This is a genomic window from Shimia sp. R9_2, assembly GCF_017743735.1.
Classification (GTDB): domain Bacteria; phylum Pseudomonadota; class Alphaproteobacteria; order Rhodobacterales; family Rhodobacteraceae; genus Shimia.
The window spans coordinates 1-230,686 of sequence record NZ_JAGHRO010000001.1; the positions used below are offsets into that span (position 1 = coordinate 1).

The following is a 230,686-nucleotide window of genomic DNA, read 5'->3' on the forward strand; positions in this document are numbered from 1 at the left end:
GAAAAACTTCCTAGCGCAACCCGCTGATACTGCTCAATATTTCCAGAACTTCCCAACCCAGAGCCTCGCTCCCTGCCAGTCCGTCCCGCCGTTGTGCGCCTCAGCGCCGCCGGTGAAGGGGGTTCTAAGGTTATCACCCACCAGCCGCAAGCGCTTTTTTCACTTTTTCCCCAAATTCAAAAACTTTCTTGCAAAAATAAACAATATCAATGACTTAACCACACGCAACCACGCCAGAAATCCCACAAACCATACCCAAATCCCAACAAATCAACCTTATCCACAGAATAACCCACAGACTCGTGAGGGACTCGGCAGAGAGTCAGTCAAAGACTCGCCACAAAATGAGGACGATCTCCCGAAACACACCACGCAACGCCAAACACAAACGTCGGTATCGCGTCGGTTTCCTAACGGTATTGCGGAGGTGGAATAATCGGACTGCCAAGGCCAACGAGCGCTGAAAGGCGAAAACCGCAACGGGGGTCAGAATGCAAAAAGGGCTGCCCCGCTCTATATGAGCGAAGGCAGCCCTTGGCGCCAAACTGGCGGCGGCTGGGGGAGGGATACAGCCGCCGTCCGGGTTATGGCTGCTGACGCGTTGCGGTGATCACCACGTCGCGGATGTTCACGCCCTGAGGCTGGGCATACATAAAGGCTGCGGTGCGGGCGATGTCATCTGCTACCAGCACGCCACCCATGCTGTCTTTCCAGGCTTCATAACCGTCGATGATTTCCTGATCGGTGGTGTGGCCCAGAAGTTCGGTCTCCACGGCACCGGGGCAGAGGCTCATCACACGCACATTTGCATCGGCCACTTCTTCGCGCACGTTTTCACTGATCGCGGAGACCGCGAATTTGGTGCCCACATATGCGGCGTGGTTCGGGAAGGACTTTTTGCCCGCAATAGAGGAGACGTTGATGATGGTGCCGCTGTTGCGCGCCTTCATGTCGCCGAGCACGGCCTGCATGCCGTTGAGCAGAGCAACAACATTGAGGTCATACATGCGTTGCCATTCAACCGGATCTTGGGTGTCGATCTGACCCAGCAGCATCACGCCTGCGTTGTTGACCAGACAATCCACCGGACCATAGGCGGCCTCTGCTTCGGTGATCGCGGCACGGAAAGCGGCGGCATCGGTCACATCCACTTTGCGGCAGAGCGCATTGGGCAGACCCAGCGCTTCGATTTTTTCCACGCGACGCGCAACCAGCAGCAAAGGGTGGCCCGCTTCGGAGAAACGCTTTGCCATGGCGGCCCCGATACCGGAGCTGGCACCAGTGATAACAATAAGACCTTTGGTGTGTTCGGACATTTCACTCTCCATATGATGTGCGGCTCTGGGCCGTTTGTTCTGACAGGGAGATAGGATCATTGGCGCATTTGGTGAATGATGCATTCTGTCGAAGACTTGCGCATTCCTATCAATTGGGCGCAAAAGCCCCGAGACGATCCGGCAAAACATGATCTATTGCACCTCAGGCATATGAGGTTTGGCACAAGGAGCCAGAGAATGCAGCATTTGGAAGCGGTGAAAGCACAGCATGGCTTTGGCCCCGGGGCGGGGTATGTGGCAACGCAGCTGCCGCAGGTGCAGTTCTTCTGGTCGACCCAGACCGTGCCGCGCGCGCCGCTGATCTATAATGCCGGCATTGTGCTGATCCTGCAGGGTCACAAGATCGGCTATCTTGGCGATCACGTCTTTACCTATGATCCGGATCATTATCTGGTGGTCAGCCTGCCCACCCCGTTTGACTGCGCCACCTTTGCCACCGCAGAGGACCCGATGCTGGGGCTCTTCATCAATATTGAGCCTGCGGAACTGCGCAGCCTTGCACCTCTGGTGGACAGCGACACATTGAGCCCGACCGCCGCGCCTTTGGGGCTGTCCCCTGCCCCTGCAGATGCCGAGCTGAAAGGATCGGTTGACCGGCTGCTCAAGGCGCTGTGCTCTGAGGCGGAAAGTCAGGCACTGGGCAATGGCATTGTGCGCGAGATTCTGTTTCACGCGCTCAAAGGCCCCCATGGTCCGGCGTTGCAGGCCTTGGCCAAGTCTGATTCACATTATGACCGGGTGGCGCGCAGCATCACCTTGATCCGCGAACACTACCCCGACAACATCAGCGTGGATGCTTTGGCGGAAACCGCAGGCATGAGCGCGCCGGTGTTTTACCGCGCGTTCAAGAGCATCACGGGATCATCCCCCTTGCAGTATCTGAAGGCCACACGCCTGAGCCGGGCCAAAGGGCTGTTGCTGGAAGGCGGCATTGGCGTGGCCGAGGCGGCCCATATGGTGGGATATGAAAACGCGGCCCATTTCAGCCGCGAATTCAAAAAGCATTTTCAGGTCAGCCCCAAAGAGGCGCAATCGTCGGGCTATCATCCGATTGATCTGTGATCGCCCGACGGTGATCTGAGTGGGCCGCTTTAGAACTCCGCCCAGATGTCGGCTGCCGCGCTGCCATCATCAAAGGTGATCGCCGGAGCTGCCGCCGTCGCCGTTGCAGCCGCCGGGGCTGCGGGCTTGGGCTGAGCGGTTTTGGCTTTGGCCTTAGCGGGCGCGGGTTTCGGCTTTGGCAGCGGTTTCGGTGCTGAGGCCGCCTTGGCGGGCGCATCATTGACTGCGGCCGCTGGAACCTCTTCAGCAGCCTCCACAACTGGGGGCGTCGGACGTTTGCGCGCCGCTGCATCAATATTGAAACGGCCCACCAGATCCGCAAGCTGCGTCGCATCACCTTTGAGCATATGGCCTGCGGCGGTGGCTTCTTCGACCATGGCCGCGTTTTTCTGTGTGACCAGATCAAGCTGGGAGACACCGGCGTTGATTTCACCCAGACTTGCGGATTGCTCCACCGCGCCTTCGGCAATGTCAGACACCATCTGGGAAATGCTCGCCACACGTTCGGTGATGCTGTTGAAGGATTCGCCACCCTTGCCCACCAGCTCAACACCCTGTGCCACCAGTTTGGAGGAGTCTTCGATCAGGTTCTTGATTTCCATCGCCGCCTCAGAGGAGCTGTGGGCCAGGTTGCGCACCTCGGAGGCCACAACCGCAAAGCCACGGCCCGCATCCCCGGCGCGCGCGGCCTCGACCCCGGCGTTCAGGGCCAGCAGGTTGGTCTGAAAGGCGATGTCATCAATCACCGAGATGATCTGTGCGATCTGGCTGGAGCTGCGTTCGATTTCGGTCATGGCCTGAACCGCGTTCTGCACCACGGCGCCGCTGCGTTCAGCCTCGGATTTGGCCTCATCCATGGCGCTTTCCACGCTGCGGGCGCCTTCGGCGGCGGCTTTCACAGAGGTGGTCAGATCATCCAGCGCGGCGGCGGTTTCTTCCAGTGTGGCCGCCTGGCTTTCAGTGCGTTTGGACAGATCGTCAGAGGCCTGACTGATTTCACCAGCACCATTGCGGATGGAGCCTGCGGCCTCGATCACCTCGGTCATGGTCTGGCTGAGGTTGGCGATGGAGGCATTGAAATCTGTCCGCAGCGCTTCGTAATGCTCCGGGAAGGAGGTAGTGATGTTGGCCGCCAGATCCCCTTTGGACAGGCTGGAGAGATGGGCGGAAAGCGTCTGCACCACTTCGCTCTGGGCGGCATCGCGGCGTTTTTGCTGCTCTTCCAACTCGCTTTGGCGCACCAGCGCATCGCGGAACACGGCCACCGAGCGGGCCATATCCCCCACCTCGTTTTTGGTCTCTGTGAACGGGATGTCGCTGTCGGTGTCGCCTTCCGCCATGGTTTCCATGCGGGTGCTGAGCTGATTGAGCGGGCGGGTGACACTGCGGGTGATGAAGAAGGCTGCAAGCCCCAAGATCAGGAGTGTGCCCGCCAGAACCATCAGCGCCTTGTTGCGCAGCAGAGCCAGATCGGCCTCGATGTCAGAGACATAGGCGCCGGTGCCGATCGCCCAGCCCCAGGGCTCAAACTGCAGCGCATAGCCGAGCTTGGCCTCGGGCTCGTCGCTGTTCGGTTTGTTGAAGTGATAGAGCACGCTGCCGTGGCCGGTTTCAAAGGCGGCGTTGTAGAGCGCCTCAAACAGGCGCAGACCGTTCACATCCTCCAGATCGCGCTGGCTGGTGCCGATCCAGTTGGGCCGGTGGGGGTGCACCTGCATGATGTAGTTCTTGTCAAAGACAAAGAGATAGCCGGTTTCATCATAGGAAAACGTATTGAGACGTTCGCGGCCGATGGCCTGTGCCTCCTCCAGCGTGTAGGCGCCGGATTGCACGCCGGCGTGCAGATCGTCGAGCAGGCTCGCGCCGATTTCCGTGATGTGGTGCAGTTCCTTTTCGCGCATGGTCTCGATGGAGCTGCGCATGTGGGTCTGCAGGATGGTGGTCAGGCCAACGGACAGGGCAAGCGCCAGCACCGCAAGCGCCACGATGCGGGTGGAGAGTTTGGACAGGAAGGTTGGCATAATTTGGCGGCCCCAATTTAGAAAAGAGTGTGCTTACTTTTTTGGTAGGACCGCAGAGGTTAAGGCCGACTTACTGTGTGTCATTGAGCAGGGCATTTGGGGCTCGGATGGGACGATCCGCAGCAAAGTGCACAAAAAACGCGCAAAGTTGAGACGCGGAAAACCGCGCGATTTCAAATGATTAAAACATCTTTGAGTTGTGCACCTCTCGCCCTCACCTCAATACCTAAAATTCTTCCGATTTCAGGTTGTTTTTGCGGTTTGGGCGCGGGGGCTAGCGGAATGCCTTTGGGTGGCAAGGGGGATGCAAAGAAAAACGCGGCCCCTGAGGGACCGCGTTCTTCGTGGTGTAGGAGAGCAGAGGGTTTAGAATTCCGCCCAGATGTCGGCCGCTGCATTGCCATCATCAAAGGTGATGGCCGCCGGTTGGCGCGCAGGCTCGGTCTTGGCGGGCTGCTCTGCGGCGGGTTTGGGCGCTGCCGATTTTGGTGCTGCAGCCTTTGGTTTGTCGACGGGTTTCGCAGCCGGTTTCTCGGACGAGACCACAGCTTTCGCCACAGGGCGTTTGGCTTTGACGGCACCGAGGTCGAAGTTGTTGACCAGATCCACCAGACGCGCCGCATCGCTTTTGAGCAGGTGCCCGGCGGCGGTGGCCTCTTCGACCATGGCGGCGTTTTTCTGGGTCACGTGATCCAGCTGAGACACACCGGCGTTGATTTCGCCCAGACCGGTGGATTGCTCCACCGCGCCTTCGGCGATGCCTGACACCATCCGCGAAATCTCAGTCACACGTGCGACAATACTGTTGAACGATGTGCCACCTTTGCCGACGAGTTCGACACCCTGCTCGACCTGCTTGGCGGATTCATCAATCAGATTCTTAATTTCCATGGCAGCTTCAGAGGAGCTATGGGCCAGATTGCGAACTTCGGACGCCACAACCGCAAAGCCACGGCCAGCGTCGCCAGCGCGGGCGGCCTCAACACCGGCGTTCAACGCCAGAAGGTTGGTCTGGAAGGCGATGTCATCAATCACCGAAACGATCTGAGAAATCTGACTGGAGCTCTGTGAGATTTCATTCATGGCGCGCACAGCATCGCCCACAACCTCTTCACTCGCCTTCGCTTCGCTCTGAGCTTCGGCAATGGCGACTTCAACATCGCGTGCGCCGGTGGCGGCGGATTTAACTGAGTCGGTCATATCATCCAGCGCAGCGGCGGTCTCTTCCAGCGTTGCCGCCTGGCTTTCCGTCCGTTTGGACAGATCGTCAGAAGCCTGGCTGATCTCATCTGCCCCGTTGCGGATGGAGCGGGCCGACTCAACCACTTCGGTCATGGTCTGGCTGAGCGTGGTGATGGAGGAGTTGAAATCGGCGCGCAGCGCTTCGTAATGCGACGGGAAGCGCTCGATGATTTTGGCCGACAGATCGCCTTGAGCCAAACGTGACAGATGGCTGGAGAGCGTGGTCACAACTTCGCTTTGCGCGGCGTCGCGTACTTTTTGCTCTTCTTCCAGTTCTTTCTGACGCACCAGCGCATCGCGGAACACACCTACGGTGCGGGCCATGTCGCCCAGCTCGTTCTTCGTTTCGGTGAACGGGATGTCGCCGTCGGTGTCACCCTCGGCCAGATCAGTCATGCGGTTGCTGAGTTTGCCCATCGGGCGGGTGACGCTGCGAGTCAGGAAGACAGAGGCCACAACCAGAAGCACCAGTGTGATGCCAAGCACCATCAGCGCCTTGTTGCGGATCACCGCGATCTCGGCGTCGATGTCGGACACATAAGCGCCGGTGCCGATCACCCAGCCCCAAGGCTCAAAATACCGGATAAAGCCAATTTTGGCTTCCATCACATCGCTGCCCGGCTTGATGAAGTGATAGATCAGCGTGCCGGCGCCGGTGGCGCGGGTGGCGTTCTTCAGCTCCTGATAGACATAAATGCCGTTGGTATCCTGGAAATCCTTGCGGTTCACACCAACGGTTTCTGGTGCAACGGGGTGGGCCTGAATGACGTAGTCGTCGTCAAACGCGTAGACATAGCCATTCTCCCCAAAAGCCATGTTCGAGAGGCGTTCGCGCGCCAGATCTTTGGCCTCATCTTCTGTGTAGCGACCCGCTTGAACATCGCTTTCAAGATCTTTGAGCAGGTTCACACCAATTTCGGTGATCGCGTGCAGCTGCTGGTCACGCATGCTTTCTGCGGTGCGGGTGGCCTGATTTTGCAACACGATGGTCAGCACTATCGACAATGCCAGCGCCATAGCGGCGAGTGCAGCGATACGCGTGGAGATTTTGTGAATGAATGGGGGCATGATTTCGGGATTCCTACACCAACCGATACTTTTGGAGGCGGGAGATAGGGGGGAGCGGGTTAATGTTCGCTTACTGCAGGCGGGCGATTTTTGCGGCGCGAATGGCGAATTTGCTCGGCGAGACGGCAAAAACCTATTGGTGCCTCAAAACGACCCGTGTGAAAGCCAGTGGCAACAAGGGCTTAGGCCGAGGTAAAGCGGGCTGAAGAAATAGAGAGAATGCGAGAGGAATTCTCAGCTCTGCACTGCGATATTGCGCGCCCTTCAGTTCAGGAGCGAGCGAAACTGCTTACCCGGCAGACAAGCGCTGAAACGTCAGGCGGCGCTGCGCAGGGGGCCTTTTTTGGGGTGGCGCATCTGGCGTTTGGGCAGGCGGCGCAGGGCGATCAGGCCAACAATCACGAACAGATAAACATAGGGCTCATACTGAAAGCTCTTGATCTGCATGATGTAGTGGATGCCGCCCAACAGCACGGCGAGGTAGGTCGCCTTGTGCAATTTGCGCCATTTGGGGCCGAGCTTGCGCACGGATCGGTTGTTGGAGGTCACCGCAAGCGGCAGCAGGATCAGCAGAGAGGCCATGCCCACAATGATGTAGGGGCGTTTGGCGATGTCCGCCCAGACCTGGCTGAGGATCTGAACATCGAGCACCATCCAGACCAAAAAGTGCAGCAGGATGTAGAAAAAGCTGATCACCCCAAGCGCGCGGCGCCAGCTGAGAAAGTTCAAAGGGGTGAAACGGCGCAGCGGGGAGACCAGCAGAACCGCCACCAAGACCTGAAGACCCGCCTTGCCCAGCGCGTGCTCCATCGCCTTGACCGGATCCACGCCCAGACCGCCGGTGAAGCCCGCATAGAGCAGCCAGACCGGGTAGGCCGCCCCGACAAGATAGAGCAGCCAGCTTGGTGTTTTGCGAATGGCGGTATTGAGCGCGTCAGTCATCGTCACCTTCCCCGCAGGTTTCGCCACGCTGGATCGGCGGGCATGGCGCGGTGCCGTATGAGCAGAACACACAGCAATCGCCGGGCAGCGGTTTGATCAGCCCGTCGCAGGAGGGGCATTCCAGAAAGAAAAGGCAGCTGTCCTCAGGCATCTGATGTGCCTCCTCATGACCGCAATGCGGGCAGGTCACTTGGGATATGAGGATCAGCCCCTGCATCCGGCTTAGTAGTTCTTCCGCAGGTCCATGCCTTCATAGAGGCCGGCCACTTCTTTTTCATAGCCGTTGAACATCAGCGTCGGAATGCGCTTGGCAAAGAAGCCGCCGCCGATCGGGCGCTCAGATGCCTGAGACCAGCGCGGGTGATCCACCTGCGGGTTCACGTTGGAATAAAAGCCGTATTCGCTTGGGATCGACTTGTTCCAGCTGGTGGGCGGCTCTTTGTCGGTGAGCGTGATGCGGACAATGGATTTGATCGACTTGAAGCCGTATTTCCAAGGCACCACCAGACGGATCGGCGCGCCGTTCTGGTTTGGCATGGGTTTGCCGTAAATCCCGGTGGCCATCAGTGTGAGCGGATGGTTGGCCTCGTCCAGACGCAGACCTTCGACATAGGGCCATTCCAAAAACGGCTGACGCTGGCCCGGCATTTCCTCAGGACGGTAGAGCGTTTCAAAGGCCACGTATTTTGCACCGGACTGCACACCGGCGAGATCCAGCAGGTCTTTCAGCTCAAAGCCGTTCCAAGGCACCACCATCGACCACGCCTCAACACAGCGGAACCGGTAGATGCGCTCCTCAATGGTCATCTTGGACAGGATGTCTTCCAGCGCGTAGTCGCCCGGATTGTCCACCATGCCGTCAATCTTGATCGACCAGGGTTTGGTGGTCAGCGCAGCGGCGTAGCGGGCCGGGTCTTCCTTGCGGGTGCCGAACTCATAGAAGTTGTTGTACTGGGTGATGACGTCAAACGGGGTTGGCTCCAGCGTCTCCGCGGCGGCCTGTGCCTTGGGCGCGATGGTTGCAAGGCCAAGACCGGCCATGCCTGCCATGATCTGACGGCGGTTCAGATAGGCGGACTTTGGGGTCACATCGTCATGTGTGAGGTCGTTGGTCCAGCGGTGGGCCATGTGGAGTCTCCTTTGTCTTGAGGAGAGACATAGCGCATTTGCCCCCCCAATCGCCACAAAGACAGGCCACACCAGCGGTCACGATGATGTGGGCGGGCTGTAATGTTTTGGTGCGGCCCTCGTCTGCCCTGCCAAACAGGAGGACAGGCGCGCGGCTCGGTCAGACGCTCTCGGGGCGCGGGAAGACCTCGTTCATCGGAACGGAGCGGCCGTTTTCCTGCACCAGACGCACGTGGCGGCGCCGCAGTTTGCGCGGATCAGACACGCCCACGGAATGCGAGAGCACCTCCACCTCTTTCACGATGGCTTTGGCATAATTGGCCACGCGCGGAGCCTTGCGGTCCACCACCAGACCTTTCTGGAACCGCGGGTCATGGGTGGTGATGCCGGTTGGGCAGGTGTTCTTGTTGCACTTCAGCGCCTGAATGCAGCCCAAGGAGAACATGAAGCCGCGCGCAGAGGTCACAAAATCCGCGCCCGCCGCCAGGGCCCAGGCCACATCACCAGGATTCACCAGCTTGCCTGACGCAATCAGGCGCACGCGATCCTGCAGGCCGAACTCTTCGCGCAGATTGGCCACCAGCGGCAGCGCTTCGCGCACTGGCATCCCCACCAGATCCATCAGCGGCATGGGGGCGGCGCCGGTGCCGCCTTCGCCGCCATCAATGGTGATGAAATCGGGTGCAAAATCTGCGCCGCGCCGGGTGATGGCTTCAAAGAACTCCCGCATAGTGGTTTCCGCGCCCACCACCGTTTTGATCCCGACCGGCTTGCCTGTGATCTCGCGCACATGGGTGAGCATGTCGATCAGGTGATCAAAGCTGTCGATTTCGCGGTGGCGGTTGGGGGAGATGCCATCCTGCCCCACTTTGAGGCCGCGAATGGCGGCGATTTCCTCGGTCACCTTCTCGCCGGGCAGAATGCCGCCTTTGCCGGGCTTGGCCCCCTGCGCCATTTTAATCTCAAACATGCGGATGGCCTCGTGGCTGGCGACCTCTGCCAGCTTGGCATCATCCAGACCGCCGTGCTCATCGCGCACGCCAAACTTGGCCGTGCCGATCTGAAACACCAGATCGCAGCCGCCCTCATAGTGGAATGGCGACACGCCGCCCTCCCCGGTGTTGAGCCAGATCCCGGCCTGCGCCGCACCCTGGCTGAGCGCCTGAATAGCGGGTTTGGACAAGGCACCGTAGCTCATGCCCGAGATATTGAAGAAAGAAGGCGCCAGATAAGGGGTGCGGGCGGTTGGCCCGATCAGCAGAGGCGCTGATTTGGCATATTGGTCATCGAGCGGCGGGAAAGGATCATTCACAAAGATCGGCGTGCCCGGCACGCTGAGGTTGCGGGTGGAACCAAAAGCAATGGTGTTGGATTTGCCTTCGCCGGCGCGCCCGACCCATTCCCGCTGCGCACGGTTGAAGGGCAGCTCTTCGCGGTCCATGGCAAAGAAATACTGGCGGAAAAATTCACCAAGCTCTGAGAAGATATGCCGGAAGCGCCCGATCACCGGATAGTTGCGGCGGATGGCGTCTTCGGTCTGGCTGCGGTCGACAACAAAGAGGACAAGGGCCAGAAGCACCAGAGCGGCAAAGATCAAAACAAAGACGAGACCCAGCACTTCGACGATGTCAAAGGCGGTTTCCATTGAGGCTGCCATTTCCATAGGTGGCGCTCCTTATGATTATTTTGGCCTTAAAGTGATCTTATGTGGCCCAAGGGGCAAGTCACGATCAGACAACAAATGCGTGTGTTGGGCGACAAACAGCGCGCCACGTTGCGAGGTCAGGCGTTTCGATCTAAGCTGATCTTACTGTTTCTGAGCCCGCAAATCCTGCCTTTCTGCCGCTCCATTAGGATCATTTATGAGATCACTGTGGTGGGCCTGCGTATTTTTACAGGATGTTGGGCCATTTGTGCGCTGCGCGATATTCAGCGCTTTGTTTATTGAGTGGATGTGTCTCATGTTATTTATCACCAATCGTTTCCCCACCCAAAGCATTCGCAGCCGCAAGGGCCGCCGCTTTACCTTTGATCTGGACAACAACGCGCCGTCCAACTCGGTGTTTTACTGCGAGACGGGCGCGGATGGGCACCACACGGAGATCACCAGCGATGAGCTTCTCAAACGCGTGCGCGAAAGCCAGCGCCGCCAGATCCTGCTCTATGTGCATGGGTTCAACAATCTGCCGGATGTGGTGTTTGAGCGTGCTGCCGAGCTGCAGGCGTTTTGTGATGCGGCCAAACCCAAAGAAGTTCTGGTGCTGCCGCTGATCTGGCCCTGTGACAACGGGCTGGGTGTCGTGCGGGATTATTGGGATGACCAGAAATCCGCCGACCAGAGCGGCTATTCCTTTGCGCGGGTGCTGGAGCGGTTCATGAAATGGCGCAACAGCGCGGACAATGAGCCGGAGGTGGCGCCATGCCTGAAGCGGATCAATCTGATCGCGCATTCCATGGGCAACCGGGTATTGCGCCAGACGCTGGTCGCCTGGGATCAATATGATCTGGCCGCCGGCGTGCCGCTTTTGCTGCGCAACACGTTTATGGTGGCCGCCGATGTGGTGAATGAGACCGTGCATGAGGGCAAGCCCGGCGCGCTGATCAGCCATGCCTCGCGCAATGTGGTGGTCTATTACGCCTCAGACGATCTGGCGTTGCGGGCCAGCAAAGCGGCCAACCTGCGCAATAAGGTGGCGTCGCGGCGGCTGGGGCATACGGGGCCGGAAAACATCGGCCGCACGCCACGCAATGTGTTTCAGGTGGATTGTGACGATGTGAACACCAGCTATGACACCCCCACCGGGCATATGTATTTTCTCGACGACGGGGGCGGCAAGAAGCCCGGCAAAGTGTTCAACCACATGTTTGACTGCATCCTGAACGGGCGGGTGTTTCCCGATGACCCCGATCAGCGGTCGATCATTTTGAAGTAAGCCCCAGCAGGCCCGGCAGCGCACGCATATCGTCAAAGACGTCGTCACAAATCGGCGTGAGGCGTGTCGGGTCTGTGTCTGCGGTGAAGCCCAAGGTGCGCATGCCTGCCGCTTTGCCTGCGCGGGCACCGCTGGGGCTGTCCTCCACCACCGCGCAGTTTGCAGGGGCAATGCCCGCATCCGCCGCGGCCTTGAGATAAACGTCAGGTGCGGGTTTGGGGTTGGGCACATCTTCGCAGGAATAGATGCGGCCTGCGAGACGTGAGGCGATGCCGCAGCGGGTGAGCGTGATCTCCATTTTGGCATGTGGGCCGTTTGAACAGACCGCATAGGGAATACCTGCCGCATCCAATGCATCGAGCGACTCAATGGCGCCCGGGATCGCGGTGACCTCGGTAGCAAGGCGCGCAAACATCTCCGCGTAGATCAGATCAACCCAATTGTCCTCAAGGGTGGCCCCAAGACCGCGCGCCGTTTTGGCAACGCCCGCGATGGTGCCGCCGACCAAGAGGTCAATGACACGGTCATGGGACACTTGCAGGCCGCGCGCGGCGAGATTTTCCACAAGCAGCGCGTTGGTGACAGGCTCGCTGTCCACCAGCACGCCGTCACAATCAAAGAGAACAAGATCTGGGGTCATGGGCATGTCAGGCGGTGCCCGAAACCATTTGGGCGGAAGCAATGGCGTGGCGGTCTGTCATGCCGGAGACAAAATCGGTGATCCCATGGGCGGCGGTATAAGGATTGCTCACGTCACGCAGATCCAGACCAAGGGCGCGGACAAGTTGCGCCTCGTAGCTGGGCAGCGCATCGGCGTTCCAGCCGTTTTGGCGCAGCGCTTCATAAACCGGCAACACGCCATCAAGCACCCGCCAGATTGCGTTACGGCCCTGAATTTCCAGCCGCGTTTTGCGTGGGGCGGTAAACAGGCGCTCTCTTGCGGTTTCCTTGATGCGCGCGAAGGCTTCATTTTTGTCCGACACAGCAATCAACTCCCCTGAGAACTGGCCGGACAAGATGGCATCGTGATGGGCGATGAAGGCGGCCACACAAGCGTCAATCGCGCCGCCAATGGCGCGGGCGCGCAGATAGCTGATGCGTTCATAAGGCGTGTAGGCGGATTGGTCTCGGTTGGTCAAGCGGCAGAGCGGCGCGAGCAGCTCCTCCACCCGCTCAAGGCTGAGGTCGCCGGCAGAATAGCCGTCTTCGAGATCCACGATGTTGTAGCAAATGTCGTCTGCCGCCTCGACCAGATAGACCAGCGGGTGACGCCGCCACCAGAGGCTGCCATCAGGTGCGGTCTCTTCGGGCAGACCCAGCGCCTGCGCCACGGTTTTGAGCGTGTCATATTCGCTGTGGAAAGCACCAAACTTCTTCGCCCCCACATAAGGTGCCTTGCCGCCATTGGCCGCTTTCAGCGCCGCAGAGGTGCTCGCCGTCATCGGGTATTTGGTGAAGGCCCCAAGCACCGCATTGGAGAGCCGCATGCCGCCCTCGTTGCGATACATTTCCAGCCGGGTGACGATGCGAAAGCCCTGTGCGTTGCCTTCAAGCGGGGTGAATTCTGCCTGCTTGGCAGGGTCAAAATCCGCAAATAGCCCCGTGTTTGCGTCAAATTTCTCCGCAAACCAGCCGCCCATGGCCTCTTCGCCTGAGTGGCCAAAGGGCGGGTTGCCAATATCGTGTGCCAGACAGGCAGCGTGGACGATGCCCGCGATCTTGGGCGCTTCGCCAGCGGTCAGATGCCCCTGCTCTTCCAGCCAGCTGCCAACTTTCATGCCCAAGGTGCGGCCCACGCTGGCGACCTCGACCGAGTGGATCATGCGGTGGCGCAGGTGATCGTGCTCATAAAGCGGGTGGACCTGTGTTTTGTTGGCCAGCCTGCGAAACGGCGCAGAGAAGGTGATCCGGTCGGCGTCCTGTACGAAGTTCTGGCGCAAGGGGTCTTCCTGTTTGCCAATGTCAGAAGCGCGGTCGGTGTTGATCAGGGTGTGCCAGTCCAAATGTGAGGTCCGTTTGTCTGTCAGTGAAGTCTGTGGATGAAAAGAAAAAGCCCGCTGCGGACAGCGGGCTTTCTGGAAGATTTCAGATCAATGCACAACCGCATCATCCGGTTTTGGCTGCCCTGAGGTGCCAAGCCGGTCGCCGATGATCAGCCCATCCGCCCCGGCGCTGACCGGGATGGTGTCGCCGTCTTTCACGTCGCCTGCCAGCAAAGCCTCAGCCAGCGGGTTTTGCAGGGCGCGCTGGATCACGCGTTTGAGCGGGCGGGCGCCAAAGACCGGATCGTAGCCTTCATCGGCAAGCCATTTCTGCGCGCCTTCGTCAAGCTCGATGCCGATCTTGCGGCCTGCGAGACGTTTCTTCAGGCGGGCGAGCTGGATCTCGACGATGCCATCCATATCGGCGCGGGCGAGCCGGTCAAAGATGATGGTTTCATCCAGACGGTTGAGGAATTCGGGGCGGAAGTGGGCGCGCACCGCATCCATCACATCGCGACGCGCGTCGGCTGCGTCCGCACCTTCGGGCAATTGGCTGAGCGCCTGTGCGCCGAGGTTGGAGGTGAGGATGATCAGCGTCTGCTTGAAATCCACCGTGCGGCCCTGACCATCGGTCAGCACACCATCATCAAGCACCTGAAGGAGCACGTTGAAGACATCCGGGTGGGCTTTCTCGACCTCGTCAAACAGCACCACCTGATAGGGACGGCGGCGCACGGCCTCTGTTAGCACCCCGCCTTCGTCATAGCCGACATAGCCGGGAGGTGCGCCGATCAGGCGGGCGACCGCGTGTTTCTCCATGAATTCGGACATGTCGATGCGCACCATGGCGCTGTCATCATCAAAGAGGAAGTCGGCCACGGCCTTGGTGAGCTCGGTTTTCCCCACGCCGGTTGGGCCGAGGAAGAGGAAGCTGCCAAGGGGGCGGTTTTCATCATTGAGGCCTGCGCGGGCACGGCGCACGGCGTTGGACACGGCAGTGACCGCTGCGTTCTGACCAATCACGCGGGCATGCAGGTCCTCTTCCATGCGCAGGAGCTTTTCGCGCTCGCCTTCAAGCATCTTGGAGGTCGGAATACCTGTCCAACGCTCGACCACCTGGGCGATCTGTTCCGGGCGCACGGCTTCTTCCACCGTCATTTCACCCTCGCCGTTTTCCGCCGCATCGAGCTGTTTCTCGAGATCCGGGATCACGCCATAGCTCAGCTCACCTGCGCGGGCGAGATTGCCTTCGCGTTTGGCGATGTCCAGATCGGCGCGGGCCTGATCGAGCGCTTCCTTGATGTGCTGCGCGGAGGCGAGTTTGTCACGACCGGCCTGCCATTTGGCGGTGAGCTCGGCAGACTTCTCCTGCAGATCGGCGAGGTCTTTCTGCAGGGTTTCCAGACGGTCCACGGAGGCGGCGTCATCCTCCAGCTGGAGCGCCTGTTCCTCGATCTGCAGCTGCAGGATCTGACGGTCAAGCGCGTCGAGCTCTTCGGGTTTGCTGTCCACTTCCATGCGCAGGCGGGAGGCGGCCTCGTCCACAAGGTCGATGGCTTTGTCCGGCAGGAAGCGATCGGTGATGTAGCGGTGGCTGAGCGTGGAGGCGGCGACGAGCGCTGAGTCAGAGATGCGCACGCCGTGGTGCAACTCATATTTTTCCTTGATGCCGCGCAGGATGGAAATTGTGTCTTCCACGGTGGGCTCTTCGACCATCACCGGCTGGAAGCGCCGCGCGAGGGCCGCGTCTTTCTCCACATATTTGCGGTATTCATCGAGCGTGGTGGCGCCGATGCAGTGCAGCTCTCCACGGGCCAGAGCCGGTTTGATCAGGTTGGCCGCATCCATCGCGCCCTCTGATTTGCCGGCGCCCACAAGGGTGTGCATCTCGTCGATGAAGAGGATGATTTCGCCCGCGGCCTCGGTAACTTCAGTCAGAACGGACTTGAGGCGTTCCTCAAACTCGCCACGGTATTTTGCGCCCGCGATCAGCGCGCCCATGTCGAGCGCGAGAAGCTTCTTGTTGCGCAAAGACTCCGGCACGTCGCCGTTGACGATGCGCAGGGCCATGCCTTCGGCAATCGCGGTTTTACCGACGCCGGGCTCGCCGATCATCACCGGGTTGTTTTTGGTGCGGCGGCTCAGCACCTGCATGGCGCGGCGAATTTCATCATCGCGGCCAATAATCGGGTCGATTTTGCCTTCGCTGGCGCGTTCGGTCAGATCCTGCGCGTATTTCTTGAGCGCCTCATAGCCGTCCTCTGCCGATGCACTATCTGCGGTGCGGCCTTTGCGGATGTCGTTGATCGCAGCATTGAGCGCTTTGGCGGTGACATTGCCGGCCTCAAGCGCGTCGCGGGCTTTGGATTTCACCATCACCAGCGCCATCAGGATGCGTTCCACCGGCACAAAGCTGTCGCCTGCCTTTTTGGCAAGGCTTTCGGCCTCAGAGAGCACTTTGGCGGAGGTGTTTTCCAGATAGGGCTGGCCGGTATCACCCGACACCTGCGGCTGTTTGGCAACGGCGGCGTCCACCGCTTCGCGCACAGCTGTGGCGTTGCCGCCTGCGCGGCTGATCAGGTTGGCCGCAAGCCCCTGATCGTCGTCCATCAATGCTTTCAGAATGTGTTCGGGCACCAGGCGCTGGTGATTTTCCCGCATCGCGATGGTCTGCGCCGCTTGAATAAAGCCGCGTGACCGCTCCGTGAACTTGCTCAAGTCCATGGGTTTTCTCCTTCTCATAAGCGCCCGATTGCCGATAACGCCCGCTTTGCGGCACGTCAGGTTGTGGGCCTCGGTAAAGATGTGGGATCTTGCGTGTGTCAGGTCAAGATTGCCAGACAGGAATTTAAATCTGTCTCAACGGATGCGGGATTTTCCAGGGCGAAAAGGGCACAAAAATTCCCCTAAATTGAGACAATTTTCGCCCTATTTTCGCGCCAGACTGAACGTCGAACAGAATGTTTATGGGGGTGGCATGCCATGCATGTGACAGAAATTCAGATCACCAACCCGATGTATCGACAGACACTGGGCGAGCTGACCGCTGTGGTGAGCCTCAGCAGTGCATCGCGTGATGTGCGGGTGCATTGCGCAGTACCGGCAGAGGACAGCACCGAGCCACAGAAAGGCGCCGGACGGCTGGCGTTGATCCGCGAAGCGCTGCGGCAGCTGCGCCGGATGCCAGAGATGCGCACCGGCCGCGAAGAGCTTTCCTTTGCGCCGGGTGTGTTGCCAAGCGAGGGCTGATCCGCCCTAAAGGCGATCTATTGAGCCTCCCGATGGGGAGGCTTTTTTGCGTTTCTGGGGCCTGTCCTGAAGCGCGCAGGCTTGCCGGAGCGGGGATGAGGCGTTAGAAGGCGCACGTTTGCTTTGTGCCACCCTAAATTGCTGGAGACCTCCCATGAGTTCAGACGACCGCCTGATCGTAGCCCTTGACGTGCCCAACGCCCTGCAGGGTTTGCAGCTTGCAGAGCAGATTGGCGATGCCGTGTCTTTCTATAAGATCGGGCTTGGCATGCTGACCGGAGGCGGGCTGGCGCTGGCCAATGAGCTGAAAGACGAGCACGGCAAGCGCATCTTTCTGGACATGAAGCTGTTTGACATCGGTGCCACCGTTGAGGCGGCGGTGCGCGGGCTGGCGCAGTTTGATCTGGATTTCCTCACTGTGCATGGCGACCCGCATGTGGTGGCTGCGGCCAAAGAAGGCGCGGCGGGCAGCAATCTGAAAATTCTGGGCGTGACCATCCTGACTTCACTGGATCGCGGTGATCTGGACAACTGTCTGATCAAAGAGGGCGAGATCAAGGACTTGGTGCAGGAGCGCGCGGGTCGGGCGTTTGACGCGGGCGCGGATGGCGTGATTGCCTCCCCACAGGAAGCTGCGCTGATCCGGGCGCTGCCGGAATCCGAGGGCCGTTTGATCGTGACCCCCGGCGTGCGCCCCGCAGGCGCAGTACTTGGCGATCAGAAGCGCGTGGCCACCCCGGCCAATGCGGTGGCAGACGGCGCTGACCACATTGTGGTGGGTCGCCCGGTCTGGACCGCTGAAGACCCGCGCGCCGCAGCGCAAGCCATTGTGACAGAGCTGGCTTCTGCACAGGCCAAGCGCCCCAACCGCTAAGCCAAAGCCTGCGCGCCGCCCCTGTCAGGCGGCGCGACTGCTGCTATATTGAGGCTCCGAGACTCACACGAGAGACGCGCGGATGCCCGCATTTTGCCGAGACTGCCTGACCGAGAGCCAAAGCGCGGCGCGCTGTGGCCATTGTGGCAGCATGCGCATGATTTCCCATCCGGAGCTGTTTGATCTGTCCATCGCGCATATGGATTGTGATGCGTTTTACGCCAGCGTTGAGAAGCGCGACAATCCGGAGCTGGTGGACAAGCCGGTGATCATCGGCGGCGGACGGCGCGGCGTGGTCTCGACCGCCTGTTATGTGGCGCGCATTCGCGGGGTGCGCAGCGCCATGCCGATGTTTCAGGCGCTGAAGCTCTGCCCCGATGCGGTGGTGATCAAGCCGCGCATGTCGGTCTATGTGGAGGTCAGCCGCGCCATTCGTGCGATGATGGACGAGCTGACGCCGGTGATTGAGCCGCTGTCGCTGGATGAAGCCTTTCTCGACCTCACCGGCACCACAAAGCTGCATGGGGCACCGCCAGCGGTGATGCTGGCGCGGCTGACAAAACGCATGAAAGACGAGCTGGGGATCACAGGCTCTATTGGGCTGTCGCACAACAAGTTTCTTGCCAAAGTGGCCAGTGATCTGGACAAGCCGCGTGGCTTTTCGGTGATTGGCAAGGCGGAGACTGCTGATTTCCTGAGTGACAAGCCGGTGCGGATGATCTGGGGGATTGGCCCGGTGGCGCAGGAGAGCCTTGAGCGCGCGGGCATTCGCACCTTCACCGACCTGCTGCGCTGGGATCAGGAAGACCTGATCGCGCGGTTTGGCAACACGGGCTTTCGGCTGTGGCATCTGGCGCGGGGGCAGGACAAGCGCAAGGTCTCCGCCCATGCACCGATGAAGAGCATCAGCAATGAGACCACGTTTTTTGAGGACACCGCCAGTTTGGATGTGCTCGACGGGCACATCTGGCGGCTGTCGGAAAAGGTGTCGGATCGGGCGAAGGCCAAGGATCTGGCCGGGCGTGTGGTGACCTTGAAGCTCAAGCGCGCCAATCACAGCACCATCAGCCGCCGAGTGAGCCTGCGGGACGCGACACAGATGGCGGACACGCTCTATCGCACCGCGCGCGGGCTGTTTGATCAGGTCGGCAATGAGGGGCCTTACCGGCTGATCGGGGTGGGGCTGGCAGATCTGGTGCCCGCCACGCAGGCGGATCTGTCAGGTGACTTACTCGATCCGCAAGCGGTGCAGCGCGCCAGGGCTGAGCGGGCCACCGATGCAATCCGCGCACGGTTTGGCGCGGATGCGATCCAGAAGGGGCGTGGGATTCGGTAGCGCCCAAACAAGGGCTGCGCCTGCCTGGGGAGGTGCGTATGCACCTGCCGGGGGGCAGGTAGGTGCAGCCCGTGCCGCAAGCGACACGGGCGTTGGTTTTGGATCAATCGTATTTGCGCTGGTCTTCGATGACGATGCCGTCTTTGGGCAGGCTGCCCGGCGCGACGATTTCCACGGTGCCTTTGAGCTTGAGCGCATCCACAACGGAGGCCCCATAGGCCGCTGCATCACCGCCGGGGGATTCAATCTGCACTGTCATCACATCCATTTCACCGGAACGCGTGGCGATGACGCGCGCCTTTGCGATCTCGTCATGTTTGGCCACCAGTGCCGCAACCTGCTCTGGCCGCACAAACATGCCTTTGATCTTGGCGGTCTGGTCGGCGCGACCCATCCAACCTTTGATGCGCATGTTGGTGCGGCCACAGGGGCTTTCGCCCGGGAGGATTGCGGAAAGATCGCCGGTGGCAAAGCGGATCAGCGGGTAATCAGGGTTGAGCGTGGTCACCACTACTTCGCCCACCTCGCCCGGCGCGACTGGGGTGCCGGTGCCCGGCGTGACGATTTCGACAATCACGCCTTCGTCGATGATCATGCCTTCCATGGCCTCGGATTCATAAGCAATCGAGCCCAGATCGGCTGTGCCGTAACCCTGAAGACAGGTGATGCCGCGATCGGCATATTCCTGACGCAGCGAGGGGAAGAGCGCGCCGCCGCCGACAGTGGCTTTGGTGATCTGGAGTTTTTCGCCCATCTCCTCAGCCTTGTCCAAGATGATCTTGAGATAGTCGGGCGTGCCCGCATAGGCAGTGGTGCCGATGTCCACCGCGGCGCGGACCTGCATTTCGGTCTGCCCCACACCTGCGGGAAGCACTTTGGCACCCACGGCGCGGGCGCCGCTTTCAAACATCATGCCCGCCGGGGTCAGATGGTAGGAAAAGCAGTTGTGCACAATGTCAGATGCGCCAATGCCCACCGCATGCAGCACGCGGCCAAAGCGGAACCAGTCGTGGCTGGTGCCACCGGGTTCATAGATCGGGCCCGGAGACTGGAACACATGGGCGATGTTGGGATTGCTGAGATCGGCAAAGCCGCCCAGCGGGCCCGCAGCTTTCTGCGCAGCGCCAAGCTCTGATTTGCGCAGCACGGGGAGGTCTGCCAGCGCCTGAGCCGAGGTGATCTTGGCCGGATCCACATCCGCCAGACTGGCCGCAAAGCCCGGCAAGGCCTTGGCGCGGGCCAGCTGCGCAGGCAGGGCTGCGCTCAGATCGGCGGCGCGCTGATCGGCGCTGCGGGTTTCCAACTCATCAAAAAAGCGGCTCATGATGCCATCCTTTATGTGCTCTGCCGCCATGCGTGCGGCCAAAGATTTCTTGTGCGCGCGCTGAGAGAGAGCGGCGCGAGACGGGAAGTGGGTGCCCGGTCAGACCGGGCAGACAGGGAGGCTGAGGTCAGCTCAGCCAGCGTTTGCGGCGACGGTAGGAGCGCACGTCGCGGAAGGATTTGCGGCCTTCTTCAGACATGCCGAGATAAAATTCCTTCACATCCGGGTTTTCGCGCAGTTCGGCGGCAGGGCCATCCATCACCACGCGGCCGGATTCCAGAATATAGCCATAATGGGCAAAGCGCAGCGCCACATTGGTGTTCTGCTCTGCCAGAAGGAAGGTCGCGCCTTCTTTCTCATTGAGGTCTTTCACGATGGTGAAGATTTCTTCCACCAGCTGCGGTGCAAGGCCCATGGAAGGTTCATCCAGCAGAATACATTCCGGGCGGCTCATCAGCGCGCGGCCAATGGCGACCATCTGCTGCTCCCCGCCGGAGGTATAGCCCGCCTGCGATTTGCGGCGCTCTTTCAGGCGTGGGAAATAATTGTAGACCATCTCGAGATCTGCGGCGACTTCGCCACCGCTGCGGGTATAGGCCCCGGTCAGCAGGTTCTCTTCGACCGTGAGGTGCTCAAAGCAGTGACGGCCTTCCATCACCTGAATGACGCCCTTTTTCACCAGCGCTGCCGGATCAAGATCGGCCACAGGTTCGCCGCGATAGTTGATCGTGCCTTTGGTGACCTCGCCGCGCTCGGAGTGCAGCAGGTTTGAGATGGCCTTCAGCGTGGTGGTTTTGCCTGCGCCATTGCCGCCCAGCAGTGCGGTGATGCCGCCCTTGGGAACCGAGAGGCTCACGCCTTTCAGCACAAGGATCACGTGATTGTAGATCACCTCGATGTTGTTGACCTCCAGAAGGGTCTCTTCGGTGCGACCAGCGTCAAGCATAAGCGTTGTCTTTCGTCTCAGGATCAGGGTGCCCCGGCCAGCAAGTTCCGGCCGGGGCGGTTGGGTTTGAGCGGGGCTTACTTACAGGCCGCTTCGATGTTGTTTTCAGCGGCGTAGGCTGCGGAATCTTCCGCCACCAGCGCGCCGATCACCTCACCGTCGGTCTCTTTAAAGTCAGAGATCAACGACCAGGTCTGATTGGCCGCGTCCCACTGGGTCACACCAACGAGGCCCGGGCCACCGTGGTTCTGACAGGAGACGTTGAAGGCCGGACCAAAGTTCGGCATGCCGAGCGCGGTCATTTTGGCCTCATCAATTTGCAGCGCTTCCATGCCGTCACGCATCTGGCTTGGAGTGATGTCGGCTGTACCGTGGATGCCTTGAGCGGTTTTGGCCGCCTCAGCTGCGAGCATGGCGGCATACATGCCACGGTTATAGAGCACGTTGCCGACCTGATCGCCTGCGCCTGCCGCTTTGCCCGCATCAACAACATACTTCTGGATGTCGTCAAAGATCGGGAAGTCACGGCCCACGTTGTGGAAGGTCAGCGCCTTGAAGCCATTGGCCTTCGCGCCCGCTGGCAGCACGTCATGCTCTGCACCGGACCACCAGATGCCGATGAAGTTTTCCATCGGGAAGCGGATGTTGGCGGCTTCTTGAACCGCAACCTGGTTCATCACGCCCCAGCCCCACATCAGCACAAAGTCCGGACGTTCGCGGCGGATCTGCAGCCACTGGGATTTCTGCTCCTGACCAGGGTGATCCACCGGCAGCAGGCTCAGCTCATAGCCGTGCTTTTTCTGCAGCTCTTCGAGCGTGCGGATCGGCTCTTTGCCGTAAGCGGAGTTGTGATAGACCAGCGCAATTTTCTTGCCCTTCAGGTCACCACCATTGGTCTCAAGCAGGTAGTTCACCGCACCGGAGGCACCATCCCAGTAGTTGCCGGGGTAGTTGAACACGTGGCTGAAGACTTCGCCGTTGGCGGCAGAGGTCCGGCCATAGCCCATGGAGTGGATCGGAATGTCATCCGCGGTCGCTTTGGGGATCAGCTGATAAGTGATGCCGGTGGAGAGCGGCTGATAGACCAGCGCGCCTTCGCCTTTGGTGGATTCGTAGCATTCCACACCTTTGGCGGTGTTGTAGCCGGTTTCACATTCGATCATGCGGATCGGAACGCCACCAATGCCGCCATCACGCTCGTTCAGCAGAGTGAAGTAGTCTGCGTAGCCATCCGCGAAAGGAATGCCGCCTGCAGCGTAGGGGCCTGTGCGGTAGCTGAGTGATGGGAACACCAGATCGGCCATTGCCGGGGCTGCCGCCATCACCGCGCCGAGCGCCATGGATGCGAATTTCAATTTCATCGGGTTTCTCCTCCCTTGGTTTTTGTCCGATGGTGAGCGCAGGGCCTCCCCGCCCCGCGCGCTGGTCATGGCCCCGCCTTAATGCGGGAAGGGCCACAACCTCAGCTTCTCCTTGGCCACGCGCCAGAGCTGCGCCAGACCATGGGGTTCTGCGATCAGGAAGACGATGATCAGCGCCCCCACGATCAGGAATTCGAGGTGTGCGGCAATATCGGTCGGCCAGCCAAGGCCCCCCACCAGCACGTTTTTCAGCAGGACCGGCATCAGAACCAGGAAGGCTGCGCCGGCAAAGGAGCCGAAGATCGAGCCCAGGCCGCCGATGATGATCATGAAGAGCACCAGGAAGGACTGGTTGATGCCAAAGGCTTCGCCCACTTCCACCGCGCCCAGATAGACCGAGAAGAACAGCGCGCCCGCAACCCCGATGAAGAAGGAGCTGACAGCAAAGGCAGAGAGCTTGGCCTTCAGCGGGTTCACACCGATGATTTCAGCGGCGATGTCCATGTCGCGGATCGCCATCCATTTGCGCCCCTGCATGCCGCGCGTCAGGTTGCGCGCCACAATCGCCAGCAGCGTGAGGATCACGAGGCAGAAGAGATAAGGCGCCCAGGCTGTGGTATTCGGGCCGGTCACGGCGATGCCGAACACGGTGCGTTCCGGTGCGGAGATCTGACCGGAGGCGGAGTAGTTGTAAAACCACGGCACCCGGTTAAAGAGCCACACCAAGAAGAACTGTGCCGCCAGCGTGGCCACCGCCAGATAGAAGCCTTTGATGCGCAGCGATGGCAGACCAAAGAGCACCCCGACCAGCGCGGTCACGCCACCCGCCAGAAGCACGTGGATGAAGATATTGATCTCCGGGAAAGAGGTCATGAGCTTGTAGCAAGCATAAGCCCCCACCGCCATGAAGCCCCCGGTGCCCAGGCTGACCTGCCCGCAGTAGCCCACGAGGATGTTCAGACCAATCGCCGCGATCGCATAGATCAGGAACGGCAGGAAGATCGCGTTGACCCAGTAGTCATTGATCAGGAACGGCACCGCGCAGAAGGCAAAGAGCATCACCGCATAGTACCGATAGCGATCAAAGCGGATCGGGAAGGTTTGGTTGTCGTCGGCGTAGTTCGTTTTGAAGTCGCCCGCTTCACGATAGAACATCAGCTGTTCTCCTCGTTATATTCTCTTTCAAGATGGGACCGGTCCGCCCGGTTCCCCTTTTTCGCATAGCCCGTGGCCTCTGAGTGCCGCACAAGCTTGAGGTAACACCACACTCCCAGCGCTCCCCCTGTCGCCGCGAGGACCGCGGCGGTGGTCATTTGCCCCGCATCAGCCGGGTCCGCCGTGATGGCGAGGTAGCCGAAGGCCCAGAAGCCGGACCAGGCGATGACGTTCAGGATGGCTAGAAGTTTTGGCATATCCTGTGAGACCTTTCGTTTCAGACCCTCTCGATGATTTTTTCCCCAAACAGGCCCTGCGGCCGGAAGACGAGGAAGACGAGTGCCAGCACATAGGCGAACCAGTTTTCGGTTGCGCCGCCGACCAGCGGGCCGATGGTAAATTCAAAGAGCTTTTCACCGACACCGATGATCAGGCCGCCGACAATGGCGCCGGGGATCGAGGTGAAGCCGCCCAGCATCAGCACCGGCAGCGCCTTGAGTGCGATCAGCGACAGCGAGAACTGCACACCGGATTTGGCACCCCACATGATGCCCGCGACCAACGCCACAAAGCCTGCCACGGACCAGACCATGACCCAGATGAAGTTGAGCGAGATGCCCACCGACAGCGCGGCCTGGTGATCGTCGGCCACAGCGCGCATGGCGCGGCCCTGTTTGGTGTACTGCGAGAACAGCACCAGTGCGATCACGAGAATGGTGGCGATCACCGTGGCAACCAGATCGAGCTGATCCAGGAAGAAGCCGTAGAAGTTCTCGTTGCCCATGCCGAGCCACTGGGTGTTTTCCTCAATCCAGAAGCTGCCACCCTGGGGCAGGCCCACATCCAGCGTCTTGATGTCAGAGCCCCACATCAGGTCGCCAAAACCTTCGAGGAAATAGGCGAGACCAATGGTGGCCATGAACAGAATGATCGGCTCCTGATTGACCAGATGGCGGAACACAAATTTCTGCACCGCCCAGGCGAGGAACACCATAACACCCATGGTCAGAAGGATCGCCAGGATCGCGGGCACATGCCAGCCAAAGTGGTGGATTTCCGTGCCAAGCGCCGCGTTGATCAGATGGGCAAAAGGCACCTGCCCTTTCATGATCCCCACAAGGGTCGCCGCAGAGAACAGCGCCATCACACCCTGGGCGTAGTTGAAGATGCCGGAGGCTTTGTAGATCAGAACGAAGCCCAGCGCGACGAGGGCATAGAGCACCCCTGCCATCAGGCCGTTAAGCACAACCTCGGTGCCGTAGAGAAGACTTTCAGGCATCACAAACGCCTCCGAATTTTTCTTTGAAGTCAGGGGTTTGCTTAGTCATGAGCCACCCCCAGATAGGCGTCGATCACATCCTGGTTGTTGCGCACCTCATCTGGTGTGCCGTCCCCGATCTTCTTGCCGTAGTCCATCACCACCACGCGGTCGGAAAGATCCATAACCACGCCCATATCGTGCTCGATCAGCGCGATTGTGGTGCCAAATTCATCATTCATATCAAGGATAAAGCGGGACATGTCCTCTTTCTCCTCGACGTTCATCCCGGCCATGGGCTCATCCAGAAGCAGGATAGACGGTTCCGCCGCCAGAGCGCGCGCAAGCTCGACCCGTTTCTTCAGACCGTAAGGCAGACGTCCCACCGGTGTCTTGCGGATGTGCTGGATTTCAAGGAAGTCGATGATCCGCTCCACAAAGGCGCGGTTTTCCACCTCTTCCTGCTCGGCTTTGCCTTTCCAGAGCGCCTGCTGGATGAGATTGGCGTTCATCTGGCGTAGACGGCCGGTCATCACGTTATCCAGAACGGACATGCCCTCAAACAGCGCGATGTTCTGGAAGGTGCGGGCGATGCCCTGTTGCGCCACCTGATAAGGTTTCATCGGCGGACGCTTGGCGCCTTTGTACCAGACCTCGCCTTCCTGCGGCACATAGAAGCCGGAAATCACGTTCAGCATTGAGGATTTGCCCGCGCCGTTGGGGCCGATGATCGCGCGGATCTCGCCTTCGCGGATGTCAAAACTGATGTCGGTGATCGCTTTCACCCCGCCAAAGCGCAGAGTGATGTTTTTCATTTCCATCACCACACCGCCAATGGTGCGGCCATCGTCGGTGACGAAGCTGTCGTTGCTCATATCGTTCATTCTGCTGCCACCTTGCTGGCCACGGGCACCACTGCGGCGTCGCGCAATTCAAGCGTGGCGCGGATGCTGCCTTTGCGGCCGTCTTCATAGGTCACTTCGGTTTCGGTTGAGACCGAGCTGGCGCCGCCATAGAGCGCATCCACCAGATCCTTGAACTTGTCGGCCACAACCGCACGGCGCACTTTGCGGGTGCGGGTCATTTCGCCGTCATCCGCATCCAGTTCCTTGTGCAGAATGAGGAAGCGGTGGATCTGACAGCCGGCCAGCATCGGGTCATCGGCCACGGATTTGTTGACCGTTTCCACATGGCTTTGGATGGACTCAAGCACCTTCGGATGGCCCGCGAGCTCCTGATAGGAGGCATAAGGCACGTTGTTACGCTCTGCCCAGTTGCCCACCGCCGTCAGGTCAATGTTGATGAAGGCCACGCAGCGATCCTTGCCGCTGCCAAAGAGTACCGCTTCGAGAATGTCGGGATAGAACTTCAGTTTGTTCTCGACATATTTGGGCGCAAACATGGAGCCATCGGCCATTTTGCCCACGTCTTTGGCGCGGTCGATGATGCGCAGGTGGCCAGTGTCTTTTTCAAAGAAGCCAGCATCACCGGTTGCCACCCAGCCTTCCGCGTCCTTGGTGGAGGCGGTGCTTTCGGGGTTGTTGTAGTATTCCACAAACACACCGGGGCTGCGGTAGTGGATTTCGCCGGTGTCGTCGATTTTGATTTCCACGTCCGGGCTTGGCACACCCACGGTGTCCGCGCGCACCTGACCGTCCGGCTGGGCGGTGATAAACACGGTGGCTTCGGTCTGGCCGTAGAGCTGTTTCAGGTTGATGCCGAGGGAGCGGTAGAACTCAAAAATCTCCGGACCAATCGCTTCGCCCGCGGTGTAGCCGACGCGCACGCGGCCAAAGCCGAGCGTGTCTTTCAGCGGGCCGTAGATCAGCATATCGCCCAGTTTGTATTTCAGGCGGTCCATGAAGGGGACGGGGTTGCCGTCGAGAATGTCGCCACCCACTTTTTTGGCGTGCTCCATGAAGTTGTGGAACATGCGGCGCTTGAGGGAGCCTGCGTCTTCCATACGGATCATGACGTTGGTGAGCTGGGTCTCAAACACGCGCGGCGGGGCGAAGTAGTAGGTCGGCCCGATTTCGCGCAGGTCGGTCATCATCGTGTCGGCGGACTCCGGGCAGTTCACGCAGAAGCCTGTCCAATAGGCCTGACCAATGGAGAAGATGAAATCCCCGACCCATGCCATCGGCAGATAGGCGAGGATCTCTTCGCCCGCTGTGAGCTTGTCAAACTCGGAAGAGTTCTTCGCGCTCTCGATCACATTGCGGTTGGAAAGCACCACGCCTTTGGGTTTGCCGGTGGTGCCTGAGGTGTAGAGCATCACACAGGTGCTGTCGTAGGTCAGCTTGCCCCGGCGCGCCTCAAGATCGGTGATCCATTCATCCCGTGCCGCGAGGCCCTGTGCCTGAATGTGGCTGAACTCATGCAGCTGGTGGTGATCGTACTTCCGCAGCCCGCGCGGATCGACATAGATCATATGTTCGAACTGATGCAGGCTGTCCTGAATGTCGATGATCTTGTCGACCTGTTCCTGGTCTTCGACAATCGCATATTTGGCGCCGCAGTGACCGAGGATGTATTCCATCTCCTCTGCCGCGCTGTCCTGATACACAGGCACCGGCACCGCGCCCACGGATTGGGCGGCAACCATCGACCAGTAAAAATAGGGGCGGTTGCGTCCGATGATGGCGACAAAATCGCCCTCCGACACGCCCAGATTGATCAGGCCGAGCGCGAGCGCTTCGATTTCTTCTGCTGTCTTTGCCCAAGTCCAGGTCTGCCAGATCCCAAACTCTTTCTCCCGGTATGCGTCTTTATCCGCAAATTGGGTGGCGTTCCGCTGCAACAGCGCCGGAATGGACGCGAGTCCGCCGGTCGCCTGTGACGACTGTGCCAAATTTCTTTCCTCCCTAAAGCTCGCCCTATTGGTGTTTTGAGCAAGCCAAAACCGTCGAAACGATTCCTCCCCTCACAGTGGGGCTCAGAACAGGCTGCGGGTCAACTTTTTCCTTAACATTTCCTAAACCTTACGAATTGTAACAGCGCGCATTTCGGACTTTCGCTGACCCCGAAACCGGTGTTAGCGATAAGAAAAGGAGAGCTGCATGGCGCATGTGAAAGGGGAAACGCAGGCGATGACCGTCGCCGGGCTGAACCTGATCAAACAGGCTCTGTCGATCTATGACAGCGAGCTGAAATTGGTTGTGGCCAATGCGCGCTTTCGCGAGATGTTCTCTATTCCCAAAGGGTTGATGCAACCCGGGGCGACCTTTGCCGACACCATCGCCTTTCTGATTGAGAATGGCGAATACGGGCCCATTGCGGAGGCTGAGAAGGCAGCGTTCATTCAGGACCGTGTGGAGCGGGCGCTGGCGTTTGAGCCGCACTACTTTGAACGGAAACGCGCGGACGGGCGCTGGATCAGTGTGGAAGGCTCGCCTTTGCCTCAGGGCGGCTGGGTTGCGGTTTACACCGATATCACCTCCACCAAACGGCAGGAGGCGCTGCTGCGCGCGCGCTCTGAGGAGCTGTCAGATCAGGTGCTGCAATATGCCGAGGAGCTGTCTGCCACCAACCGGGAGATGGAGAGCACCGTGAACACGCTGGAGGAGGTCAAACGCCAGCTGACCGAAAGCGAGGCGCGGATGCGGCTGACGGCGGAGATGATGCCGGCCCATATCGCCCATGTGGGGCCGGACTGGATCTACACCTATTCCAACCGCCGCCTCAGCGCGGTGATCCCCGGACGCCCCTCAGATATTGTGGGCATGCGGGCGGAAGAGGCGCTTGGCGAAAGTGCGTTTCGCGCGATCCGCCCTCATCTTGAGGCAGCCTTTCGCGGCAAGGCCTCGGTGTTTGAGTTCAACGAACATCCCAGCACGCGGCGGATCCGCGTGGCCTTTACGCCGGATGACAGCGAGGGTGCGGCGCGCGGGGTCTATGTGCTGTCGATGGACATCACCGAGGAAACCCAGACCCGCGTGGCCCTGCAGCAGACCCGCCGCCGTGAAATCGCAGCGCAGATGACAAGCGGCCTGGCGCATGATTTCTCCAACCTCTTGACCATCATTCTTGGCACCCAGCGCAAGCTGCAGAAGATGGGCCTGCCGGAGGAGGCGCAATCGCTGATTGAGGCCACCTTGGGCGCGGCGCGGCGCGGGGGCACGCTTCTTGACAATCTGGCCAATGTCACCGGTCCGCGTGTGCCCAAGCTTGCCGCCACAGATATGGCGGCGTTTCTGTCTGATCTGGAGACGCTGGCGCGCCCGACGCTCGACAAGAATGTGGCGCTGATCATAGAAAACAACATTCCTGACGGCGCACTGATGGTGGATCCGGCGATGTTGCAGGATTCTCTGGTGAACCTGCTGCTCAATGCCGCCCATGCCTGTGGCGCCGGAGGCACGATCCTCTTGATTGCGGAGCTGGTGCAGAACACATGGGTGCAGTTCACGGTGCGCGACACCGGGCCGGGCTTTTCTGAGGAAGCGCTCAGCCGCGCGCTCGATCCGTTCTTCACCACCAAGGGCGCGGATGGATCGGGCCTTGGGCTGGCGATGGTCTATGACATGACCAAGCTGGTGGGGGGCGACATCAAGATCGGCAATGCGGTGAACGGCGGGCAGGTGATCCTGCGGCTGCCGCTGCGCCGGGCGGTGCAGGATGCCACGCCCGGGCTGGCGCTGCTGGTGGAGGACAACCCCGATCTGCGCGGGCTGATCCGCGACATGCTGACCGATATGAAACACACGGTGATCGAGGCCGCCAGCGTGGATGAGGCGCGGGTGCTGCTGGATCAGGTGCCCGAGATCAAGCTGGTGCTTTCCGATATTTCGCTGGAGGGCGAGGCCACAGGTGTTGACCTGATCCGCGAGGTCGGGCGGGAGCGTGTGCCAACTTACCTTATGACCAGCTTGCCCCAGAGCCACACGCTCTATATCGAAGGGGCGGCGCGGGCGCCGGTGCTGCCCAAACCCTTTACGGCCAAACAGTTAGACCAATTTTTGCACCCGAAGTGAGGCCCTGTTTATGACTGCTCCGCTTGTCACCATTCTGGACGATGAACCGGATATCCGCATGATTTTGGCGGATGCGCTGGAGGATGCGGGCTTTCGCACCATGGCGTTTTCGCGGGCCACCGAATTTGAAGCTGCTTTGAAATCCACCACGCCGGATGTCTGCCTTGTGGATCTGGGCTTGCCGGACAAAGACGGGCTGACGCTGGTGCATCGGCTGGCGCTGGAGGTGGGCGCGGCGGTGATCATCATTTCCGGGCGCGCGCAGGTGCAGGACCGGATCACCGGGCTGGAACTGGGGGCGGATGACTACATCATCAAGCCTTTTGACCCGACCGAAGTGGTGGCCCGTGTGCGCGCACGGCTGCGCAAAGACCGTGCGGCTGCGCCGGTGGCGGTGGCCAATACCGCCGAGTTCAACGGTTGGACCGCCTATTTTGACCGCTATGTGCTGGAAGATGAAACCGGCGCGGAGACGACGTTCAGCCATGCGGAAGGCGAGGTGCTGCGGCTGTTTCTGGACAGCCCCAAACGGCTGATCAGCCGGGCGCAGATGCAGGAGACTTTGGGCGGCGCGGCGGGCGAGAGCTTTGACCGGGCCATGGATGTGCGGATTTCACGCCTGCGCACCAAATTGCAGGAAGACCCCAAAAACCCGCGCCTTATCAAAACGATCTACGGTGCCGGATATATTTTCCTTGGGGATGTGAGCTGGCACTGATGCTGCGCATGTAGGATCTCCGCACGCGATCTACACTATATGTAGATTTTACACCCAAAATAGCGTAGACTGATATCAGGCGGCAACCAGAGGCCGCAAAATGCGGGCTGCTCTGCATAATGGGGCAGACAGCGCGCGCACAGGCGGGCTGGGAAAGCCACCAACGGGACAGCCGCGACACGCAGGGCGCGGCAGCACCTCGGGGACAGTTACAACAAAAAGGTCACTCCCGCCTTCCCCGCAGACCAGACCATCGGCTGCGGGGAATTTTTATGCGCCTCATGGTCTGTTTTGCGGTCAGCCCTTTCGCTTTCAGAAAAGAAAAGGCGCGCCTGATGACGCGCCTTCCTAAGTCTATGTGCCTCAGGCTTATTTCACCGCGAGGGTTTTCCAGCCGCCGTTTTCCACAACGGACACCACAACCACATCCGCGCCGCGGTGGTCATCCGGGCCGTAGGTGATCTGCACATCGGTCAGCTCATCGGCGTAGTCCAGAGACTCCATGGCAGCGAGGAAGCTTTCATGGGTGAGATCGGCACCGGCGGCTTCAAGTGCGCGCACCACTGTGTCTGCGGCGGAGTAGCCAAGCATGGCAAAGCCCGAGGCGGGCTGGTCAAACTTGGCTTTGTAATCCGCGATGAATTTGGCCGGCACCGGATCGGCCGCGCGCTCATACAGATCACGCCAGCCCGCAGCGGCATAAAGCCCGTCGGTCACGCCGCCCGGCACCTGTGCCACCGGCTCCAGAAAACCTGCGGAGGTGTTGAGGAATTTCACATCGGTCCAACCGAGCTTTTTGGCGGTGCCCACCACGGTGATGCCCTGACGCACGCCCAGCGCCATGGTGACGATGTCACATTCAGCCGCCTTAAGCTTGGTCAAGGAGCCGACAAAATCCAGCTCATCCGGCTTGTGGGTGGTTTCCCCCGCCATGGTGAGGCCCAGCGTTTCGGCCGCATCGGCGGTGGACTCCGCGATCTCCTTGCCGAAGTCAGACGGGATATACATGGAGCAGACTTCTTTGGCGCCAAACTCCTCTGCCAGATAGGTCACGCCCACCTGCACCTGATCGTAATAGCTTGAGAAAGCGATGAACTTATTGTCGACCGGATCCTGCAGCATTTGGCGCGCGGCCGAGAGCGGGCCGATGTTGGGAATGCCTTTGGGGTCCAGCAGTTTGAAACCTGCGGTGTTCATCGGCGTGCCGAGGCTGAGCAGCATGGCAAAGACCTTGTCGCGGTTGAGCAGCTTGTTGTAGCCCTGCATCGCGCGCGGGATCTGGTAGCCGTTGTCCTCCACAACAAACCGGATCTGACGCCCGTGCACGCCGCCGGCGCTGTTGGCTTCTTCAAAGCGCATGTTGGCGCCGTTCACCGCCGGAACACCCACGGCGGCAAAAATGCCGCTGAGGTCATTGACCGAGCCGATCACCACTTCGCTGTCGCTCACGCCCTGCGTGTCCGCAGCGACCTGAGACGCCAGCGCCGCCGCGCCAACCGCCAGTGCAGTCGTCAGATGTTTCATAGTTTCCTCCCGTTAATCTGTGGTCTGAGGCCACATGAATGCGTGGCAGTTTGCGTTTAACTTGAACCGCTTATTCGTTGCCTCTCCCGAGTGGTCGAATGCGAAAAGCGATCCGCATGCCTGAGATAAAACGCGAACTGCCTCAGTACATCTCCTCAATCAGGCTTGCGTGTTTCTTCTCCACGAAGCTGCGCTTGAGCTTCATGGTGGCTGTCAGCTCTTCGTCCTCTGCGGTGAGCAACACGTTGATCAGACGGAAATCCTTAATCTGCTCGACGCGGGCGAACTCTTTGTTGACCGCATCCACCTCTCCCTTGATGAGGTCGACCACATCCTGCGCCGCGCAGAGTGAGGCAAAATCGGAGAAGGGCACTTTGCGATCCTGGGCGTATTTCTCCACGTTTTCCTGATCGATCATGATCAGGCAGCTGAGGTATTTGCGCGCATCGCCAATCACCACCGCATCGGAAATATAGTGGCTGAACTTCAGACGGCTTTCGATCTCAGCGGGCGTGATGTTCTTGCCGCCAGCGGTGATGATGATGTCTTTGAGACGCCCGGTGATGGTGACAAAGCCGTCCTCATCGACGCGGCCCACATCGCCCGTGCGCAGCCAGCCGTCAGCGGTGAAGGTCTCTGCCGTCTTTTCATTGTTGCGCCAGTAGCCCTGAAAGTTGTTGAGCCCCATGGTCTGGATCTCGCCATCCTCGGCAATGCGCACCTGAAAGCCGGGGCAGGATTTGCCCACGGTGCCGATCTTGTTTTCATCAGGCAGGTTGATGGAGCAAAGCCCGGCGTTTTCGGTCATGCCGTAGCCCTCAAGCAGGGTCACGCCAATGGCCCAATACCAGCGGATCAGCTCTGGGGAAATCGGTGCGGCCCCAGTACCGCCTCGGCGCATTTTGTCCATGCCAAGCATCCGGCGCAGGTTGCGCAGCACCAGAAAATCCCAGACCGCATAGTTGATCTGTGTCCCCATTGGCACGGGTTTGCGTTCCAGCAGATAGTCCGCGCGTTTGAGCCCCGCCTTGACCGCCATGGAAAAGGCAAAACGGCCAATGGGCGTGGCCTCTTGCGCCAGTACGAGAACGCGGGAATAGATCTTTTCCCACACGCGCGGCACGGCGGTGAAATGCGCGGGCGAGACCTCGCGCAGGTTGTCAAACACCGTCTCCGGGCTTTCGGCAAAATTCACCGTGGCCTTGCCGGCAATCGGGAAATAGGCCGACACATTGCGCTCCAGAATATGACAGAGCGGCAGGAAGCAGAGCTGTTCGTCTTTGTCAGAGGTCGGCAAGGCGTGCGCGCCAGAGACACAGGCGGAGATGATGTTTTCCTGAGACAGCATGGCCCCTTTGGGCATGCCCGTGGTGCCGGAGGTGTAGATCAGAAGCCCGGTGTCATCGGGTTTGGCCTTGGTGATTTCGGCCTCAAACATGCCGGGATTTTCAGCCGCAAAGGCGCGCCCGGTGTCATAGAGATCATCAATGAAGACGCATTTTTCGTGGCGCAGGTCGTGCAGCCCGTCCTGATCCAGAATGATGACCTTCACCACATGGCTGGCCTGATCCTCGATCTCCAAAAACTTGTCGAGCTGCTCGTCGTTTTCCACAAACAGGAAACGGCTGCCGCTGTCGCGCAGAAGGTATTCGAGCTGGCTGGCGCTGTCGGTGGTGTAGACCCCTGAGGCGATGCCGCCGACACATTGAATGCCCATGTCGGCATAGAGCCATTCCTTGCGGTCCTCGGACAGGATCGAGACCACCTCGCCGCGTTCAAGGCCCAGCGCGCGCAGGCCCATGCCGATCCATTTGGCGTGCTCCCAATAGTCACGCCAGGAGTAGCTTTGCCAGATGCCGAGGTCTTTTTCGCGGTGCGCCGTGCGGGTGCCCAGCTGTTCGCAGCGTTTCTGAAACAGGCGCACCATGGTGTCACAGCCGTCCACAAGCGCGGGGCGCTGACCGGGAATGGCGGAGACAATCACCCCGTTGATTTCAACCTGTTCCGGCGGGCGGGATGTGTTGTGAATGTTCATGTCCAATCCTCCCTCAGCGCCACGTTTTCTTGCGTTTCCAGCGGCGCTCACCGCGCGCGCCTTCTTCCTGATGGCCAAGATAGAAGGCTTTGATGTCTTCGCTTTCCATCAGCCGGTCGGCGGTGTCGTCCATCACGATGCGGCCCACCTCCATGACGTAGCCCACATCAGCCAGCTCCAAGGCGACTTTGGCGTTTTGCTCCACCAGCATCATGGTCACGCCCTCATCTTTGTTCAGGCGGCGCAGAATTGCAAAAATCTCCTGCACCAGCAGCGGAGACAGGCCGAGGGACGGCTCATCCAACAGCATGATCTTGGGCCGCAACATCAGGCCGCGCCCAATGGCGAGCATCTGTTGCTGACCACCCGATAGCGTGCCCGCTTCTTGGCTGCGGCGCTCGGCGAGGATGGGGAAATAGTCGAATACCATCTGCCGGTCTTTTTCGATCTCAGCCTTGTCAGACCGGGTGTAGGCCCCGAGCGAGAGGTTTTCATCCACCGTCAGCAGCGGGAAGACTTCGCGGCCCTCAGGCACATGCACGATGCCTTCCTGCACCACCTTGTGCGGCTCCATGCCCTGAATTTCGCGGCCCTCAAAGACCACTTGGCCTTTTTCAGGGTCCATGATGCCGGAGATGGTTTTCAGAAGCGTGGATTTGCCTGCGCCATTGGCGCCAAGCACGGTGACCACCTGCCCTTTTTCCACCTGAAGCGAAACACCACGGATCGCCATGATCGGGCCGTAGAAGCTCTCGATGTTTTTGATATCAAGCACGGTTTTGTCCATCACGCCGCCCCCGCGCCCAGATAGGCCTCAATCACCGCCGGATCAGATTGCACCTGCGCGGGCGTGCCTTCGGCCAGTTTGGCGCCATCGGCCAGCGCCAGCACGCGGTCTGACACGCCAGAGACCAGCCCCATGTCATGCTCCACCATCAAAACGGTGATGCCCATCTGTTTGCGGATGTCGTCAATCCACCAGCGCATGTCCTGGGTTTCTTCGACCGACAGCCCTGAGGCGGGTTCATCCAGCAGCAAGAGGCGCGGGCCAGAAGACAGCGCGCGGCCCAGTTCCACCACCTTGCGCACACCATACGGCAGACCGGCAATCATCTTGTCGCGATAAGGCTGCAGATCAAGGAAATCGATCACCTCTTCCACCGCCTCGCGATGGCGTTTCTCCTCGCGCCGCGCCTTGGGCGTAAAGAGCATCTCCTGAACCATATTGGTCTGACGATGGCGATGCCGCCCCACCAGAAGGTTTTGCAAAACGGTCGCGTGGTCAAACAGTTCGATGTTCTGAAAGGTGCGCGCGATGCCGAGATCAGCCACCGAGTCTGCATTGCGCGCCAGCAGGTCGTTGCCATCAAAGCTGATCGATCCGGCATAGGGATCGTAAAACCGCGAGATCAGGTTGAAGACCGTGGATTTGCCAGCACCGTTGGGGCCGACAATGGCGTAGACCTCGCCTTCATCCACCGAAAACGTCAGATCATTGACCGCAACCACACCGCCAAATTTGAGCGTTGCGTTGGTGATTTCCAAAAGATGGCTCATCTCAACCGCTCCGTCTTCAAATAACTTTTTTGGCGTTTGAACATGTCTTTGCGTGCAAAGGGGAAGAGCTCAAACCAGATGCGGATTTTCATCCAACGCCCGTAGATGCCCATGGGTTCAAACAGGATGAAAAGGATGAGGATCATGCCGAAGACGCCGGTTTCCAGCCCCGGAATGGCAACAGAGCCGCCGCCGATCAGGTCTTTGGTGATCGACAGAAACTGCGGCAGGAAGGCCACCACCACCGCGCCAAAGAACGCGCCGTGGATGGAGCCAAGGCCGCCAATCACAATCATCATCAGGAGCGTGATGGAGATCACGATACTAAAAGTCTCGTTGTTAAAGGCCCCGGCGTAGAACCCCATCAGCGCGCCCGCGAGGCCGGTGATGGCGCAGGAAATCCCGAAGGCCGCCGCCTTGGTGCGCGCGATGTGTACCCCCATGGCGGTGGCGGAGACCTCGCTGTCGCGCACCGCGGCAAAGGCGCGGCCCAGCGGCGCGCGCAAGAGGTTGCGATACCCCAGCGTGCAGAGGATCGTGACCGTAAGCACCAGCCAATAGAAGCGGTCCGGTGTGGTCCAGCGCTCAATCTCGATGCCGAAGATGGTGATCATCGGGGCAAATTTGCCCGACACCCCGTCGGTGACCGGCTCCATCAGCACGATGATGTCATCAGCCAGAATGGAGAGCGCGATGGTGGCAATGGCGAGATAGATGCCATGCAGGCGGATGGCGGGAATGGCGATGATGGTGCCAACAACGCCGGTGAGGATGCCAGCGGCTGGGAAGGCGATCAGGAAGGGCCAGCCCTGCTCCATGAAGATCACACAGGAATAACAGCCCAGCGCAAGAAAAGCGGCGTGGCCGAGGCTGGCCTGTCCGGTCTGTCCGGTGAGCAGCATCAGCCCCAGACCGGCGATGGCCCAGATCAGCACGTTGGTGACTTCGCCAAGGTAGAATTCGTCAATCAGCCAGGGCAGCAGCACGGCGATGACAATCAGCGCGGCATAGACACAGAAGCTCCAGAGGTCCGGAAAGAGGCGGATGTCATGGTCATAAGAGGTTTTGAAATGTATCCGCATCGGCTCAGACCTTCTTTGTGCGGACCTGTGAGAACAGGCCGTGGGGTCGGAAGACGAGTACGAAGAGCAGGAGCGCATAGGGCGCGATCTGGCTGTATCCGGCGGCGAGATAGCGCGCAGCGAAGGGTTCGATCACCCCCACAATCAGCCCGCCCATGAGCGCGCCGGGCAGGCTGCCAAAGCCACCGATGACAGCGGCGGCAAAGGCTTTGATGCCCAAAAGCCCGGCGTTGGGGTCAATCGCACCCTTGGAGGCAAAGAGGATGCCAGCAACCGCTGCGGTTGCGCCGGACAAGCCCCAGATCATGCCCTGCACCCGTTTCACCGGAATGCCCATGAAGTAGGCCGCCATCTGGTTCTGGCTGGCCGCCTGCATGGCGAGCCCCAGTTTTGTGCGTTGAAAGAACTGATAGAGGAAGAAGGTCAGAAGCACGGTGACGACAATCACCGCAATGTCGGCCATGCCAAGCACCACGCCACCCACATTGAAATCACCAATCGCCAGCGGGCTTTCCAGCGTCTGGGGCTCGTGGCTCCAGATCGCACCGGCGACAAAGCGGATCACAAAGCCCAGCGCGATGGTGAGGATCACCACGGCGACCTGACTTTGCCCGAAGAGATGGCGCAGCACAAAGAAATCAAGCAGATAGCCCAGCACCGCCATGATGGCGATGGCCAGAGGGGCCGCCACCCAGAAGGGCAGCCCCATGTAATGCGCATTCGTGAGGCCCAAAGTAATAAAGGCGCCGAGCATCATGAAATCGCCTTGGGCGAAATTCACCTGTTCGGTCGCCTTATAGATCAGCACGAAGCCAAGCGCGATCAAGCCATAGACACAGCCGTTCGCAAGCCCGCTGACGAGCAGTTGCACAACTTCCAATGTTTCCTCCCATGCCGACATTTTTTTGTCAGCTTTCCAGGATCAGTGTTCGGAGGTAATATTGTTGCGTCAAGCCTCCCGTTTGACGAATTCTTGAAAAACTCCGTTACATCACCCTATTTTTGCATACGCCTCCGTAGGTTAGCGCCTTTTCAACCCTTGCTAGATACCGCGGTGCCGCAAAAGCCATTCGGTGTGGCAACCTGCGTCGCCGAGAAACTCGGTCAATGCGCGGTCCCGTTTCATGAAAAGCCCGAGGTCCATCTCGTCGGTCATGCCGATGCCGCCATGCATCTGCACCCCCTCTTCCGTGGCCTGCTGCCCCACATGGGCCATCTTGGCTTTGGCGGCGCGGCTGAGCGCCTCGGCCTCATCGCTGCCCGCCTCAATGGCGTTGAGTGCGCGGGCGATCAGCGAGCTGGTCTGTTCCAATTCGCAATACAGATCCGCCGCGCGGTGCTGAAGCGCCTGAAACTGGCCAATCAACAGGCCAAATTGTTTGCGGGTGCGCAGGTATTCAAAGGTCTGCTCTGCGGCGGCTTTGGCCACCCCCAATTGCTCTGCGGCGGTCACCGCACGGCCCAGACAGAGCGCGTGATCCAAGGCTTTTTGCGCCGCTGCGCCCGTGGCAAGAACCGCCTCTTTGGGCACAGATACCTCGTCCAAGTGCACCAACGCCGCATTGCGGTGATCCAGAAGCAGCTGTGGTGTGATCACACACCCTTTGGCCGCCGGATCCACCAGCACAAGCGCCAGCCCTTCCACAGACTGGGCCACCACAATCAGACGGTCTGCGCCGCTGCCATCCACCACAAAGCTCTTGCGGCCGGTCAAAGTCAGACTGTCGCCCGTTTGGGTCAGCGTGGTTGTGATCCGGCCGGGGCGGTGTTTGGCCCCCTCCTCCAGCGCCAGCGCCACAATGGCAGCCCCGCTTGCAATCTTTGCGCCCCATTCCGAGAGCGCCGTGCCGCCGGTCTGGCGCAGCAGGGACGCCGACAGAACCGCCGTGGACAAAAACGGTGCCACTGTCAGGTTGCGCCCGATCTCCTCGGCAATCACGCCTGCAGCCCGTGCGCCAAAATCTGCGCCGTCGACCTCTTCAGGCAGAAGAATGCCCATCCAGCCCAGCTCGGCGAACTCGGTAAGGATCGCGCGGGTATCACCCTGCGCAGCGCTGTTCTCGCGCAAGGCCCGAAACGCCGTGATCGGGTGGGATTTGCTAAGATAGGCCGCGGCGGCATCGGCCACCATCTGGTGATCGTCATTTAAGATTTCCATCTCCGCCCCCTCAGCTTGGCAAATTCAAAATGGCTTTGGACAGGATGCCCAGCATCACCTCAGAGGTGCCGCCTTCGATGCTGTTGCCTTTGGAGCGCAGCCAATCCTGCGCCGCCTGCCCTGCGTCATTGGCAGGGCCTTCCCACACGAGATCATCTGCGCCACCCGCTGCGACCCGCAAGCTTTGGCGGCGCTTGTTGAGTTCGGTGCCCAGATATTTCAGCTCCGCAGACCGCGCGCCCAGCTCGTTGCCCGCCCGCATGTAGGCTCGAGTCATGTCCACATGGGCGTCAAAGGCCATTTCATCCACCAGAAAGCGCCCCAGCTCTGCGCGCATCATCGGATCATCCAGCCGCCCGGTGTCATCGAGGCCAATGGCCTGCGACGCGTCAGCGATCAGATCGGTTTTGGCAAAGATCGCTGCATCAGAGCCGCCGATCATCTCGCGCTCATGGGTCAGCAGATATTTGGCAATGGTCCAGCCCTGCCCGCGCGCGCCGACGATCTGACCCTTGGGCACCTGCACCGCATCAAAGAAGGTCTCGCAAAACGGCGATGCGCCGGAGATCAGCTTGATCGGTTTGGTGGTCACCCCCGCGCTGGCCATGTCAAACAGCAGGAAAGAAATCCCGGTGTGTTTCTTGGCGTCAGGCTCGGTGCGCACCAGACAGAATATCCAATCCGCCTTATCGGCATAAGAGGTCCAGATCTTCTGGCCGCTCACCTCAAAATAGGCACCCTTGTCCTCACCTTTGGTCTGCAGGCTCGCCAGATCAGAACCTGCGCCCGGCTCGGAATAGCCCTGACACCAGCGGATCTCTCCCCGCGCGATTTGCGGCAGATAGTGGCGCTTCTGCTCTTCCGTGCCAAAGTGCAGCAGAGCCGGCCCCAACATCCAGATGCCAAAGCTCTGCAAAGGCGGGCGCGCATTGATCCGCGCCATTTCTTCGGCCAGCACCTTCTGCTCAGGCCCGGACAGGCCGCCGCCGCCATAGGCCTTGGGCCATCCCGGCACGGTCCAGCCGCGCGCCGCCATCACATCCAGCCATTCCTTTTGCGCGGATGACTGAAACACAAAGTGACGCCCGCCCCAGCAGATGTCATTCTCGCCCATCGGCGTGCGCATCTCGGCGGGGCAATGGGTGGCCAACCAATCCCGTGTCTCTTGGCGGAATTGCGCCAGATCCGTCATTTCAAATCCTCCCTGCTCAGCCGCAGGCTTGAAATGACAGGTGCCCGGCGGTGATCTTGCAGGGGCGATGCAAACATACTACTTAGTATGTTGTCAATTCAGCCCGTGACGCCGACGTAGCGTCAAGCCAGCCGCGCAGGAGCCTCTCTTGAGCCCGACTTCGCCCCCAATCAGCCGGTCAAAATCCGAAATACTGGACGCGGCTGCGCATGTTTTTATGACGCTGGGCGCAGATGCGGCCTCCATCGACGATGTGGCGCGCCACCTTGGCGCCACCAAAGGCCGGATCTACCACCACTTCCCTTCCAAAGGCGCGCTGCTGGGCGAGGTCTGCCTGCGCGCGGCGGCTTTTGCCCATGAGGCGGTGGCCCCGGTGATCGACACGCCGCTCCCGCCAGAGGACAAACTGCGCCAGATGATCCTTGCGCATGTGCCCGCCGTGCTTGGCACGCTGCCCTATCACAAGGTGATCATTCAGTCCTATCTCGGCATCATGCAGAAATCGACGACCGCACAGGAACGCGCACTTTTTGACGGGATCCGCGCAGAACGCGCCGCCTATCAGGATTTGTTCCGCGCCGTCATTGCGGAAGGCATGGAAGCGGGCCGGTTCAAACAACAGAACCTCTCCATCGCACTGCAATCGCTGCTGCTTTTGGTGAATGCGCCGGTGTTCTGGTATCAGCCGCGTGCCGATGAGCCTGAGGAGTTCATTCCTGATCTCGCGGCACAACTGGCAGATATGGCGATCGCCTCTTTGACGTAGGCTGCGCCCACCGTTAGGTGCATCTGCCCCCTCAGCCTTGCATGAAGACGCCAAGGACGCGCTTTGGATGTTTGGGGAATGAGAAGCCTTTTAAGACAATCTTAAACTTGCGTTACCAAGATGTTCTGGCGGTACAGGCTGGGAAGCCGATGGCCGTGAATGAGAAGCGCCTCAATGTCCTGCGAGCCGCGCGCGTGGCGTCTGGCGGTGACATTGAGGCGCGCTTGGCTTCTCATTCTCAAAATATCCCCGCCGGAGGCATTCCGCAAAATGCCACCAGCGGATGGGTCTGCGATGGCGCGTCAGCCGATCAAACCGGCTTTCTGGAACAGGGCTTTCACGTCTGCCTCCGGGCGCGCGCCATAGTGGCTGATCACCTCTGCCGCCGCGATGCAGCCCATTTTGCCAGAGGTTTCCAGCGACTGTCCGGTGGCCACACCATAGAGGAAGCCGCAGGCAAATTGATCTCCGGCGCCGGTGGCATCGACCGGCACGATTTCGTTCACAGAAACGGTGGCCTCTTCTGCGCCGCTGAGCAGCACAACGTCTTTGCCCGAGCGGGTGCAGACCACCATGCCCGCGTCCTGTGCCGCCTGCTCAAGCGCGGTGCTGAGGTCGGTCTGATAGAGCGAGGCCCATTCGTGCTCATTGCCGATCACAAAATCCAGCTCTTTCACCAGACGGCGGAAATCGTCGCGGTGGCGCTCCACGCAGAAGGGATCAGACAGGGCGATGCCCGCCTTGCCGCCGCCATCGCGGCAGAGTTTGGCGGCGCGCTCAAACGCTTCTTTGCCTTTGGGCTTGTCATAAAGGTAGCCCTCAAGGAACAGGAGCTGCGCCTGACCGGCAACATCGTCAGAGACATCATCCGGGCCTACCTCAGAGGAGATGCCCAGATAGGTGTTCATGGAGCGCTCGCCATCCGGGGAGACAAAGATCATGGAGCGCGAGGTCGGCAGCTCTCCGCCCGGCACAGGCGGGTTCACAAAGTCGGTGCCGCCAGTCTCCATGGATTGCGCATAGAACTGGCCCAGCGCGTCATCATGCACACGGCCAATGAAGGCGGTGGACAGCCCCAGCGCACCGAGGCCCGCGAGCGTGTTCGCCACCGAGCCACCCGGCGCCTGTGTGCGGTTGGTCATCGCCGCATAGAGCATCTCGCCGCGCTCTTTTTCCACAAGCTGCATGATGCCTTTCTCGATCCCCACAAGATCCAGAAAGCTGTCATCCGACTGGCTGATCACATCAACAATGGCGTTGCCGATGCCGACAACCTGATAGTTTTTCATAGGTTTTTGTCCTCAAAAAGGCAGAGATCGCGGATGAGACAGGTGCCACAGAGCGGCTTGCGTGCTTTGCACACATAGCGGCCGTGCAGGATCATCCAATGATGGGCGTGGAGTTGAAAATCCACGGGTATATGGTCTTCGATGGCGCGCTCAACCACCACCACATCTTTGCCCGGGCAGACGCCGGAGCGGTTGCCAAAACGGTAGATGTGGGTGTCCACAGCCTGGGCCGGATATTGCCACCACATGTTCAAAACCACATTGGCGGTCTTGCGGCCCACACCAGGCAGGCTTTCCAGCGCGGCGCGGGAATTGGGCACCACGCCACCGTATTGGTCCACCAGAATGCGGGAGAGCTTGATCACATTCTTGGCTTTGTTGCGGTAAAGACCAATGGTCTTGATGTGCTCGATCAGAGCGTCTTCGCCCAAATCCAGCATTTTCTGTGGGGTGTCGGCCACCTTGAAGAGCTCTTTGGTAGCGCGGTTCACACCGGCGTCGGTTGCTTGCGCAGACAGCGCGACAGCCACCACCAATGTATAGACGTTGACATGGTCAAGTTCGCCTTTGGGGTGGGCCTCAGCTGCCTCAAACCGGGTGAAGATCTCGCGGATCGTGTGGTAATCAAGTTGCTTTGCCATCGCGGCCTGTTTTGCACGGGCCTGCGCGGTGAAACAACCCCGCAGAGGGCGGGCAGGACACGCGAAGGAGAATCGCCGCACCTGTTTCAGGTTGCATTGCCGCTCCTTCAGACCGAACACAGGGTGAGGGCACGGCAAATCTGACGGGGCAGTATTGTGCCCCGTGCATATGATGGAATTCTTGGCGATTCCCTTTTGGAGCCGCCGCAGTGCAGAACCCCTGTGGCTGGCAGGCCACAGCAATCCGGGGTCAACACACCTCGAAACAAGGGAAAAACACAGCATTTGTGATGCCGCACTGCCGACAACGAAAGTTTGTATAAAATACACGTATTAAGGGAGAGTGAATCCGCGGGCATTTGAGCCAATTTGGAATTTTCATTACCAGACAGGCACTTATCCACCTGTGGATAGATTCTTTTTCTGAATCATCTGAGTCAAGATCGAAGTTCAGTTGCCCGCGTGAGCACCAGCTTGCTAGTTTCTCACAGCGATTCACATCGCCTTGGGGGGGACAGACGCTGACACATTATGGCTTTGCCATGCCAGCCTGCTGATCCGGTTACATCGTAGATGTAACTTTATCAGTTGGCAGGGTGCCTGCTGTTCCAACAAATCTGCGCTTGCGCATTTAGAGAATCTCAACCGGGGAATAGGGACCCCCGGAACGGTTGAGGTTTGTCTAATTTGTTGCCGTTTTGGCCTCCGGACGACGTGATCTCGGGACAAAACTATGACTGGGCTCAGCCCGGCGCGACGGAACTTTTGAAGGAACACGGGGACAGATGACCGAAGATAAATGGGGCGATATTCAACAGGACCTTCTCAAGACGGTTGGCCAAAACAATTTTAAAACCTGGATCGAGCCCGTCGATCTTGCCGACCTGAACGAGGGTGTCGCCACCTTCCACGTGCCGACCAATTTTATCGGCAACTACGTATCGCAAAACTATGGCGATCTGATCATGCACCAGCTGAACCAAGCGGGCGCAGGCGTTCAACGCATGCAATTTAAAGTTGCAGATCGGCAACCTCGTCGCGCGACTGCGACGGCCGCCGCGGCACCTGCTGCGACGCCTGCAAGCGGTGCAAACAGCCTGGGTGCGGCTGCGAAGGCCGCAGCGGGCTCTGACACCGAAATGACCGGTGCCCCTTTGGACGCGCGCTTCACATTCGACAGCTTTGTGGTCGGCAAACCAAACGAATTGGCCAATGCCGCTGCGCGCCGTGTGGCCGAGGGTGGCCCGGTGACATTCAACCCGCTGTTCCTCTATGGTGGCGTGGGTCTGGGTAAGACACACTTGATGCACGCAATCGCCTGGGAGTTGCAGGCGCACCGCCCCGATCTCAACGTGCTTTACCTCTCTGCCGAACAGTTCATGTACCGTTTCGTGCAGGCGCTGCGCGACCGCAAGATGATGGATTTCAAAGAGCTGTTCCGCTCTGTGGACGTTTTGATGGTGGATGACGTGCAGTTCATCGCTGGCAAAGACAGCACGCAAGAAGAGTTCTTCCACACCTTCAACGCGCTGGTGGATCAGAACAAACAGATCATCATCTCGGCCGACCGCGCGCCCGGTGAGATCAAGGATCTGGAAGACCGCATCAAGAGCCGCCTGCAATGTGGCCTCGTGGTGGACCTGCACCCGACCGACTATGAGCTGCGTCTGGGCATCCTGCAGAATAAGGTGGACAGCTACCGTCAGCAATATCCTGAGCTGCAGCTCGCGGATGGCGTGCTGGAATTCCTGGCGCACCGCATCTCCACCAACGTGCGCGTGCTGGAAGGCGCGATGACCCGTCTCTTTGCGTTTGCCTCACTGGTTGGTCGCGAGATCACCATGGAGCTGACGCAGGACTGTCTGTCTGACGTGCTGCGCGCCTCTGAGCGCAAGATCTCTGTGGAAGAGATCCAGCGTAAGGTGGCCGAGCACTACAACATCCGCCTGTCTGACATGATCGGCCCCAAGCGTGTACGCACCTTTGCGCGTCCACGTCAGGTGGCGATGTATCTGTGCAAACAGCTGACCTCGCGCTCCCTGCCGGAAATCGGCCGTCGCTTTGGCGGACGGGACCACACCACGGTCATGCATGGCGTGAAGCGGATCGAAGAGCTGCGCAGCTCTGACGGGCAAATCGCAGAAGATCTGGAAATGCTGCGTCGGGCGCTGGAAGCCTAAGCGGCAAACCCGCATCAAACGCCAAATACGTTACCAAAACGCCGCGTCCGCATGGGCTGCGGCGTTTTCATTCCCCCAATACGCTTGACGGCCCTTTCGAAGTGGCCGACAAAACCAACAAAACACTTGTGTCGGCAAGGGATGTCGCTAATTTGCCCTTCCCGGCAATCGGAGGACGATGGGATGAAGATCAGTATCGAACGCGCCGTGCTGCTGAAAGCAGTGTCGCAAGCGCAGTCTGTGGTAGAGCGTCGCAACACGATCCCGATCCTGGCAAACGTTCTGATCGAGGCAGAAGGGGACACGGTTCAGTTCCGTGCAACCGATCTGGACATTGAGGTCGTGGACAAAGCCAACGCCATGGTGGAGCGCGCCGGCGCAACCACAGTGGCCGCAACCACCTTGCATGAGATTGTGCGCAAGCTGCCCGATGGCGCGCTGGTCACGCTGACCGATGACAGCGCCGCTGGCCGCCTGACCGTGGATGCGGGCCGCTCCAACTTCTCGCTGGCCACGCTGCCGCGTGAGGATTTCCCGGTGATGGCCTCCTCAGAATATAGCGCAAACTTCTCCGCACCGGCTCCGGCGCTGCGGCGGTTGTTTGACAAATCCAAGTTTGCGATCTCCACCGAGGAGACCCGCTATTATCTGAACGGTGTCTATATGCACGTTGCGGATGCAGACGGCGGCAAGGCGCTGCGGGCTGTGGCAACGGACGGTCACCGTCTAGCGCGGATCGACACCGATGTGCCTGCGGGCGCGGCGGATATGCCCGGTGTGATCGTGCCGCGCAAAACCGTGGGCGAGCTGCGCAAGCTGCTGGATGACGATGAGATGGAAATCGCTGTCTCCGTCAGCGAGACCAAAGTGCGTTTTGCCACACCGGATATCACCCTGACCTCCAAGGTGATCGACGGCACCTTCCCCGACTACAGCCGCGTGATCCCGCAGGGCAACACCCGCAAACTGGAAGTGGATGCCGCTGAATTTGCCAAGGCGGTTGACCGTGTGGCGACTGTTTCCTCAGAGCGCTCCCGTGCGGTGAAGCTGCAGCTGGATGAAGACCGTCTGGTGCTGTCGGTGAACTCGCCAGACAGCGGCGCGGCGGAAGAAGAGCTGGCCGTGGCCTATAATGACGAGCGTCTGGAGATCGGCTTTAACGCGAAATACCTGCTGGAAATCGCCAGCCAGGTGGACCGTGAAAATGCTGTCTTCATGTTCAACTCCGCAGGCGATCCAACCCTGATGCGCGAAGGCAATGACACCTCCGCAGTCTATGTGGTTATGCCGATGCGGGTTTGATCGGTCTTGGCGTTAAGGTACCATCCCAAACAGGGCTCACTGGTACTGGTACGCTTTGATCACGCGTTCAAACCGCCAGAAATGGTCAAAAGCCGCCCCTGCGTTGTCATATCCAAACGCATGAAAAGCCGGCCGAACCTCGCGACAGTCGTACCGCTCAGTACGACTGCGCCTCAACAGATTATGCCCTATCACTGCGAAATTTCGATTGATCTCGTGCTTCCCAAAAGATGGTCTTCTCCAACCTGCTGGGTGAAGGCGGATATGATCTATTCGCTCAGCTTTGAACGCATGGATTTATTCAGGATCGGCAAAGGTCCGGACGGTCGAAGGATTTACCAAACCGACACAGTTTCCGACGATACTTTTGAGAAAATCAGCCGATGCGTAAAGGCCGGTTTGGGCCTGTGAATCTTGACAAATAGGCCTTTTTCACCCAATTAGGTGAATGACGCGGCTCTGGAAACATCCGCTTCAAGACCTCTATTGAGGCCAACAGGCCCTCCAGCGATACCAAGCTGCGACCTGTTGCAATGCAAGGCTCCGCTCCGGCGGGGCCTTTTTTCTTTATGGCGTAAGCGCAGTAATCCGTCTAATTCTGCAGCATGGATTTGCACTTAGCCCAAATCAGCCTGTCTCACTTCAGGTCTCACAAAAAAGGCGCTCTTCAGTGTGATGGGCGTCCTGTGGCGCTGTTTGGGCCCAATGGGGCTGGCAAGACCAATATTCTGGAAGCGGTGTCGCTGTTTTCGCCAGGTCGGGGCATTCGCCGGGCCAGCGCCGAAGAGATGACCCGACGCCCGGAGGCGATTGGCTGGAAGATCTCCGGCCTGCTGCAATCGGGGCAGACCGCCTATGAAATCGACATCCGCTCTGAGAATGGGGCCGCGCGGCAGGTGCAGGTGGACGGCAAAGCCGCGCCACAGGTGCAGCTGGGAAGGCTCGCGCGGGTGCTGTGGCTGATCCCGTCGATGGACCGGCTGTGGATTGAAGGCGCGGAGGGGCGGCGGCGGTTTCTGGATCGCATGACGCTGAGCTTTTTCCCGGACCATGCGGAGCATTCGCTGGCCTATGAAAAGGCCATGCGGCAGCGCAACCGATTGCTGAAAGAGCAGCTCAACGATGCCCATTGGTACATGGCCCTTGAAAAGCAGATGGCCGAGAGCGGGACGCGCATTCACGCCGCCCGTCAGCAAACGGTCGAGAGGTTGAGCCTTGCGCAGGGCCAAGCCGAAACCGCCTTTCCCACGGCCGAGCTCGAGTTGATCCAGTCAGAGGGCAGCATGCCGGACAGCCGCGAGGATCTGGCCGAGGCGCTGGCGGAAAGCCGGTTTCGTGACATTGCCGCCGGGCGCTCGCTGGTGGGGCCGCACCGCACCGATATGCTGGGCACCTACCTCAGCAAAGGCGTTCCGGCAAAAGACTGCTCCACGGGCGAACAGAAGGCGCTTCTGGTGTCGCTTATTCTGGCCAATGCGCGGGCGCTGGCCGAAGACCTTGGCGCGCCGCCCCTGCTGCTTCTGGATGAGGTGGCGGCCCACCTTGACCCCAACCGCCGCGCCGCACTTTATGACGAGATTTGCACCCTTGGGGCACAGGCCTGGATGACCGGCACAGAGCGCAGCCTGTTTGACGCTTTGGGCGCGCGGGCGCAGTACTTTGAAGTCACTGACACAGATGGGATTTCCCAGCTTTCCGAGCACACCTAGCCCGCACCGCTTTCGTTGCGGAAAATTTGGCCATTTGCGTGACAACCCCGCCCAAACCCGATATAAATTCGGGAAATCAAAAAGGGCGACATGAATGTCTGACAACGCGCAAAATCCCGAGCAATATGGCGCGGATTCCATCAAAGTTCTCAAGGGTTTGGAAGCGGTCCGCAAACGGCCGGGCATGTATATCGGTGACACCGATGATGGCTCGGGTCTGCACCATATGGTTTACGAGGTTGTCGACAACGGCATTGATGAGGCGCTGGCCAACCACGCAGACCATGTTCGGGTGAAAATTCACGCCGACAGTTCGGTCTCTGTCTATGACAACGGGCGCGGCATTCCGGTGGATATTCACCCCGAGGAAGGCGTCTCTGCAGCCGAGGTGATCATGACCCAGCTGCACGCAGGCGGTAAGTTTGACAGCAACTCCTACAAGGTTTCCGGCGGTCTGCACGGCGTGGGGGTTTCGGTTGTGAACGCGCTGTCGGTGTGGCTTGAGCTGCGCATCTGGCGCAACGGCAAAGAGCATTACGCCAAGTTTGAGCACGGCGATTGCACAGAGCATCTGCGCGAAGTGGCGGAATGTGGCGATGAGACCGGCACCGAAGTGCGCTTCATGGCCTCGACCGACACGTTTTCCAACATCGAATACTCCTTTGACACGCTGGAAAAGCGCCTGCGCGAACTGGCCTTCCTGAACTCCGGTGTGCGCATCATTCTGGAAGACGAACGCCCCGCAGAACCGCTGCGCACCGAGCTATATTACGACGGCGGTGTGAATGAGTTTGTCAAATATATCGACCGCCACAAGACGTCGCTGATGGAAGCGCCGATCTATGTGAAAGGCGAGAAAGACGACATCGGTGTTGAGGTAGCAATGTGGTGGAACGACAGCTACCACGAGAACGTGCTGCCCTTTACCAACAACATCCCGCAGCGCGATGGCGGCACGCATATTGCGGGCTTCCGTGGCGCGCTGACCCGCACCTTGCAGAAATACGCGCAGGAAAGCGGTGTTGCGAAGAAAGAGAAGATCACCTTCACCGGCGATGATGCGCGTGAAGGGCTGACCTGTGTGCTTTCCGTGAAAGTGCCGGATCCGAAATTCAGCTCCCAGACCAAAGACAAGCTGGTGAGCTCTGAGGTGCGTCCGGCGGTTGAAGGCCTGATGAACGAGAAGCTGACCGAGTGGTTTGAGGAAAATCCCCAGACCGCGAAGATGATCGTTTCCAAGATCCTTGAGGCGGCCCATGCGCGGGAAGCGGCGCGTAAGGCGCGCGAGCTGACGCGGCGCAAGACGGCGATGGATGTGAACTTCCTTGCCGGTAAGCTCAAGGACTGTGCCGAGAAAGACCCATCAAAGACCGAAGTCTTCCTCGTGGAGGGGGATTCTGCGGGTGGATCTGCACAGACCGGTCGGGACCGGATGACACAGGCGATCCTGCCGCTGCGCGGTAAGATCCTGAACGTGGAGCGCGCGCGCTTTGACCGGATGCTGAGCTCTCAGGAGATCGGCAACCTTGTGATGGCGCTTGGCACCGGCATTGGGCGCGATGAATTCAACGTCGACAAGCTGCGCTACCACAAAGTGGTGATCATGACCGATGCGGACGTGGACGGCGCGCACATCCGGACACTGCTGCTGACCTTCTTCTATCGTCAGATGCCGGAGCTGATCGAGAAAGGGCACCTCTACATCGCGCAGCCGCCGCTTTACAAAGTGGCACGTGGCAAATCCGAGGTGTATCTGAAAGATCAGGGTGCGCTGGATGATTATCTGGTGAATCAGGGTATTGAAGGCGCGGTGCTGAAGCTGGGCAACGGCATGGAAATGACCGGTCAGGATCTGGCCCGCGTTGTGACCGAGGCGCGGCAACTGAAACAGGTTCTGGACGCCTTCCCAACCCATTATCCGCGCCACATTCTGGAGCAGGCCGCCATTGCGGGCGCCTTTGTGCCGGGCGCGGTGGACAGCGATCTGCAGGGTGTGGCCGACAAAGTGGCCAAACGTCTGGATCTGATTGCGCTGGAATATGAGCGTGGCTGGACGGGCCGTATCACGCAGGATCACGGCATCCGTCTGGCGCGTATTCTGCGCGGTGTGGAAGAGGTGCGTACGCTGGATGGCCCGATGCTGCGCTCTGGTGAGGCGCGCAAATCCGGCAGCTTCACAGACAGTCTGCAGGAAGTTTATGGCACCCCGGCGACGCTGGTGCGCAAGGACCGCAGCCAGATCATCCACGGCCCGCTGGACCTGCTGAAAGCCATTCTGGCAGAAGGCGAAAAGGGCCTAACGCTGCAGCGCTACAAAGGTCTGGGGGAAATGAACCCCGATCAGTTGTGGGAGACCACGCTGGACCCGGATGCCCGCACGCTGTTGCAGGTGAAGGTGGAAGATATGGCCGAGGCCGATGACCTCTTCACCAAGCTGATGGGTGATGTGGTGGAGCCACGCCGCGAGTTCATCCAGAAAAACGCGCTGAGCGTAGAAAATCTGGATTTCTGATTCAGTGTAGGGATCCCCATAGCACTGCGGATACCCCATAGTTTTGCGGTATCCGCCCATAGTTCTGCGGATTGGGCGGTTGGTTTTGAGCCGACGGCTCGGCGTTGCAGTGTCTTCATCACGTCGGCCATACTGCATTGCAGGCGAGCCAGTTCGTATCGGAAAGTGACTACAAGGAAACCGCCCGATATCCACCTGATGGCAGATCGCCCGCCGTTCTCCATGGGATGCAAGCTCGGTGTGAGGTTGGAACGGCTCTGGAGGAAAGCAAAGCATTCGCCCACGGGTGTCTATGCGAGCTCAATCGGCCAGCATTCGCTCGCTACGTGCGACAAGGAGCGCCATGACAAGATCGTCGTGGACTCGAAATGATTGCTCTCCGATTTCGAGCCGATCAGCCCCAGGCACATCAAACCAGGTATCTGCATCAAGGTCAGACATAGTTGCGTCGTCCCGAGAGCCGTTGAAGAGAATACTGTAAGCGTTGCTCTGCGGGTCAAGGAACCGACGTGGCCACCATTGATGGCCGATGCTCTTAGATGAAATATGCCAAACATACCCTGACTTGCTGTAGGCGGCGAGAATGCAGGGTTCCTTCTCCATCTCAACGAGCCGATAGGCCATGGCGGTCTTGCTGGTATTGAACGTGCTGGCGAGTTGCCGAACAGCATGCATGTTGAACCTTCGGTAGTCCCGAAGGATCGGTTTGAGCATGAATTCCGGCATCAGGAGCTCCGCGGCGAATTGGTTCGCGGCCTTCTCTCGTGAAACCCCGTTCTTTCGGCTACCAGAACCGCCGATGTCCTCCTTGCTGCAAACCAGCAGCTGACCTCTATGTCGCTCCCAGTGACCGATTTCGTGCGCCAGGGAGAACCGTTGTCGGAGAGGGTTTGCGCGTTCATCGATTGAGATGATCGCACGGCCGAGCGTTGCGTCAGCCAGGAGATAGGCCTCACATCCGTCGAGTTCCCTATACTTGACCTTGGCGCCCTGACAGAACGCAATTTCCTCCAGGTCGATCTCTTCAGGGGAGCAGATAGCCAAGCCTCTGAGTATATCCTCGGCAGATTGAGGGCGATGCATCATCAGTCCTTATCGCTATGATCGTCGTTCCAAGCGTCATCATTGAAGAGTTCGTTCGCATCTTCCTCCATGGCTTTCTTGTCGCGCTCGGAGAGCTTCTTGCCATGCCGGGCCGCCATAGTATCTGGCTTATATGCTCTACGCTCCTGCTCACGCTCCGGTGTAGGCATTCTTACAACGTTCGCCGTGCCAGCATTTCGTTCCTGCTCGAGGCGAGCACGTGCTTCAGCACGACGAGCTTGGCCAGCTTCAGTTTTTGCTTTCGACACGAACGCACGCATGCGGGCCGCAAATTCTGCTGGATCACGACCTTTGGCGCGAGCCTCCTCCAAAAGCTCCTCCTTCGGGGTCTCAAGAATCTGCTTTTCCATTTCCTCTTCCAGGCGGTCGATCCCGGTCTTCTTGTCCTTAGCCATGGATCATCTCTTTCAGTTCTGGGTGCTTCGCCAGCTTTCGCCGAATGCGCTTGCACACCGTGTCATACTTAGTTGTGTTTCCGTCGAACAGCGGGAGAAGATCCACCTTCTCCATATCCTCGAACCACCCCTCGACGATCAAGATTGCCTCATCGTCGTCCTCGAAAAGAGCCATGAGATGGACCTTAACTTCCTTCTCGAAGAGCTCGCCATGGGCCCCGGTTCGTTCGCAGACGATCTCCTGGTTATCGCCGCTTTCCCCGGGATCTTCGGCTGCTTTTTCGATCCACTTTGAGACGATACTCTTCATGACACCGGAGACGAAGGCTGCAAAAGCGAGACCCCTTGGCCACTTTCTCTTACCGGACATGATCCGCAAAAGCGCTTCATTGAGGGCTTCCTGCTCGCGGCCAGGAAAGCGAAATCGGCAGCGGTTACGTGCCAACTGGTTAAGTTGCTCCCAGTCGCCGTCATCGAGCGCCTCAAGCGTCTCATGAACCTCCGAAATGGTGTGATGTTCCGCTACGCCTGCCTGCTTATCCATATCACGTCCTCATTTCTTATCACTTAGGTATGCGCGTGGTCGGAGCGACCGCGGACAAAGAACCTCGAAATTTTTTTTAATGCTGCTGTCCGTAGAGCCGCCCACCACGAGCATACCCTTGTGAAGGCGCCCGATAGGCGGGCGTCGAGCAGTAGAAAAAAGGTATAGCTGCCATGAATACCCCGCTGAAAATCGAAGACATTCTTGCCTGCATTCAAGAAGGGCGTAAACCCCGTGACCACGGTCCCTACAAGATTCAGGTCGGTGACCCGGATCTGAATTTCACCGGTGTCGTCATCGATGATCCGATGCCGACTGGCCGACAGATCATCGAAACCGCTGGCAACCGGAAGGCCGAAGAGCACCTCGTCTTTCAGGTTCTCCGTAACGGCGAACTTGAAGAGCTGAATTTGGAGGAGACCACTGACCTCCGCGCAGCCAAGGTCGAGCGTTTCTTGATCTTCCACAGCGCCGCCTCCTACCGGTTCGACATTGACGGAAAGCGCTTGGAATGGGGGCACAAGGTGATCAGCGGTCGCGTGTTGAAACGGCTGGCCGGGGTTGACCCGGCGAAGTTTGGTGTTTGGCTCGAGGTCCGCGGTGAGGAAGACCGCCCGATCGCCGATAACGAGCTCGTCCGGCTCGACGATGAAGGGCTCGAGCATTTCTTCACCGGGATCTGCGAGACCACGGAAGGGGGTGCGCAATGAGTATCTTGCCTTCCAAGGATCGCCGCTACCTCAGTGTACGGGGCATCGCCTACCGCGAAGTCGAGCAGGGAGGTCAGAAGGGAGTGATCCTGACGGGCTTCCCGTTGCCTGACGGTAAGTTCCAGGTCTCGCAGGCCAACATCCTCATCGTGTTGCCGCCAGGGTACCCTGACGCGCCGCCTGACATGTTCTATGCAGTTCCGCACCTGCTCCTGGTTGCCGGAAAGCGCGCTCCTCGGGCAACCCAGGTGCAGATGAACTTCGTCGGTCAGAACTGGCAGCGATGGTCCCGCCACAACAACCAGTGGCGCCCGGGCGCCGATGGCCTATGGACCATGATCAAGCGCATCGAAGTAGCGCTGGAGGTGGCAGCATGAAACGCACAGATATCATTCTTCAAGAGCGACACCGCGATGAGCTTCGGAAACTGATTGTAGATGAGAACGGCGCAGAAGGCGCCGCCTATGTCCTTTTGGGCCGGAGCGTGATTGGCCGGGACCCGCTGAACTGCGAGCCGCGCAGCCGCTACACTTCGTTTGAGGTTATCCCGATCCCGGACGAGGACCGGGTTTCCGCAAGCGATCGGCACGTTACCTGGAGGACAAAGTCGTTCGTCAACCTCTGTCGCCGGGCCAAGGAGGAGCAGCTCATTCCTGGGATCGTGCACAGCCATCCAGGAGGCTTTGATGGCTTCTCCAAGCAGGACGACAAGAACGAGCTGGAACTATTCACCCTGCTTCGAAATCGGAACGGAGAGGGCGTTGAGCTCGTGAGCATGGTCGAGGTTGGAGGAACACTCTATCGCGGCCGCGTTTGGGTTGAAGGTGCGAAACCTCCCAATTGTGAGCGTGTAAGCGTGGTCGGACAAAACGGCATTTCGATCCAAGGAGGCAGCCTCCCTCCGGGCGATCCTGCTTTCAATCGCCAAGCCTTGGCATTCGGTGATGAGGTCAACGGGTTGCTCAGGCAGCTCACCATCGGCGTGGTGGGTTGCGGTGGAACCGGAAGCGCCGTGGTCCAGCTACTGAACCGGCTCGGCGTAGGGCGGATGGTTGTGATCGACGATGACGTTGTCGAGGTTTCCAACCTTAACCGACTGCACGGGGCCACCATGCAGGATGCTCTCAAGAAAGTGGCAAAGGTCCGTGTCGTTGCCGACGAGGTGCTCAGATCAGGCCTTGATGTTGGAATTCACCCGATCGAAGGCTGGGTGGACTTGAAGGATGCACGTGACGCGCTGAGATCGTGCGACGTGATCTTCGGTTGCACAGATGATCACTCCGGGCGGATCTTCCTGAACCGTCTTTCACACTTTTACCTGATCCCGGTGATTGATGTCGGTCTGGCACTCATACCGAGGTCCGATGGAAAGCCTGGCCTACAAGAGATGGCTGCACGCGCAACAGTCCTATTCCCTGGAGCGCCGTGCATGATTTGCCGTGGGATTGCTGATCCGGTCCGGGCGCGCGACGAAGATCTCAAACGTCGCAACCCGGAAGAGTTCGAGCGTCAGAAGGCCGAGGCCTACGTGGTGGGCGCCGGCAATCCCGCCCCGGCGGTGGTAACATTCACCACCGAGGCAGCCACGATGGCGGTCAACGAGCTGCTCCAGGGCCTCGTTGACTACCGTGGCGAAGGTAAATGGGCCTACAACCGCTACAGGCGCCTCAGCACGGCGGAAGAGCGTCGGCAGGGTGTGAAACGCCGCGAGGACTGCTCGATCTGCGGGGACCTGGACAACTGGGGCCGTGGCGACGTCGTCCCCTTCCTTGACAGGGTGGGGTGATGGAGATGATACGAAATTTCTTCCGGAAGATCCTCGAGACTCTCCGACTTGTCCCACGCAGCAATCTTTCGTGTCGGATTTTTTCCCGTCACCCCTCACCTGACCAACTCGTCTTCGGCGAGGTGGCCATAGTGCGTGATCCGAAGGACAAATGGGCATGTTTTCCTTGCCCGTGCGGGTGTGGAGAGGCCACCAAATTGTCATTGAATCAGGCGAGGAGGCCACGGTGGCAGATCACAATTGATTGGCTGAACCGTCCGACGATCTCTCCCTCGGTTAGGCAGACGTCCGGGTGCAGGAGCCACTATTGGGTCAGGGATGGCAGCGTTGAATGGTGCAAAGATTCTGGCCGCCGAAGTAGATGAGCGGATCTCACGTGATAACTGTCATCATTGGCTGCGGCTCAAGAGCTGCAGCCGCACAAGGATAGTATTATTCTTGAGGAGCGTTCTGCGCTTCCTGGTCTTTCGTTTGTTCTGTCAGTTTTTTGAGCACTGAATAGGCGGCAACGTCTTCTCGATTTACGTGGAGATTGTCTCTTTGGGCTATGCGGGGGCGAGGTTCGCCTTCATACCACTCCAGGACTTTGTTACCCTTCCTGCGCTTGCCTTTGCGGAAGATGTCCGGATATCGAGTAGGGGCAATTCCTTCAAAGTGTTCAAATGCAACCTTCCCATTGTGCACACCATCAATTGAGATTGCATCGGTGTGAGAACTGGTCGCCTTACTTTTAGGATATGGCTCTATGTAAACCACTCGATCAATTCCGGAGGCAACTATGTGCTTCGCGCAATTGTGACAGGGAAATGTGGTCACGAATATCGTGGTGCCCTGAAGTGAGCGCCCCAGGCGAGCCGCATCACAGATTGCAGTCATTTCCGCATGTGTCATCCGACCGTATTCAGTAATATCTGAGATCAGAGCATCATCGACCGCGGCATCCAGCTTCTCTTTCATTTCGGGTGATTCGAGATTTTCCTGAAGGGTCACAAATCCCACACTGCTTAATTGCTGGAGGAAATCTACGATGATCCTCTGCTTCTCAATGCTGTTTTGTTCTGTCCCACGTTCGATGTCACGATCAATCGGGTCGTCCTGGATCCAGTAATTTCCGCCTCCCGCTTTTGGCACTTCGTTGCACCCGACAGAAACAATGTCCCCAGACTTTGTCGTTATTGCGGCCCCAACTTGCCTCGAAAGATCCACTGTTCGAAGGGATGCAGAAGCTGCCATGAACGCCCCAAACTCATCTGGATTGGGTGATTTGGCGTTGTCGCCAAAAAAGGCCCTTATGAAGTGCAGGGATTTCGCAGCCATTTTTGTCTTGTCTCCGGCGTGGACGAAAAAGTCACCAAGATGAAAAATGTCACCAACTTGTTGTCCGAAATCATCCCCTTCTTCATGTTCATCCACTTCGATCAGACGCCGAGCTTCAGCTTCGCATTCGTGCTGTTTCATATGTGGATGGTCCCTTGAAAGCTTCGAAACCAGGTTTTGAACACGAGCGTCCTTTTCTAACGAAACCGATATTTGAAGAAACTTGTCACCATAGAGATTTCTCAACAGCTTGATTTCGTCAGCGCGTTTGAGCTGGCGAATGATATAGGCTTGTTTAGGAATTGCAGGGATTGTGCCCCCTTCAGCGGCCGCTTCCTGGGTGTTGGCTTCTCTGAATTTTCGGATCTCTGCAATCGCCACACCAGCCAATGCAGCACCGTTCTCAGCTGTCCGGCAGAACAAGTTGGCAGTTTCGATCTTCTGCCCGTATACCGTTCCAGGATTTGGTCCGATCAACTCCCTTTTGGATCCAATCACTTCAGTAAGGTGGATTAGCTTGGTTTGATATCCAACTTGCTTCAACGCTTCAGCAAGGCTCGCTTGGACGTCATCCATATTGACGCCAATTGGACCTACCAACCCAAAAATCAATTCAGGATGGGTTACGTCGTCCAGGATGTTATTGCGTTCCAAACTCTGGCTCCAAAAAAATCTCTGTGGCGAATGGCTTCAAAACGAGAGCCACAACAATGAACTCCTACAAGCGAGTATGGTCAACATGATTTTCTCGCTCCAGATGTGTGAAAGAGGCCCTATCAGAGCTTGGAAGCGAGAACACGGGAGCGACTAAATCTTCTCTTTGGGGCATTGACCTATCCAACCCAATGGAGGATTAGCGCTTGAACCGATTCAGCGTCTGATTCATGCTGAGGGAAACAGGGAGAGCACAATGCAGCAACAACAAGCGCAAGCCATACAAGTTCCTGAACCTTCGCCGCGTTATCAACCCAATGAAGCTTTCCTTCAAGTCATTGAAAAACTTGAAAAAGAAGTAAACTCCAAAGATGAGTATGTACGTCGACAGCTCGAAGCGGTCTTCCAGCCAAGGTAAATTTATCGTCCTAAACTGAGTGGTCACGCAGTCTTTGGATGGTAAAGCCTTTCCTGGGCGTCCTTTCTAAGTTTCGATGGATCCAGGCGAAAGCCCCGGTTCCTACAATGCCAGTGCATCCGATTTGTAGTGTGGTTTCTGGTCTTGGTGCAATGACAGCAAGAGCAACGGAAGCTGCGCAGTCTTACCGGCAAGGGACCTCTTGATACCCGGCTACCATGTTGTGATGACTGAAGATGCAGGATCGATGAACTGCAAGCATGGTTTGATCAATTTTCGATCTGAACAGATATGGGCACCGTTTGATGCCCTTGAGACATGCATCCTCCTTTCAGAATCACCCGTCGTGACACCGCCGAATCGCCTCTGATTCCGTACGAGAGAGCCATCGTATTGGTTCAAAGACGGTTAAAACATGACACACCCTAAGGGAGAAATCGCGTCATTTGATACAATCATATGCGTATAGTCGGAAAAAACTTCAGAGCAAATTTCCGAGTTTTGCCTCTCGTAGGCCGCTGATTCAAAAAAGTTTTTCGACCACCTTGATTCTGGTTCGGTTTTCAGTACCGAACATGGTCCATGAAATTGGACAAAGAAGCCCTCCCTACCGCGCGTCGGGTTCATCAGCGCGGCATGACCAAAAAAGCGAACTGGCTTGCCGGTCCCAAAGTCGTGGGCTTGATCCAGACTGAGAGTATCCTGGAATCGACTTTGGCGTTCTGCGCCATGATCGATCCGCGCGTTCAGACGATTGAACCACAGCCAGAGACATTCGATCTATTGTCCGGCAAACGATACAAATCCAAGGACGAGCTTTTGCGCGCCCATTCTGGGGGTGGCTATCAGCCGAAGCCCTACACTCCAGACTTTCGTGTTCAGCTTCATTGCGGGGGTGAGCGATTCCTGGAAGCCAAGCATCAGCGCTTCCTTGAGGAGAAACCCGAGTATCTGGCTTACCCCGGCATCTTCCTGGAACTCGGCCTGAAGCTTGTTCTGGTGACCGATGAGTTGCTGCAGGGTCCCTTGGAATATAATGCTCGCCTGCTGAAACCGAACCTTAACAACCAACTGCCGCCTGCGGTGGCAAATAGTTTCGCCTCAATCACAGATGAAGCGGTGGAGTTTCGTAAGCTCCTCCAATCGTTCTCCCAACGAGAAATCCTGACGGCGATCTTGCAGGGCCTTTTCGCTGTCGACTTGGTCGGCTCCCGCATCGGGCCCAAGACTATGCTGACCTGTGCAGGCGGTGAAAAACAACATTTGGAGGTCCTGGCGCTATGACACCGCTTGTGAAGCAGTATGACGGCCGCATCCTCATGATTGATGAACAAGCACATGAAGTGCTCGGGCCCGTGCATGGTCGTCCGGCAGTCAGTTTGCGCGCGCCGGATGGAATTCAGCACGAGATCTCCGTTCAGGACTTTCAGTTTCAGGTGTCGATTGGAAACGTCTTGGACCCGGAAACCGATGGTCTCCGGAACCGGCTCCCGAACGCTGAGGAGCAGTTCGAGGTGGCCTTCAGAAAAGCCGTGATCGAACAAACCGTTGCTTTGGAGGCTGAGGGGGTAACCTGGCCGCAGCGTCTTCTCATCATGAGGGAGCGTTTCGAGCGGGATTCGAAGTTTTCAAAGCGCCAGAAGAAGTTCCCAAGCGAACGGACGATCCAAGTCTGGATGAAACAGAACCTCCGCCACGGTGTGCACGGGCTGAGAGACCGGACCTTTGAATCTGGAAACCGTTCAAGCCGTCATGATGCTCTCTTCGAAGAGATCCTATACGATATTCTGGAAAAGCATTATCTCAGTTCTGACCGCATCACCGAAACGCTCGTGGGTAAACTGGCTGCTGCGCAGTATCGTGAAAAATGCCGAACTGAAGGCATCAAACCAAATCCGCATGGGCCCAAAGTCGTCCGCAGGCTGATTGAGCTCCTGCCGCATTATGATGTTGTGAAGCGGCGCCTTGGCAGCAAGGAAGCTCGCCGAAACATGCTTCAGGCGGGCAAGATCCAGCTCGTAGAGTCGCCCTTGGAACGCGTTGAAATCGACTGCACCACTGCTGATGTCTTTTGCGTCATTGACGACGCTGGCAATGTTGCCCGCCCGACAATTTGCGCAGCAGTGGATTGTGCCACCGGGTTGATCGTGGGTTTGCAGGTCTCTCTTTCGAGCCCGCACTCGCTTCTCGTTGCAAATACGATCAAAGAGATCATGAGCCCCCATGAAGAGAGGTTTTTCAAGAAACACAAAATTGAGAAACGGTTTCAGGCCATAGGCAGGCCTTTGGCCGTTGTGGCCGACCAGGGAAGCGAAAACAGCGGGGATCTGATCGAGAGAGCAATCAAGACCACGTCTTTCGAACTCAGGAAGAATGTACCTGGAAACCCTGACAGAAAACCATTTGTCGAACGCTTGTTCCGGTCGATCAATGAAGTGCTCACGACCCTGCCGGGAGCGACGCAAAGCAAAGAAATAGCCGCAAAATCCCGAACCAAACGCGCAATGGAAGAGGCGCGACTGACTTTCGAAGATGTCGAGTCCTTCCTGCAAAAGTGGCGTTTCGACGTTCACGCACATCGGTCACAGCGGCGTATTCAATCCGCGTTGCGTACGCGTGAAGCACCTTGGGCATGTTGGACACGCCTGCAGGAAGATCATTTGGTGCCCGAACCGCCCACTCCGATGGAACTCAAGCAAATGTTCTTTGCAGGTGCAGCCACTCGCAAACTGCATCGGTACGGGATTGAATTCGAGGGAATTCAGTATTCATCGACTGAACTGAGGAAGCTTTTCAAGGAAATAGGCTCTGGTCAAGAGATCGAAGTAAGGTTTGACCCCACGAACATCCTGGAGATCGCGGTTCGAAACCCGCTTTCTGGCGAAGACTTGTTTGTTGGCGCGAAACACCAAGAATTGCCAGCGATCTCATTTGATGAGTTGAGACGCTTACGCAAGAAGCACAACCCTGATCCCGGCGAGGACCTGAAGGTTCTGGATATTCTGGATGGGATGCTTGAACAGCACCACAAAAAACCTGTCAGGAATCCAGGGACGAAGCACCGTCAAGCAAAACGCGCTACTGTGAACTGGCGTGCTGACCAAGCTGCTGTCGATGATGCTCGCGCCAAAGAACAGGCCGCGAGGATGGTTGCGGAGCAAGAAGCAGCTCCAAAGAGGCTGCGCCGCCCTGACAATCTGCCTGAAACCTCGAAGAGACCTGACTGATGTCGCCAGAGATTGACCCAAGGATCCTTGATGTCCGAATTCAGCACAGACGCCACAATGAAGTGCTGGCTGAGCTCAAGAGCCTCATCGCAGTTGCAAAGTCCTATGGCGGCGCGATCATACCCCTTCTGGGGCCCACACGGTGCGGAAAGACTGAAGTTCTTGGGGATGCCAAAACTCAATTTGGTAACGTTCGGAGCGGTCCTGGATCTCTCGTCGAAACCAATTCCTTTGCTGTGGGCTGCATACCACCCAAGCCGAATGATCGGGACATCTACCTGGCCATGCTTCGCGCTGTGGGCCATGGATGTGCTCCTCGTGAGAAGACCTCCGCGGTGCGAGAGCGCTTGATCACCGCTATTCGAGACGATGGCATTGAAATCCTCGCACTCGACGAGTGCAGTCATTGTGTTGAAACAGGTGCAAACCTGTCATCAAGAACCGCCGTGGATCATTTCAAATCGCTTGTAGACGCGACTGGTATTGTCCTCGTCCTTGGCGGCTTACCCAAGTTCCAAAAACTGATTCTGGGCAATGAGCAGGTTAGAGACCGTTCATTGAAGACGATCGAGTACCACCCCTACAGATGGACCAAAGAGGAGGATGTGGAAGCCTTTGTTGGCGCATTCTTGGCGGCACTCGAAATAATCCAAGCGCAAGGTCTGAAGATCGAATTTGACGACATGTACATGGCCCGCAGAATCTATGGGGCCAGCGGCGGCCGTGTCGGAATGATGCTGCGGATCTTGAAGGCATCCCTGTTCCAAGCCAAGGAGGGCACTTTGACGTTTGACGCGATTGCACGCGGCTGGGAACTTGGTCTGCAGGGCAATGGTGATGTCGAGCCATTTTTTGCTTCTGAAGAGCCATCCGACACAGCTCTGGTACGATCCTATGCTGCAGTGATGCAGGAAGCTGACGTCAGGATTGCTCCGGCGACCCTGGATGAATTTGAAGCTGCTCGGCTTGTTCCTCTTTCGAAATGAATTTGCGCTCGACGACACCCGAGGACGGAGAAAGCCTCCTTGGCCTTTTACGTCGCCTCGCGGCGATGAACGCCTATGCACACCTTGGTGATTTTCTGTCCCTGGTTGAAGTGCGATACGGCCGCCCAATGCTGGAAGACCTGCCGAGTCTTGCAGGAAAGCTCGGAGTTGATGTTGGCGTCCTGGAAAGAATAGCGCCGCATTCCAATCCTGACTTTGCAACGCTGGACTGGCGTTTCCAGCGCAGTGAGGTGGACCCATTCTGCCCGATATGCATCCAGGATGGCCGTGTTTGGAAGCAGTCCTGGCGGCACTGCCTGGTTTCAGCATGTTCTGAGCACGGGCTTGCGTTGCAGAGCCAATGTCCACGGTGCGGCGTGACGCTGTCATCTACAAATGGTGGCTTTAGAACGTGTGAGTGTGGATACCAGCTGCAAGATTTCCAACGGGTCGAAGCGACTGCAGGAGAAGTCCATATCGCCCGCCTCATCGAGGCTGCAGGCCGTGAAAGCCTGGAAGCGAACATCGGCCCATGGAAAGCTGACGTGCCTGGCGATATCAGCAGGTTTCTGTTCTTTCTGGCAACATCTGATCATTCCACGCGCTCAGACAAACCAGGCAAGGTGGCTTTGCCGCGTACACTTGAGGCGACACGCGATTTCATGGTGCCGGTCCACGATCTGTTGGCTGATTGGCCGCGCGCCTTTGATCGCAATGTCGAGAAACGCCTGAACTCAGGTCCGCAGGAATTCAATTCTGCGCCCGCCCGTCTTGGAAAATGGTACCAGCGTTTGATGTCGTTTCGCGGTGCAGCTTTCGATCCGTTCCAGGAACGGGTCGGAAAGACTGTTGGAAGAGTTTTTGACGGTAGCTACGCGGGCGCGCTGACGCCAGATGAAGCGCGGGAGTGGATATCCGCTGCCAAAGCAGCGAAGTTGCTGCGTATCCGGGCCGAACGGTTGGTTTCTGCAGTTTCAGCGGGGGAGGTGAAGGGTAGGCTTCATCATTCCGGGCATGGGCACCGGCACACGACGATCTCCATGGATGAAGTGGATAGGTTACGCGACCTTCGAGCGCGTTTTGTTTCTGCAAAGGACGCAGGCGAGTTCCTGGGTGTTGCCAAGAAGCAGTTTTTGCTTCTGATCGAATGTGGCTTTGTTCAAACGGCATCAGAGGACGCCAAGCATCCGCTCGTGGATGGCGGTGTTGATCTCCTTGCTCTCATTGCGTTGGTTGACGGGATCCGGGATAAGATTGCGCCTGCTCCACCAAACGGAGTACAGGTGCGCTTCCGCGATCTCAACTTACGCCGCACGACGGATCGGAAAGCCCTGTTTCAGCTTCTTCGTCAGATCAGAGACGGTCAAATCCGCCCCGTCGCCGCATCAAAGGATGATCCGCTCGCAGACTTTGCATTCTGCGGAGAGGAAGTGGACCGCTTCATAAAAGGTGTATCTGACCCGGCACCACTTACGGCCAGGGATGTCGCCGAACTTACTGGCTGGAAGCACGAATGCGTGACGCACTGGTGTAAGGAAGGGCTGCTCAAGTCTTCTCATGGGCGCCGAGGTGGTGCTGATACCTATTTCATCCGGCACCAGGATTTGGTCGAGTTTCAGAAGAGGTTCGTTGTTGTCTCGGACGTGGCCAAGAGATCTGGTTCAACTTCCAAACATATCATGGCTCGTACATCGCAGGATGGGATGGTGACTGTTGGATCCAAAAAAGCTGGTACCTCCTCCAGATGTCACCTCTTGGAAATTGACATGCTTCTTTCCAATTAAGGGCTGTCATAGTCAGTGACTGACCGATTTTCTGGAACAGCGCAACACTGCATCTTACTCGAATTATTCCAAAATGATGTGTGGGACAAAACGCGAAAGGTCCTGAGTGATCTCGCTGGTGTCTTCACGGGTGCAAAGCCCACAAGCGGTATCGCCAATGATCCAGGACCCGAGCATTGCATTGTCGTCGCCAAAGCGCGCAGGCGGACAATAGTCCTGGAGAATGTTGCCTTCGCTGCCATATTCACCCGGTGTCGAGAGGTCATCCTGCCCGGGTCGACGCAGCGTGACATTGGCGCCTTCCCGGCTGAACAATGGTTTGATCACATGTGGGGCATCCTTCGCCTCCTGTGGTGCCTCGTCCTGAAACCAGGCGGGCAGCAGGTTCGGGTGGTCAGGGAACATTTCCCACAGCAGCGGCAGAATCGCCTTGTTCGACAGAAGTGCCTTCCAGGGTGGCTCGATCCAACGGGTTGCCGCCCTGGGCAGGGCCGGGCCGTATTCCTCGCGGAACATGTCCTCCCAGGGGTACAGTTTGAAGATCGCCTCGATCACCGTGTCCTTATTGTCGGCAAACCGCCCCTGTCGATCCAGACCGATGTCCTGAATCGCCACGAATTCTGGGATCAGTCCGGCCTGGCGCGCGCAGTCCTCCAGGTAGCTTACGGTTGCTCTGTCTTCCTCACTGCCGCGTACGCTGGCGAAATGCAGGGGATAGCCGCGCGTAAACATTCGGCCCAGCCGGTCAATCAACTGATCCTGGACCGAGTTAAACTGGTCCGTGTCAACTGGAAACACACCAGCCTCGATCTGCTGCTCCAGCCAGACCCATTGGAAAAAGCCGGTTTCATAAAGCGCGGTGGGTGTGTCGGCGTTGAATTCCAGCATCTTTGCCGGACCGCTGCCATCATAATGAAAATCGAACCGGCCATAGAGTGAAGGGTCGCTGCGTCGCCAGCTTTCGGCGATCCAGCCGTGGAAGGCTTCGGGGATTGCCATGCGGCGCATCAGAGCGGGATCGACCACAGCTTCGGCGACCAGCTCCAGGCACATCCGCCACAGCTCTTCGGTCGGTTCCTCGATGTCGTCTTCGATCTGGCGCAGCGTGAAGACATAGGCCCGGCTTTCGTCCCAGTAGGGCGCACCATACATGGAGTGAAAACCGAACCCCAGGGATTCAGCCAGAGCGCGCCAGCCTGGGCGCTCTGGCAGCAGACGTCGTTCCATTCTGATTACAGCTTGGCCAGAATGGCCTGAACGTCGTTCTTTGCCGGGTTCTCCAGCGCTTTGATCTTATCCTCCAGCGTTTCGCCAGAGATCTGCTGTGCCTCTTCCTCGGCAGCGCTCAGCACTGCCTGCTGATGGGCCTGGCGCTGCTCCAGCCGTTCAAGGCTGGCCATGGCATTGGACAGCCGCGCATTCGAGGAGCTGGCATTGACCGATGTCGCCTTCTGCGCGTCAAGTAACGCCTCATTTGCCTTGGCCGCTTCGATCTTGCGTTGCAGCGTCTCGACACGGGATTGCGACTGTTTCAGCGCGTTGTCCATGCCTTCTTCGGTCTTTTTGTACTGGTCGGCCAGTGCCTGATCCGCTTCAACCTTGTCGCGCAGTTTCAGAACGCTTTCGATGATTTCCACCGCCAGCGCCTCGTCGCCTTGCTGTTTTGCGGTGCGGGCGGCTTCGGTGCGCCGTTCGATCTCCGTCATCATCTCGGCGACCGATTTTTCCTTCATGATCTTGTTGGCAGTCATCCGAGCCTTCTCGTCTCGGGCCTTTCCAATGGCGTCTTTTGCCTCGCGCATTTCCTGGTCGAGGATCTTCATAAGATTTGCATCGACCACGGCTTCCGCCGCTTCGTTTGCGGATCCCTTGATCGCGGTGACGAGCTTTCTCCAGACGCTCATGCCACATCCTCCCGGTTGATTGTGCGCGGGCCGATATCCCGGGCCAGCTCAAGTGCGCTGTCAGCGATGGCGTGGAATTCGGCGAGAATTTCCGCCAGCGGTGCCTGTCGGGAAATAGCTCCGAACAGTTCGTAATACTCGCGTCCGTCGATGACATCGATTGATAGAGCACATAGCGGCAGCAGCGACTTATGGCTACGCAACATCATCGCTTCGAACCCGGCTGAGTCTTCCTGAGCGTCTCGTGGCCACAGGATTGCGGAGGTCAGGATTTGCTTTTCTCCGACCGAGACGTGCAGCAGGAAATCCCCTGAACCCGCCAGCGTTACCTCCAGAACACTCGCCCCGTCGGCTGCGGCGCAGCTGATGCCGCCGTCTTTCCCGTTTTCTTCAAGCGCCGCCTTCAGCGATGCGACAGTCCAATTGCTGCCAGTATCCGGCATAATAATCTCCACAAGGATAAATAGCTGCAACTATTGGTAGTCACTGGTTATGGCTGTTTCAAGCAGATCAGGCGTAAGATTTTGTCTTCGCTGTGGGAATTGACAACCCTGTGGTGAGCAGCCATGTTCTGCGCTATAAAAAATGACGACAAAGGCAATTTTAAGTGCCCATTCTTTATCGGCTTCTGGTCAAATTTTACCGGGAATTCCTGGAGCTGAAGTGGTGGTTGCTGTGCCTGGCTGCAATAGCCTTCTTTGCTGTCTCGTGGTTGCTTTTCCACTTTGCCGGTGAAGAGGAATTGACCAGCAACTTCTCTGTATACATTTATTTTGCTGCGACAACTGCCTCGACTGTTGGTTACGGGGATTACTCGCCACAGACAGAGGCGGGGCGGCTGGTTGCAGCCTTGTGGTTTTTCCCGGGCTCGCTGCTCATTTTCTCGGCCGCCTTGGGCTGGCTGGCAGGATCGATGGTGGAAAGGATCAGGCGGATGGCCGAAGGGTATGGCAACTATGAAAGCATGAAGGGCGCGACGGTGATTGTCGGTTACAACCGCGATCACACGCAAGTCATGATTGAGAACCTGATTGCTGGGCAGGATGGTGATGACAAGATTGTTCTGCTGACCAAAAGGAGCGACGCTGAGCTGCCGGAAGAGGTTTACCTGGTCAGGGCGGAGCGGTTGGATGCGCTGGCATCCCTGAAACGCGCGGCTATCCCCCAAGCCAACAAAGTGCTGGTGTACGCAGGTTCAGACGCTGAAACGTTCAATACCTGTCTGGCGATCCGGGAGCTGAATGAATCCCTGCATATCGCCGCGTTTTTCGACGACCGTGATACGGCCCGACGGGCGGCTCGGATTGCCGGTTTGGAAGCCATCGTTTCCAATGCCTCCGAAGCCTTGGTGCGGGCTGCCCAGGATCCTGGAGCGGGCCAAGTTCTCATGGCGCTGTCGGCAGCCAATGTCGGCGCGACGATCTATTCGGCCACAGTCGATGGCGGCGTTTCAACACCAGTCCTGACGGCAGCTTTGGCTGACAATGATGCAAGCCTGATTGCTTTGTCTGAGCCAGGCAGCTCCGATTTCAGGTTCCTCCCGTTTCCGGAGCAATTGCAGGCTGGGGGATCGTTCTATTACCTCTGCTCGACACGTTTGACAGCAAGTCAGATTTCCAAGGGGCTTGGTGATGTTTCTGTCACTGTTTAACCGAAAAAAAGCCCCCAGCGTGCCAGAGGTCGCCGGGTTGACCATCGGCCGTAGTGTGACCATCGATCCGATCGAGCTGAAACTGCTTGGCGCAGACACGCTGTTGGATCCGCCGCAGACCGGTTTCATGATCTGTGCCCAGGGTCATTGTGATCTGGGTGAGCAGTCGCATCTGCACCGTTTTTATACTGATGACGACCGCTATCTGCTGCAGATCCAGGGCGGCGACGGGGTTGAGGACAACCGGATCGACGAAATCATGCTCTGGTATGCCTATGATGTACAGTACCCGTCCCGCGACGCCGACTGGAGCGATCTAAAAACCCGACAACGGCAGAGTCGGTTCGACTTGCAGACAGAAACGGGCAACGTCACCTTCGAACGCGCTTGGTTCAACCATTCCGACGCGGATGAAGACCCGATGACCTATTGGGAAGACGTGCGCGAAACCCGAGACAGTGCTGCTCCCGCTCGAATTTTCCAGACGGCGATGCTGTTCGGGCGCGGCCTGAGCGATGGCCGCGACGAGATGCTTCTCGTTAATCTGGAAGAACCGGAAGGCGCCGAACGCGCGGCCTCATTTCTCATTGGCCGGGGTCTGCCGCGGCACGCATTGATCACGTGACCCACAAAAGGACTGCACCATGACACTTCTGACGGCCACTCTCACGGGGATTGTTCCCTTCCTGATGTATTTTGCAACAGCCTTGATCCTGCTGATGCTCTTCATGGCGCTATACATGCGTATGACACCAAATGATGAGGTCGCACTGATCAAGGAAAACAATGTCGCAGCATCAGTGGTGCTGAGCGCGGCCTTTATTGGGTTTTCGTTGCCACTGGCCAGTGCTGCGGCAAACTCGATCAACCTGATTGATTTCCTGATCTGGGGCGTCATCGCCGGTATCGCACAGCTTGCTGTCTATCAGATCTTCAAACGTTTCTACCCACTGCTCTCGGAACGAATTTCCCGTGGTGAGATTGCTGTCAGCATCAAGCTTGCTGGTATTTCGGTCACAGTTGGGCTGCTGAATGCAGCTTGTATCACTTACTGAAACGTCAGGACAACGAGGGAGATCCCGGATGAAACGCTCAAAATCGATCAAACTCCTGACCATGGCCTCGGCTACGCTCGCCTTGACCGCCTGCCAGGAAGAAGTTGACACCGAAGGGGAACTCTATCGCTCAGTTCTGGAGTGCGAGAACGCAGATCTTGTACCCAATGAAGACTGTGAACCTTTGCTGGAGGAAGGCAGAAGAATCCACGCCAATACAGCTCCGCGCTACAACAGCGCCAGTCTTTGTGACCAGGAGCATGGTCCCGGTGAATGCAAGTATCAAAGTGGAAGCGATCCCAGTTACTATGCCCCCTCACCCTACGGATATCTGGTTGTCGGAGCGCTCGCTGGCAGTGCTGTTGGCGATCTGGTGCGTCCGATTTATCGAACCAAAGACAGACGAGGATACTATTCGACCGGCGGAGGCTATGTCAGCTACCTGGGAAATGGCCGGTATGGCACAAACCAAAAATCCATCCGGCAATATAACCCAAGGGTGACACAGGTCACCCCCAAAATCCAGACACGCACCACAGTGGCGTCCAGGGGTGGGTTCGGCTCACGGAGCGGGTTTTCTTTTGGAGGTTGATTGGCCCGGGTCCACACTATTGGTGGCCGTCAAGTGAATCGCATTTCTGACAGCGATGATTCAATCTTTTCAGAATTTTACATGATATCCTGAGGTCGAAAATTGACGTCATCTTCGCTGTCAGGAGATCACTGAAGCTTCTGGTTTTGGAAGCAAGTTTCTATGGGAATGGACGCGCCGATGGCGTCGCCCTTTGTTCGCCGCAAGTTCGTGGATACCCGCGTGCAAATCTTCCAGGAATGGTGCTGTATCGCTTATGCAAAACCCATTACCCAGAATTGTCCTGATGATATAGTTCGCGTGGGTTTAGTGGAGAGAGATGAGTCATGGATGATAGAGCGCGGATTTACGAAATTAACAAGATTCTGAAGATGCATGGTCTTGATCACGGCAAGCGAGAGGCAGCCTTTGACGTCCTCTGGGTCGTATTGCACCCAAAGTCCAAATCGACATTGACCAAGACCATGTGTGACGATGGAAGCGTCCGCAGATTTCAGCGCTGGACACTGTCTAACAATGGACGCGACAGCGAAATGAAAGTCGAATTCTCATGACCTGTTGCCCGCGAAATCCCTCAGCAAGATGTAGAGTCTGCCCACCCCTGAAAACCTGATATGCTCATTCTGCAAAGTGGTGTGCTGATGCATGGTTACAGAGAGCGAGGTGAAAGGTGACATTTTTTCAGAATGTGAGCTACGTGGATTTGGCAATCATCGTCGCAATGGTCGCTGTAACACTGGTCAGCCTTGCGGTCTTGCGCAACGTGCTGAAGACAACAGGAAGGGATTTCAACGACGACCCGGCGCTGGCTGAGCGGTTTCGTCGAGATGCTCCTTACCATCTTCTGCAGGACGTGATGACGCCGGACGAGGCGTAGTCATTTGGTTTGGTGGTTGTACAAATGGAGTTCAGCTGATCCGCTGAAATTCCGCCGGCCAGCACAAACTCAAACAGGCCTGGTATGCCTGGAGACAACGAATGCACAAACTTTAGAAGATTGGCCAAATCGCTCTTTTCCAGAGGAAAAAAATGTGGTTTGAATCAGATGTAGGGGCAGAATCTTGCCCACTGCGGGACGTGACTGGTGTCCGCAATACATCAGGGATGAACCGCAGAACTATGCGCAGATTTGGCGCAAAGCTTTGGGCGGCAAATGCTGGATTTTCTCTTGCGAATGAATAAGGGTCCCGCAGCGCTTCGGGCGGCCCTACATTCAGATATCAGTCACAAAAAAACGCGGGGCCTTGGCTCCGCGTTTTTGTTTGGCTGGTTGGAATGGCGGCTGCGCCTTAGGCCGCGCGCTCTTCCTCTCGCACCGCAGCATGTGACGTAACAGCGCCGTTTTGTGAGAAGAAGGCCACCGCCTCCATCAGGCGCGCCGCGCTTTCAGACAGCTGATCTGAGGCCCAAGCGGTGCCATCAACCAGATCCGCATTCTCACGGGTCATTGTGTCGAGATCCCGGGCATAGGTGCTGAGTTGGCGCAGGCGTTCGGATTGGGTCTCGTTCATCTCAACGATCTCCACCAGAGTCTGATCTACCGCGTTGTTGGCGGATTGCACGTCGACGATCGAGGTCTTTGCTTCCTCAACCTCAGAAACACCTTCGGCCACTTTTTCCACGTTTGAAGCCACCAGTTCCGCGACCTGAAGCGCGGCGTCGCTGGTGCGTTGGGAGAGGTTACGGACCTCAGAAGCCACAATGGCAAAGCCCCTGCCCGCGTTGCCCGCGCGCGCGGCTTCGACCGAGGCGTTCACAGACAACATGTTGGTCTGAAAGGCGATTTCGTCAATCAGCGTGATGATGCTCTTGATCTCATTGGTGCCCGCCTCAACACCCGCCATGGCCGCGCTGGCGTGAGACACCACACCCACGGTTTCCTCGGCGCGTTTGTTGGCACGGCGTCCGGTCGCCATGGCATCCTGCGCGGCGGTGACATTGGCCCCAACGGCATCGCCGATCCCGCGCATCATATCGGTGCTTTGCTCCACGATCTGGGACTGGTATTTGGTACGGTCAGAGAGGTGGCGGGTTTCCTGATCGAGCGTCTTGGCGGTTTGGGCCACATGCTCGGCGGATTGGTTGATGACCTGCACCGTTGCGCTCATGCGCGCGAGGCTGGCGTTCAGCCCTGCGGCCACTTCACCAAAGCTGCCAGAGTAATCCCGCTCGATGCGGCCGGACAGATCGCCTTTCGCAAGGCTTTGTGTCACGCTCTGCGCATCGGTCACAAAATCGCTCACCACGGTGCAGAGATCATTCACGGTTTCGATCAGCGGCGCATTCTCTGAGGCGACCTGTGCGTCGGAAATCTCGATGCGTTTGTCGACTTGGCCTTGCGCAAAGGCGCCCACGACCGATTTGGCCTCCCCGAGCGCAATGTCAGAGCGCGCAACCCGCGCGGTTTCCTGTGCGATGGCCTCCTGTTCGACTTTGCGCGCCGCCGCTTCGCGCAGCTGGAGCCAGACAAGCCCCGCCACCACGACACCCGCCAAGACAAAGCCAATGGTCACGCCTGCGATCAGATCATTGTTCAGATCCGCGCGCACCACATAGGCGCCCATGATGTCGCCCAGCTGCCAATTTCGGGAGGGTACAATCCGGTTGTGGCAATCCACACAGGCCTGAGACTGCGCGACACTTGGGTAGATCGACAGGGAGGACAGGCCGTCCTGATCCCAGATCAGGCGCTCCACAATCTCGTGGTTTTGCGTTTCCTGAAAGCCGGTGATCACGCCACGCACATAGGGGTCGTTTTCGATTGTGACCACCTCATGATCGGGCAGGCCCGGCATGGTGATTTCAAAGGCTTCGCTGCCATGCCCGCCGGCGGCGTTGAAGTTCGTCAGACCTTCCTGACGGAAGCTTGCAGGCACTGCTGAGCCGTCACCGCGATTGGTCACATAGCTTTTGAAGAAGGCCTGAATGACCTCAACCAGCGCGGCCTTTTCGGTGTTTGACTCATGATAGGCGCTGTAAATCGACATGCCGGTGCACAGCACTAGGATCGGAAGGGCGGCAAACACACTGAGCAACACGGTCCGGAAAGGCCCGTGTCGGTGATTGGCATTTTGTTTCATCAACGTCCTCTTTGGCAGGCCGCATTGGCTGTGGCGGCCTTACATTCGCGAATTTCTGGAAGGTGTGTTGGTGAAAAACCTTAAGAATCCGTTCGGCGAAAAAGGGCGTTCAACCCAAGGATGCAGCGCATCTCAAGTTACGATTGGCATCGCAAGAACGTTCGCCAATTAATTGAGCATATCCTGCAGAATCGCTGCGAAGACCCCTAGATCAAAACGCAAAGGAGAGCTGCAGATGGGCGGTTTTACCAGTGATCTGTTCGATGGTTTTGCCAAGGCGCTGCTCGGCTTGCAACACCACTTGGGCAGCGGCGCGTGCGTCTTCGCCAGCGTCGTGGTGATGGAACTCCAGACCCAAGGCTTCCTTGAGGTGGCCAAGCCCATGCCCGCCATTGCCGCGAAACTCCGGCCAGGCTTTGCGGGCGATTTTCACGCTGTCCGCCCAATGCAGTTTGGGTTTGCCAAGGTCTGCGGTGAGGCTGGCGGCGGTGATGGCCTTCTCGTCAAAGCCGCTGTGCTGCACCAAGAGATGGCGCGACAGCACCGGAGCCATCAGCGGCCACGCCTGCGCAAAGGTGGGCGCGCCGCGCACGGTGGCGGCACTGATGCCGGTGAGTTCAGTGTTGAAAGGCGCAAAGGGCTCTTCGGGGTCGATGTAGGTGGCGAAGGTCTCGATCATGCCGTCCATACACACCCCGGCGAGGCCGATCTGGCTGATGCTGTGGCGGTGGGCATTGGCAGTTTCCACATCCAGCGCAATAAAGCGAAAGAGGCCCTCAAGCATCGGCTGGTCAGGGAGAAAGGCGGTCATGAGGCGGCTCCGTAGAGGCATCGGCGCAGATGCGCGATGAGCTGGTCCGCTGCCTTTTGAAGCTGATCGCGGCGGGGTGCAAGGCGCGCGTAGGACCAAAGCCCCTGCACCGCCGTCATTGTGTAGTGGCCGAGGGCTTCGAGCTCTTCTGTGCTGAGAGGATTGCCCACCTGGGCATTCTCGCGCGACAGCGCGGCGGTGAACCCAGCGGTGAGCCGGTCGGCATGGGCCAAGAGCTTGGCCTTTATGTCGGCCTCCTCTGCACTGACCTGCCCCCAAGTGCTACAGACCAGACAGCCGGTCACGCCTTCATTTGCGCCCCCCTCCTGCGCGATGGCTGCAGAGAGATAATCGGCTATGGCTTCCAACCCCGCATCCGCTGCCTCTACTGGGCCAAAAAGCGGGGTCACAACATGGGTTTGGTAGTGATCCAGCACAGCGGAAAACAAGGCTTCTTTGCCGGAATAGTCACTATACAGAGAGCCGCGGCTGACCCCGGTTTCGCGCACCAGATCCCCCACGGACACCGCCCGATAGCCGCCTTTCCAAAAGGCCATCATCGCGTTGGTCAGCAGGTCTTGGCGGGTCTGGGACTGTGGTCTTGGCATTTGAACTCTTGTTTTGGAACGATCATTCCATTACGCTAATTCTGTTTCTCAAACAAGGATCAACAGGGGAGAGGCCCATGTCTACAGCGTTCCGCGAGAAAAAGAAATTTGCCACGGTGCTTGGCAAACAGATGGCCTATATCGAGGAAGGCGAAGGGGATCCGATTGTCTTTCTGCATGGCAACCCGACCTCGTCTTATCTCTGGCGCAATGTCATGCCGCATCTGGCCGGCAGGGGGCGGCTGATCGCGCCGGATCTGATTGGCATGGGCGATTCCGACAAGCTCGATGACAGCGGGCCTGAGCGCTACACTTTTGTGGAGCACCGCCGCTATCTTTATGCGCTGCTGGAAACGCTGGGGGTGACGGAGAATGTCACTCTGGTGATCCACGACTGGGGCTCCGCCCTTGGGTTCCACTGGGCGCATAGCAATCCCGAGAAGGTCAAAGGCATCGCCTTTATGGAAGGTATCGTCGCGCCTGTGCCAAGCTGGGACAGCTTCCCTGCGGCGGCGCGCCCGATCTTTGAGGCGATGCGCTCTCCGGCGGGGGAAGAGATGATCCTTGAAAACAACACTTTTGTGGAGGCGATCCTGCCCGGCTCTATCCTGCGGGATCTGAGCGAAGAAGAGATGGCTGAATATCGCCGCCCCTTTGCCAATGCCGGAGAAGATCGTCGCCCGACGCTGACATGGCCGCGCCAGATCCCGATTGAGGGCAACCCGGCGGATGTGGCGGAGATTGTGGGAGCTTATTCCGCGTGGCTTCGGGAAACTGATCTGCCCAAGCTGTTTGTGAATGCAGAGCCCGGGGCGCTGATTTCCGGACCGGTGCGGGATTATGTGCGTACCTTCCCTAATCTGAGCGAAGTCACCGTGGCGGGCAGCCATTTTATTCAGGAAGACAGCCCCGATGAGATTGGCACCGCAATCAAGGACTGGCACGCCACGCTCTGACCGCTGCCACGCGCACACAAAAAAGCCGCCCCGGAGACCGGGGCGGCTTTTCTTTTGGTATCTCAGGCCGATTTAGGCAGGCACGGCCGCGCCGGAGGCTTTGGCCGCGGCCATCTCGCGCCGTTCATCGCCGCGGAAGAACACCAGATAGAACACCGGTGCCGCGATCAGCGTGAGGATGGTGGCAAAGGCCAGCCCCCCCATGATGGTGATCGCCATCGACACAAAGAAGGCATCAGACAAGAGCGGTGCCATGCCAAGGATGGTGGTGACCGCCGCGAGCATCACCGGACGCAAACGCGACACGCTGGCCTTCACGATGGCTTCGCGCAGGGGCAGGCCCTCTTCGCGCACGAAGTCGATCTCTTCCACCAGCACGATGCCGTTTTTGATCAGCATGCCGGAGAGGCTCAACAGACCCAGAAGCGCTGTGAAGGTGAAGGGCATGTTGGTGCCCAAGAGACCCAACGCCACACCGTTGACGGACATAGGCACCAGCAGCCAGATGATGATCGGCTGACGGATCGCGTTGAACAGGAGCACAGAGATCAGCACCATGATCAGCAGGCTGAGCGGGAGCTGCGCCGCAAGGCTTTCCTGCGCCTCAGAGGAGTTCTCAAGCTCGCCGCCCCATTCCATCGTGTAGCCCACCGGGATCGGCATGGCCTCAATCGCGGCGGTGACTTCCGCCTGCACCTGTGCTGCAGTGAGATCGGGCGGAATATCCGCCCCAACGGTGATGGTCGGCAGCCGGTCGCGACGGTGCAGCAGGGTGTTCTGCGTCTCATGCACAAAGCCGTCCACCATCTGCTCAACCGGCAGGAAGGCATTGGTGGTTGGGGAGTAGACCAACTGATCCATCAGGCCGTAATCCCCTTCCGCCGGACGGCGCAGGATGATCGGGATCAGGCGATCGTTCTCGCGGAACACGCCGGTGGCGATCCCATCGGTGGAGAACTGCAGCATGCCTGCCAGATCTTCGCGGTTCACGCCGGCGGTCTGGGCACGTTCTGTTGCGTAAAGCGGCTTGATCACCACCTCCTGCTCGCGCCAGTTGGTGCGGACACTGAGGATATTGTCAGAGGCGTCTTTCAGAACCTGCTCCGCCTGAGTGGCCAGCGCGCGCAGAACTTTGGGGTCACTGCCGGAGAAACGCACCTGAATGGGGTCGCCACCGCCCGGACCAAAGATCAGGCGTTTGGTGCGGAATTCCCCCTCCGGCAGATGCGCGGCAGCAAAGGCCTCCAGATCCGCTTGCAGCGGCGGGATGGCCTCAAGGTCAGCTGTACGCACGATCAAATGCCCATAGCTTGGGTTTGAAGGCTCAGACTCATAGGTCAGCAGGAAGCGGGTCGCACCCTGCCCGACCACAGTGGTAAAATTCTCCACATCGTCGCGCTCAGAAAGCCAGTCTTCCACCTGCTTCATATGGTCAGAGGTGGTGCTGATCGGCGAACCTTGCGGCAGCTTGTAGTGCACAAAGAAGAGTGGCGTGTTGCTGTCCGGGAAGAACTGCTGTTTGACCAAGCCAAAGCCCGCATAACAGGCCACAGTTACTGCCAGCAGACCGGGGATCACGAGCCAGCGCAGCTTCAGCGCCAAGCGCAGAGACCAGCCGTAGATGCGGAAAATGAAACCGCCATAGGCGTCTTCGCCCCCCTCTTTCCCCTGTTTGAACAGATAGTGCCCCAGCATCGGTGTGACGGTCAGCGCCAGAAGCCAGCTCAGCAGCAACGATATGCCGATCACCGCAAAGAGCGAGAACAAGAATTCGCCGGTGGCGTCTGGGCTCAGACCAATACCCGCAAAGGCCATGATGCCAATGATCGTGGCGCCCAGCAGCGGGATCTGGGTTTTACCGGAGGCTTCGTCCGCAGCGTCGCGGGAGTTTTTGCCCCGCAGCATTGCAATCTGCATGCCTTCGGCCACCACAATGGCGTTGTCCACGAGCATGCCCATGGCAATGATCAGTGCGCCGAGCGAAATTCGCTCCATCTCGATGGAGAACATGCCCATGAAGAGGAAGGTGCCGACAACCGTCAAAAACAGGGTGACGCCCACCACAACCGCGGCGCGCCAGCCCATGAAGACCGCAAGCACTAGGACCACGATGGCCACCGACATCGCCAGGCTGATCAGGAAGTCGTTGGAGGCTTTGTCCACCACCAGATGCTGTTGATAGATCGGGTGCAACTGCACACCGGCGGGGATGTCTCCGGCCATCTCGGCCAGTTTGGCATCCACGCGGTTCCCGACCTCGACGATGTTTTCCGTCGCGATCCCGGCGACACCCAGCGTAAAGGCCTCTTCTCCGTCAAAGCGGATCACGACGTTGGGGTCGGTCACGCGGTCGCGTGACACGCTTGCCATGTCCACGAGGTTCACCACATGGCCGCTTTGGCCCAGCGACAGACCTGCGATCGAATTCACCGTGTCCGAGCCGTCAGGGCGGATGATCCGGGTTTTGGAGGTGTCCGTGGTCACCGAACCCGCAGCCGTAACCGCATCGGAGTTTGCGATGGCGTTGGAGATGGCGGCCAGCGAAATGTTCTGGTTCACAGAGAGCGCCAGATCCGGCTCCACAAAGATGGCCTCTTCGGGCAGACCCAGAATTTCCACATCGGCCACGCCGTCAACTGTCAGAAGTTCGCGCCGCAGGAAGGTGGAAAGGTCGTGTTTCTCAGCGTCGGTGTAGCCTTCGGCCGTCACCGCAAAGAAGATGCCAAACACATCGCCAAAGGTGTCGTTCACCAGAGGCTCACTGACGCCGGAAGGCAGACCGCGCGAGGCATCGCGAATGCGCGCCCGCAGCCGCGTCCAGATATGTTTCAGATCCTCGCCGCCGTAGGTCGATTTGATGTGTACATCAATCCGTGAGGACCCCGGCTGGTTGGTGGAGGTGATATAGTCGATCTCCTCCATCTTCTGGATGGCGGATTCCAGCGGTTCAGAGACCTCTGTGGCCACCTGTTCGGCAGTGGCCCCCGGATAGGAGGTGATCACCACCGCCTGCTTGATGGTGAAAGCCGGATCTTCCAGACGTCCGAGATTGAGGAAGGCCACCGCCCCCCCAAAGAGGAAAATCAGGATGATCATCCATGTGTAAATCGGCCGGTCAATGGAGCCGCGTGCAATATTGGGCATCATGGCGGACCTCAGTTCCCAAAGCCAACAAAGCGGCGCACGGTTTGGCCATCTTCAAGGCCGGAGCCGCCGGTCAGAACAACTTCATCACCGTCTTTGAGGCCAGAGGTGACGCGCAACATACCGTTTTCCGCCGGAGTGGTCTCGATTGGGGTCCAGGTGACTGCACCCTCAGAGGCGCCCACAGGATCAAAGCGCATCACGCCGATCTCGCCCGCTTCGTTGATGACGATTGCGGTGGCTGGCACAAGAATGCCGGCAAAAGGCTCGGTGGCTTCCACATGGACCGTGACCGAAGAGCCCGGCAAAATTGTGCGGCCCTCTGGGTGCGCCATACCAAAGTTGATGCGGAAGGTCTGACCAATGTCGGAGGTTTCCGCGTCATATTCGCGGATTTCGAGCGGGTGCTCTATGTCACTGCCCGGGAATGTGGCGGTGATCACGACGTTTTCCTCTTCGCCGGCCCGCTGGAACAGGATTTCGGGCACATCGACCTCAATGCGCAGCTCGCTCAGATCGTGGATACGCACCACCGGGGTGCCGCTTGAGACGGTGGTGAAGAGCTCAACGTTGCGGCTCGAAATCAGCGCATCAAAGGGCGCGGGCAAGGTGGCGTGTTTCAGGGACCATTCGGCGTTGCGCACCGCGATCGCCGCAAGCCCGGCCTGCGTTTCCGCGTCATCCAGCGCCACCTGGCTGACCGTGTTGCCACGCAGCTTTTTCAACCGGCTCACAGTGCGGTCGGCCTGTTCTTTCTGCAGACGCGCCTGATCGAGGTTCAGCTCGAAAATCTCCAGATCAAGGCGGGCAATCATCTCGCCCTTTTTGATGTTGAAGCCTTCGGTCACCGGGAACTCGACAATCTGCCCGCCCACCTGAAAGGCCAGATCCACACTCTGGCGCGCTTTCACACGGCCAAAGAACTGCCGCTCAAAGGCCACGGGAGCTTCGGTCACCTGCAACAGTTTGACCGGTTTGATCGCGGCATCCTCTTGCGCCACAGAAGCGCCAGCGCTTCCCAATGACAGCGCCATCACCAACGCCGAAAAAAGTCCTGCACGTTTCATTCGTCTCTGTCCTTCATCAATCCCGCCTTCACGGCTCCGGGCATGGATTTGATTGCCAATGCGGCAAAAGTCTTAATTTCCTCTGGAGTCATGTCGGAAATCTCCCGAAAGCTGTTCACAACCAGCGCCATCAACGCCTCTCGCGCAGCCCTTCCTGCTTCGGTCAATTCCAAGAGCATCGCCCGCCGATCCTGCGGATCCGGAATGCGTCGCACAAAGCCGCAATTTTCCAGCGCATCCGCCGCAGGGGTCACTGCGGATGGCACACAGAAAATGTCCTCTGCGAGCGCCCCCATACGTTTGGGGCGGTCCAGAAAGACCAGGATTTTCCGTTCCATCTTAGCCAATGGCGGGGAGACGTTGATGTGCATCATCTCCGCCTCAATCTGATTGGCCAGTGCAAACACACCAAGCATCGCCCGAATCTCAGCGGGCAGATCGGTGTTTGCAAACATCTCTTCGGTCACGCGCGAATCCTCAAGATACTTCACTTCCAGAAATATCCATTTAGCGAACCAAAAATTAGCTGCAAGTGCCACCGCCGCAAAAATGTATCCGAGAAGAGGAAAATTCATGAGGTGCTCAAATCTGAAGCGTTCCGACACCACATCTGCTGCCACCACCACAGCTTGACGCAAGGTCACTTCACTAGACCCGACGAATTTGGCCGATAATGTCTAGTGCAAAATCATTGGTTAACTGGTCCACATTACGGTCTGCACGAAACAGCCAGACACCACGCTTCTATGACCGCGCATTTTCCTATCGATTCCCAAGAGCCACTGCACACAGACGACCGGCTGCGTGGTCGACTGACACAATATGCGGGTGAGCGTCTTGCCACATTAAAGCGCCGGGCTGTGATCTATTTCTTCGGCTGTATCTTCATGATGTGGGCCACAACCCCACTTGTCGGTCTTGGTTTGACGCTGGTCATATTGTCAGGCGAACTGGTGGACTGCCTCTGCCTCTTGAGGCTCAGGCGGCGGCTTGAACAGGGCGCAAGCTACAAGGCACTCCATCGGCTTGCGACCGTTGGCGGGCTGACTCAATGTCTGGCAATCACCGCTGCTGTCACGATCTATGTCTTCTCCTGGGGGCAGGATGGTACAATCCTAGGGGTGGCCGCGGTTTTGGGTATGGGAGCGATCAATGCGACGCTGATCCTGCCGACCAATCCAAAGATTGCGATCACCAAGCTCACGGTGTTTGGCATCACACCAATCTTGTTGTTTCTGGTGCAGATTTTTGTGTTCCGCGCGCCAAATGCTGCGGCACATCTTGATGCACACAGCATGATGGCGCTGATGTGCATGGCCTACATGTGCTACTCTTTTTCGCGCGCCTCCTATGACAATGCGGAGAAGACAGAGCACCTGAGCAAGCGGGAGCGGGACCTCTTTACCGCCAACGCCAAGCTCAGAGCCCATCAGGATGAGCTGCTCAAACTCTCGATGGTGGCGCGCCGCACCAATGACACTGTCGTCCTGATGTCCTCTGATCGCACAGTGGAATGGGTCAATGAGGCCTTTTCCAAGCTCAATGGCATCCCGGCTGAGGAGGCCATCGGCCGTAATATCTACGATCTGATCCGGATCGCTGGCGGCAAACCTGATGATTTTCTGGATATCGCCAAAGCCACGCAGGGCGGCGATCCCTTGCGCACAGAAATCCACAACACTTTGCCCGATGGCAGCCCGCTCTGGGTCGATTTTCAGCTGCTGCCAGTGAAAAATGATGAGGGCAAAATAGATTTTCTGGTGACCATTGCGCGCGACATCACAGCGGTCAAAGAACACAGCGAGTCCATGCGCATCGCGCGAGAGGCTGCAGAGGATGCGGCCAAAGCCAAGTCGCGTTTTCTGGCCAATATGAGCCATGAAATCCGCACACCTCTGACCGGTATCATCGGGATGGCGGATCTCTTGGCGGACACGGAGCAGACGGAGGATCAAGAGGTCTTCACCCAAACGATCCTCAGCTCCTCGCGCAGCCTGCTGACCATCATCAACGATATTTTGGACCTCTCCAAGCTGGAGGCAGGCAAACTCAGCCTGTCGGAAACCGCCTTTGAGCTGCGCCCCTGTTTTGAGGAGGTCGCCCGTCTTTTGACCCCAGCGGCGCAGGAAAAAGACATCGCGCTATCGCTGGACATTGAAGGTGCGGTGCCCGCGCAAGTGATCTCCGATGATGTGCGCATTCGTCAGATCGCGACCAACATCATCGGCAATGCCACCAAGTTCACGGAACAGGGACGGGTGGATGTAAAGGTCTGGACGGAGGGGGCCGAAGGCGCGTCTGAACCGCAAAAGGCGATGTTGCATTTTGTGGTGAAAGACACCGGCATCGGCATCCCCGAGAAGAAGCTTCAAAGCATCTTTGAAGAGTTTTCGCAGGCAGAGAGCTCCACCACACGCCGTTTTGGCGGCACAGGTCTTGGCCTCGCCATCTGTCGCAGGCTGACCACGGAGATGGGCGGTGAGATTGATCTGCAATCTACCCTCGGTGCCGGGACCACGGTGCATGTGACCCTGCCCGTCACAATCCCTGCTCAGGCCAACGACACATCCCCCACCCCGGTTGCACCTCTCAAATATGACGCAATAGACCTCGCGGGTTTGAAAATTCTGGTGGCCGAGGACAACAAAACCAACCGGCTGCTGATCCGCAAATATCTGGAACCTCTTCCGATCACGCTGCATTTCGCTGAAAATGGCTATGCCGCGGTCGAAGCAACGCTGCAGCATGCGCCGGATTTGATTTTCATGGATATGTCGATGCCTGTCATGAGCGGTATTGAGGCCACCGAAGCCATTCGCGGTGCTGATGTGAAACAGCCCAGCATTGTGGCGCTCACTGCCAATGTCTTTGACAGTGAAAAAGAGGCCTGTCTTGCGGCCGGAATGAATGATTTCCTGACCAAACCAATCCGCCGAAATGAGCTTGTGGACTGTATCCAGCGCCATGTGGGCCATCGCAATGTGCCGGGCTCTGCTGTGCGCTCGGCGCTTGACGCCTAATCCTACCTGCTTATGGCAGTTTGCGTTTGGCTTGAATCGCTTGTTCGCTGCCTCTCCCATTCGGTCGAACGTGAAAAGCGATCCACTTGCCTCATATAAAACGCAAACTGCTTTAAAGGCACAAAAAAGACCGCCCCCATCAGATGCGGCCTTTCGACATTGTCTCTGAAGGGTAAGATCAGAGGCCCGGGAACACGTTGAGCAAGCCGCGCTTGCCAAAGGTGGTGCCGCGGTTTGGACCGAAGTTGTATTCGATGCCCAGACCAAAGAAACCTTCGGAATCTCCGTCACCGTCAAGCAGGCCCAGATCGGCGGTCAGAGTGGTGTTTTCAATCAGGTTGTAGCGCACCCCAAAGGTGAAGAGGTTTGCATCCGCTGCCGCGTTCAGGCCGCCAACGTCCACGTAGTCATACGCAGCGGTCAACACCAGCGTCTCGCTGACATCCCAGCCGCCCATGACGCCCAGAAGGGTCAGGTCCACATTGTCTTCGTTGTCTTTCTGAAAATAGGCCTCAGCATAGCCCAGACCATAGTCATAGTGGCCTTCGATACCGAAAGACTGGATGTCGTTGTTGACGTCGGCGCGTTCATAGTAAACACCCAGAGCCAGTTGCTCATTGGCGTTGAAGATACCGTGCAGAGCAACTGTGTTGCCGCTTTCGCTGAGCAGGCTGAAATCATGGCGCGCCAGATCCAACTGCACGCCAAAGCGCTGGGAGAACGCAAATTCCGCAGAGCCATCAAGGGTCGAGGTGGCCACCGACTCGTTGTTGACTTCGTCAAAGAAGCTGGAATAGCTCAGGCCGATTTCTGCGCCTTTGAATTCGAATGCCTGTGCGGTGCCCGCGAGAGTGCTCAAACCAACAATAAGAGACAGAGCTGTTTTCATTTTTGTTCTCCAGAATAGTCACAATGCAGCCAGGAGCTGCGTGCGCCCGTATCTAGAATCCCACTATGATTGTAAAACAGACTTCAAATTCAGCCAAAACGGGTTGCATAAATGAAACACACCAACCTTAAGGCGCTGATTTAAATAAAAGAACGGCGCCCGAAGTTGGACGCCGTCGCTTGCTTTCTTTCAATGTCGGCAGCTTTACCGCACGATGAACTCCGCATGAAGCGCGCCGGCGGCTTTGATGCTCTTGAGAATGTCGATCATGTCGCGGGGCGCAACACCCAGCGCATTGAGACCGGCAATCACTTCGCTCAGAGAGGTTGTGGTTGGCACTTCGGCGAGGCCAATACCCGGTTCCTCTTCGATCGCGGCTTCGGTGCGTGGGACCACCACGGTTTGCCCATCGGCAAAGGGGTTGGGTTGCACAACCAGCGGCTCTTCGGTGACGCGCAATGTGAGCCCACCCTGAGAAACGGCCACGCGGGAAATCCGCACGTCTTCGCCCATCACAATGGTGCCGGAGCGCTGATCCACCACCACACGCGCCTTGCGCTCAGGCTGTACCAGCAGATTCTCGATCTGGCTCAGCGCATGGGCCGGGGAAATTTGATTGGTGCGGTTGATGTCCACTTGTACGGTGCCTGAGTCCAGCATCAAAGCGACCCGGCCTCCGTAGTTGCGGTTGATGGCCTGCTCGATGCGGCCAGCAGTTGTAAAATCCGGCTCCCGCAACGCCAAACGCATATTGGTCAGCGATGAGAAATCGAAGTCGATTTCTCTTTCTACGCGGGCGCCGGATGGGATCACACCCGACGTTGGCACGCCCTTGACGACGCCACCGGCGTCCCCTTCGGCTGCCACGCCCCCTGCGATCACCGTGCCCTGCGCGACTGCGTAGATCTCACCATCCGCGGCGTTCAATGGTGTCATCACCAAGGTTCCGCCCAATAGGCTGCTGGCATCGCCAATAGCCGAAATGGTCACATCCACCGTGCCGCCTGCACGGGCAAAGGGTGGCAGGGTCGCTGTCACGAAAACCGCTGCCACGTTCTTAGGCCGCATCTGTTCGCCGGTGATGTTCACACCAAGGCGCTCCAGAATATTGGTCATTATTTCTTCGGTGAAGGGCGCGTTCCGCAGCCCGTCACCGGTTCCGTTCAGGCCGACCACAAGACCGTAGCCAACCAGATCATTGCCCCGTACACCGTCAAATTCTACCAGATCTTTGATCCGGATCGGCGCTGCTGTTGCCATCATTGGCATCAGTACGAGGAGCATCAGCATTCTTGCTAAGCTCAAGAATTGTTTCATCGTATGTAATTCGCCAGTGTCAGTTGGGAAAGACGGGCGGTGATAGTGTACACCAATTCTAGTTGTACCTGAACCGCCTGAAGTTGGCCGGCAACCTCGGTGGAGTCTGCCGACAGAAGATCACTTTGTGTCATCAGAAGCGCGCTGCGCTGAGCCGAATTATTGGCCTGCGCGTTTTCAATGCGCTCCTGATTGAACCCCAGATCGGCACGCACCTCGACAATCTTGTCCTGATTGCTCAAAAGGCGTTCACCCACGGTCCGCATCAGCTGCTGCTTTTCGGTCAAGTTGAGGCTCAGGGACGGCTCATCTGCAAGCGCGGCAAGTGCCGTATCACGCATCGCCTGACGCAACGCTGTATTGTCTGCTCGAATTTCATAGTCTGCCGTTTCCGTTTCATTCAGTCGGAAAGGTGTCAGATTGTTTGTCGAACCGACATAGGCGCTGGTCTCAAACCCACCTCCAGCCGTCATGAAGTAATCATCCACTGCAGCAACAATATCTGTCACAGTGACCGCACCAGCGGCGGTGATCGCCGCATTAATTTGCGTCATCATGTCTTCTGAAGAGACCAAAGCGCCAGCATCCGTGGCTGTCCCTGCAAAAAGTGCCCGATCCCCAGCACGACCATTGAGCGCGCTGACGATGGCGTCAAAGTCATTGCGGGCGTTCTTGGCCACACTGTCCACCGAAGCGGTCAAGCCAGAGCTACTGGCTGACATCAGATCGTTGCCAAGACCGCCAGCAGTTTCCTGAATCATCTTCAAAGAGGACTGTGCCACCTCGGCAAAAACTTTGGCGTCGTTAGAAGCGACCTCGAACCCTTCGAGTACGGTCAATTGACGCTCGACCCCGGCCAGCATGTTGAAATCGCCTCTCAGCGATGCGGCCACATCTGATTTGCGCCCGGACGCCAGTTCTTGTGCCAAACGGTCAAGATCATTTTTGACCGATGTGGTGCGGCGCGACATCATCATCTGCTGCGCCATGTCTCCGATAGAAGTGATCATTTTACAACCTCAGCAATGCGTCCATCATTTCATCCGCAGCCTGGATCAGGCGCGCGTTGGCCGCATAGGCCTGCTCCACCTGCATCAAACGCTGCAATTCCTGGTCGGTGTCCACGCCGTCCAAAAGTTCCATATCTTCCAGGCTGTTGAGCTGGGCAGAGGCAAAGACAACCTCCTGATCGCTCTGTACACGCGCGCTGGAAATGCTGGACAAAAACTTGCCGCTCAGCTCGGTCATAGAGACGTTCTTCGGGCCAAAACCACCTGATACTGGAGCCAGAGGCTCGCGCATGGCGTCCAGCAAGCGATTGAGCTGTGCTGCCTCGCCGGAATCACCGGGCGCTGCTGCGCCGAGGCCATCCCGAAAACGCCATGTTTCTCCAGCACCGTCGATATCGACAAGATCATTGAGCTCAAGACGACCGGCCAGCCCAACTTCATCCACGGTGTTAAAGGCCAGCCCCGCATCCGTGAAAATGCCAGCATCTCCCGGATTTAACGTTGGATCCGTGGTGGTGTTCTGAAACCGCTCTACGAGACTGCGGGCGGCGGCGTCCAAATCGGCCTGCGCGCTCACTGCCAGTTCATCACGGATTGCAAATTGCGCGCCGATTGCGCCACCAGCAAGCGCGCCTTTGTTTGAATCAATCCGCATCGCATAGCCATTGATGGTGATGCCGCCCAGCATGCCATTGGCTTCGGTCATATGCGGTTGAATGGTGCCAACCTCATTGAATTCAATCTCCGCCGCTTTGCCATCCAGCAGCACGGCGCCATTGGTGGTATAAAGCGCTACCCCGCCGCGATCCCGTGGCACTGCACGGACCGGGACCAGCTCGCCAATGCGGTCCAAAAGCTGATGGCGGGAGTCTTCCAGACCGGCGGTTTCCTGGCCCTGGTTGATGGCTAGTGAAATCTTGCGGTTAAACTCTTCGGTCTGCTGCAGCAGGTTGTTGAGCTCATCAATCTGACGGCCAATTTTTGTATCTGCTTCAGAACGCATGCCCTGAATGGCGTCAGATGCCGCATTGAAAGCATCTGCGATCCGAGCCGCATCCTGAGAAATATTGGCTAGGCGCACATCGCTGTCTGGTGCACCTGTTGCGGTGGCCAATGTGCTTTCAAAGCTGGCCATAAGACCGGACAGGCTATCGGCTTGATCCGGCGTGCCCACTTCACTTTCAAGGCGGGTGTAGAAGGCATTGGTGCCTGTGGCGAGCTGGCTGCCCGCATCCGCGAGCCTCCGCTCGGCAATGGTCACCGGGTTCACGTTGCGCATGACCCCGTTCAGCTTCACCCCGCCAGAATAGCCATATTCGGAAGCTGACTGGCTGAGCGTGCGGCGACCGTATCCTTCGGTCGACGCGTTGGCGATGTTGGAAGACAGAACTTCCGCGCTGCGCGCCGAGGCGGTCAGACCGCTCAAAGCATTGGACAGAGCGCTTGAAATACTCATGACTTATCCTTTCTGGCCTAACGTGGCCCCGGCGCGGTTATCAGCGTTTGATGTTGGTGGTTTCCTGCAGCATCTCGTCCACGGTCTGAATGACCTTGGCGTTGGTGCTGTAGGCACGCTGTGTCTGGATCATGTCGGTCAGTTCCGCCGCCACGTCGGTGGCTGATTCCTGACGGACATAGGACAGGATCTCACCAGTTGGTCCGGTGCCCGCATCCCACATGAAATACGGCCCGCTCTCGTTGGAGGGGATGTATGTCTGGAAGTCGAGAGAGATATCCAGACCGTTGGGGTTTGGCACCTCAACCAGTGGAATCTGCGCGATGGTGCGAGTGATGCCGGTGTTAAAATATGCGGTGACAAAGCCGTTTGCGTCGACTTCAACAGAGGTCATAGTACCAACCGGCGCGCCGTCCTTATCAACTTTCAGCGGAGCATAATCATCCCCCAGCTGGGTCATGCCGCCGGTGGCGCCGATCAGACCAATGTCTACTTCCATCGGGCCGCCAGCCACGTTCAGAATCGCGGTGCCGGTGGTCGGATCATAGGGGCCACCCGGTGCGTTGGAGGTAACCGCAGACAGACGGCCACCGGTGGTACGGCCATCATCAAATGTCAGGTCAAAGTTCCCGATCACCGCGCCGCCAGACGCCGAATCGCGAATTTCCATAGTCCAAGCGTTGGATGCTCCGGTCGCAGGCACAGTTGGCGTGAAGGTGATGCTCAGCGTTTCCGCCTGCCCAAGGTTGCCGTAATACTCGATGGTCAGGGTTTCCACGTCACCTGGCGCGCCAGCCACGGTAGAGGTTGCTGGCAGGTTGACGCCCAACTCAACTGCGGTGGTTGGAGAGCCCACAAGCTCGGTGGTCAGCAAGCGAATCGGCTCCAAACCGGTGTCAGCATCACGTGGATAATTTGGGATCGTGCCATCGGCATTTGCCGGCCAACCCATCATCGACAACCCTGCTTGAGACACCAGATAGCCATCTTCATCCGCCCGGAAAGACCCGGTGGTTGCCAGCATAAGCTGAGGGCTGGTGTCGCCAGCCTTGATCGCGGTCGCGGAGGCCACCGGAATAAACCCACGGCCCCGCACAGCAAGGTCGGTCGCGTTGGTGGTTGGGGTCAGAGAGCCGCCTTCGTCGATCAGTCGGCGGCTGGTCGCCTGAACGCCCCCTGCCGAATACTTGCCGCCACCCTGCGAGCCGCTGACCATGGACTGAAAGTCCGTTTCTACGCGGCGATAGCCGTAGGTGGCGGAGTTCGCAATGTTGTCGGAGATGGTCGCCAGGCGAGTCGCATTAGACGACAACCCGGCCACACCGGCATTAAGCGAAGAGGAAATCGACATGGTACGCCTTTCTGCTGTAACCCTTTGTTCGACTTCCCTGTTACGACGCTCCAACTTAACAGCGCACTAACGCGCCACAAAGATTTCCCTCAACTCACTGATCTGATCGCAGCAAGATAATCTCAATGCGGTTATTTCTCAGATCCCGCGGGATGTTTGACACCATTTCGCGGTCAGCATGTCCGGTCACACGGGCGACCCGTTCCTTCTCCAGACCGAAAGTCTCCATCAGCTGCCGCATGGCATCGGCGCGAATCGAGGACATGGACCAGGTTTGCGTGTTGCGCACCGTCACCGGCTCTGACCGCACATGTCCTTCAATCGCCACATCATTGCTCACATAGCCCGCAACCTCGACGAGCACTTCCGCCAGATCCAGCAACAGCGGCATGGGTTGCGCTGTGCCTTCCACAAACAGGCGCTGGTTTGGCGAGTCAAAGAGCTCGATCACCAGACCTTCGTCCGTCACACGTGTGACCACATGTTTCATGAGGTTGTCAGACAGGAAGCTTTCGCCACCGCCGCCGATCAAGCCATCGCGCAGGCGTTCAAGCTCGTCTTCTTCGCCTTTGCCAGCGGTTTCAAACTCCACCGGATCTGGCTGTCCCTCAATAGAGGTTGGCAAACCGCCGGTACCCTGATGCGCCAGAATGCGTTCCGTCAACACGCTGTCCCCGCCGAACATCGCACTTCCCCCACCGGAAGTTTTGTTCAGCGGCACAGACGGGTTGAAGAACTCCGCAATACCGAGCCGTTGTTGTTCTGTTGTCGCATTGATCAGCCACATCAATAGAAAGAACGCCATCATTGCGGTCACAAAGTCCGCATAGGCGATTTTCCACGCCCCACCATGATGTCCGTCACCGCCGACCACTTTCTTGCGTTTAATGATCACCGGCGCGTTGGAATTATCTGCCATCGCACGTCACCTTTTTCTCACCCAGGATGACAGTTACCCAGCAGCCCTTACCCGGCCCTTAACAAATGGGATTTTAGACGTATTACGCGCGCTTTCCCGGTGCTGATCGCCTTAACCGCGCAGCGCGGCGGACAGCTGCGCCATAAAGCTGCGGCGATCCAGACCAGCCGCAATTAGCGCGCCAATCTCCACCTTTATGACACCGGGATATTTAAGAAAGGTGCCATAAGGCCAGCAAGCCCCGGAATTGATGCGGATCGGAACAGCCGCAACACCTGCAAGCTGATAAAGCACACCCACCCCGGCCTGAATCTGATCGGCCTGAGACAAGCGCCTTGTGCCACTTGGGAAGATCAGCAGGTTGCGGCCTTCCTTGACAGCCGCAGCCCCGGCGCGAAAACCGTCGCGCATGGCGTCACCGCTGGCGCTGGTGGAGACCGGAATATGCCCGAGCTTACGCATCAGCGGACCAAACACCGGATAGGAGAAAATCGGCTTTTTGGCATACATCACCGGGCGCTTGAGCAGCAGCTGGTAAAAGAGCGTTTCCCAGGTGCTTTCATGCTGTGAGGCCATCAAGACCGGCGTGTCGGGCAAATGATGCGCCCCTTCGAGCTGATAACGAATGCCGCAGATCACCCGCAGCAGCCAAAGTTGCACCCGCAAATACCGATCAATCACGGCGTAGACCCGATCCCGCGACAACAACAGACCTGGCCAGAGCAGCAGGAACGGCAAGGCCGCAATCAGTGCGGCGACATAAAACAACACACTACGCAGCGCGATGACCGGCAGCCAGAGGCCCCTTCGCCCCACCGCATGCTCTCTGCTTTCGTCCTGCATTCGCACAAATACGCCTTTGCTTTCCGCATTTTGCCATATGGCCAGCGAGTCCGGCTTGGGCTACTCTAGCTATGACAGGCGAGGCAAGTGCTTCACCACATTGTTTTTTATGAAGTGTTGTTTTGAAGCATTGGGAGATTAGGTTGCGACGACGTGTGAGGTGGCATCGCAAGCTCAACGGTCTGCCATGGGCCGCGATGATGATCTGCGGCCTGTCCTGTTCCGCCGCTCAGGCCTTTGAAATCGATTTCCGCACCGCAGGGGGCGATGAAACTCTAGGAGATCGGCTTCAGGCCGCCTCTTTGCTGACGACTGCCAAAGAAGAGGGCACCACAGAAGGCCAAGACATCGTCGCGGCGGCGCAGTCAGACTACAAGCGCCTGCTTGGGGTGCTCTACCGTGCGGGCTATTTCGGCCCGTCGATCTCGATTAAGGTCAACGGGCAGGAGGCGGCCAATATCTCGCCTTTCGCGCAGATCAACACGGTTTCAAATGTCAGCGTGTCGGTGACACCGGGCAACAAGTTCCGCTTTGGTCAGACCTCTATCGCGCCAATTGTGCCTGAGACCGAACTGCCCGAGGAATTTGCCCCGGCTGCCCCTGCCGACCTGGGCGCTGTGGAGGCCGCTGCGCGCGCGGGCGTCAGTGGCTGGCGGGATGAGGGTCATGCCAAGGCAAAGGTTGCGGCAGAGAATATCACCGCCGATCACCGTGCCTCTGAGCTGGATGTGGATGTGGCGCTTGATCCCGGCCCCAAGCTGCGGTTTGGCAAGCTGATTTACAAAGGCCAATCCACCGTGCGCCCCGAGCGGGTGGAAGAGATTGCCGATCTGCCCACCGGAAGCCAATTCAGCCCCGAAGCCGCGCGCCGGGTCACCGCGCGTTTGCGGCGCACCGAAACCTTCCGCACCGTTGACCTGCGTGAGGCGGAAGAGCCCAACCCAGATGGCACGCTGGATATGGAACTTGCGCTTGTGGACAGCCCGCCGCGCCGATTTGGCTTTGGTGCAGAGCTGGAAAGCACGCAAGGCCTGAGCGTCTCGGCCTTCTGGATGCATCGCAACTGGAATGGTGGCGCTGAAAACCTGCGGTTTGATGCGGAAGTGGAAAACATCGGGGGGGACGGTGGCGGAATCAACTATCGCCTCGGCACGCTTTACTCCCGCCCGGCCACATTCAACTCCGACACGGCCTTGATCGTTGGGGCCGAAATCAAACAGGAAGACGAAGACCTCTATTTCCTGCGCCAGTTCGGGGCGAGCGTCGGCTATAAACGCATTGTCTCTGAACGATTGGAAACCAGCGCCGCGCTGACCGGGTTCTACTCTGATGTGCGAGACAATTTTGGCGACCGTACATTTCAGGGCATCGGGGTCTGGGCACAGGCCAAGCTCGACCGCCGCGATGTGATCGTGAACCCGACCAGCGGCTACTATATTCAGGCCACCGCCTTCCCCTATGCGGGGTTCTCCGAAACAGAGCCTGCGCTCTTTCTGGAAGGCGACCTGCGCGCGTATCAGGGATTTGGTGCTCACAACCGCTTTATTGCGGCGGGCCGTGTTCTGGTTGGAAGCATTCTTGGCCCCTCGCTCAGAGGCACCCCACCAGATCTGCTGTTTTATTCAGGCGGGGGCGGCACCGTGCGCGGGCAACCTTATCAATCCGGCTTTGTCACAGTGGACGGCATCGACAGCGGTGGCCTCTCGTTTCTGGGGTTCAATACCGAAGCGCGGGTCAAGATCACCGACGCAATCACGACGGTGGCCTTCTTTGACGGCGGCTTTGTTGGGGAGACCTCTAATCTCTTTGACGATGGCAGCTTTCATTCCGGTGCCGGGCTTGGCGTGCGCTACAACACTGGCTTTGGCCCGATCCGACTGGATCTGGGCGTGCCGGTTTCGGGCAACACCGGCGACGGTCTTCAACTCTATATAGGCATAGGACACGCCTTCTGATGCGGTGGTTTGCGATCATACTCCTCTGGCTTCTGCCCATGACGGCAACCGCGCAGCAGGCTGAGGAGGCCAGCGACGAAGACAAAGGCATGCTGACCCGTTTTCTGGAGGATTCGCTGTCTGGTGCGGGGCGTGAGGTCGAGGTTATCGGGCTGCGCGGGGCGATCAGCTCCAATGCCACCATCGAAGAGCTGCGCATCTCTGACGCTGATGGGCCCTGGCTCTCGCTCAAAGGCCTGTCGCTGAACTGGAACAGGCTGGCGGTGCTGCGGGGCAATGTGAACATCAACGAACTCAGCGCCGAAGAAATCTCTCTGGCGCGCATTCCCAAAACCGATCCCAGCCCGACAACTGCCGAGGCCAAACCCTTTGCGCTGCCGGAACTGCCGGTCAGCATCAACATCAAGGCGCTAAAAGCGGATCGCATTTCGCTGGGAGAGCCTATTCTGGGCGAAGCAGTGGATTTTGCACTGGATGCCCGCCTGATTCTTGAGGGCGGCAACGGGGATGTGCTGTTGAGCGCGACGCGTCTGGGTGGCCCTGCGGGACGTTTCTCCGTGGATGGGGCCTATTCCAACGACACCGAACTGCTGCGGCTGGATCTGCAGGCGGCAGAGGATGCGGGCGGGCTGGTGGCCACGCTGGCGCAGCTCCCCGGAGCGCCACCGCTCGGCCTAACCGTGCTGGGGGAAGGCCCGCTGAGCGATTTTATCGCTGATCTGCGGCTGACAAGTGATGGCGAGGAGCGTCTGGCCGGACAGGTGGAACTGTCCACCGAGCCTGCACCGGCTCCTGATGCGGCCCCCGATTCTGGTGGTGACAGCGCATCTGACAGCGCAGAAACCAAGCCCACGCAGGTGATCCGCGTCGACATTGCGGGCAATATGGCGCCGCTCTTTGCGCCGGATTACAAGGATTTCTTTGGTGAGAGCATCGCGCTCAACACGCTCCTGCGCCGGTTTGGCGACGGGCGTACCACGCTGGAAAACCTGAGCCTTGTCTCCCGCACGCTCAATCTGGATGGGCAATTGGCGCTGACCGCCAAAAACCTGCCGGAAAGTTTTGATTTGGATATCACCCTGCGCGATGACACGGGGGCGCCGGTTCTGCTGCCGGTGAGCGGCCCGAAAAACTACGTCCAAAGCGCGCAGCTGAAGGCGCAGTTTGATGCCACAGAAGGGCAGATCTGGACGCTTGAGGGCGATGTGACCGGCATTGAGACCGAGAGCGCGAAATTGCAATCCGTCGTGCTGGACGGCAGCGGTGATATTGTCGCTGATCCACAGCGGCGGGTCACCGCCGAGATTGCGCTCACCATGGCCGGGTTGGCCTTGCCCGATCCGGCTTTGACCGAGGCACTGGGCGACAGCGCCAGCATGGCTGCCAATGTTGACTGGACCGAAGGCGAAGGCGTGCGCCTGTCCGATCTGACGGTGGATGCTGCGCAAGCCTCCCTGAAAGGCGATGCCCATCTGACAGGTCAGGGCCAGGATATGAACATCGCCACCAATGCCGACCTTTCCGTGCCCGATTTGGCAAATCTTGCCGGTCTTGTGGGCCGCGATCTGAGCGGCGCCATCATGGCGCAGCTGTCTGGCGACATTGCCCCGCTCAGCGCGGGCTTTGATCTGGACCTGACCGCAGGCGCCATGGATCTGGCCATTGGCGAGCCTCAGGTGGATGCGCTTCTGACAGGCGAAAGCAGCCTTGCCCTATCCGCACGGCGCGATGAAACCGGCCTCACGCTGCGTCAGGGCGATCTCACAACCTCTCAGCTCACCGCTTCCGGCAACGGCACGCTGGCCAGCGAAAACAGCGATCTGCATTTTGAGGCCGCGCTTGCAGAGGTGGCCTCTGTTGCGCAGATCGAGGGCCTGGACGGCCCGGCAACCGTGGAGGGCAACGCCAAACAAACTGGTGCAGACTGGGCCTTTGATCTCACCGCCACCGCGCCTGCGCAAAGCCGCGCCGTGATCCGAGCGACGCTACCGCAATCCGGCGGCATTTCTGCGGACTATGATCTGGAGATCGGCCGCGTGGAAACCTTTGTTCCCAGCCTGCCGGGGGCGGCCAGCATCAAAGGCACGGCGGCACAGTCAGACACGGGTTGGGCTGTCGATTTTGACGCGGCAGCGCCGTTTAACACCAAAGGGCGCGGTCAGGGTGTGATCGATCCAACAGGCACGGGCACCAACTTTGCGGTGGCCGGGGATTTCCCGCTCGCCGCCGCCAACCCGGCCTTGCAGCCCAATGCGATACAGGGTCTTGCCCAATATGATCTGCGCATTCAGGGCGCGTTGGAACCGGCCAGCGTGACCGGCACGGTCTCGATGTCTGGCGCGCGCTTTGCCATGCCGGATCTGCGCATCGCACTGGAAGACATCTCCGGCACCATCGGGCTTGCCAATAATGCGGCACAAATCAACCTCAACACGCAGTTTTCCGGCGGCGGAGACATTGCTGTTGCAGGCTCGCTTGGCCTCGCCCCGCCTTTCAACGCCAACCTGCCCGTGACCCTGCGGGGCCTACAATATCAGCAAGGCCAGCTGTTTGAGACCACCGCAGACGGCACCATCACGCTCTCTGGCCCAGCCACTGGGGGCGGCCGCATTGCCGGGGACATCAGCCTCAGCCAGACCAATATCCGCATCTCTCCTGTGGGCCTCTCTGGTGGTGGCGCTGTACCTGAGATCACCCATCTGGCCGAGCCGGGCGCTGTGCATATTACCCGCGACCGTGCGGGGCTGATTGCGCGGGAAGAGGCCTCCTCCGGGCCCTCCGCGCCGCCCTTTGGTCTGGATGTGGCGATCAACATTGCCGACCGCATCGCCGTGCGCGGGCTTGGCCTGAACGCGGATTTCAACGGCGGCATGCGCATCACCGGCACCACCAATGACATTCGGCCAAACGGCGAGCTTGATCTGATCCGGGGTCGGCTCGACTTCCTGTCAAACCCGTTTGAGCTTGATGAGGGCAATATCGCGCTGTTGGGGGATTTTGTCCCCACCATGCGCGTGCAGGCCACCGCAGAGCAGCCGGATGCAACCATCTTCATCATCATCGACGGCCGGATGGACGATCCTGAGATCAAGCTGGAGAGCGACCCGGAACTGCCTGACGACGAAGTTCTGTCGCAACTGTTGTTTGGGCGCGATCTGTCCAGCATCTCGCCTCTGCAGGCCGCACAGCTGGCCGCCGCGCTGGCCACGCTTTCCGGACAGGGCGCGCGCGGGCCGCAGCTTGGCAAAAACGCAGGGCTTGATGATTTTGGGCTGACCTTTGACGAGGATGGCGCGCCGGGCGTGCGGGCGGGCAAATACCTTGATGAGAACATCTACACCGAGGTGGGTGTGGACAGCGAAGGCAAAAGCACCATCAGCCTCAACCTCGATGTCACCGACAATCTGACCGTCAAAGGCAAGGTTGGCTCAGATGACGAAAGCGGGATCGGGATATTCTTCCAGCGCGACTATTGAGCGGGGTGTGCGCGGTCAGGCACCGGCCTGCACGCTGCGCAAACACATGTCCCGCAGCTGCGCGCGGGTTTCATCGCTGAGCGGCTTGCCCTGTGCGCGCTGCCATTTCAGGGTGTTGCGGATCGCCCCGCCGATAAAGCCGCCCATAACGCCCGGATCGCCTGCAATAGAGCCACCTTCGTCCTGCAGTTGCCGCAGAACACCCGCGATAAAGGACGCCGACTTTTCAAAGCTGGCCATCACATCCGCACCCGGCAGCAGGGGCACGTTGGACAGATATTCAAACAGCACCGCCCGGTCGGCATCCTGCCAGATGAAATCGATGTGGTTGTCGATATAACGCTCAAGCCGCGTGAGCGCGGGCTGGCTTGGATCATCGCCCGCCGTGAGCGCCTCTGCCATCACCGCGGCGAGATCGTCATAGACCGCGCGGATCAGCACATCCTTGTTTTCAAAGTGATTGTAGAGCGATCCCGTCGCCACCCCGGCGCGCTGTGCGATCTTGGACATGGACGCCTGTGTCCCATGCGCAACCAGCATTGCTGCGGTGGCTTCCAGAATTTTTTCACGCATCCCGTGTCGTGTCCCTGCGCTCGGCCAATAGCCATGTCCCCAATGAACTCTCGTTCAACTGGGCACCGACCCTAAGCGCAGGGCACGATTGAGACAAGGGTTTGTGCGCGCTCTGCCTGTCAGCAGCCCTGCTTACAGAGGCAAAAAGCGGAAGGTTTCCCCCTCTGCAGCAACTTTGCCCAATCCTGGAAAGGCAAAATGTGTGGCGGCAATGGTGGTGCCGGATGCTGCGGCCTCAGCCAACAGGGCGCGCCGCGTGGCCGCCGCCTGCGCCGCATCCCCATCCAGGGCATAGGTGACCTCGGGATGGGCAAACTGCACCGCCTCTGAGATGACCGCATCTCCAATGATTAGAAGTGTCTCATTGCCACTTTCAATCTGTACACCCGAATGCCCGGGTGTGTGACCCTGAAGCGGCACCAAACTGATCCCTGATATCAGACTCTGTTTCGGCTGAAAAAGCACCACCTGGTCTTTGATACCAGCGGCAACACTCTGGATCATCTGCACCATCGGGCGGGTGTCTTCATCCACCGCGTTCAGCAGATCCGGGTTGGTCCAGAACGCCCACTCCTCTTCGGCAATGTGAATAGTTGCCTCTGGAAACACATCGCCATCCAAAAAGCCGCCCAGATGATCTGCATGCATGTGGGTCAGCACGATGTCTGTGGGGGTTTCGCCTTGCAGAGGCTCCCAGGCCTGGCCGGTCTGCGGAAACCTCGCCTGAAGCGCTTGGGCAGAGCCTGTATCGACAAGGATCACCCGGTCTTGTCCCCGCACAACCCACAGATTTGCGCCGATCTCAACTTCATCGCCCAAATCGACGTCTTCAGGCACTTGGGAGAAATACGCGGACGGCAGCACAAAGCCCCCGTCGTTGAAGGTGGTCACCTCAAAATCGCCAATGGTCAGGCTGTGTGTACGCTCTGTCATAATTTGCTCCATCACTGTTTCCCAAAGCATATGGTGGCGAGCGCTGGCTGTGCTATTGTCGTAAATGACAAATTATTTGCTGATAACGCCAAACACATGCCTTCCAAAACCACCACCATCCTCGCCTATCCCGGCGCTCTGCAATCTGCGGTCTTTGGGCTGCAGGACTTCTTATCCCATACGGGTCTCAATCCAAAAATCGTCACTAATTCAGCTGAATTTGGCTTAAAATCAGATACCATTCTACTTCCACCTGCCACGCAATCTGTGGACCCGAAAACGCATCCAGAGCTCTTGGATGGGCTGAAAGCCGCAGCAGAGAGTGGCGCGTTGATCTGTTCCGCCTGTGTGGGCGTGACCTGGATTGCCGCGGCAGGGCTGGATGCCGGACGCGCGGTCACCACCCATTGGAGCGTTGCGCCGCAACTGCGTAAAGACTGGCCTCAGCTCCATGTGGACACCGATCAGCTTGTGATCGAGCATCAAAACCTTGTCACCGCAGGCGGGATGATGGCTTGGGTGGATCTGGCGCTGATCGTGATCGAACGGCTGGCGGGCCATGAGGTGATGCTCAACACCGCCCGGCATTTTGTGGTGGAACCTGTGCGGCGCGACCAGAGGCGCTTTCAGCGGTTTCGCCCCATCCTTGACCACGGAGATGCGCAGGTGCTGCGCACGCAAACATATCTGGAACGGGTGCTTGATCAGCCCATATCAGTCTCTAATCTAGCTCAAAACGCAGGTCTATCCGAGCGCAGTCTTCAGCGTCGCTTCAGCGCGGCCACGGGCTTCAATCTCACCCGCTACTTACAAAACCTGCGTATGGAGCGTGCAAAATCTCTGCTGGCGGACAGCCGCATTCCCGTGGCTGAGGTCGCAGCGCAATCAGGCTATAGCGACCTTCCCGCCTTTCACCGCGTATTCTCTCGCATCACGGGGATGACGCCTGCGGGCTTTCGCAAATCGGTCTGGTCGCAACCCACAACGTCATAGCGAAACGCCTCCGCATGAAGCCGAAACAGTCTCTAATTCACCTGGAATCAGTGAATCTGATTAGGCATTTTTGACAATCAGAAACACCCGCGCGGCCTGTGTCGCCTCAATGGCGTGTGCCACGTCTGCCGCATAGCGCGCGGTGTCACCCGCCGCCAACTCCTGCTCGGCGGTGCCACTGTTGATCCGCACCGCCCCTTCCAACACCGTCAGCTGCTCTTGTGCGCCGCGCTTGTGAGGCTGGCTTTTGAGGCTGCCACCCGTCTCAAAACGGATGTCATAGACCTCATGCCCGCCCACATCCTCAGGCGGGGAGAGAATGCGGATCACGCAACGGTGCCCCATATTGTCAAAGCTCGGCACATCGCTGTCGCGCAGCACGTCTATTTTGTCGGCTGTTTCTTCATCCAGAAGCCCCGCGAAATCCACCTGCAAGGCACGCGTTAGGTTCCAGAGGGTCGCAATGGTCGGACTGCTTTCGCCACGCTCAATCTGGCTCACCATGGAGCGACTCACCCCGGAGAGTTTGGCCACCGCTTCCAGCGACAGCCCCTGTTCGCGCCGTGCCGCGCGCAGACGGCCGGGCAAAAGTTGAAGTATCGACAGATCGTTATCCATCTCTCACAGATGCGGCCAAGCCACTGCCTTTGTCAATTGCCGCGCGCTTTGCCACATATCTCACAGCAACTGTGACGCGCCGTTCCTGCTGACTCGCCCTTTCTGCATCTGCATAGTGCGCGACAAATACGACTGAGAGGAGATGACCCATGTCGGATATCGTAATTCTGGGCGGCGCCCGTACCGCTGTTGGCACTTTTGGCGGCTCTCTCGCCAACACCCCACCAATCGAGCTGGCCACTGCTGTGTCCAAAGCCGCGATCGAGCGCGCTGGCGTGCAAGGCGACCAGATCGGCCACGTGGCATTTGGCCATGTCATCAACACCGAGCCGCGCGACATGTATCTGTCCCGCGTTGCTTCCGTTGAAGCGGGCGTGCCAAACACCACCCCGGCGATGAACGTGAACCGCCTCTGCGGCTCCGGCCTTCAGGCAATCGTGTCCGCCACTCAGTCTCTGATGCTGGGCGATGCGGACTTCGCACTGGCCGGTGGTGCCGAAAACATGTCCCGCTCCCCTTACATCCTGCAACAGCAGCGCTGGGGTCAGAAAATGGGTGACGTGAAAACGCTGGACATGATGTTGGGCGCACTGAACTGCCCGTTTGGCACCGGCCATATGGGTGTGACCGCGGAAAACGTTGCGGATGAGCACGATGTGACCCGTGAAGACATGGACGCTTTCGCCCTGACCAGCCAAGAGCGCGCCGCAGCCGCCATCGAAGCAGGTTATTTTGACGAGCAGATCGCCCCGGTCGACATCAAAGTGAAGCGCGACATGGTGCCATTTGTGCGCGACGAGCACCCAACGGCCTCCACCATGGAGTCTCTGGGCAAGCTGCGTCCGGTCTTCAAGAAAGACGGCCGTGTGACCGCAGGCAACGCATCCGGTCTGAACGACGGTGCCGCCGCCATCGTGCTGGCGCGCGAAGAGGCTGCCAAAGCCGCTGGACTGACACCGAAGTTCCGCGTTCTGGGCTATGCCCACGCCGGTGTGCGCCCAGAAGTGATGGGCATTGGTCCAATCCCGGCTGTAGAGAACCTGCTGACGAAAACCGGCCTCTCCGTCGCCGATTTTGACGTGATCGAAAGCAACGAAGCCTTCGCCTCCCAAGCCATCGCCGTCAACAAAGGCCTTGGTCTGGACACCGACAAAGTGAACCCGAACGGCGGCGCGATCTCTCTGGGCCACCCGGTTGGCGCAACCGGCGCGATCATCACCGTGAAGCTGATGTATGAACTGGAACGCACCGGCGGTTCCAAAGGTCTCGCGACCATGTGCATCGGCGGCGGTCAGGGCATCGCGCTGGCGATCGAGCGCATCTAAGCCGCTCAAAAATTTCGGCGGGTGGCCAGAGGTTCATTCCTTGGCCATCCGCCCCACCGGCACCAGTCGCAATCGGGCCGCAACACAGATGCGACGCCAATGTTTCCCAAAATGACAGATCTTGAGCGCTAGTCGATCCAGACTGTGATGCGATCAGATTGTCCGCGCGCATCAATCACGGTGATTGTCGCGCTGCCGCGCCCCGTCGCGGGCAGGGTCACATCCCCATGACGCACTCCGCTCGCCACAGGCGCCCCGTTGGCCAATACAGTCATCGGAAAGGCGGCGTTTTTGACCTTGATTGTCATGCCGTCCCGCGCGCCGGCTAGTCTGGCACCTTCCGGAGGAAAGGCCACTTCCAAGGCGTCTTCGCTGCGCTCAAAGACAGCGTTGCGGCCGCGAAATGTTTTGAGCGGTTCAGGCAGTGCGGCGTTGCTGACAATCAGTGTTTCCGGCGGTGGGGCTGGCAAGGGATCAAGCGTGGGCTTCACCCGCTGAAACACATCAAACAGCACAGGAGCCGCGATCTCTGCGCCAAAAGCGCCCGGCACCGGCGTGCCATCGGGTCGCCCGATCCAGACACCGGCCACATGACGCCCATCAAAACCGATGGCCCAAGTGTCCCGATGCCCATAGCTGGTGCCGGTCTTATAGGCCAGGCCACTGCGCGGTGCGCCTGCGGGTGGGGCAATCTCCGAGAGGATATCGCCCAAATGCCATGCCGCCGATCTGCTGATCACGCGCTGCTGTCGCGGAATGTCCTGCCCCGCCTGCCAGATCAGAGGTTGCGCGACACCGCCTTGGGGGATCATCGCATAAAGCGTCACCAGCTCTTCCAGCGAGACCCCAACACCGCCCAGCGTCACCGCGAGGCCCGCTGTGCCGCCGGGCAGCTCCGGAGCCATGCCCGCAGCCCGCATCGCAGCCATCAGATTGGCGGGTCCCAATTCATCCGTGAGCATAACCACCGGAATATTCAGCGACTGCGCCAAGGCCTCCCGCACGCGCAGCTCGCCGCGAAACCGGCCGTCAAAATTTTGCGGCGCATAGCGACCAAAGCGGGTGGGCACATCGGCAATCAGGGTTTCCGGATGGGCCAAACCTCGGTCAAAGGACAGCCCGTAAACCAAAGGTTTCAGCGTTGATCCCGGCGAGCGTTTGGCGCGGGTCATGTCAATGAATCCCTGCCGTGCGCCCGCCTGTGTCAGACCTGCGGACCCAACAGAGGCCAGGATCTCACCGCTGTGATGATCTGCCACCACCATGGCGATCGATACGCGCCCCTCAAGGCCGCGCAAAGCCTCCTGCGCCAATGTCTCAAGCGAGGTCTGCAAAACGCGATCCACCGTTACCTGATGCCGCGCGGCCTCCGGGGCAGTCGCCTTGGCGCGGTCCGCCAGATGCATCGCCACGGCGGGAAAGGCCCGCCGCACTTTTGGCACAGGGGTCATCAAAGCCGCGTCTACGCCTTCCTGATCCAGCACCCCAGCGGTCTTTGCGCGCCAAAGCACCCGTTCCCGCGCAGCCTCAGCAGCCTCAGGGTTGCGGTCAGGCCGCCGCGCATTGGGGCTTTGCGGCAGGGCAACCAAAAGCGCTGCCTGCGCAGGTGTCAGCCTGTGAGGCTCTTTGCCAAACCAAGACAGGGTGGCCGCGCGTATGCCTTCGAGATTGCCGCCAAACGGTGCATGGGTGAGATAGAGATCAAGGATCTCGCGCTTGCTCAGATGCTGCTCCAACGCAAGCGCCAGTCGGATCTGGCGCAGCTTTCCCGCCCAAGACCCAGTGCCGGAATCCTCAATCAGCCGCGCCACCTGCATGGTCAACGTCGAGCCTCCGGACACCACCCGCCCGTACCACGCAGATTGCGCCACGGCGCGGGCCAGCGCCCAAACATCTACCCCCTGATGAGACCAGAAGCGCTTGTCCTCATAGGCCAGCAAAACCTCCACATAGAGCGGGTCAACCGCGTCGCTCTGCGCGCCAAGCCGCCACAGCCCGCCGTCCACCGTATAGGCCCGCAAGAGCTGCCCATTGCGATCCACCACTTCGACCGAGGTATCGGCCAGAAGATTCGGCAGCTCTGTCTCTGCCACCCATTGATCTAAAGCGTCCCGCGCCCCTGCCAGAAGCAGGAGCGTGAACACCAGAAAAACAGGCAGTATCCGCATGTTATTCGGTCACGAGCAGACGAGATGCGGCGGTGTTGGCACGGTATTGCGGGCGATACATGTCCTCCACAGAGGCCGCCGGGTGGTGGTAATCGCCGGGGCTTACTGCGCGCACCATATAGGCCAGTTGGAACGACTGCGCCGAGCGCCAGTCGACAGCCGCCAAGAACCGATCCGCTCGGAATTCGGTGTTGGCGGCCTCGACCGGTTGCAGCCAGTCCATGTTGCGCAGATCACCGCCTGCCAGCAGGTTGGGATTGTCGATTTCAAAGCCCGCAGGCAGCGGATCGTTTACCATCAGACGCGCTCCACCCTCACCGGATGGTATCACCGTCAAAACCGCGACCAGCCGTTCACCTGCCTGCACCTGCCGCACGTCAACCGCCTGCCCTTCCACAGAGAAATACTGCCGCTCGATGCGGTAGCCATAGCTGCGCTCCTCAGCCGGGTAGGTTGGCACGCCAAACGTTGTCAGCGTCACCAACTGCGCGGCCTCTCCTGTGTTGGTCAGCGCGATCTCCTGAGACAGGTCTTGGTCCGTGAACCGCTGCAACAACGGCCCGTTCAGCGGCTGCCCGTTGAGGGTCAATCCGCTCGGCCGTTCATCCTCGATCAGCGCATGCGCCGCCATCAGCGACCAGGCCGCCTCTTGGGTGGAGGGCGTCTCACTGCCAAAGGCAACTTGCTGCGCGAGCCCGTTGGCATCCAGAGCCTCGCTGCCCGCTGCCACGGCCAGCGCAACGGTGCCTGCGATATCGCGCAAATCGGTGCCATAATCTGCCCGCCAGAGCGCGGCCTCTTCGCGGCCGACCTGCGTTTCGATCTGGCGCGCAGCGGTGCGGAACATATCATCCGCCCGCGTCTGATCGCCATAAAGCGCAAGTGCCGCGCCAAGTTGCGCCGCTGCCAGAGGCGTCGCAAAAGCATCACCCTTCACATCCGCATAGTAGCGCAGATCTCCCATGGCTGCCGCCCCTTCGCGGGCCAGAACCATGAGTGCATAAGCCAGATCCTCGCCGCCTGTGTCAAAGTCCGGTGCATAGTTCACACGGTTGCGCAGATTATTCATCGCCTGTTTGAAGGCGAGATCAGGCACCGCGTGCCCCTGTGCCCGTGCACGAGATAGGAAATCGCTGACATAGGCATCCAGCCAGAAATCGCCGGACTCAGGACGCCAGAGACCAAAGCTGCCATTGCCGGCCTGCCGCGTCAGGACCAGCTCGATGGCCTCTGCGATGCGGTTGTCCAGATCGCGATCCGCGCCCATGCCCAGCGCGCTTGCCACATCTTCAAAGTAGAGAAGCGGCAGGGTCTGGGAGGTCACCTGCTCTGTGCAGCCGTAGGGATAGCGATCCAGCGTCTGCAACAGACCCGGTGCATCAAAGCGCGCCAAAGCACCAGTGGACAGGACCGCCTCAGCAGAGCCTGCGCGCAGATCGGCAAACACATCTGCACCAAGGGTGAGGCTGTCGCCGGACGCCAAGTTGATCTGGCGGGTCTCACTCACAGCCGGATCATTGGCCCGCACCGGCAAGGTGAGCGATTTGACCAACTGTTTGCCACCCGGCGTGGTGAGCGCAATGCGCAGGCTGTGATCTCCGATCTCGCCTGCGACAACCGGCACAGAGAACCGCGCAGTGCCTTTTGCTGCCAACTCAAACCCTGAGGGGATTTGCACAGCATCCAGCGTCACGCCCTCTGCCACAACATCCAGCCCCATCCGACCCGCAGCACCCTCTGCGTGGACAAATTCCAACAGCAGGCGGCTCTGATCTCCGGGGGCAAGGAAGCGCGGCAGGCTTGCGGTGACCACCACCGGATCGCGCACCAGCACTTCCGCATCGGCCTGCCCCACACCGGTTTGCGACCAGGCCACCGCCATCAGGCGCACTGAGCCGTTAAATTCGGGGATATCAAACTGCACCTTTGCGGTGCCATCTGCGCCGATCTGAATGGGGCCTTGAAAGTAGGCCGCCAACTCTTCGGTGGGGGGAGGCGCGTCAAACCCTGTGGCCGCAGTGGCATCCCCTCCGGAACGCAGGCGTCCCATATTGCCGCTCAAACCGTTGATTAGGCGGCCATAAACGTCGCGCATTTCCATGCCCAGACGGCGCTGGCCAAAGTAATGCGCCGAAGGGTCGGGGCTTTCAAAACTGGTGAGGTTGAGAATGCCCACATCCACCGCTGCCAGAGTGACAAAGGCGGTTTCACCGGCGCTCACGCCGTCGACCTTCAAAGTCACATCCAAGGGGCCACGCGGGTCGATCACTTCTGGTGCGGTGATGGAAACCGCGAGCTGCTTCTCCTCTGGATCAACCTGCGCATAGCTCAGCCCAAGGGCGCGGGCCGGGTTTTGTCCTGCGGGCGCATCTGCGGCGCGGATGACCGAAGCGGTCACGTAAGCTCCTGCGCCCCATTCATCGGTCACATCCAGATCGATCAGGTTCTCGCCTTCCTGAACAGCGACGGTTTTCATCGAGATCAGACGGTTGGACATCACCGAAATCAGCGCGGTTCCCGGGTAGCGCGGCACCAGCCGCAATTGCGCGGTGTCCCCGCTGCGATACCGCTCTGCATCAAGTGACAATTCGAGGGTGTCCGGCGTTTCTGTGGCATCCGCAGGGGCATACCAACCGGCCTCAAATGTCATCGCGCTGGAGATATATTCCCCACCGTCTTGCGTGACCACCACCTCAAAGCGGCCCCAATCCACATCTGCGCCAATTTCCAAGGGGGCACCGTCCAGTGTGGCGGAACCGCTGGCAATGGTTTCGCGCGTGGTGGTGGGCTCCCACTCCCAACCGCCATTGAGCTGATACCACTGATAGCGCGTGCGCAGGCGGTTCACGGTCCATGTGACCGGCATTGCTGTGGCGCGCAGGCTTGGATCTACTGCGATGATTTCAAAGCTGGCGTTGCTGCCTTCTGGCACCACCTCTTCGTCAAAAAGCGGTTTGATCCCGATCAGCGGTGTGGCAGAGGCCACAGGGTGTGTAATGCGCCGCTCTACCGGACGGCCAGAGCCCTCCAGCACACGCAAGGCCACATCAGCGACAAGCGCGCGGCCCTGTGCCTCCTGTACAGGCAGGGACAGATAGATGTCTGCCTGACCGGCCGCATCTGTCTCATCCCCGGAAAAATAGGCGGTTTGACCGTAAAACGGCGCATCATAGCGCCCAAAACGGAAGCCTTTGAACCCCTCCAACGTGTCACGGGCCTTCAGGGTTACTTGCCCTTCGATCTCAAGATTGGCCGCAGGTGCGCCAAAGAGATAGCGCGCCTCAAGTGACACTGCCGCGGGGTTGTTGGCGTCAAAAGGTGCCGCAGGCGGCGTGAGCTCAAAATCAATCCGCTCGGGCAGGAAGTCTTCGACCAGCACTTTTGCACTCGCCAGAGCCGGCGCCTCCAGATCGGACTTGAAATCCAGAGACCAGCGCCCGCGCGGCACAGTTGCCCCAAGTGGCATCGCAAAGACATGTCCGCCCGCCGCGCTGTTGGTGGAGACCTGTCGGCTGTATTCCACCCCGTCGGGGCGGGTCAGGATCGCGGTGATCGGCAAGGCAGGCAAGGCCTGCGCCGTTGCGCCACGTGCCAAGGCGGTGACATGGATGGTCTCGCCGGCGCGATAGGCACCCCGGTCTGTGGTGGCAAAAACATCGATCGGCGGTGCGGCAGGCCGCCCTTCCACGCCCCGGTCAGAGAGATCAAAGGCCGGATCGGTCAGCGACAGGAAGGAGAAATCCTCCCCCTTTTGCACCATCACCAGCGCCGGGGACGCGCCGCCGGTGCCACGCGTCAGCCCCGCATCAAAGACCGCATAGCCCTCCGCATCGCTGACCGTTTCTGCCAGCACGCGGTTTGCGCGCGACAACAGGCGCACATTCGCCGCGCCCAGAGCTGCGGCATCTGACAACTGGCGCGTAAACACATGCAGCCCGTCGGTTCCGCTCAGACTGGAGATGCCAATGTCTGACAGCAGGAACCACTGTGTTGTGGAGGATTCATCATATTTATCCGCCCCCGGCAGATCGGCGGTGAGCGCATAAACCCCCGCAGGCTGCCCCGCCACCAGCTCTGCCATCGGCAGGCGTGTTGTCATCGTCTGGTTGAGCGTGTTTTCAACCTCGCCACGGCCCGTCCAGACTGTTTCAGCCACATCGCGGTCGAAGTCTTCCATCTGCCAATAGCTCAGCGGTTGCCCAAAATAGCCATCCTGAATGGCGCGCAGGATGTTGCGATCATTCACGCGCTGCAAGGTGAGCGCCACTTCGTCCAAATTTACGGTCTCAATCGGCAATCCGGCGTCCGAGCTGCGCGGCAGCACATAGGCGCGGCCTGAAAATGCAACCTTTGGGCTGCGGTCGCGCACATAGGCGCGCACATTGGTGTCGCGCACCAAGGTCTCCCCGCTTTTGGCAGGCAGGCCAGCGCGGAAGGTGACTTGGACGTCCTGACCATGTGTCAGCCCTTCGACACAAATGCGCTGTTCCTCGACATGCAAGGCAAGGCGGGCATCCGGCAGTTTCACAAACGGGGTGTAGTCCTGCCCGGTTTCAATGAGTGCCTCATTGAACTCGGCACATAGGCGTGGGGTCTCGATATCGCTCTCGACCTGATGATCTGAGACGCGGAAGCCGTATTTCCCGATGGCAACCTCTAGCTGTGTGATCACATCGTCACGCGGGCTGATGGCCTCTGCCAAGCGCAGACTGCGCAGCACCGCTTTGCCCCGATCCTGATCTTCAAGTTGCTCAGACATCAACAAAAGCGCGTTGATACGTTCAGGATCCGACTGCGCCCGCAGATAGGCGTTCATCGCCCCTAAAAAGGCGCGCTCTTTGTATTGGCGGGTTTCCGACGCCCGGTCGCCCTGAAGATTGGCATTGAGCCGCGCATATTCCAGCCAGAGATCGCTGCGATCGGCTTTGCTCAAGGCGGCCCCCGTCCAGCGCATCGCGCTCAGCAGGTTGCCCTCTGCCCGACGCTCTCTGGCGGCGGTGAGCATCTCTTCAACGCCCCAGCGACCACCGGCATGGGTGCGCCCGATGTTGGCCGCCAGTTCCTTGGCCGCCAAGAGGTCTCTTTCTCTGAGAAAGCTCAGATCCTTGGCGCGGTTTTGTGCGGTGCTCAGCAATTCTTCAGACGCGTTGAAGATCTCCGCAGAGAGCGCCCCGTCATAGGGTTGGCGCTCGTTGATTTCGGATTTTGGGAAGCAGGCGTTTGAGCGGCGGTTGAACGTGAACGCGACGCATTGCGGGTTGTTCAAGCAGGTCTCCACACAGGCCGCATATGTGGTGTCAAAAAGGTTCTGCAGGTCTGCGCCGTAGAAATCGACATCGCGACTCACCACCACCCGACGGTCGGGCACATAACTTTCCTGCGTTGCCGCCGCTGTACCGGTCAGGGCGAAAAGCCCAATCGCTAAAATCCGAAGCATTCTAATCTCCAACAATCAATGGCTTGATGGTGCCACGGCGCAATCACGCATTGCAACGGCGATAACGCCGCGGCGGAGTTAAGCAGATGTTCACGGACAGTCTGAAATATGGCTGTCAGGAAAATACGGCTTGAGGATCGGCGAATGTCGCTGACGCAAAAACTTGCTGACGAACGGCGCGCCCGTTTGGCTGCAGAACGTTTGTTAGAGTTAAAAAAGCGCGAGCTTTATGCGGCCAATCGTAAGCTGGGCAAACATGCTGCGCAGCTGGCAAACGAGATTGTCGAAGCGCGCGAGACCGTCAAGACCGTTACCAAAGAGAACAAAAAATTCCGCACGGATCTGGAAAACGCCCAAGAGCGCGCTGAACAGGCAGAGCACAGGCTCTGGCATTCGCTTTCCACCATCCGCGATGGCTTTGCCTTCTTTGACGAAAACGGCAAGATGATTGCCGCCAACCCAAGCTATCTGGCGATCTTTGAAGGCGCGGAGCACATCAAGCCCGGGATTTCTTACAACGAAATCATGGAATTTGCGGCGCATGAGGGCCTCTTTGTGCTTGAGGACACCTCGCCGGACGACTGGTGCAACATGATGCAGCAGCGCTGGCACCACGAAGAGCCTGAGCCGGTGATTGTGCAGCTGTGGAACGAGGAATTCCTCAAGCTGATTGATCACCGCAACATTGGCGAAGATCGTGCCAGTCTTGCGATGAACATCACGGACACGGTGCGCCAAGAAGCGGAACTGGAGCGAGCGCGTCAGGAAGCGGAAGCTGCCAGTCAGGCGAAATCTGCGTTTCTGGCCAATATGAGCCACGAGCTGCGCACGCCGATGAATGGTGTTGTGGGCATGGCCAGCCTGTTGATGGACACCACGCTCACCGAAGAGCAGCGTCTGTTTGCCTCCACCATCAAGAACTCCGGCGAAGCGCTGCTGTCGATCATCAACGATGTTCTGGATTATTCCAAACTCGGGGCGGAAAACGTCGGTCTGCGCAATGAGACCTTCGATCTGGAGCGCTGCATCCACGAGGTCATGACCCTGCATCAGGTCTCCGCACGTGAGCGCGGGCTGGAGCTTCTGGTGGATTACGACCTCTTCCTGCCAACCCAGTTTGTGGGCGACGTTGCGCGGCTGCGCCAGATCCTCACAAACCTCATTGGCAATGGTGTGAAGTTCACACACACCGGGCACATCCTTGTGCGTGTGGTTGGGGTGATCACCAACGATGGCTCAAACGCCGTGGTGCATGTGACCGTTGAAGACACCGGAATCGGGATTGCCGAAGAGCAGCTCGATCACATCTTTGGCGAATTCAATCAGGTCGACACCAGCCAGAACCGTGAGTTCGAAGGCACCGGCCTTGGCCTTGCTTTGACCAAACAGCTGGTCAATCTCATGTCCGGCGAAATCTGGGTGGAATCCACCGTGGGCGCGGGCACTTCCTTTGGCTTCCGTCTGACCCTGCCGATCGACGAGAACTGCGATCACCTGCCGGTGCCGCTGCCGGACAATGTGCAGCATGTGCTGGTGGCATCTGACACCGAGGTGAACAGCGACCTGCTGAAGAAACAGCTGGAACAGATGGGGGCAACCGTCACGATCTGCACCGATCAATCGCAGGTCATGCTGTTGGCCCAACATGTGGATTTGATCCTGGCCGATCACGCGGCTGGCGGTATTGATGCGCAGCAGCTGAACACCGAACTGAGCGCGCAGGGGATTGCGACACCAATTGTCGCGTTGAGCTCGGACCCGAAAGCCTTCGGGGATGCCGATGATCTAGGCTTGATCAAGAGTGTTCTGGCCAAACCCGGCTCGCGCGCGGAGCTCAACCTTGGCATTGCAAAAGCGGCAGAGGCCAGCCCCAAGAACACCAAAGGCAAAGCAACCGCGCGCCGGCGCATGCGTGTGCTCTCTGCCGAAGACAACAAAACCAACCGTCTGGTGCTTGAAAAGCTGCTCAAATCTCTCGATCTGGAGCTGATGTTTGCGCACGACGGTGTCGAGGCGGTGGAGCAGTATATCTCCTATTCGCCTGATCTGATCTTCATGGATATTTCCATGCCGCGCATGGATGGCACCCAGGCCACGCAAAAAATCCGCGAGCTGGAAGCCAACAACAACAATCGCCGCACGCCGATTGTCGCCCTCACCGCCTTGGCCAATGAGGGCGATGAGGAGCATGTGTTGAGCCACGGGTTGGATCGATACCTGACCAAACCCCTACGCAAGGCGGAGATTTTCAAGGTGATTTCAGAGATGCACCCTGAAGAAACCCTTGATCCGTTTGAGTCAAATTCCGAGGCGATTGCGAGCTGATCTGATCAGCCCGCTTCGGGGTAGTCGCGCAGAAAGACCCAGCGGTCGCCTTCGGACATATCTTCCTGGAAGCGATACCCACCGTAGTCGAAACCTTTGAGGCCTTCTGGGTCCTGAATGCGGTTGTGGATCATGAAGCGCGCCATGGAGCCACGGGCCTTTTTGGCAAAGAAAGAGACGATTTTGGCTTTGCCGTCGCGCTCTTCCATGAAGACCGGAGTGATCACGCGCATCTTCAGCGCTTTCAGATCCACCGCCCCAAAGTACTCTTGGCTGGCGCAGTTGATGAGCGTGTCGGTGTTCATGGCCTCTGCCTGCGCGCGCAGCGCCTTTGCAGGAGCGGTTCGCCAGTAATCATAAAGAGATGATCCGCGGCGGGTCTTCAGACGGCTGCCCATTTCAAGACGATAGGGCTGGATCGCATCCAGCGGGCGCAGCACACCGTAAAGACCGGACAGAATGCGCAGATGGTCCTGCGCCCAGGCCATTTCATCCTGTTCCAGACTGCCAGCATCCAAACCCACATAAGTGTCACCGGCAAAGGCGTGCACAGCCGGGCGCGTCATCTCTGCGTCCGGTTCGGCCTCAAAGGCTTTGAAACGATCGCGGTTCAGACGTGCCAGATCATCGCTCAGATCCATCAGCTTGCGCAAATCACCCAAAGTCAGATTGCGCGCTGTCTTGGCGAGGCGCACCGCATCTTCCTGAAAATCAGGCGCGGTGGTGGGCCCTTCGACAGCATCCCAATTCAGGCGTTTGGCCGGTGAAATTACAACAAGCATGCGGCAGCTCCATCTGATTTAGAATCTATCTAATCTGCCTGATACAGAACGTCCAGAAAGGCGGCACCAAAACGATCTGCACGGCGATCCCCGAGCAGGCGCTCCATGTCTTGTGAGGTGCGTGGCTTCAGGCTTGCGACCTTGGCCAGCAGGGAGGCAGAGCAGCTCATCGGTTTGTCGATGCCGTTTGGCCCCCGCATCAGGCGCGATTGCGCCTCCAGCAGCTGGTCATAGAGATCTGCATCCTGGCGACCGGCGATTTTGCGGCGGCTGGGGTGCATCTGTTCGGCTTCGCCGTTGATGACCTCCAAGAACGCATCGCCATAGTTTGCCAGCTTTTTGGCCCCCACACCGCTGATCCGCGCCATGTCGTCCAGATCCCCGGGCCGCGCTTCGGCCATTTCGGCCAAGGTGCGGTCATTGAAGATCACATAGGCCGGCACTTTGGCGGCCTCGGCCAAAGCACGCCGCTTGGCTTTGAGCGCAGACATCAGCGGCGCGTTTTCTTCGCTTACCAGAGTTTTGGCCGCCGGTTTGCGGGAGGTCACGCGAATGGTATCGCGGCGCAACTCCACAGTTTCTTCGTCGCGCAGGACCGGACGGGCCCGATCCGTCATGGTCAGAGCCCCGTGGCGCTCCGGGTTGGGGCGCACCAGATCATGCCCCATCATCTGGCGAAACACCGCCTGCCACTGACTTTTGTCAAACTCGCCGCCCACCCCGAAGGTCGGCAGCGCATCATGGCCGCGCTCGCGCACCTTGTCGGTTTCATTGCCAAGCAAGATGTCGATCAGATGCCCGGTGCCAAACCACTCCCCTGTGCGCAGAATGGCCGAAAGCGCCTTGCGTACGGCGACAGTCCCATCAAAGACTTCGGGCGGCGTGTCGCAGAGATCACATTTGCCGCAGGTGACCTCATCTTCGCCAAAGTACTTCAGAAGCTGTTCGCGGCGGCACTTCAGCGCTTCGGCCAGCCCCAACAGCGCGTTGAGCCGCGCGTGATCAGCTGCGCGGCGCTCTGGCGGGGCAAGCCCCTCGTCGATCTGCGCACGGCGCAGGCGGATGTCATCAGGGCCAAAGAGCGTAAATGTCTCTGCCGGTGCGCCATCCCGTCCGGCGCGGCCGATCTCCTGATAATAGGCTTCGATGGATTTTGGCAGGTCGGCGTGGGCCACCCAGCGGATGTCGGGTTTGTCCACACCCATCCCGAACGCCACCGTGGCCACAACGATCAGCCCGTCTTCGCGCTGAAAGGTCGCCTCGGTTTCACGCCGCTCCTGCGGATCCATACCGCCGTGATAAAACAGCGCCTGATGCCCGTCTTCGCGCAAGGCCTTGGCAAGGCTCTCGGTTTTTGCGCGGGTGCCGCAATAGACAATGCCGGACTGCCCTTTGCGCGCAGCGGCGAATTGCAGGATCTGGCGGCGCGGATTGTCTTTGGCGGCAAAGGCCAGATGCAGGTTGGGGCGGTCAAAGCCATGCAGGAAAACCTGCGGGGTGCGCCCGGCAAACAGCCGCTCGATGATTTCATCGCGGGTTTCCGCATCGGCAGTGGCGGTGAAGGCGGCAATCGGGACATTCAGCGCCTGCTGAAGCTCTCCGATGCGCAGATAGTCCGGGCGGAAATCATGGCCCCATTGGCTGACGCAGTGGGCTTCATCCACGGCAATCAGACTAACGCCAATTTGGCGCAACATGCCCAGCGCGGCACCGGAGGCAAGCCGTTCGGGTGCAATATAAAGCAGCTTCAACCGCCCCGCCTCGATTGCGTCCCAGACCTGTGCGGTCTCCTCATCGGTGTTGCCAGAGGTCAGCGCACCGGCCTCAACCCCGGTTTCCCGCAAGGCCCGCACCTGATCGCGCATCAGGGCGATCAGCGGGGAGATGACAACGGTCACCCCCTCGCGCAAAAGCGCAGGCAATTGAAAACACAGAGATTTGCCACCGCCTGTCGGCATGATGGCCAGGACGTCTTCGCCTTGTGCCACGGCACTGACGATCTCTTCCTGCCCGGGGCGGAATGCGTCAAAGCCGAAAACATCACTGAGAACGGTGCTGGCAGCCCGCATTGTTCACCTTGTTTATCTGGGCAATCTGCTCTGCGCAGTTGTCCCACAGTGCCCAAGCAGGCTCAAGCCCGAAGCGTGCGTTTAGCCCAGAAGGATAGACGGCAGGATGTAATCACGCAGCGAGATGATGATCACGAAGACCACCAGCGGCGCGAGATCCAGCGGGCGCGTGTCAGGCAGCACCCGGCGCACCGGCTCATAAATCGGCTCCAGCAAACGGTTCAGACCGGTCCAGATTTGCGCCACGATCGGCTGACGCAGGTTCAAGACCTGAAAATTGATCAGCCAGCTCATGATGATATGCGCCAACATAAAGAAGAAGGCGATGTCCAGGATCAGTCTCAGCGGACCGTAAATTGCCATCATGGAGGGCTCCTTTGCTGCGATTGGCCCACAGTTAAGCACCAAGCGCAAAAAGCACAAGACTGACGCGAGGAAGTCGGTTGACGAACCGTTTAAAGCAGCCTTGAAGGGCGTGCAAAGGAGAGCCCCATGTACCCTGTCATGCGCATGATCAAAGAGTTGGTCAAATACCGCAACGCCACGCCTTTGCCGCTGACCGGCACACATGTGTCAGAGCACCGCTGCTGGCCCTCTGACATTGATCTGTGGATGGAGCTTAACAACGGCCGCACCCTGACGCTGTTTGATTTGGGGCGCATTCCGCTGGCCAGCCGCATCGGGTTGGTCCCTGTCCTGCGCAAAAACAAATGGAGCATGACGATGGCCGGGGCCACGGTGCGCTATCGCCGGCGTATCCGGACTTTTGAGAAAATCGAAATGCGCAGCCGGACGGCCTATTGGGACGAACGCTTTGTCTACATTGAGCAATCCATGTGGAAGCAGAACGGCGAATGCGCCAACCACGCGCTCTATCGTGCGGCGATCACCAACCGCCAAGGCATTGTGCCGCCGGCAGAGGTGATGGAGGCTCTGGGCCGTGACGAAAGCTCCCCGCCAGCTCCGGAATGGATCAAAGCCTGGATTGATGCCGAAGCAACACGGCCCTGGCCGCCCATGCAGGAATAACTTGCTATGGTTGATCCTTCCTGTCTAATTGAAGCTAAAGTCCGGGGGGATGCGGATGAACAAGACGGCAACAAAAAAGCGCATCTGGGGTTGGTTCTTTTTTGATTGGGCAAGCCAGCCTTACAACACCCTTCTGATCACATTTATCTTTGCTCCCTACATCAAAGACCTGATTGGCGACGGCGCAGAAGCGCAGGCTGCCTGGGGATTTGGGATCGCCGCGGCCGGTGTGATCATCGCCGTGCTCGCCCCTGTGCTGGGCGCCTTGTCTGACAGCTCTGGCAACCGACTGCGTTGGATATGGCTGTTCTCGGTGATGTATGTGGTTGGCGCCTTTGGCCTTTGGTGGGCTGCGCCGGACAACTTCAACCTGCTGTGGACCCTGACCCTCTTTGCCATCGGCATGATCGGGATGGAGTTCGCCACGATCTTCACCAACTCGATGCTGCCGGATCTGGGCACCAAAGAGGAAATCGGACGTATCTCCGGCAACGGTTGGGCCTTTGGCTATCTCGGCGGTCTGGTCGGGCTGGTGGTCATGCTCACGCTGTTTGCCGAAAACGCGGAAACAGGTAAAACGCTGATCGGGAAAGATCCGCTCTTCGGGCTGGATGCGGAGCAGCGCGAGGGCACACGGTTTGTCGGCCCGCTTACCGCGATCTGGTATGCGGTCTTCATGATCCCCTTCTTCCTGTGGGTGCGTGATCCGCGCCCCACCAAAGCGCCCAAAGGCGCTGTGGGCAAAGCGCTCACCGATGTGTGGGGGACAATCCGCAACCTGCCGCAAACCCCTTCTTTGTTTGCCTATCTCGGCAGCTCCATGTTCTATCGCGACGCGCTGAACGGCATGTATACCTTCGGCGGCATCTATGCGGCAGGGGTGCTGCAGTGGTCCGTGGTGGATGTGGGTATCTTTGGCATTCTGGCGATCATCGCAGGCGCAGTCTTTGCCTGGCTTGGCGGCAAGGCAGACACGAAATTTGGCCCGAAGCCGGTGATCAATATCTGCATTCTGCTGCTCTGTGGGGTGGCGATTTCCATCATCTTTGTATCCCGTGAAAGCGTCTTTGGTATCGCGGTTGGACCGGAGTCCAACCTGCCGGATTACACCTTCTATGTGATTGGCGCGATCATCGGCGCGGCGGGTGGCGTGATCCAATCCGCGAGCCGCACAATGATGGTACGTCAATCCATTCCGGGACGCACCGCTGAGTCCTTTGGGCTCTACGCTCTGGCGGGTAAAGCCACCTCCTTTATTGCCCCATTTCTCATCGGTGTGATGACCACATTGTCAGACAGCCAACAGATTGGCGTGACCCCGCTGATCGCACTTTTCTTGGTGGGGCTGATCCTGCTACGCTGGGTTGACCCAGAGGGAGATCGCGCACAATGGGGCCACGCCTCTTCATCCTGATTGCCCTGCTTGGCTTGGCCGCCTGTCAGGAAGACACACCAAAATCTTCGGTGGTGCTCTCCACCCAGCAGGAAGTGCCCGTCGCCATGCAGGGGGTTGCCGCCAAACAGCTTTTTGGCGCGAAACCCGAAGGCTCAAAACAAAGCAGCACGCCGTATGGCAGCTACGCCAAAGGCTGTCTGGCCGGCGGTGCCGAGCTGGCGGAGACCGGGCCGACTTGGCAAGCGATGCGGCTTTCGCGGAACCGCAACTGGGGCCATCCGGAAACCATCTCCTATATTCAGGATCTCTCTGCCAAGGCGGCACGTCAGCCGGGCTGGCAGGGGCTCTATATCGGAGACATAAGCCAGCCGCGCGGTGGGCCGATGCTCACTGGGCACCGCAGCCACCAGCTTGGGCTGGACGTCGATATCTGGATGCGCCCGGCAAACAACCTTTCGCTAAGTGCTTCGGATCGGGAGAATATTTCGTCGATCTCCATGCGGCGCGACAATGGGGCTTATGTCAACAGCAGCTGGACAAAACAGCATCATGAGATCCTGAAAGCGGCCGCGAGTGATCCCCGTGTGGCGCGTATTTTTGTCTTCCCCGGTGCCAAAGTGCAGATGTGTGAAGACGAAAAAGGCGACCGGGCTTGGCTGCGCAAGATACGCCCGTGGTGGGGACACCACTATCATTTTCACGTCAGACTGAATTGCCCGGATGGGGCCGCAGGCTGTGTCAATCAGGACCCGCCCCCCGCCGGAGATGGCTGCGCAGATGCCAAAAAATGGGTGCAGGATATTCTGTTCCCACCACCGCCTCCGCCACCGGACCCCAATGCGCCCAAGCCGAAACCTCGCCGTGACCTTCAAATGACAGATCTGCCCCGCCAATGCGTCACCGTCTTGCAATCGCCATAACCGCCTGCCTCGCCGTGTCCGGCGGGCTGGCGCTTTGGGCCGAAGCTTCTAACCCCAAATCTGGCACCGCAGAGCATCTGTCCACCTATCGGTGGCAGATCCAGGCGGGCTGGTTTGGCGGGTTTTCCGGTTTGGAGATTTCAGAGGATGGCACGCAGCTGATCACCATCTCCGACCGCGGCCAGATTGTCAGCGCCGACATCGCCCGCGAGAATGGTGTGATTGTGAGCCTGTCCAATGTCAGACACGATAAGGTTCTCAACAAAAAGGGAAAATTCTCCCCGCACACCAATCAAAGGGACAGCGAAGGGCTGGCCCGCCTGAAGAACGGAGCGTTGGTGGTGTCCTTTGAAGGGGTGCATCGGGTTGAAGCTTTCACTGCCCCCGGCACGCCGCCCAAATCCTTTCCCACAGAAGCCTGGTTTGAAGAAATGGAAGGGAACGCGGGCTTTGAGGCGCTTGCGGTCGATCCCGCAGGGCGACTGCTGGTGATGCCCGAAGATGCGCTGGAGAACGACAGTCTGATCCAAGCCTATGTGCTGCAGGGGAAACGGTGGCGCGCGGCCTTTACCCTGAGACGGGATAAACAGTTTCAACCGGTTGGCGCGGATTTTGGCCCAGACGGGCGGCTTTATCTGCTGGAACGAGGCTTTAACGGCTTTGGGTTTCGCACCCGCGTGCGCAGTTTTCACGTCGACAAAACCGGCGCTACTGACGAAAAGATATTGTTTCGCAATGGCATAGGCGGTCACGACAATCTCGAAGGCCTGTCGGTCTGGCGCGATGCTGAGGGGCGTATCAGGCTCACGATGATCTCTGACGACAATTTCCGGCTGATCCAGCGCACAGAACTCGTGGAATATGTGCTTCCTCAATAAAACTTGATCTATCCGCCCCTTAAAGGTAGGTGCCTGTCGTCCCGCGATGCGCGTGGGGCCAAGTCGCCGCTACCTTGTCAAAACGGGCTTAAGCTTATGAACAAGACCTATCTTCCTGGCATTCTTGCCATGGCCGCCATTGTGGTGGCCTCTAACATCCTCGTGCAGTTCCTTTACGGGCAATGGCTGACATGGGGTGCTTTCACATATCCTCTCGCTTTCCTTGTCACCGATGTGATGAACCGGGTGTACGGTGTCGCCGCTGCGCGCCGCGTGGTTCTGACCGGGTTCATCGTCGGCGTGATCTGCTCCTTCATCGGCACCAAAATCATGCTGGAAGGCGATGGCTTCACCTATCCGGCGGTGACATTGCGCATTGCCATCGGGTCCGGTCTGGCCTTCCTGACCGCGCAACTGCTTGATGTTGCTATCTTTGATCGTCTGCGTGGCGGTGCCTGGTGGCGTGCGCCGCTGGCCTCCACCCTGATCGGCTCCTCACTGGATACCGCGATTTTCTTCACCGTTGCCTTCAGCGGCGCACTCACCTTTGTTGAACCCGGCAACGACGTCAGCTGGGCCGGTGAAATGCTGCCCCTGCTGGGTGTCGGCCCGATCGCGCCGCTGTGGGTGAGCCTTGGCTTTGCCGATTGGATGGTCAAACTTTCGCTTGCTTTGCTCGCACTTGTGCCATTCCGCATCATCGTGGGGTCTTTGACAGCACGCACCACATGATTTTGTTTGACATATCTCCAACCTATGGCAGGCTGGAGATACGCGAAACAATCTGAAAGGAGGTGCCCATTGTCTAGAGAAGCTATGGAGAACGGAGTCGGAACAGTTTGGAAGGAGTGCAGCTGAGGCAGCCCTTGGCTGACATAATGTCCGAATTGGTGTGGACCTAACCGGCGCACCTCCAATCATCTCGAAGGGCTGTTTCCAACGCGGGAAACAGCCCTTTTTGTTTCTGCATTAACCTCTTTTATGGGCAAAAATCACACGACGGTATCGCGTCGGTATCCCTACTGTATTGCGTCGGTGGAATTTTTGGGCGCATAGAAAACCGCATGTCTTAACCCATCGGTCGCGCAACACGGGGAGCGCCATGTTGAGAATCAGTGATGAGATCACAATTGAGGATTGGGAGCTGACCGAACAGTTCATGCGCGCCAGCGGGCCGGGCGGGCAGAATGTGAACAAGGTGGCGACTGCGGTGGAGCTGCGCTTTGAGGCGGCACGCTCTCCCGGGCTGACCGCGCCAATCAAGGCCCGACTGAAACGGCTGGCGGGCCGGCGCTGGACCAAAGACGGCGCGCTGGTGATCCAATGTGACGAGACCCGCAGCCAGGCCCGCAATCGAGAGATCGCGCGTGAGCGACTGGCAGATCTGATCCGCAAGGCGCTGGTCGCCCCCAAACGCCGGATCAAGACCAAGCCGACCTATGGCAGCCAACAGCGGCGACTGAAGGCCAAGAAAGAGCGCGGCGAGGTCAAATCCATGCGCGGCAAGGTACGGGGTGAGGACGGATAAAACCCAGCGCGCTTTCGCGACGAAAATTCACGAATGTCCGCTTGGCATAGTCAGAGGTTCAACCTAGGGTCGCGCCAAACAGGAGAGCGACATGACCACTATCTATGAGCGCCGCGCGCGGCTTTTGGGGCCGCATATGACCACCTTTTACAAAGAGCCGGTGCATGTGGCCCGTGGCGAGGGTGTCTATCTCTGGGATACGGACGGGCGGCAGTATCTGGATTGCTACAACAACGTGCCGCATGTGGGCCATAGCCACCCCAAGGTGGTGGAGGCGATTGCCTCACAGGCGGCGGTGCTGAACACGCACACGCGCTATGTGCATGACGGGATTGTGGAGTATGGCGAGGCGCTGACCGCCAAGTTTGACCATGATCTGGACAGTATGGTGATGGTCTGTTCCGGCTCTGAGGCCAATGATGTGGCGCTGCGTATGGCGCAGGCGATGACCGGCAAGACCGGGGTGATCACCACCGACAACACCTATCACGGCAACACCACGGCGGTGAGCCAGCTCAACACCTCCAAAGTGCCGATTGGCGGCTTTCAGGCGCATGTGCAGCGCGCCCCGGCGCCGGACAATATGATGCCGCCCGGCGGCACCCGCGACGGACAGGCGGCGGCCTTTGCCGAAGGGGTGAAACAGGCGATTGCCACATTGGAAGAGAACGGCCACGGGGTCTCGGCGCTGATTGTTTGCCCCTACTTTGCCAACGAAGGCTTCCCGACGCTGGAGGCGGGTTTTCTGGATGAGGCGATTGCGCTGGTGCGTGCGGCGGGGGGGATCATCATTGCCGATGAGGTGCAGCCGGGCTTTGGCCGGATTGGCAGCCATTGGTGGGGCCATCAGAAGCTGAATTTCGCGCCTGACATCGTGACGCTGGGCAAACCGATGGGCAACGGCCATCCGGTGGCGGCGGTGATCACGCGGCCGGAGATCCTGACCTGTTTTCAGGAGGGCTTCAAATATTTCAACACCTTTGGCGGCAACCCGGTGAGCGCGGCGGCGGCGATGGCGGTGCTGAACGTGATTGAGGATGAAAAGCTGGTGGAGAACGCCAGAGAGGTGGGCGCCTATGCGCTTGGCCTGTTGGGCGAGTTGCAAAAGCGCCATGATGTGATTGCCGATGTGCGCGGTTCGGGGCTGTTTTTCGGGGCCGAGTTGTGGCGGGACGGCAAGCCTGCGACTGCGCTCTGTGATGCGGTGGTGGAGGAGATGCGCCACACTGGGGTGCTGCTGCACACCGAGGGGCGGTTTGACAACACGCTGAAGATCCGCCCGCCCTGTGTGTTCATCAAGGAAAACGCCGATCAGCTGGCGGAGGTGATGGATGCAGCGCTGGAGAAAGTGGCATGACCGAAGCAGAGGCACTTAAGGCCGCACAGGACGCGCTGAAGGCTTGGGAGGTCACCGCGACACCACGGCTGATCAAGAACCGCGAGAACATCGTGCTGGAGGCCGAGGGGCCAGAGGGGCAGCGCGCCGCATTGCGCCTGCATCGGCCCGGCTATCAGAGCGATGATGCGATCCGCTCGGAACTCTGGTGGTCAGAGGCGCTGGTGGCGGCGGGCATGACCGTGCCGCAGCCGATCCGCACATTGGACGGTGAGGTTCTGGCGACAGGTGGCGCGCGGGTGGCCTCGCTGGTGACTTGGCTGGACGGCGAGCCGCTGGGCGAAGGTGGCGTGCCGCTGGCGATGCCCCCTGCCGAGCAGGAGGCCCTGCATGAAGCGCTGGGGGCAGAATTGGCGCGGCTGCATATGGTCAGTGATGACATGGCCCGCCCGGAGGCCTTTGAGCGCGCGACAATGGATCTCGAGGCGCTGTTGGGGCCGGATCCGGCCTGGGGGCGGTATTGGGAGAACCCAAGCCTGACGGAAGCGGAATCTGCAGAGCTGCGCGAGGCTGGCGCAGAGCTGCGTGAGGTGATTGCCAAGCACGCCGAACAGGGTGGGGATTTTGGCCTGATCCATGCGGATGCGCTGCGGGAAAATGTGCTGCAACAGGGCGATCAGGTGCGGCTGATTGATTTTGACGACGGTGTGTTTGGCTTTCGCATGTATGAGCTGGGCGTGCAGATGTCGCAAAACTGGGATCAGCCCAACCGCGAAGAGCTGGGCGCGGCGCTATTGCGGGGCTATGCCACTGTGAGGGCGCTGCCGGAACGGGCAGAAGACCTGCTTGAGGCCTTCACATTGATGCGCGGGCTGGCCAGCTGTGGCTGGACCAACGGGCGGTATGCGGATGATGATCCGGCGGTGCGGGGCTATGCAGAACGCGCGCTAGAGATGGCACGGCGGTGGCGGGGCTGAGCGGCCCCTGCCCCCTTAGGCTCAGAACCCATTGATGTTTTGACACCGGTGCGGAAAAATTAATGGGTCCTGAGCCTAAACAATCACGTCCATCTTATCCTGTTCCCCAACGCTGAAGACGCGTTTGTAGCGGTCGATCTCTTCTTGTGGCCCCATCGCTTTGTTGGGGTTGTCAGAGAGTTTGACCGTGGGGCGGCCGTCTGCCTTGATCGCCTTGCAGACCAGTGAGAACGGCGCGAGGCCGTCATCCGGGGTGAGGCCGCGGAAATCATTGGTGAGCAGGGTGCCCCAGCCGAAGGACACACGCGCGCGGCCGGCGAACTGGTTGTGCAGTTCGACAATCTTGTCGGTGTCCAGACCATCAGAGAAAATGATGAGCTTCTTGGTGGGGTCTTCGCCACGCTCTTTCCACCAGCGGATCGCGGTTTCCGCGCCGGAGGCCGGATCGCCGCTGTCGATGCGAATGCCGGTCCAGCCTGCGAGCCAATCGGGCGCGCGCTTCAGGAAGCCTTCGGTGCCATAGGTGTCTGGCAGGATGATGCGCAGGTTGCCGTCGTGCTCCTCATGCCAGTCTTCCAGCACCTGATAGGGCGCGTGGGCCAGCTCTGCGTCGGAGTTGGCCAGCGCGGAGAAGACCATGGGCATTTCATGGGCGTTGGTGCCGATGGCCTCCAGATCGCGTTTCATGGCGATCAGGCAGTTGGAAGTGCCGATGAATTTGTCGCCCAGCCCCTCGCCCATGGCCTGCACACACCAATCCTGCCAGAGGTAGGAGTGTCGGCGGCGGGTGCCAAAATCGGCGATGCGCAGATCAGGCAGCGCGCGCAGCTGTTCGATCTTTTCCCAGAGCTTGGTCATGGCGCGGGCATAGAGCACCTGCACCTCAAATTTGCGCATATCATTCAGCACGGCACGGCCACGCAGCTCCATCAGCACCGCAAGGGCGGGGATTTCCCAGAGCATGACCTCATGCCATTTGCCCTCAAAGGTCAGCTCATATTGGCCGTCGCGCTTTTCCAGATGGTAATCCGGCAGGCGCATGTTCTCAAACCACTCCATGAAGTCAGAGCGGAACATCTGGCGTTTGCCGTAGAAGGTATTGCCGCGCAGGAAGGTGCTTTCCCCACGAGAGAGCGACAGCGACTGGATGTGATCAAGCTGTTCGCGCAGCTCTCCTTCGTCGATGAGGTCGGCAAGCCGCACTTTGGAGGAGCGGTTGATCAGGCTGAAGGTGACATGGGCATCAGGGCGATTGCGGAAAATCGACTGACACATCAGCAACTTGTAAAAGTCGTTGTCGATCAGAGACCGCACAATCGGGTCGATCTTCCATTTGTGGTTCCAGACGCGCGTAGCGATATCGACCATCTTTGCCGGCCCTCAAGTTCATATAGTGTGCTGTTGATACCGAGAATTGCGGGGCGCTCCAAGCCCATAAGCGTTTGAGGCTTGGGGCGCAGCGTTGGAGGGAGCACTGGGCAGGTCTTTGGGCGGGACTAGGCGTCCAGTGGCTGAGAGCCGCGCGCCCGCAGGATATTGGCGAGTGTGTCCAACAACTCGGCCCGGCGCAGAGGCTTGCTCAGGAAGTCATCCATGCCCGCCTCAATGCAGGCCGCGCGGTCGCTGCTGTAAGCGTTGGCGGTGATGGCCACGATCTTGGGCTGTGTAATGCTGAGACGGCGGATTTCGCGGGTGGCATCAAGGCCATCCATCACCGGCATGGACATGTCCATCAGCACGATGTCAGGCTCCTCGGAAATGACTTGCACAACCGCCTCAGAGCCATCCCCAGCCACATAGAGACGCAGGGGCAGGTCTTTCAACATCTTCTTGATCAGCAGCTGATTGGTGCGATTGTCCTCTGCCAGAAGGACTTTCACCCCCTCAAACAGGCTCTTATCAAGGCCCGATTGTGCCGAATCCTGTATGATGTCGGGGGCGCGTGCCGAGGGGATGGCCACATTGATGGTGAAACAGGAGCCAACGCCCAGCGTGCTGGTGGCGGTTACATCCCCGCCCATCATGCGCGCGAGCTGCCGAGAAATTGCCAAGCCAAGACCGGTGCCACCAAATTGGCGGGTGGTATCCTTGTCGGCCTGCTCAAACTGTTCAAACACATGCGGGAGCCGGTTGGTCGAAATGCCGATGCCTGTGTCCGTGACCTGAATGGTCAGGCCATCGCCCCCTTCACTTTGCGCCACTTCGACACTAACACTGCCAAATTCGGTGAATTTGATGGCGTTGCCGATCACGTTCAGCAAGATCTGGCGCAGACGCCCGTGATCACCCCACAAAAACTGGCGCAGGTCGTCCTGTATGTGGACATTGAGTGACAGATTTCGAGCATCGGCCTGCGGCTGTAGCAGGTTCACAATATCCTGAATGAGCGCCTTCAAATCAAAGCGGGACGGGTTGATCGCCATGCTGCCGCTTTGCAGTTTTGAGTAGTCAAGAATATCGTTGATGATCGTCAGCAGCGCCTCAGAAGAGTGGCGGATGGTCTGCACATAGAGCGCCTGTTCCGGCTCCAAATTCGCATCAGACAGCAGATCCGCCATGCCAATGATGCCATTCATCGGTGTGCGGATTTCATGACTCATATTGGCGAGGAAGATGGTTTTGGCCTGCTCCCCTATTTCTGCGGCGCGTTTGGCCTCCGCCAGCTCTCGTTCATTCTGTTTCTGCAGCGTGATGTCGCGCTCAATGGAGACGCAGATTTCCAGCTCGCCTTTTTCGTCAAACACCGGGGCCACATTGCTTTCAACCCAATATGCCTCTCCGGATTTGGTGTAGTTCATATTGACTTTGCGGGCGGTCCGGCCAGCCATAATGCTCTCGCGCAAGCTGGCCTCCGCCTCGGGATCAGAGGCTGGGCCGTATTGGAACTCCGAAGGCCGCCGCCCCAACACCTCTTCCAACGCGTAGCCCGAGCGTTTGGTGAAGGCAGGGTTGGCCCAGAGGATGCAGGCGTCTTTATCCAGCATCAAAACACCTTCGGCGGCGTTTTCCGGGATGGAGAGAAGACGCCGTGTTTCCCGCTGTTGCGCCAGCAAAGAGGCGTTGGCCTTGGCAAGCGCCAGCGCCTGTTCGATCTGCTGGCGTTTTTGCTGCAAATCGCCAAAGCGGACCTTGGTGACATAGTTCACAAAGGGCAGCATCGCATATGCCACCAGCAGTGTGGCGCAGATATTGATAAGGAGCGGCACGCCCTCCTGTCGCCCAGTGTAAATGTCGCTGAGAAACAGCAGCACAATGGCAAGGCCAAAGACCACAATACGTACCGTCGCTGCAGCGCGGTGGTAAGAATACGCCATGATCGCGTTGATAGACGCCGCAATGAGATAGCTGAGGCAGAGCAACAGCCCGACTTCGCCCGGCAGGGATGTCCACATCACGGAAACAAAAACCGCGAGACCCGCCGCCTGAGCAAAGGCGCTGAGAGTGGACAGGCGTTCGATGCGCTGGATCGACACCCCGGCTTTCAGACGTGCCTTGATTTTGCGTAGAATCAGCAGGTCGATCGCATCTCCGACAAGTGCGGCGGCGAGTGCTGTGAGACCCAGTTGGAGAGATGCAGCCGCCATAATCAAGGTTGCACCAAGAACCTCGACCACCAGCCGGCTGGTCGCGTAGCGGCGTCGGCCGCGCGCATAGCGCTGCAATCTACCAGACCGAGTGTTTTTCCGGTCAAATGCTGCGAGCGCCTGCCTCAGTTCCAATATACCCGCTGACATACGCTTACTCCCAAAGGCAACGTATTATGCGTGGCGGTAAAAGGTTAATAAATTTCAAATCGTTAATGCTATATAAGAGACACACCAATAGATTGTAGTGTATTCCGAGCGGAGGCTAAAGATCCATCTAAATCAATGCCGCGACAAAGTGCCTCTTCCACCGTGACATCAAAGCCCAAACGCGCGGCATCCTGTGCCGAAAAATTCACACAGAAATCCGTGGCCAGCCCCACCAGTGTCAGCGCGGTAACGCCGCGGGTGCGCAGGTAGCCTTCAAGCCCGGTTGGGGTGGTCTGGTCGTTTTCAAAGAAAGCGGAATAGCTGTCGATGGCCGGATTCATGCCTTTGCGGATGATCAGATCGGCCCGATCAACATCCAGCCCGTCATGAAACGCCGCGCCTGCGCTGCCCTGCACGCAGTGATCCGGCCACAGCACCTGCGGGCCATAGGGCATCTCGATCAGATTATAAGGCGCTTTATCTGCGTGGCTGCTGGCAAAGGAGGAATGGCCTGCGGGATGCCAATCCTGTGTCAGCACCACCGTGTCAAAGGCGGCCATCCGTGCGTTGATGCCTGCCACGATCAGGTCACCTTCGGGCACCGCCAATGCGCCGCCGGGGCAAAAGTCGTTCTGGACATCGATCACGATCAGGGCGCTGGACATGGCTCTCTCCTCAGGTTTGCGCGCAATCTGACGAAGCCTGCACGTAAGGTCAATGAAAGCGCGGCGTCAGAGGGAATCAGAGAGCCTCAGCAGGGATGTGTGAAACGCCGGTGGGCCGCTGGCGCGCTTATTCGGCGGCCAGATCCTGCTCCGGTGCCGCGCCGATCTCGGAGATCTCTGCAATGACACTCCGCAGCCGTGTGCGGAAGCTGTCGAACTCCGGCAGCGGCTCGATCCGCGCCTCATCCATATAGAGCGCGCGGTCAATCTCGACCTGAATAGCGTGCTGGCGGCGGTGCGGGCGGCCGTATTGCTGGGTCACATAGGCGCCGGCAAAAGGCGTGTTGCGCGACACGGTGAAACCCGCGCGCACAAAGGCGGCCTCGATCCGGTCCACGATCTCCACATCCGCAGCCGCGCCAAAGCGATCGCCAAGCACGATCTCGGGCGCATTACCGCTGCGGCGGGCGGCTCCGGCGACGGCCTCATGGGGCATGGAGTGGCAATCAATGAGAATCGCTTCGCCAAATTGATTGTGCGCGGCGGCGAGGAGATTCGTAAGCGCGCGGTGATAGGGCCGCCAGTAGTGCTCCACCCTGTGATCGGCCTCAGCACGACTCATTTTGCCGTGATAGATCGCCCGCCCATTGGCCACCACGCGGGGAATCACCCCAAGTCCGGAGGCGACTCGCGGATTGTGGCCCACCTTGCGCACGCCTTGGATCAGCGCAGGATCAAGTTCTTCGGCCGCGCGGTTGAGATCCAGCAATGCGCGGGGGGCATTGGCCACCAGAAACGGCGCGCCAAAGCACGGGGCATCCGCAAACAGCTGATCCACAAAGGCATCCTCTGAAGAGCGAATCGTATGCGCGTTGAGCAGGGAACGCCGGATAAACCACTCAGGATAGTCATTGCCGCTGTGCGGAGAGGCAAAAACCACCGATGTCCGGCATGATTCAGGGGCAAAAATGTGATAAGCCTGCGTTTGCATCGTCTCTCCTGTTCCAACAAATTATAGACGCAAAAATTACTGTGCCAAAAGCCCTTGATCCCCCCCGCGACTCCTTTTATAGAAGCCGCCACCGGCGCGGATTTCCGCGCCCCTTTCATTAGGGGTCAGGACGTATACGTCGGTAAAGGGCGATTAGCTCAGCGGTAGAGCACTTCGTTGACATCGAAGGGGTCACTGGTTCGATCCCAGTATCGCCCACCATGAATTCATCGCCTCTCTGAGGAGAGGTCCCGTAACCCCAGGCGCAATGCAGCGCCGCGAAATGAGGAGAAGACCCATGAAGGTCAAGAACTCGCTCCGCTCGCTCAAGAACCGGCACCGTGATTGCCGCGTTGTGCGCCGCAAGGGCCGCGTTTACGTGATCAACAAGACCCAGCGTCGCTTCAAAGCACGTCAGGGCTAAGTCGCAAGACTTGCATCACAGATTTGAAGAAGCCGCCTTTTGGGCGGCTTTTTTGTGTTTGGGGTTTGGGATTCGCTAAAGGATCAGCAGAAGGGCTCTGCCCTCGTCACATCAATGATGTGACTTCACCCGGGATATTTGACGAATGAGAAGATATTGGCAGGATGGCGGACGGCTGCCCTCTGGCAACGGTTGGCGGACAGCCGCGCCACTTCTTGTCTGACATTCTGCTTGACTGCGGCGCGCTGTGGGGCGTCTTTTTCCCAAAAGGCGCAGGCGCCGGGTTTTAAAGGGCGGGGAATAGAAATTGGCCAAAGACAGTGTTCAGACCGATGTGCTGGTGATTGGGGGCGGAACGGCAGGTTTCGGAGCCGCGATTGCGGCGGCGCGGCAGGGGCTTGCGGTGACGCTTCTGGAGGCGACCCATAAGGTGGGCGGCGTGATGGCCTTTTGCCCCGGCATGCCCTGGGGTGGGGCCTATCCGATGGATCGCATCATTGGCGGGCTGATCGAGGAGCTGACCAACCGGCTGGCCGCGATGGATCCACCGGCGGCGGAAAAACGCGCCTCTACGCTGGAGAATTTCGGGCCTGAGATCATCTATGACCACGATGTGGCCACCCTGACCATGTTTGAGATGCTGGAAGAGGCCGGTGTGCAGGTCCGCCTGGGGGCGATGGCCATCGCACCGGAGATGGCGGGCCACAGCATTTCTGCCGTGCGGTGTTGTGACCGGCACGGGCCGTTCACAGTGAAGCCCAAGATCGTCATTGATTGTTCGGGAGATGGCGACATTTCCGCCAAAGCGGGGGTGCCTTACGCTTTGGGCGATGCCTCCGGCAATATGATGGCGGTGACCATATCGTTTTTCATGATGGGGGTGGACTGGGACCGCGCCTTTGCCGATCCCGATCCGTATTTTCAGGCGTATGCGGCCAAGGGCATTGCCGAGGGGCGGCTGCACGCGGATCTGGCGCAGCTTTACCTGATGCGCGGGTTTCATCCGGGGACGGTGTTTTGCAATTCGGTGCATGTGCGGGGCGTGGATGGCACGGATCCCGTGGCGGTGGCCGCTGCGACTCAGGAAGGGCGCAGGCGGTGCCACCAGCTGGCGCAGTTCCTGCAAAGCGATGTGCCCGGATTTGCTGGGGCGCATATGGCGATGCTGTCGCCCACGGTCGGGGTGCGCGAGACCCGCAAGCTGCAAGGGGTTTACCGGTTGACCGGCGCAGATCTGGCCCGCGCCACCAAATTTGCCGATGGCATTGTGGCCTGTGACAACCCGGTGGATGATGTGATGCGCGCCGAAGGGGAGATGACCCATCACGCCGCGCTCGAGGCCGGGCAGTTTTACACCATCCCGTTTCGCGCACTTTTGCCAGAGCACATCCCCAACCTGATGTTTGCCGGGCGCATTCTGTCGGCGGATCCGGTGGCCTTTGCCTCGGTGCGCGGCATGCCGCAATGTATGGCGATGGGACAGGCCACCGGCACGGCCGCGGCGCTGGCCTTGCGCGCCAATGTGCCGGTGCAGGAGGTTTCCCACGCGCAGCTTGTGCAGATGTTGCAGGAGCAGGGGCTTAACCGGCTGGGGACAGCGGAGCTGGCTGCGGAGTGAGAGGGGGAAGCGGGGGGTTTTTTAGGGGCGCTGCCCCTGCCACCGCAAGCGGTGGCTTCCCCGGGATATTTTGGGAATGAGAAGCTGGGGCGTCGCTTTACTTGGTAAGCGGGAGGGCTCCGGGCCTTCCAGGATCTGCTGCGGTCGAATGGGAAGCAGACTTACGGTTTTGGGGCTTTCACACGAGTGGCGGGATACCGTTGGCAGTCCAAGAGCGGATCAGCGCTGCTGCTTTGTCGCCAACCACATGTCCGACCGACCTTGAGGCCAGATCGCTCAGAGCAATCATGTCCAGAACCCGTGCCTGTTTTTGCCAGCCCTCGGTAAGCAGAGGCGCGGCGTCCTCAAAGGCTTTGACAAAAGAACGCAGGAAACCTTTGGGATATTCCGAGGCAAACCGGCAGAAATTACCAACATCGGCAAATGGGCAGCCTGAATGGGCAAATTCCCAGTCAATGAAAGCTTTGAGCTTCCAGCCCCCGTCGACGCGGTCCACGATGATATTCTTCGGGTTCATATCCGAGTGCACCAAGCGGCTGATCTGGTTCAGAGGGGTCAATATCTCGAAGTTTTGTGCGCACTGCGCCTTCCATCTCTCTGTCTCAGAAGAGGTGAAACGCCCTGACTTGCTGAGCCATTCTGCACAAAACGGTGCCAGTAGATGCGCTTGTGGAAGGGTTTTGCCTACCGACAGATCGCCGTCTGTGAAAAACCCGGAACGGTCAAACTCAACGGTCCCAATCGCGGCAGCGGATTGGCCAAGCTGGGCGGCCAGCGCTTCGCCTTCACCCGCAGCGATGCCCGCGTGGAGCAGCGCTTCCAAGGTCTGGCCTTCGACGAACTCAGAAATCAAAAACCCTGCGCCACAGGCAATGACCTCCGGGACAGGGACAACGGGTTTTGCCCGGTTGAGAATCGCGGCTTCAATGTGGGAGTGGGCGCCTCCGAAGCGCAGGACGACGCGCCTGTTGTCTGCACAGGTGACCAGCCAGGTCTGCCGGGAGTGTCCGCCTGAGAGCGCCTGTGCCGAGGTGACCGAGATGTCCATATCAGACATAATGGCCGCTATTCTTGAAAGGTCAGTCATACCTGTTGATGCCCTTTTTCAGGTGCGATGGGTAGGTGGGGCCAGCGCTTGAACCAGCGCAACCAAGGGCGGCCTCAGCCCAAACATGCCTGGCGCGAAGCCATCACAGCCAATCCAAAACAAAAAAACGCCGCCAACTTTCGTTGACGGCGTCTTTCTTATCTTGCTCAGGTCAGGCCTTAGAGGTCCAGCTTTTTGCCTTTGACCGGCGCCCAGAGCTTTTTGTTGGTCAGGTAGAGCAATGTGCTCAGAACCACCAGGAACAGAACCCCGGTCAGACCGGCTTGCTTGCGGGCCATCATCTTGGGTTCTGCGGCCCACATCAGGAAGGCAGAGACGTCTTCGGCTTCGTGGTGCAGGGAGTTGGAGTGGCCGTCGGCATACTCCACATCCTCACCGTAAAGCGGCGGCGCCATGGCGATCCAGCCACCTGGGAATGCGGTGTTTTCATAGAAGGTGGTGCCCGCTTCCTCTTTTTCCTCACCGGTGTAGCCGGTCAGGATCGAGGCGATGTATTCCGGACCACCCATGCCTTTGACCAGCTGGTTGATGCCGGTGCCGTAAGGGCCGTGGAAACCGGCGCGGGCCTTGGCCATCAGGCTGAGATCCGGTGCGCTTTCCAGACCACTTTCTGGGAAGTAGTCGGTTGGTTTGCGCGGGCGGTCGTCATCCAGCTCGGGGTCATAGATGTCAAACTGCGCCGCGTAAGCGCGCACCTGATCTTCGGGCAGGTGCGGGCCGCCCTCGTCTGCGAGCGTGCGCAGGGGCACGTAGCGCATCCCGTGGCAGGCCGAGCAGACTTCGGTGTAGACCTGAAGGCCGCGCTGCAGCTGGTTCTGGTCAAATTTGCCGAACGGGCCTTCGAAGGAGAAGTCCACATCGTGAATGTGGCCCGCGCCGCCTGCGGCCATGGCACCACCTGCTGACAGGGACAGTGCCGCGAATGCGATAATGCTAAGCTTCTTAAGCATGGCTGTTGTCCTTATTACTCGGCAGGCTTGATGTCATAATGGGCGTTGAAGTCTTCCTCGATGGTCGCCGGCGGAGTTGTCGGCTTCTCGATGATACCCAGAAGCGGCATGATCACGAGGAAGTAGGCAAACCAGTAGGCAGACGCCACCAGAGAGATCCAGTCATAGGGGAACTTGGCTTCCTGAGCACCGACCCACATCAGAACGATGAAGTCGACAACCAGCAGCGCGTACCACCATTTGAACATCGGACGGAAGCGGCCGGAGCGGACACGGGAGGTGTCGAGCCATGGCAGCAGCGCCATCACGATGATCGCACCAAACATCGCCAGAACACCGAAGAATTTCGCATCGATGATGCCACCGGTGATCCAGTTCACGGCCATCACAACCCAAACGTCGGCGGTGAAGGCACGCAGGATCGCGTAGAACGGCAGGAAGTACCATTCAGGCACGATGTGTGCAGGCGTCGCCAGCGGGTTGGCTTCGATGTAGTTGTCCGGGTGGCCGAGGTAGTTTGGCATGAAGCCCACAACCGCGAAGAAGATGGTGACAACAATCGCCAGACCCACGAGATCTTTGATCACGAAGTAGGGCCAGAATGGCAGCGTGTCTTTCTGGGCTTCTTCTTTGGAGCCGCGACGCACGTCAACACCGGTTGGGTTGTTGTTGCCGGTGGTGTGGAACGCCCAGATGTGGACGATCACCAGAGCAGCAATCACAAACGGCAGCAGATAGTGCAGCGAGAAGAAGCGGTTCAGGGTGGCGTTGTCCACCGCAGGGCCGCCGAGCAGGAAGGTCTGCAGGCCTTCACCCACAAACGGGATCGCGCCAAACAGGCCGGTGATCACGGTCGCGCCCCAGAAGGACATCTGACCCCAAGGCAGAACGTAGCCCATGAAGCCGGTGGCCATCATCAACAGGTAGATGATCATGCCGACGATCCACGTGATTTCACGTGGCGCCTTGTAGGAGCCGTAATACATGCCACGGAAGATGTGGATGTAGACCGCAAAGAAGAACAGCGATGCGCCGTTCATGTGGATGTAACGCAGCATATGGCCGCCGTTCACATCGCGCATGATGTGCTCGATGGAGGCAAAGGCCAGATCAACGTGCGGGGTGTAGTGCATCACCAGAACGATGCCGGTGACAATTTGCAGCGCCAGGCAGAAAGCCAGAACTATGCCCCAGATCCACCACCAGTTCAGGTTCTTGGGGGTCGGGATCATGATGGTGTCGTAAATCAGGCCAATCACCGGCAGGCGGCTTTCAACCCATTTTGCGCCCTTCGACTTGGGCTCGTAATGATCGTGTGGAATTCCGGACATGATCGCGTTCCTTATCCTAGAACCAGTTCGCTGCCTTCAAAGCGGGCGAGCGGAACATGCAGGTTTTGGGGGGCCGGGCCTTTGCGAATGCGGCCGGAAGTGTCGTAGTGGGAGCCGTGGCAGGGGCAGAACCAGCCGCCGAACTCACCCGCGCCGTCGCCCAGAGGCACACAGCCAAGGTGGGTACACACACCCATCATGACGAGCCATTCGCCGGTTTCATCCATCGCGCGGTTTTCATCCGCAGCGTCGGTGCCGGGCTTGTTGGCGTTCTGGCTGGTGGCGTCGATGGTCAGGTCTTCCAGAGCAACCGCACGGGCGGCGTCGATCTCACCCTGCGTACGGCGACGGATAAAGACCGGCTTACCAAGCCACTTCACGGTCAGCTGGGTGCCTGGCTCAATGCCCGAAATATCCACGCGAATCGAGGACAGCGCCCGCACATCCGCGGAGGGGTTCATCTGATTGACCAGTGGCCAGACGGCTGCACCGGCAGTGACTGCGCCTGCGCCAGCGGTGGCGTAGTAGAGAAAGTCTCTGCGGGTGCCTTCGTGATCTTCTGCGTGGGACACGAGGTTCCTCCATTAAGCGACCGCAACAGCGGCCTATAAATACTTTCCGGCCACGGTTGCCCGTAGCCTTTCATGGGCGGTTTTTAACGAAGGTGGTGCAACCCGTCCAGCGCGCAGTCACATCAGGAGGCGCATCGCGGCTCTGTGTCGCGCTTAACAGAGGATTGAGAGTGGCGCGAATGTCGCACATTCCACTGTAACCTCTTACTTAGGCGCTGTCTGAGCCGCCTCAAGGGGCGGGTGCGAAAATTCTGAAGAATCGCCAAAACCGCTGAAATTCATGGGTTTTGACGCGGTTTCCATGGGTTTTGCGCGGCGAGGACATGCCGCAGCCCTCTGCGCTGCAGGTCGCTCAGAGGCCAAGTCGATTCGCGTTTGACTGGCTCCAATGACGCAAAGCGGCTAGTGCTTGCAGTGTCGCTCACTTCGGAGATCTGCGCCGTGATTAGCCTGAAAGACCTCGAATTTCTCACCTCACTGGCACGTCACGGGCATTTTGCGCGCGCCGCTGAGGAGTGTGGCGTCTCTCAGCCAGCCTTCAGCATGCGCATTCGCAAACTGGAAGAGCGGCTCAATGCGGCGATTGTGAAACGGGGCAACCGGTTTCAGGGGTTCACCCCCGAGGGTGAGGCGCTGATGCGGCACGCCCGCAAGATCATGGACGGGATGAAACTGCTGGAAGAGGAGTTCCGCTCCGCCGGGGGCGAGGTCACCGGTCAGCTCTCGCTTGCGGTGATCCCCACCGCCGTGGGATTTGCCGCGCAGGCCGTGGGGCAGTTGCGCGCCGCCCACCCCGCGATCACGGTGCGGCTGCAAACGGCCTCCTCGCTGACCATCCAGCAGGGGCTGGAAAAGCGCGTGTTTGATGCGGGCATCACCTATGGCGAGGGCGTCTCCCCAGAGATGATGCGGGTCGAGCCGCTCTATGAAGAGCGCTATGTTCTGGTGGCACCAAAGGCGCTGGCGCCACGTAAAACCGGCACGGCGACATGGGCGGAGGCGGCGGAATTGCCCCTGAGCCTGCTTGAGCCGAGTATGCAGAACCGGCGCATTCTGGATTTGGTGTTTCGCGACGTGGGTGTGGTGCCCTCTGTGGTGGCGGAGACCGGCGAATTCACTTCTTCACTGCTGATGGCTGCAAACGGTGTGGCGGCCACCGTGATTCCCGAAGGATTGCTGCACAGTCTGGGTGAAATGCAGGACATCGTAGCCCTGCCGCTGGGCGATCCTGCAGTGGAAAAGGACGTCAGTTTGGTCACGCCACACCGGCTGCCGGGGCTGTCTACGGTGGAAGCTTTACGTAACGTCCTCAAGCTGGGCGCATGATAAGCAATGCTTATCTACAGATAAGAAATGCCTGATTGATCATCAGCCTTTGTGATGTCACCCTATGTCGATCTGGTAGGGAGAGCACTATGGTACCGCTGGACGATTCAAAAGGCGTTTGGAAAAAGAAGGGCACCGGCAAATCACGCCGTACGCCCAAAGGCCGTCAGGTGGATGATTCCGCCTTAAACGAAATACAGGCGCTGCTGGGCGACAGGCCACGCCGCCGCGATCTGCTGATCGAATTTCTGCATCTGATTCAGGATAGTTACGGACATCTGTCCGCAGCGCATATCCGTGCGTTGGGCGAAGAGATGCGTCTGGCGCAGTCAGAGATCTATGAGGTGGCGACATTCTATGCCCACTTCGATGTGGTGGCCGAGGATGAGACCCCGCCCCCTGCCCTGACGATTCGCGTGTGTGATTCGCTGTCTTGCGAATTGGCCGGGGTCGAGCAGCTGCGCAAAGCGCTCGAAATCGGCATGGACCCGTCCGAAGTGCGCGTGCTGCGCGCGCCTTGCATGGGCCGCTGTGACACCGCGCCTGTGGTCGAAGTGGGCCACAACCACATTCTGCATGCCACCCATGAAAAGGTGAACGCCGCGATCCATGCCGGGGAAACCCATCCGCAGATCGGCGACTACCAGGGGCTGGCGGAATATAAGGCTGACGGCGGCTATCAGACCCTGCGCGCCCTGCGTGAAAACGGCAATTGGGAAGAGGTGCAGGAGCAGATCAAAGAAGCTGGCCTGCGTGGTCTTGGTGGTGCGGGCTTCCCGTCCGGCACCAAATGGGGTTTTGTGCGCGCCAACCCCGGCCCCCGCTATCTGGCGGTGAACGGGGACGAAGGCGAGCCCGGCACCTTCAAGGACCGTCACCATCTGGAGCGCAACCCGCATATGTTCCTTGAGGGCATGCTGATTGCGGCCTGGGCTGTGGAAGCGGCGACCTGCTTTATCTACATGCGCGACGAGAACCCCGGTGTGATCAAGATCCTGAAAAAGGAGATCGCGCATCTGGTGGAAGAAGGCATCGTGGCCGAAGACTACATCGACGTGCGTCGCGGCGCAGGTGCCTATATCTGCGGCGAAGAAAGCGCGATGATCGAATCGATCGAAGGCAAGCGCGGCCTGCCCCGTCACCGCCCACCGTTTGTGGCGCAGGTCGGTATCTTCAACCAGCCGACCCTCGTGCACAATGTGGAGACCCTGTACTGGGTCGCGCGGATTGCCCGTTTTGGCCCACAGGTGCTGAATTCGGTCGAAAAGAACGGCCGCAAGGGGCTGCGCAACTATTCGGTTTCTGGCCGCGTGGCGGAACCGGGTGTGTATCTGCTGCCAGCGGGTTCCACCATTGATGACATCATCGAAGCGGCAGGCGGCATGGCAGAGGGCCATGTCTTCAAAGCTTATCAGCCCGGCGGCCCGTCCTCCGGTCTGCTGCCAGCATCCCTGAATGATGTGCCGCTGGATTTTGACACGCTGCAACCGCATGGCACCTTTATCGGTTCTGCTGCTGTGGTTGTGCTGTCTGATCAGGACAGCGCCAAAGATGCGGCTCTAAACATGCTCAAATTCTTTGAGGATGAGAGCTGTGGTCAATGTACCCCCTGCCGCACCGGCTGTGAAAAAGCGGTGAAGCTGATGCAGGCGGACAGCTGGGATCAGCCGCTTCTGGAAGACCTGTGTCAGGTGATGGGCGATGCCTCCATCTGTGGTCTTGGGCAGGCGGCCCCCAACCCGATCCGCCTTGTGATGAAACACTTTGGGGAGGAGATCTGAGATGGCTGTTGTTTTGAAATTTTCGCCATCCGCGAAAACGATCAGAAGTCTCCATCCCACCCAGGTAGTTTGCGAATATATGACTACCGAGAAGGATGGAAAAAAACTCCTCCAGCTCAACACTTATGGCAGTGACGAAAGGCAGATTCCCGGAAAACTAAGTCAAACACTGCAAATCGACAAAACGATAGCCCGCCAACTTATGGACATTCTTCGTGAGGAGTTCGGAGATGCTTGACGCCAGCCAAACCAACACCGTTACCTTCTCTCTGAACGGCAAAGATGTGACCGTGCCGGAAGGCACAACGATCTGGGAAGCCGCCAATGGCGATGGCTTTGTGATCCCGCATCTGTGCCACAAACCGGCCAAAGGCTATCGTCCGGACGGCAACTGCCGCGCCTGTGTGGTGGAAGTGGAAGGTGAGCGCACGCTTGTGGCCTCCTGTATCCGCCCCGCCAGCGACGGCATGGTGGTCCACACCGAAAGCACCCGCGCCAAGAAGGCCCGCGAGATGGTGATCGAGCTTCTGGCTGCGGATCAGCCGGAGGTGAAGCACGACGCCAGCAGCCACTTTGGTGCAATGGCAGCACAAGTCGGGGTGGAACAGTCTCGATTCCCGGCCAAAGCGCCTGAGGCGGTGCCGCTGCTGGATGCCTCCCACGTGGCGATGAGCGTCAATCTGGATGCCTGCATCCACTGCAACCTCTGTGTGCGGGCCTGCCGCGAGGTTCAGGTGAATGACGTGATTGGCATGAGCGGGCGCGGCGCGTCTTCTCAGATCGTGTTTGACCAGAACGACCCGATGGGCGGCTCAAGCTGTGTGGCCTGTGGCGAATGCGTTCAGGCCTGCCCGACCGGCGCCCTGATGCCAGCCACCATGCTGGATGAGACCGGCGCGGGTGACAGCGCGGATTACGACCGCGAAGTCGAAAGCGTCTGCCCCTATTGCGGTGTTGGCTGCCAGATCAAGTTCAAGGTCAAAGACGACAAGATCAAATATGTCGAAGGCATTGATGGTCCGGCCAATGAAAACCGGCTCTGCGTCAAAGGGCGCTTCGGGTTTGACTATATCGAGCACCCCCACCGCCTGACCAAGCCGCTGATCCGTCGCGAAGACGCACCAGCCAAAGGTCTGAACGTGGATCCGGGCAATCTGATGACCCATTTCCGCGAAGCAAGCTGGGAAGAGGCGCTGGATGCGGCGGCCGGTGGGCTGTCAAAGCTGCGCGCAGAAAAAGGCACGAATGTTGCCGGATTCGGCTCTGCCAAATGCTCCAACGAAGAAGCCTACCTGTTCCAGAAACTGATCCGTCAGGGCTTTGGCCACAACAACGTGGACCACTGCACCCGCCTGTGTCACGCCTCCTCTGTGGCGGCGCTTCTGGAGAACGTCGGCTCCGGCGCGGTGACGGCCACTTTCAACGAGATCGAAAACGCGGATGTGGCGATCACCATCGGCTGTAACCCGATCGAAAACCACCCGGTTGCGGCGACCTACTTCAAGCAGTTCACCAAACGCGGTGGCAAGCTGATCGTCTGTGACCCGCGCGGCGTGGGGCTGGGGCGCTATGCCTCCCACAAGCTGCAGTTCAAGCCGGGCGCGGATGTCTCCATGCTGAACGCGATCATGCATGTGATCGTGGAAGAAGAGCTTTATGATGAAGCCTATATCTCGCAGTTCACCGAGAACTGGGAAGAGATGAAAGCCCATCTGAAGGACTTCAGCCCGGAAGCGATGGAGCCGATCTGCGGCATCGATCCTGAGCTGCTGCGCGATGCGGCACGCACCTTTGCCAACGGCAAGGCCGGCATGATCTTCTGGGGTATGGGCGTCAGCCAGCACATCCACGGCACCGACAATGCCCGCTGCCTGATCAGCCTTGCGCTGATGACCGGCAATGTGGGCAAGCCGGGCGCCGGCCTGCACCCGCTGCGTGGTCAAAACAACGTGCAGGGCGCCTCTGATGCGGGCCTGATCCCGATGTTCCTGCCCGACTATCAGTCGGTCATGGACGACGGTGTGCGTTCCGCCTTCACCAAGGTCTGGGAAAGTGAAGACTTCTCCAACCAGAAGGGTCTGACCGTGGTGGAAATCATGGATGCAATCCATGAAGGCGACATCAAGGGCATGTATATCCTCGGGGAAAACCCGGCGATGTCTGACCCGGATGTGGATCACGCCCGTGCCGCTCTGGCCAAGCTTGACCATCTGGTGGTGCAGGACATCTTCCTGACCGAGACCGCCAACTATGCCGATGTGATCCTGCCAAGCTCTGCCTGGTATGAGAAATCCGGCACGGTGACCAACACCAACCGTCAGGTCCAGATGGGCCGCCCTGTCACCCCGCCTCCGGGCGAAGCCAAGGAAGACTGGTGGATTGAGGTCGAGCTGGCCAAACGTCTGGGTCTGGACTGGTCTTACACGCACCCCAAAGAGGTGTTTGCCGAGATGAAGCTCAACATGGGCAGCCTCGACAACATCACCTGGGAGCGTCTGGAAGGCCAAGCGGTGACCTATCCGTCGCTGAGCCCGGAAGATCCCGGTCAGGCGATTGTGTTTGGCGATGGCTTCCCGCGGGAAAGCAAGCGTGCGCGCTTCACACCGGCGTCGGTGATTGCACCGGATGACACCCAGAGCGATGAGTATCCGATGGTGCTGATCACAGGGCGTCAGCTGGAGCACTGGCACACCGGGTCGATGACCCGCCGCGCCACCACGCTGGATGCGCTGGAGCCAGAGGCGAACTGTTCGCTGCACCCCTCCACCCTGCGCAAGCTGGGCGTGGAGCCGGGTGAGTACCTCACGCTGTCCACCCGTCGCGGTTCTGTCACCGTGATGGCGCGGGCCGACCGTGCCGTGGCGCCGGACAACGTGTTCCTGCCCTTTGCTTATGTGGAAGCGGCGGCCAACATCCTGACCAACGCGGCGCTGGACCCTTACGGGAAAATCCCGGAGTTCAAATTCTCCGCCGTGAAAGTCGAGAAAGCTGAAACGCCGACCATCGCGGCAGAGTAAGAGTTAGGGCATCGCCCGTTCGCGGGTGGGCGATGCTCCCTTCTGTTCAGCGCGCTTTATGTATCCGCGCTCTGAACCCTTAAAGCGTCGTCCTTAAAATCTGAAAAGCTTGGTCTCCGCCAAAACGCAGGCGGCGAAGCCGACCAGCCCCCGACCCTCCCCACGGGAGGGGGCTTCACCCCCACCCAGGGTCGGGGGCCGGTCTATGTGACCCGTTCCAGTCGTTGCAGATCTGTGGGACGTTGACCTAGAATGTGTCTCTAACATTGCAAAATCGCCCGCCCATAGGGGCGGATGGGCGATGCCCGGCGGCGCGCTGCGCCTTTGCTCCGGGCCAAAGCCAGTTCAGTCACAAGGCTCAGTCAGAGGGCATGGTGGCCAGCATGCTCTCGCGCTTGGCAAATTCCGCATACCAGCCCGCAAGCCCGTCACGGCCCTGCCGCCAGTTGCGGTCCCCATGGCGGAAATCAAGATAGCCCAGCGCACAGCCCACAGCGATCTGCCCCATATCCAGCGGGCCAAAGAGATGGCTCATCCAGCGTTCATTGATCGCGTCCAGCGCGCCGGTGACCTTGCCCCATTGCGCCTCAATCCAAGCCTCGGAAACGATCTCCTCCGGCCGCACGCGGCGCTCATAGACCGCCAGCACCGCCGCATCCAGAATGCCATCTGCCGTGGCCTCCAGTGTGAGCACATCCCAAAGGCGCTCTTCCGGGTAGAGATCCGCTCCCGCGCGCGCCACCAAGTAGCGGCAAATCACGCGGCTGTCGTAGATCGCAGGCCCATCGGGGCGCACCAATGCGGGGATCTTGCCCAGCGGGTTGGCCGCAGCGGCCTCATCTGCGGTGGCCACAGGCGTGGTTTTGACCCGCACCAGCTCCACATCATCGGTTTGCCCGGTCTCCGCCAGGGTGACATTCACCTTGCGCACAAAGGGAGAGGCCGGGGAATGGATCAGTTGCAACTTGGACATCTCTTACTCCATATCAGGGTCTGCAAAGGGAGATTGCATCAGGGCGGCAAGCTCCCGTGTTTCACTACCAAACCCATGTGCGGCCATCTGCGCGGCGGCGGCGTGGCGCACATCTGTGGGTTTGTTCTGGCCCAGCTTCCAGGTGCCCTGCACATCCTCGATATGCAGCCGGAAAGGCAGGATCATGCGCAGCATGCGCGTGAAGGCATCTGCGTCCATCTTGTCCCGGGTCCAAAGCGGTTTTGGCGCCAGATGGGCCTCAAATTGCGCGGACAGGCGATCGAGCAGATCGGGCAGCGCCTCGCTCGCAAGTGGCTCCAGCCGGCCGGTGAGATGCACCGCCACATAATTCCATGTGGGCACCTGATCCGCCACGCCGTACCAGTCAGGTGAGACATAGCTGTCAGGGCCGGTCACGGCGAGGCGTGCAGGCACCGCAGACTTGGCTGCGCGCACCATGGGATTTGAGCGCACAAGGTGCAGATCAGCGTAGTCGCCCGCCTCGGAAATCAGAAACGGCACATGGGACAGCAGCGGTGCGTCCTCCGCTCCTGAGAGCGCCAGTGTGCCAAAGCCACGCTCGCGCGCAAAGGCGAGGTTTTTCTCGGTTGCCGTGCCGCGAAAGGCTGGGTTGGGGTGCATAAAAACCTCACGTCGTTCGTTGTGCGCGATGTTGCAAAGCTGACCCCATGTTGGCAAGGTGCCATCGTTCTCAGGGCGGGGTGAAATTCCCCACCGGCGGTATGCGGGCACGACCCGTAAGCCCGCGAGCGGCGTCTTTGTTTGGATACATCCACATCCCCAAAAGTGGGAACCGGTTTTGGGATAAGATGTGGAGCCAGAAAAGGCGTGTCAGCAGATCTGGTGAGAGGCCAGAGCCGACGGTTAAAGTCCGGATGAAAGAGAACGTGCGATGGGTGTGGCCGTGGGGCTGCGCCTTATGCGTACGTAATCGCCTTGGGTGACGTGTCTGAACCAAAGGAGATTACGATGACACACACCCGATTTGCCTTCATCAAGGCACAATGGCATGCCGATATCGTCGATCAGGCGCTCAAAGGGTTTTGCGAGCTGATCCCGGACGCCCAAGTGGATGTTTTTGACGTGCCCGGCGCGTTTGAAATGCCCCTGCTGGCGCGCGATCTGGCCGAAAGCGGCCAATATGGCGCAGTGGCCGCCGCCGCGCTGGTGGTGGATGGCGGGATCTACCGCCATGATTTTGTGGCCCAAGCCGTGGTGGATGGCTTGATGCGCGCCGGATTGGACAGCGGCGTGCCCGTGCTGTCTGTCTCGCTCACGCCGCATCATTTCCAGGAAACCGAGCACCATATGGCAATCTACAAAGCACATTTTGTGGAAAAAGGCCGCGAGGCCGCCCGCGCAGCGCTTGGCATTCTGAAAACCCGCGAGTCGCTTCAGAAAGCCGCCTAAGGTTTTTCAATGTGCCCGCAGAACACTGTGGGCGCATCCCCCGCCTGCCAGACCGGCAGCTTGGGCATGATACTTGCAAAAGCATCAGACTCCAGAAACCGCGCCAGCCAATTGGCAAGGTTGGGCTCTGCCTCCGCATCAAAACGGGTTTTGTCGATAAAGGCGAACTGGCGCACAAAGGGCAGGATCGCCATATCCGCCAAGCTCGGCTTGTCTCCAAAGAGCCAGCCGTCGCTCAGTTGATCTTCCAAGCTGTTCAGAAACCGCATGGCTGCGGCGCGACTCTCCTCGGGATCGGCGTCCGCGTAGCGCGTGTGATATTTCGTACGGTCCAGCGCGCGCTTAAACGGGCCATCCGCCTCCTCAATCAGCGCAAAACCGGCCTCCGGCATGACAAGCCAGCCCTGCGGATCATTCTGGCGCAGCGCCCAGAGCATCACATCGAGACTTTCATCAATCACCTCTGCGCCGTCTTTCAGGCACGGCACAGTGCCGCTGGGCGAGGTTTCAAGAAAGGCCTGCGCTTTGTCGCGCAACAGGATTTCCCGCAGCTCCACAGACACACCCGAGACCGCCACCGCCAGCCGCGCCCGCATGGCGTAAGGGCAGCGCCGGAAAGAATAGAGAATCGGGGCCTCTGTCATGGTCTCACGTTTCCTCTTGCCTCCAATATCCCGGGGGAATCGCGCCTGCGCGATGGTGGCTGGCCCCCAGTCTTATGATGCCAGCAGCTGGGTCCCCTGCACACCGGTGATTGCCGCTGTGACAATCGCGCCTTCCTGTTGGGGGGCGTCAAAATGCACCTCGGTGAACTGCTCTGTGCGGCCCATATGGGCGTTTTCCATCAGGATGTGATGGGTCTTGCCAAGCTGTGCGGCGAGATGTTTGGCCACCTGCGCCTCACCTGCGGCGCGCAGCTCTGCGGCGCGGGCCTTGATGATGGTGCCATTCACCTGACTTGGGATTTTGGCCGCCGGGGTGCCTTCGCGCTTGGAATAGGGGAAGACATGCAGCCATGTGAGGTCGCATTCCTGCACAAGCTTCAGAGAATTGGCAAAATGCGCGTCTGATTCTGTGGGGAAACCCGCGATGATGTCCGCGCCAAAGGTCATCTCCGGGCGCAGCTTTTTGGCCTCTTCACAGAATCGGATCGCATCATCGCGCAGATGACGCCGTGCCATGCGTTTGAGAATCAGATCATCACCATGCTGCAGGCTGAGATGCAGATGCGGCATCAGGCGCGGCTCACTCGCAATCGCCATCATCAGGTTTTCATCCACCTCGATGCTGTCAATCGAGCTGATGCGCAGGCGTGGCAGATCCGGCACCAGTTTGAGAATGCGCATCACCAGATCGCCCAATTTGGGCTGCATCGGCTGATCCGCGCCCCAACTGGTGAGATCCACGCCGGTCAGCACCACCTCGTTAAAGCCTTTGTCCACCAGACGTTTGATCTGATCGACCACCACGCCCGCAGGCACAGAGCGCGAATTGCCCCGGCCATAGGGAATGATGCAGAAGGTGCAGCGGTGGTCACAGCCGTTTTGCACCTGCACATAGGCGCGCGAGCGGGTGCCAAAGCCGTCAATCAGATGACCTGCGGTTTCGGTGACGGACATGATGTCGTCGACCTGCACCTTTTCGGTCTCGCCAATGAAATCGGCGGCCATGCCCTGCCATGTGGCGGGGTTCATTTTCTCGGTGTTGCCGATGACCTTGTCGACCTCGCCCATGACGGCGAAGGTTTCCGGCTCGGTCTGCGCGGCACAGCCGGTGACAATGATCTGTGCGTCGGGATTTTCGCGGCGCAGGCGGCGAATCTCCTGACGGCTTTTGCGCACGGCTTCGGCGGTCACCGCGCAGGTGTTCACAATCACGGCGTTTTCCAGCCCTGCGGACTGCGCCATGTCTTTCATCGCCTCGGATTCGTAGGAATTCAGGCGGCACCCAAGGGTGGTGAACTTCGGCGGGGCGGCTGTCATTTGGCGCGCTCCAGAAAAGCTTCGGTGAATTGGCCGGTGAACACATGCTCGGTGGTGCCGGTCATCCAGACGCCGTCTTCGGCCCAGTCAATCCACAGCGTGCCGCCATCCAGATCAATTTGCACCTTGCGGCCGGTGAGACCGCGGCGCGCAGCGGCCACAGCGGTGGCGCAGCTGGAAGAGCCTGAGGCGAGGGTGATTCCCACGCCACGCTCCCAGACCCGCATGCGGATGTGATTCTCCCCCACAATCTGGGCGACCTGCACATTTGTGCGCTCAGGATACAGCGGATGATGTTCATGCGCCGCGCCAAAGGTGGCCAGATCCACCGCAGCGACATCCTCCACAAAGAAGGTGCAATGGGGATTGCCCATACCGGTGGCGGTTGGCACACCGTCGATGGGCAGTTCCAGCGTGTCCATGGCCTCAGAGAGGGGAATCTCATCCCATGTCAGCTGCGGCTGGCCCATATTGACCGAAACAAGCCCCTCGCCTGCTTCGCGGGCAAACAATGTGCCGCGGTCTGTGGTGAGGGTCAACGACTCAGCGCCGGTTTCATCCATCAGATGGCGCGCAATACAGCGGGTGGCGTTGCCACAGGCCGCAGAGGTGGAGGCATCGGCGTTGTAAAACGTCAGATGCGCATCTGCATTGCTGCCAGCTGCGCCATGGGTGATCACCGCAAGCTGATCAAAACCCACGCCTTTTTGCCGGTGGGCAATCGCGGTGATCTGGCTGTCGGTCAAATCGAATGTGCGCGCACGTGCATCCACCACGACAAAATCATTGCCGAGACCATGCATTTTCATGAACGTCAGAGGGGTTTGAGCACGTGTATCCATTGCGCGCATATACGCCCGAAACAGATTAGTTTCCAGTCGTGTGATTTTTTTCTACGAATCCGCTTGACCCCCCCCGCAGCTAACTCTAAAAGCCGCCCTCACAGAGTGGGCCGTTAGCTCAGTTGGTAGAGCAACTGACTTTTAATCAGTGGGTCATAGGTTCGAATCCTATACGGCTCACCACTTTAACCGATTGATCGGTAAACGAAAAACGGGCAGCGATTTCGCTGCCCGTTTTCGCTTTTACAGGTCCGGCTTTTTTCGCACCCGATCGCCACGAGCCTCTTTTTAAGGTCTGCGGCAAAGACCGGCGTGTCAGGTGCCGATCGGCACCAGATGATTGTCAAACTGAAGGTGGTGCTGTCTGGCGGCCTCGCCCAGAGTGCCAACTGCGCCGGTGCCGGTGGCAAAAAAGAAACCCTTTGCGCTGGCGCCGATTCCACAGACGTCGTCTTCGGGCTGCGCCTGCAGGAATTGGCCACTGGCGAGGTCAAATACATGCACCACGCCGCCACGGGGAGAGGTGATCGCCACGGCGCGCCCGTCTCCGGAGATCGCCACACTGCCCGCATAGCCATCCAGCGCGCGGTGGAGGCGCTCTGGCGCTTGCAGGAGCGTGATGTCACCGCCGCGCCGGTGCAGGCCCAGAAGCGGCGGTGCGGCCTCCTCAGCGCCCTGCCACTGCATCGCAAGCGCCACGGTGCCATCAGCGTGATGGGCGAGGTGCCGGATTGAGTTCTTATGCAGCGCGGGCGGCAGGGAAACCGTTTCGAGAATCGTGCCGGACAGATCGAGATAACTGAGATTCGGCGCCATGGTCGGCAGGTTCAGTTTAGCGCGCCCCATGTCGGGGTGAGTTTCAATGCCGCCATTGGCAACCACAAGGCTCTGCCCATCGGGCATCAGGCGCATCTCGTGCGGGCCGACACCGCCGGAGGAGACCTCTCCAAGGCGCTGGTAGCCTGCGGCCACATCCCAGATGCCAATCACACCCAGACCGGCCTCATAGTCGTTCTCTGTGGTGAAGAGCCGCGCGCCATCCGGTGAAAACGCGCCATGGCCATAAAAGTGCCGCCCCTCGGGGGCCTCAAGCCGGGCCAGAACCGTGCCATCGCGGCAATCCAGCGCCAGAGCAAAAGTGCCGGGGCGGCGGGCAAAGGCCACCGCTTCGGCGCGGGCGGGATGGGCCGCAGCGGCGTGGCCGCGCGCTGGCAGAGGAATGGTGAAGCTGATCTCGCCCGCGTCCGTCAGACCAGCGAGCAGAAAGCGCCCGTCAGGGGCGCGGGCGGCAGACAGAAAGGCCGGGGTGCCGACGCTGGCCCAGCTGGCCGAGGGCAGAAGGCTGCTGGCGGCAAGACCTGCCAGCATGCGGCGGCGGCTGACCATGTTAGTCGCCATCGAGCGCGTTGAAGCCCGCGCTCACGCCCAGCGCTGGGCCAAGCTCCAAGGTGGTGATTTCGCGGGCGCGGTCGATGTATTGCTGCAGAATTTCGACCCTAAACCGGCCCTGAACCTCGGCCACACCGACAAAGACCGGATCATCTTGCAGCTCTTCGGCCTGCGTAGCGATGAGGGCAAAGGCTTGAGCGTATTCCTCAGCTATCAGAGGAGACTGGGTAGAAAGCAGCGCGGCTAGCTCGCCCAGCGCGGCGGTGGAGGTTGCCACATTGCGCAGGCTGCGACCGGAGCGGCGGGCCTCTGCGCGGGTGGGGCGGGGTTTGTCAAAGCTGCCGAGTGGGCGACCCAAACGCACCTCGGAATCAAACTGTAGCCCGGCACCCAGCGCCTTGTAGATCACCTGAAGCGCCTCTGCGTCGGTTGTGTAGGGGCCAGCCTCTGAAGGGTCAGTGAGCCGCGCCGCATAGCCTTCGCTCCAGTCGGTGAGGATCATCTCTGATTGCAGCGCGATGTCTGAGGCCACCCGCCGGACCAAGGCGCAGTGATAGCTCACGTCGCCCAAGGTGCTGAGCTGCGTGTCATAGAGCAGAAACTCCAACCCGAAGAAGCCGCGACCGGCCACGGAGACGGTTTGAAATTCTGCTTCCGACTCGATCACCGGATCTTCATCGGCAATCAGCGCGGAGAGCGCTTTGGGGGTAAAACCTTTGGTGTCGGGCCAGAAGGCCAGCGCAAAGGCGCGGTCGTTGGTTTCGGTGGGGCCAAAGCGCAGGTGGCTCACGCCCATCCAGGCGTCAAAGGCCGCGTGGTAGGCCGCGCGCAGGGTTTCGGAGGTGGGGCTGCAATTGGCGTCTGCTGCCTCGCTGAGGGTCGCTGTGGTGGCGGCAAGGTGATCAAACCGCGGCAGGATATGCTGAGCCACCGCCGCGTCGACCAGCGCGCCCTGATCGACGTGGATCTCTTCCTGAGCGAAAGCAGGGGCTGCGAGGCTGAGTGCGCAGGCAATAAGGGCGGGTTTCATCATCAGAGGCTCTCCAGAAAGCGGATCAGGGCGGCGCGGTCTTCGGGGGGCATCGCGATCACGCGCTGCTTCATAGCTTCGGCCTCCCCGCCATGCCAGAGCACCGCCTCCAGCAGGGAGCGCGCGCGGCCATCGTGCAGGAACTGGCTGTGGCCCGAAACACGCTCGGTGAGCCCCACACCCCAGAGTGGCGGCGTGCGCCATTCGCGGCCCGTGGCGCGGGCTTCGGGGCGGTTGTCGGCCAAGGCTTCACCCATGTCATGCAGCAGCATGTCGGTATAGGGCCAGATCAGCTGAAAACTCTGGGCGGGCTGATCGACAAGGCGGTGGGTGACATAGGCGGGACGGTGGCAGGACGCGCAGCCGGTGTCATAAAACACCTCTTTGCCGCGCAGCACCTCGGGCGCGTCCACATCTCGGCGCGCAGGCACCGCCAGATTGGCGCTGTAGAAAGTGGTGAGATCGAGCCCCACATCATCGACCTCAAAGACGCGTACATCTTTGTCGCCGTGAATGGCATTCACACAGTCAACTTGTGTGTCGGTGCAATCCCCGTGGCCTTTGGTGAACAGCGGGCTGGAAATGCCAATGTCGGTGGCAAAAGCGCCGGCGGTCTGCTGGCGCAGGGTGGGCGCGCCAGCCTTGAGGCCAAATCGACCCAGCATCGGGCGCTGAAATTCGCGCGACCAGACAATATTGGCGCGGCCTGAAATGCCATCACCATCCGCGTCATCCGGATCCTGATTGGCGAGAATATCTGCGGCGGGAATCGCCTCGAGCAGGCCAAGGCCGATCATCTGCGGCGCAACACGCGGGCTGAACATCACATCGGGGTGGAACGCCCCGTAGCCGAGATCACGGGTGGAGAAGGTCGGGCGGCGCAGGGTGGCGACTTCGCCACCTGAGAGCGCCACCTCAAAGCTGTCGTAAGCGACGTCTATATGCGCCTCTGCGGGATGGCCCGGCAGGCTGAAATCCTGAATTTGGCGGCCATAGTTCGGCTCTGGGCGGGTGCCGACAAAGCCTTCGATCTCATAGATCTGCTCGGATTGTGTGCCAGGGATGGACAGCTTGAGCGCGAAGGAAATCGCGTCATCCTCAGGACCATCAGGGGCGTGTCCGCGCCCGCCGCGCATGTGGCAGCTTTGACAGGCACGCGCGTTATAAAGCGGGCCAAGGCCGTCAGAGGCCAGCGTGGAAGTGGGCGAAGACACCCAAAGCTTGTCAAACATCGCCTCGCCCAGCCGGAAATCGAGACCGGCGTCGATGCCAAGATTGGCGGAGGGCTGATCAAAGGCGAGATCATCGCGGCGCACCGGCACCGTGGCGGCCCCCGCAGGGCGGGCCTCAAACGGCTGCGGTTTGGAGAAATCGGTTGGAGGCGCTGTGACCTTGGCGATTCGCGCGGCTTCTTCAGAGGTGCGCGGCACAATGGTCAGATGGCGGTCATCAAGGTCTTGCGCGCGGGCAGCGCTGGCAAGGGTGCAGAGAGCCGTGGCTAGAAGAAGAGGTTTGGCTGGCATCATCGCTACAAAAGAAAGAGGGGCGGGACCGTCCCGCCCCTCGTATTGGGTGGTATTATTCGAACACAGAGTCCGGATTGTCGAGGCTGTCGGAGCCTTCAAAGGCCAGTTGGTCCAGACCCAGTGCGGCCACGGCGGCCTCAATGGATTTGGTCTGATCCACAAGGCCGTTCACGCCGCCCATCACCAACGCTTCGCCAGCGGCGTTGCCGCGCTCCAGCATCTGGTCATAGGAGAAGCCGGACTCAGCGGCGGTTTTGATGCGGCCCAGACCCATCATGGTGGTGGAGAGCTTGCCTTTCAGCTCTGCGTCTAGACCGGCGTCCGCTTCGGCCACCAGATCAGAGAGCGACGCACCGGAGACCAGAGAGCCGTCCACACGCACATATTCGCCGAGGTAGACGTTCTGGATGCCCAGACCATCATAGTAGTGGCTGTTGTGGGTGTTGTCGGAGAAGCAGTCATGCTCTTCTTCCGGATCGTTCAGCAAGAGGCCAAGGCGCATACGCTCACCGGCTTGCTCGCCATAAGACAGGGAGCCCATGCCGGTCAGGATGGTCACGATGCCTGCGTCCTCATCGCCGGTCACGGCAGTGCGCGCGTCGCCACCGTCAACCCATTGTGCGGCCATCCATTCCAGATCGCTGACCAGAAGGTCGGTCGCGGCTTTCAGGTAGGCTGCGCGGCGGTCACAGTTGCCGTTGGTGCAATCGTCACCTGCGGCAAAATCGGTCCAGCTGCGGTCGCCTGCGCCATGTTCGTGGCCGTTAAGATCCTGGCCCCAGAGCAGGAATTCAATCGCGTGGTAGCCGGTGGCCACGTTGCTTTCCACGCCGTCTGCTTCGTGCAGGGTGCTGGCCAGCAGCTCAGGGGTGATGTCGGTTGCATCCACAGCGGTGCCGGAGATGTCGAGCGTCGCGTTGGCAACAACGTTCAGCGCCGCAAGCGGGTTCTCATCGGTTGGGCCGCCATAAGAGGCGTCCACATAGTCGATCAGACCTTCGTCCAGCGGCCATGCGTTCACTTTGCCTTCCCAATCATCCACGATGGCGTTGCCAAAGCGATACACTTCGGTCTGCTGGTAAGGCACGCGGGAGGCCAGCCAAGCGTCTTTGGCGGCTTGCAGTGCTTCTGCGGAAGGTGCTTCGACCAGCGCGTTCACTGCCGCTTGCAGGGTTTTCGCGGTGGTCAGGCTGTCTTCATACTTCGCGGCGGCGATGTCCGCGTAGTTGGTCAGAACGTCCGCTTTGGTGGCAGCAACTGCCGGAGTGGCGAGGGCCAAAACGGCCGCGGTGGTGGTTAGAAATGCACGAGTCATGGTTTTAATCCCAGTGATGAACTTTGGCACTTAACTGATAAAATTACTCAGACAAGTCAATCCTTATTGTTTCACTTGGAATTTAACACCGATTAAAAAATCGTCCCCGCTATTCGGCAAGCAGATGCTCATAACGCGCGTCTGTGAGAGTCTTGAGAAAGGCGACAATGGCGTCCACACGCTGATCATCCAGCGCCGGGCCGTGGGTCAGCTCTTTCACCGAAAGGGTCAGCGGCACCGGCGGCATGCCGAAACGCGCGCCGGTCTCTGGGTTAATATGTCGCGCCTCATTGGTGGTGTTGTACTGATTGTAAAACAGCACAACCGTGCGGAGATCCTGAAACACGCCGTTGTGCATGTAAGGGCCGGTCACCGCCACATTGCGCAGGCTTGGCGTTTTGAATTTGCCGCGCTGCGTGGGATCCTCCATGACAGCCGGATTGGCCATCAGACCTTTGTCGACAGTGTCTGGCGCCACGCCATTGGCGGCGCGCAGCTCGGTGTTTTGCGGCACACCGATGTTGTGAAACTGGTAGTTCGTAAAGGTCTCGCGCGGGTCGGTCGGGCTGCGGCGCAGTTGGTGGCACAGGTTGCAGTTGGTGAACTGCTGAGAAAAGAACAGCACCCGGCCAAGATCTTCTTCACGGCTCAACTCTGCCTCCCCGCGCAGGAAACGGTCATATTTGCTGTCAAAGGGCGCGAAGGTTTCGGTTTTCTCAAAGGCGGCAAGCGCTTCTGTCATCGCCGCATAGCCAGCCTCTGGCGTGGCCAGCACGTCCCCCTCAAACAGTTGCGCAAAGGCCTGTTCATAGACGGCGTTCTCACTCAGGCGGGCCACAACGGCGGCGGCATCTTTCATGCCCATTTCCGCCGGGTTGGTGGGCGGCCCTCCGGCCTGATCAGCAAGACCTGCGGCCCGGCCATCCCAGAACTGCCCCCCGACCCACTGCCCCTCACTGTTTTGATGAAAGGCGGGGGAGAAGGCCGCGTAGCTGGCGCTGGGGGCGTTGCGGTCGCCAAGCGAGGTGCCATCATCCCCGATAGAGGCCATGCCGCGCGGATCGGCAAAGCCGTACTCCGGATCATGGCATGTGGCGCAGGCCTGTGTCCGGTTGGCCGACAGGTTCACGTCAAAGAACAACAGCTCGCCCAGCGCGGCCTTGGTTTGGGGCAACTGATCCTCGGCGTTTGAAGGCGTTGCCAGACCGGCAAGGCTCAGGCTGAGCAGAGAGAGGCTGAAGAATTTTGAGGAGAAACGCATCAGTGAACCTTAATACCTAGCAATTTTGTCACCTTTTCTCGCGTAAGAGCCAAAGAGTCAATTGACGCAAATGTCGCAAGATCGACCGGACGCCCCTGCCCCGCAGCCCACAGGGAGATCATCTTCCAAAAAATCTGCAACGACTGTAGCGGGTCGGCTACGCCTCCGGCGCACTGGTGGAGACCAAGCGTTTCAGACATTCAGGACGATGCTTTAAGCAAACAAGCAAGAAAAAAGGCCGCCCCTTGGGACGGCCCTTTCAAAAGACTGCGCGTAGGTTCAGCGATCGCGGAACTGTGGCTCGCGCTTTTCAACGAAGGCGGCCATGCCCTCTTTTTGATCCTCTGTGGCAAACAACGAGTGGAACGCGCGGCGTTCAAACAGCAGGCCCTCACGCAGGGTGGTTTCAAAGCTGCGGTTCACCGCTTCTTTGGCCGTTTGAGACGCGATCAGGGACTTCTCAGCGATCTTCTGGGCCGCGCCCATCGCCTCTTCCATCAGCTTCTTGGGCGCCACAACGCGGCTCACAAGACCTGCGCGCTCTGCCTCAGCTGCATCCATGAAACGCCCTGTCAGGTTCATGTCCATGGACTTTGCCTTGCCCACGGCGCGGGTCAGACGCTGGCTGCCGCCAATTCCGGCGATCACACCGAGGTTGATCTCAGGTTGGCCAAATTTCGCGTTCTCGGCCGCGATGATAAAGTCGCAGGCCATTGCCAGCTCACAGCCGCCGCCCAGCGCATAGCCGGACACAGCCGCGATCACCGGCTTGCGAATGTCCTGAATGCGGTCGCCAAATTCGGCAAAGAGGTTGGAGAGGTTCACATCCGCGAAGCTCATCTCCGACATCTCTTTGATGTCAGCCCCCGCGGCAAAGGCTTTCTCCGAACCCGTGATCACGATGCAGCGCACCTTGTCGTTCTGGTCCGCGCTTTGCAGCGCCGTAAGCAGCTCGCCCACCAGCTGTTGGCTGAGCGCATTGAGCGCGTCAGGACGGTTGAGCTTGATAAGGGCGACGTGGTCTTCAATTTCGACGATGATCGTCTCAAAAGCCATGAGTGATGCTTTCATTGTTCCGGTCAGGAGTGATTCCTTACCATTTGAGGCAATTCGATCAAGCTATCTTTGGCATTGCGCACAATAGAAGGATGAGCGGCCGGATTGGGTGATTCGGCTTATTTTGCTTGTGCAGTCTGGGGTTTTGCAGGATTCGCCCTCCCGCCCGTAGACGTCAAAGCTGTGTTGAAAATATCCCAGTTCCCCGTCCGCCTGACGAAAGTCCCGCAGGGAGCTGCCGCCTGCCTCAATGGCCTCTGCCAGCACCTGTCGGATGATGGGCACAAGGGACTGTGCCCGGGCCTTGGAAATCGCCCCTGCCTTGCGTTTTGGCGCTATCCCTGCGCGGTAGAGCGCTTCGCAGACATAGATATTGCCCAGACCGGCCACGATGCGCTGATCCAGAAGCGCGGATTTGATTGGCGTGTTGCGCCCTGCGAGCCGCTCCACAAGGTAGGACTCGTGAAAATCATTGCCCAGAGGCTCCGGCCCGAGTTTGGCCAGAAGCGGGTGGGTTTCGGTGTTGTCAGCGGGCAGCAGATCCATCGCCCCAAACCGGCGTGGATCGTTGAAGGTGATGCGCGCGCCATTGTCCATGTCAAAGACCACGTGATCGTGTTTCTCAGCCTTTGGGTGGTCATGCACAAATTGCCCCAGAGGGTCGCCCGACACCGTCATGCGCCCGGACATGCCAAGGTGAATGAGCAGGGATTCCTCGGTGTCGAGATCGGCCAGAATGTATTTGGAGCGGCGGCGCAGCCGCAGGACCTTCGCTCCGGTCAGCCGCTCGGCCATACGCTCGGGAAACGGCCAGCGCAGATCGGGACGGTTCACCGCCGCATTGGCAATCACCGCGCCCTCCATGGCGGGCTGCAGACCGCGGCGGACGGTTTCGACTTCGGGGAGTTCGGGCATGATGGTCTGAATCCTTTGACTGCTCAGGACAATGCGCAAATTGGGCAGTTAGAAGCAAGTCACCTTCTTGGCCCGCTCAGCGGGCCGCGCCCGACCTCCCCCACGGGAGGGCGCTTTGCTTCCTCCCGAGGTCGGGCACAGCCCTTTCCGCCTCTCACCAATTCGACGCATTGTACCCCTCCCGCACGCCCTATATGAAGAAGGCAACCAAGAGGATTGCGCGTGATGGCGAACAACGACAACACCACCCATTTCGGCTTTGAAACGGTGCCGGAAAGCGAGAAAGCTGGCCGTGTGCAGGGCGTTTTTGGCTCGGTGGCTTCCAAATACGATGTGATGAACGACGTGATGTCGATGGGCATCCACCGCATCTGGAAAGACGCGATGATGGATTGGCTGGCGCCGCGCCCCGGGCAGAAGCTGCTCGATGTGGCGGGCGGCACCGGCGACATTTCCTTCAAATTCCTCAAACGTGCGGGCCACGGCCATGCCACGGTGTGTGACCTCACAGAGCCAATGCTGGTGGAAGGGCGCAAACGCGCCGAGGCCGACCATATGGCCGAGAGCCTTGACTGGGTGGTGGGCGACGCCATGGCGCTGCCGTTTCCGGACAACAGCTTTGATGTTTACACCATCAGCTTTGGCATCCGGAACGTGACCCGCCCGCAGGAGGCGCTGAACGAGGCGTTTCGTGTGCTCAAGCCCGGTGGCCGCCTGATGGTGCTGGAGTTTTCACAGATCCCAAATGAGCTGATGCAGAAGGCCTATGACCTCTATTCCTTCAACATCATCCCGCGCATGGGGCAGGTGATCGCCAACGACCGCGACAGCTATCAGTATCTGGTGGAGAGCATCCGCAAATTCCCCGATCAGGACACCTTCCTGGATATGGTCAAGACCGCCGGATTTGAGAACGCCAAATACCGCAACCTGACCATGGGCATCGCGGCGCTGCATTCGGGCTGGAAACTGTGAGAGGCCCCCATAACATCATCCGCCTGATCCGCACCGGCGCCACGCTGGAGCGCACCGGCGCCATGGGTGTGGTGCTGGATGCTTTTGAAGCCCCGCGCCATGTGCGTCTTGTGCTGCGCGGGCTCGCTTGGCCGTTTCAGTGGCTGGGCATCAAGGGCGATCCAGCGGCCCCGCCGCTGCCACGTGCGCTGACGGCGCTTGGCCCGGCCTACATCAAATTTGGTCAGGTGCTTTCCACCCGCCCCGATGTGGTGGGCGGTGATCTTGCCCAACAGCTGCGGGTGCTGCAGGACAAGCTGCCGCCCTTCTCTGTGGCAGAGGCCAAGGCCGCTGTGCAGCAGGAGCTGGGGGTGAATGCCGATGAGGTCTTCTCAGAGTTTTCAGAGCCGGTGGCGGCAGCCTCCATTGCGCAGGTTCACCGCGCACGGCTGGCAGAAACCGGAGAGGAAGTGGCGGTAAAAGTCCTGCGTCCGGGCATTGAGCGGGCGTTTCGCAAAGATGTGGATGCCTTCTATTTTGCCGCCAATATGATTGCCTCGCTGTCGCCCGCCTCGCGCCGTCTGCGCCCGATGGAGGTGATCGAGCACTTTGACGGGGTGGTCACCGGAGAGCTGGACCTGCGGCTTGAATCCGCCTCCGCCAGCGAGTTTGCCGCGAACACCCAAGACGACGAGATGTTTCAGGTGCCCACGGTCAACTGGGGCTATTCGGCCAAACGTGTGATGACGCTTGGCTGGGCCGAAGGTGTGCCGATTGGTGACAATGCGGCGCTAGATGCGGCCGGCCATGACCGTGCCAAGCTGGGGGCGCGGGTGCTGGAGCTGTTCCTCAATCATGCGCTGCGCGACGGCTATTTCCATGCGGACATGCATCAGGGCAACATGAAGGTCGCCGCCAATGGCGACATCATCGCCTATGACTTCGGCATCATGGGGAACATCGACGAATACACCCGCCGGGTTTATGCGGAGATCCTGTTTGGCTTTATCCAGCGGGATTACAAACGTGTGGCCGAAGTGCATTTTGAGGCTGGATATGTGCCTGCGGATCGCGATGTGGATGAGTTTGCCCGCGCGCTGCGTGCGGTGGGAGAGCCGATTTTTGGCATGGATGCGAACCGCATCTCCATGGGGCGTCTGCTCAATTACCTGTTTGAGGTGACCGAGCGCTTTGGCATGGAAACCCGCACCGAGCTGATTCTGCTGCAACGCACCATGGTGGTGGTTGAAGGGGTCGCGCGCTCGCTGGATCCGCATCTCAACATCTGGGACGTCGCCAAACCTGTGGTCAGCGCCTACATCCAGAAAAGCATCGGCCCGCGCGCCTTGCTGAAAGATCTCGCCAAAACCGCACGGGTGATGACCCGCTTTGGTCCGCGACTGCCTGCGATGGTGGAGGCGGCGCTGATTGCGCAGTCCGAACAGAAAGACACCACGCCACCCAAAGTCTGGCCATGGGCGCTGTCCGGTGCTGCCGTGGGCGCGCTGGCCACCTCTGCGCTTGTTGTTCTGGGCTATGGGGTCTGGCACTGAGCTGAGACGCGCCTCGCTCTCAAGCACCCTCCCCGCCAACACAAAAGAAGCGCCCATTGGGCGCTTCTCTTTTTTGGGCCGAAGCCCGAATTTTCAAACGCTCTTAGAGCAGGCCAGCATGCGCCATCGCAGCGTCGATCTGTGCCTTGGTCGCGTCGGTCAGGCCGGTCAGCGGCAGGCGGACTTCTTCGTTGCACAGGCCCAGACGGGACAGCGCGTATTTTGCGCCCACAAGGCCCGGCTCCACAAAGATTGCCTCATGCAGCGGCATCAGCTTGTCCTGATACTCCAGCGCTTTGGCGTAATCGCCTGCGAGGGTGGCCGCTTGGAACTCGGCGCAGAGCTTGGGGGCCACGTTCGCTGTCACAGAAATGCAGCCCACGCCGCCATGGGCGTTAAAGCCAAGTGCGGTGGCATCTTCGCCGGAGAGTTGGACAAAGTCAGGGCCGCAAGTGGCGCGTTGCTGGCTCACGCGGGCCAGATCGCCGGTGGCGTCTTTCACGCCCACAATGCGCGGCAGCTTGGCCAGCTCGCCCATGGTTTCCGGCGTCATGTCGACCACCGAACGGCCCGGAATGTTGTAGATGATGATCGGCAGGGCACAGCAATCGTGGATCGCGGTGAAATGCGCAATCAGGCCACGCTGGGTGGGCTTGTTGTAGTAAGGCGTCACCACAAGGATGGCGTCCGCACCGACTTTTTCCGCATGTTGCGCCAGATGGATGGCTTCGAGCGTGTTGTTGGAGCCGGCGCCCGCGATCACCGGTACACGGCCCGCAGCAGCGCGCACCACTTCTTCCACCACGGCTTCATGTTCGGCGTGGCTCAGGGTGGGGCTTTCACCGGTGGTGCCAACCGGCACAAAGCCGTTGGTGCCTTCACCGATGTGCCACTCCACCAGTTTCTTGAGCGTTTCCAAATCCAGCTCGCCGTTCGTGAACGGCGTGACGAGTGCGGGGTAAGACCCTTTGAACATGGCACGCTCCTTTGTTTTGCGCAGCTGGGCGGAATTGCCCGTGGTGTGAAATCGCGCGGACCCTAGCGGTAAGTTGCCCGCTTGCCAAGATTGTGAGTTGAGGCTGGGGAAGGCGCGTCGTATCGTGCGGGTTCTATCCTGTTTGGCATGGGAAAATGCAAGCCATGTTGCGTCTTTTTCTGACAGTTGTTGTGGCCTTGCTTATGGCCCTGCCCGCCTCCGCCCAGCATCGCGAGGAGCTGCGCGCGGCAATGAGCGCTGTGCGCGCCAAGGATTGGGCCGCCGCCGCGCGGGCCGTGCGCAACTCCGATCAGGTGGCGCGTGACATCGTGGAATGGCATCGCCTGCGCGCTGGCGAAGGCAGCCCCGATCAGGTGCTCGCCTTTCTGGACCGGCGCGGCGACTGGCCCGGCCTGCCCTATCTGCGCAAGCAATCAGAGGCGGGTTTTGCGGATGTGAGCCACCGGATGGGCATGTCATTCTTTGTGCACGGGCCTGCGCAGACGGCGGAAGGCGCGCTGGCGCAGGCGCGGGTGCTGGAGCAGGCCGGAGAGGCCGGCACCGCAGAGGCCGGGATCGTGCTGGCCTGGCGCACCATGGCGATGAATGCCCAGACCAAAGCAGATTTTCTGGACCGCTACGGCAAGTTGCTGGCCCCGCATCACACTGCGCGGCTGGATGCGATGCTGTGGAAAAACTGGGAAAGCAATGCCGAGGCGATGTATCCCCATGTGTCGGAGGGCTGGGTTGCGCTGGCCAAGGCGCGGCTGGGACTGCGCGCGATGGTCAACGGCGTTGACGGTCTGATTGCGGCGGTACCTGCCAGCCTGCAGAATGACCCGGGACTGGCCCATGAGCGGTTTGTCTGGCGCCACCGCAAGGACCGCAACGACAGTGCGATTGAGCTGATCCTGGCGCGCAGCAAGGCGGGCACATTGGGCGAGCCCGAAGAATGGGCCCCGCGCCGCCGCTCTCTCATGCGCAACCAGATGCGCGCGGGCAACTACCGCACCGCCTATGCGCTTGCCGCCAATCACCGGCTGACACCTGAGGCGGGTTATGCCTATGCCGATTGTGAGTGGCTGGCGGGCTATGTGGCGCTGCGCTATCTGAACCGGCCGGAACAGGCCGCCGCGCATTTTTTGCGTTTTGCGCAAAGTGTGGAAACGCCGATTTCCCTTGGCCGGGCAGGTTATTGGATGGGCCGCGCTTATGAGGCCATGGGCGACACAGCCACCGCGCAGCAGGCCTATGTGGCTGGCGGCGCGCATCAGACAAGTTTCTACGGATTGCTCGCCGCTGAAAAAGCCGGGATCGCCTATGACCCATCCCTAAACGGTAATGAGCGCTTTCCGGACTGGCGCAAAGCGGCGTGGACAACCTCCAGCGTGCATAAGGCCGCACGGATGTTCCTGGACGCTGGCGAACTGAGCCTTGCCGAGCGGTTTTGGGTGCATCTGAGCGAAACGCAGGACCGCACCGCTTTGGGGCAGATGGGCCAGATGGCGCTGGATCTGAACCAGCCACATGTGGCGGTGATGTTGGGCAAACAGATGGTGCGCATGGGTGTCACCCTGCCCGGCCCCTATTATCCGCTGCATCCGCTCACCGATCAGAGCCTGCCGGTGGCAGATGAGCTGTCGCTCGCGATTGCGCGGCGCGAAAGCGAGTTTGATCCGGTGGTGGTGAGCCACGCCGGGGCGCGCGGGTTGATGCAGTTGATGCCCGGCACCGCGCGTGATGTCTCAAGAGATGTGGGCGAGGTCTACGTTCTGGGCAATCTCACTGCGGATCCGGCCTATAACGCGCGCCTTGGCAGCGCCTTTCTGGCCAGCCTGTCTGAGGATTTTAACGGCAATATCATCATGATTGCTGCCGCTTACAACGCGGGCCCAAGCCGTCCGACACGCTGGATGGCCACCAATGGCGATCCGCGTGGCGGCTCGACCGAGGCGATGATCGACTGGATCGAGCTGATCCCGTTCAACGAGACCCGAAACTATGTGATGCGCGTGGCGGAAAGCCTGCCGGTCTATCGCGCACGGCTTGGCAAAGACCCGCATCCGGTGCCCTTTGGCCGCGAGATCGTGGGCGGCACCATCCAGCGCTTGAACTAAGCCGCCTGCCGTTCGCGCCACCATGTGAACAGCCCCGCCGCCAGCACAATCGCTGCGCCAATGGCCACGTTGAGCCGCAGCGTCTCGCCAAACACGGCCATGCCAAGCGCGGCGGCAAAGGGCAGTTGCAGATAGGCAAAGGGCTGTACCGCGCTGGCCTCAGCCACCTCATAGGTGCGGATCAGCAGCCAATGGCCCGCGACCCCGCTCACGCAGAGCGTGCCCATCCAGGTCCAATCCGGCGCGGCAATCGGCTCCCAGTAAAACACGCCAATGGCGGTCATCACCACACAGCCGACAACGCCGGTGTAAAAGAAACTGGTCTGCGCGCTGTCTTTGCGCGCCACATAGCGGGTCATCAGGCCATAGACGGCAAACATCAGCGCCCCCAGAAGCGGCACGGCGGCCACGGGGCTGAACACGCCGGAGCCGGGTTTCAGGATGATCATCACACCAACAGCCCCGAACCCAATGGCCAGCCAGCGCCGCCAGCCGACGCGCTCGCCCAGCACAGGGCCGGAGAGCGCCGCGATCATCAGCGGGTAGCAGATGAAAATGGCATGGGTCTCGGTGAGCCCGAGCAGGGTAAAGGCTAGCACAGTGACGCAGATTTCCAGCGCCAGCAGCGCGCCGCGGCCGATCTGCAACCACGGAAACGCCGTGCGCGCCACCTTGCGCAGACCGCCGCTTTGACGCGCAGACAAAGCAATCACAAACAGCGCGAAAAACCAGTAGCGGATCATCACCACGAGGTAGGTGTTATATTCGCCGGCCAGATGCCGCGAGATGCCATCTTGCAGCGCAAAGACCAGCGTGGTGAGCGACATCAACAGGATGCCAAGACGGTTGTTGGCGGCGCTCATGCGGCGGGTTTCACACATTGGGTCATGTGACGCTTCCGGCCAAAACCCGGAATGCGCGTGACCGTAAAGCCTGCGGCCTCAAGATTGCGGCGCACAAAGCCTGCCGCCGTGTAGGTCGCCGCCGTGCCCCCCGCTTTGGTGTGTGTGCCCACCTGCGCCAGCAAAGCCTCATCCCAGAGCTCGGGGTTTTTGGCCGGGGAAAACCCATCGAGAAACCAAGCATCCGCTTCAAAATTCAGGGCTGCGAGGGTCTCGCGCGCATCGCCAACCACCACCTGGGCCTCAATGCCGTCAAGCATGGCCAGCGTTGGATCTTCGCGATACGCCGCAACCAAACGGTCCGCATAGTCGCCTAGCTCAGGGAAAGCCGCCAGCGCGCGCGCCATTTCATCCGCACTCATCGGGAAAGCCTCAAAAGAGGTGAAACGCAGCGGGCCTTGCGCCCCCGCCTGATCCCAGGCCATCCATGTGGTCAAGAGGTTCAGCCCGGTGCCAAAGCCCAGCTCCGCAATGTGAAACCCCGGGGCAAAGCGCGCGGGCAGATCATTGCCTGCCAGAAACACATGGCGCGTCTCGGCCAGCCCATTGTCGAGGCTGAAGTAAGGGTCATCAAAACGTGTGGACACAGGAATGGCATCCTGCCGCCATTCAAGATCCGCCTGCTGGTCGCTCATCATGCTTTGCCTTATGGAGGTGTGCGCGGCATTTGACCACAAACGCGCGCTTTGGCAATGGGCATCAACGCAGACAAGGATGGGACCATGGTGGATGTAACGGTGATGGGCGCGGGGGCCTTTGGGCTGTCGGTGGCTTGGGCCTGCGCGAAACGCGGTGCCAAGGTGCGGGTGATTGACCCCAATGGCGTGGGCGCTGGAGCCAGCGGCGGTCTGGTGGGCGCATTGGCGCCGCACACGCCTGAGAACTGGAACGTCAAAAAGGCCTTTCAATTTCAGAGCCTGATCATGGCGGAAGGCTGGTGGGCCGAGGTGGAGGCCGCAGGTGGGGTGAGCGCAGGCTATGGCCGCACCGGGCGCATTCAGCCGATCCGCGACGCGCACGCGCTGACACTGGCCAAGGCCCGCGCGGAAAGCGCCAAGGCGCTCTGGCAGGGCAAAGCCCTCTGGGAGGTTGTGCCGCAGGACAGCCTTGGGGACTGGGCCCCAATCAGCCCCACCGGCTGGCTCATTCATGACACGCTGACCGGCCGCATGTTCCCACGCCGCGCCTGTGCAGCACTGGCCGCCGCGCTCCGCGCAAAGGGGGCCGAGATCACCAAAGAGGGCAGGCCGCAGGGCAAAGTGGTCTGGGCCACCGGCTATGAAGGCTTGCTGGCGCTGTCAGAAGAGATGGGCAAAGCGGTTGGCAATGGCGTCAAAGGTCAGGCGGCGCTGTTGCGGCTGGACCAGTCACAAGCGCCGCAGCTCTTTGCCGATGCGGTGCATATCGTGCCCCATGCGGATGGCACGGTGGCCATTGGCTCCACCAGCGAACGTGAGTTTGACGATGCCACCAGCACCGATGCCCAGCTTGATGAGGTGCTCGCACGCGCCTATGCGGCGGTGCCTGCGCTCAAAGACGCCGAGGTGATCGAACGCTGGGCCGGTGTGCGCCCGCGCGCCAAAAGCCGCGCGCCGATGCTCGGCGAACACCCCACCCGCAGCGGGGAATTTATCGCCAATGGGGGCTTTAAAATCGGCTTTGGCATGGGACCAAAAGCCGGAGAAGTGATGGCGGATCTGGTGCTTGAGAGCAAAGACGCCGTGCCCGACGCCTTCCGCCCTGAAGCTTCGCTCTAGCCTAGCGTCCTTGCAATCCGATCACATGGGCGGCGAAGCCGACCAGCCCCCGACCCTCCCCACGGGAGGGGGCTTCACCCGACCCAGGGCCGGGAGCTGGTCTATGAGACCGTTTTCACGCGTTGCACGGCTGTGGCACGATGCTGCCTCGCCTTACTGGCTGCGCCCGACGTCGTCTTTGAGCGCCTCCATCAAGGCGGTCAGGGACGCGGTGTAATGCTCGCTGGTCAGCCGACCGTCCGCATCAAATTCATTGCTGCTGTTGGCCAGACCAAATTCAGAGCCAAGCGCAATGCGGGGGCGGAAGGCCACCAGACAGCTGCGCAACATGGTCTGGGCGCGCACGCCGCCCGCACGGCCAGCGGCTGCGCTCATCAGGGCCGTGGGTTTGCCCACCATCGGTTTCTCGGAATGGCGGCTGATCCAATCCAATGCGTTTTTCAGAACGCCGGTGACGCCCGCGTTATACTCCGGTGTGGAGATCAGCAGCGCATCGGCCTCTGCAATCTGCGCCACAAGGGTGTTCACCCCTCCGGGCAGCCCACTCTCGCTTTCCAGATCTCCGTCATAGAGCGGCAGGTTGAGATCCGCTTCGACATAATCAGCCGCACCGTAAAGACGCGCCGCTTCGCGCAGCAACAGTCGATTGGTGGAGCCGCTGCGCAGCGCGCCGGACAGACCAAGCAGTTTATGAGGCATCTGAGATCTCCTTGTTCACACAAGGATAAGGTAAGCCAAAAGGCGCCGCACACAAGCGACGCCTTTCAACAAACTATGTGCGCAAATGCAGAGATCCGCGCGAGAGAGGGTCAGATCACACGCTGGACGGCAGGATCACGATCTCAACACGGCGGTTCTGACGGCGGCCCGCTTCGTCCAAATTGGAGGCAATCGGCTGGTCCTCGCCGCGACCGATGGTCTGGATGCGGGAGACCGACACGCCGTTTTCCAGAAGCACATCGGCAACCGCATTGGCGCGGCGCTCAGACAGGGTCTGGTTGTGGCTGGCGCTGCCGGTGTTGTCGGTGTGGCCCAGAATCTGGACGGTGGAATTCGGGTAGGCCTCAAGGCTGCTGGCCACTTTGGCCAGATCGTCTTTCAGGAAGCTGCTGACCTCAAAGCTGTCCACCGCAAAGAGGATGTCCTGCGGCATGGTCAGAATCAGGCGGTCGCCGGTGTTTTCGATGCGCACATCGTCATCCAGCTGCGCGCGCAGCTCGGCTTCCTGTTTGTCCAGCTCGTTGCCAACCACGGCGCCAACACCGGCGCCAAGAGCTGCGCCGATTGCAATGTTGCTGTCGGTTGCTGCCGCAAGGCCCGCGCCCAGAACGCCGCCAATGATCGCGCCGCTCTTGGTCTGACGATGGGGATCGGTGCCGCCGCCGGTCACATAGTTCGGATCGGTACAGGCGGCCAAAGCCACCAATGACAGCGCGCAGCAGGACAGGGTGAATTTTTTCATGTCAAAGCCTCAATAACTTACTTGATCGCCGGTTCTGCCGGCTGTTGAGGCTCAATATATGCGATCGACGCGGCGCCCCCAAGCGTTTTGCCGCCCGAAGTCGGCGAATAGACGCCGAAATCCCCGCTTTGTGATGGGTCTTGAACGCGCTGCTCAGGCCTCGGCGCGCGCGCTTTCATAGGCCAGCAACGCCCGTTTCACCGGCAGCCCCCAGTGATAGCCGCCCAAACCGCCGGATTTGCGCATGGCGCGGTGGCAGGGGATGAGCCAGCTCACTGGATTGCGCCCCACCGCAGTGCCCACGGCGCGCACGGCATTGGGCTTGCCAATCACCCGCGCGATTTCGGAATAGGTTGTGACTTCGCCCGACGGAATGCGCATCAGCGCCTCCCAGACTTTGATCTGCAGCGCCGAGCCGATCATATAGACCGGCACCTTATCGAGCTCGGCGCGCTCTGCCTGATAGGCGGCGAGCACCCAGGGGCGCAAAAACATCGGGTCTTCGACAAAATTGGCCTTGGGCCAGCGGGAGAAGAGATCTTTGATGGTTTCCGCCTCCCCCGTCTCCGCCGCAAAGCCGATGCCGCAGATGCCCTTTTCAGTGCCGGTGACCAGCGAGAGGCCAAAAGGGCTGTCAAACCAACCCCAGTAGATCGTCAGCCCCTCGCCGCGCTTGGCGTAATCGCCGGGGCTCATCGCCTCCCAGCGCAGAAAGAGATCATGCAGGCGGCCTGAGCCGGTCAGGCCTACGGCATTGGCGGTATCCAGCGTGGTGAAATGCTCATGCAGCAGCACTTTGGCATGGCCGAGGGTGAGGTATTGCTGGAAGCGTTTGGGAGAGACCCCGGCCCAGCGCGTGAACAGCCGCTGGAAATGCGCGGGGCTCATGCCCATGGCCTGGGCAAGCTGTTCAAGAGACATGGTTTCGCCGCCCTGATCAATCAGCTCGATCGCGCGGCGCATGACATTGTAATGATAGCCTTCGGTCATGTCGTTCATGGCGCATCTCCTCATCTTGCGCTCACCCTAGGCCGAGCTTTGTCATAGAGCGACCCGAAAATTGCGCATTTTTGGGCCTCCCTTGACATCGGCCAAAAATGAGACATCTATGTCTCATGACTTATGGCACAGACACCAAAATCATCGAGGCGGGCTTTACCGTCTTTTCCGCTAACCCTACGGCCACATTGCAGGATGTGGCGAATGAGGCCGGGATCGGCCGGGCCACGCTGCATCGCCACTACAAAGGGCGCGAAGAGCTGATGGCCGCGCTGGCCATGGCCGCCATGAAAGAGCTGGATGCTGCAATTGAGGCCAAAACGCAGGATGCCGAAAGCCACACGGAAGCGCTGCGATTGAGCCTTGAGTCAATGATCCCGCTGGCAGACCGGCAGATGTTTCTCGCCAATGAGCCGCTGGACCATGTGCCGGAGGTGCTGGCCGCCTACACCCGGCAGCTAGAGGAGCTGGCAGAAGCGGTTGAGGCCGCCAAGGCGGAGGGCGGCTTTGACGCCGCCGTGCCGACAGCCTGGATTGTACAGGCCTTTGAGACGCTCACCTATGCCGCCTGGGCGGTTGTGCGCGATGGCGACGCCACCGCAGAGGAGGCCGCCGCGCTCACATGGCGCACCCTCACATCCGGCCTGAGCCTAACACAAAAGGAGACAAATGATGCTGCCTGAACGCTTTATGGAGCTCGCCCAACAGGTCGATGAGGTGTTTTTCATCATCGGCATCGCCATTCTGGTGATCGAGATCGCAGAAGCCTGGTTCAAAGGGTCGCTGAAAGGCAAAACCTGGCTTGAGATGCTCGCCAGCGCCTCCACACAGGTGCCTTACATCCTGGTGGAAGCCAGCATGATGACGGCGCTTTATGTGGGGCTTTATGTGTTCAGCGACACGGTGGTGAGCTGGCATCTGCCAACAACCTGGCCCTGGATTGTGGCCGCCGTTCTGCTTGCGGACCTCACCTATTATTGGGAGCACCGCATCGCCCATCGCGTGCGCCTGTTGTGGACCCAGCACGCCGTGCACCACTCCAGCCGCGACTATAATATCGTCACCGCCGTGCGCTTTGGTCCGCTGGAAAGCCTTTGGTCCTTCATTGCGCATATTCCCATGGTGCTGGTTGGTTTCAGCCCGGATCTGGTGCTGGGGTCCGTGATCCTTGTGCTGGCCTATCAGACCTGGCTGCACACGGAGCTGATCGGCAAGTTAGGCCCGCTGGAATGGGTGCTGAACACGCCTTCGCATCACCGCGTACACCATGGCTGTGACGACAAATACATCGACAAGAACTACGCCGGTATCCTGATCATCTGGGACCGCATGTTTGGCAGCTTTCAGGTGGAAGAGGAGCGTCCGCGCTATGGGCTGACCACCGACTTTGACAGCCAGAACCCGGTGAAAGTCTGGTTCTCCGAGCTGCCCGCCCTGTGGCGTGACATTACCCGCGCCAAATCCGGGCGCGAGCTGTTTGGCCGCCTGTTTGGCCCTCCGGGCTGGAAACCGTAAAGCGCGGCTTAGGACCAAGAGGCCCAGCGCCCAACTTTACCAATCTCCTCAGGGGCGTGCGGGTTGCGAAACCCCACGCCCCTCCCATATGAAAGCGCGTGATAGACTTTCACGCGCAACCTTGAGACCATCTTCATGAGCCTTCGTGACAAAATCGGCGCCATCATCGAGCGCCCGACCTTTCGGAACGCCATCCTCGGCGTGATCCTTTTCAATGCCGTCATTCTGGGTCTGGAGACTTCCAAACCGCTGATGGAGGCCATGGGTCCGCTGCTGATCACCCTGGATGGGCTGTGTCTGGCGATTTTTGTCGGCGAGATCGCGGCCAAACTCTATGTGCAGCGCGGCCGGTTTTTCACCGACGGCTGGAACGTCTTTGACTTCGTGATTGTTGCGATTGCGCTGGTGCCGGCGGCGCAGGGGCTGGCGGTCTTGCGGGCGCTGCGCATTTTGCGTCTGCTCCGTGTGGTTTCGGTCGCGCCATCGCTGCGGCGGGTGATTGAGGGGCTGATCAACGCCCTGCCCGGCATGGGCTCGGTCTTTCTGCTGATGGCGCTGATCTTCTATATCGGCGCGGTCATGGCCACCAAACTCTTTGGCACCGCCTTCCCCGATTGGTTCGGTACGCTGGGCAAATCCGGCTACTCTCTGTTCCAGATCATGACGCTGGAAAGCTGGTCCATGGGCATCGTGCGCCCGGTGATGGAGATCTACCCCTATGCGTGGATGTTCTTTGTGCCGTTTATCCTGCTGACCACCTTTGTGGTGCTCAACCTTGTGGTTGGTCTGGTGGTAAATTCCATGCAGGACGCCCATCACGTCGAAGCAGAGGCGGAAACCGGCACTTATCGCGATGAGGTCTTGAGTCGTTTGGCCGAAATCGAAAAAGCGCTGAAAGAAAAATCCGCTGATTAATCAATACCTTTTGCGTCGGGTGGGAGATGCATAAAATTTTATGCACTTTCATCCCCGCCTATACTTCTGAGTAGGTTGGCGAAAACAGCAGAAATAGCGAGCGCGACTATTATCCATCTTCCCTCGCAACCCTGAGATGTTTTTTGCAAGGCATCGATCTAAACCCCCTTGTTTATTAAGGCCCTAAGGCCACCTTACTTCCAATGGGGTTTCCGAGCTGCACCTTTTATCGTCGATAAAAATTATCATACTGAAATATATGTATTTTCCAGATATGTTTTGCAAAACTGAGAGCGGCAAAGACTGAACCGTCCAGTTTGAAAATCCTATACAGCTCCTTAGGATTTGGGCCGCTTATGTCATCCTCGCACAGCACGATGAATAGATGACATGACTACAAATATCTCAGCACAGCTCGAACATTTTTCACTCACTGGCGCAGATCTAGAAGCCCTCAAACACGCCGGACGGATTGTCACGCCACTGCTTGATGACGTTCTGGAGGACTTCTACACCTTCGCCATAAACCAAGCGGAAGTGGCCCGGTTCTTCCCCACAGAGGACATCCTCAACCACGCGCGCACCCGCCAGAAAGAGCATTGGGAAATGCTGTTGAGCGGCGAATTTGAACCGGCCTATCTGAAATCCGCAGAAACCATCGGTCAGGTGCATTACCGCATCCAGCTGCCGTTTGATTTCTACCTGTCAGGCTATGCGCGCGCCTCAACCCATATTCAAAGCCTGCTGCTGAAGCGGCTCAGCGGTTCCTGGTTGCGCCGCCGCAGCGAAGATCCGAGCCGCGTCCTTGGCGCGCTGGCCCGCGCCTTTGCGCTCGACACCAATCTGGTGATTGAGTCCTACTTCACTGCGCAGCGGGCAGAGCGGGAACAGGCCATGAGCCATCTGAATGCCGCCATGTCGCGTATGGCCAACAAAGACCTGTCCCAGCCCATTCCAGGCCCAGAAGAAAGCGACTATCCGGCGCGCTTCAACGAGCTGCGTATCGATTTCAACGATCTCATGCTGACGATGGGCGACATCATCCGAACCATCAAGGATGCGACGGTGGATCTCGACCTGACCGCAACCGAGGTAAACGATTCCGCAGACAGCCTTGCGCGGCGCACCGAGGCGCAGGCCGCCACGCTGGAGCAAACCGCGCATTCGGTGGATGAAATCACCGCCAGCGTACAGGCCTCCACCTCCGCCACCTCAGACACGGACCGCGTGGTCTCCGCCACCCGCTCCAACGCCGCAAGCGGACACAGTGTGGTGCTGGAAAGCGTGCATTGCATGCGCGAGATTGCCGAAGCTTCTGCCAAGATTTCCGACATCTCGGGCCTGATCGACGAGATTGCCTTTCAGACCAACCTGCTGGCGCTCAACGCAGGCGTCGAAGCGGCGCGTGCAGGGGATGCCGGGCGCGGCTTTGCCGTGGTGGCTTCTGAGGTGCGCAGTCTGGCCCAGCGTGCGGCCGATTCCGCCCAGCAGATCAGTGATCTGATCAAAGACACCAACGATCTTGTGGAGCGCGGAGTGGAGCTGGTGGACCGCGCAGGCTCAGCCCTTGGCACCATTGTCTCTGACGTGGAGCAGGCAGCCAGCCTGAGCTCGGAAATCGCCACCTCTGCGCGCGAACAGTCCAGCGGCCTGACCGAGATCGCCAAGGGACTGTCCCAGCTTGACAGTGTGACACAGGAAAACGCCGCCATGGTGGAGCAGACCGCCGCAGCGATGGGCTCCATGCAGCGTGACACAGAGGCCATGTCGCAGCTGGTGAACGGGTTTATCCTGCAGGCAGCGGCCAGCGAGGAAGCCGAGCGCGCACAGGATGAAGACTGGGTGGAGGTCGCGTAAACCGCCGCCCCCTCAACATCCGCAATCAACAAAGGCGCCCAAGGGCGCCTTTTTGCTGTGCCGACATATGCCCTTAGGACAAATGGCCTCAGACCTTCAGATTGCGCGCGGAATCCTTGATGGCGTCATATTGGCCGGAGGGGCGGAACCGCCAGAGATAATCAGCCATCACCGCTTCAGGCGCCAAGGGCGTGATGCCCAGAGTCTCAAAGCCCTGCGCCCCGTCAGAAACCACATTGTCACTGCGCAACAGGATCAGCTGATCTGCGGTGATCACCGAGTTGTGCCACAGCCCCAGCGTCAGCTTTTGCAGAAGGCCAAACCCAAAGGCCATCAGGCGGCCCACAGCAAAGGGCAGGTTCAGCACCAGTTTGCGGCGGTGGATCACCGTAAGCATCTCGTCAATCCAGCCGCGCAGGCTTTTCACTTCCGGCCCGCCCAGCTCATAGATGCCGCTGACATCGCCTGTGACGCCCATCACAGCCGCCTGCGCCACATCATCCACATAGACCGGCTGGAACTTGGTGTCGCCGCCCATGATCGGCAGCACCGGCCCCATGCGCGACATGGAGGCAAAGCGGTTGAAGAACTCATCGTCCTGCCCAAAGATCACCGAAGGGCGCAGGATCATCGCGTTGGGCATATGCTGCAACACGCTGTTTTCGCCTGCGGCTTTGGTCCGGGCATATTGGCTGGCGCTGTCGCTGTCCGCACCAAGGGCTGAGAGCTGCACCATACGTGCCACGCCTTCCGCCGCCGCGATGCGGGCAATGCGCTCAGCGCCCTCATGCTGAACCGCATCAAAGGTGTTCTTGCCGCGATCCGCCAGAATGCCGACACAGTTTACCACCGCATCAGAGCCCAGCAGCGCCGCTTTCACGGAGGCATCGTCACGCACATTGCAGAACACCGGCTCGACCTGGCCCACAGAGCCATAGGGTTTCACAAACATCGCCTCATTGGGACGACGCACTGCGACGCGCACCAGCCAGCCTTCTTTGGCCATCCGCCGCGCAATATGACGCCCCACAAAACCAGAACCGCCGAAAATGGTGACAAGTTTGGACATGGTGGGACCTCCGCTTACCGAGCCTTCCCGAAAGAAATATCGTTCAGGCTGATTCCGAACAAGCTTCAAGGCGGGCTCCGCGACAAGAAAACCCAGTCAATTAGAGCCTTTGCAACAGATCGCTGTGCCACCCGATCCGCATTCCGCAAACGCGCCGGTGAGATTTTTTAAAAAACTTCCAGAATCGCGTTGACACCCCCCCCGCACAGGTCTAAATGCCTGCCTCACCAACCCGTGCCCAGATGGCGGAATTGGTAGACGCGCTAGCTTCAGGTGCTAGTGTCCGTATGGACGTGGAGGTTCGAGTCCTCTTCTGGGCACCAATTTTCTTCTGAAAAATTGGTTCGCAAAAACGCCGCAGTTTACTGCGGTTTTTTTGTGTTTTGCGCCCAGCGCTTCGGCGTCTTCCGCCCCGCTATCTGCAATAAAAACTGCGATACAAGCCCTACAGAGGCACAAATATCTTCCCCAGAACGATAGGTCACTGTTAGCCTAAAGTCATGGAATAGCACCTATTTTTGGCTGCGATCTGCCGAATAAGGAAACTGAAATTTGAAGAAGACCTTTGCAATAGCCTGCATCACAACGGCGCTACTCTCAGGCTCAGCCCACGCTGACATACTGAAGGGCGAGGCGCCTGCCTGTGTGACGCCTAATGACTACGCCAAGCTGATATACGCGATCACCTCCAGAGAGGACCAGATGCTTGATTACCTCACGAAACAAAGGCTGTGCGGTATCCTCCCACCTGGCACCGAGTACGAGGTAGTAGAGAAGACACCCGATTTAATCATCAAAATCCGCCTAGGGGGAGAAAGCGAATCCTCCTATCTGTTCACCAGCTCGGAATTTCTCTCAATAAATTAGAGCAGACAGGTGAGAAGTCGCCACACCAAAAAACCGCCCGGCCCCCAAAGGCACCGGACGGTTTAAGATCAGTTCAGTTTGTCCTGCGGCGGATGAGTGCCGCGTGGATCAGGCTTTGTGGCCCGCTTTGATGCCATGCATCAGCGCGTAGAACACCGGCACCATGAACATGGTGATCAATGTGCCGATGGTCAGGCCCGCTGCGATTGTGGTGGCCATGGCGATCCAGAAGATGTCCTGCAACAGCGGCAGCACCCCAAGGATCGTTGTCGCCGCCCCCAGCAGCACCGGGTTGAGACGGGACACAGCGGCCTCGATCAGCGCGTTGAGCGAATCCATGCCTTTCTCAAGATTGGCGTTCACCTCATCCAAGAGCACGATGGAGTTCTTAATCATCAGACCCACGAGGCTCATCGCCCCCAAAAGCGCCATGAAGGAGAACGGCTGACCAAAGAGCAGCAAGCCTCCGGTGATCCCGATCAAGGCAAAGGGCACCACCGTGAAGATCACCAAGGCCGGGCGGAAGGCGTTAAACAGCGCCACCACGATAAAGACCATGATCACCAAGGCAGGGGCAGAGCCGGGCTTCAGGGAGTCCTGAGAATCCGCCGTGCTGTAGGTTTCCCCACGCCATTCCATCTTATAGCCCGCTGGCAGCTCGATCGCCTCAAACTCAGCCCGCACCTCTTCAACAAGGGTGGGCAGGGTCACCTCATGCGCGCTGGCCTGAACGGCCACCGCACGGCGGCGGTTCCAGCGCACAATGGTGGGGTCTTCGAGCTCCACCGAGACGCCATCGGTCACAACCGACATGGGCAGGTTCTTGGTGGAGAACGCCGGGGTTACCTGAATGTTGCCAAAGTCGCGCGCCACGGTCTGACGCTCTTCTTCGGTGCGACGCAGGATGATGGGCAGCATATCTTCCTTGTCACGATAGAGGCCCACAGGCACCCCGTCGTAAGCAAGAAGCGAGGCATTGGCGATGTCGCTGCGCGAGGTGCCTGTCCAGATGCCGGTCACCTGATTGTATTCCGGCACAAGCTTGGACACGCGGTTGCGCATATCGCTGCGGATGTCCTTGGCGTGCGGGGTGGCCCGCAGGATCGCCATGCCCTGCTCCGCCAGATCCCGCAGGATTTCCGGATCGGCATTGGCAGGCCCGCTGAAGCGCACCTCAAACGGCCAGGTGTTGCCCGGACCGGCGGTGTATTTGCGCACCCGCACCATGGCCTCAGGGATGGCCTCACCCACCCATGGATCCAGATCCGCAATCAGATCGTCCACCACATCAAGGCTCGTGGTGTTCACCACCAGCTGCGCGTAGCTCGCATAGGGGAACTCCGGATCCACCGGCAGGTAGAAGCGCGGACCACCGGAGCCAACAAAGGTTGCCACACCGGCCACACGGTCATCCCCGTCAAGGCGCTGTTCAACCCGTTTGGCAAGCTCTGAGGTATGGGCGATGGTGGTGCCTTCTTCGGCCCAGATGTCCACCATGAACTGCTGACGTGTCGCATCTGTGAAGAACAGGCGGTCCACAAAGGAGAAGCCATAGATCGAGGTCGCCAGAAGCGCGACAGACACCAGCGCGGTGAGCGCACGGGCCCGCAGACAGGCGGTCAGCGCAGCGCGGAAGACGCGCAAGATCACAGCCTCTCTCTGCTCCCCATCTGTGTTGGGGGCTTTCACCATGTCGATGCACATCAAGGGCGTGATGGTCATGGCAATGACCCAGCTCAGCAGGAGCGACACGCCGACCACCACAAAGAGCGATCCGGCATATTCACCGGCGCTGGTGGTGGAGGCATAGATTGGGTAGAAGGCCATCACCGCCACAAAGGTCGCGCCAAGCAGCGCAATCCCCGGCTCTGAAGCAGCTTTGACCGCCGCTTCCACGCGGCCCATCCCTGCCTTCAGACGTGCGGCCATGCCGTCGGCCACCACAATGGCGTTGTCCACCATCATGCCCAGCGCAATCACCAGCGCGCCAAGAGACACCCGCTGAAGGTCGATTTTCAGCACCACCATCACGATGAAGGTCGCCAGAATGGTCAGCAGCAGCGCGCCACCGATGATCAGACCCATGCGCCATCCCATGAAGACAGCCACAACGATCAGAACGATCAAGACCGCCTCACCAAGGTTGATGATAAAGGAGTCGATCGCCGTGGTGACCAGATCGCTCTGCCAGGCCACGCGGTGAATTTCCACCCCCACCGGCAGGGTCGCGTTGATCTCCGCCAGTTTCTCATCAAGATTGCGGCCAGTGTCGACGATATTGCCGCCGGAGACATTGGCGATGGAGAGTGCAATGGCGGGCTGGCCGTCATAGCGCATCTCGGTCAGCGCGGGTTCCAGATAGCCTTGGGAAATCTCGGCGATATCGCGCAGGCGCAGCACTTCGGAGGTGCGCTCAATGGGCAGAGGAATGCCGGTGTCCAGCTCGTCCAGCGCATCAAAGATACGGTCTTGCAGACCGCTGCGCAGCTGCAGGCTTCCTATGTCTTCCACAGTTTCAAATTCGCCAGTCGGGGACACCCGCATGCGACGGTTGCTGATTTCCAGCGCGCCTGCGTTCACCACCTGGTTCTGCAGGTTGAGGGTGGCGATGAAATCCTGTGTGGACAGGCCCAGATCCAGCAGACGCTGCTCAGACGCTTCCAGATAGACCACTTTGGGCTGCAGACCCCAGGTCTCGACCCGGGAAACACCTTCCACAAGGTTCAGCTCTTTGCGGATGTCTTTGACGTATTCTTCCAGCTCCGCATAGGTGAAGCCGTCACCGGTGATGGCAAGCACAAAGCCATACACAAAGCTGAAGTCATCAATGACATTGGGGGTTCCGGCCCCCGGAGGCAAGCCGTTCAGATCGCCGATTTTACTGCGCAGCTTGTCCCAGACCTGCGGCAGACGATCCGCCCAGTATTCCTGTTTGATCTCCACTTTCACAATGGAAAGACCGGCATGGGAAAAAGAGGTCAGAAACTTCAGCTCGGGCAGCTCCTGGATGGCGCCCTCAACGGGATCGGTGACTTCGAGCTCCACCTCTGTGGGGCTGGCGCCGGGGTATTGCGTGACCACAAGCGCGGTTTTCACCGTAAATTCGGGATCTTCCAGCTGGCCCAGCCGGAAGTAGGACAGCGCGCCGATCACAAGGATCAGGGCCAGCGCAAAATATGTGACTGTGCGGTTCTTGACCGCTGTTGCAGCAAGCGACATCGGTCTTACCCCTCAACCTCGGTCAGGCGCACCTGCTGACCTGCGGTCAGGGTGTTGGCCCCGGCGGTGACCACACGGTCGCCCTGTACCAGACCATCCACCAGCAGGCCGCGGTCGTTAAACGCGCGCACCTCAACCGGTTTGCTGGACACGGTCAGCGTGTCCGGATCAATCACCCAGACAAAAGTGTCGTCCGGTGCGGATTTGTTGGGGGAGAACACAGCGCCTGCAGGCACCTGTATACCAGTCTCGGCCCAGTTGTCAGGCAGCTGCACTTTCGCGGTCGCATAACCTGCCATGCCGGGCTGGATGTGATCACCTTCTGGCTGGTCCATGATGATGGTCACAGGATAGGTGCGGGTGGTGGTGGAGGCCTCATGCCCCACATGAGCAATCTGCGCCGGAATTTTTACGCCGGGCAGGCTGGCAAATTCCACCTCGATGCTGTCCACAAAGGGTTCCAGATTGATGAGGTTCTCCGGCACCGCCACTTCCATCTTGATGCGGGATGTGTCCAGCAGGCGCACCACCGGCTGGCGGGCGTTCACGTTCTGGAAGTTGTCGACATAGGTCACAGAGACCTGTCCGCTGAACGGCGCATGAAGGGTGGTGTACTCAAGGTTCAGCCGCGCCCCATCCAGAGAGCCTTCGACCGCTTCGATGCTGGCTTCGGTGGAGCGCACTACAGCGATCTGATCATCGACATTGGCCTGAGACACGAAGTCGTTTTCCAGCAGAGCCTCGCGGCGGGTCAGCTCAACCTTAGCGTTCTCCAGATTGGCGATCAGAGCGGCGCGCTGTCCCTCCAGCGCACGCACCTGCGCGGCGTAGGGTTTGGCGTCCAGAATGGCGAGCACATCATTTGCCGCGACCTCAGACCCCACATCGACAGGGCGCGCAAACAGTTTTCCGGGCACTTCAAAGCCGATGTTCAGCTCCTGAAACGCAATGGCGCGGCCCGGGTAGGTCGATTTCAGCACCGACTCGACATCGGCCACAACCATGGACAGGACAGGGCGCACAACCGGCTCTGCGACGGTGGTCTCTTCTTCCTTGCAGGCGGACAGGAAAACCAATCCGGTGCCACACAGCAATGCAGTGGAAAGCTTCAATACATTCATGGAACGCGAACCTCCATATGGGTCAAATTCGGAAAGAACAGCAATGCGCTGCGCCATGCCCCCCAAAGAGCACACACAGAGAGCTGCCTAATTGTGCAACAAGTTAACCTTGGGGCAGTGACGGCGGCATGACAGACGCGGACATTAGCTTGATACTTTCGGTCTGGGATTGACCGGCTTTAATATATCATTCCGCATAAGTGGTCAGACTTGCGCCAGTCAAGCCAAGGGCGCAGCGGTATCGTCCACTTCATGCAATTGTGAACATAGGACATTTTCAGCCAAAACGCTCAGGCGTCGGCGAGAAACAAATCCATCACAAAGGGGATCGCCTTGATCTCCCGCGACCTGTTCCCGGGGCGCATCTGGATCGGCTTTGTCAGCCAGTCGACCCATTTCAGACGCCGACACAACTGTTGTGACATGTCCCAAATGCCGCTGGGCGCAGCATTCCGGTAGGCCGCCATTGCTTCCCCAAGCGCCGGGCGCATCTGCGCCGAATTCGCCGCCACATTGAAGGCGAAAATCACCAGATCCCGCGCCTGCCCTTTGGGGGTGTTGTTTTTGGTCTGATAGCGCTCAAAGTCCAGAAGCAGCACCTTGCCCTCCACAAGGCACATGTCTTTCGGGCTGGGGCGGCCATGGGCAAAGCCCAAGGTGTGAAACGCGCCAAGCGACTGACTGGCGTTGAGCAGAAGATCCCGCCCCTCACCTCCGCTACCAACGTCTCCGAGCTGTTGTCGCAGATCTTTACCGCAATCCGGCAGCACAAGAAAATCAGGACCATCCGCCACCACCTGTGGCACAGGAGCCTGCACCGCATTCATCTCATGATAGGCTTGGCGCTCCCGCATGAAGGCCTTTTCCGGATTTCCTTTTTGCAGACGAAACCGCAGATCCAGCTTTTCCGGGCGCTTGATCCAGAACACCTGCCCGCCCTGCTCCACACGTTCAACCCGTGGCCCGGCCTCGCGGGCGCGGGATTCAACAAGCATTTTTAGCTCTTCATCAACAGAAAGCGGGGTGCGAAAATCCATGATCCGCTATGTAGGGCGTCAAAAAACCTTCGTAAAGACGTGATCCAAGCGTCGCACCCCTGTCATCAACGCATTTGGCCGCAGTTTAGACTCTGTAAACGTACCCCCCGCAAAACATTGAAACACAGGCGCGAAAGCCGTAAGTGCTTGGCATCCGATTACTCGAGGCACCTATGGCAAATTTCCTCTATCAAAACGACCTGCCCGACGGGCTTGATCTTGGCCCGGTTGTGGCCATCGACTGTGAAACCATGGGGTTGAACCCGCATCGCGACCGGCTGTGCGTGATTCAGATGTCCGGCGGGGATGGCAACGCCCATCTGGTGCAGGTGGCCAAAGGCCAGACCAGCGCGCCGAACCTGCAAAAGATGCTCGAAGATCCGAATGTTCTGAAGCTGTTTCACTTCGGGCGTTTTGACATCGCCGCGATGTACCACGCCTTTGGCGCGCTGACGGCGCCGGTCTATTGCACCAAGATCGCCTCCAAGCTCGTGCGCACCTACACCGACCGCCATGGTCTGAAAAACCTTCTGCAGGAGCTGCTGGGCGTTGATATCTCCAAACAGCAGCAGATGAGCGACTGGGGTGCGGAGACCCTGACCGAGGCACAGCTCGATTATGCCGCCTCTGACGTGCTCTACCTGCATGCACTGCGCGACAAGCTGAACGAGCGTCTGGCGCGGGAAGGCCGCACAGAGATGGCGCAGGCCTGCTTTGACTTCCTGCCCATGCGCGCGCGCCTTGATCTGGCCGGTTGGCCGGAACAAGATATTTTTGCGCACTAAAGGATCTGCCCCATGACGGATGCCGACAAGCACACTTTTTTGGAAACCGCCCGCCGTGTGGTCTCCATCGAGACCGAGGCGCTGCGCCTGCTCGCCGAGAGCTTCGGAGCGGAGATCGGCGACGCGGTCGAACTGCTGCTGTCTGCAAAGGGCCGCGTGATCATCTCCGGCATGGGCAAATCCGGCCACATCGCGCGCAAGATTGCCGCGACCTTTGCCTCCACCGGCACACCGGCGCATTTTGTGCATCCGGCAGAGGCGAGCCATGGCGATCTGGGCATGATGGCGCAGGGCGATGTGGCGCTGGTGCTTTCCAACTCTGGCGAAACTCCGGAGCTAGCCGATCTTGTGGCTTACACCCGCCGTTTCAACATTCCGCTCATCGGTGTTGCCAGCCGTGCGGACTCCACCCTGATCAAGCAAAGTGACATCGGCCTCATTCTGCCAAAGGCGCAGGAAGCCTGCGGCACCGGTGTTGTGCCAACCACCTCCACCACCATGACGCTGGCGCTGGGCGATGCGCTGGCTGTGGCGCTGATGGAGCACCGCCGCTTCACGCCGGAAAACTTCCGAGAGTTCCACCCGGGCGGCAAGCTGGGGGCGCAGCTGTCGCGCGTGCGCGATCTGATGCATACCAGTGACGCCCTGCCGGTGATTGGCGAGAACACCGCCATGAGCGATGCGCTTCTGGAGATCAGCCAGAAAGGCTTTGGCGTGGTTGGGGTCACCAATGACGCGGGCAAACTGCTCGGCATCATCACCGACGGGGACCTGCGTCGCCATATGGATGGCCTGCTGGAGCGCACTGCAACCGAAGTCATGACCGCCGCACCGCAGACCATTGCCCCCGGTGCGCTGGCTGAAGAGGCTGTTGGCATCATGAACCAGCGCAAGATCACCTGTCTGTTTGTGGTGGATCCCGAGGGCGACGGCGCCCCTGCGGGGCTGCTGCACATCCATGACTGCCTGCGCGCCGGTCTGGGCTGATCCAATTTGCGACGGCGCCTGACATATTCCACCCTTGTGGCATGGCTCAAAGTGCTGCTGCCGCTGGCGGCACTTGGCCTGTTGTCGACCCTGTTTCTGGTGTCAAAACAGGTCGATCTGGAAGGCGCCATTCCCTTTGCGGATGTCGATCTGGAACAAAGGCTGCGGGATCGCCAGATCACCGCGCCTTATTTCTCAGGCAAAACCGATCATGGCCACGATATCACCGTGACCTCCGAAACCGCCCATCCGGACGCGGAAGACCCCTCGCGCATCATTGCGCAGAATGTCGGGGCGTTGCTGTCGATCGGCGGCGGCACGGAGATCACCGTGACCGCCAAAGAAGGTGAAATGGATGGCCGTTTTCAGGAGCTGTTATTGGATGGCGACGTGGAGATATTGACCTCCACCGGCTACACCATCCAGACAGAGGCCATGACATTTGGTCTGGAAGAAGCCCGCGCCGACACCACCAGTGAGGTGACAGCCGAAAGTGCGCTGGGCGAGCTTCAAGCGGGCCGGATGGCCCTGCGCCCTTCGGGCGAAAACAATGAAATATATTTGTTTTTCACAAAAGGTGTGCGACTGGTATACACACCGCAGAAGACAACGAGGTGACCTGTGCTTCTTTACCGCGCGCTTTTGATTGGTGTGCTGGCGTTTATGCCGGCAATCGGTACAGCTCAGGGGCTGCAGCTTGGCTTTGGCCAGAGCCAGCAGGACACCGGCCTGCCGGTTGAGGTCACCGCTGAAAGCCTGTCTGTGAACCAATCTGATGGCAGCGCCGTGTTTGAAGGGGATGTGGACATCTCCCAAGGTGACATGCGCATGACCGCGGATAAAGTGAACGTGCATTACCTGCCCGACAACAGCGGCATCGACAAACTGGTGGCGCAGGGCAATGTGCTCTTGGTGCAGGGGCCAGACGCCGCCGAAGCGGATGAGGCTGTTTACTCCATCGACAGCGGCGACGTGGTGATGACCGGAAATGTGACCGTCAATCAGGCCGCCACAACCATCTCTGCTGACCGTATGGTCCTCAACCTTCAGAACAACACCGCGCGCATGACCGGGCGGGTAAAAACTGTGCTGAAGACGGAATAAGACATGGCCAAACCCACCCTTTCCGTGACCGACGGCGATTCCGGTCTGCGCGTCGAAAGCCTGCGCAAAGCCTATCGCAAGCGCGTGGTGATCCGCGACTTTTCCATGGAGCTGCAACGCGGTGAGGTTGTTGCCCTGCTTGGCCCCAATGGCTCGGGCAAAACCACCACGTTCTACGCGGTTGCGGGCCTGCTGGTGCCTGAAGGGGGACGTGTGACCATCGACGGGCGCGACGTGACCACCTTGCCGATGTACCGCCGCGCCAAGCTGGGCATCGGCTACCTGCCACAGGAAATGTCGATCTTCCGTGGCCTGTCGGTGGAAGATAACATCACCGCCATTCTCGACATCACCCACAAAGACCGGCTCAAGCGTCGTGAGCGGCTTGAAGAGCTGTTGTCTGAGTTCTCCATCGAGCATTTGCGCCGCGCGCCTGCGCTGGCGCTCTCCGGTGGTGAGCGTCGCCGTGTGGAGATTGCCCGCTGTCTTGCGGCTGACCCCAAGTACCTGCTGCTTGATGAGCCCTTTGCCGGTGTTGACCCGATCTCTGTCGGAGACATCCGCCATCTGGTGGCCGACCTCAAAAAGCGCGGTATTGGCGTGTTGATCACGGACCACAATGTGCGCGAAACGCTGGAAATCGTGGACCGCGCCTACATTCTGCATGACGGCAAGGTGCTGATGTCCGGCACACCGGAAGAAGTGGTGGAAAACGAAAACGTGCGCCGCGTCTATCTCGGAGAAAACTTCCGAATTTCCTAGGGTCAGCCAGCGCTGATCCTATCGCGCATAAAACACGCCGATACCCCCTTTATTTTCTGAAGATTTCTAGCCCGTCACAACACGGGCTGGGCGAGATAGCACCCGCCGAAACGGGATCGCGCGCGTTGAAAATACCGCGATTTTGACTTGGATCATTGACTCTCAGCGGTTGGAATACTCAAATGCTGAGTATGACATTTGCTAAAACCCCCGCTGATACCAAAGCGGCCTTTTTACCAAGGCCAGGTCTGAAGCAAGGTTCGCATATGTCGATTACCAGCATTCGGACCTAACTGATAACGGGCGGATAAAGCTCGTGGTCCGACATGTCATCGAAAAGGAGACAGGATGCGCTATCAGATCACCGGAAAACACATCGACGTTGGCAATGCTTTGCAAACTCATGTCCAAAACGAACTTGGCGATGTCTTAGAAAAATACGCCGGCCGACCGACTGACGCGACAATCACTTTTTCAAAACACGCACATGAATACATGTGTGAAACCACCGTACACCTGTCCACCGGGCTGACCGCTCAGGCCAAGGCACATGCGACAGAAATCTATGCAGCCTTCGATGGTTGTGCCGAAAAAATGGACAAACAGCTGCGCCGCTACAAGCGCCGTCTGAAAGATCACCACAAGGAAAGAGTCGAACCGGTTGAACTTTTGGGGGCTTCCTCGTATATCCTCGCGCCTGAAGCTGAAGAACATGAGGCAGAGCCGGATACGCTACAACCTGTGATCGTTGCCGAGATGGAAACAAAGATCCCATCTTTGAGCGTCGGTGAGGCTGTGATGCAAATGGAACTTGCGGGCTCGCCTGTACTGATCTTCAAGAACGAAGGTAAAGCTGGGTTGAATGTGGTCTATCGCCGGGATGACGGCAACATAGGCTGGATCGACCCGCAGACATAAAGCGAGAGGGCGTTTCGCGCCCGATCCGGAGATACAGGCAAGATGGACCTTTCTACGATCCTCAAGCCAGAGGCGGTACGTGTTGTGACGGCCGCCTCAAGCAAGAAGCGTTTGCTGCAGGAGTTTGGCGATCTCGCTGAATCCGCCTACCAGTTGGACGCGCAAACCGTTGTTGAAGCGTTGCAGGAACGTGAAAACCTCGGCCCCACAGGTGTGGGCCATGGGGTGGCGTTGCCGCATGCGCGTTTTGACGGGCTTGAAAGCGTCGCAGGCGCCTTCATCCTTTTGGAAAAGCCTGTTGATTTCAACGCGGTAGATCGTCAGCCAATCGACATCGCATTTGCGTTGTTTGCGCCGGAAGAAGCCGGCGTGGAGCACCTTAAGGCGCTTGCCAAAGTGTCCCGCAAACTGCGGGAAAGTGCGATTTGCGCCAAGCTTCGGGCGAACCCGGATCCGACCACGCTGTTCACGATCCTGACCGAAGGTGACACGGTGCAGGCCGCCTGATTTTCAGGCCGCTTTCCAAACAAAGATCACGCGCCTCAGCTTTCGCTGCAGGCGCGTTTTTCATTGCCAGCTGTCAAAGCCAAAGGTGATGTAATCGCGCTTGTAGATATCCCGCACCAGCGACTCGATTTCATCGTCATAGATCGCGCTCAGCGCCACCGGATGGCCCGGATCCACCGGCTCCGGATCAGGGGCATCCATCCGCCCGACCTGCATCGCCAGCGCGGGGAGATAGCTCTCCATCTCAGTCTCGCGCACAATCATGTCGGGTAGAGCCAGATTTGCGAATCCCTTCATCGCCACCGCCTGACTGACCCAATGACCGTCCTGGCGCAAACTGGTCTGACCCAACAGATTCGCCTTCACAAAACCCAAAAACGCCAAAAACGCCTCGCGGTGCGCCTCAGGGCCATAGTCTGCTTTGGGTGGATCTTTCGGGAATGGCATCTTGTAGACTCGGCGCAGCGTGTTGCGGATCTGTTTGTAGACCCCGTCTTCCGCCGCGAGAATACGCTCACAGAAAGCGGCATGCACCCGCTCGACGGGGTGGCGCACCACTGTGAAGCTGCGGTGATGCCTGTGGGCCTTTTTCCACTGGCGGAGGGTCTTCTGGCTGAAGTTTTCGATGAGCCCATCAGGCGCCACATGATCCAGCGAAGCCATCCAGCGCGTCACCGCCGCCTGCGGGCCGGAATTGATCGGCAGGTAGAGCAAGGGGGCCACGGCACAGGCCACATAGCTTGGCACAGCCGCCCCGCGCCGCGGCTCAAAATTGGGGGTGCGGTTGAGATTGAAGCGGTCCAGCTCTGACAGCGCGCGGGGGATGTCGTCAAAGTTCTCGACCTTCTCCGACAGCGCGGCAGGGTTCTGTGGTTTAAGCTTCTTATTGACCGCCTCAATCGCGCCGTCATGGCCGAGGAAGCGCGCCAACCCGTTCATCACCTCAACATCCTGCAGATCTTCATAGGCCACATAGAAGGCCGTCTGTCCGCTCACCTGCAGGCAACGCATGATCTGCACCTGAAACGCCTGCAGCTCTTCCACATGGCGTTTGAACTCAGGGCCATCAAACTGCACGGTGCTGTCTTTGCGGCGGCGCACGTCTGTGAGCTTCCACTGACCGGTGGCCTTGGCGATCTTCCAGCTGACGTAGCTGTCGAGCGGGTTGCGGGTCAGCACGATTTTGGCGCAGCGCGGGTCATTCAGGATAGCATCAAGCACCCGCGGTTCGTGATTGTGGAAATAGCGAAAGCCAGACAGCCCCTGATCCGCCTTGACCGCCTCGATCAGCTGCATCGGATCAGCCGTGCGCATTTCAAGCGAGACGCCAAGGATGGCATCCTTGTTCGGATATCCGATGAAGTGCGGGTTGAAAGCCTCGCCGTGGCACGTCAGCCCATCAAACTCATTGATGTTGGCTTCCAAAAAATTGGAACCCGTGCGCATTTCGGCAAAAACCACAAAATAGTCAAAGCGTTGGTCCATAAGGCCTTATTGCACCAAATAGGGTTTGCGTGGGGGTTTTTTCTGTTCGTTTTCCGCCTGTGTGACCGGGAAATCACCCATAAGGTAAGGATGCATCCCCTGATTTTTAAGGTTTTGCAGGAACTGACCAAAGCCCGCCAGATCCGTCATCTTAGGCGCTTCGGCCAGACGGCGGGTGGGATCGGTGCCGATCTCATCAATGATGGCCTGCAAGGGCTCCATCGGCGCTTCGATGAACTCCGCCAGCGACCAGATGCGCACGCGCGCTTTGGCGTAGGGGCTGCGCAGTGCCTTAAGCTGGTCGCTTTCCAGTTTCTGCAGCCGCGCCGCCTCTTTGCGGATGTCGGCGAAATTCATGTTCGACTTGAACAAGGGAATCGCCCAGGCGCCGCTGATCACCGAAATCTGAGCGTTCGGGTCTTTACAGATGAACCAGACCGGCGCGCCCTCATCGCGCGGCCCCACCTGAAAACACTGCCGTTCGCCACGGGTGTTCCAGACCAGGTTGGTCAGAAAGGCAATCGGGTTGTAATCCCTGAGCTTGGGCGAGTCGCTGAGCGCGCCGTTGAGCACCCGCTGCCCACCTTCAAATTCCGCACGCTCCGGCGCATAGAGATGGCCATGCACGCGCGTGCCGGTGGCGCGCGCCAACCACGGCTCAAAATCCTCAAAGAGCTCAGTAAAGCCGTGAAACACCGAATAGCGCCCAAAGGTCATGCCATTTTCCCAACCTTCATTGGGAAACCGGCTCTGCATGTAGAGACCCGAGCGCCCCTTAGTGCGCCGCTCCACCGCTTTAGCAAAAATCCGGTCGATCTTTGCCGGGTTGGGTTCGCTCATCTTGATTGCGCCCTCAGGGCTCCGCAGAAAGCCTCCGTAGATCTTCTCCGCATTGGGCCAGATCTTACGCGCCACAAAACAGTCTGACCGCCGCAGAAGCTGCAGGTGATCGTCATAGAAGATATGCGGCTTTCCCTGAAAATCGAATTTCGACAGCGTGAGCGAGCGGCTTTCGATATTGCTCGAATACACCCGCGCAAGAGTCTGGAAATAGCTCTCATCCGGGATCCACACCCGTTTGAAGAACTTGTCAAAGACCTCACGGTCGGGATCTTGCAAAATCGCGGAGAGGGTCTGGCGGGTCAGGCACCACCACTGGCTGCCCATATGCGGCACGATGCCTTTGGGAATGGTCCGTTTGAAGCGCACGAACCGCTGAATATCGACCCATTTGTCAAAGAGGTAGCGGTGCTTTTTCCATGAAAAGGGAAAGCGCAGCGTAAAGCGCTCATGGTCCAGCCCGCCAACAGTCCAGGGCACATCCGCCGTGGTGGCGCTTTCAATGAAATCCGTGCGCGGGCGCGCCGCCAGATAATCCTTCAGCTCCTGCACGGGCCTCAGCGGCAGGCAGGAGCCGGAGGAGAGGTAGATATGATGCACATCGGCAAACTGCTCCAGCATCAACTCGGCCGCCGATTGGGACGCAGCCACGATGCCCCACATGCCCCACTCACAGCTGTGGCGCTTGCAGAACACGATCATCGAATGATCCGAGCAGGAGGCCACAAAACGGTCGTAGGTTTTGCGCGGCACCTTCTTGTCCACATGGATCACCACCGGGCAACCCGCGTTGGCCCAGTGCCGCGCTACCTGCTCGGCGCGGTCCAGTGCGGTGTGCACCAGCATGAGGATGCCGACACTCACGCCCAGTTGCCTTTTGACATCAGGCCCAAGATCTCAAGCTGGCGCCAGTTGATGTATTTCTCGCTCCACTTGCACCAAAGCTCCGGATGCTCACCGAGCTGATCCGCATAGGCTTTGTATTCGCGTGCGTTGGCATAATGTTGGTTGCGGGCGGATTCTTCCTCAGCCTTTCCTGAGAAGGTGTTCAGGAATTTTGTATGCAACAACGCGCCGCTGGCTTTCTCACCGCCCCATTCATCATAAACTTGGTTCAGGCCGCGCGGCAGCAGGCTGTGGGTCGAGCTGACATAGGCATAGCGTCGGCTCCACTTAACCAGCGGAATCTTGTTGAGCGCCGGTGCTTTCTTTGGGTTGTCTGCAAAGAACACGCGCGCGCGCGGACCTCCTTGGATCCACAGATTTCCATATTGCGGGTTCTTATTAAGCGTATAGTTGCCTGCATCAAACCAGTTTGCCACTTCAAGCGGATCTTGTCCTGCCCGATAGGTTGTCCGGTCAAGCCGCCCGCGGGGATACACATCCACCAGCATGGCGCCAAAGCTGCGGATTGAGGAGTTATCAAGCCAATCCGTCAGCGCCCTGATCGGTCGGGTGTCGCAGAAGGGATAGATAAAGAATTCATCCGGATCGACCACCAGACACCAGTGCCCATGGGCATAGGTGCGCTGCAGCCCATTCATCCAGTCGATGCCAAATTTAGAGCGGCGATAGCTGTGCTGGGTGTACCAGACAGAAATATCGTCCTGCCCGCTCAGATACTCAAGAGTGCCATCGGTGCTGTCATTGTCCACAAACAGGAAATGGTCGACCCCCATCTTGCGGTAGTATTCCAGGAAATACGGCAGCCGGATCAGCTCGTTTCGAAAGGTACTGACCAGCAGGATGTCATTGGGGCGAATGGCATGCGTGTTGTTCTGAACAGGGCTCAGTTCGCGGGATTTTCGGATTGATCGCAACAGCCGATGGCGCCGCCGCAACCTCATCTTATAAGAGTCCCAAACGCCCAAGTCAGCCTAACCTCTCCCAACAGACGCATCTCTGTGCGCATGTGGGTTTTTCCCATGTATGTAAGCTTATGCCACGTTACCATTAATGGAGGCAACGCCTTTAAAAACGGTTACATAGCGGTAAATCTGTCCGAGCTTCCCTTGGGAAAACGTTTCGACTCTTACCAGCCGCCCGAATTCATCAGGCCAAGCGCCTCGAGCTGTTGCCAGCTTTCAAACTTGCGGGACTCCTCTGACCACAGATCAGGGGCCGCCGCGATTTCATCATAGTAGTGATCAAATTTGGCCGGCGCATGGAAGTGCTGTTTGCGCTGCTTTTCTATTTCCGATTTAGCAACAATCTCAGGCAGAAACTTGGTGTGCAACAGCACTCCGGAAGGGGCATCCCCACCCGGCCCGTCATAGCCGTGGTTCAACCGTGCAGGCAGCGCAGAATGACATGAATTCACATAGGCATAGCGGCGCGACCACCGCACCAGTGGGATTTTATTGAGCGTCGGGGAATGTTTGGGCTTTTTGGCAAAGAAGACACGCTCCCGCATTCCGCCCTGCACCCAGAGATTGCCCAGCGGTGCCTGTCGCCGCGCGCGGTAAGGCCCCGGATCAAACCACTGAAGCACCTCCATCGGATCCTGACCGGCCTCATAGCGCGCCTTTGAGAGCGGCCCCTTTGGATAGACATCAAGCATATGCGCGCCAAACACACGCTGCCCTCGCCCGTCAAGCCAGCTGGTGAGCGCTTTCAGGTCGCGTGTGTCATGATGGGCATAGATCAGCAGTTCATCCGCATCGACCATCAGACACCAATGATCATGGGCGTATTTCATCTGCAGCCAGGTCATCCAGTCCAGACCAAACCGTGCCGCACGGTAACTGCGGTCGGTTTTCCACAGCGAGACATCGGCTTGCTCAGCCAGATAAGCTTCGCTGCCATCTGTGCTGCCATTGTCGACGATCAGAAACTGGCCAACGCCCAACCGTCGGTAATGCGCCAATGTATAGGGGAGCCGGGTGATCTCATTGCGCAGGGTCATGACCACAAGCACGTCTCCGCGCTTGATGAGGTCGGTGCGATCAGTAACCGATGTCAGTTGATGGCGGCTGCGGAAACTGCGCCACAGCAATCCGCGCCGTCGCCACCGCATACGGTAAGCCGCCCACAAATCCGGCTTGGCTGTGGGCTGCGCGCTCAGGTTACTTGTCGTAGTGCCCGTTCTGATGCCATCTCCATGCATCGGCGATCATTTGGTCCATTTTGGAACGTTTGGGCGCCCACCCTAGCTCTTTCTCCGCACGTGTCGAGCCTGAAACCAGCTTGGTGCAATCCCCCGGCCGCCGCGGACCTTCGTTGTAAGGCACTTCCCGGTTGGTCACGATGCGGGATTGGTCAATCACCTCGCGCACCGAAAACCCGCTGCCGGTGCCAAGGTTGAAGATCCGGCTGCCCTTGCCGTCCTGCAGCCATTTCAGCCCCAGCACATGGGCATCCACCAGATCGCAGACATGCACATAGTCGCGAATGCAGGTGCCATCTGGTGTGTCATAGTCGGTGCCAAAGATGGTGAGCGCATCCCGCTTGCCGTCAATCGCATCCAACATCAGGGGGATGAGATGGGTTTCGGGGCGATGGAACTCCCCCACTTCTGCCTCTGGATCAGCCCCTGCCACGTTGAAGTAGCGGAAAATCACACTTTCCAAACCATGCGCCGCGCCAAAATCGCTGAGCATGTCTTCGATCGCGCGCTTGGAGGCGCCATAGGCATTGATCGGTGCCTGCTGAACCTCTTCGTCCAGAGTGACATTGTCATGATCGCCATAGGTCGCACAGGTTGATGAGAAGACAAACTGCTTCACACCTGCCGCAACACAGGCCTCGATCAGATTGAGGGAACCGTTCACATTGTTGCGCCAGTACTTCCCGGGCTCAGACATGCTTTCGCCCACCTGAGACAGCGCCGCAAAATGCATCACGGCCACAGGCTTGTACTTGGCAAACACCTCATCCAGCCGCGCACGATCCAACAGATCGCCCTGCTCCAGAGGCCCGAATTTCACCGCGTCTTCCCAGCCGGTGCACAGGTTATCAAAGGTCACCGGCACAAAGCCGGCCACCGCCAAAGCCTTGCAGGCGTGCGAGCCAATATAGCCCGCCCCGCCTGTGACGATCACATGTTCCAAAAATAGTCTCCCAGGGTATTACTCAGCGGCGCGACGCGATGCGACCAGCTCTTCGAGATAGACCGACAGCTCATCACACAGCTCTTCGCGCGCAAGACCAAAGGCCACAGTGGCCTGCAGGAAGCCCGCCTTGGAGCCGCAATCAAACCGCTGCCCCTGGAAGCGATAGCCATAAACACCAGCGCCTTTGCTGATCTCAGTCGCGATCGCATCGGTCAGCTGAATTTCACCGCCAGCGCCTTCGCCTTGGTTGGCGAGATTGGTGAAGATCTCAGGGGTCAGGATATAGCGGCCAATGACCGCCAGATTGGAAGGCGCGGTTCCGGCAGGGGGTTTTTCCACCATGCCCTTCACAGACACCAGCGAACCCATGTCTTCCTGCACGTCCAACACGCCATAAGCGGATGCTTTGTCGTGTGGCACTTCCATCGCCGCAACCATGCAACCGCCAGTGTCTTCATAGGCATCAACCATCTGCTTGAGACAGCCGACTTGGCCAGCAATCACGTCATCCGGCAGAATCACTGCAAAAGGCTCATCGGCCACCAGACGGCTGGCACAGGCCACCGCGTGACCAAGACCAAGGGCGCTGTGCTGGCGAATATAGGCAATCTGACCGCTTTCCATATTGGAAGATTCAAGCTGCTTCAGCAGATCGGTTTTGCCCTTTTCACGCAGAGTCTGCTCCAGCTGGGGGGCGTGGTCAAAATAGTCTTCCAGCGCGCTTTTTCCGCGCGAGGTGACGAAGATAAACTCGGTGATCCCGGCCTCACGCGCCTCATCAATTGCGTATTGAATGAGCGGACGGTCCACCAATGTCATGATTTCTTTAGGCACGGATTTCGTCGCCGGCAGAAATCTGGTCCCCATTCCAGCCACCGGAAAAATCGCTTTCGTTACCTTGCGCTGCATATAGAGCTCACTTTCGGTTAAAGTTGTTATCTACCTTCAATCTCAGGCGATCGAAGGCAATCCAAATCAATAAAATATGATTTGGCGATAGCACGAATTGTCCCTGATTTCTACATACCCAGCTCGAAGTTTTCCCAAACGTTGGCAGAATACCTCAGTTGCACCTTCAACATTTTGCGGTGATTGAAAAATCATCTGTCAAAAGACACTGGCAATCGCAAAGAGCGACCCGACCAATGCGATAACCGCTTGCGCAGGTCTGATTGCAGATTCGCTGGCGACCACGATATCGCCGGGCTGGATCTGAAAGGTATTTGCACCAAACAGACTATCGGCCCTTGTCAGATCAAAAGAAAAGACAACGTGCTCGTGGTTAGGGCCACTGTTATCCGGTCTAATATCCTCAGCATCATATTGCCGCAAAACAAACAGACCTTGCGGGTTTGCGCGATCATCATTGAGGCCCCCGAGCATTGTAACTGCTTCCATGGCGGTGATATCTTCTTGGTTAAAAAACACCTGACGCTCAGATCGGGTCGCCCCTACTGCGATAAAATACCTTTCATCTTCTTCAACGATAATCTGATCGCCACCACGCACAATCACATTTTTTGTAGGGTCTTTGAGCAAGCTATCCAATGGGATTTCATACGATTTTCCCTGACGCTGCAACCGCACCAGTGGATTTTCAACCTGATCACTCACTCCGCCGGACTGGGCCAAAACAGACAAGATAGACACGTTTCGGTCTGTCAAAGGCAACCTCTGAGGCGCAACCACTCCAGTAACCACGTCGACCGAGTTCTGTGGCCCAGGTGTGACCCCGATTTGAACCTGTGCCGACGGCGCGATAGGGGAGAGCTGCCCCTGGATTTTTTCACGCGCCTGATAAGGAGTCAGCCCCGCGACCATAATGTCATCCACATAAGGTACAAAAATTGTACCAGCCTCAGTCACTTCTACAGGCCGCAGCGGCGTGGAGCGTTCTGCAGGCCCCAAAAGCAAAGAATTGTCTTGGTTATCCCAAACCGTGAGCGTCACCAGATCGCCCGTTTGGATAATGCGGCTTTTAGGACCCGGCGAGCGCGCAAACCAATGATAGTGGCCATGCCATCCAGTCCCGGGCCATTCTTCAATATTCTTGGCGCTAATGCGGTCTACAGCAGTGACTTGGATGTCATCCGGTGTGCGGTTCTCACCTACAACTTCTGAAGCGATAGGCCCGCCACGCGGCAGGGAACAGGCGGACACAATAAAGAGTGTCGCCAACAAAACAAATGTAACCGCTCTGCTCTGCATGACCTGCACCATAGTTCCAGTTCTTTTGCTCTCTTTTATGAGCGTTTCGCGCCGGGCCACAACCATTTGTTCAAATTTGTGGTGAAACGTGTGCGCCACACACCACAGGACTTCGGATTTTTTGAAGGAGAAACTTAACCGCTCATCTCAACTGCCAGCGTCACTCAGCGCACCCAACCAGTTCGCAAGTTGCGCAATTGATAGGCAAAAAGACGCTTTTAGAGACATCCGAAGTTTGAATTACTCATCCAAACGGGTATAGGAAATACACGTACGCAATTGCACCGCTATTCTACCAAACAACAGAAATTCAATACCTTCGAGAGCACCGCAGAAACGCCTTCGCGACGTTACTTAAGATCACGAGACCACAAACGCGCATTGATTGCACAACTTAAAGACTATGCTTTATAATACAATCACCTCCCTGTCCCAAGCGCAGAAAGCCAAGATCTTTGTCACGGTTGATTTGATCGCTTTGACATTTGCGCTTTGTATAGCCCAGATTTTCTCAGACGACGCGCGCGGCCTCTCAGCGCTGGTTTGGCATTTCCCAGTTTTGATCGCTGTCTCTGCCGCAACAATTCACTTTCTCGGCCTCAACCGCATAAAACTAAATGCTTTTGGCATGGAAGACATCAGCAAAAGCATGACGGTTGCGGGCTTGATGCTTTTGTCCAGCCTCGCTCTGAATTTCGTATTGCGCGATGACGGTTTGGCGTTTGCGACCCTGGCAGAATTTACAGGCCTGTTCTTGCTGCTCTCGATTTCCTTCCGAGTCATCATGCACAAGATTGTGGAGCGCATCTACGCCTCTCGCACCTCTCGCCGGCGCGTGTTGATCTACGGCGCAGGTCAGACCGGCCAGCAGCTGGCTGCGGCCCTAGTCACCGATGACGAATTTAAAGCCGCGTGCTTTGTCGACGACGACCCAAATCTGCAAAAGCTCACAATCAATGGCCTGAGGGTTCATGCCCCGCGTGAAATCCCCAAGCTCGCAAGACAATCAAAAGTTGATCGTATCATTCTGGCAATGCCGTCTGCCGAACACACAGTGCGACAGCGTCTGGCCAGAAAACTATCTGGCCTAGGTTGTGAAGTGCTCGCCCTTCCGTCATTTGCTGATATTGTTCTACGCGGAGAAGATGTGACCGCTGCTGCCCCTATCACAATGGATAGCCTTCTCGGGCGCGACGCTGTAAAGGACGATCTGCCGGAAACGGAATCCGCCTACCGTGGTCACCGTATTCTTGTGACAGGCGCAGGCGGCTCCATCGGCGGCGAACTTTGCCGTCAACTTGCGCGCTGCGCTCCTGCAGAGCTGGTTCTGTTCGATCATTGCGAATTTGCACTCTACAAAATTGCCAAATCCATCAAAGAGAACCTACCAGACACCAAATTCACAGCTGTGCTTGGATCCATCGGGCATGCCGAGTTGATCGCGGAAACGATTGCCGCCCATAAAATCGATGTGGTCTTTCACGCTGCCGCCTACAAACATGTAGGCCTTGTACAGGACAATGCCTTTGAGGGCGTGCGTAACAATGTAATTGGCACCCGCATCGTGGCAGAAGAGGCCCTGCGGGCCGGGGTTGAGCGCTTTATTCTGGTCTCTACCGACAAAGCTGTGCGCCCGACATCCATTATGGGCAGCTCCAAACGCCTTGCGGAACTGGTTATTCAGGATCTGGCCACACGTTCGCAGACCACAAAATTCTCCATGGTCCGCTTTGGCAATGTGCTTGGCTCTTCCGGCTCGGTGATTCCGCTGTTCCAGCAGCAAATCCGTGAATTGGGCCCGGTGACCGTCACCCACCCCAATGTCACACGCTTTTTCATGACTATTGACGAAGCCGTCCGCCTGGTTCTGCTTGCAGGAACCTTCTCGCGCGGCGGCGATGTTTTTGTGCTCGACATGGGCACACCGGTCTCAATCTATGAGATGGCCCGCAAGATGATCGAGGCCGCAGGCCATACAGTGCGTGATGAGATGGACCCGAACGGCGACATCCCGATTGTCTTCACCGGATTGAAGGACGGCGAAAAAATGCATGAGGAGTTGCTGATTGGCAGCGATATGCTCACCACGCCGCATCCGAAAATCCTGCGCGCGCAGGAAAATCTTATGTCCGAACTTGAAGTGGCGCTCGCCCTTCAGGATCTGCGCCGCGCCATCGATGAGCGCGATCACACGTTGCTCGCGGCAACCCTGACACGCTGTATCGCCGCAGATCAGACCCAGACAGAAGTGGCGACAACCAGCCACGAGGCAAACGCCCCGACACTCACGCTTGTGGGTGAGTGAAACTACTCAGCCGGTTGATAAATCGGCTGAGACTCCAAGATATCGTGCTAATCGAACGGACCGCGGCTTCTTATACGCGATAAAAGCGCCATCACCCCATCAGGCGTCATAAAACTCGCGATACCAGGCAACAAACTTGGCGACACCCTCCTCAACGGGCGTCGCGGGAATTGTCCCGGTCAACTGCTCCAGAAGCTGGGCCTCCGCCCAGGTTGCAGGGACATCGCCGGGCTGCATATCCATGAAGTTTTTCTTGGCCTCTTTGCCAAGCGCCGCCTCGATGGCCTCCACAAATTTCATCAGCTGCACCGGTTGACCGTTGCCGATGTTGACCAAACGCCAGGGGGCCACCGGGCTCAGGCTGTCGCCCGTCAGTGCCGCTTCGCGCTGAGCCACCTGCAAGGGAGCCGCCTCAATCAGCTGCACAATGCCAGTCACCAGATCGTCGATATAGGTGAAATCGCGGCGCATATCGCCGTGATTGTAGATGTCGATCGGCGCGCCTTCCAAAATCGCCTTGGTGAATTTGAAGAGCGCCATATCCGGACGTCCCCATGGGCCATAGACCGTGAAGAAGCGGAACATGGTGGTCGGCAGATGGTAGAGATGGGCATAAGAATGCGCCATCGCCTCATTGGCCTTTTTGGTCGCCGCATAAAAAGACATCTGGTGATCGGCTTTATGCGTCTCGGCATAGGGCATTTCCGTATTGGCCCCATAAGCCGAACTGGTCGACGCCAGCAGCATATGCGCTGGCGGAAAGGTGCGCGCGGCCTCCAGCAGTTCAAACGTACCAACCAGATTGGCCTCCACATAAGAGCGCGGCGCATCAATGGAGTAGCGCACCCCTGCCTGCGCGGCGAGATGGATCACCGCATCCGGCTTGTGCTCTTCAAACAGGCGCATCAGGGTGCCGGAGGCTTCCAGGCGTTCTTCCACCGCCTGAAATCCTTGGTGCTGCTTCAAGATTTGATGGCGGCGCTCTTTCAGAGTCACATCATAGTAATCCGTCATGGCGTCCAGACCGACGACGGCCCAGCCTTCCTGCAACAACCTTTGAGCGGTGTGAAATCCGATAAATCCGGCGGAGCCCGTCACCAGGGCCGTGCGCTGCGTTTGCGTCATAATTCCGGTCTTCTCCCCTTGAAATCGGTGGCTTTCTACCGCCGCAAATTACTCAAATACAGTAATAAATTACAGACTTAGGCAGTCCCCATCTCGGCCATCATGGCTTCGATCCGCGGCACATCCTCAGGATTGTTCAGCTCCCAGAACTGGCGTCCACGTGCCTCAACTTCTACACAAAGCACCTGCCGCCCGTGCTCCATAAAGCGCAGCTGCTCCAGCCCTTCAAGTTGCTCCAAAGGCCCGGAAGACCAGCGTGGATAGGCACCCAGCGCGGAGGGGCGATAGGCGTAAACGCCCACATGGTGAAACACGGGTGTCTCATCTTCATCAGCGTAGGTTTCGCTGGTGAAGGGCACCACTTCCTTGGAGAAATAGAGCGCATGGCGGTCGGTGGTGAAGACCGCCGTGGTGCCCCCAACACGCCCCGCCTTGCGGTCTTCCAGAAAACCGTTGAGCGCGCGGCCATCGCAGCGCAGCACTGGTGTCGCCACTTCCGCCATCGGGTCATTGCGCAGACCAGCCACCAGATCTTCGATGAACCAGGCAGGTGTCAGCGGCGCATCCCCCTGCAGGTTCACCACGATCTCATAGCCACCGCCCAGCGCATCAAAGGCTTCCGCACAGCGCTCTGTGCCATTGGCGCAGGTTTCAGAGGTCATCACCACTTCCGCGCCAAAGGCTTCGCTCGCCTCTTTGATCCGATCATCATCCGTTGCCACAACCACGCGGTCGACACCGTTGACCTCACAGGCCGCTTCCCAGCTGCGCTGGATGAGGCTCTTGCTCACCCCGGTGGCGCCTTTCAGCTCTGCCAGAGGTTTGCCGGGGTAACGCGAAGAGGCGTAGCGTGCGGGAATGACGATCAGAACAGACATCAGGCTTCTTTCAGTTCCACTTTGGGCGCATAAGCGATGAAAAACGGATTGGCGAAGTCTTCTTTGCCATAGACCAGCGGGCTGTGATCATCAAAACGGACCACCTGACCACCTGCGCCCAGCAAAACAGCGTGACCTGCGGCGGTGTCCCACTCCATGGTGCGGCCCACACGTGGGTAGATGTCCGCTTCGCCGGTCGCCACCAGGCAGAACTTCAGAGAGCTGCCTGCGCTCTTCATGTCTTTGACGCTGTATTTGTTGATGTAGTCATCAGTCGCCTGATCCCGATGGGATTTGGAGGCCACAACAAACAGCGCGTCATTGTCGCTGTCGGCCACGTTGATCGGGGTGATGGTGCCCACTTTCTTGGGGTCAAACATGCCGGTTTCCTCAACCGCCTGCCCGTCCGCCTGGGTGAAGAACATTCGGTTGCGCGCCGGGGCATAGACCACACCGCGCTGTGGCACACCGTTTTCCACATAGGCGATGTTCACGGTGAAATCGCCACGGCGGTGGATGAATTCCTTGGTGCCGTCCAGCGGGTCAACAATCAGGAAGGTATCGCCTTTGGCTTTGTGGCTGTCGGCCTGCTCCTCAGTCACCAACATCACATCAGGAAACGCCGCCCGCAGACCTGCAGAGATCAGCGCATCCGCTGCCTCGTCAGCCGCCGTCACCGGGCTGTCATCGCTTTTCACCTTCACGTCAAAATCAGCCGCCTCATAGATCTCCATGATCTTTGCACCGGCTTCGATAGCCAGCTCACGCATGACGGGAATGAGGATGTCATAATCCAAGGTTTCTCTCCTGAAGGACATTTGTTGTCTAATTGGGTCCGGCCCCTTATGCTCCCTGTGTAAGGGAACAGCAAGAATTCCATCCTATTCTTTGGGCACACAAAAGCGGCAGAGGCAATGTTTCAGCAAAGCGCCCCCAAAACGACGCTCGCTTCGGCACTTAACCTGTCTGAGCTGGTGTACCACTCGATTGTGCGCAGCGTGCGAAAAACGCACGGCAATGCGCTCATGTCGCTGATCATGAACATGTTGCAGACCATCATGTTTGTGATGGTGTTTTATGTGATGTTCTCGGTACTCGGGATGCGGGGAGCTGCGCTGCGCGGCGACTTCCTCATTTACATCATGTCCGGCGTGTTCCTCTTTATGACCCACACAAAGACCATGGGCGCTGTGGTGGGATCGGAGGGACCATCCTCGCCGATGATGAAACATGCGCCGATGAACACGATCATCGCCATCCTGTCCGCCGCTTTGGGCACGCTCTACATTCAGGTGTTGTCGCTTATGACGATTCTGTTTGTCTATCACGTGGCCTTCACACCGTTTGAGATTCATCAGCCCGTGCCTGCCTTTGGCATGTTGCTCATTGCCTGGTTCACCGGGCTTGCAATTGGCACGGTCTTTCTGGCGCTCAAGCCGTGGTTTCCCACCTTTGTCAGCATCGCGAACACCATATTTGCCCGCGCCAATATGATTGCGTCCGGCAAGATGTTTGTGGCCAACACGCTGCCGCCCTTCATGCTTGCAATGTTTGACTGGAACCCGCTGTTTCACTGCATCGATCAGGCGCGCGGGTTTGCCTTTATCAACTATGTGCCGCGCAATTCCTCTGTCACCTATCCGCTCATTGTTGGCGTCGTGCTGCTGATGATTGGTCTGATGGGCGAATTTTACACCCGCAAGCATGCCTCCGTCAGCTGGAGCGCACGGCGCTGAGGTGAGGCAGAGGGGGGCTGCGGATGATGAAACCATTCTCCCGCACCTGCGCCTTTCTGATTGCTCTGCTCTGCGCCCTGTCTTTTGCGCAGGCCCAAACCACCACCGCGCCCGATGCGGGCCGGCCTGATGCCGGACCACTGGGGGATGATCTCTATGTTCTGCAGCTCGATGCGCTCTGCGGCGCAGGCACACAGTTGTCTCAGGGCTGTCAGGCCATTCGCGACCGCCAGATGCTGGACGCCTCTGCCGCCCCGTGGCGCGCCATCGGTCGGGTCAATTTTGCCAGCACCTCTCAGCGCCAGCATTGCACCGGCGCGCTGGTGTCTGAACGGATCGTGCTGACCGCCTCCCATTGTCTTTACAACTTTGCCCGCAAAATCTGGATCCCGCCGCAAAGCATCCGCTTTGTCGCGGGCTATCAGCGCAGCACAGCCGTGGCGGTGTCTCAAGTCGCCCGCTACGTGCTGCATGAGGTGCAAGATCCGCACAGCCGCAACTTCAAGGGGGACTTTCCCCGCGACTGGGCCTTGCTGATTTTGAAAGACCCGATCGGACGTGAAACAGGCTTTCTGGAAACGGTCGATATAGGCTCTGTTTCAGCGCAAAACGCAGATTTTGCCCTCGCCGGATATCCCGCGCTGCGGCCTCACGTACTGTCTCTGGCGCAGGACTGCGGCGCACCGGGATTCAGCACCGACCGGCGGCTGATGTTTCAACGCTGCGCCACCATGCACGGGGATTCCGGCGCCCCCGCCCTTGCCCTGATTGACGGCGCCCCAAAGGTGATTGGCATCTTCACCGGCGCGGTCTCAAAGCGATCGGAATTCCTGAGCGTCGCGATCCCTCTCAAGAGCTTTGCCGCCGCGCTGGAACTGGAGCGCAACTGGGAAGGCCAATAGGTGCTCTCAATGGTTGTAATTCCTCCGCGACAGGATCAAGTTACATCCCAGCAACCACCATCGCGGATGACCTTCCATGCAGAAAACGCTCCTCCTCACTGGCGCCAGCCGCGGCATCGGGCACGCCACTGTCAAGCGCTTCTCAGAGGAAGGCTGGCGCGTGCTGACCTGCTCCCGCCAGCCCTTTGATCCGCGCTGCCCCTGGCCTGATGGTGAGAAAAACCACATCCAGCTCAATCTTTCTGACCCGGCAGACACCATCAACGCGGTGGAGCTGATCCGCGAGCGGCTTGATGGGCCGCTGCACGGGCTGGCCAACAACGCAGGCATTTCCCCCAAAGGCCCCAACGGCGAGCGGCTGAACACCTTCACCACCGATCTGATGGACTGGGGCAAGGTCTTTCACGTCAATTTCTTTGCCTCCGTGATCCTTGCGCGCGGCCTGCGCGAGGAACTGGCCGAGGCCAAAGGCTCTATCGTAAATGTCTCCTCCATCGCGGGCTCACGGGTGCACCCTTTTGCGGGCGCGGCCTATGCCACCTCCAAAGCGGCCCTGGCGGCGCTGACCCGCGAAATGGCCCATGATTTCGGCCCGCTGGGCGTGCGCGTCAACGCCATCGCGCCGGGCGAAGTGGAAACCTCGATCCTGTCCCCGGGCACCGAGAAGATCGTCGAAGCCCTGCCCATGGAGCGCCTGGGTCAGCCCCGCGAAGTGGCCGATGTGATCTACTGGCTGTGCTCGGATCAGTCGAGTTATGTGACCGGTACCGAGATTGAGATCAACGGCGGCCAGCACGTTTGAGTGCGACCTAAATAGCCAAGCAGATTAGCCCGTTTCGGCGGAAAAAAGCGGAGCACGAAAGTCCGACCTCTTCCCCGCTCGACACATTCCTAAGGTTGCGCCTAAGCTGAAGGTATGGATGAGGCGTTCAAAGATTTTTTGAAAGACATTTCCGTATCATTCCTTCAGGGAAATCTGCCGCTTTGGCGGTCCCGGCTGATCTTGCCCTTAACGATCACGACCAAAACTGAGCACACCATCCTGAGAACCGAAGAGGAAGTGGCCGAAAATTTCGGGATGTACCTGAAAGTAAGAGATGCCCTGTGTGTGGAAGTCGCCGACCGCATCCCGGTCATGCTGGAACATTCCCCGGACGGCACATGGGTTGGTACATTTCAAACGCGGTTGCTGCGCAATGAAGCGCTTATTGAAGAGCCTTATACGTCGACAGCGATCATGCAGATTGTCGAGGATCGCTTCCGCATGACCACTTACGTGAATGCACGTGGGCACAACGAATGGACAGAACACGCCGGCGTCTGATCCCATGCATGGCTTGCGCAGCCAGCTATGACCGCACAGCGGTCACTACAACTGCCTTAGCTTTTTAGAAGGGCTCTCCAATCAGTCGGTCGGAAACTCACTCAGACAATCCGTTTGCCGCACCAAAATCCGAATAGCAGCTTCGGCTCCGCAGAGGTGCCAAAAGCGCCTCTCCGGCGTGTTTTGGATCAAGATAGTAGCTTGTGATCCCCGTGCCCTCCAAAACCCTGTTCATCATATTGAACAATCCGCACACCTGAATGGCGTCAAACAGCGCAGCCTCCGACCAGCCCGCCTCATAGACCGCCTTTGCGTCAGCCTCCGTAGTCCGACTCGGGGCAAGTGTGAGCCCTTTGCAGAATGCCAGTATTGGCTTGAGCGCCTCATCAATTGGCGCCGTCTCCAAATCGTGCATCATGGCCTCAATCGCATCAACGCTCACGCCAAATGCCTTTGCATGGACCATATGCGCCCCATGGCAAAACGCGCAGGCATTCAAGCCAGACACATAGGCGGCAATCGTTTCGCGCTCCGCAATAGAGAGGCTGCTGTCTCCGCGCATCACCCGGTTTTGGTATTCGGCCAAAGGTGCCAGCTTGGACGGAAAGGCCTGATACACGGTGCCAAGCGTGGCATCATCAGGCAAAGATGGAAAAAGCCGTTTCATCGCAAAACCTCCCAACGCGCAACGTAACAAGGCCCTCAGTGTAGCATCGACACACCCACCGCCAAAGGAGGTCACCCGTTCAGCTCACCCCTCAACAACCCGCAGTGTCACGTTGATCCGCCCGCCATCCGGCAAAAGTGATGAGCTGCCAAAGCGGATGCGGTCCACGCCGTGATAGGCCAACCTTGCCTCGCCCCCCATCACCACCAAATCCCCGGAGGTCAGCCAGACCGACTGGGTCTTGCCGCCACGCTCCGTGCCGCCCATGCGGAAAAGCCCGTCGTCCCCCAGCGAGATCGACAGCACCGGATAGCTGAAATCCACCTCGTCTTTGTCCTGATGCAGCCCCATGCGTGCGCCTTCGCCGTAGTAGTTGATCAGGCAGCAATCCGGCTGGCGGGTCAGCCCCGTGATGTCTTTCCAGAGGGTCAGAATGCGGTCGGGAATCGGCGGCCACTCCATGCCGTCCGGGTGCTGCGGCCCATAGCGGTATCCGCGCCGGTCGCTGATCCAGCCCACCCGTCCCGCGCTGGTCATTTTCACACTCATCGGCTTGCCCCAGCGAGTCACCGGCGCGCGCATCGGCGCAACCTGCGCAATGGCGCGCAAATCCTTAACAAAATCTAACTGCTCCGCCGCACTCAGATGGCTTTTGAACAGCTCGAAACCACCTATTTTCATGGCTTGTTCCAAATTCCCGGTCCCCATCGCAAAAAACACCTGAAAAATGTAGCCAAAGGACCACAATCCCTCAATTGAGATGCTTGCAGGCTTTTTTCTTGCTCCCTATATACGCTGCGAAGCGCATTTTGGCTCAGTCGTCAGAATGTCCAATGGATCGAGGCTTGGATGCCACAAAGGGTCCGACCTTGAAATGTCGCCTTAAGTAGAAGGGATCAAAAATGAGCAAAGTGATTGGTATCGATCTCGGTACAACGAACTCCTGTGTTGCCATCATGGATGGCTCCCAGCCAAAAGTGGTTGAAAACGCCGAAGGCGCGCGCACCACGCCGTCCATCGTTGCGTTGACAGATGACGAACGCCTCGTGGGCCAGCCGGCAAAACGCCAGGCCGTCACCAACCCGGAAAACACCATCTTTGGTGTGAAGCGTCTGATCGGTCGTCGTAAAGATGACGCAGCGCTGTCCAAAGACCTCAAAAACATGCCATTCTCCGTGATCAACGGTGGCAATGGCGACGCATGGGTCGAAGCCAAGGGTGAGAAATACTCCCCATCCCAGATCTCCGCTTTCATCCTCGGCAAGATGAAAGAGACCGCTGAGTCTTATCTCGGCGAAGACGTGACACAGGCTGTGATCACCGTGCCTGCGTACTTCAACGACGCACAGCGTCAGGCGACCAAAGACGCCGGTAAGATCGCGGGCCTCGAAGTGCTGCGCATCATCAACGAACCAACCGCGGCCGCGCTGGCCTATGGTCTGGACAAAGAAGACACCCAAACCATTGCCGTGTATGACCTCGGCGGCGGTACCTTCGACGTGACCATCCTGGAAATCGACGACGGCCTGTTTGAAGTGAAATCCACCAACGGTGACACCTTCCTCGGTGGTGAAGACTTCGACATGCGCATCGTGAACTACCTCGCGGATGAGTTCAAAAAAGAGCACAACGTCGACCTGACCAAAGACAAGATGGCGCTGCAGCGTCTGAAAGAAGCCGCAGAGAAAGCCAAGATCGAGCTGTCCTCGGCCAACCAGACCGAAATCAACCAGCCGTTCATCTCCATGGATCCGGCCACCGGCACCCCGCTGCACATGGTCATCAAACTGACCCGTGCAAAGCTGGAAAGCCTGGTGAACGACCTGATCAAGGCCTCCATGAAGCCTTGTGCCGCCGCTCTGAAAGACGCAGGCCTGTCCGCAAACGAGATCGACGAAGTGGTTCTCGTGGGTGGTATGACCCGTATGCCAAAAGTCATCGCAGAGGTGACCAAGTTCTTCGGCAAGGAGCCGCACAAAGGTGTGAACCCTGACGAAGTTGTGGCCATGGGTGCTGCCATTCAGGCCGGTGTTCTGCAGGGCGACGTGAAAGACGTTGTTCTTCTGGACGTGACCCCGCTGTCCCTGGGCATCGAGACCCTCGGTGGCGTGTTCACCCGTCTGATCGACCGCAACACCACCATCCCGACCAAGAAGTCTCAGATCTTCTCCACAGCCGAAGACAACCAGAACGCTGTGACGATCCGCGTCTTCCAAGGTGAGCGTGAGATGGCAGCGGACAACAAGATCCTCGGTCAGTTCAACCTCGAAGATATCCCACCGGCGCCACGCGGCATGCCGCAGATCGAAGTGACCTTCGACATCGACGCCAACGGCATCGTGTCTGTGGGCGCGTCCGACAAAGGCACCGGCAAAGAGCAGAAGATCACCATCCAAGCCTCCGGTGGTCTGTCTGATGCGGACATCGAGAAGATGGTTCAGGACGCCGAAGAGAACGCCGAGGCCGACAAAGAGCGCCGCGAGCTGATCGAAGCGCGCAACCAGGCGGAAAGCCTCGTGCACGACACCGAGAAGCAGGTGGCAGAGCATGGCGAGAAAGTGGACCCATCCACTGTGGAAGCCATCGAGCTGGCTGTGGCCGCGCTGAAAGACGATCTGGAAAAAGACGACATCACTGCTGAGAAGCTGAAGTCCGGCATCCAGAACGTGATGGAAGTGGCGATGCGTCTGGGCGAAGCGATCTACAAAGCCAACCAGGACGATGCAGGCGCTGCTGACATGCCTGACATGGACGACGCTGGTCCGGCAGCTGACGATGACATCGTTGACGCCGACTTCGAAGATCTGGACGACAACAAGCGCTGATCCTAGCGCTCCCGGACATGAAAATCGGGCCGGTCCGATCTCCGGACTGGCCCTTTTCATTCCGACCAAAGGAGTAACCCATGGCAAAACGTGACTTCTACGAGGTGCTTGGCGTCAGCAAAGGGGCTTCGGCGGACGAAATCAAAAAAGCCTACCGTAGGAAAGCCAAAGAGCTGCACCCGGACCGCAACAAGGACAATCCTGAGGCGGAAGGACAGTTCAAAGAGGCCAACGAAGCCTACGAAATCCTCAAAGACGCAGAGAAGAAAGCCGCTTATGACCGCTTTGGTCACGCTGCCTTCGAAGGTGGCATGGGTGGTGGCGGAGGCCGTGGCGGCCATCCGGGCCAGGGTGATTTTGCCTCAGCCTTCTCTGATGTGTTTGACGACCTCTTTGGCGACTTCATGGGCGGCGGTGGCCGTGGTGGCGGCGGGCGTCAGCGCGCCTCCCGTGGTGCCGACCTGCGCTACAACCTGCGTGTGACCCTTGAGGAAGCCTACTCCGGCCTTCAGAAAACCATCAACGTCCCGGCCTCCGTGTCCTGTGAGAAATGCTCAGGCTCCGGTGCAGAGGGCGGCGCTGAGCCGACCACCTGCCCGACCTGCTCCGGCATGGGCAAAGTGCGCGCACAGCAGGGCTTTTTCACGGTGGAACGCACCTGTCCGACCTGTTCGGGCCTCGGTCAGATCATCAAGAACCCCTGTAAGGGCTGCCACGGTCAGGGCCGCGTCGAGAAAGACCGCGCGCTGTCTGTGAACATCCCCGCAGGCGTGGAAACCGGCACCCGCATCCGCCTCGCTGGCGAAGGCGAAGCCGGCATGCGCGGTGGCCCCGCAGGCGACCTCTACATCTTCATCGAGGTGGCGCAGCACAAGATCTTTGAGCGTGACGGTGTGAACCTCTACTGCCGCGTCCCGGTCTCCATGTCCGCCGCCGCCCTTGGCGGAGACATCGAAGTGCCAACCATCGACGGCGGCCGCTCCCGCGTGAAGATCCCATCCGGCTCGCAATCGGGCCGCCAGATGCGCCTGCGCGCCAAGGGCATGCCTGCCCTGCGCGGCGGCGGCACCGGCGACATGATGATCGAACTGGCGGTGGAAACCCCGGTGAACCTCACCAGCCGCCAGAAAGAGCTTCTGCGCGAGTTCGAAGAGCTGTCGGAGGAAAACAACCCCGAAAGCAGCAGCTTCTTCAGCTCCGTGAAGAGCTTCTGGGACAGCATGAAGGGGTGAGCGGCGAATGAGAATTGCTCCAGTGGAGCAATTCCGCCGCGAACGGGCGGAGCCCTAAGCCTGCCAACCAACAAACGTAAGAAAGCTCCCGAGGGTCTCTTCGGGAGCTTTTTCGTTGCTGCAAGAGGCCCATGGCGGCTCCCGCAAAAATGTGTTGAGCACCCAACAAATCTACAACGGCTGTATCCGGTCACCTAGACCAGCCCACGACCCTGGGTGGGGGTGAAGCCCCCTCCCTTGGGGAGGGTCGGGGGCTGGTCGGCTTCGCCTCCTGCGCACTGTTGGAGACCGCACGAGCTAGACTTTGCGAGAGGTACGCTTGATGTGACGTGACCTGCCGATTCTATCGGTTCTCGAATTGGCGAAGCAAACTAGAAACAACCGCAAATTCAGAATCCTCTAAACCGGGTTGATCAACACAGTTTTCCAGCTCTTTGAGGATGAAATAGTCACTGGCCGTGGTGATCTTCCCTCTCTTGAGAACCTTTCTTATCGTCTTGCTGACCAGTCCCGCTTCAGATTGGAACTCAAAGCCAGCCTCATTTCGAAAATCCTCTAGGAACTGACGGATATCGGACGAAAGGTCCTCACCGCCCGTATACATCCTGTAGCACAGGTCAAGATACGTGTGAGAATACCACTGCTGTACGACTTGAAGGATATGACTGTACTGCCCTGCTGCAGCGTCAAAATCCCTAATGAAAGAAGCACTGGGTAAAACGATTTCATTCAGATCTTCTTGCTGAACATGTCCGCGCGCGCGTTTGATCCCCGAAATCCTCCAGGCGCGATAGAATTCCAGCCCCTTTAGCAACCGAAGAAGTTCGCGTCTGGCTGCATCTCTCTTTGTGTCCTGAGGCACGCTTTCTCCCATGGCCCAGCCAACCTTCAACTACTCCGCAGCACTAAAACGATCCGGCTCGAGGCTGCTGTTCCAAAAAATTTCAGAACTCAGCCCCCTCCAAATGCCCCAACACCGCCGCCAGAACCTCCTCCGGCTGCTCCTCAATCAGGAAATGCCCCGCTTCAACGCCCTTTCCCACGGCATTGGGGAACCACGTCTGCCAGCACTCCAGCGGGTCCACGTGATGGGCGATCACCCCCTTGGTGCCCCAGAGCACCAGACAGGGCATCTCAAACTGTCGCCCCTCATCCGCGCGGTCATGCTCCAGATCCACACTGGCCCCGGCCGCATAGTCCCCGCACCAGGCGTCCACCACGCTGGGTCTGCGCGCCGCCACCTCATAGGCCGCCAGAGCCGCTGGGTGAAACATCTCCAAACTGCCTGACAGCCCGACCAGCGCGGAATGCAGATAGAGCACCGGATCGCTTTTGATCAGCGCCTGCGGCATACCGCCGGGCTGCGCCAGAAAGGTCCAGTGGTAGTAGCGCTTGGCCAGCCAGTCATCCATCGTGCGCCACACATCAAGCGTGGGCAAAATGTCCATCAAAGCGATGGACTGCACCGCCTCCGGATAATCCAGCACCATGCGATGCGCTGTGCGGGCGCCACGGTCATGGGACACCACATGAAACCGCTCATGCCCCAGCGCGCGCATCACCGCGACCTGATCCTGCGCCATCGCCCGAAACGTGAAATCCGCGTCATGTGCCACAGAATCACCATAGCCGCGCAGATCCGGCGCGATCACGCGATACCGCACTGCCAGCTGTTCGGCGATGCCGTGCCACATCACATGGGTTTCCGGAAACCCGTGCAACAACAGAAGCGGCGTGCCTGCCCCGCCCACACGCAGATGAATGCACGCATTGGGCAGGTCAATCTCTTGTGTCTCAAAGCCGGAAAACACGCCGCTCACGCCTCTTTTCTAGTGCAACCGTCTCACCGTGGGAGCGGCGCCATGGTGAACATCGCGCGCAGGAAATCTCCCGGCTGAATGCCCGGCAGCGTCGCTTCAAAGACCTTCTGCATCACCCCGCGCGCATACATTTCAGACAGCAGGCCATCCACCAACAGGCGGAAATCCGTGTCGCCGCGCGCCATGGCCAGCCCGTGCTGCTCCACCGTCAGGATCGCATTGCTGAGCTTGAGATTGCCGCGATCTTCGCTGCTCAGCCACAGTGCTGCGAGAATCGACTGGTCCGCAAAATAGGCATCCAGCTCGCCATTCTCCAACGCCTCCATCGCCGCATCATGATCGGCAAAGCGCACCACCTCGGCAAACAGCCCTGCTCCAGTCAGCGTGTTGGTGAGCGCGGTCTCGGTGGTGGTGTCACGCCGCACACCCAGTTTCTTGCCCGCCAGATCCGCAAAATTGTCAGAGCCGTTCAGGGGCAGAAGGATCGACGTGCCATCGGCAAAAACCGGAATGGAAAAATCCACGATCTCGCGCCGTGACAAGGTGATGGTGGCGGCCCCGCACAGCAGGTCAATCTCGCCTGCGGCCACTTTCTCAAACCGGTCCTGCGCGCCGACCGGGACAAATTCCACATCCAGATTGGGGATCTTAATCGTGTTCAGAATGCCCTGTGCCAGTTCGGCACACACCAGCGGGGTGTAGCCGCTCGGATTGCCGTCTTCGGCTTGAAAGGACAGCGGCGCGGCATCCACGCGATAGCCCAGTTTGAGCTGCCCGGTTTCCTTTATCCGTTCGATGGTCTGCGCGCTGGCAGCCCCCGCCAAAAGGGCAGTGGCCATAACAAGGCTCAAAAAGGATTTCATGGGGTATCCTGTCTCAAAAATAATTCGTGTTGGCGTTACCTTTCCAGCTTCCGGGAAGGGCCACAAGCGCGATTTCCGCGCACAAAGGTTAACGAAATTGGCACCGTCGCGTTACAGCCGCGATACCGACGTGCGATTTTGCAGAAATCTGACCTTTGTTAACCTTTGATTTACCATCTTTGGAGATTGTTAACCCATGTCCAGAGCGAACGACTTTGGGGAACGGCCGTTGCCGCTTTTTGAAGCGGACGAGGCCGTTGGGTCGCCGCTCAAGACCGGTAAACTACCCTCCTATATTGCGGATCACCGCAAGCGCCTGCGCACCCGCTTCATTAACGGCGGCGCGCAGGCGCTCCCTGATTATGAGCTGCTGGAACTGGTGCTGTTTCGCGCAATCCCGCGACGGGATGTGAAATCCATCGCACATAAGCTTCTGGAAACATTCGGAGATTTCAACGCGGTCATCAGCGCGCCCCTGCCACGCCTTGCGCAGGTCAAAGGCGTGGGCGAGGCGGTGATCTGTGAACTGAAGGTGATTGAGGCCGCCGCCCACCGTCTGGCCCGCTCGCGTGTGATGCACCGCCCGATCCTGTCGAGCTGGGAGGCGCTGCTGGATTATTGCCACACCACCATGGCGCATCGCGACACCGAACAGTTTAGGGTGCTGTTTTTAGACACAAAAAACACGCTGATTGCCGACGAAGCGCAGGCACAGGGCACGGTCAACCACGTGCCTGTCTACCCCCGTGAGGTCGCCAAACGCGCGCTGGAGCTCAACGCAAGCGCCCTCATTCTGGTGCACAACCACCCATCCGGAGACCCGACCCCGTCAGAGGCGGATATCGCCATGACCCATCAGATCGAGATGGCCTGTCAGACCCTCGCGCTGACCCTGCATGACCATATAATCATTGGGAAATCCCGCGAGTTGAGCTTCCGCTCCGAAGGGCTGATTTAGGTCACTTGACCCAAATCTCCACCCGCCGGTTCACCTGCCGCCCCCAGGCGCTGTCATCACAAGCCATGGGCATGGCTTCGCCAAAGGCATGCACCTGAATATCCATCCGCTCATGCTTTGCAGTCTCCGCAGCCGTCAGCACAGCCTTGCGCACCGAATCCGCCCGACGTTCCGCAATCTTCTGGTTACCCGCCGCCGGGCCGTTACCATCTGAAAAACCTACAAAATACAGGCTTCTTGCGTCATAGACACCGGCCTCGAGCGCCCGCGCCAGCTGTTGCACATTGGAGCGCGACTGCGCATCCAGCCGTGTGGATCCCGCTTGGAACCGGAAAGAAATCGACAGGCGTTTCATGCCCGAAAGCGTGGATGTCAGGCGCTGTAGATCCTCAAGCCCGACGTCTTCCCCAGCCACGGAAATCGCATTGGCAAAGCGATCCCCCTGCAAGTTGACCGGCACCTCTTCGGCGGTCTGATCCACAAACCCAGCCCGCCGGATCACGATCTGCGCGGAGGGGCTGCGGGTATAGCTCAGGAAATCTCGTGCGATTTTGGGCAAGCGACGTGCCGGAAAATAGAGGAACATCGGGGCGTTAAGCGGATAGTCCTCGGTTTTGATGGTGCGCCGCGATGCCGCCAGAGAAAACCCGCAAGACCCCTGCAAGGTCACAAGCTGCGTGTTGCCGCGATCCGCATAAGACGCGATGCCAATGGCAAACGGGTCCCGCTCCACCGCATGGACCAGCGCCTCATTGCGACTGTGGCGCGCCGCCTCCTCATCAGTTCGCAGATTGGCGCGGAGCATCAACTGATCTTCGACCGCCTGCGCAAAACCGGACTCCTCTGTCATCATGTGAACGGAAATCGGCGCATCCGGGCCGCCAAGCGCTGCCCAATTGTCTATCTTACCGGCAAAAACCTCAGCGAGCTGCAGCAAGGACATGGACGTGACCGGATTGCCAGCAGCCACGATGGGCACCATCCCGTCGAGCGCCAGAACGCGGCTGCGGTTGGCGTCTGTCATGTCGCCCAATCCAGCCTCATAGCCCAGCTCTGCCTCCTTGGGGCGGATCTCCCGCAGGGACATGGCAATGTCCGCCTCATCCGCCAGAAGATCGGCAAACCCTTCTTCCGCGCTGCTGGCATGAAAGCGGAACTTGGCGAGCGTTTCGCCTCCGTTCGGTGCGCTGAGGATATAGGTAAACCTTTGTTTGCTCTCAGATTCTTTGGCCACTTCATAACCTTCAGCCTGCGCAAAAGCCTCAAGCAGCGCAGGCATCAGAATGTCGGCCATTGTTGCGGATCCGGAGATCGAAACATCGGCGACGAAGTTGATCAGATTGGGGCAACCGGGGCCTTCGCAGAACACACCGGAGCCATCCACGGTCAGCTCGCCGTAGATCGTCTGCACACGATAGAACTCTCCATCAAACCCCAAAAGGGTGCCGGAGATTTCAACTTCTCCGTCGTGAGATTTGAGGAAAACGTCCTGAGAAAGGGCAGATGTAACACCTGCCAAAAGAAGAAGTGCGGCGTAAACCGCCGCACGAAACTGCATCATTGTGATGTCCTGACCGCGAGCTTAGTTTTTCGCGATTGTCAGGTTTTGGACGAGGTTTTTCAACACCAGAAATTCACCAACAGCGGTACAATCGGGCATCTGCATTTGCAGCTCATGGCGGTCTTTGACCTGCCCTTCACGCAGAGCGAGGCTGGAAAGCTGCATGTCCTGATCACAGTTGGCGGCGGTCACCTCAGCTTCGATGCTGATCTGGATTTCGCCACGGTTCTTCGCAATGCCGGTCGGGAAGGTATAGACCTCCGCCTGCGCCGCTGTCGGGTCGTCAGCCTCGCCAAGAACCATCAGAAAACCGCCCGCGCCACCTGCAAGCGCGCTCACACTGCGCGGCGCCTCCCGCCACACATGGCCCTTCTCGCCGTAGCTCGCGCCAAACTCACGGGCATGGAGCTCAGGGCCGCTGTCACCGCGCCACTGCATCACCACTCGGTCATAAAGCGGCAAAGAGTCGATACGTGCGGAAGCCACAGCCCCATCACCATTCTCAAAAGATGCCGCGAATACAGCCACTTCCGCCAGACCAGGCACCAGCAGATCCGCGCTGCCGTCAGCAGAAACCTGTGCATGGAATTTCAGCTCTTCGTGCTCAATCAGAACACGCTCGCCGGGATGGCACGGCGCGATCAGCTGCAAAGACACCAGCGCGGCGGCATTGGTTTTGGCATGCAGCTCCGGACCACAGCCCAAAGCGGGAATGCTCTCTTCGTTGGGCAGAAGGCCAACAGGTAGATCATCGGCAACCGCCACCAGCACCTGCTGTGTCGGCAGGCTCACGCCCTGGCCCTGCTCGGCTGGCATGGCCGGCAAAGACACAGCCTGCCCCAAGCGCGGGGTCGCAAAATCCTGGGGCAATGACACGCGGTCACGCAAATCACCCTGCGCTGGCGCCTGCGCAACGGCGGGCACAGCGGCCTCACTTGTTTGCATCACAAACCCAATGCACACTGCCATCGACCCCGTTGCAAAAGCAAGGGCATAGCGGCGGTACATGTTTTTGAGATTCTGCATGATGTCTCCTTCTCAGGTGGCAAATCCCGTCCGGACACATTCACAATAGAAAAGGGCGCTCATAAGGCGCCCTTTTGATCTTTGTCTGTCGGTGTGACGCTGAAATCAGGCCAGCTTGCCGTGACAATGCTTGAACTTCTTGCCCGAACCACAGGGACATTGCTCATTGCGCCCCGGATTGCCCCAGGTTGAGGGATTTTCTTCGTCAAACCCTGCAAGCGCTTCGCCCGCTGGCGGTTGCGCCGCCGCTGCGGCGTCACTGGGCGCAGGTGCCGCGCCCGCCTGAGAGGCGTTCATCATGGCCTGCTGGCGCTGTGCCATCTCAAGGGCGAGCTGTTTCTGCTCTTCCTCAGAGATCGGACGCACGCGGGAGAGCATGGAAGTCACGTCAATGCGCAGGCTGTCCAGCATGCTTTCAAACAGTTGGAAGGCTTCGTTCTTATATTCGTTGAGCGGATCACGCTGCGCGTAGCCACGGAAGCCCACAACAGAACGCAGGTGTTCGAGCGTCAGAAGGTGCTCACGCCACTTGCTGTCGATCGTCTGCAAGAGAACCTGCTTTTCGATCATGCGCATCGCTTCGGGGCCAAAGCTGGTGGCTTTGGACGCCATCATCTCGTCAGCCGCCTTTTCCAAACGCTCGCGCATGCTGTCGTCATCCACGCCTTCTTCGTCGGCCCATTCAATCACCGGAACGTCGACGCCCAGGTGTTCAATGGCCGCAGCATATAGACCCTGCGTGTCCCACTGATCCGCATAGGTTTTTGGCGGCAGATGTTTCTCCACCAGATCGTCGATGACCTCGTGGCGCATATCTTGAACGATCTCAGAAAGATCAGCGTTTTCCATGATTTCGCGACGCTGGGAGAAGACCACTTTCCGCTGGTCATTCATCACGTCATCAAATTTCAGGAGCTGCTTACGGATGTCAAAGTTGCGGCCTTCAACCTTCGCCTGCGCACGCTCCAGAGATTTGTTGACCCATGGGTGCACGATCGCCTCACCCTCTTTCATGCCAAGAGTGGAGAGCACCTTGTCCAGACGGTCAGAGCCAAAGATGCGCATCAGGTCATCTTCGAGGCTCAGGAAGAAGGCAGAACGGCCCGGATCACCCTGACGGCCGGAACGGCCACGCAGCTGGTTGTCGATCCGGCGGCTTTCGTGGCGCTCGGTGGCGAGAACAAACAGACCACCGGCCTTTTTAACGGCCTCTTCGTCGTCCACGTGTTTGGTTTCAATCTCTGCCCGCAGCGCCGCGTGATCCCCTTCAGGGTTCGCAGCGATGGCCTCAAGCACTTTGAACTCGACATTGCCGCCCAGTTTGATGTCGGTGCCGCGGCCCGCCATGTTGGTGGCGATGGTCACCGCACCCAGCTTACCCGCATCCGCAACAATCTGCGCTTCCTGTTCGTGCTGGCGCGCGTTCAGTACATTGTGCTTTACACCGGCCTTTTCCAGCAGGTTGGACAGGAACTCGGACTTTTCAATCGAGGTTGTGCCCACAAGGATAGGCTGCCCTTTTTCATGGGCTTCCTTGATGGTGGTGACGATGGCGTCAAACTTCTCACGTGCGGTGCGATAGACGGCGTCATCTTCGTCGATCCGTGCCACGCCGCGGTTGGTGGGCACTTCGACCACGCCAAGGCCGTAAATTTCCTGAAATTCTTCCGCTTCGGTTGCCGCTGTACCGGTCATGCCGCCCAGCTTGTCATAGAGACGGAAGTAGTTCTGGAAGGTCACCTGCGCGAGTGTCACGTTTTCAGGCTGAATCTGGCAGCCCTCTTTGGCTTCGATCGCCTGATGCAGACCTTCAGACAGGCGACGGCCTGCCATCATACGGCCGGTGAATTCGTCAATCAGAACCACCTGACTGTCACGCACGATGTAATCTTTGTCTTTGATGAACAGCTTGTGCGCGCGCAGGCCCTGGTTCACGTGGTGTACAATGGTGGTGCTTTCCGGATCATACAGGCTCTGGCCTTCCGGCAGCAGGCCACGTGCATGCAGGTGCTCTTCCAAGAACTCGTTGCCTTCATCGGTGAACGTCACGTTTTTGGCTTTTTCATCCAGCGTGTAATGCTCTTCCTGAACATCCGGGATCAGCTTGTCGATCGCCACATACATGTCTGTGCGGTCCTGCGCAGGGCCTGAGATGATCAGAGGGGTCCGCGCCTCGTCGATCAGGATGCTGTCCACCTCGTCTACAATGGCGAAATGGTGATCGCGCTGGGACATATCAGCCAATTCGCTTTTCATATTGTCGCGCAGATAGTCAAAACCCAGCTCATTGTTGGTCGCGTAGGTGATGTCACAGGCGTATGCGGCGCGCTTTTCGTCTTCGGGCTGCTGCGGGTACACCACGCCGGTGGTCATCCCCAAAGCGGCAAAGACATTGCTCATCCAGTCCGCGTCGCGGCGGGCCAGGTAATCGTTCACCGTCACCACGTGCACGCCTTTGCCGGTCAAAGCATTGAGGTAGGCAGGGAAGGTTGCCACGAGGGTTTTACCTTCACCGGTTTTCATCTCGGAAATATTGCCCTGATGCAGGAAGATGCCGCCCATCAGCTGTACGTCAAAGGCCCGCAGACCCAGCGCACGTTTGGCGGCTTCGCGACAGTTGGCGAAGGCTTCGGGCAGCAGTGCGTCTAGCGACTCGCCACCTTTGGCGCGCTCAGACAGCTCTTGTGTTTTGGCCTTCAGCTCGTCGTCAGAGAGTTTCTCGAATTCCGGCTCCAGCGCGTTGATCTTTTCAACAAGCGGACGCGTTGCTTTGACTTTGCGGTCATTGGGCGTGCCAAACACTTTTTTGGCGATTTTTCCGAAACCGAGCATATAACTTGTCCTTCGTTGCGCATTCGTGCGTGGCTAATTCTTGCTGTCCCGGCCCTGTGCTCCTAGAAACGGGAAACAGCCTGTTTGCCTTGACCTCAAAGCGATGTAAGGGGCGTCAGGAACAGTGTCAACGCCGCCAGTCCGCGCGGCACCAGCCAAGGACGAAACGATGTCAAAACACCTCAATTTCTTGCGCGCGAGTGCAGTCGCTGTCTGCTTTGCTCTCCCTGCATTTGCACAGGAAGAACCGTCGCTGGACAACATTGTTGCAACGGTCAATGGCGAGGCGATCACATTGGGTGACATGATCTCGATCCGCGCGGGGCTGCAGCCTCAATACCAGCAGCTGCCACCGGAAACCCTGTTTGCCAGCATTCTTGAGCAATTGGTGCAGCAAACCGCCCTGTCCCAGGCGCTGGGAGACAATGTTCCACAATATATCGAGATCGCGCTGAATAACGAACGCCGCACTCTGATGGCAGGCGAAGCGCTGGAAGCCTTTGTCGCCAGCAACGAAGTGAGCGACGAAGAGCTGCAGACCGCTTATCGGGACCGCTTCGCAAACTTTGAAGGCGAGGCAGAATACAACGCCAGTCACATTCTCGTGGGCACCGAAGAAGAAGCGGTTGAGATCCGTCAGCAGCTTCAGGACGGGGCCGATTTTGCGGAAACCGCCAAAGAAAAATCCACAGGTCCGTCCGGGGCTTCCGGCGGCAGCCTTGGCTGGTTTGGCAAAGGTCAGATGGTGAAACCTTTTGAGGACGCCGTGGCAGAACTCGCCGTGGGCGAAATCTCGCAGCCTGTGCAAACCCAATTCGGCTGGCACCTGATCATCCTGAATGACGCCCGCAAATCCGAAGCCCCTTCCTTTGAAGAGGCGCGTCAGGAGCTGCTCAATGATGCGCAGCGCAAAGCGGTTCAGGGCTATATCGCCAAACAAGCGGCGGCGGCTGATGTCGACCAAACCGGTGCTGAAGGCATTGATCCCGCGGTGCTGCAGCGCATCGACCTGCTGAACCCTGTGCGCGTGCAGGAATAAAAGATGGCTGAAATCACCACCGTGTCCCCTCTGGCTCCGGAACATTTTCCGGAGCTGCCAACCATCGAAGGGGTGAAATTCGCCGCTGTTGAGGCGGGCGTGAAATACGCCAACCGCAAAGATGTGATGCTGGCGGAACTGGCACCGGGCACCGCGATGGCTGGTGTCTTCACACGCTCTGCAACACGCTCCGCTGCGGTTCTGGATTGTCAGGAAAAGATCGCGCAGGACAGCGACGCAGGTGCGGCGATCCTTGTGAATGCGGGCAATGCCAACGCCTTCACCGGTAAAAATGGCGTCACCTCGGTGAAAGCTGTGACCGATGCGGTTGCCGCCTGCCTTGATCTGCCGGAAACACGGGTGTTCTCCTCCTCGACCGGCGTGATTGGCGAGCCTTTGCCGCATGACCGGATCACCGGCAAGCTTGAGGAACTGCGCGGCAAGCTTTCGCCCGATGCGATTGTGGATGCCGCCGAGGCGATCCGCACCACCGACACTTTTGCCAAAGGCGCCACGCGCTCGGCAGAGATCAATGGCCAGACCGTCAAGATCGCAGGCATCGCCAAAGGCTCCGGCATGATTGCGCCAGATATGGCCACGATGCTGGTCTATATCTTCACGGACGCAAAGATCGCGCGCGCGGATCTTCAGGCCATGGTGTCGTCGCTCAACAACGTCACCTTCAACGCGATCACCGTGGACAGTGACACCTCCACATCCGACACGCTGCTGGTTGCCGCAACGGGCGCCTCAGGCGTTTTGGTGAGCCCAGAAGATCAGGCGTTCCGCATAGCGCTGCATGAGGTGATGCTGGATCTGGCGCATCAGGTGGTGCGCGACGGTGAAGGCGCGACAAAATTTGTCGAAATCAACATCACCGGTGCAGCAAGCGCCGAAGATGCCCGCACACACGCCATGGCAATCGCCAATTCGCCTTTGGTCAAAACCGCTGTGGCCGGTGAGGATCCCAACTGGGGCCGCATCGTGATGGCGATCGGCAAGTCCGGTGCTCAGGCGGATCGCGATCTCCTGAGCATACGCTTTGGCGATATTCTTGTGGCGGAAAACGGCTGGGTGTCGCCCGACTATAAAGAAGAGGCCGGCGCCGACTACATGCAACAGCAAGACATCACCATCAATGTCGATCTGGGCCTTGGTGACGCACAGGATACCGTTTGGACCTGCGACCTCACCCATGGTTATATCACCATCAACGCGGATTACCGGTCGTGAAAACAGTTTTGGTCGCAGCCGTTGTGCTGATCGATGCGGACGGGCGCATTTTGCTGGCGCAACGTCCTGAAGGAAAATCTATGGCAGGCCTCTGGGAGTTTCCCGGAGGCAAAATAGAAGCGGGGGAAACGCCCGAAGCCGCGCTGATCCGCGAGCTTCAGGAAGAGCTGGGGATCGATACATGGGCAAGCTGCCTCGCGCCGCTGACCTTTGCGTCCCACAGTTATGATGATTTTCACCTGCTGATGCCGCTCTTTGCCTGCCGCAAATGGGAGGGCATTCCTCAGGCCAAAGAGGGTCAAACCCTCAAGTGGGTCGCCAGCAAGAACCTGCGTGATTATGAGATGCCACCCGCCGATATCCCGCTCATTCCGATGATTAGAGACTGGGTATAGGCTAGAATCTGCTCAAATTGGGCCAAATCACGCTACTTTGGTAAGCGGTTTGTAAACTTATATTCAACAATAAGCATTGAACAAGGTAGTATGTTGGCCATATGACAACTACGCACTAACCGAAAATTAACCAAGTCGATGTTAACAAGGTGTCAATCAAGTGGGGATTTTTGACATGCTAAAAACTATCACTGTAGGCAGCTGCGTCTCTATCCAAGGTCCAGTTGTAAGAAGCCTTCCAGATGGGCGCGTATCCATCCGCGTGGGCAACAAGATCTACTCTGGCAAACCGATCTCCTGATCGCGCAGAGCAGAACCGGAAGAAAAAAGACCGCTCCAAACTGGAGCGGCCTTTTTCTTTGAATAGCTCGTGCCGCGGAGGCGGCATACGCTGGATTAATCCAGCGTACGCGTCACTTCTTCGCGCTCGAAGATCTCGATCACGTCGCCAGCGCGGATATCGTCGTAGTTCTCAAACGCCATACCGCATTCCTGACCGGACTGAACTTCCGCCACTTCGTCTTTGAAGCGCTTCAGGGTCTTCAGCGTGCCTTCGTGGATCACCACGTTGTCGCGCAGCAGACGCACTCCAGCAGAGCGACGCGCCACGCCTTCGGTCACGATACAGCCAGCCACTTTGCCCACACCGGTCACTTTGAACACCTCTTTGATGTTCGCGTAGCCGATGAAGTTCTCGCGGATTTCTGCAGACAGCAGACCGGAGGCCGCAGCTTTCACATCATCCACCAGGTCATAGATCACCGAGTAGTAGCGGATCTCCACACCCTTCTGGTTGGCGGTGTTGCGGGCAGAGGCGTTGGCACGGACGTTAAAGCCCATGATCGGAGCGCCGGAAGCTTCAGCAAGACCAACATCGGTCTCGGTGATCGCGCCCACACCGGAGTGCAACACGCGCACGCGCACCTCATCGTTGCCGATTTTTTCCATCGCTTGAACGATCGCCTCAGCGGAACCCTGCACGTCAGCCTTAACGAGGATTGGCAGCTCTGCCATGTTCTCGTCTTCCTTGGCCTTCTGCATCAGCTGCTCAAGCGTGGTAGCCGCACCGGCTGCCGCACGTTTGTCCTTGGCAACCTGTGCACGGTATTCCGCGATCTCACGGGCCTGCGCTTCGGTTTCGGTCACGTTCAGAACGTCGCCAGCTTCCGGTGTGCCGTTCAGACCAAGCACCTCAACCGGCACAGACGGGCCAGCTTCTTTGACGCGCTCACCCTTGTCGTTGATCAGCGCACGGACCTTACCGTACTGCTCACCCACAACGAAGATATCGCCTTGGCGCAGCGTGCCTTTCTGAACCAGAACGGTCGCCACAGGGCCACGGCCCACGTCCAGCTGCGCTTCGATCACAGCACCCTGTGCCGCCCGGTCCGGGTTGGCTTTCAGTTCCAGAATCTCTGCCTGCAGCGCGATGGCTTCCAGCAGTGCATCCAGACCCTGACCGGTGTGTGCGGAAACTTCCACGTCCTGCACTTCACCCGACATCGCTTCCACGATCACTTCGTGCTGCAGCAGTTCTGCGCGCACTTTGTTCGGATCGGCGGCTGGCTTATCGATCTTGTTGATCGCCACGATCATCGGCACTTCGGCCGCTTTGGCGTGGTTAATCGCCTCAATCGTTTGCGGCATGACCGAATCGTCGGCTGCCACAACCAGAACAACAATGTCCGTCACCTGTGCACCGCGGGAACGCATGGACGTAAACGCCGCGTGGCCCGGAGTGTCGAGGAACGACAGCGTCACGCCATCATCGGTTTTCACCTGATAGGCGCCGATGTGCTGGGTGATGCCGCCGGCTTCGCCGGACACAACTTTCGCATCGCGAATCGCATCCAGAAGCGAGGTTTTGCCGTGGTCCACGTGGCCCATGATGGTGATCACTGGCGGGCGCGCCTGCAGATCGCCTTCATCGTCTTCCACATCGGAGATCACATCTTCCACGTCGGCGTCAGAAACACGCACAACCTTGTGGCCGAATTCTTCGATGATCAGTTCCGCTGTGTCCGCGTCGATGGTCTGGTTCTGCGTGACCATCATGCCCATTTTCATGAGCTCTTTCACAACGTCCGCAACGCGCTCGGCCATACGGTTGGCGAGCTCAGAGACCATGATCGCCTCTGGCAGCTGCACGTCACGCACAACCTTTTCACGCTCAACAGAGCCACCCATCGCTTTCTGACGCGCACGCTCTTGCTTACGCTTCATGGAGGCCATGGAGCGGTGGCGGTTGTTCTCACCACCAGTGGCCTGACCAAGGGTCAGCTTGCCGGAACGGCGGCCATCATCACGGCCTTTGCCGCGACCACCGCGCTGTTCGCGCTCACGGTCTGCTTTGCGCTGGGTTGGCTGCGGTGCAGGCTTGTTGGTTGGTGCACCACGGCCCTGAGGCGCAGCAGCAGAAGAAGGTGCAGGTGCAGCGGCAGCACGTTTGGCTGCTTCTGCGGCTTCCGCCGCTTCTTTTTTCTTGCGCTCTTCTTCTTCGGCTTTCTTGCGGGCACGCTCTTCAGCTTCACGCTGTTCACGCTCTTTGGCTTCCGCTTCCTGACGACGACGCTCACGCTCTTCGGCGCGGGCCTTTTCCTCGGCTTCGCGGCGGGCTGCGTCTTCGGCTTCACGTGCCTTTGCGGCCTGAAGCGCCTTCAGGCGGCGTTCCATTTCCGCATCAGAAATGCCAGCGGGGCGGCGATTGGGATCACCACCGGATTTTGCGCCACCACCGGCACCGGTTTTGGCCGCACCAGGCTTGGGCACCACAACGCGTTTGCGCTTCGTTTCCACCACGACATTTTTCTTGCGTCCGTGGCTGAAGCTTTGCGTCACGTTGCCAGGGCGGTTCCCACCGCGCAGACCCAAGGTTTTTTTACCGTCGTTATCGCTCATCTGGCTGTCTTGTCCTTCCCGGAGGCCGCTGCCACCGTTTCTTCGCGTACGCCTTTTAATCTTAGGGCTTCCTCTACAACACGATTTGTGAGTCCGCCAGACGCAAGCGCTCCATGTATCACAGTTTGTCGCCCAAAAGCCAAACCCAATTCGTCAGCTGTGAGCCAGTCTATGTGGTGACCACCATATGGCGGCCTCAGTTTCGTTTTCCCGCGCTCCGATCCGTCGCTGGCCTGAAGCAGCACCTCTGCCTCATCCTTGACCAGCCAATCTTTGACCTTCTCAAAGCCAGCCACCGCTGATCCGGAGCGGCGCGCAAGGCTGATCAGCTCAATCACGCGCTGCCCCAATTGGCGGGACACCTCTTGCACCAGATCCTCAGGCACCTTCACCTGCTGCTTGGCAGCGCGGGCAAAAACACCTTTCTTGACCGCCTTGCTAAGGGCGGCGGCATTTGCGGTCACCCACATGCCACGGCCCGGCAATTTGCCCATCACGTCGGGCACGACCTGCTGGTCCGGCCCGACAACAAATCGGATCAGCCCCTCTTTGGGAGCTGTCGCGCCTATGGCGATGCACTTGCGCTCTGGTTCTTCAGCCCGTTTGCCCGGACGGCCACCGCGGCTCATCTGTTGCCCTCTGAGGCCTGAAATCAGGCCTCAGCCTCCTCAGATGTGTCTTCTTCGCCTTCTTCAGCCGCCTCGGCCTCCAGCTCAGCCGGATCAACCCAGCCCAGCACGACGCGTGCTGTCATCACCATGTCCTGTGCTTCTTCCAGCGACACATCGAAAGGTTCCAGAATACCGTCGTCTTTGACGCGCTCGCCGTTCACCGTGGTCCAGCCACCGGCAAGTTCCCAGTCTGCGCAGGTTGCAAAGTCTTCGAGGTTCAGCACGCCATCTTTGGCCAGTGCTTCGATCATTTGGGGTGTCAGACCCTCAAATGCAACCAGGCTGTCCTGAACACCCAGTTCACGGGCATTATCCAGCGCAGCTTTGTTCTGTGCATCAATGTAGTCACGCGCACGGGCCTGCAGCTCATTTGCGGTGCCTTCGTCAACGCCGTCGATGACCAGCAGTTCATCCACTTCAACATAGGCCACTTCTTCGAGGTTGGTGAAGCCCTCAGACACCAGCAGCTGTGCGAAGAACTCGTCCAGATCCAGTGTTTCCATGAAGAGTTTGGTGCGCTCTTCGAATTCTTTCTGACGACGCTCGGATTCTTCCGCTTCGGTCATGATGTCGATGTCCAGCGCGGTCAGCTGGGACGCCAGACGCACGTTCTGACCACGACGGCCAATCGCCAGCGACAGCTGCTCGTCAGGCACAACCACTTCGATTTTGCCAGCTTCGTCATCCAGAACCACCTTGGACACTTCTGCAGGCTGCAGCGCGTTCACAAGGAAGGTGGGCTGATCTTCGTTCCATGGGATGATGTCGATTTTCTCACCCTGAAGCTCGTTCACAACCGCCTGAACACGGGAGCCGCGCATACCCACACAGGCACCAACCGGATCGATGGAGCCATCGTGAGAGATCACAGCGATCTTTGCACGGGAGCCCGGATCACGCGCCACGGCTTTAATGTCGATGATGCCATCATAGATTTCCGGCACTTCCATTTTGAAGAGCTCGGCCATGAATTCAGGCGCGGTGCGGCTCAGGAAGATCTGGTGGCCACGTGGCTCACGGCGCACTTCTTTGATGTAGGCGCGCAGTCGGTCGCCGGAGCGATAGCTCTCGCGGCCAATCTTGTCGTTGCGGCGCAGCACGGCTTCGGCACCGCCGAGATCCACGATCACGTTGCCAAATTCTTCGCGCTTCACAGAGCCGTTGATGATGGTGCCAGCGCGATCCTTGAACTCTTCATACTGACGATCACGTTCCGCTTCGCGCACCTTCTGCAAGATCACCTGTTTGGCTGATTGCGCCGCGATCCGGCCCATTTCTACCGGAGGCACTTCTTCCACAAACACATCACCCACTTCCGGGTTTTCCAGATACTGTTTGGCCTGCTCAACGGTGAACTCTGCCTGATAGTTTTCCAGCAGATCGTCTTCGACAACGGTGCGCACGCGGGTGAAGGTCGCTTTACCGGTCTTGCGGTCGATAGAAACACGAATGTCCATTTCCGCGCCGTAGCGGCTTTTGGCTGCGCGGGCGAGGGATTCTTCCATCGCTTCAACCACCAGCCCGGGGTCGATCATCTTTTCGCGCGCAACGGCTTCGGCGGTCTGAAGCAGCTCAAGTTGGTTTGCAGAAGTGATTGCCATTGTCTTACTCCTCGGACTCTTCGGTCTCGACGTCGTCAAAATCGTCTTCGTTCAAGATGCCCGCCACTTTGCGAGCTTTCAGCATTTCTTTGATCAGGTCATCGGTCAGCACCAGCTTGGCATCCGCCAGCCAGTCAAAGTTCAGACCCACAGTCACGGTCTCACCCTGATTGTCGATGTTGATCAGAACATCTTCGCCTTCGATACCAGCCAGCACACCTCTGAAGCGCTTGCGCCCATCAATCAGCTCGCTGGTTTCGATCTTGGCTTCATAGCCTTCATAGGCTTCAAAATCCTTCAGGCGCGTCAGCGGGCGGTCCACACCGGGGCTGCCCACTTCCAGTGTGTAGGAATCCGCCAGCGGGTCTTCCACGTCCAGCACCGCGCTGACCGCATTGGAGATCTGCGCGCATTCATCCACTTCGATGCCGCCACCGGGGCGCTCGGCCATAATCTGCAGGGTGTGGGTTTTCCCACCCATCAGGCGCAGGCGCACCAGCTCAAACCCCATGTCTTCGATCACGGGGCCAACAATATCTGCCAGCTTGCGGTCAATCGCCGCTTTGGCAATCAGGTCACTCATAGGCGAGCTCCAAACACAAAAAAACGGGCCCGCGGCCCGTCGATCTTTCTCGGTGGTGCGTTCGGTGTCAGCCGATCGCGCCGCTGTTGAGAAGGCATATACGTGTCAGAAGCTGAGTCTGCAAGCCAGAATGTTGAATCGCGCGTTGCGCGGCCTCAAGCGCGCCACCAGCGTTCGGCAAAGCGCGCATTGTCCATCCCGTAGTGCGCGCCGGTGGCAGGCGGGGTCGCAATCGTCTTGGAGGTGGCCTGAAGGTGATCGGCAAAGGCCGGAATGATCAGATTTCCCGACTGCGCGACAAGCTGTTGCAGCTCGCCATAGAGCGCCCGGCGCTTGGTGCTGTCCATCTCAGAGCGCGCGGCACCAAGAAGCGTATCAAACAGCGGATTCTCCCAGCCGCCCCGGTTCCATGTGGCACCCGGCGCAAGATATGTGGCCATCACCCAGTCTTCCGTGGCACGGCCCGCAGATGTGGAAAGAGACAGCTGGCTTGGTTGCGCAGAGACAGCGATATCCACGCCCACCTGCTTCAGCTGCTTGGCAAAAACTGTGGCCGCAGCTTGGCCCTGGCCGCCGGACCCGCCAATGAGTCGCAACGACAGCTGATCAACACCCGCAGCGCGCAACAGGTGACGCGCCTGCTCCGGATCATGCGCCAGCGCCCCAAGCGTGCCCGCATAGAATGGGTTTGAGGGGCCAACCGGAGTATCGCCCCCCGCCGCGCCATATCCGAGCAACAGTTCATCGACAAAGGCCTGACGATCCACCGCATGTTTGAGCGCCCGCTGCACCGCATCCGCGTCTGCCAGGCTGTGACGGCCATCCAATGCGAAACTGAAATGCTGGTTGCCGCGCAACTGCTGCAGCGTGATGCCTTCAGCCTGTGCGATCTGGGCGGCATAGACCGGCGCGATCTGTGCAACCGCATCCGCCTGCCCTTCCAGCAGAAGGTTCAACCGCTCTGAAGGCGCATCCACGTTCACAAAATCAAGCGCGTCAAAGAAACCGGCGCGTCCATCCTTGTAGTGTGACGCCACGCGCGTCGCCTGCAGGCGCTGCCCCGGCTCAAAGGATTGCACACGATAAAGCCCGGTGCCGATCCCGTTGAGCATCGCCAACTCGACATAGCCCGCCGGATAGATCACAAGATGGTAATCCGCGAGAAGATAGGGGAAATCCGCGTTGGAGGCCGCCAATGTGAACTGCACCTGATGATCGCCCAGCGCATGGATGCCGGTCACATCCCGCAGCAAAGGCTGCGCAGGTGATGGGTGCGCTGGATCAAAATGCAGCGCAAAGCTTTCCAGAACATCCTCGGCCACAAAGGGTTTGCCGTTGTGAAAGGTCACATCTTTACGCAGATCAAAGGTCCAGATGCGCGCGTCCTCGCTTGCGCTCCAGCTTTCCGCCAGCTCACCTTTCAGCGCGCCATCCGCTGCAATTTCCGTGAGGCAATCAAACACCGCACCATGCGCCGCCGCCATCATGAACAGGCTGTCATGATCCCGTGCGTCCCATGTGTCTTGCGCCGTTCCTCCGGTCAGAACACCGCGCAACGTCCCGCCGGTTTTGGGCGTGCCTGCCATCAACGCAAGACCAGAGGCCGCCAGCGCACCTGCGGCGGCACCAGAGGTCAAAAGGCTGCGTCGACTGATACGGGGCAAAGAAAATCTCCGGTTCTGCGGGCTTTGATCAGACGCGCTCGCCCGCATATTGTCCAGCAGTTTTCCTAGATGCGCGCCAATTGATCCATGATGCGCACCAGTTCCGCGCTGATGCCCGGCTCAGAGAGGGCATGACCGGCGTTTCGCACCATGCGCAGATCCGCCATATCCCCCCAGGCTTGGGCCAGATTATAGGCCGCCCGCGGAGGGCAGATCATGTCATAGCGCCCTTGCACGATATATCCGGGAATGTCTTCCAGAACGTCCATGTTCTTCAGGATATGGCCATCGGTGTCGAGGAATCCAAGGTTCCGGAAATAGTGATTCTCCAGCCGCGAGAAGGCACGTGCATATTCTGCGGGGGCATCCCCGCCTGCACCGTTGGAGTAAACCGACGCCAGCGCATTTTCCCAGCCAGCCCAGGCACGGGCGTATTTGATCTCCGTTGCTCGATCACCGCAGAACAGGCGGTGATGGTAGGCCTCAATCAGATCGTCTTGCTCATCTTCCGGAATCAGCGAGGTGAACCGCGCCCAGGGTTCGGGCCAGAATTGCCCCGCGCCGCCGCCATAAAACCAATCAAGCTCAGAGCGGGTCATCAGGAAGACACCGCGCAGCACGAGGCAAACCGTGTTTTCGGGATGCGCCTGCGCATACAGCAGCGACAGGGTTGCGCCCCAGCTACCCCCAAAAACAATCCATTCGGCAATGCCCAGCGTAGACCGGATATGTTCCATATCAGCGATCAAATGCCACGTCGTGTTGTGCGCCACCTCAGCATGCGGGCGCGAGTGGCCACAGCCGCGCTGATCAAACAAGATCACCCGATAAACCTTGGGGTCAAAGTAGCGCCGCATCGCCGGGCTGCTGCCGCCGCCGGGACCGCCATGCACAACAATCACCGGCAGCCCTTGCGGATTGCCCGATTGTTCCACATAGATCGCGTGACCGTCGCCCACGTCCAGCATCCTCTGGTCGAAGGGTTCGACCGGAGGGTAGAGGTAGTGCACTGCGCGCTTTTGGCCCGAGTTTTTGTCCATGTCCTACCTATAATGGTTGCGACGCCCAAATGAGCATGGAGAGTTCAAAATGCAAGCCACGAATACCACGGTAGATCCAGCCGAAGTGGCCAAATTCGAGGCCATGGCGGCGGAATGGTGGGATCCGAACGGTAAGTTCAAACCGTTGCACATGCTCAACCCCTGTCGGCTTGACTACATTACGTCGCAGATTGCGGCAGAGTTCAATCGCGACTTGTCTCAAGCTTTGCCTTTTGCGGGGTTGCGTCTGCTTGATATTGGCTGCGGTGGCGGTTTGCTGTCTGAACCCATGGCGCGTTTGGGAGCGGATGTTGTTGGCGCAGATGCCGCGGAAGGCAACCTGCCGGTGGCACGCGTCCATGCGGAGCAATCCGGCCTGACCATCGACTATCGTCACACCACAGCCGAAGCCCTTGCCGAGGCCGGAGAGCAGTTTGACGTGGTTCTGAATATGGAAGTTGTGGAGCATGTGGCCGATCCGCTGAGCTATCTCACGGCCTGCCAGCAATTGCTGAAACCGGGCGGGCTGCACATCTGCTCCACCATCAACCGCAATCCCAAAAGCTTTGCCATGGCCATCATCGGCGCGGAATATGTCATGCGCTGGCTGCCAAAGGGCACCCATGAATGGCACAAATTCATCACGCCTGATGAGCTGTTTGGCCTGATCGAGCAATCCGGCCTCACACCGGTGGATCGCAAGGGCTTTGTGTTCAATCCGATCAGCTGGCAGTGGTCGCTTTCAGATCGCGATCTGAGCGTGAACTACGTGACCGCCAGCATCAAAGACTGACGGGTCAACCGCCGTCTTCCAGCTTGAGGCGCAATTCGCGCAGGATCGGGAGCGCCGCGCGCACCCGGTCATCCCCAAGCTTGCTCACCATTTCATTGATGATGGGCGCCATGCTGGCCAGCGCCGCATCGCGCGCCTGCCGCCCGGCGGGGCTGATCGCCACCATCTTGCGCCGCGCGTCATCCCAATCGGGGCGAATGTGCACATAGCCTGCCAACTCAAGCTTGTTGAGCGTGTTGGTCATGGCCCCGCGCGTGAGGTGAAATGTCTTTGCCAACTGTGCCGGACTGCGCTCTGCGTTGGAGCGGTCCAGATGATTGAGCACAGAAAAATGTGAAAGCTCCATGCCTTTGGGCAGGACTTTGGACAGGCGGGATCGGGCCAGCTGGTCCACCATGAGAATTTCACCAAACAAGGTGATGGCCAATCCGCTTTTGTCGTTCATTTAAGGCCCGTCAAACTCTCGATCGTGCTGAAGTGCTGGCACCTGCCTGCGGGCTTTTTGAACCAAAGAGAGATCAACATCAACAATCGTGACACCGGCCTCGGTGCCTGCGTCCGCAAGAACCTCGCCCCAGGGAGCCACCACCATGGAATGCCCATGGGTTCGCCGCGCCTGTCCGCGTGTGGTCGCATGGGTGCCGGTCTGCGCCGGGGCAATCACAAAACAGCCGGTTTCAATGGCCCGCGCGCGCAGGAGCGTTTCCCAATGCGCTGCCCCTGTCACGTGAGAAAAGGCGGCGGGCACCGTCAGGATCTGCGCACCAGCCTTGGCAAGCCTGCGATGAAGCGCGCCAAAGCGCACATCATAGCAAATCGTCATCCCGATCGCGCCAAACGGGGTTTCGGCCACCACAGCCTTGTCGCCCGGGCGATAGCCATCTGATTCGCGGTAGGTTTCTTCCGGCGTCACATCCACATCAAACATGTGGATTTTGTCATAGCGCGCGACGATCTCGCCCTTGTCGGAGATCACAAACGACCGGTTGGCAAAGCGCCCATCCGGATCATGTGTCTTTAATCCAAGACTGCCGATCAGCGCCCACATGCCAAGCTCAGCGCATAAGGCAGAGAGCGCGGGAAGCGTGGCGTCTTCTTCCTCCAACCGCAGCACCTCGTTCTGGCGACTGCGGCTGGTGGAAAGACAATTCATCACCTCCGGCAAAAAGGCGAAGTCTGCCCCTTCAGCTTTTGCCTCGCGCATCATCGCCGACGCAGTGGCCAAGTTTTCCTCTGGCACGTCGGAGGAGGTCATCTGAAGCAGAGCGGCGCGCATGGCAGATCAGGCCGCCAGCAGAGGGTCGAGCTTGCCCGCGCGCTCCAGCGCCATCAGATCGTCGCAACCACCCACATGGGTCTCGCCAATGAAAATCTGCGGCACGGTGCGGCCACCGTTGGCGCGGGTGATCATCTCTTGTTTGCGTCCTGGGCTGGTCAGCACATCAATCTCTTTGAAGTTGACGTTTTTCTGTTTCAGCAGGCGTTTTGCGGCGTGGCAGTACCCACAGAGCGGGCTGGTGTAGATTTCGACAGGCTGCATGATCTTTCCTTTATGCACTCAAATTGTTTGTCGGCCATTTAGGAACCCTTTGCAACGCGTGCCAGTGTCAGAACACACACATCTGTGGCATTTGCCTGAAAACAGGCGTCGGTTGCCGCCTTTAACGTCGCCCCGCTGGTCAAAACGTCATCCACCAGAAGCACATACGCGCCCTTCAAAACTCCGTGATGTTTGGGGTTTGCCACAATCGCTCCGGCGAGTTTTTTGTGGCGCGCCTCCGCATTCAGCCCTTCCAAACTGCCAAGCCCACGCCGCCGGATCAGCAAATCCGGGCAATAGCTGACTGAGACCTCACCGGCCAATGCCTCCGCAAGAAGTGCCGCTTGATTGTAGCGCCGCCGCAGCAGTCGCAGACGATGCAACGGCACAGGAGCGATCACAGTCTCAGCCCTCAACAGCGGGGCAGCGGCGCGGGCGAGCCATTTTGAGGCAGGCCGCACAACCTCGGTGCGGTCCCCGTGTTTGAGTGCCAGCACAAGCCTGCGCCCTGTGCCCGCATAAAGCAAAGCGGCGCGCGCCTTGCGCCAAGGGGGCCGGTCTTTCAGGCAGGCATCACAGACCACACTGCCCTCCCCCTGCAGACGCGTCACCGGGGTGGCGCAGGTGTCGCAGACGTCTTCGCCAAGGAAATTTGTATCCGCCCAGCATTCGGCGCATAAGCCGAAGTCACTTTCGACCATTTCACCGCAGCCGACGCACCGCGGCGGAAACAAAAGATGCAGCGCTGTTTGAAACTTACGGGCGAACAACCTATTTTCCGCGCTATGCAAAACCAACCTCACCTCACTGACAGAGCAGCCCTTGATCGCAACCGCACACGCGCAGATCTGCAGGACGCCATGTTCCTGCATGCGCTGGCGCAGGAGGAGATTCAGGATCGCCTCAGTATGGTTAACAAAGGGTTTACGCGACCTGCCGTGGTGACCGGCTTTCCAAGCGTTTGGGAGCGTTGTGTGCCCAATGCGAAAGTTGTCGCAGACACAGAGGTGCTGGCACTGGAAACCGGTGCCCATGATCTGGTGATCCATGCCATGGGGTTGCATTGGGCCGACGATCCGGTAGGTCAAATCATCCAATGCCGCCGCGCTTTGGAAAATGATGGCTTCTTTCTCGCTGTGTGTTTTGGCGGGCAAACCTTGCATCAACTGCGCGCCTCTCTGGCGCAGGCCGAGGTCGAACTGACCGGCGGCCTCTCCCCCCGCGTTGCCCCTATGGCGGAAATCCGTGATCTCGGCGGCCTGTTGCAACGGGCGGGGCTGTCATTGCCCGTGGCTGACACCGCGCCACTGACCGTGACCTACGAAAGCCCCTGGGCGTTGATGAAAGAGCTGCGCGCCATGGGCGAGGGAAACGCCCTACAAAATCGATTGCGCACCGCGACGTCGCGTTCGTTAATGATCCGCGCCTGCGAAATCTACGTAGAAAGCTTCATGAAAAATGGTCGCATACCCGCCACGTTCGAATTAATTTATCTGACCGGCTGGGCACCTGACGACAGTCAACCCCAACCCCTGCGGCCCGGATCGGCCACCAACCGACTTGCCGACGCGCTCGGCGCCTCTGAAATCAAACTGCCCAAGTGATCTTACAAGTGATCCTACACGGAACGGACCTTCCCCTATGACCCAAGCCACCTGCCCCGCCCACGCCCCTGCGGACCACCCTAAGGTAGCGCGCGGCAAAACCGGCATATTGCTTGCCAACCTTGGCACGCCTGACGACTACACCTATTGGCCCATGCGCCGCTACCTGAACGAATTTCTGTCCGACAAACGGGTGATCGACTATCCGGCATGGAAGTGGCAGCCGTTGCTGCAGCTGATCATCCTGTCCAAACGTCCGTTTTCCAGCGGCAAAGCCTACGAATCGATCTGGGACAAGGAGCGCGGTGAAAGCCCGTTGATGGTCATCACCAAGGAACAGACCGCCAAAATCGCAGAAACCCTGACCGCCCGTCACGGCGAGGATGTCATGGTTGATTTCTGCATGCGCTACGGCAACCCCTCCACACCTTCCAAGGTGCGCGAGATGGTGGCTGCCGGCTGTGAACGCATCCTGTTCTTCCCGCTTTATCCCCAATACGCGGGCGCCACGACCGCAACGGCCAACGATCAGTTTTTCCGCGCTCTGATGGAAGAAAAATGGCAACCGGCAGCCCGCACCGTGGAAGCCTATTTTGAGCACCCCGCCTATATAGAGGCGCTGGCGCAGTCAGTGGAAAAAGCCTACGCCGCACAGGAGAAGCGTCCGGACCTGCTGGTGGTTTCTTACCACGGCATGCCCAAACGGTACCTGCAGGAAGGCGATCCCTATCACTGCCAATGCCAGAAAACCACGCGCCTGCTCAAAGAGCGTCTGGGATGGGAAGACACCGATCTGCGCACCACGTTCCAATCCCAATTCGGCCCCGAAGACTGGCTGCGCCCCTACACTGTGGACGAAGTGGCCCGCGTTGCAAAAGAGGGAGGCAAGAAAAGCATCGCAGTGATCGCGCCTGCCTTCTCTGCGGATTGCATCGAAACGCTGGAAGAGATCAACGAAGAGATCAAAGAGAGCTTTGAGCACGCGGGAGGAGAGGATTTCCTCTACATCCCCTGTCTGAACTCTGATGAGGCCCATGTTGCCGCGCTTTGTGAGATCATCGACCAGAATCTCGGCGGCTGGATCACCTGATCAGCACGCCTTCCCTGCATGGTTTATGCCTCGGGTTCAAACGGCCCGGGGCATTTTTCTTTCAGCCACAGGAAAACGTAAAAAAGGCGGAGCCAAAGCCCCGCCTTTTTTGAATTCGTAGTTCAGTAAGCTTAAAAAGCTTAGCTGCCTGCAGCAACAGCAGCAGCCACAACTGCCAGCAGTACCAGCGGAACCCAAACGCCAGCGCCGGAGCCGTTTGCGGCTTCTTCGATGACAACAGGCTCAACAACTGGATCAGCCAAGCCGCCAGCCATTGCAGTGGTTGCAGCAGCAGTCAGAGCAGCAGCGATAACGAGTTTTTTCATTTTACACCTCCAGAATTCGCTTGCCACCAATAGGAATGGGCGATGACAAGCACCCAAGACTTACCTCGTAAGTCACGTCTAAACAGTAATTTTTCGGAATTGCAAACCGAAGTTTACCTTAAACGCGACTCCCGAAACAAAATGTCGTCAAATTAGCAACACTTGCGTGCCCACTTTTGTCAACGAAAACAGCTCTGCGATGTGTTCGTTGTAAAGGCCAATGCAACCATTGGATGAACGACGCCCAATTTTGCGTGTGTCATGGGTGCCGTGGATTCGGTAATAGGTCCAACTCAGGTAAAGTGCGTGTGTGCCCAATGGGTTATCCGGACCGGGGCCAACAAAATCAGGCCATTCCGGGTTGCGCTCTTTCATCGACGGCGTTGGACGCCAGCTTGGTCCCTCAACCTTGCGCACAACTTTGGTGCGGCCAAGACGTGTGAGATCTTCGCTCAAAGGCACTGAAGTCGGGTAGAGTTTATACACCGACTCATCTTCTGACCAATAGTGCAGCGCGCGGGACGTGACATCCACGAGAACAGCGCCGTTCTTCAGGTTGTCAAAATACGGCGCCCAGTCCAGCGACCGGAAGCTCGAAATATTGCGAACGACACGCTCGTCCAGGTCGCGTTCCACCTCAGTGGTTTCAGCTTCGGTTTGTGCCAAAGCCGGCGTGCTCAAAAAGGCGGCGCTACCTGCCAGAAACGTACGCCGTCCAAACTTATCCGACCGATCTACAGTCATTATTTTTCTCCAGAAACCAACCTCACGGATCGGTGAGATCATATGGCTCTAATGCCGCAGTCGCAAATCAATCAATTGTCAGGGTAGCAATGTCACGCCTATGTGGGTTTTCATGGTCACGATGTGCGGGTAGGAGTGCCCCAATCAATTAGGTGGGACAGAGACACGATGCGCGTTATTGCACTTTTGCTGGCTGCAGCTGTTGGATTGGCCGCTTGCGGAACCGGAGGCGGTGGCAGCGCCAAGCAATACAAGATTTCCTCGGGCAACACCGCCCGCGTTCAGTTTCGCGTACTGGACTCAGTGAATGCGCTTCGTCAGGCCTCTGGCGCACCAGCCGTGGAACTCAATGCCCAACTGAATGCCGCCGCTGCGACCCATGCGCGGGATATGGCCCTGCAGAACCGCCCATGGCACTTTGGCTCTGACGGTTCCTCGCCGCTCGATCGAGTCGCGCGTGTGGGCTACACTGGTGTTCTGACCGGCGAAACCATCAGCGAGACCTACGAAACCGAGGTCGAGACCCTGGCCGCCTGGATGGAACAGGATGACACGCGCTCTGTGATCCTGGATCGCAATGCGCGCGACATGGGTTTTGCCTGGTTCCAGGAAGACAATGGCAAGATCTGGTGGACCCTTGTGATGGGTCAACCAAACTCTGCGTCTTTTATTGATGTTGCAGCGACCACCAGCACGCCGGAAGCCAGCGACACAAACCCGTTCTCAACGATAAATTGAGATCGGGGTTCCGTTTCTGACCATCGCGTAAATGTCGCGCATCTCTTCGTCTGAGACCGCGATACAGCCCGCAGTCCAGTCCTCAACGCCGTTCTGAAACAGTTGCGGCCGACCGTGGATAAAGATGTCTCCACCGGGGGATTCGCCGATCGAGGCCGCATAGGCGCGGTCCGCGGCGTTGGGATAAGAGATTCCAAGCGACAAATAGAAGCGGCTGTTGGGATTGCGGCGGTCGATGTAGTAATCGCCCTCCGGCGTGCGGCCATCGCCTTCAACCTGTTTGTGACCGGCAGGAGAAAACCCAAGGCCCACGTCATAGGCCTGCAGCACCTGATCATGGTGCATCAGATACATCCGGCGGCTTTCTTTATAAACCAGCACACGGGTGACCTCGGGGCCATTGTATGTGGTGAATTTCTCGGCGCAGCCTGCCAATCCGAATGCCAGAACGGCAATCATCAATGCGGAGATCCAACGCATCAACAAGTTCCTCTTTATATGTCTTCACTGCCTCTGAGCGTTTCTTAGCAGACCCGCTGGCCATGTGCCGCTCACGCCTGCGTGATACGCTCTATTTCCGAACAAATCTTGAAGCCAATTCCACGTGGGAAGACCAGCGGAATTGATCGACTGTCTGCACCCACTCAAGCGCATAGCCCGCCTGCACCAGCACCGCCGCATCACGCGCAAAGGTCACGGGATTGCAGGAAACATAAGCGATTTCAGATATCTGCGATTTAGCGAGCTCTGCCACCTGCGCCTCGGCACCTGCGCGCGGGGGGTCAATGACCGCAAAGTCATAGCGCAGATCCTCGGCAATCAGCGGATTGCGAAAAAGATCGCGAGTCTCTGCCGTCACTTTTTTAAGCCCTTTGGCCATGCGCCATCCGGCATCCATGGCTTTGACCATGGATTTCTCACCTTCGATGCCGTGCATCATATAGCTCTCTGCCAACGGCAGAGTGAAGGTGCCGCTTCCGGCAAAGAGATCAACACCTGAGTCGCCCTGCGTGATCGCAGAACGTACAGAGGCCAGCAAAGCCTCCTCGCCCTCTTTGGTCGCCTGCAAAAACGCGCCGGGCGGCGGAACAACTTTGGCTTTCCCAAAGGCTTGGTAAGGCGCAATCCGTGTTGCGATGACCTCGCCATCCCATGTGAGCCGTGCCAGCTTGTGGCGCTCCACCTCCTGCGCCATGCGCGCCAAGAGCGCGCCATCGAGCGGTTTGCCGCCTTTCACAGACAGATCAAGCCCGGCATCTGACAGGGTGACGGTGGCGCTGAGCTCGCCTTTGCGCGACCCGGCAATTTGGGACAAAGCGCCCACGATGTCCAAGGCGGGCATCAGATCCAGATGCAGAAGCTGGCAATCGCTGATGTCGGCAATCACATCCGAGGCGCGGGCATGAAAGCCGACAAGCGCACCCTTTTTGGTGCGACGGGCAGAAATCACCGCGCGGCGGCGGGACCGCGCGGGGGAGGTCACGATGGGGCGCAAATCGGTTTCCAAGCCCTGCGCGGCAAGCGCCTGACGCACCACATCAACCTTCCAATCTGCCACAAAGCCATCCGCTGCATGCTGCAACTGGCAGCCGCCGCAGCTTTTGAAATGCCGGCAAGGTGCCTTCACCCGCTGATCAGAAGGGGTCAAAACCCGTATGTTTTTCAGACGGTTGCCCTCAAGCTCCCCTTCGACAGTTTCGCCGGGAAGGGTGAGCGGGGCAAAAATCGGGCCGTCGGCGATGCCATCACCGTGCAGGCCCAGTCGCTGGATGTCGATCTGGCTCATGCCTGTCCCCTAACGAGGGACAGGCACAAGGTCAAACGCTACTCTGCCGCCTCATCGGCATTGAGGAAGCCACCGGATTGCCGCGCCCAGAAACCGGCATAGAGTCCATTCTGTGCAAGCAGCTCTGCGTGGCTGCCCTGCTCCACGATACGGCCTTGATCCATAACCAAAATTCGGTCCATCTCGGCAATCGTCGACAGACGGTGCGCGATGGCGATCACGGTTTTGCCCGCCATCATGCCGTAAAGCGTGCGTTGAATGGCCGCCTCAACCTCGCTGTCCAAAGCGCTGGTCGCTTCGTCCAAGAGTAGAATCGGCGCGTCCTTCAGGATCACCCGGGCCAGTGTGATACGCTGACGCTGACCGCCAGAGAGCTTCACGCCCCGCTCGCCAACATGGGCATCATAGCCTTTGCGCCCCTCCGGATCTTCCAAATCCAGAATGAAATCATGGGCTTCGGCCTTTTTAGCGGCGGCAATCATATCCGCCTCTGTGGCATCAGGCCGACCGTAGAGCAGGTTATCACGCACAGAGCGGTGCAGCAGCGAGCTGTCTTGTTGCACCATACCAATGGCATCGCGCAGGCTGTCCTGCGTGACGGTGGAAATGTCCTGCCCGTCGATCAAAATGCGCCCGGTTTCAACATCATAGAAGCGCAGCAGCAGCTTCACCAAAGTCGATTTTCCTGCCCCGGAACGGCCGATCAGACCCACTTTTTCACCCGGTTCAATGGTCAGAGAGATCTGGTCCAGCCCGCCGGAGCCGCGGCCGTAGTGGTGCGACAGGCCCTGCAGCTCAATTTTCCCCTGATCAAAATCAAGCTGCGGTGCTGATTTTTGATCAACCAGATCAATAGGTTGGGCAATGGTTTCCATACCCTCGGCCACAACACCGAGCTGGCGGAAGAAGGAGGTCAGCGCCCACATGATCCAGCCGGTCATCGCATTCAGGCGCAGGCTGAGCGCGGTGGCGGCCGCAACCGCCCCAACAGAAGCCTGCCCCATAGACCAGAGCCAGATGGCCCAGCCCACAACGCTGACGATCAGCACCCCGTTCAGAAGAACCAGCGCCACATCCATGATGGTGAAAATCCGCATCTCGTGCTGGAAGGTTTCCCGTGAATATTCAATGGCTTCCTTGGCATATTCCAGCTCGCGCTGATTGTGGGCAAATAGCTTTACCGAATGAATATTGGTATAGGCGTCCACCACGCGACCGGTGACTTTGGAGCGCGCGTCAGAGGCGGCCTGAGAGGCTGGGCCGACGCGTTTGACGGTCCACTTGACCAGGAAGCCATAGAGCACCAGCCAGCCAAGCATGGGCAGCACCAGACGGGGGTCTGCATCGGCCAAAAGGATCGCGGCGCCAATGACATAGGCGATGGAGAAGGTGATCGCGTCAAAGACCTGAAACACGGCTTCCCCCGCTGCCGGAGGGGTCTGCATAATCCGGTTGGCAATGCGGCCCGCAAAGTCGTTCTCAAACCAGCCAACTGATTGACGCAAAACAT

At 58.9% G+C, this 230,686-nt stretch carries 201 protein-coding genes, 3 tRNA genes and 1 riboswitch (1 of these 205 cut by a window edge); of the genes, 85 read left to right on the forward strand and 119 right to left on the reverse strand.

The features are described 5' to 3' along the window. The coding region (locus J7400_RS00005; protein WP_209057406.1) for a hypothetical protein at window positions 1-436 on the forward strand (436 nt) is incomplete at its 5' end. A gap of 148 nt (window positions 437-584) precedes the next feature. On the opposite strand, the gene J7400_RS00010 is transcribed toward J7400_RS00005, so the two are convergent. Next, window positions 585-1,316: an SDR family oxidoreductase gene (locus tag J7400_RS00010; RefSeq protein WP_209057408.1), complete on the reverse strand. Its 732-nt coding sequence runs from the start codon at window positions 1,314-1,316 to the stop codon at window positions 585-587. A gap of 198 nt (window positions 1,317-1,514) precedes the next feature. Here J7400_RS00010 and J7400_RS00015 point away from each other — a divergent pair, with 198 nt between their 5' ends. Beyond that, window positions 1,515-2,399: an AraC family transcriptional regulator gene (locus J7400_RS00015; RefSeq protein ID WP_209057410.1), complete on the forward strand. Its 885-nt coding sequence runs from the start codon at window positions 1,515-1,517 to the stop codon at window positions 2,397-2,399. A gap of 29 nt (window positions 2,400-2,428) precedes the next feature. Here the strand turns inward: J7400_RS00015 and J7400_RS00020 are convergent, their stop codons facing one another. From J7400_RS00020 to J7400_RS00045, 6 genes are all read right to left on the reverse strand, one after another. Next, window positions 2,429-4,420, reverse strand: coding sequence for a methyl-accepting chemotaxis protein (locus tag J7400_RS00020; protein WP_209057435.1), 1,992 nt, complete (start codon window positions 4,418-4,420; stop codon window positions 2,429-2,431). 366 nt (window positions 4,421-4,786) lie between these two features. Continuing rightward, complete coding sequence (locus J7400_RS00025; RefSeq protein WP_209057437.1) at window positions 4,787-6,730, reverse strand: methyl-accepting chemotaxis protein; 1,944 nt, start codon at window positions 6,728-6,730, stop codon at window positions 4,787-4,789. A 315-nt stretch (window positions 6,731-7,045) separates the two neighbouring features. Then, window positions 7,046-7,672, reverse strand: coding sequence for a protein-methionine-sulfoxide reductase heme-binding subunit MsrQ (gene msrQ / locus J7400_RS00030; protein WP_209057439.1), 627 nt, complete (start codon window positions 7,670-7,672; stop codon window positions 7,046-7,048). Further along, on the reverse strand, window positions 7,665-7,889 hold the full coding sequence (locus tag J7400_RS00035) for a GDCCVxC domain-containing (seleno)protein (protein ID WP_209057441.1): 225 nt from the start codon (window positions 7,887-7,889) through the stop codon (window positions 7,665-7,667). Before J7400_RS00035 ends, msrQ begins: the two co-directional genes overlap by 8 nt. 5 nt (window positions 7,890-7,894) lie before the next feature. Then, the gene (gene msrP, locus J7400_RS00040) at window positions 7,895-8,800 is read right to left on the reverse strand and encodes a protein-methionine-sulfoxide reductase catalytic subunit MsrP (RefSeq protein WP_209057444.1); all 906 of its coding nucleotides are present in this window, start codon (window positions 8,798-8,800) and stop codon (window positions 7,895-7,897) included. A 160-nt stretch (window positions 8,801-8,960) separates the two neighbouring features. Next, window positions 8,961-10,445: an FMN-binding glutamate synthase family protein gene (locus tag J7400_RS00045; RefSeq protein ID WP_209060157.1), complete on the reverse strand. Its 1,485-nt coding sequence runs from the start codon at window positions 10,443-10,445 to the stop codon at window positions 8,961-8,963. Between the two features lie 316 nt (window positions 10,446-10,761). Between J7400_RS00045 and J7400_RS00050 the strand changes: the two genes are divergently transcribed. Beyond that, window positions 10,762-11,733, forward strand: a complete 972-nt coding sequence (locus J7400_RS00050) for an alpha/beta hydrolase (RefSeq protein WP_209057446.1) — start codon at window positions 10,762-10,764, stop codon at window positions 11,731-11,733. Here the strand turns inward: J7400_RS00050 and J7400_RS00055 are convergent. The 3 genes from J7400_RS00055 to clpB all read right to left on the reverse strand — a co-directional run bounded on the left by J7400_RS00055 (window position 11,720) and on the right by clpB (window position 16,439). After that, complete coding sequence (locus J7400_RS00055; RefSeq protein WP_247738549.1) at window positions 11,720-12,373, reverse strand: HAD family phosphatase; 654 nt, start codon at window positions 12,371-12,373, stop codon at window positions 11,720-11,722. The genes J7400_RS00050 and J7400_RS00055 overlap by 14 nt on opposite strands. Window positions 12,374-12,380: 7 nt before the next feature. Then, window positions 12,381-13,736: a dGTP triphosphohydrolase gene (gene dgt, locus J7400_RS00060; protein WP_209057450.1), complete on the reverse strand. Its 1,356-nt coding sequence runs from the start codon at window positions 13,734-13,736 to the stop codon at window positions 12,381-12,383. An 87-nt stretch (window positions 13,737-13,823) separates the two neighbouring features. Next, window positions 13,824-16,439 (reverse strand): ATP-dependent chaperone ClpB, encoded by a 2,616-nt coding sequence (gene clpB / locus J7400_RS00065; RefSeq protein ID WP_209057452.1) that lies wholly within the window; start codon window positions 16,437-16,439, stop codon window positions 13,824-13,826. Between the two features lie 258 nt (window positions 16,440-16,697). On the opposite strand from clpB, the gene J7400_RS00070 reads away from it, so the two are divergent. The 3 genes from J7400_RS00070 (at window position 16,698) to J7400_RS00080 (ending at window position 19,174) form a co-directional block, all read left to right on the forward strand. Then, window positions 16,698-16,964 carry a hypothetical protein gene (locus J7400_RS00070; RefSeq protein ID WP_209057454.1) on the forward strand — a complete coding sequence of 89 codons (267 nt, stop codon included), beginning with the start codon at window positions 16,698-16,700 and terminating at the stop codon, window positions 16,962-16,964. Window positions 16,965-17,118: 154 nt separating this feature from the next. After that, window positions 17,119-17,838 (forward strand): orotidine-5'-phosphate decarboxylase, encoded by a 720-nt coding sequence (gene pyrF, locus J7400_RS00075; protein ID WP_209057456.1) that lies wholly within the window; start codon window positions 17,119-17,121, stop codon window positions 17,836-17,838. An 82-nt stretch (window positions 17,839-17,920) separates the two neighbouring features. Next, window positions 17,921-19,174 carry a DNA polymerase IV gene (locus tag J7400_RS00080; protein ID WP_209057458.1) on the forward strand — a complete coding sequence of 418 codons (1,254 nt, stop codon included), beginning with the start codon at window positions 17,921-17,923 and terminating at the stop codon, window positions 19,172-19,174. Window positions 19,175-19,277: 103 nt separating this feature from the next. Here J7400_RS00080 and J7400_RS00085 read toward each other — a convergent pair whose 3' ends face one another. The 8 genes from J7400_RS00085 to J7400_RS00120 form a co-directional block, all read right to left on the reverse strand. Further along, window positions 19,278-20,498: an AMP-binding protein gene (locus tag J7400_RS00085; RefSeq protein ID WP_209057474.1), complete on the reverse strand. Its 1,221-nt coding sequence runs from the start codon at window positions 20,496-20,498 to the stop codon at window positions 19,278-19,280. 127 nt (window positions 20,499-20,625) lie between these two features. Continuing rightward, window positions 20,626-21,444 carry an ABC transporter ATP-binding protein gene (locus tag J7400_RS00090; protein WP_209057476.1) on the reverse strand — a complete coding sequence of 273 codons (819 nt, stop codon included), beginning with the start codon at window positions 21,442-21,444 and terminating at the stop codon, window positions 20,626-20,628. A gap of 77 nt (window positions 21,445-21,521) precedes the next feature. Beyond that, entirely contained in the window at window positions 21,522-22,805 is a 1,284-nt protein-coding gene (locus J7400_RS00095; protein ID WP_209057478.1) for an ABC transporter substrate-binding protein, read from the reverse strand. Between the two features lie 78 nt (window positions 22,806-22,883). After that, on the reverse strand, window positions 22,884-23,960 hold the full coding sequence (locus J7400_RS00100) for a branched-chain amino acid ABC transporter permease (protein WP_209057480.1): 1,077 nt from the start codon (window positions 23,958-23,960) through the stop codon (window positions 22,884-22,886). Further along, a complete protein-coding gene (locus J7400_RS00105; protein ID WP_209057482.1) occupies window positions 23,960-24,217 on the reverse strand; it encodes a hypothetical protein in 258 nt (85 codons plus the stop codon). The genes J7400_RS00100 and J7400_RS00105 overlap by 1 nt, the downstream gene beginning before the upstream one ends. 20 nt (window positions 24,218-24,237) lie before the next feature. Then, window positions 24,238-25,239 (reverse strand): branched-chain amino acid ABC transporter permease, encoded by a 1,002-nt coding sequence (locus J7400_RS00110; protein ID WP_209057484.1) that lies wholly within the window; start codon window positions 25,237-25,239, stop codon window positions 24,238-24,240. A gap of 41 nt (window positions 25,240-25,280) precedes the next feature. Further along, window positions 25,281-26,102, reverse strand: a complete 822-nt coding sequence (locus tag J7400_RS00115; RefSeq protein WP_209057486.1) for an ABC transporter ATP-binding protein — start codon at window positions 26,100-26,102, stop codon at window positions 25,281-25,283. Next, on the reverse strand, window positions 26,099-28,069 hold the full coding sequence (locus J7400_RS00120; RefSeq protein WP_209057489.1) for an AMP-binding protein: 1,971 nt from the start codon (window positions 28,067-28,069) through the stop codon (window positions 26,099-26,101). The genes J7400_RS00115 and J7400_RS00120 overlap by 4 nt, the downstream gene beginning before the upstream one ends. A 208-nt stretch (window positions 28,070-28,277) precedes the next feature. On the opposite strand from J7400_RS00120, the gene J7400_RS00125 reads away from it, so the two are divergent. Then, on the forward strand, window positions 28,278-30,191 hold the full coding sequence (locus J7400_RS00125; protein WP_209057493.1) for a PAS-domain containing protein: 1,914 nt from the start codon (window positions 28,278-28,280) through the stop codon (window positions 30,189-30,191). A 10-nt stretch (window positions 30,192-30,201) separates the two neighbouring features. Next, window positions 30,202-30,909 carry a response regulator transcription factor gene (locus J7400_RS00130; RefSeq protein ID WP_209057496.1) on the forward strand — a complete coding sequence of 236 codons (708 nt, stop codon included), beginning with the start codon at window positions 30,202-30,204 and terminating at the stop codon, window positions 30,907-30,909. 369 nt (window positions 30,910-31,278) lie between these two features. Here J7400_RS00130 and J7400_RS00135 read toward each other — a convergent pair whose 3' ends face one another. From J7400_RS00135 to J7400_RS00170, 8 genes are all read right to left on the reverse strand, one after another. Then, on the reverse strand, window positions 31,279-32,433 hold the full coding sequence (locus tag J7400_RS00135; protein ID WP_209057499.1) for an ABC transporter substrate-binding protein: 1,155 nt from the start codon (window positions 32,431-32,433) through the stop codon (window positions 31,279-31,281). Window positions 32,434-32,575: 142 nt separating this feature from the next. Further along, window positions 32,576-34,468 carry a long-chain fatty acid--CoA ligase gene (locus J7400_RS00140; RefSeq protein ID WP_209057501.1) on the reverse strand — a complete coding sequence of 631 codons (1,893 nt, stop codon included), beginning with the start codon at window positions 34,466-34,468 and terminating at the stop codon, window positions 32,576-32,578. A gap of 13 nt (window positions 34,469-34,481) precedes the next feature. Further along, on the reverse strand, window positions 34,482-35,255 hold the full coding sequence (locus J7400_RS00145) for an ABC transporter ATP-binding protein (RefSeq protein WP_209057503.1): 774 nt from the start codon (window positions 35,253-35,255) through the stop codon (window positions 34,482-34,484). After that, a complete protein-coding gene (locus J7400_RS00150; protein ID WP_209057517.1) occupies window positions 35,255-36,025 on the reverse strand; it encodes an ABC transporter ATP-binding protein in 771 nt (256 codons plus the stop codon). Before J7400_RS00150 ends, J7400_RS00145 begins: the two co-directional genes overlap by 1 nt. Beyond that, the gene (locus J7400_RS00155; RefSeq protein WP_209057529.1) at window positions 36,022-37,107 is read right to left on the reverse strand and encodes a branched-chain amino acid ABC transporter permease; all 1,086 of its coding nucleotides are present in this window, start codon (window positions 37,105-37,107) and stop codon (window positions 36,022-36,024) included. The genes J7400_RS00150 and J7400_RS00155 overlap by 4 nt, the downstream gene beginning before the upstream one ends. Window positions 37,108-37,111: 4 nt before the next feature. Then, window positions 37,112-37,987 (reverse strand): branched-chain amino acid ABC transporter permease, encoded by an 876-nt coding sequence (locus J7400_RS00160; protein ID WP_209060159.1) that lies wholly within the window; start codon window positions 37,985-37,987, stop codon window positions 37,112-37,114. 162 nt (window positions 37,988-38,149) lie between these two features. Further along, on the reverse strand, window positions 38,150-39,265 hold the full coding sequence (locus J7400_RS00165) for an acyl-CoA dehydrogenase (protein ID WP_209057531.1): 1,116 nt from the start codon (window positions 39,263-39,265) through the stop codon (window positions 38,150-38,152). Between the two features lie 10 nt (window positions 39,266-39,275). After that, the gene (locus J7400_RS00170) at window positions 39,276-40,457 is read right to left on the reverse strand and encodes an acyl-CoA dehydrogenase family protein (RefSeq protein WP_209057544.1); all 1,182 of its coding nucleotides are present in this window, start codon (window positions 40,455-40,457) and stop codon (window positions 39,276-39,278) included. Window positions 40,458-40,605: 148 nt separating this feature from the next. Between J7400_RS00170 and J7400_RS00175 the strand changes: the two genes are divergently transcribed. Continuing rightward, window positions 40,606-41,223 (forward strand): TetR/AcrR family transcriptional regulator, encoded by a 618-nt coding sequence (locus tag J7400_RS00175; RefSeq protein WP_247738550.1) that lies wholly within the window; start codon window positions 40,606-40,608, stop codon window positions 41,221-41,223. Window positions 41,224-41,525: 302 nt separating this feature from the next. Here the strand turns inward: J7400_RS00175 and J7400_RS00180 are convergent, their stop codons facing one another. Further along, window positions 41,526-42,512: an adenosine kinase gene (locus J7400_RS00180; protein ID WP_209057546.1), complete on the reverse strand. Its 987-nt coding sequence runs from the start codon at window positions 42,510-42,512 to the stop codon at window positions 41,526-41,528. Beyond that, the gene (gene nth, locus J7400_RS00185; RefSeq protein ID WP_209057548.1) at window positions 42,509-43,153 is read right to left on the reverse strand and encodes an endonuclease III; all 645 of its coding nucleotides are present in this window, start codon (window positions 43,151-43,153) and stop codon (window positions 42,509-42,511) included. The genes J7400_RS00180 and nth overlap by 4 nt, the downstream gene beginning before the upstream one ends. 785 nt (window positions 43,154-43,938) lie before the next feature. Here nth and dnaA point away from each other — a divergent pair. The 5 genes from dnaA to gyrB all read left to right on the forward strand — a co-directional run bounded on the left by dnaA (window position 43,939) and on the right by gyrB (window position 50,856). Then, entirely contained in the window at window positions 43,939-45,333 is a 1,395-nt protein-coding gene (gene dnaA / locus J7400_RS00190) for a chromosomal replication initiator protein DnaA (RefSeq protein WP_209057551.1), read from the forward strand. Window positions 45,334-45,516: 183 nt separating this feature from the next. Further along, window positions 45,517-46,635, forward strand: a complete 1,119-nt coding sequence (gene dnaN / locus J7400_RS00195; protein WP_209057553.1) for a DNA polymerase III subunit beta — start codon at window positions 45,517-45,519, stop codon at window positions 46,633-46,635. A gap of 6 nt (window positions 46,636-46,641) precedes the next feature. Then, a complete protein-coding gene (locus tag J7400_RS00200; RefSeq protein ID WP_209057556.1) occupies window positions 46,642-47,046 on the forward strand; it encodes a type II toxin-antitoxin system PemK/MazF family toxin in 405 nt (134 codons plus the stop codon). A 194-nt stretch (window positions 47,047-47,240) separates the two neighbouring features. Further along, complete coding sequence (gene recF / locus J7400_RS00205) at window positions 47,241-48,344, forward strand: DNA replication/repair protein RecF (protein WP_209057558.1); 1,104 nt, start codon at window positions 47,241-47,243, stop codon at window positions 48,342-48,344. Window positions 48,345-48,438: 94 nt separating this feature from the next. After that, the gene (gene gyrB / locus J7400_RS00210) at window positions 48,439-50,856 is read left to right on the forward strand and encodes a DNA topoisomerase (ATP-hydrolyzing) subunit B (protein WP_209057560.1); all 2,418 of its coding nucleotides are present in this window, start codon (window positions 48,439-48,441) and stop codon (window positions 50,854-50,856) included. A gap of 300 nt (window positions 50,857-51,156) precedes the next feature. Here gyrB and J7400_RS00215 read toward each other — a convergent pair whose 3' ends face one another. Genes J7400_RS00215 through J7400_RS00225 form a run of 3 tightly spaced genes read right to left on the reverse strand, consistent with a single transcriptional unit; the run spans window position 51,157 to window position 52,899 of the window. Next, window positions 51,157-51,942: an ImmA/IrrE family metallo-endopeptidase gene (locus J7400_RS00215; RefSeq protein WP_247738552.1), complete on the reverse strand. Its 786-nt coding sequence runs from the start codon at window positions 51,940-51,942 to the stop codon at window positions 51,157-51,159. After that, the gene (locus tag J7400_RS00220; protein WP_209057563.1) at window positions 51,942-52,355 is read right to left on the reverse strand and encodes a hypothetical protein; all 414 of its coding nucleotides are present in this window, start codon (window positions 52,353-52,355) and stop codon (window positions 51,942-51,944) included. The genes J7400_RS00215 and J7400_RS00220 overlap by 1 nt, the downstream gene beginning before the upstream one ends. Further along, a complete protein-coding gene (locus tag J7400_RS00225; RefSeq protein WP_209057570.1) occupies window positions 52,348-52,899 on the reverse strand; it encodes a hypothetical protein in 552 nt (183 codons plus the stop codon). The genes J7400_RS00220 and J7400_RS00225 overlap by 8 nt, the downstream gene beginning before the upstream one ends. A gap of 173 nt (window positions 52,900-53,072) precedes the next feature. Here J7400_RS00225 and J7400_RS00230 point away from each other — a divergent pair, with 173 nt between their 5' ends. Genes J7400_RS00230 through J7400_RS21115 form a run of 4 tightly spaced genes read left to right on the forward strand, consistent with a single transcriptional unit; the run spans window position 53,073 to window position 55,760 of the window. Next, window positions 53,073-53,609 (forward strand): multiubiquitin domain-containing protein, encoded by a 537-nt coding sequence (locus J7400_RS00230; RefSeq protein ID WP_209057582.1) that lies wholly within the window; start codon window positions 53,073-53,075, stop codon window positions 53,607-53,609. Continuing rightward, the gene (locus tag J7400_RS00235) at window positions 53,606-53,986 is read left to right on the forward strand and encodes an E2/UBC family protein (protein ID WP_209057584.1); all 381 of its coding nucleotides are present in this window, start codon (window positions 53,606-53,608) and stop codon (window positions 53,984-53,986) included. Before J7400_RS00230 ends, J7400_RS00235 begins: the two co-directional genes overlap by 4 nt. Next, the gene (locus J7400_RS00240) at window positions 53,983-55,395 is read left to right on the forward strand and encodes a ThiF family adenylyltransferase (protein WP_209057602.1); all 1,413 of its coding nucleotides are present in this window, start codon (window positions 53,983-53,985) and stop codon (window positions 55,393-55,395) included. Before J7400_RS00235 ends, J7400_RS00240 begins: the two co-directional genes overlap by 4 nt. A gap of 5 nt (window positions 55,396-55,400) precedes the next feature. Beyond that, the gene (locus J7400_RS21115) at window positions 55,401-55,760 is read left to right on the forward strand and encodes a DUF6527 family protein (RefSeq protein WP_247738588.1); all 360 of its coding nucleotides are present in this window, start codon (window positions 55,401-55,403) and stop codon (window positions 55,758-55,760) included. A 67-nt stretch (window positions 55,761-55,827) separates the two neighbouring features. Here the strand turns inward: J7400_RS21115 and J7400_RS00245 are convergent, their stop codons facing one another. Next, complete coding sequence (locus J7400_RS00245; RefSeq protein WP_209057605.1) at window positions 55,828-57,366, reverse strand: anti-phage dCTP deaminase; 1,539 nt, start codon at window positions 57,364-57,366, stop codon at window positions 55,828-55,830. A gap of 256 nt (window positions 57,367-57,622) precedes the next feature. On the opposite strand from J7400_RS00245, the gene J7400_RS00250 reads away from it, so the two are divergent. The 5 genes from J7400_RS00250 (at window position 57,623) to J7400_RS00270 (ending at window position 63,781) form a co-directional block, all read left to right on the forward strand. Then, window positions 57,623-57,784, forward strand: coding sequence for a hypothetical protein (locus J7400_RS00250; RefSeq protein WP_209057608.1), 162 nt, complete (start codon window positions 57,623-57,625; stop codon window positions 57,782-57,784). Between the two features lie 582 nt (window positions 57,785-58,366). Then, window positions 58,367-59,068 (forward strand): hypothetical protein, encoded by a 702-nt coding sequence (locus tag J7400_RS00255; protein WP_209057611.1) that lies wholly within the window; start codon window positions 58,367-58,369, stop codon window positions 59,066-59,068. After that, window positions 59,065-61,011, forward strand: a complete 1,947-nt coding sequence (locus tag J7400_RS00260) for a Mu transposase C-terminal domain-containing protein (protein ID WP_209057615.1) — start codon at window positions 59,065-59,067, stop codon at window positions 61,009-61,011. Before J7400_RS00255 ends, J7400_RS00260 begins: the two co-directional genes overlap by 4 nt. Beyond that, entirely contained in the window at window positions 61,011-61,997 is a 987-nt protein-coding gene (locus tag J7400_RS00265; RefSeq protein WP_209057618.1) for a TniB family NTP-binding protein, read from the forward strand. The genes J7400_RS00260 and J7400_RS00265 overlap by 1 nt, the downstream gene beginning before the upstream one ends. Beyond that, on the forward strand, window positions 61,994-63,781 hold the full coding sequence (locus J7400_RS00270) for a TniQ family protein (RefSeq protein WP_209057621.1): 1,788 nt from the start codon (window positions 61,994-61,996) through the stop codon (window positions 63,779-63,781). Before J7400_RS00265 ends, J7400_RS00270 begins: the two co-directional genes overlap by 4 nt. 63 nt (window positions 63,782-63,844) lie before the next feature. Here the strand turns inward: J7400_RS00270 and J7400_RS00275 are convergent, their stop codons facing one another. The 3 genes from J7400_RS00275 to J7400_RS00285 are packed head-to-tail and all read right to left on the reverse strand — an operon-like array spanning window position 63,845 to window position 66,128. After that, complete coding sequence (locus tag J7400_RS00275; protein ID WP_209057624.1) at window positions 63,845-65,008, reverse strand: glutathionylspermidine synthase family protein; 1,164 nt, start codon at window positions 65,006-65,008, stop codon at window positions 63,845-63,847. A 5-nt stretch (window positions 65,009-65,013) separates the two neighbouring features. Further along, window positions 65,014-65,685: a PspA/IM30 family protein gene (locus J7400_RS00280; protein ID WP_209057626.1), complete on the reverse strand. Its 672-nt coding sequence runs from the start codon at window positions 65,683-65,685 to the stop codon at window positions 65,014-65,016. After that, complete coding sequence (locus tag J7400_RS00285) at window positions 65,682-66,128, reverse strand: DUF2170 family protein (RefSeq protein ID WP_209057632.1); 447 nt, start codon at window positions 66,126-66,128, stop codon at window positions 65,682-65,684. The genes J7400_RS00280 and J7400_RS00285 overlap by 4 nt, the downstream gene beginning before the upstream one ends. Window positions 66,129-66,292: 164 nt before the next feature. Between J7400_RS00285 and J7400_RS00290 the strand changes: the two genes are divergently transcribed. The 6 genes from J7400_RS00290 (at window position 66,293) to J7400_RS00315 (ending at window position 69,860) form a co-directional block, all read left to right on the forward strand. Continuing rightward, complete coding sequence (locus J7400_RS00290; protein WP_209057644.1) at window positions 66,293-67,336, forward strand: ion channel; 1,044 nt, start codon at window positions 66,293-66,295, stop codon at window positions 67,334-67,336. Then, window positions 67,317-67,961, forward strand: coding sequence for a DUF2491 family protein (locus J7400_RS00295; protein ID WP_209057647.1), 645 nt, complete (start codon window positions 67,317-67,319; stop codon window positions 67,959-67,961). Before J7400_RS00290 ends, J7400_RS00295 begins: the two co-directional genes overlap by 20 nt. Window positions 67,962-67,980: 19 nt before the next feature. Continuing rightward, window positions 67,981-68,391: a DUF350 domain-containing protein gene (locus J7400_RS00300; RefSeq protein WP_209057650.1), complete on the forward strand. Its 411-nt coding sequence runs from the start codon at window positions 67,981-67,983 to the stop codon at window positions 68,389-68,391. Between the two features lie 28 nt (window positions 68,392-68,419). Further along, window positions 68,420-68,983: a DUF1190 domain-containing protein gene (locus J7400_RS00305; RefSeq protein WP_209057653.1), complete on the forward strand. Its 564-nt coding sequence runs from the start codon at window positions 68,420-68,422 to the stop codon at window positions 68,981-68,983. 326 nt (window positions 68,984-69,309) lie between these two features. Further along, a complete protein-coding gene (locus tag J7400_RS00310) occupies window positions 69,310-69,537 on the forward strand; it encodes a hypothetical protein (protein ID WP_209057668.1) in 228 nt (75 codons plus the stop codon). Window positions 69,538-69,653: 116 nt separating this feature from the next. Next, a complete protein-coding gene (locus tag J7400_RS00315) occupies window positions 69,654-69,860 on the forward strand; it encodes a hypothetical protein (RefSeq protein ID WP_209057670.1) in 207 nt (68 codons plus the stop codon). 412 nt (window positions 69,861-70,272) lie between these two features. On the opposite strand, the gene J7400_RS00320 is transcribed toward J7400_RS00315, so the two are convergent. From J7400_RS00320 to J7400_RS00330, 3 genes are all read right to left on the reverse strand, one after another. Beyond that, a complete protein-coding gene (locus J7400_RS00320; protein ID WP_209057672.1) occupies window positions 70,273-72,063 on the reverse strand; it encodes a methyl-accepting chemotaxis protein in 1,791 nt (596 codons plus the stop codon). A gap of 211 nt (window positions 72,064-72,274) precedes the next feature. Continuing rightward, window positions 72,275-72,874 carry an exonuclease domain-containing protein gene (locus tag J7400_RS00325; RefSeq protein WP_209057674.1) on the reverse strand — a complete coding sequence of 200 codons (600 nt, stop codon included), beginning with the start codon at window positions 72,872-72,874 and terminating at the stop codon, window positions 72,275-72,277. After that, on the reverse strand, window positions 72,871-73,482 hold the full coding sequence (locus J7400_RS00330) for a TetR/AcrR family transcriptional regulator (RefSeq protein WP_209057676.1): 612 nt from the start codon (window positions 73,480-73,482) through the stop codon (window positions 72,871-72,873). Before J7400_RS00330 ends, J7400_RS00325 begins: the two co-directional genes overlap by 4 nt. A gap of 77 nt (window positions 73,483-73,559) precedes the next feature. Between J7400_RS00330 and J7400_RS00335 the strand changes: the two genes are divergently transcribed. After that, window positions 73,560-74,438 carry a haloalkane dehalogenase gene (locus J7400_RS00335; RefSeq protein ID WP_209057678.1) on the forward strand — a complete coding sequence of 293 codons (879 nt, stop codon included), beginning with the start codon at window positions 73,560-73,562 and terminating at the stop codon, window positions 74,436-74,438. A 72-nt stretch (window positions 74,439-74,510) separates the two neighbouring features. Here the strand turns inward: J7400_RS00335 and J7400_RS00340 are convergent, their stop codons facing one another. The 3 genes from J7400_RS00340 to J7400_RS21375 are packed head-to-tail and all read right to left on the reverse strand — an operon-like array spanning window position 74,511 to window position 79,116. Further along, window positions 74,511-77,585, reverse strand: coding sequence for an efflux RND transporter permease subunit (locus tag J7400_RS00340; protein ID WP_247738553.1), 3,075 nt, complete (start codon window positions 77,583-77,585; stop codon window positions 74,511-74,513). A gap of 8 nt (window positions 77,586-77,593) precedes the next feature. Further along, the gene (locus J7400_RS00345) at window positions 77,594-78,649 is read right to left on the reverse strand and encodes an efflux RND transporter periplasmic adaptor subunit (protein WP_209057684.1); all 1,056 of its coding nucleotides are present in this window, start codon (window positions 78,647-78,649) and stop codon (window positions 77,594-77,596) included. Next, the gene (locus tag J7400_RS21375) at window positions 78,646-79,116 is read right to left on the reverse strand and encodes a MarR family transcriptional regulator (RefSeq protein WP_209057687.1); all 471 of its coding nucleotides are present in this window, start codon (window positions 79,114-79,116) and stop codon (window positions 78,646-78,648) included. Before J7400_RS21375 ends, J7400_RS00345 begins: the two co-directional genes overlap by 4 nt. Before the next feature lie 279 nt (window positions 79,117-79,395). Between J7400_RS21375 and J7400_RS00355 the strand changes: the two genes are divergently transcribed. Then, the gene (locus tag J7400_RS00355; protein WP_209057689.1) at window positions 79,396-81,669 is read left to right on the forward strand and encodes an ATP-binding protein; all 2,274 of its coding nucleotides are present in this window, start codon (window positions 79,396-79,398) and stop codon (window positions 81,667-81,669) included. A 178-nt stretch (window positions 81,670-81,847) separates the two neighbouring features. On the opposite strand, the gene J7400_RS00360 is transcribed toward J7400_RS00355, so the two are convergent. The 7 genes from J7400_RS00360 to J7400_RS00390 form a co-directional block, all read right to left on the reverse strand. Beyond that, entirely contained in the window at window positions 81,848-82,558 is a 711-nt protein-coding gene (locus J7400_RS00360; RefSeq protein WP_209057691.1) for a porin, read from the reverse strand. 204 nt (window positions 82,559-82,762) lie between these two features. Further along, window positions 82,763-83,848, reverse strand: coding sequence for a flagellar basal body P-ring protein FlgI (locus J7400_RS00365; protein ID WP_247738590.1), 1,086 nt, complete (start codon window positions 83,846-83,848; stop codon window positions 82,763-82,765). A gap of 23 nt (window positions 83,849-83,871) precedes the next feature. Further along, on the reverse strand, window positions 83,872-84,885 hold the full coding sequence (locus tag J7400_RS00370; RefSeq protein WP_209057696.1) for a flagellin: 1,014 nt from the start codon (window positions 84,883-84,885) through the stop codon (window positions 83,872-83,874). A 1-nt stretch (window position 84,886) separates the two neighbouring features. After that, window positions 84,887-86,341: a flagellar hook-associated protein FlgK gene (flgK, locus tag J7400_RS00375; protein WP_209057699.1), complete on the reverse strand. Its 1,455-nt coding sequence runs from the start codon at window positions 86,339-86,341 to the stop codon at window positions 84,887-84,889. 40 nt (window positions 86,342-86,381) lie between these two features. Further along, window positions 86,382-87,692: a flagellar hook-basal body complex protein gene (locus J7400_RS00380; RefSeq protein ID WP_209057702.1), complete on the reverse strand. Its 1,311-nt coding sequence runs from the start codon at window positions 87,690-87,692 to the stop codon at window positions 86,382-86,384. 94 nt (window positions 87,693-87,786) lie between these two features. Then, the gene (locus tag J7400_RS00385; protein ID WP_209057704.1) at window positions 87,787-88,611 is read right to left on the reverse strand and encodes a flagellar motor protein MotB; all 825 of its coding nucleotides are present in this window, start codon (window positions 88,609-88,611) and stop codon (window positions 87,787-87,789) included. A 111-nt stretch (window positions 88,612-88,722) separates the two neighbouring features. After that, a complete protein-coding gene (locus J7400_RS00390; RefSeq protein WP_209057707.1) occupies window positions 88,723-89,454 on the reverse strand; it encodes a lysophospholipid acyltransferase family protein in 732 nt (243 codons plus the stop codon). 143 nt (window positions 89,455-89,597) lie between these two features. On the opposite strand from J7400_RS00390, the gene J7400_RS00395 reads away from it, so the two are divergent. Both J7400_RS00395 and J7400_RS00400 read left to right on the forward strand, forming a co-directional pair. Then, window positions 89,598-91,409 (forward strand): BamA/TamA family outer membrane protein, encoded by a 1,812-nt coding sequence (locus J7400_RS00395; protein ID WP_209057717.1) that lies wholly within the window; start codon window positions 89,598-89,600, stop codon window positions 91,407-91,409. Further along, window positions 91,409-94,885, forward strand: coding sequence for a translocation/assembly module TamB domain-containing protein (locus J7400_RS00400; protein WP_209057719.1), 3,477 nt, complete (start codon window positions 91,409-91,411; stop codon window positions 94,883-94,885). Before J7400_RS00395 ends, J7400_RS00400 begins: the two co-directional genes overlap by 1 nt. 15 nt (window positions 94,886-94,900) lie before the next feature. Here J7400_RS00400 and J7400_RS00405 read toward each other — a convergent pair whose 3' ends face one another. Further along, window positions 94,901-95,458 (reverse strand): TetR/AcrR family transcriptional regulator, encoded by a 558-nt coding sequence (locus J7400_RS00405; RefSeq protein ID WP_209057721.1) that lies wholly within the window; start codon window positions 95,456-95,458, stop codon window positions 94,901-94,903. A gap of 132 nt (window positions 95,459-95,590) precedes the next feature. Further along, window positions 95,591-96,391 carry an MBL fold metallo-hydrolase gene (locus J7400_RS00410; protein ID WP_209057723.1) on the reverse strand — a complete coding sequence of 267 codons (801 nt, stop codon included), beginning with the start codon at window positions 96,389-96,391 and terminating at the stop codon, window positions 95,591-95,593. A 96-nt stretch (window positions 96,392-96,487) separates the two neighbouring features. Here J7400_RS00410 and J7400_RS00415 point away from each other — a divergent pair, with 96 nt between their 5' ends. Then, on the forward strand, window positions 96,488-97,384 hold the full coding sequence (locus J7400_RS00415) for a helix-turn-helix domain-containing protein (RefSeq protein ID WP_209057725.1): 897 nt from the start codon (window positions 96,488-96,490) through the stop codon (window positions 97,382-97,384). Window positions 97,385-97,444: 60 nt separating this feature from the next. On the opposite strand, the gene J7400_RS00420 is transcribed toward J7400_RS00415, so the two are convergent. After that, the gene (locus tag J7400_RS00420) at window positions 97,445-98,002 is read right to left on the reverse strand and encodes an XRE family transcriptional regulator (protein ID WP_209057732.1); all 558 of its coding nucleotides are present in this window, start codon (window positions 98,000-98,002) and stop codon (window positions 97,445-97,447) included. Window positions 98,003-98,151: 149 nt separating this feature from the next. Between J7400_RS00420 and J7400_RS00425 the strand changes: the two genes are divergently transcribed. Continuing rightward, window positions 98,152-99,327, forward strand: a complete 1,176-nt coding sequence (locus J7400_RS00425; protein ID WP_209057734.1) for an acetyl-CoA C-acyltransferase family protein — start codon at window positions 98,152-98,154, stop codon at window positions 99,325-99,327. A gap of 128 nt (window positions 99,328-99,455) precedes the next feature. Here the strand turns inward: J7400_RS00425 and pbpC are convergent, their stop codons facing one another. Further along, the gene (gene pbpC / locus J7400_RS00430; protein ID WP_209057736.1) at window positions 99,456-101,495 is read right to left on the reverse strand and encodes a penicillin-binding protein 1C; all 2,040 of its coding nucleotides are present in this window, start codon (window positions 101,493-101,495) and stop codon (window positions 99,456-99,458) included. Window position 101,496: 1 nt separating this feature from the next. Next, the gene (locus J7400_RS00435; RefSeq protein ID WP_209057738.1) at window positions 101,497-106,932 is read right to left on the reverse strand and encodes an alpha-2-macroglobulin family protein; all 5,436 of its coding nucleotides are present in this window, start codon (window positions 106,930-106,932) and stop codon (window positions 101,497-101,499) included. 144 nt (window positions 106,933-107,076) lie between these two features. On the opposite strand from J7400_RS00435, the gene J7400_RS00440 reads away from it, so the two are divergent. Continuing rightward, entirely contained in the window at window positions 107,077-109,257 is a 2,181-nt protein-coding gene (locus J7400_RS00440; protein WP_209057745.1) for a response regulator, read from the forward strand. Window positions 109,258-109,262: 5 nt separating this feature from the next. Here the strand turns inward: J7400_RS00440 and yaaA are convergent, their stop codons facing one another. The 3 genes from yaaA to J7400_RS00455 all read right to left on the reverse strand — a co-directional run bounded on the left by yaaA (window position 109,263) and on the right by J7400_RS00455 (window position 112,474). Then, complete coding sequence (gene yaaA / locus J7400_RS00445) at window positions 109,263-110,039, reverse strand: peroxide stress protein YaaA (RefSeq protein ID WP_209057747.1); 777 nt, start codon at window positions 110,037-110,039, stop codon at window positions 109,263-109,265. Window positions 110,040-110,068: 29 nt separating this feature from the next. Further along, window positions 110,069-112,108 carry a DNA helicase RecQ gene (recQ, locus tag J7400_RS00450; RefSeq protein WP_209057749.1) on the reverse strand — a complete coding sequence of 680 codons (2,040 nt, stop codon included), beginning with the start codon at window positions 112,106-112,108 and terminating at the stop codon, window positions 110,069-110,071. Window positions 112,109-112,189: 81 nt separating this feature from the next. Beyond that, a complete protein-coding gene (locus tag J7400_RS00455; protein WP_209057751.1) occupies window positions 112,190-112,474 on the reverse strand; it encodes a YggT family protein in 285 nt (94 codons plus the stop codon). 126 nt (window positions 112,475-112,600) lie between these two features. Between J7400_RS00455 and J7400_RS00460 the strand changes: the two genes are divergently transcribed. The 8 genes from J7400_RS00460 (at window position 112,601) to J7400_RS00495 (ending at window position 120,172) form a co-directional block, all read left to right on the forward strand. After that, the gene (locus J7400_RS00460) at window positions 112,601-113,137 is read left to right on the forward strand and encodes an acyl-CoA thioesterase (protein WP_209057753.1); all 537 of its coding nucleotides are present in this window, start codon (window positions 112,601-112,603) and stop codon (window positions 113,135-113,137) included. A 55-nt stretch (window positions 113,138-113,192) separates the two neighbouring features. Further along, complete coding sequence (locus J7400_RS00465) at window positions 113,193-114,551, forward strand: MFS transporter (protein WP_209057761.1); 1,359 nt, start codon at window positions 113,193-113,195, stop codon at window positions 114,549-114,551. Beyond that, window positions 114,527-115,453, forward strand: coding sequence for a penicillin-insensitive murein endopeptidase (gene mepA / locus J7400_RS00470; RefSeq protein ID WP_209057769.1), 927 nt, complete (start codon window positions 114,527-114,529; stop codon window positions 115,451-115,453). The genes J7400_RS00465 and mepA overlap by 25 nt, the downstream gene beginning before the upstream one ends. After that, complete coding sequence (locus J7400_RS00475; RefSeq protein WP_209057771.1) at window positions 115,426-116,331, forward strand: esterase-like activity of phytase family protein; 906 nt, start codon at window positions 115,426-115,428, stop codon at window positions 116,329-116,331. Before mepA ends, J7400_RS00475 begins: the two co-directional genes overlap by 28 nt. Before the next feature lie 96 nt (window positions 116,332-116,427). Then, on the forward strand, window positions 116,428-117,063 hold the full coding sequence (locus J7400_RS00480; protein ID WP_209057773.1) for a queuosine precursor transporter: 636 nt from the start codon (window positions 116,428-116,430) through the stop codon (window positions 117,061-117,063). A 370-nt stretch (window positions 117,064-117,433) separates the two neighbouring features. After that, window positions 117,434-117,859 (forward strand): alternative ribosome rescue aminoacyl-tRNA hydrolase ArfB, encoded by a 426-nt coding sequence (gene arfB / locus J7400_RS00485; protein ID WP_209057775.1) that lies wholly within the window; start codon window positions 117,434-117,436, stop codon window positions 117,857-117,859. 91 nt (window positions 117,860-117,950) lie between these two features. Then, the gene (locus J7400_RS00490; protein ID WP_209057777.1) at window positions 117,951-119,216 is read left to right on the forward strand and encodes an aminotransferase class III-fold pyridoxal phosphate-dependent enzyme; all 1,266 of its coding nucleotides are present in this window, start codon (window positions 117,951-117,953) and stop codon (window positions 119,214-119,216) included. Then, window positions 119,213-120,172 (forward strand): phosphotransferase, encoded by a 960-nt coding sequence (locus J7400_RS00495; protein ID WP_209057779.1) that lies wholly within the window; start codon window positions 119,213-119,215, stop codon window positions 120,170-120,172. Before J7400_RS00490 ends, J7400_RS00495 begins: the two co-directional genes overlap by 4 nt. A 75-nt stretch (window positions 120,173-120,247) precedes the next feature. Here the strand turns inward: J7400_RS00495 and pncB are convergent, their stop codons facing one another. The 4 genes from pncB to J7400_RS00515 form a co-directional block, all read right to left on the reverse strand. Next, the gene (gene pncB, locus J7400_RS00500; RefSeq protein ID WP_209057787.1) at window positions 120,248-121,540 is read right to left on the reverse strand and encodes a nicotinate phosphoribosyltransferase; all 1,293 of its coding nucleotides are present in this window, start codon (window positions 121,538-121,540) and stop codon (window positions 120,248-120,250) included. 128 nt (window positions 121,541-121,668) lie between these two features. Further along, on the reverse strand, window positions 121,669-123,906 hold the full coding sequence (locus tag J7400_RS00505) for a PAS domain-containing hybrid sensor histidine kinase/response regulator (RefSeq protein ID WP_209057789.1): 2,238 nt from the start codon (window positions 123,904-123,906) through the stop codon (window positions 121,669-121,671). A 68-nt stretch (window positions 123,907-123,974) separates the two neighbouring features. Beyond that, window positions 123,975-124,571 (reverse strand): bifunctional nicotinamidase/pyrazinamidase, encoded by a 597-nt coding sequence (pncA, locus tag J7400_RS00510; protein ID WP_209057797.1) that lies wholly within the window; start codon window positions 124,569-124,571, stop codon window positions 123,975-123,977. Between the two features lie 127 nt (window positions 124,572-124,698). Then, window positions 124,699-125,562: an N-formylglutamate amidohydrolase gene (locus J7400_RS00515; protein WP_209057799.1), complete on the reverse strand. Its 864-nt coding sequence runs from the start codon at window positions 125,560-125,562 to the stop codon at window positions 124,699-124,701. A 147-nt stretch (window positions 125,563-125,709) separates the two neighbouring features. Between J7400_RS00515 and J7400_RS00520 the strand changes: the two genes are divergently transcribed. The 3 genes from J7400_RS00520 to J7400_RS00530 all read left to right on the forward strand — a co-directional run bounded on the left by J7400_RS00520 (window position 125,710) and on the right by J7400_RS00530 (window position 127,604). Next, a tRNA-Val gene (locus J7400_RS00520) sits at window positions 125,710-125,784 on the forward strand. A gap of 76 nt (window positions 125,785-125,860) precedes the next feature. Beyond that, window positions 125,861-125,986 (forward strand): type B 50S ribosomal protein L36, encoded by a 126-nt coding sequence (ykgO, locus tag J7400_RS00525; protein ID WP_008562923.1) that lies wholly within the window; start codon window positions 125,861-125,863, stop codon window positions 125,984-125,986. 307 nt (window positions 125,987-126,293) lie between these two features. Then, window positions 126,294-127,604, forward strand: a complete 1,311-nt coding sequence (locus J7400_RS00530; RefSeq protein WP_209057802.1) for an FAD-dependent oxidoreductase — start codon at window positions 126,294-126,296, stop codon at window positions 127,602-127,604. A gap of 178 nt (window positions 127,605-127,782) precedes the next feature. Here the strand turns inward: J7400_RS00530 and J7400_RS00535 are convergent, their stop codons facing one another. The 4 genes from J7400_RS00535 to petA all read right to left on the reverse strand — a co-directional run bounded on the left by J7400_RS00535 (window position 127,783) and on the right by petA (window position 131,565). Next, window positions 127,783-128,691 (reverse strand): phosphotransferase, encoded by a 909-nt coding sequence (locus J7400_RS00535; protein ID WP_209057804.1) that lies wholly within the window; start codon window positions 128,689-128,691, stop codon window positions 127,783-127,785. Window positions 128,692-128,870: 179 nt separating this feature from the next. Continuing rightward, the gene (locus tag J7400_RS00540) at window positions 128,871-129,662 is read right to left on the reverse strand and encodes a cytochrome c1 (protein WP_209057807.1); all 792 of its coding nucleotides are present in this window, start codon (window positions 129,660-129,662) and stop codon (window positions 128,871-128,873) included. A gap of 14 nt (window positions 129,663-129,676) precedes the next feature. Then, window positions 129,677-130,993 carry a cytochrome b gene (petB, locus tag J7400_RS00545; RefSeq protein ID WP_209057808.1) on the reverse strand — a complete coding sequence of 439 codons (1,317 nt, stop codon included), beginning with the start codon at window positions 130,991-130,993 and terminating at the stop codon, window positions 129,677-129,679. 11 nt (window positions 130,994-131,004) lie between these two features. Next, window positions 131,005-131,565: a ubiquinol-cytochrome c reductase iron-sulfur subunit gene (gene petA / locus J7400_RS00550; RefSeq protein WP_209057810.1), complete on the reverse strand. Its 561-nt coding sequence runs from the start codon at window positions 131,563-131,565 to the stop codon at window positions 131,005-131,007. Between the two features lie 441 nt (window positions 131,566-132,006). Here petA and J7400_RS00555 point away from each other — a divergent pair, with 441 nt between their 5' ends. The 4 genes from J7400_RS00555 to fdhF all read left to right on the forward strand — a co-directional run bounded on the left by J7400_RS00555 (window position 132,007) and on the right by fdhF (window position 137,689). Next, window positions 132,007-132,891 (forward strand): LysR family transcriptional regulator, encoded by an 885-nt coding sequence (locus tag J7400_RS00555; RefSeq protein WP_209057812.1) that lies wholly within the window; start codon window positions 132,007-132,009, stop codon window positions 132,889-132,891. A gap of 89 nt (window positions 132,892-132,980) precedes the next feature. Then, window positions 132,981-134,672, forward strand: a complete 1,692-nt coding sequence (locus tag J7400_RS00560) for an NAD(P)H-dependent oxidoreductase subunit E (RefSeq protein WP_209057814.1) — start codon at window positions 132,981-132,983, stop codon at window positions 134,670-134,672. A 1-nt stretch (window position 134,673) separates the two neighbouring features. After that, the gene (locus J7400_RS00565; protein ID WP_209057816.1) at window positions 134,674-134,910 is read left to right on the forward strand and encodes a hypothetical protein; all 237 of its coding nucleotides are present in this window, start codon (window positions 134,674-134,676) and stop codon (window positions 134,908-134,910) included. Beyond that, a complete protein-coding gene (gene fdhF / locus J7400_RS00570) occupies window positions 134,903-137,689 on the forward strand; it encodes a formate dehydrogenase subunit alpha (protein WP_209057818.1) in 2,787 nt (928 codons plus the stop codon). Before J7400_RS00565 ends, fdhF begins: the two co-directional genes overlap by 8 nt. A gap of 358 nt (window positions 137,690-138,047) precedes the next feature. On the opposite strand, the gene J7400_RS00575 is transcribed toward fdhF, so the two are convergent. After that, entirely contained in the window at window positions 138,048-138,653 is a 606-nt protein-coding gene (locus tag J7400_RS00575; RefSeq protein WP_209060173.1) for a glutathione S-transferase, read from the reverse strand. A 12-nt stretch (window positions 138,654-138,665) separates the two neighbouring features. Continuing rightward, complete coding sequence (locus J7400_RS00580) at window positions 138,666-139,304, reverse strand: FMN-binding negative transcriptional regulator (RefSeq protein WP_209057820.1); 639 nt, start codon at window positions 139,302-139,304, stop codon at window positions 138,666-138,668. A gap of 62 nt (window positions 139,305-139,366) precedes the next feature. Next, window positions 139,367-139,574, forward strand: a riboswitch (FMN riboswitch). Window positions 139,575-139,652: 78 nt separating this feature from the next. On the opposite strand from J7400_RS00580, the gene J7400_RS00585 reads away from it, so the two are divergent. Continuing rightward, a complete protein-coding gene (locus tag J7400_RS00585; protein WP_209057822.1) occupies window positions 139,653-140,093 on the forward strand; it encodes a 6,7-dimethyl-8-ribityllumazine synthase in 441 nt (146 codons plus the stop codon). Here the strand turns inward: J7400_RS00585 and J7400_RS00590 are convergent. The 3 genes from J7400_RS00590 to dapF all read right to left on the reverse strand — a co-directional run bounded on the left by J7400_RS00590 (window position 140,090) and on the right by dapF (window position 142,926). After that, window positions 140,090-140,737, reverse strand: a complete 648-nt coding sequence (locus J7400_RS00590) for a glutathione S-transferase (RefSeq protein ID WP_209057824.1) — start codon at window positions 140,735-140,737, stop codon at window positions 140,090-140,092. The two genes, J7400_RS00585 and J7400_RS00590, sit on opposite strands and share 4 nt — an antisense overlap. 72 nt (window positions 140,738-140,809) lie before the next feature. Next, a complete protein-coding gene (gene mtaB / locus J7400_RS00595) occupies window positions 140,810-142,075 on the reverse strand; it encodes a tRNA (N(6)-L-threonylcarbamoyladenosine(37)-C(2))-methylthiotransferase MtaB (RefSeq protein WP_209057826.1) in 1,266 nt (421 codons plus the stop codon). Beyond that, complete coding sequence (gene dapF / locus J7400_RS00600; protein WP_209057835.1) at window positions 142,072-142,926, reverse strand: diaminopimelate epimerase; 855 nt, start codon at window positions 142,924-142,926, stop codon at window positions 142,072-142,074. The genes mtaB and dapF overlap by 4 nt, the downstream gene beginning before the upstream one ends. A gap of 98 nt (window positions 142,927-143,024) precedes the next feature. Between dapF and J7400_RS00605 the strand changes: the two genes are divergently transcribed. Next, window positions 143,025-143,100 (forward strand) — tRNA-Lys (locus J7400_RS00605). 132 nt (window positions 143,101-143,232) lie between these two features. Here J7400_RS00605 and J7400_RS00610 read toward each other — a convergent pair. From J7400_RS00610 to mutM, 7 genes are all read right to left on the reverse strand, one after another. Beyond that, on the reverse strand, window positions 143,233-144,303 hold the full coding sequence (locus J7400_RS00610) for a DUF1513 domain-containing protein (RefSeq protein ID WP_209057837.1): 1,071 nt from the start codon (window positions 144,301-144,303) through the stop codon (window positions 143,233-143,235). Window position 144,304: 1 nt separating this feature from the next. Then, a complete protein-coding gene (locus J7400_RS00615) occupies window positions 144,305-145,339 on the reverse strand; it encodes an imelysin family protein (protein ID WP_247738554.1) in 1,035 nt (344 codons plus the stop codon). Then, entirely contained in the window at window positions 145,339-146,859 is a 1,521-nt protein-coding gene (locus J7400_RS00620) for a di-heme oxidoredictase family protein (RefSeq protein WP_247738555.1), read from the reverse strand. Before J7400_RS00620 ends, J7400_RS00615 begins: the two co-directional genes overlap by 1 nt. 55 nt (window positions 146,860-146,914) lie before the next feature. Continuing rightward, window positions 146,915-148,177 carry an imelysin family protein gene (locus tag J7400_RS00625; RefSeq protein WP_209057852.1) on the reverse strand — a complete coding sequence of 421 codons (1,263 nt, stop codon included), beginning with the start codon at window positions 148,175-148,177 and terminating at the stop codon, window positions 146,915-146,917. A gap of 109 nt (window positions 148,178-148,286) precedes the next feature. Next, a complete protein-coding gene (locus J7400_RS00630) occupies window positions 148,287-149,438 on the reverse strand; it encodes a cytochrome c peroxidase (protein WP_209057854.1) in 1,152 nt (383 codons plus the stop codon). A 279-nt stretch (window positions 149,439-149,717) separates the two neighbouring features. Then, window positions 149,718-150,494, reverse strand: a complete 777-nt coding sequence (locus J7400_RS00635; protein ID WP_209060194.1) for an enoyl-CoA hydratase — start codon at window positions 150,492-150,494, stop codon at window positions 149,718-149,720. A gap of 63 nt (window positions 150,495-150,557) precedes the next feature. Next, window positions 150,558-151,409, reverse strand: coding sequence for a bifunctional DNA-formamidopyrimidine glycosylase/DNA-(apurinic or apyrimidinic site) lyase (gene mutM / locus J7400_RS00640; RefSeq protein WP_209057856.1), 852 nt, complete (start codon window positions 151,407-151,409; stop codon window positions 150,558-150,560). A gap of 225 nt (window positions 151,410-151,634) precedes the next feature. On the opposite strand from mutM, the gene ubiE reads away from it, so the two are divergent. Further along, on the forward strand, window positions 151,635-152,384 hold the full coding sequence (gene ubiE, locus J7400_RS00645; RefSeq protein ID WP_209057858.1) for a bifunctional demethylmenaquinone methyltransferase/2-methoxy-6-polyprenyl-1,4-benzoquinol methylase UbiE: 750 nt from the start codon (window positions 151,635-151,637) through the stop codon (window positions 152,382-152,384). Further along, window positions 152,381-153,916 (forward strand): 2-polyprenylphenol 6-hydroxylase, encoded by a 1,536-nt coding sequence (gene ubiB / locus J7400_RS00650; protein ID WP_209057865.1) that lies wholly within the window; start codon window positions 152,381-152,383, stop codon window positions 153,914-153,916. The genes ubiE and ubiB overlap by 4 nt, the downstream gene beginning before the upstream one ends. Window positions 153,917-154,019: 103 nt before the next feature. Here the strand turns inward: ubiB and dapA are convergent, their stop codons facing one another. Continuing rightward, window positions 154,020-154,892, reverse strand: coding sequence for a 4-hydroxy-tetrahydrodipicolinate synthase (gene dapA / locus J7400_RS00655; protein WP_209057867.1), 873 nt, complete (start codon window positions 154,890-154,892; stop codon window positions 154,020-154,022). Window positions 154,893-155,056: 164 nt separating this feature from the next. On the opposite strand from dapA, the gene J7400_RS00660 reads away from it, so the two are divergent. Beyond that, a complete protein-coding gene (locus J7400_RS00660) occupies window positions 155,057-157,009 on the forward strand; it encodes a lytic transglycosylase domain-containing protein (protein WP_209057869.1) in 1,953 nt (650 codons plus the stop codon). Here J7400_RS00660 and J7400_RS00665 read toward each other — a convergent pair. Both J7400_RS00665 and mnmD read right to left on the reverse strand, forming a co-directional pair. Further along, the gene (locus J7400_RS00665) at window positions 157,006-157,872 is read right to left on the reverse strand and encodes a DMT family transporter (RefSeq protein ID WP_209057871.1); all 867 of its coding nucleotides are present in this window, start codon (window positions 157,870-157,872) and stop codon (window positions 157,006-157,008) included. The two genes, J7400_RS00660 and J7400_RS00665, sit on opposite strands and share 4 nt — an antisense overlap. After that, a complete protein-coding gene (gene mnmD, locus J7400_RS00670; RefSeq protein ID WP_209057873.1) occupies window positions 157,869-158,546 on the reverse strand; it encodes a tRNA (5-methylaminomethyl-2-thiouridine)(34)-methyltransferase MnmD in 678 nt (225 codons plus the stop codon). Before mnmD ends, J7400_RS00665 begins: the two co-directional genes overlap by 4 nt. An 87-nt stretch (window positions 158,547-158,633) precedes the next feature. Here mnmD and J7400_RS00675 point away from each other — a divergent pair, with 87 nt between their 5' ends. Continuing rightward, window positions 158,634-159,668 carry an FAD-dependent oxidoreductase gene (locus tag J7400_RS00675; RefSeq protein WP_209057875.1) on the forward strand — a complete coding sequence of 345 codons (1,035 nt, stop codon included), beginning with the start codon at window positions 158,634-158,636 and terminating at the stop codon, window positions 159,666-159,668. Window positions 159,669-159,821: 153 nt separating this feature from the next. On the opposite strand, the gene J7400_RS00680 is transcribed toward J7400_RS00675, so the two are convergent. From J7400_RS00680 to J7400_RS00690, 3 genes are all read right to left on the reverse strand, one after another. Beyond that, window positions 159,822-160,367, reverse strand: coding sequence for an NAD(P)H-dependent oxidoreductase (locus tag J7400_RS00680; RefSeq protein WP_209057883.1), 546 nt, complete (start codon window positions 160,365-160,367; stop codon window positions 159,822-159,824). Between the two features lie 115 nt (window positions 160,368-160,482). Further along, window positions 160,483-161,130 (reverse strand): OmpA family protein, encoded by a 648-nt coding sequence (locus tag J7400_RS00685; protein ID WP_209057885.1) that lies wholly within the window; start codon window positions 161,128-161,130, stop codon window positions 160,483-160,485. A gap of 153 nt (window positions 161,131-161,283) precedes the next feature. Further along, window positions 161,284-162,129: a bifunctional helix-turn-helix domain-containing protein/methylated-DNA--[protein]-cysteine S-methyltransferase gene (locus J7400_RS00690; protein ID WP_209057887.1), complete on the reverse strand. Its 846-nt coding sequence runs from the start codon at window positions 162,127-162,129 to the stop codon at window positions 161,284-161,286. Between the two features lie 116 nt (window positions 162,130-162,245). On the opposite strand from J7400_RS00690, the gene J7400_RS00695 reads away from it, so the two are divergent. The 4 genes from J7400_RS00695 to J7400_RS00710 all read left to right on the forward strand — a co-directional run bounded on the left by J7400_RS00695 (window position 162,246) and on the right by J7400_RS00710 (window position 166,416). Continuing rightward, window positions 162,246-162,812 (forward strand): TetR/AcrR family transcriptional regulator, encoded by a 567-nt coding sequence (locus tag J7400_RS00695; protein WP_209057889.1) that lies wholly within the window; start codon window positions 162,246-162,248, stop codon window positions 162,810-162,812. Next, window positions 162,802-163,644, forward strand: a complete 843-nt coding sequence (locus J7400_RS00700; RefSeq protein WP_209057891.1) for a sterol desaturase family protein — start codon at window positions 162,802-162,804, stop codon at window positions 163,642-163,644. Before J7400_RS00695 ends, J7400_RS00700 begins: the two co-directional genes overlap by 11 nt. A gap of 135 nt (window positions 163,645-163,779) precedes the next feature. Then, a complete protein-coding gene (locus J7400_RS00705; RefSeq protein WP_209057893.1) occupies window positions 163,780-164,559 on the forward strand; it encodes an ion transporter in 780 nt (259 codons plus the stop codon). Window positions 164,560-164,949: 390 nt separating this feature from the next. Next, window positions 164,950-166,416 carry a globin-coupled sensor protein gene (locus J7400_RS00710; RefSeq protein WP_209057895.1) on the forward strand — a complete coding sequence of 489 codons (1,467 nt, stop codon included), beginning with the start codon at window positions 164,950-164,952 and terminating at the stop codon, window positions 166,414-166,416. Between the two features lie 88 nt (window positions 166,417-166,504). On the opposite strand, the gene J7400_RS00715 is transcribed toward J7400_RS00710, so the two are convergent. Beyond that, window positions 166,505-167,485 (reverse strand): complex I NDUFA9 subunit family protein, encoded by a 981-nt coding sequence (locus J7400_RS00715; RefSeq protein WP_209057897.1) that lies wholly within the window; start codon window positions 167,483-167,485, stop codon window positions 166,505-166,507. Window positions 167,486-167,721: 236 nt separating this feature from the next. Here J7400_RS00715 and J7400_RS00720 point away from each other — a divergent pair. Both J7400_RS00720 and J7400_RS00725 read left to right on the forward strand, forming a co-directional pair. After that, a tRNA-Leu gene (locus J7400_RS00720) sits at window positions 167,722-167,808 on the forward strand. 229 nt (window positions 167,809-168,037) lie between these two features. Continuing rightward, window positions 168,038-168,352, forward strand: a complete 315-nt coding sequence (locus J7400_RS00725; RefSeq protein ID WP_209057898.1) for a hypothetical protein — start codon at window positions 168,038-168,040, stop codon at window positions 168,350-168,352. A 108-nt stretch (window positions 168,353-168,460) separates the two neighbouring features. On the opposite strand, the gene J7400_RS00730 is transcribed toward J7400_RS00725, so the two are convergent. The 3 genes from J7400_RS00730 to J7400_RS00740 all read right to left on the reverse strand — a co-directional run bounded on the left by J7400_RS00730 (window position 168,461) and on the right by J7400_RS00740 (window position 173,687). Beyond that, window positions 168,461-171,571: an efflux RND transporter permease subunit gene (locus tag J7400_RS00730; RefSeq protein WP_209057899.1), complete on the reverse strand. Its 3,111-nt coding sequence runs from the start codon at window positions 171,569-171,571 to the stop codon at window positions 168,461-168,463. Between the two features lie 5 nt (window positions 171,572-171,576). Then, window positions 171,577-172,692 carry an efflux RND transporter periplasmic adaptor subunit gene (locus J7400_RS00735; RefSeq protein WP_209057900.1) on the reverse strand — a complete coding sequence of 372 codons (1,116 nt, stop codon included), beginning with the start codon at window positions 172,690-172,692 and terminating at the stop codon, window positions 171,577-171,579. Between the two features lie 290 nt (window positions 172,693-172,982). Then, the gene (locus J7400_RS00740; RefSeq protein ID WP_209057901.1) at window positions 172,983-173,687 is read right to left on the reverse strand and encodes a hypothetical protein; all 705 of its coding nucleotides are present in this window, start codon (window positions 173,685-173,687) and stop codon (window positions 172,983-172,985) included. A gap of 215 nt (window positions 173,688-173,902) precedes the next feature. Between J7400_RS00740 and J7400_RS00745 the strand changes: the two genes are divergently transcribed. The 7 genes from J7400_RS00745 (at window position 173,903) to J7400_RS00775 (ending at window position 178,792) form a co-directional block, all read left to right on the forward strand. Further along, a complete protein-coding gene (locus tag J7400_RS00745; RefSeq protein ID WP_209057903.1) occupies window positions 173,903-174,514 on the forward strand; it encodes a ribonuclease D in 612 nt (203 codons plus the stop codon). Window positions 174,515-174,526: 12 nt separating this feature from the next. Further along, window positions 174,527-175,501, forward strand: coding sequence for a KpsF/GutQ family sugar-phosphate isomerase (locus J7400_RS00750; protein WP_209057905.1), 975 nt, complete (start codon window positions 174,527-174,529; stop codon window positions 175,499-175,501). A 6-nt stretch (window positions 175,502-175,507) separates the two neighbouring features. Then, window positions 175,508-176,119, forward strand: a complete 612-nt coding sequence (gene lptC / locus J7400_RS00755; RefSeq protein ID WP_209057908.1) for an LPS export ABC transporter periplasmic protein LptC — start codon at window positions 175,508-175,510, stop codon at window positions 176,117-176,119. Window positions 176,120-176,122: 3 nt separating this feature from the next. Next, window positions 176,123-176,605, forward strand: a complete 483-nt coding sequence (gene lptA, locus J7400_RS00760) for a lipopolysaccharide transport periplasmic protein LptA (protein ID WP_348540088.1) — start codon at window positions 176,123-176,125, stop codon at window positions 176,603-176,605. Window positions 176,606-176,608: 3 nt separating this feature from the next. After that, window positions 176,609-177,367, forward strand: coding sequence for an LPS export ABC transporter ATP-binding protein (gene lptB / locus J7400_RS00765; RefSeq protein WP_209057910.1), 759 nt, complete (start codon window positions 176,609-176,611; stop codon window positions 177,365-177,367). Between the two features lie 348 nt (window positions 177,368-177,715). Then, window positions 177,716-178,285 carry a ribosome-associated translation inhibitor RaiA gene (gene raiA / locus J7400_RS00770; protein ID WP_209057912.1) on the forward strand — a complete coding sequence of 190 codons (570 nt, stop codon included), beginning with the start codon at window positions 177,716-177,718 and terminating at the stop codon, window positions 178,283-178,285. A gap of 42 nt (window positions 178,286-178,327) precedes the next feature. Further along, window positions 178,328-178,792, forward strand: a complete 465-nt coding sequence (locus J7400_RS00775; RefSeq protein ID WP_209057914.1) for a PTS sugar transporter subunit IIA — start codon at window positions 178,328-178,330, stop codon at window positions 178,790-178,792. Window positions 178,793-178,852: 60 nt separating this feature from the next. Here J7400_RS00775 and J7400_RS00780 read toward each other — a convergent pair whose 3' ends face one another. From J7400_RS00780 to J7400_RS00810, 7 genes are all read right to left on the reverse strand, one after another. Then, the gene (locus J7400_RS00780) at window positions 178,853-180,277 is read right to left on the reverse strand and encodes a sulfotransferase family 2 domain-containing protein (RefSeq protein ID WP_209057916.1); all 1,425 of its coding nucleotides are present in this window, start codon (window positions 180,275-180,277) and stop codon (window positions 178,853-178,855) included. A gap of 6 nt (window positions 180,278-180,283) precedes the next feature. Beyond that, a complete protein-coding gene (locus J7400_RS00785; RefSeq protein WP_209057918.1) occupies window positions 180,284-181,981 on the reverse strand; it encodes a beta-1,6-N-acetylglucosaminyltransferase in 1,698 nt (565 codons plus the stop codon). Further along, window positions 181,978-182,964, reverse strand: a complete 987-nt coding sequence (locus tag J7400_RS00790; RefSeq protein WP_209057920.1) for a glycosyltransferase family 2 protein — start codon at window positions 182,962-182,964, stop codon at window positions 181,978-181,980. Before J7400_RS00790 ends, J7400_RS00785 begins: the two co-directional genes overlap by 4 nt. A gap of 185 nt (window positions 182,965-183,149) precedes the next feature. Further along, window positions 183,150-184,133 (reverse strand): glycosyltransferase family 2 protein, encoded by a 984-nt coding sequence (locus J7400_RS00795; RefSeq protein WP_247738556.1) that lies wholly within the window; start codon window positions 184,131-184,133, stop codon window positions 183,150-183,152. Between the two features lie 49 nt (window positions 184,134-184,182). Next, complete coding sequence (gene galE, locus J7400_RS00800) at window positions 184,183-185,166, reverse strand: UDP-glucose 4-epimerase GalE (protein ID WP_209057923.1); 984 nt, start codon at window positions 185,164-185,166, stop codon at window positions 184,183-184,185. A gap of 18 nt (window positions 185,167-185,184) precedes the next feature. Next, window positions 185,185-186,078: a UTP--glucose-1-phosphate uridylyltransferase GalU gene (galU, locus tag J7400_RS00805; protein WP_209057925.1), complete on the reverse strand. Its 894-nt coding sequence runs from the start codon at window positions 186,076-186,078 to the stop codon at window positions 185,185-185,187. A 198-nt stretch (window positions 186,079-186,276) separates the two neighbouring features. Further along, complete coding sequence (locus tag J7400_RS00810; protein ID WP_209057927.1) at window positions 186,277-187,389, reverse strand: polysaccharide biosynthesis/export family protein; 1,113 nt, start codon at window positions 187,387-187,389, stop codon at window positions 186,277-186,279. A gap of 391 nt (window positions 187,390-187,780) precedes the next feature. On the opposite strand from J7400_RS00810, the gene J7400_RS00815 reads away from it, so the two are divergent. Next, window positions 187,781-189,682 (forward strand): nucleoside-diphosphate sugar epimerase/dehydratase, encoded by a 1,902-nt coding sequence (locus tag J7400_RS00815; protein ID WP_209057929.1) that lies wholly within the window; start codon window positions 187,781-187,783, stop codon window positions 189,680-189,682. A gap of 99 nt (window positions 189,683-189,781) precedes the next feature. On the opposite strand, the gene J7400_RS00820 is transcribed toward J7400_RS00815, so the two are convergent. The 3 genes from J7400_RS00820 to cysQ all read right to left on the reverse strand — a co-directional run bounded on the left by J7400_RS00820 (window position 189,782) and on the right by cysQ (window position 192,482). After that, the gene (locus J7400_RS00820) at window positions 189,782-190,807 is read right to left on the reverse strand and encodes an SDR family NAD(P)-dependent oxidoreductase (protein WP_209057931.1); all 1,026 of its coding nucleotides are present in this window, start codon (window positions 190,805-190,807) and stop codon (window positions 189,782-189,784) included. A 77-nt stretch (window positions 190,808-190,884) separates the two neighbouring features. Beyond that, window positions 190,885-191,685: a manno-octulosonate cytidylyltransferase gene (locus J7400_RS00825; RefSeq protein WP_209057933.1), complete on the reverse strand. Its 801-nt coding sequence runs from the start codon at window positions 191,683-191,685 to the stop codon at window positions 190,885-190,887. Further along, window positions 191,685-192,482, reverse strand: a complete 798-nt coding sequence (gene cysQ, locus J7400_RS00830) for a 3'(2'),5'-bisphosphate nucleotidase CysQ (protein ID WP_209057935.1) — start codon at window positions 192,480-192,482, stop codon at window positions 191,685-191,687. Before cysQ ends, J7400_RS00825 begins: the two co-directional genes overlap by 1 nt. 117 nt (window positions 192,483-192,599) lie before the next feature. Between cysQ and J7400_RS00835 the strand changes: the two genes are divergently transcribed. The 4 genes from J7400_RS00835 (at window position 192,600) to J7400_RS00850 (ending at window position 195,647) form a co-directional block, all read left to right on the forward strand. Beyond that, a complete protein-coding gene (locus J7400_RS00835; RefSeq protein WP_209057937.1) occupies window positions 192,600-193,421 on the forward strand; it encodes an ABC transporter permease in 822 nt (273 codons plus the stop codon). Between the two features lie 23 nt (window positions 193,422-193,444). Then, entirely contained in the window at window positions 193,445-194,323 is an 879-nt protein-coding gene (locus J7400_RS00840) for a trypsin-like serine protease (protein WP_247738557.1), read from the forward strand. Window positions 194,324-194,399: 76 nt separating this feature from the next. Next, entirely contained in the window at window positions 194,400-195,125 is a 726-nt protein-coding gene (locus tag J7400_RS00845) for an SDR family oxidoreductase (RefSeq protein ID WP_209057939.1), read from the forward strand. A gap of 114 nt (window positions 195,126-195,239) precedes the next feature. Further along, window positions 195,240-195,647, forward strand: a complete 408-nt coding sequence (locus J7400_RS00850) for a hypothetical protein (RefSeq protein WP_209057942.1) — start codon at window positions 195,240-195,242, stop codon at window positions 195,645-195,647. A gap of 97 nt (window positions 195,648-195,744) precedes the next feature. On the opposite strand, the gene J7400_RS00855 is transcribed toward J7400_RS00850, so the two are convergent. Beyond that, window positions 195,745-196,314: a carboxymuconolactone decarboxylase family protein gene (locus J7400_RS00855; protein WP_209057944.1), complete on the reverse strand. Its 570-nt coding sequence runs from the start codon at window positions 196,312-196,314 to the stop codon at window positions 195,745-195,747. Between the two features lie 84 nt (window positions 196,315-196,398). After that, entirely contained in the window at window positions 196,399-196,995 is a 597-nt protein-coding gene (locus tag J7400_RS00860; RefSeq protein ID WP_247738558.1) for an alpha-ketoglutarate-dependent dioxygenase AlkB, read from the reverse strand. Window positions 196,996-197,216: 221 nt separating this feature from the next. On the opposite strand from J7400_RS00860, the gene dnaK reads away from it, so the two are divergent. Next, window positions 197,217-199,139, forward strand: a complete 1,923-nt coding sequence (gene dnaK / locus J7400_RS00865; RefSeq protein WP_209057948.1) for a molecular chaperone DnaK — start codon at window positions 197,217-197,219, stop codon at window positions 199,137-199,139. A gap of 80 nt (window positions 199,140-199,219) precedes the next feature. Beyond that, window positions 199,220-200,371 carry a molecular chaperone DnaJ gene (gene dnaJ, locus J7400_RS00870; RefSeq protein ID WP_209057950.1) on the forward strand — a complete coding sequence of 384 codons (1,152 nt, stop codon included), beginning with the start codon at window positions 199,220-199,222 and terminating at the stop codon, window positions 200,369-200,371. 343 nt (window positions 200,372-200,714) lie between these two features. Here the strand turns inward: dnaJ and J7400_RS00875 are convergent, their stop codons facing one another. The 3 genes from J7400_RS00875 to J7400_RS00885 form a co-directional block, all read right to left on the reverse strand. Continuing rightward, a complete protein-coding gene (locus J7400_RS00875) occupies window positions 200,715-201,233 on the reverse strand; it encodes a hypothetical protein (RefSeq protein WP_209057952.1) in 519 nt (172 codons plus the stop codon). An 82-nt stretch (window positions 201,234-201,315) separates the two neighbouring features. Next, window positions 201,316-202,191 (reverse strand): alpha/beta hydrolase, encoded by an 876-nt coding sequence (locus tag J7400_RS00880; protein WP_348540089.1) that lies wholly within the window; start codon window positions 202,189-202,191, stop codon window positions 201,316-201,318. A gap of 23 nt (window positions 202,192-202,214) precedes the next feature. Further along, window positions 202,215-203,054 (reverse strand): amino acid ABC transporter substrate-binding protein, encoded by an 840-nt coding sequence (locus tag J7400_RS00885; protein WP_209057954.1) that lies wholly within the window; start codon window positions 203,052-203,054, stop codon window positions 202,215-202,217. 196 nt (window positions 203,055-203,250) lie between these two features. On the opposite strand from J7400_RS00885, the gene radC reads away from it, so the two are divergent. Continuing rightward, window positions 203,251-204,012, forward strand: a complete 762-nt coding sequence (gene radC / locus J7400_RS00890) for a DNA repair protein RadC (RefSeq protein WP_209057957.1) — start codon at window positions 203,251-203,253, stop codon at window positions 204,010-204,012. Window position 204,013: 1 nt separating this feature from the next. Here the strand turns inward: radC and J7400_RS00895 are convergent, their stop codons facing one another. The 3 genes from J7400_RS00895 to secA form a co-directional block, all read right to left on the reverse strand. After that, window positions 204,014-205,573 carry a phosphate ABC transporter substrate-binding/OmpA family protein gene (locus J7400_RS00895; protein WP_209057958.1) on the reverse strand — a complete coding sequence of 520 codons (1,560 nt, stop codon included), beginning with the start codon at window positions 205,571-205,573 and terminating at the stop codon, window positions 204,014-204,016. 21 nt (window positions 205,574-205,594) lie between these two features. Then, complete coding sequence (locus tag J7400_RS00900) at window positions 205,595-206,599, reverse strand: hypothetical protein (RefSeq protein ID WP_209057960.1); 1,005 nt, start codon at window positions 206,597-206,599, stop codon at window positions 205,595-205,597. Between the two features lie 105 nt (window positions 206,600-206,704). Then, a complete protein-coding gene (secA, locus tag J7400_RS00905) occupies window positions 206,705-209,431 on the reverse strand; it encodes a preprotein translocase subunit SecA (RefSeq protein ID WP_209057962.1) in 2,727 nt (908 codons plus the stop codon). Between the two features lie 169 nt (window positions 209,432-209,600). Between secA and J7400_RS00910 the strand changes: the two genes are divergently transcribed. The 3 genes from J7400_RS00910 to mutT are packed head-to-tail and all read left to right on the forward strand — an operon-like array spanning window position 209,601 to window position 212,098. Then, window positions 209,601-210,470 (forward strand): peptidylprolyl isomerase, encoded by an 870-nt coding sequence (locus J7400_RS00910; protein ID WP_209057964.1) that lies wholly within the window; start codon window positions 209,601-209,603, stop codon window positions 210,468-210,470. Between the two features lie 3 nt (window positions 210,471-210,473). Continuing rightward, the gene (argJ, locus tag J7400_RS00915) at window positions 210,474-211,703 is read left to right on the forward strand and encodes a bifunctional glutamate N-acetyltransferase/amino-acid acetyltransferase ArgJ (protein WP_209057966.1); all 1,230 of its coding nucleotides are present in this window, start codon (window positions 210,474-210,476) and stop codon (window positions 211,701-211,703) included. Further along, window positions 211,700-212,098 (forward strand): 8-oxo-dGTP diphosphatase MutT, encoded by a 399-nt coding sequence (mutT, locus tag J7400_RS00920; protein ID WP_209057969.1) that lies wholly within the window; start codon window positions 211,700-211,702, stop codon window positions 212,096-212,098. The genes argJ and mutT overlap by 4 nt, the downstream gene beginning before the upstream one ends. 396 nt (window positions 212,099-212,494) lie before the next feature. Here mutT and infB read toward each other — a convergent pair whose 3' ends face one another. The 6 genes from infB to pip all read right to left on the reverse strand — a co-directional run bounded on the left by infB (window position 212,495) and on the right by pip (window position 220,555). Beyond that, window positions 212,495-214,996 (reverse strand): translation initiation factor IF-2, encoded by a 2,502-nt coding sequence (gene infB, locus J7400_RS00925; RefSeq protein WP_209057976.1) that lies wholly within the window; start codon window positions 214,994-214,996, stop codon window positions 212,495-212,497. Continuing rightward, window positions 214,993-215,625 carry an RNA-binding protein gene (locus J7400_RS00930; RefSeq protein ID WP_209057978.1) on the reverse strand — a complete coding sequence of 211 codons (633 nt, stop codon included), beginning with the start codon at window positions 215,623-215,625 and terminating at the stop codon, window positions 214,993-214,995. Before J7400_RS00930 ends, infB begins: the two co-directional genes overlap by 4 nt. 23 nt (window positions 215,626-215,648) lie before the next feature. Beyond that, window positions 215,649-217,268: a transcription termination factor NusA gene (gene nusA / locus J7400_RS00935; protein WP_209057980.1), complete on the reverse strand. Its 1,620-nt coding sequence runs from the start codon at window positions 217,266-217,268 to the stop codon at window positions 215,649-215,651. Between the two features lie 4 nt (window positions 217,269-217,272). Next, on the reverse strand, window positions 217,273-217,851 hold the full coding sequence (rimP, locus tag J7400_RS00940; protein ID WP_209057982.1) for a ribosome maturation factor RimP: 579 nt from the start codon (window positions 217,849-217,851) through the stop codon (window positions 217,273-217,275). A 155-nt stretch (window positions 217,852-218,006) separates the two neighbouring features. Continuing rightward, window positions 218,007-219,515, reverse strand: coding sequence for an ABC transporter substrate-binding protein (locus J7400_RS00945; RefSeq protein WP_247738559.1), 1,509 nt, complete (start codon window positions 219,513-219,515; stop codon window positions 218,007-218,009). Between the two features lie 65 nt (window positions 219,516-219,580). Next, window positions 219,581-220,555, reverse strand: a complete 975-nt coding sequence (gene pip / locus J7400_RS00950) for a prolyl aminopeptidase (RefSeq protein ID WP_209057986.1) — start codon at window positions 220,553-220,555, stop codon at window positions 219,581-219,583. A 49-nt stretch (window positions 220,556-220,604) separates the two neighbouring features. On the opposite strand from pip, the gene ubiG reads away from it, so the two are divergent. Then, the gene (gene ubiG / locus J7400_RS00955; protein WP_209057988.1) at window positions 220,605-221,348 is read left to right on the forward strand and encodes a bifunctional 2-polyprenyl-6-hydroxyphenol methylase/3-demethylubiquinol 3-O-methyltransferase UbiG; all 744 of its coding nucleotides are present in this window, start codon (window positions 220,605-220,607) and stop codon (window positions 221,346-221,348) included. Window positions 221,349-221,352: 4 nt separating this feature from the next. On the opposite strand, the gene J7400_RS00960 is transcribed toward ubiG, so the two are convergent. The 4 genes from J7400_RS00960 to J7400_RS00975 are packed head-to-tail and all read right to left on the reverse strand — an operon-like array spanning window position 221,353 to window position 223,691. Continuing rightward, complete coding sequence (locus tag J7400_RS00960) at window positions 221,353-221,793, reverse strand: MarR family transcriptional regulator (RefSeq protein WP_209057997.1); 441 nt, start codon at window positions 221,791-221,793, stop codon at window positions 221,353-221,355. Further along, window positions 221,794-222,624, reverse strand: coding sequence for a carbon-nitrogen hydrolase family protein (locus J7400_RS00965; RefSeq protein WP_209058000.1), 831 nt, complete (start codon window positions 222,622-222,624; stop codon window positions 221,794-221,796). 6 nt (window positions 222,625-222,630) lie between these two features. Next, window positions 222,631-222,888: a glutaredoxin 3 gene (gene grxC, locus J7400_RS00970; RefSeq protein ID WP_209058002.1), complete on the reverse strand. Its 258-nt coding sequence runs from the start codon at window positions 222,886-222,888 to the stop codon at window positions 222,631-222,633. A gap of 38 nt (window positions 222,889-222,926) precedes the next feature. Beyond that, on the reverse strand, window positions 222,927-223,691 hold the full coding sequence (locus tag J7400_RS00975) for a double zinc ribbon domain-containing protein (protein ID WP_348540090.1): 765 nt from the start codon (window positions 223,689-223,691) through the stop codon (window positions 222,927-222,929). Here J7400_RS00975 and J7400_RS00980 point away from each other — a divergent pair. Together J7400_RS00980 and hemH are read left to right on the forward strand one after the other, a co-directional pair. Then, the gene (locus tag J7400_RS00980; RefSeq protein WP_209058006.1) at window positions 223,674-224,492 is read left to right on the forward strand and encodes a methyltransferase domain-containing protein; all 819 of its coding nucleotides are present in this window, start codon (window positions 223,674-223,676) and stop codon (window positions 224,490-224,492) included. The genes J7400_RS00975 and J7400_RS00980 overlap by 18 nt on opposite strands. A 37-nt stretch (window positions 224,493-224,529) precedes the next feature. Beyond that, the gene (gene hemH, locus J7400_RS00985; protein WP_209058008.1) at window positions 224,530-225,582 is read left to right on the forward strand and encodes a ferrochelatase; all 1,053 of its coding nucleotides are present in this window, start codon (window positions 224,530-224,532) and stop codon (window positions 225,580-225,582) included. Between the two features lie 140 nt (window positions 225,583-225,722). On the opposite strand, the gene J7400_RS00990 is transcribed toward hemH, so the two are convergent. Both J7400_RS00990 and J7400_RS00995 read right to left on the reverse strand, forming a co-directional pair. Beyond that, complete coding sequence (locus tag J7400_RS00990; protein ID WP_209058010.1) at window positions 225,723-225,908, reverse strand: hypothetical protein; 186 nt, start codon at window positions 225,906-225,908, stop codon at window positions 225,723-225,725. A gap of 147 nt (window positions 225,909-226,055) precedes the next feature. Further along, a complete protein-coding gene (locus J7400_RS00995) occupies window positions 226,056-226,652 on the reverse strand; it encodes a L,D-transpeptidase (protein WP_209058012.1) in 597 nt (198 codons plus the stop codon). Window positions 226,653-226,820: 168 nt separating this feature from the next. Here J7400_RS00995 and J7400_RS01000 point away from each other — a divergent pair, with 168 nt between their 5' ends. After that, the gene (locus tag J7400_RS01000; protein ID WP_209058014.1) at window positions 226,821-227,390 is read left to right on the forward strand and encodes a CAP domain-containing protein; all 570 of its coding nucleotides are present in this window, start codon (window positions 226,821-226,823) and stop codon (window positions 227,388-227,390) included. Here J7400_RS01000 and J7400_RS01005 read toward each other — a convergent pair. From J7400_RS01005 to J7400_RS01015, 3 genes are all read right to left on the reverse strand, one after another. Further along, the gene (locus J7400_RS01005) at window positions 227,376-227,870 is read right to left on the reverse strand and encodes a L,D-transpeptidase family protein (protein ID WP_209058016.1); all 495 of its coding nucleotides are present in this window, start codon (window positions 227,868-227,870) and stop codon (window positions 227,376-227,378) included. The two genes, J7400_RS01000 and J7400_RS01005, sit on opposite strands and share 15 nt — an antisense overlap. 91 nt (window positions 227,871-227,961) lie before the next feature. Next, window positions 227,962-229,176: a class I SAM-dependent RNA methyltransferase gene (locus J7400_RS01010; protein ID WP_209058018.1), complete on the reverse strand. Its 1,215-nt coding sequence runs from the start codon at window positions 229,174-229,176 to the stop codon at window positions 227,962-227,964. Window positions 229,177-229,214: 38 nt separating this feature from the next. Then, a protein-coding gene (locus tag J7400_RS01015) for an ABC transporter ATP-binding protein (RefSeq protein ID WP_209058020.1) crosses the window boundary here: on the reverse strand, window positions 229,215-230,686 show its 3' portion. It continues 370 nt past the right edge of the window; 1,472 of the gene's 1,842 nt are visible here — the last part of the coding sequence; its start codon lies beyond the right edge, outside the window; the stop codon is at window positions 229,215-229,217.

What these genes read in the sequence shown, in the direction of transcription:
- J7400_RS00980 (WP_209058006.1), top strand. Translation starts at nt 223,674, where the DNA reads ATGCAAAACCAACCTCACCTCACTGACAGAGCAGCCCTTGATCGCAAC.
- hemH (WP_209058008.1), top strand. Translation starts at nt 224,530, where the DNA reads ATGACCCAAGCCACCTGCCCCGCCCACGCCCCTGCGGACCACCCTAAG.
- nusA (WP_209057980.1), bottom strand. Translation starts at nt 217,268, where the DNA reads ATGGCAATCACTTCTGCAAACCAACTTGAGCTGCTTCAGACCGCCGAA.
- J7400_RS00025 (WP_209057437.1), bottom strand. Translation starts at nt 6,730, where the DNA reads ATGCCCCCATTCATTCACAAAATCTCCACGCGTATCGCTGCACTCGCC.
- J7400_RS00680 (WP_209057883.1), bottom strand. Translation starts at nt 160,367, where the DNA reads ATGCCTCATAAACTGCTTGGTCTGTCCGGCGCGCTGCGCAGCGGCTCC.
- J7400_RS00710 (WP_209057895.1), top strand. Translation starts at nt 164,950, where the DNA reads ATGACTACAAATATCTCAGCACAGCTCGAACATTTTTCACTCACTGGC.
- J7400_RS00845 (WP_209057939.1), top strand. Translation starts at nt 194,400, where the DNA reads ATGCAGAAAACGCTCCTCCTCACTGGCGCCAGCCGCGGCATCGGGCAC.
- J7400_RS00365 (WP_247738590.1), bottom strand. Translation starts at nt 83,848, where the DNA reads ATGCTGATGCTCCTCGTACTGATGCCAATGATGGCAACAGCAGCGCCG.
- J7400_RS00110 (WP_209057484.1), bottom strand. Translation starts at nt 25,239, where the DNA reads ATGCCTGAAAGTCTTCTCTACGGCACCGAGGTTGTGCTTAACGGCCTG.
- J7400_RS00155 (WP_209057529.1), bottom strand. Translation starts at nt 37,107, where the DNA reads ATGCGGATACATTTCAAAACCTCTTATGACCATGACATCCGCCTCTTT.
- secA (WP_209057962.1), bottom strand. Translation starts at nt 209,431, where the DNA reads ATGCTCGGTTTCGGAAAAATCGCCAAAAAAGTGTTTGGCACGCCCAAT.
- J7400_RS00675 (WP_209057875.1), top strand. Translation starts at nt 158,634, where the DNA reads ATGGTGGATGTAACGGTGATGGGCGCGGGGGCCTTTGGGCTGTCGGTG.
- dapA (WP_209057867.1), bottom strand. Translation starts at nt 154,892, where the DNA reads ATGTTCAAAGGGTCTTACCCCGCACTCGTCACGCCGTTCACGAACGGC.
- msrP (WP_209057444.1), bottom strand. Translation starts at nt 8,800, where the DNA reads ATGGCCCACCGCTGGACCAACGACCTCACACATGACGATGTGACCCCA.
- J7400_RS00055 (WP_247738549.1), bottom strand. Translation starts at nt 12,373, where the DNA reads ATGACCCCAGATCTTGTTCTCTTTGATTGTGACGGCGTGCTGGTGGAC.
- J7400_RS00105 (WP_209057482.1), bottom strand. Translation starts at nt 24,217, where the DNA reads ATGCCAAAACTTCTAGCCATCCTGAACGTCATCGCCTGGTCCGGCTTC.
- J7400_RS00425 (WP_209057734.1), top strand. Translation starts at nt 98,152, where the DNA reads ATGTCGGATATCGTAATTCTGGGCGGCGCCCGTACCGCTGTTGGCACT.
- J7400_RS00170 (WP_209057544.1), bottom strand. Translation starts at nt 40,457, where the DNA reads ATGACGGATCTGGCGCAATTCCGCCAAGAGACACGGGATTGGTTGGCC.
- J7400_RS00750 (WP_209057905.1), top strand. Translation starts at nt 174,527, where the DNA reads ATGACGGATGCCGACAAGCACACTTTTTTGGAAACCGCCCGCCGTGTG.
- J7400_RS00325 (WP_209057674.1), bottom strand. Translation starts at nt 72,874, where the DNA reads ATGACCGCCTTTCTCCCTGACCAGCCGATGCTTGAGGGCCTCTTTCGC.
- J7400_RS00140 (WP_209057501.1), bottom strand. Translation starts at nt 34,468, where the DNA reads ATGAACATTCACAACACATCCCGCCCGCCGGAACAGGTTGAAATCAAC.
- J7400_RS00410 (WP_209057723.1), bottom strand. Translation starts at nt 96,391, where the DNA reads ATGACAGAGCGTACACACAGCCTGACCATTGGCGATTTTGAGGTGACC.
- ykgO (WP_008562923.1), top strand. Translation starts at nt 125,861, where the DNA reads ATGAAGGTCAAGAACTCGCTCCGCTCGCTCAAGAACCGGCACCGTGAT.
- galU (WP_209057925.1), bottom strand. Translation starts at nt 186,078, where the DNA reads ATGCAGCGCAAGGTAACGAAAGCGATTTTTCCGGTGGCTGGAATGGGG.
- raiA (WP_209057912.1), top strand. Translation starts at nt 177,716, where the DNA reads ATGCGCTATCAGATCACCGGAAAACACATCGACGTTGGCAATGCTTTG.
- J7400_RS00840 (WP_247738557.1), top strand. Translation starts at nt 193,445, where the DNA reads ATGATGAAACCATTCTCCCGCACCTGCGCCTTTCTGATTGCTCTGCTC.
- arfB (WP_209057775.1), top strand. Translation starts at nt 117,434, where the DNA reads ATGTTGAGAATCAGTGATGAGATCACAATTGAGGATTGGGAGCTGACC.
- J7400_RS00565 (WP_209057816.1), top strand. Translation starts at nt 134,674, where the DNA reads ATGGCTGTTGTTTTGAAATTTTCGCCATCCGCGAAAACGATCAGAAGT.
- J7400_RS00665 (WP_209057871.1), bottom strand. Translation starts at nt 157,872, where the DNA reads ATGAGCGCCGCCAACAACCGTCTTGGCATCCTGTTGATGTCGCTCACC.
- J7400_RS00115 (WP_209057486.1), bottom strand. Translation starts at nt 26,102, where the DNA reads ATGAACGATATGAGCAACGACAGCTTCGTCACCGACGATGGCCGCACC.
- J7400_RS00815 (WP_209057929.1), top strand. Translation starts at nt 187,781, where the DNA reads ATGCTTTATAATACAATCACCTCCCTGTCCCAAGCGCAGAAAGCCAAG.
- mnmD (WP_209057873.1), bottom strand. Translation starts at nt 158,546, where the DNA reads ATGAGCGACCAGCAGGCGGATCTTGAATGGCGGCAGGATGCCATTCCT.
- dapF (WP_209057835.1), bottom strand. Translation starts at nt 142,926, where the DNA reads ATGCGCGCAATGGATACACGTGCTCAAACCCCTCTGACGTTCATGAAA.
- J7400_RS00400 (WP_209057719.1), top strand. Translation starts at nt 91,409, where the DNA reads ATGCGGTGGTTTGCGATCATACTCCTCTGGCTTCTGCCCATGACGGCA.
- J7400_RS00080 (WP_209057458.1), top strand. Translation starts at nt 17,921, where the DNA reads ATGCCCGCATTTTGCCGAGACTGCCTGACCGAGAGCCAAAGCGCGGCG.
- J7400_RS00560 (WP_209057814.1), top strand. Translation starts at nt 132,981, where the DNA reads ATGGTACCGCTGGACGATTCAAAAGGCGTTTGGAAAAAGAAGGGCACC.
- J7400_RS00455 (WP_209057751.1), bottom strand. Translation starts at nt 112,474, where the DNA reads ATGATGGCAATTTACGGTCCGCTGAGACTGATCCTGGACATCGCCTTC.
- J7400_RS00360 (WP_209057691.1), bottom strand. Translation starts at nt 82,558, where the DNA reads ATGAAAACAGCTCTGTCTCTTATTGTTGGTTTGAGCACTCTCGCGGGC.
- J7400_RS00220 (WP_209057563.1), bottom strand. Translation starts at nt 52,355, where the DNA reads ATGGCTAAGGACAAGAAGACCGGGATCGACCGCCTGGAAGAGGAAATG.
- J7400_RS00340 (WP_247738553.1), bottom strand. Translation starts at nt 77,585, where the DNA reads ATGATGCCCAATATTGCACGCGGCTCCATTGACCGGCCGATTTACACA.
- J7400_RS00810 (WP_209057927.1), bottom strand. Translation starts at nt 187,389, where the DNA reads ATGGTGCAGGTCATGCAGAGCAGAGCGGTTACATTTGTTTTGTTGGCG.
- dnaA (WP_209057551.1), top strand. Translation starts at nt 43,939, where the DNA reads ATGACCGAAGATAAATGGGGCGATATTCAACAGGACCTTCTCAAGACG.
- J7400_RS00735 (WP_209057900.1), bottom strand. Translation starts at nt 172,692, where the DNA reads ATGAATGTATTGAAGCTTTCCACTGCATTGCTGTGTGGCACCGGATTG.
- grxC (WP_209058002.1), bottom strand. Translation starts at nt 222,888, where the DNA reads ATGCAGCCTGTCGAAATCTACACCAGCCCGCTCTGTGGGTACTGCCAC.
- J7400_RS00070 (WP_209057454.1), top strand. Translation starts at nt 16,698, where the DNA reads ATGCATGTGACAGAAATTCAGATCACCAACCCGATGTATCGACAGACA.
- J7400_RS00625 (WP_209057852.1), bottom strand. Translation starts at nt 148,177, where the DNA reads ATGACTCGTGCATTTCTAACCACCACCGCGGCCGTTTTGGCCCTCGCC.
- J7400_RS00100 (WP_209057480.1), bottom strand. Translation starts at nt 23,960, where the DNA reads ATGTTCTATCGTGAAGCGGGCGACTTCAAAACGAACTACGCCGACGAC.
- J7400_RS00405 (WP_209057721.1), bottom strand. Translation starts at nt 95,458, where the DNA reads ATGCGTGAAAAAATTCTGGAAGCCACCGCAGCAATGCTGGTTGCGCAT.
- recQ (WP_209057749.1), bottom strand. Translation starts at nt 112,108, where the DNA reads ATGCGGGCTGCCAGCACCGTTCTCAGTGATGTTTTCGGCTTTGACGCA.
- J7400_RS00085 (WP_209057474.1), bottom strand. Translation starts at nt 20,498, where the DNA reads ATGAGCCGCTTTTTTGATGAGTTGGAAACCCGCAGCGCCGATCAGCGC.
- J7400_RS00700 (WP_209057891.1), top strand. Translation starts at nt 162,802, where the DNA reads ATGCTGCCTGAACGCTTTATGGAGCTCGCCCAACAGGTCGATGAGGTG.
- J7400_RS00045 (WP_209060157.1), bottom strand. Translation starts at nt 10,445, where the DNA reads ATGGAAACCGCCTTTGACATCGTCGAAGTGCTGGGTCTCGTCTTTGTT.
- J7400_RS00330 (WP_209057676.1), bottom strand. Translation starts at nt 73,482, where the DNA reads ATGCCAAGACCACAGTCCCAGACCCGCCAAGACCTGCTGACCAACGCG.
- J7400_RS00295 (WP_209057647.1), top strand. Translation starts at nt 67,317, where the DNA reads ATGTTTCTGTCACTGTTTAACCGAAAAAAAGCCCCCAGCGTGCCAGAG.
- J7400_RS00475 (WP_209057771.1), top strand. Translation starts at nt 115,426, where the DNA reads ATGCGTCACCGTCTTGCAATCGCCATAACCGCCTGCCTCGCCGTGTCC.
- J7400_RS00855 (WP_209057944.1), bottom strand. Translation starts at nt 196,314, where the DNA reads ATGAAACGGCTTTTTCCATCTTTGCCTGATGATGCCACGCTTGGCACC.
- pncA (WP_209057797.1), bottom strand. Translation starts at nt 124,571, where the DNA reads ATGTCCAGCGCCCTGATCGTGATCGATGTCCAGAACGACTTTTGCCCC.
- J7400_RS00730 (WP_209057899.1), bottom strand. Translation starts at nt 171,571, where the DNA reads ATGTCGCTTGCTGCAACAGCGGTCAAGAACCGCACAGTCACATATTTT.
- ubiE (WP_209057858.1), top strand. Translation starts at nt 151,635, where the DNA reads ATGGCGAACAACGACAACACCACCCATTTCGGCTTTGAAACGGTGCCG.
- J7400_RS00420 (WP_209057732.1), bottom strand. Translation starts at nt 98,002, where the DNA reads ATGGATAACGATCTGTCGATACTTCAACTTTTGCCCGGCCGTCTGCGC.
- J7400_RS00685 (WP_209057885.1), bottom strand. Translation starts at nt 161,130, where the DNA reads ATGAAAAAATTCACCCTGTCCTGCTGCGCGCTGTCATTGGTGGCTTTG.
- J7400_RS00515 (WP_209057799.1), bottom strand. Translation starts at nt 125,562, where the DNA reads ATGCAAACGCAGGCTTATCACATTTTTGCCCCTGAATCATGCCGGACA.
- J7400_RS00460 (WP_209057753.1), top strand. Translation starts at nt 112,601, where the DNA reads ATGTACCCTGTCATGCGCATGATCAAAGAGTTGGTCAAATACCGCAAC.
- J7400_RS00415 (WP_209057725.1), top strand. Translation starts at nt 96,488, where the DNA reads ATGCCTTCCAAAACCACCACCATCCTCGCCTATCCCGGCGCTCTGCAA.
- nth (WP_209057548.1), bottom strand. Translation starts at nt 43,153, where the DNA reads ATGGCAAAGCAACTTGATTACCACACGATCCGCGAGATCTTCACCCGG.
- J7400_RS00490 (WP_209057777.1), top strand. Translation starts at nt 117,951, where the DNA reads ATGACCACTATCTATGAGCGCCGCGCGCGGCTTTTGGGGCCGCATATG.
- J7400_RS00715 (WP_209057897.1), bottom strand. Translation starts at nt 167,485, where the DNA reads ATGTCCAAACTTGTCACCATTTTCGGCGGTTCTGGTTTTGTGGGGCGT.
- J7400_RS00795 (WP_247738556.1), bottom strand. Translation starts at nt 184,133, where the DNA reads ATGCGGTGGCGACGGCGCGGATTGCTGTGGCGCAGTTTCCGCAGCCGC.
- yaaA (WP_209057747.1), bottom strand. Translation starts at nt 110,039, where the DNA reads ATGCTTGTTGTAATTTCACCGGCCAAACGCCTGAATTGGGATGCTGTC.
- J7400_RS00370 (WP_209057696.1), bottom strand. Translation starts at nt 84,885, where the DNA reads ATGATCACTTCTATCGGAGACATGGCGCAGCAGATGATGATGTCGCGC.
- J7400_RS00300 (WP_209057650.1), top strand. Translation starts at nt 67,981, where the DNA reads ATGACACTTCTGACGGCCACTCTCACGGGGATTGTTCCCTTCCTGATG.
- J7400_RS00335 (WP_209057678.1), top strand. Translation starts at nt 73,560, where the DNA reads ATGTCTACAGCGTTCCGCGAGAAAAAGAAATTTGCCACGGTGCTTGGC.
- radC (WP_209057957.1), top strand. Translation starts at nt 203,251, where the DNA reads ATGTCCAGAGCGAACGACTTTGGGGAACGGCCGTTGCCGCTTTTTGAA.
- J7400_RS00180 (WP_209057546.1), bottom strand. Translation starts at nt 42,512, where the DNA reads ATGAAAAACTATCAGGTTGTCGGCATCGGCAACGCCATTGTTGATGTG.
- J7400_RS00320 (WP_209057672.1), bottom strand. Translation starts at nt 72,063, where the DNA reads ATGAAACAAAATGCCAATCACCGACACGGGCCTTTCCGGACCGTGTTG.
- J7400_RS00825 (WP_209057933.1), bottom strand. Translation starts at nt 191,685, where the DNA reads ATGTCTGTTCTGATCGTCATTCCCGCACGCTACGCCTCTTCGCGTTAC.
- gyrB (WP_209057560.1), top strand. Translation starts at nt 48,439, where the DNA reads ATGTCTGACAACGCGCAAAATCCCGAGCAATATGGCGCGGATTCCATC.
- J7400_RS00165 (WP_209057531.1), bottom strand. Translation starts at nt 39,265, where the DNA reads ATGGAAATCTTAAATGACGATCACCAGATGGTGGCCGATGCCGCCGCG.
- J7400_RS00775 (WP_209057914.1), top strand. Translation starts at nt 178,328, where the DNA reads ATGGACCTTTCTACGATCCTCAAGCCAGAGGCGGTACGTGTTGTGACG.
- J7400_RS00345 (WP_209057684.1), bottom strand. Translation starts at nt 78,649, where the DNA reads ATGAAACGTGCAGGACTTTTTTCGGCGTTGGTGATGGCGCTGTCATTG.
- J7400_RS00835 (WP_209057937.1), top strand. Translation starts at nt 192,600, where the DNA reads ATGTTTCAGCAAAGCGCCCCCAAAACGACGCTCGCTTCGGCACTTAAC.
- J7400_RS00885 (WP_209057954.1), bottom strand. Translation starts at nt 203,054, where the DNA reads ATGAAATCCTTTTTGAGCCTTGTTATGGCCACTGCCCTTTTGGCGGGG.
- ubiG (WP_209057988.1), top strand. Translation starts at nt 220,605, where the DNA reads ATGCAAGCCACGAATACCACGGTAGATCCAGCCGAAGTGGCCAAATTC.
- J7400_RS00585 (WP_209057822.1), top strand. Translation starts at nt 139,653, where the DNA reads ATGACACACACCCGATTTGCCTTCATCAAGGCACAATGGCATGCCGAT.
- J7400_RS00740 (WP_209057901.1), bottom strand. Translation starts at nt 173,687, where the DNA reads ATGCTTGTTGAATCCCGCGCCCGCGAGGCCGGGCCACGGGTTGAACGT.
- J7400_RS00225 (WP_209057570.1), bottom strand. Translation starts at nt 52,899, where the DNA reads ATGGATAAGCAGGCAGGCGTAGCGGAACATCACACCATTTCGGAGGTT.
- J7400_RS00615 (WP_247738554.1), bottom strand. Translation starts at nt 145,339, where the DNA reads ATGATGAAACCCGCCCTTATTGCCTGCGCACTCAGCCTCGCAGCCCCT.
- J7400_RS00215 (WP_247738552.1), bottom strand. Translation starts at nt 51,942, where the DNA reads ATGATGCATCGCCCTCAATCTGCCGAGGATATACTCAGAGGCTTGGCT.
- dnaJ (WP_209057950.1), top strand. Translation starts at nt 199,220, where the DNA reads ATGGCAAAACGTGACTTCTACGAGGTGCTTGGCGTCAGCAAAGGGGCT.
- J7400_RS00355 (WP_209057689.1), top strand. Translation starts at nt 79,396, where the DNA reads ATGACCGCGCATTTTCCTATCGATTCCCAAGAGCCACTGCACACAGAC.
- pncB (WP_209057787.1), bottom strand. Translation starts at nt 121,540, where the DNA reads ATGGTCGATATCGCTACGCGCGTCTGGAACCACAAATGGAAGATCGAC.
- J7400_RS00780 (WP_209057916.1), bottom strand. Translation starts at nt 180,277, where the DNA reads ATGGACCAACGCTTTGACTATTTTGTGGTTTTTGCCGAAATGCGCACG.
- J7400_RS00090 (WP_209057476.1), bottom strand. Translation starts at nt 21,444, where the DNA reads ATGCTTGACGCTGGTCGCACCGAAGAGACCCTTCTGGAGGTCAACAAC.
- J7400_RS01010 (WP_209058018.1), bottom strand. Translation starts at nt 229,176, where the DNA reads ATGAGCCAGATCGACATCCAGCGACTGGGCCTGCACGGTGATGGCATC.
- J7400_RS00995 (WP_209058012.1), bottom strand. Translation starts at nt 226,652, where the DNA reads ATGACTGTAGATCGGTCGGATAAGTTTGGACGGCGTACGTTTCTGGCA.
- J7400_RS00590 (WP_209057824.1), bottom strand. Translation starts at nt 140,737, where the DNA reads ATGACAGAGGCCCCGATTCTCTATTCTTTCCGGCGCTGCCCTTACGCC.
- J7400_RS00745 (WP_209057903.1), top strand. Translation starts at nt 173,903, where the DNA reads ATGGCAAATTTCCTCTATCAAAACGACCTGCCCGACGGGCTTGATCTT.
- J7400_RS00035 (WP_209057441.1), bottom strand. Translation starts at nt 7,889, where the DNA reads ATGCAGGGGCTGATCCTCATATCCCAAGTGACCTGCCCGCATTGCGGT.
- rimP (WP_209057982.1), bottom strand. Translation starts at nt 217,851, where the DNA reads ATGAGTGACCTGATTGCCAAAGCGGCGATTGACCGCAAGCTGGCAGAT.
- J7400_RS00265 (WP_209057618.1), top strand. Translation starts at nt 61,011, where the DNA reads ATGTCGCCAGAGATTGACCCAAGGATCCTTGATGTCCGAATTCAGCAC.
- J7400_RS00790 (WP_209057920.1), bottom strand. Translation starts at nt 182,964, where the DNA reads ATGAGGTTGCGGCGGCGCCATCGGCTGTTGCGATCAATCCGAAAATCC.
- infB (WP_209057976.1), bottom strand. Translation starts at nt 214,996, where the DNA reads ATGAGCGATAACGACGGTAAAAAAACCTTGGGTCTGCGCGGTGGGAAC.
- J7400_RS00820 (WP_209057931.1), bottom strand. Translation starts at nt 190,807, where the DNA reads ATGACGCAAACGCAGCGCACGGCCCTGGTGACGGGCTCCGCCGGATTT.
- J7400_RS00125 (WP_209057493.1), top strand. Translation starts at nt 28,278, where the DNA reads ATGGCGCATGTGAAAGGGGAAACGCAGGCGATGACCGTCGCCGGGCTG.
- J7400_RS00705 (WP_209057893.1), top strand. Translation starts at nt 163,780, where the DNA reads ATGAGCCTTCGTGACAAAATCGGCGCCATCATCGAGCGCCCGACCTTT.
- lptB (WP_209057910.1), top strand. Translation starts at nt 176,609, where the DNA reads ATGGCCAAACCCACCCTTTCCGTGACCGACGGCGATTCCGGTCTGCGC.
- J7400_RS00990 (WP_209058010.1), bottom strand. Translation starts at nt 225,908, where the DNA reads ATGAAAAAACTCGTTATCGCTGCTGCTCTGACTGCTGCTGCAACCACT.
- J7400_RS00850 (WP_209057942.1), top strand. Translation starts at nt 195,240, where the DNA reads ATGGATGAGGCGTTCAAAGATTTTTTGAAAGACATTTCCGTATCATTC.
- J7400_RS00240 (WP_209057602.1), top strand. Translation starts at nt 53,983, where the DNA reads ATGAAACGCACAGATATCATTCTTCAAGAGCGACACCGCGATGAGCTT.
- pbpC (WP_209057736.1), bottom strand. Translation starts at nt 101,495, where the DNA reads ATGCGGATACTGCCTGTTTTTCTGGTGTTCACGCTCCTGCTTCTGGCA.
- J7400_RS00280 (WP_209057626.1), bottom strand. Translation starts at nt 65,685, where the DNA reads ATGAGCGTCTGGAGAAAGCTCGTCACCGCGATCAAGGGATCCGCAAAC.
- J7400_RS00580 (WP_209057820.1), bottom strand. Translation starts at nt 139,304, where the DNA reads ATGCACCCCAACCCAGCCTTTCGCGGCACGGCAACCGAGAAAAACCTC.
- J7400_RS00015 (WP_209057410.1), top strand. Translation starts at nt 1,515, where the DNA reads ATGCAGCATTTGGAAGCGGTGAAAGCACAGCATGGCTTTGGCCCCGGG.
- recF (WP_209057558.1), top strand. Translation starts at nt 47,241, where the DNA reads ATGGATTTGCACTTAGCCCAAATCAGCCTGTCTCACTTCAGGTCTCAC.
- J7400_RS00285 (WP_209057632.1), bottom strand. Translation starts at nt 66,128, where the DNA reads ATGCCGGATACTGGCAGCAATTGGACTGTCGCATCGCTGAAGGCGGCG.
- J7400_RS00135 (WP_209057499.1), bottom strand. Translation starts at nt 32,433, where the DNA reads ATGAAACATCTGACGACTGCACTGGCGGTTGGCGCGGCGGCGCTGGCG.
- J7400_RS00310 (WP_209057668.1), top strand. Translation starts at nt 69,310, where the DNA reads ATGGATGATAGAGCGCGGATTTACGAAATTAACAAGATTCTGAAGATG.
- J7400_RS00130 (WP_209057496.1), top strand. Translation starts at nt 30,202, where the DNA reads ATGACTGCTCCGCTTGTCACCATTCTGGACGATGAACCGGATATCCGC.
- J7400_RS00390 (WP_209057707.1), bottom strand. Translation starts at nt 89,454, where the DNA reads ATGCAGGACGAAAGCAGAGAGCATGCGGTGGGGCGAAGGGGCCTCTGG.
- J7400_RS00635 (WP_209060194.1), bottom strand. Translation starts at nt 150,494, where the DNA reads ATGGCTTTTGAGACGATCATCGTCGAAATTGAAGACCACGTCGCCCTT.
- fdhF (WP_209057818.1), top strand. Translation starts at nt 134,903, where the DNA reads ATGCTTGACGCCAGCCAAACCAACACCGTTACCTTCTCTCTGAACGGC.
- J7400_RS00250 (WP_209057608.1), top strand. Translation starts at nt 57,623, where the DNA reads ATGCAGCAACAACAAGCGCAAGCCATACAAGTTCCTGAACCTTCGCCG.
- J7400_RS00385 (WP_209057704.1), bottom strand. Translation starts at nt 88,611, where the DNA reads ATGGCAGATAATTCCAACGCGCCGGTGATCATTAAACGCAAGAAAGTG.
- J7400_RS00690 (WP_209057887.1), bottom strand. Translation starts at nt 162,129, where the DNA reads ATGAACGACATGACCGAAGGCTATCATTACAATGTCATGCGCCGCGCG.
- J7400_RS00900 (WP_209057960.1), bottom strand. Translation starts at nt 206,599, where the DNA reads ATGCAGAATCTCAAAAACATGTACCGCCGCTATGCCCTTGCTTTTGCA.
- J7400_RS00660 (WP_209057869.1), top strand. Translation starts at nt 155,057, where the DNA reads ATGTTGCGTCTTTTTCTGACAGTTGTTGTGGCCTTGCTTATGGCCCTG.
- petB (WP_209057808.1), bottom strand. Translation starts at nt 130,993, where the DNA reads ATGTCCGGAATTCCACACGATCATTACGAGCCCAAGTCGAAGGGCGCA.
- J7400_RS00145 (WP_209057503.1), bottom strand. Translation starts at nt 35,255, where the DNA reads ATGGACAAAACCGTGCTTGATATCAAAAACATCGAGAGCTTCTACGGC.
- J7400_RS01005 (WP_209058016.1), bottom strand. Translation starts at nt 227,870, where the DNA reads ATGCGTTGGATCTCCGCATTGATGATTGCCGTTCTGGCATTCGGATTG.
- J7400_RS00305 (WP_209057653.1), top strand. Translation starts at nt 68,420, where the DNA reads ATGAAACGCTCAAAATCGATCAAACTCCTGACCATGGCCTCGGCTACG.
- J7400_RS00505 (WP_209057789.1), bottom strand. Translation starts at nt 123,906, where the DNA reads ATGTCAGCGGGTATATTGGAACTGAGGCAGGCGCTCGCAGCATTTGAC.
- J7400_RS00095 (WP_209057478.1), bottom strand. Translation starts at nt 22,805, where the DNA reads ATGAAATTGAAATTCGCATCCATGGCGCTCGGCGCGGTGATGGCGGCA.
- J7400_RS00960 (WP_209057997.1), bottom strand. Translation starts at nt 221,793, where the DNA reads ATGAACGACAAAAGCGGATTGGCCATCACCTTGTTTGGTGAAATTCTC.
- J7400_RS00540 (WP_209057807.1), bottom strand. Translation starts at nt 129,662, where the DNA reads ATGCTTAAGAAGCTTAGCATTATCGCATTCGCGGCACTGTCCCTGTCA.
- msrQ (WP_209057439.1), bottom strand. Translation starts at nt 7,672, where the DNA reads ATGACTGACGCGCTCAATACCGCCATTCGCAAAACACCAAGCTGGCTG.
- J7400_RS00440 (WP_209057745.1), top strand. Translation starts at nt 107,077, where the DNA reads ATGTCGCTGACGCAAAAACTTGCTGACGAACGGCGCGCCCGTTTGGCT.
- J7400_RS00620 (WP_247738555.1), bottom strand. Translation starts at nt 146,859, where the DNA reads ATGCCAGCCAAACCTCTTCTTCTAGCCACGGCTCTCTGCACCCTTGCC.
- J7400_RS00010 (WP_209057408.1), bottom strand. Translation starts at nt 1,316, where the DNA reads ATGTCCGAACACACCAAAGGTCTTATTGTTATCACTGGTGCCAGCTCC.
- mtaB (WP_209057826.1), bottom strand. Translation starts at nt 142,075, where the DNA reads ATGACAGCCGCCCCGCCGAAGTTCACCACCCTTGGGTGCCGCCTGAAT.
- pyrF (WP_209057456.1), top strand. Translation starts at nt 17,119, where the DNA reads ATGAGTTCAGACGACCGCCTGATCGTAGCCCTTGACGTGCCCAACGCC.
- J7400_RS00020 (WP_209057435.1), bottom strand. Translation starts at nt 4,420, where the DNA reads ATGCCAACCTTCCTGTCCAAACTCTCCACCCGCATCGTGGCGCTTGCG.
- J7400_RS00930 (WP_209057978.1), bottom strand. Translation starts at nt 215,625, where the DNA reads ATGAGCCGCGGTGGCCGTCCGGGCAAACGGGCTGAAGAACCAGAGCGC.
- dnaK (WP_209057948.1), top strand. Translation starts at nt 197,217, where the DNA reads ATGAGCAAAGTGATTGGTATCGATCTCGGTACAACGAACTCCTGTGTT.
- J7400_RS00235 (WP_209057584.1), top strand. Translation starts at nt 53,606, where the DNA reads ATGAGTATCTTGCCTTCCAAGGATCGCCGCTACCTCAGTGTACGGGGC.
- pip (WP_209057986.1), bottom strand. Translation starts at nt 220,555, where the DNA reads ATGGACAAAAACTCGGGCCAAAAGCGCGCAGTGCACTACCTCTACCCT.
- J7400_RS00230 (WP_209057582.1), top strand. Translation starts at nt 53,073, where the DNA reads ATGAATACCCCGCTGAAAATCGAAGACATTCTTGCCTGCATTCAAGAA.
- J7400_RS00150 (WP_209057517.1), bottom strand. Translation starts at nt 36,025, where the DNA reads ATGAGCCATCTTTTGGAAATCACCAACGCAACGCTCAAATTTGGCGGT.
- J7400_RS00535 (WP_209057804.1), bottom strand. Translation starts at nt 128,691, where the DNA reads ATGACTGACCTTTCAAGAATAGCGGCCATTATGTCTGATATGGACATC.
- J7400_RS00895 (WP_209057958.1), bottom strand. Translation starts at nt 205,573, where the DNA reads ATGATGCAGTTTCGTGCGGCGGTTTACGCCGCACTTCTTCTTTTGGCA.
- J7400_RS21115 (WP_247738588.1), top strand. Translation starts at nt 55,401, where the DNA reads ATGATACGAAATTTCTTCCGGAAGATCCTCGAGACTCTCCGACTTGTC.
- J7400_RS00495 (WP_209057779.1), top strand. Translation starts at nt 119,213, where the DNA reads ATGACCGAAGCAGAGGCACTTAAGGCCGCACAGGACGCGCTGAAGGCT.
- J7400_RS00480 (WP_209057773.1), top strand. Translation starts at nt 116,428, where the DNA reads ATGAACAAGACCTATCTTCCTGGCATTCTTGCCATGGCCGCCATTGTG.
- clpB (WP_209057452.1), bottom strand. Translation starts at nt 16,439, where the DNA reads ATGGACTTGAGCAAGTTCACGGAGCGGTCACGCGGCTTTATTCAAGCG.
- argJ (WP_209057966.1), top strand. Translation starts at nt 210,474, where the DNA reads ATGGCTGAAATCACCACCGTGTCCCCTCTGGCTCCGGAACATTTTCCG.
- J7400_RS00380 (WP_209057702.1), bottom strand. Translation starts at nt 87,692, where the DNA reads ATGTCGATTTCCTCTTCGCTTAATGCCGGTGTGGCCGGGTTGTCGTCT.
- J7400_RS00910 (WP_209057964.1), top strand. Translation starts at nt 209,601, where the DNA reads ATGTCAAAACACCTCAATTTCTTGCGCGCGAGTGCAGTCGCTGTCTGC.
- J7400_RS00275 (WP_209057624.1), bottom strand. Translation starts at nt 65,008, where the DNA reads ATGGAACGACGTCTGCTGCCAGAGCGCCCAGGCTGGCGCGCTCTGGCT.
- J7400_RS00965 (WP_209058000.1), bottom strand. Translation starts at nt 222,624, where the DNA reads ATGCGCGCCGCTCTGCTTCAGATGACCTCCTCCGACGTGCCAGAGGAA.
- J7400_RS00695 (WP_209057889.1), top strand. Translation starts at nt 162,246, where the DNA reads ATGACTTATGGCACAGACACCAAAATCATCGAGGCGGGCTTTACCGTC.
- J7400_RS00630 (WP_209057854.1), bottom strand. Translation starts at nt 149,438, where the DNA reads ATGCGTTTCTCCTCAAAATTCTTCAGCCTCTCTCTGCTCAGCCTGAGC.
- dnaN (WP_209057553.1), top strand. Translation starts at nt 45,517, where the DNA reads ATGAAGATCAGTATCGAACGCGCCGTGCTGCTGAAAGCAGTGTCGCAA.
- J7400_RS00260 (WP_209057615.1), top strand. Translation starts at nt 59,065, where the DNA reads ATGACACCGCTTGTGAAGCAGTATGACGGCCGCATCCTCATGATTGAT.
- J7400_RS01000 (WP_209058014.1), top strand. Translation starts at nt 226,821, where the DNA reads ATGCGCGTTATTGCACTTTTGCTGGCTGCAGCTGTTGGATTGGCCGCT.
- J7400_RS00465 (WP_209057761.1), top strand. Translation starts at nt 113,193, where the DNA reads ATGAACAAGACGGCAACAAAAAAGCGCATCTGGGGTTGGTTCTTTTTT.
- mutM (WP_209057856.1), bottom strand. Translation starts at nt 151,409, where the DNA reads ATGCCCGAACTCCCCGAAGTCGAAACCGTCCGCCGCGGTCTGCAGCCC.
- J7400_RS00255 (WP_209057611.1), top strand. Translation starts at nt 58,367, where the DNA reads ATGAAATTGGACAAAGAAGCCCTCCCTACCGCGCGTCGGGTTCATCAG.
- flgK (WP_209057699.1), bottom strand. Translation starts at nt 86,341, where the DNA reads ATGAGTATTTCAAGCGCTCTGTCCAATGCTTTGAGCGGTCTGACCGCC.
- J7400_RS00435 (WP_209057738.1), bottom strand. Translation starts at nt 106,932, where the DNA reads ATGCTTCGGATTTTAGCGATTGGGCTTTTCGCCCTGACCGGTACAGCG.
- J7400_RS00610 (WP_209057837.1), bottom strand. Translation starts at nt 144,303, where the DNA reads ATGGTCAGCCGCCGCCGCATGCTGGCAGGTCTTGCCGCCAGCAGCCTT.
- J7400_RS00860 (WP_247738558.1), bottom strand. Translation starts at nt 196,995, where the DNA reads ATGAAAATAGGTGGTTTCGAGCTGTTCAAAAGCCATCTGAGTGCGGCG.
- J7400_RS00050 (WP_209057446.1), top strand. Translation starts at nt 10,762, where the DNA reads ATGTTATTTATCACCAATCGTTTCCCCACCCAAAGCATTCGCAGCCGC.
- mepA (WP_209057769.1), top strand. Translation starts at nt 114,527, where the DNA reads ATGGGGCCACGCCTCTTCATCCTGATTGCCCTGCTTGGCTTGGCCGCC.
- J7400_RS00270 (WP_209057621.1), top strand. Translation starts at nt 61,994, where the DNA reads ATGAATTTGCGCTCGACGACACCCGAGGACGGAGAAAGCCTCCTTGGC.